Source organism: Legionella anisa, assembly GCF_001467525.1.
GTDB classification, from domain to species: Bacteria; Pseudomonadota; Gammaproteobacteria; order Legionellales; family Legionellaceae; genus Legionella; species Legionella anisa.
The window spans coordinates 314,330-545,015 of record NZ_LNXS01000029.1 but is presented as its reverse complement, the minus strand read 5'-3'; the positions used below and the strand labels follow the sequence as shown (position 1 = coordinate 545,015).

Below are 230,686 nucleotides of genomic sequence, written 5' to 3'. Positions count from 1 at the left end.
AATTCATCCGTAATATGAGCCATGATATTCGTACCCCTTTAAGCGGGATTATCGGTATGTCCAGCATTCTTGAACGAAAAGTTCAAAATAATCAAGAAAAAGAATACGCTCATATGATCAATATAAGCGGGGAACAACTCTTGGCACTGCTTAACGGAGTGCTCGATATTATCGCCGCTGGAAGCCAACAAGAAAACATAGTCAATGAAACAGCCTGCAATGTCCATGATTTGATTCGTAGTATTGCCGATCTGGAGCTTCCAACCATCACTTTGAAAAAATTGGATTTATTAATGAGTATTGATTGCACTACTCCTGAATGGATAACTACGGATACAGTAAAACTTCATCGAATTTTATTAAACCTTTTAGGTAATGCAGTTAAATTTACTGAAAAAGGGTTTATTGAAATTGGAGTTAGGCCCAAATCACACCATCATGGAAAAATGTTCCTGGAATTTTTTATCAAAGATACCGGCCCTGGAATTAAGCCTAAGGATAAAGACAAAATCTTCAAACGTTTTTACCGGGCAACCCCATCACATCAAGGAATTTATTCAGGTCATGGTGTGGGATTACATATTGTGAAGCGTTATACCCAGCTTTTAAAAGGCAAAATACGCGTCGACTCCACAGTACATGCAGGAACCACATTTACGCTAACCATTCCCGTCCAATGTGTAGAAAAACCTGTAGCGCACCAAGAGTCAACATCTCTTCCTTCTGAAACCCTGATTTTAGAAAAACCACATGACTCACCTCTTGTGCTGCTTATTGAAGATAATGCAATCGCCTTAAAGATGATAGAAAATCTTTTACAACAGCTTGGCATCCGATTTTTATCCGCACCAACAGGGACTAGAGCAATGGAATTGTTTCAATCACATACCTTCGATTGGATCTTAAGTGATATTGGCCTACCTGATACCACTGGGATACACTTAGCCAAACAATTTCGTCAGTATGAACAAAGCCAGAATCTCACACCGACCCCTATCATTTGTTTAACAGCTCATGCGGTAGCTGATGTTGAAAATGAATGTGTACAGGCAGGGATAAATCAAGTGATTACCAAACCTCTGCGCAGCAGTATGCTGCAGGCATTGCTGGCTCGATACAGTACTTCCAAAGTACAAATCCACGATGTACCTGCCGCAGAAGTTGAGCCTATTCTCCCGTTTAATGAATATCCATTATTTGATAGTACTCATGGAATCAATAATATGGGATCGGAAAAAACACTCAAAAAAATGCTGCATCTCTTTATCGAAGAAAATACTAAGGATTTAATAAAAACAGCTCAGGCTTGGGAAAAACAAGATCTGATTGAAATTCATAAGCTAACACATAAAATGAAAAGCAGCTCGCTTTATTGCGGCACTCTTCGTTTGCGCTATGCATGCGAAGCCTTAGAAAAACATTTTCAAAACAATCCAGAACTATATCCTACAGCCCTTTATCAACAGTTACTCCAAATACATCAGGAAACTGTAGTAGCACTCCAGCATTGGATTCAACAATAATTAAGCTCTTAGATATTCACAAAAAATTTAGAAGGTGACAGCAAAAACAAGGTTCGACTCCTCTTTAAATAAAATATCTCGCTAAAGGCAAATTAATGTTGCCTTAATATTAATCGATATATACTTAAATAAATCAAGTTGATTAAGAGATTTCATGCCAGGCTATTCTCTACTCGGTAGTGTTGTTTTTAGATACTTATTTAAAGAAACTACAGGTGCAATTGAGCATAATGTTTCTGATTTAGGTATAACTTTGGAAAACCGTGACAATGTAGTTATTGTGCGTGATTCAATACCTGTCGGATCACTGAATGCACTCTTTAAGTATCTTGCGACAAGAAAAGATTTAGCCCAAAAGCATATTCTGCTTGGAGTCGAAGGCCAGGGTGTTACTGAACAACATATTGTCACGATGCATCTTCCGCCAAACGGCGCAAATCCTATAGTCTATGACTCTAAGCACGGCGATTCCAAACGCTTTTTTTCACTTCCCCCGTCAAAAAATACATTCGGTAACAAAATACGCAGTGCATTACGCGCTCTAAATCCAAACACAGATCAAACGGTTGACTTAAGTCATTTAGGCTGCGAGCAAATCAAGTCGGCAACATATCATTCTTTTGGGACCCAGTCATTTTTTGATGGCATTACTTGTGGTTATCATACGGGAAATCTCATCAAAACGTTGGCCGACCTTCTTGAACAAGGCATGAATCAGTCCCCTGAACAACTTGTAGAGGCATCAAGAAACCCAATAACTACTTCGGCACAACTAGTAAAAGAAACATTTCCCGAGCGAGTAGATATGTCCATTTTGGCTTTTTTAAAAAAAGCCTGGCAAGATACCTTCTTGCCTCTGAAAAAAAATGAGGAAAAAAGTCAGTATCATTTTGGACATTACTTTATGGGTTGGCCTTCAAAACCAAACGGCTCTAAATTAGCTTATTTCCTAACCCTGAAATTTCTCACCACCCCATTAACCAATTTGTTGTCGCTAGTCACTGAGTTTCCGCTTAATTTGCTTAGCCAAACATTTTCTTTTTTAAAAAATAAAATACTCTCTTGGGCTCCAACGCATGGAGTCACTCAAGGCATACGCAGTTTTTCGCTATTATTAACAATGGGATTGCAACATTTATTTAAAGGTGCCTCCTATCTTATTCGTACAATTACCTCTCCCTTGGTCAGCTACAAGGCAGCCCAAAAAGCTCATCCTGTTTTAGGATATCTCAGTGCTTTAGCCTCTGTACTCTTTATTGGTGCAATAATAGCGACTCTTGCTGTATTTGCTCCACCCATCGTGGCAGCAATTATACCTTCCATGGGGCCTGGTGCACTTTCTTTGCTCGGCACCTTGGCTTATCCCTTTGTGCAGTTATTCTCTTTAGCAAGTGTGACAATTCCGGCGGCCACAGGGGCAGTGCTGACATTGGCTACAGGGGCATCATTTTTAGGAGCGCTCCACTTACTGGGCAGAAAAACCATTTATCCTGAGGAGAGTCAGTCACAAAAGGATGATAAAAACAGCTATGAAAGTAATGTGATCATTCTGGATGACGATGAAGAAGTGGAGGAGATATTGCATAAAAAGGAAGAATATGGAAAAGATCCCCATATCAAAGGATCAAGCGACATGTTAAACAACCATTTTGGTAAAATGCCCAAAAAAATTACCAGCGATGACTTCAATCCTGAAGTTAATCAAGATACCATGTCTAACGAATTTTAAAAAATATCTCTTATGAATATGTTTGATACTCTAATCTTCGAAGTAGACAATACCCTACGCACCTTATTTCCTCCTGCACAGCGGGCGAGCACTCGTTCTTCCCCTGCAGAATCACTTGCGGATACGGAGCTGTCTACAGAAGAAAAAAGACATGTGGCCGGGCTCATGCGTGTCAATCATGCAGGAGAAGTCTGTGCCCAAGCACTTTACCAAGGCCAGGCTTTAACAGCACAACTAACCCATATTAAAAAGCAAATGAGCGATGCTGCGGCAGAAGAAACCGATCATTTAGCCTGGTGTGAAGAGCGATTGGCTGAACTGGGTTCAAAGCCCAGCATATTAAATCCTTTATGGTATGGCGGGTCGCTTATATTAGGAGCAGTTGCTGGTTTCGCTGGGGACAAAGTCAGCTTGGGGTTTGTTGCAGAAACTGAACGACAAGTCGCTCACCATTTGCACCGTCATTTAAAAAAATTGCCGGCAAAAGATAAAAAATCACATGCAATTCTTATTAAAATGAAAGAAGATGAAGAGCAACATGCAACTACAGCGTTGAACGCTGGAGCGATAGAACTTCCTTACATTGTGAAACAATTAATGCATGTTGTATCTAAATTAATGACTAAAAGCAGTTATTATGTATAGTAGTCTAAGGAAACAGAGTAGAATCTGAAGTGAGGTTGAATTCCTGAGTTCACAACGCTCCAGATTACAGAAATTAGTATATTTTTGAATCCTGGTGGAAAGTCAGATTTTAGCTCAGGTTGAACGAAAAATACGCTGAGAAAGCGCAGCATACTTCAGTATGTGCGCATTTATCAGCGTATTTTTCGCTCAAGACGGGCAAAATATGGCGTTCCGCTCATAGAGCATGAACGCTTAAAAAAATTATGGCACAAGGAGCTATTCGGTATGGACTCAGCCATTTTATTCACACTTTTTGTTATCTTGGTTGCCTATATCTTTGACTTTATCAACGGCTTCCATGATGCAGCGAACTCTATAGCCACTATTGTTACTACCCAGGTTTTAACCCCAAAGCAGGCAGTAGTGTGGGCCGCTTTTTTCAATTTCATCTCATTTTTAGTATTCAATCTCACTGTTGCACACACTATTGGTAGCGGCCTGATTGATTCAGATATTGTCGATGCGCATTTTATTTTAGCCGCATTGATCGGCGCTATATTTTGGAATCTCGCAACCTGGTATTACGGGCTTCCATCCAGTTCATCACATGCATTGATTGGTGGGTTAGCAGGTGCTGCAATCGCCAAAGGCGGCTTTTCATCGCTTAAAATTTCAGGTTTTGCCAAAGTGATTGGAGGAATTTTTATTTCGCCAGCGCTTGGACTGCTCATTGCGTTGCTTATTATTTATTTTTTTTATAAATTTTTACATAATGGAAAAAAAACTAAGCTCAAACTCTTTAAAATCTTCCAATTGTGTTCGTCCGCATTACTTAGCTTAACTCATGGCAGTAATGATGGACAAAAAACAATGGGTATCGTTTCTATAATATTATTTTCAGCTGCATGGATTGAAGGTCCTTTTTATGTTCCATTTTGGGTGGTTATTTCATGCCAAGCAGCGATTAGTCTTGGAACCTTGGCAGGAGGATGGCGTATCGTCCATACTATGGGAACAAAAATAACAAAACTCGACCCAATGAAGGGCTCAGCTGCAGAAACTGGCGCCGCCGTTTCGCTTTTTATAGCAACTCAATGTGGTATTCCTATCTCAACCACCCATACTGTTACGGGAGCAATTGCTGGAGTTGGCTTAATTAATGGAATCGCAGGGCCGCATTGGCGGGTGATCAAAAAAATTTTCTTTTCCTGGCTTATTACAATTCCTGCAGCAGCAATAATTTCAGCTGCATTAGTATTAAGTCATATCTAAGCAAACAAACAGTAAAAACCTAACGAGCGCGCTCAAGCTAGACTATTTTTTTGCCAAAGCACTATTTCTATAGCTAAAGACAAAATAAATCACCATACCAATGGCCATCCAAATAATAAAACGAATGAGCGTAATCATAGGCAAGTGAACCATTAAATAAAAACAGCTTATCATCCCTAAAATAGGTACATAAGGCATTGCAGGAGTTCTGAAAGGTCGATGCATCTGTGGGTGTTTATAGTGTAAATAGATTACACCTGCACAAACAATAAAAAATGCAAATAAAGTGCCTACATTCACTAACTCAGCCAAAACATGTATTGGAGCAACAGCAGCAAGTGATGCCATTAAAATACCGCACAATAAAATAACCCGTATGGGTGTATGAGTGTACTGATTTGTTTTGGAAAAAACCTTCGGTAATAGACCATCACGTGTCATTGCTAGCATAACGCGAGTTAAACCATAAAATAATACCAGCATTACAGTAGTCAATCCGGCTACAGCGCCAACACTGATAAAGCTGGCTACTGTTTTATAACCTAGAACCAGTAACGCATGACTGATGGGAGAGGCAACATTAAGGGTGCTGTAATGTGCTATACCGGTCAATAACCCAGCAACGATAATATATATTACTGTACAGACAAATAATGAGCCTATTATTCCTATGGGTAAATCACGCTGTGGGTTGATCGCCTCTTCAGCCGCTGTGGATACAGCATCAAATCCAATGTAAGCAAAAAAGATTAATGAAGCTCCTTTAATTACACCTTCCCAGCCAAAAGGTAAAAATGGTGACCAATTATTCGGGTCAATTTCCCTGGTAGCAACAACAATAAAAAGAAAAACGACCAAAAGCTTGATCATAACCATAATGTTATTTACTCGAGAACTTGACTTAACGCCCCAAATTAATAATGCCATTAAAATGGCAATAATCACACAAGCCAACAGATTAAAAATACCGCCATCCTGTGGACCATGCACAAACATTGTGGGTATATTTATTTTTATAGCCTTGAGAAAATCATTGGCATAACTGCTCCAGCCAACAGATACTGCGGAAACAGAAATAGCATATTCCAACAATAAATCCCAACCAACAATCCATGCCATTAACTCTCCGAAACCAGCATAAGCATAACCATAAGCACTCCCGCATCCCCCAATAGATGCAGCTAATTCGGCATAAGATAACGCAGCAAAGATACAAGCCAGTCCAGCTAATACGTAGGAAAAAATTACTGCAGGCCCAGCATCTATTGCAGCAACGACACCTGTCAAAATAAAAACACCTGCACCGATAATGGCTCCAATACCTAAAAAGATCAGATCAAAAGCGGTAAGACATCTAACGAGATGAGATTCGCCCTCAAATGAAGTATTAATCTCTTTTTTACGAAACAAGTCCATGTTATGCTCTCAATTTTTGAAACTTCTTCGTTCTATTTACAAGCAAGAATGCTGCCAATCAACAATAGGAAGAATAGATCACAAGTTATATTTATAGTCTAGATCCCGCATAGGTTTAAAATAAATGATAAAAATAACCTTACGACTGATCATTATTGGTCTATTAATGCTGATTTCTTTGAATACTTACAGCAACCAATTTTCTGCAATTTCTTCTACATTATCCAACAACGAAAAAAACGTAAACTCTTCTGCAATCCCAGCAACAGAAAACGATGATATGAAAAAAGAGGAATCCACCACTTTTAATACCGAAGAACCAAAAGGATGTAAATATTGGCTCCCTTTTTTCAAACCTTTCTGTCGTCATCTGCATCAAACGTGGACTGAAGGTAATACCGAACTTTATCTCTCCGGTTATGCATGGCATAACCGTTTTACTTATTCTGCAGAACGACTCCGAGAAAAAAAATACAATGAACTCGCTTGGGGAGGTGGACTTGGTAAAGGTTTTTTTGATGAAAAAGGAAATTGGCACGGCCTTTATGCGTTTGCATTCCTCGACTCCCATCGCAACCTTGAACCAACTGCTGGATATGCCTATTTGAAAGTCGCAAATTTGACTAAAAATTTTAAGGCAGGGCTAGGATTTTCTGTATTGATTACATCACGCCCTGATATCCTGCACAACGTTCCTTTTCCAGGAGCTGTCCCTTGGGCAGGTGTATTCTATAAAAAGCTTTCCCTAAAAGCGGCGTACGTTCCTGGCTCATCAACGAATGGAAATGTGCTTTATCTCGTAGGAACATATGCTTTTGATAAATAGAACTCGTATTCTGTGTTGTTCTAAGAAAATTTGAAATAATTACTCCTTCTTGTCCCCGTTAAATGCGGCGTAAGATTAAGGCCCGCTACTCAATTGTGTGCTAACCCAGGCGATAATCAGTACAACTGCTTTTTTTAAGAGAATGTGCTATGTTTTAGAGAACCTTCTTCAGGATATTTTTAAAATGAAATCGTTTATTGAACAAGCACAGTTTTATGCTGAATATCATCAAAATATCAAGACACGTTATACCCATATGGCAGGAGTTCCTCTCATAATTTTATCGGTAATGATCTTATTAGGTTTTATAAAAATAATTATGCCAGGTGTTTTTGCAACAAATCTTGCCTTTTTTGCTACTTTAATTGCCTTAATTTATTACTTCCGCTTAAATTGGCAGCTCGCTTTGGTATTGACACCAATTATGCTCATCCTGTTATTGATCGCCAATTGGTTTAGCCAAGATGGGCCGACAACATTAGGCGTTTGGGCATTTGTCATCTTTTTTATCATAGGCTGGGGATTACAATTTTACGGTCATTATCTGGAAGGTAAAAAACCAGCGTTCATGGACAACTTGAGCCAAGCACTCATTGCTCCTTTATTTCTTGTTGCAGAGCTATTTTTTATGGCCGGTTTCATGCACTCATTAAAAGAGCAAATTTATGGGGTAGATAAAAATACTCTTTAGAGTCACTTGCTCCATATAGTGTAGCCTGGGTGCAGCGCATCCAAGTAATGCCGAAACAATCCCTGGTATTTCCTAATCATCAGAATAGATCGTTTTGCTTTCCAAATGAATTTTGCGAAAAAACTGATGAATCAGGGGCGAAAGTACAATCACCATTATTGCAATAAATGCCAAACCACTAAATAACGCATAACATCCGGCAAAAATCTTCCCGGAGGGCGTGACCAGATTGGATGCGGGTCCCATGCCTGAAAGAATCATGGAGGCATTCATAAATGAATCAACCCAGGACATTTTCTCTAAATGGTGATATCCCAACATACCTACATACCTATAAAAAGCGCCAACGCGGTTATTAAAAATCCAAAACACGCGTTACGCACCATATGCTGGTATACATTTGCAGGATGCAATATATTTTTTTTCTTTTTTCCTTGTTTTTTCATTCGTACATCCTGTTACAGTTCCTGTTTCAAGCACTGGCAAATTGTGGCATCATTATTTTAAAACAGCGATGAATTTTTTGATTTCGTTTAAAGTCCTGATCTATTGTTTGAGCGCTAATATCCTGCACTGAATATTTCTCTATAAGTTGGGGATCCAATTTAAATTGACGAAAATTAGTAGAAAAATATAACACTCCGTTTGGGTTGAGCAACCGCATAGCAGAGTTCACCAAAGAAGCATGATCACGTTGAATATCCAAAGTATCCGCCATGCGCTTTGAGTTGGAAAAGCTAGGTGGATCCAAAAAAATAACATCAAAACGATCGCGAGCAATTCGCATCCATTCACGGCAATCAAACTGCACAAATTGGTGCTTTGATAAATCAAGATGATTTAACTTAAAGTTTTCTTCGGCCCAATGCAAATAAGTATTGGAGAGATCGACATTGGTTGTTAATGCTCCGGCTAAAGCCGCATGAACGCTGGCACTGGCTGTATAACAAAAGCAATTGAGAAATCGTGTTCCTGGCTTTAATTTGGCAAAGCTTAGGCGCATTAATCGATGATCCAAAAATAAACCCGTATCCAAATAATCATATAAATTAACTTTAAATTTAGCCTGCCCCTCGGTAACAACCATGGTTTTTCGGCTTTGTCCCAATTTTTGATATTGCTCACTGCCTTTTTGTTGCTTGCGTTGCTTTACTACCAATTGATTCGCTTCCAACCCTAACGCTCTGGGAACAACTTGCATGACTTCCAAGCTGCGTTTCTCTGCCTTATGGGTAGGAATGTTTGCTGGAGCAGCATATTCTTGGAGCACAGCGCAATCATTATATATATCTATGGCATATGCATATTCAGGCAAATCTGCATCATATATTCGATAACACGAAATATGATTTTTCCTCGCCCATTTTTGTAAATGACGATAATTTTTTTCCAGTCGATTAAAGAGCATCTGCGCACCTTCAGATAGGGTATGGCTCATGATGCCTTTAAGCTCATTCGTTACATGAATATCCAAACAATACAGTTTGCATTCCAACGCACCGTTATATATGGTGTATTGTTTGCTGGCACGAAGTCCTAAGGCTTTGGCCAACACGGGATTGGAGGTCAAAATTGCGGCCTGCCAACCTTGATAATGTGCATGCAAAATCTTACCCAATTGCTGATAAAGCGGAACCAAATGCGTCACCTCACTTAGGCGTTCCCCATAAGGAGGATTACATATAACTAATCCTTTTGTTACCGGGGCCTTAATCTCATTTAGTGCTTGAGTTTTAAAATCAACCAGTGGCGCCACGCCAGCGCGTTCAGCATTTGTGCGTGCAGTAGCAATTATTTTGTTATCTGCGTCGGTACCTAATAAGGTCAAGGGCAGCGTTTTAACTTGCTGCAGTGCATCTACCCGTAATTTTTCCCATAATGAAGATTGATGTTGTGCCCAATATTGTAACGATTGATCCTGGCGCAATAAACCAGGAGCAATATGCGCTGCCATCATAGCGGCTTCAATAACTAGAGTACCCGCTCCACAAAAGGGATCATGCAAAGCATAGCCTTTAGCAGCTAATTCTGGCCATTTTGCACGCATAAGTAGTGCAGCAGCAACATTTTCCTTTAAAGGGGCCACACCCGCTTTATGACGATACCCCCTTTGGTGCAAACTGTATCCAGTGAGATCAAAGCTCACAGTTACCACATCATTTTTCAAATAGGCATGAATAAGAATTTGTGGTTTTTCTTTATCTACTGAAGGGCGCGAATGATTTAATCGACGAAAATGATCGACTATTCCATCTTTAACTACCTGTGCGCCAAACATCGTATTGCGAATGTGCTCAGAAAATCCATGAAATTCAATGGCAATCGTTTTATCGTGGGAAAATACAGTCTGCCAATGAAATTCTGTACACAGTTGATGCAGTGCCTGCTCATTACCCGCATAGCCGCTAAAAAGAATTAATTGCACACGATTGGCTATTCGTGACCAAAGACATAATTTATAAAGAGTCAGTAAATCGGCTTCTCCGTAAACTCCTTGCGGATTAACACGTGTAACCAATAAGCCTATGGCTTTTGATTCTTCTTCCAATAAATATTCAAGTCCGCGCGGACAGCTTATAAATAGAGAATATTTCATTCTATGGATGACCTCAAATAGCGAAAAAGGGCTTTAGCAGCGCCTGTGTTTTTTTCTTTCTGTTGATCATCAACCGCTTTTTTAATTAATTGCCTTAAATGCTGGACATCTTCAGGCTGATACGCCTCAATAAATGCAGTTAATGCTTCTTTACCTTCGTTAAGCAAGCGATCACGCCAATGCTCAACCTCATGAAACGACGCCGTTATCGCTTTATCTTCGTCAAGCAAACGCTCATAAGCTGCCAAAATTTCTTCATGATCAGCGGCACGCATTAACTTGCCAATTAATTGAGCTTGTCTTCTTTTAGCACCATGACTTTTAATGGACTTTGCATCGATAATTGCTTTATACAGATTTTCAGGAAGCGGAAGTAACTCAAGCTTAGACAAACTCAAGTCAATCAATTTTACGCCCATTTTTTGTAAAAAATCGGCATCTCGTTTTTTTTGTGATTTACTGACTGGTTCATCCATAGTAGGTACTTTAACCTTAAAATTAGCTCATCATACTATATACTTTACACGCTCACAAAATGAGCGTGTAAAGTATAGATTATTATTCAGTTGCTATGAAGGAGGCAGGTGTTGGCGTTTGAGCATAATGTTTTTTGGGTCTGGATCGTAAATACGAACGACCCACCGCAAAAAAATTATAGGTCAGGATGAATAATAAAAGTAAGTGCAACCAGGTAATGGTTAACTGCATAAAAATAGGAATCGTAATAAAAACACCGAAACAACCTGCAAGACTTAGAATCATGGTTTTCTTTAAAGGGATTTTATTATGTTTCAAGAATACAAAAGTAGTTAATGGTTGCTGCATGGCTCCTGCAGTAGTCATAATTGGGAACGCCACTACAGGCGAAACATTCATTAAAAACAGTACACCTTGTACCATAACAAATAAACCTATTCCCACCGAAGTTAAGGCACCGCAAACCACCATCGCTAAAAAGCCAACGATTAATTTCCATGAATGCAGTTCGGTTAATTCACCACCAACAGGTAACAGACGAAATTGATGTGAAATTAAAAGCAAAATAATTAAAGCAAAACAGCAAACCATAGCTAACCGAATTGCCTGCTTACTCATATGACTTACAACAAAGCCACCGAGTAAACCACCAACACAAGTACCCATAACCAAAGTCAGGAGCGTCGTTAAATCAACATCAACCAACCCCATAAAAAACAAAGATTCAATTGTTCCTGGGATCACTTGTGCTCCATTATTTACAGCAGGCATTTCGTCATCACGAAACGTACCCATCAATTTTGCCAAAGCCACATTCACAGCGAAACTTCCAACACCCAAGGTGTCTGCAATAAAAGCAATCACTCCACTTATACCTAATTTCAAGTATTGGATTAAAGATAGAGGCTCGGCGGGCTGACGAATGAGCTTGAAAACCATCACGGCTACACAAAGCAGGCTTAATACCAAAATGCTTAGAGTAATAAAAAAGATGACCATTCGGCTACCAACCTAAATAAAAGAGTAAACTCAAATTAAAAAACGTGGTAATTATATACTAATTCTGTTGACCGGCAAACAACATGTAGGCCAAAAAAAATGCTTTATGAATTACACGCGGACATAAATGGAACACATTCGGCCTCTTATCAAACTGTCGCAGAAGATGCGTTACGAGAAGACCGAACGGGATTGTAGGGAAACCCGAGACAAGTACTATGATATTTCCCGGGACGAGGAAAAGAAACTGATTTAATTTACCTTACAACTGGTAGTCTTCACCCCTACTTGACCAAAAACCGACTGGACCATTTTCTGATCAACGCTCATATCTTTTGCAGCATACAGCACACCACAGGCACCTTGAATAAAATTAGTGGTAGGAGTCCAGTATTTGCTGTTGGCAATAATCATCATCTGGTAAGCCTGTTTAATCCCTATATTTTTGGCCAATAAATAAAATGCTTTATTAAATACGCCACTTGCCGTATGTACAATAAAACTTTGTCTTTCCTGAGGGTTAGAAATATGTGATTTTGCGTAAGCAACCAATTCTGGATAACTAATTGCGCAATAGGCCCCATGACTTTGAGCTAGATTTTTGTCGAAACAATCAGCCGAGCTACCATCGGAAGAAGGAAAATCCATAAAGCGTAACGCTTTACCAAAAGAATCACGAACAATCGTTTCACCAATACCCCAGGTTACAGTATTTGGCTCCAAGTAAAGTTTATTATAGAGCTGAGGAAATTTTTCCAGGAGATAAGCACGTGATGCCTGGCCTGCCATATCGGATAAAGATTCATTAAGCGCGCCAGACTGATCATGGTATTCAAGGCCTGAATGCTGTTCAGTAAAACCATGCGTTACTTCATGACCCGCTACATCAAGAGATACCAAGGGATAAAAATCCTCCCCATCGCCAAAAGACATAAATTGTCCATCCCAAAAAGCATTATCATAATGCTGGCCAAAATGGACACGCATGACTAACTGCATTGGGGTTCCATTTGTATTTTGCAGTGCATTGACCCCATACCATTCTTTATACATATCTACTATGGTCTGACCAAAATAATAAGCATCATTGCTCGGTGAAAATGCACCATTGATGTTTTCCTCTATATTCTTGCTACAAGGATATTGAAAAGGAGTACTTAAAAGATCATTCCAATCCCAGGCAGCTCCCAGATTGACCAGCTTTACCTTCGCGATATCCATGATGCATTGGCTACCATTTTGAGCTACTTCTAAAAAAGGCAATCCATCTCTTCCATACCAGTATTCATGAACTTTTTCATTTCCACCCGGGCCGCTATCCATAAAATTTTTTATGTTATTCCACTGCTTGGTGATTTCACCGCTTTGTGCATCGACAATAAAAAATGGCCACGCTGGCTTATTATCATTTTGAGTGGTTTTAAATGAAACCTGATAAACCAGTTTCAGTTCATTATTTTGATCTGCCCTAATTTGCAATTCACTCAATTCCTCATAAGCAGGCATTTGTGAATTAAAACTGAACCAGGATTTTTTAGCCAAATCAACAGCCTCTTTTGACGTCAGTAAGGGCTTTGTATTCAGTTGGATGTCGTTAAGTAAATGTCCATTGACTTGTGCATCCTCTTTAGTAATCATAATTTGTGCACCAACGACAGGGATTCCCCGATACATTTGTTGGTATCTCATGATCGTTTTTGAGTGCTCTTGGGTCTGATTCACTTGCTGCAATGCATTCTTTTCCGCAGTTGGAGCGGCTGCTCGAGCGCTTATTTTTGGTTGTTTGAGTGAAAATTGGTTCAAACTGCTTAATGGGGCTTGATATAAATCCAACTCTGTTACAGCGAATGCATTACAAGTGACTAAGACAAGAGTAACGTTTAGAAGTTTTTTTAACATAAAAATCACTCAAAAATTTACACAGACACCATGATGGCATGAAAATAAACAATCTACAAGTAAATTGCTCAACCAGTAGCTCTTTTTTATAAAGGTTCCTCCATGATAATGCCCCATCTCTTGCAAAAAAGAGAGGGTCTGTAATATGGTTGAATAACTATGCGCCCAGTTTAAATATAAGGATGAATTTTATGCACCGTGTGCAGCAACTGCCATTATACTTTTTTCTTTTTTTTATTGTTCCCTTTCAATCACTCTGGGCACTCGAATCATCCAAAACCGTTGAAAAAGCCCACTTAACCATGAGCACCGGTAAAAATGGTGTCATCTGCTCCAAGTCGTTGCAAAATTGCGTGATTCAAGTAAGCCAAAACGTGTCTCAATGTCTCTCAACCCCAGGCGCTGTTACCATTACGAATAATTCCAGAGTTCCTGCAAACAATATTCAGACCTCTTCGACCAACGGTTTTTTTTCCCTTTATGTCCTGCAAAATAACGGCTGTCCAGCCTCTTTATTACCTGGGAGGAGTTGTACCATCTCCTTTTTTACCAATACTTCAATTGCTTTCTTCATTTCCAATGTCATGGTGAAAGGAACCAATACCAATGCAACATTCTTTGATATGCAGGCTTTAGAGTGTCCCACACTCCGTGCAACACCTACTACAGTAAATTTAATAACGGGCGGCTCTTCGCAATCAATTACCGTGACCAATATCGGCACGCTACCGGCTTCAAATGTGCAGGCTTCTATCGCATCATCACCTCCTCTTGGCGTGGGTGTCGTGAGTTTTTGTCCGGCACTTTTAATGCCTAATAACACGTGTCAAATCACCTATCAACCAGGAGTTACACCAGGGAATACTACGTCAACAGTCTTTGGAACAAACACAGCAAACTCCGTTCCAATAGCCATCAACGTAAGTATGTCACCTACAACAACGCTTTCTGTTCCTACTAATGCAATTATTCCTGCCGGTGATTCAGTAGGTACTAATATCCTTGTGACGAATCAAACCATCACTCCAGCGCTTAATGTCAGGGTTAATTTACCTGCTGAATGGATAGCAGCCGGGGTCACCAGTTCTACATGTGCTGTTATTCCAGGAAACGGATCGTGCATGATAAATATTGCCTTACCTTTTTTTACGGCTTTTGTTGCTCAAGGAGGAATATTAGTCACAGGGGATAATGTTGTCACCCCCCCCCTCAATCGCGTTGGCTTTTTCTATGGAGGGCTATTTAGTATATGCTGTTAGCGATTCTGCAGTTTTTTCTGTAGTGGATGACAGTGATCAAAGCGTCGGTTTCCCTTGGAGCATGATTTTTAATGATGTCCCTGGAATCACGGAAACTTCTACCAATCCACCCGATAATTGCGATGGAGCTACCAATGGTTCCTGTAACACAGGTGTATTATTTAGTTTTTATGAGGGAGGCCAGGCTTCCCCTGCCTCTGATTTATGCTTCCAAATTCCATCGGACAACACTGGGCCTGTAGCGCCAGGGACTTGGTATTTACCTGCAATTTGTGAATTAGGCATATTTACCTCAGGAGCAGGTGGCACGAGTGCGAATTGCCCTGCAAATACACCCAATATTGCAACTAACTTATATAGTTTAGGATTTCTTCCTGAGTTGTCATTAAATGGCCGGTATTGGAGCTCTACTGAATCCAGCGCCGACCCCACAAATAATGCATGGTTTCAGGAATTTTTTGCTAATGGAGTGAGTACTCAGGGAAACATTATCAAAAGCAATACTTATGGTGTTCGCTGTGCCCGAGTTTTTGGTCTGTCCTAACTAAAGGACTGTATTTATATGAAGGATAATAAATATGATGCACATTAAAAAATGGATGATACTTTTTCTTGGCTTCTGCTCTACTTTTTCTGCAGCGCATGCAGGAATTGTAGAACGTTACTTGCAAGAAAAACAAGAAGAAAAAATCCCTTTAATTGCTGAAAAAACAATTCAGCTCGCGTATTTTAAACAATTGCTCGATCATAATGATCCGGCTATGGGAACTTTTTCCCAACGTTACTATATTGATGAAACCTATGGTCCTAAAGAGGATTCACCGGTATTTTTCTATATTTGCGGCGAAGCCGCTTGCACCAAGCGCGCGCTAAATGGCGCAATCAGAAATTACGCACAAAAATTTCATGCCAAACTTGTTGCCCTGGAACATCGATATTATGGTGAAAGTTTACCTTTCAATTCATTGTCAACTAAAGACTTGCGCTTCTTAACTACAGAAGCCGCCTTAGATGATTTGGCTTATTTCCAACGCCATTTAAAAAATGAAAAAAACTGGACCGGGAAATGGGTTGCTTTTGGCGGTTCTTATCCAGGCTCTTTGTCGGCTTATTACCGCTTAAAATTTCCCTATTTGGTTGTCGGTGCCTTAGCGTCATCAGCACCTGTAATGGCTAAAGAAGATTTTGTTGAGTACGATGCGCATGTCACCCAAGTTGCTGGCTTACAATGCGCTACTCAAATGCGCGAGGTAGTCAATGAAGTGGAGGCCAGTTTAAGTAATCCGACGAAGTTGACACAAATGAAATCACTGTTTGATGCATCTGCAGTTACTGATCCAGTTGATTTTTTATACTTGATTGCAGATACCGGCGCTGCGGCAGTGCAATACGGAATGCGTGATGCTTTTTGCACTAATTTATCTGCAAGCCCAACACCACTCCAAGGTTATGCCGAATTTGCTAGAAAATTATATCAAGACATGCGGGTTAATGCGGTAGAGATGACAGCCCAAGGTGCTATGAGCGAAAATCCTGGTGATTATAAAGAGGGCTTGGGAATGCGCCAGTGGTACTATCAATCATGCAGAGAATACGGTTATTGGCAAAATGCCCATCCTAATTCTGCGCTTTCTACACGTTCTTCATTGATTAATCTGGATTATCACCACAGTGTTTGTCAGCGCTTGTTTGGTCTAACTCAACCGGCAAATATAACAGAACTCAACAATACTTTATACTTTCCTTTAATGGACATCCTGGCATCTAATATTTATTTCACTAATGGAGAAAACGATCCCTGGTCTACTCTTTCCTTGGCGGAAAAAAATGGGAACGCGATTAACCCCAAATTAACCTATCAATTGATTCAAGGGGCAGCGCATTGCGACGATTTACATAGCCCAACTTCGTTTGATTCCCCCGCTTTAATCGCTGCTCGCAAAACAATGGAGTCGTTATTGACGGAGTGGCTTAAATAAACTCGCTCAAATCTTCCCCACAAAATATGCATCAGCCCACACGCGGGAAAAAAAGTGCCTTATTCGCTTCAAATCACCGGCCAGTGCTCAGAATGTTCTGGGCGCTCATGAGCAAAACCAGAAATCTCTTCGCCGTTGCAATCAGACGATGCACCAATTCTGCTCTGAAGCAACGAATCCAATTTGAAAAAGCCGAAAAAATTGGCATGCCGCAGCAACCGAACTTCTTGGCATCTGAAATTCACTCATAACTCCCTTTGGCTTACCGAGTAATTAAGTTAACGGTACCACTATAAACTTACCCGCAAATGATTAATTTTTATTCTTATGGTAATTAATATATCCTTAATGTTTATTTTGTATACTATACACGCTGAGCGTTTGCATGGTTAATTTTTGATCATGCCTAAAAATTCAGATTGCAAAATTTATATTTAAGAGGTATTGAAATGAATAAAAAGATATGTGCTGGTTTAGCTGGGTTCTTTACACGTAAGGTTGCTAAAAACTTTGTTCGAATTACTGGATCCGCCTATGATTCACACAATGTCTCAGCGTTACAACGTCTTAAACAAAAACATAATGTTAAGTTGGTTGAAACAAACAAGCCCACAATATACAGAGGAATATCAGTAGAACATTGTCTTGGTAGCCTAGATTATCCTGGATTAGGGATAACGGCAATGCGTGCTAGCCTTGCTCGTCTTCTGAGATCTAAAAAATATACCTGTGTGGAAGATTTAAGCCCTTCCGACAAAAGTGAAATTATCAAGGCGCATGTCAACGGTTTCTCCCTGGTTAAAGGAAATACAAAAGTAGCTCATTCTTTTACCTATTGTCCTAGTGTGGCACTTGGTTTTGGACTTAGTGCAGCAAAAAAATCAATTTTCCCAAACACTTCACTAATCGGCATAGCAACAAAAGCCTTTGGTATACAAGCATGGGATGTCGAATATGACTTACCCAACATAGCTGGAGAAGAGTTTGGTACCTCTATATTCTCATATCAATGTGAAACTATAGTGCCTCATCTTAGTGTTCCTATTAACCATTGTATTATTGTAAATCAAAAATCATCCGATATGATTCACCTTGATGATTTAACTCAAGCAAAACGACTTGATATCACAGGGGAAGAGATGCTTGAATTAAGCATTATCCCAGCTGAGAAGATGAAAAAATATCAGCAACTGGAAATTGAAAAGGTCATTGCTTTTGATGATTTTATTACTTACGTTTGCAAAACCGATCCCCAAAAAATAGACCACTTAAAAGCAGCTGAATTATACGAGCAGTATAAAAACATTTCGAAAAAACAAGCTGAATTAGTGAATTTACCGCGTTATGAAAGAGATCTATGGGTGAGTGTGGCAAGTGAAGTAGCTCCCAAAAAGTATACGTGTATTTCTGCTCATGAAGATGGTTTTACTCTTGAAGTGCCAGCAAAAAGTGGTGGGGTAATTACAATAGAGATCTCGGATATTCAAGCAATGATCTGTCTTGCTCCATTATTTGAAAAGGATCCGGCACTAACATTAGATCAGGTAAAAAATGGAGAGCTTCCTTGTGCTTTGAATTACCTAACTGAATGTGTCCTTAGGAAAAATAAGGATTTAATTTGCCAATCTGGGTTAGAACAATGCATTGAAGAAGAAAATCAAAAAATTAAAGCTCTGGTTTAATAGCTCCAATTGCTTCTTAAAGCCTTGGGTTTCCTCAAGGCTTTAATTTTTTTCATTGAAACAAAAATATTATACTTGTGTTAAAATAACGACCAACCCCATCAGACAAGGATAGAGTTATGCGCGCTATACTAAAAACAGCTTCAACGTTAAGGACCAAACTTGGGGCAAACCTTAGAATGACAAAAGCGATTCCCCAAACCATTCAAAAGTTATTTCCTTTTTCACCGCTTCAACATCCTTTAGCTCCAGTCGTACAAAACTCATTAACCAACTCGCAACTCCGTGCCATGCATATTGAAGAAGACGAATTAAAATTAATTCAAAAACTTCATGACTCCAATAAGTTTTATATTCTTGAAGATCATAATAAGATCCTAAAACAATTTTTTTCAGCGAAGCAGAAAGAAGACTCCCCTCTTGGTAATTTGTATAAAGAAATGGACTATCCTGGATTTTTATCTCGATTAGTCACCAAAAAGTTTAAGGCTGTTTATGCTGATGGTCGACTCGTTATGCCGCGTGAACATACTGCTGAGTTCGCTAAAGCATACCAACAAAGAAAAGAAAAATATAAGTCATCTCGTAAATTATTAGAAGTAATTGGTACAGCGGAAGATGATTTACTCTATAAAGAGTATTTATCCCTGGAAGAAGGTGCTGTAAGTCCTTTAATTGTACCGCAGGCCTATTTTTTACCTCTTTCAGATGGAAGCCGAACCGAATTCTCACCCGTACTTTACGGGCTTAATTTACAAAGAGGAAGCCTGTTTGATGAATGGAAAAATGCCCACCCCTACCCTGTGTCAATAAGTTATCTTGCAGCACCAGAGTTCCGTAATTGCCTGAGCTTACAATATGATGTGTTAGCTTGCGTCCGTTTTGAGAATTCAGTCGGTGAGGCAGCCCATTTTGCTGCGCGCCAGACTCTAGCAGTAAAACAACCTGGATTTGCTTCTGTTCTTTCTTCTATTTATGGTGAGGACAATGCATTATCTGATTTAAATACCACCCAATCGAATACAATAACCTTTAATAGCCCTGTATTTGGTAAAGGTATTTTTTATGTTGACGCTTATAAAAATCGTTTAAAGCATAATCTCCATCAATTATTACTTCTTGCTGATCTCAGTTTAAGCGAAGAAGGGGCGCTTACGATTAAAGGTATGAGTTTGGGTGCATTTGCAATTCAAGAGATATTATATCCGATGGAACGCACTTTTTATGCAGCACTGGAAGAAATACTGGCTGAACTTGATTTGCCAAAAATTAAAAAAATTAATCTTATCAATTTTCCCTCTGCTCTGGATAAATTTAGTGATCCCAGGGATCGCGAATATGCTTTATTAATCGGCCATATAATTAAAACTAAGACGATCAATGTGCATGGAAGAACCATTGAGGTTAACACCAGTGTTGGTGCTCCCTTAGCAGCACAACCCGAAAAAAATTTAGCGACACATATTTGTGGGGATTCTTTATCCTTTCCAGGAAATGAAGCTCATGCGGGAATTCCTCCAAAAGTTAGTAGCGATGATTCCGTCATGCATTATGCAGGAGGTTGTTTTTCGATGACTAAAGATATCCAATCATCCTCTTTAGACATTCAGAACAAAATGCATGTGATAAGTGGTAATAGAGCAACCTTATTTAATCAGTATGAATCTAGAAATGAAAAGGAAACTCCAGAGTTACGGAGCCAATTTAGGAGCACTTGCTGAACTTGAGCTGTATTTACTATGTAAATTGGCTTCACAGTAAATCCTATAGATTACTATTTTGGTTAAACTGTCCTGAATTTCTATGCCGTACAGTGTAGCCTGGGTGCAGCGCAGCAGAACCCAGGCTACAATGCATCCAAGTAATGTGAAAAATTCCCCGTGACCTGTTATGAAAATTAGGCCGTTTGACTCAAGCCAGCAAAATAGGAACAGCTAGTAAAATCCGTTAAATAGGTTGTATTAGAAATTAGAATCTGCCGCTACGAAAATCATCTAACGCTTGTATTATTTCTTCCTGAGTATTCATTACAAATGGCCCATGGCGGGTGATCGGTTCATGAAGCCTGGCAGCTGCAATCATAATGCATTGACTTGCTGCTTCACCTTTCAAAAATAAAACATCTCCGCTTCCAAGTTTTGCCAAAGTATCGTGTTGCACTAATTGCTCACCTATGCGAACGGTTCCGGAAATCACAAGCAGAATCGCTTGGTAATCATTAGGTATATGCTGTTGCATGCTTGCACCAGGGGGCAAGATAATATCAAATAATAACGGTTGTGTGGCAATGCCTGAAATTGGCGAATGTGTTCCTTCATCTGTCTTACCCGCAATAACCTTTATTTGAGCACCAGTGTCATTTGTCTCCACCGGCAATTGAGTGCTGTGCATTTCTTGATAACGTGGCGCACGCATTTTCTCTACCGCAGGTAAATTCAACCACAACTGCAACCCGTGTAATCTGCCATTGGGCGATGGCATTTCTGAGTGAATAATTCCTTTGCCAGCAGTCATCCATTGCACATCCCCGGCACCAATAACTCCTTTATGCCCTTTATTGTCTTCATGAGTAATACTGCCATCAAGTAAATAAGTAATTGTCTCAAAACCACGGTGCGGATGCGGAGGAAAACCAGCCATATAATCTAAAGGCTCAGAACTATTGAAATAATCAAGTAAAAGAAGAGGCTCAAAATCATTGCTCCTCTCGATACCAATGTAGCGATGTAGTTTTACACCACCACCTTCACGGACCAGGATCCCTTTGATTAATCGCTCTACTTTAATTTCGCTCATGAATATACTCCATGTTAGAAACATTAACATCCATCATTGCTATATAGCATAGTCCAAAATTCGTCATTCGATATAGATGTTAAAATTAAGCCTAAATAAAACCAATCCTTATTGAGTATTAATACACAATCCCTTCCAAAACATCCAACAAAATATCATACACATTTATCTGATTCGACTTTTGTTGATCGTTTAAGATGAATAAGTTCCCTCAGCATAATGTCTCCAATTTGTACTCATTAACGTCTATGAAACAAACCGCTCATTTTGAACAAAAATCCACCTGTGCTATGCTTAAAAAATAAACATTGTAATTAAAAACAACCACACCTGCTTAAAAATTTCCTGGAGGTCCAAATTATGTGGAGTAAAGTCAAAACCTTAGGTGGTTTAAATATAAGTCCATTTGGTGCCGTACTTCTAAGTCAGACAAAGGTCTCATTACCTGTAAGAATTTTCGCCGGCGCTAAAACGCTTGATCTCACAGGGTGTGATCACATCCCTCTTAAAAAGGGAAAAGTAAGTTATACCGAAATGCTTGACAGTTTGCCCAAAGGAACAGATATGGTACATCGAGGTATGGCTGGTCATGATGAACCAATCAATATTGCAACTGAAGGCGTAGTCGGGGGTGGAAGTTATGCTAAAAGGCCTTTTAATTTAGATCTTCCTCTATTTATACACAAACCCAAGAGCAGTGTGTTGCTATCCACCTCCCCGGATCCCTTCACCGTTAAAGAATACATGATAGGGTTTCAACTCATCAAAGCAAAGGGAGGTATTATCTCAATGAACTTACCCTATGTATTTGTTCGCCCACAAACCTCACGACATATCGATGAGGAACAGTTTCAATACTATCAAAATTGTCTTGAAGCAGCACGAGATAAATCAGATTTTACCCGAGTTGAAGACATTTTTAATCTTGCTGATGGAAATAATGAAACAACAGCTATCTTTGGCTCAAAAAAAGGGGAAGATTGGCGTCCAAGAATCCGTGATCTTCATAGTATAGTACTTGTGAACGACGCTGCTGGACGTATTTTGAGCGGCTTTATGAAAGCGGACAGGGTAGAGGCAACAACCATTGGTAATCCAGATTTTCATAAAAAAGTAATGTCGATAGAGGTTTTTACTACAGCCACAGGTGAAGGAGCTTTCTTTCAAAAACACCTTGACCGGATGACTAAACGAGCACACAAATTAGGATTAATCGATGATGGCAATAGAATTTTAACGCTGGCTGATGTTTCTAAGCTAATGAACTCTCCTGAATACCAAGAGGCTCTGAGAAAATATAGGACACATGGACAAACTATGATATTAAGCTCCGCTCCTAAAGATACTCCTATTGCTTCTGACGATCTGATTAAGTATGCACTTTTTTTAATTAAATCAAATCCTGAAAATGAACTTGTAACATCTCCCAGTGAGCTGCATATGTAACCTTTAGCAACTAGAATCCTTTTCTTAGCCTTCAGCAAATTGGAGGCTGAGGAATTGTTTTGGTTACCCTGGTATTTAAAAATAATTAATCGGGATTATCCCTTTTTGATTTTATCAGTTTTTATAATGGCTAAGGATTTAATAACTCATTCAATAGATTGCTCTTCCTGATAAATACAGCAGCCCTGGTCACAATATCTCTGTTTGTCTTCGATGATATAGGAGCACGCTCCCTAATCCATTTTTTGAACAAATTTTTTTTTAATCTATGCTTATAAAATAAGCAAACAAATTGAAAATAATATTTTTTGCCTAAAATTTGAATAAAATCATTGGGAGACCCCATTATGAGAAGATTAGGTCGATTAAGTGGATTAGGTATGAGTACATCCCGTTATCATCTTTTACGCTGTCTTTACCCAGGTACAGGATTATTCAACCGAAGCCGAGACCTCCCGAGGATAACCCATTCCGAGCATCATAAACACCCGCCTGCTGAAAAGGTAAAGGTAAATTATAAAGAGATGCTTAGAAGTTTGCCATCGGGCACAAGCATGGTTTATCGCGGAATGGCGGGTTTGAATGAGGCAGAAAATATCGCCCGAGATGGAAGACTTGGTGCGGGGAAATACCAGAAAAGACCCAAGGGGTTAGATGTTGCTGAGTTTATATTCGACCCTACTAAAAGTTGCTTGTTGCTTTCAACCTCACCTGATCCACACACAGTTAAAGAATACACCATAGGTTTTCAGCTCATTCAAGCAAAAGGAACTATCGCATCGATGTGTTTACCTGCGGTATATATTCGTCCTCAAACAGCACGACATATTGATATTGAGCAATTCGAACATTTCCAAAAAGTTCTCGCGGCAGAAGTAGAAATGGGGAACCGTACACGGCTAGAGAATATTTTTGATCTTGCTGAGGGAAATAATGAAACAACAGCAATCTTGGGAGTAACAAAAGATGATGACTGGCGCCCGTTATTTGACACCGATGTTCATAGTATGATGATTGTGCAGGCCGCTGGGCGTATTTGGAGTGGCTTTGCAAAAGCGGATGAAGTAGAAACGACAACCATTGTAAATCCAAACTTTCGTAAAAGAATCATGTCGCTGGAAGTTTTCTCAACCCTTACTGGACAAGGGGCCCTGTATGACAAATACCTTGCAAGAATGAACGAGCGAGCCAGAGGATTTGGACTTATTGACAAAGACAGTAGAATCTTAACTCTGCACGATGCGTCTTATCTAATGAGTTCTGTTAAATACATGGCTATACTGGATTCATTTAAGGCAACTGGCGAAACGATTGCATTGAAAGGTGTTCCGAAAGGTATACCTACTGGCAAGGAACTCGTTGACTATGTACTCTCTGTAATTATGGATTATCCTGAAAAAGAGGAAGTTGAAGAAATTACCGATGAGCATACTAAGGATTTATCTTAATAACAAAACAAAATTTCTTTTCTTAGCTTCCCAATAAGTGGGAAGCTAAGAAAACGTTATTTATTCTGCTCATTAATTTTCACTAAGTTGTTCTTGGAATTATCTTTCTAGAAAGATAATTGAACCCGTTGCATAATCACCCGTTCATTGGGAGGAGAAAAAATTGCGATTAGGTTTTAACGACCCAAATATAAAAGGTTCTTGAGTCAAATTAAATCTTCTACTGTCCGTTCTTTAATAGCGAGCGAGCAGCCCGGTTCACGACGCTTAAAGTGTTTACGACACGTCGATGAATACATATTATTACCGCCAATAACGACTTGCTCGCCTTCGGTAATCACCTCACCCTGGGCATTTAATCGTAAGATCATCGTCGCTTTACGTCCGCAGTGGCAGATGGTTTTAAGCTCAACTAACTCATCCGCCCAAGCCAAAAGATATTGACTTCCCTCAAATAACTCACCACGAAAATCAGTACGTAATCCATATGCGAGCACAGGAATACCCAGTTGGTCAGTAATTTCCGTTAATTGATGAACTTGTACCCGCGTTAAAAATTGAGCTTCATCAACCAAAACACACGCGTATTTTTTTTCTTGCATTAGAACGTGCTTGTACAGATCGTCTTCAGGATTAAAAATCAACGCGTGTTCAGATAAGCCAATACGCGAATGAATAGCCCCGTGCTGAAAACGATTATCTATTGCCGGTGTAAACAACAAAGTCTCCATGCCGCGTTCACGATAGTTATAACTTGATTGCAAGAGGACCGTACTTTTCCCAGCATTCATTGCTGCAAAATAAAAATAGAGTTTTGCCATTGGAGCGTTTCTTTTTTTTGAAATACAGCCATCATACCTAAATCATTTGCCAATGGTCTACAATGTTGACCTAATTCATTAAATCCAAGCGATTTTAGGCGTGTTTTTTGATATAGTAAAAAAATATTTTTTTCCTGTTAGTGCTTACAAGAGAATAGATTTCTTCAGAAACTGTTTCTGCAGAAGCCTAATGAAGTAGTTTCCAAATATTGGATGAGATAATTATGACGAAAATAAAAACCTTATTTGTCCTATTGATTTTAATGACCACCGCATCCCTAAGTCAGGCGGATGTTCTGCTGAAGGACACTCAAGGCAATACCATTTCTTTTGCCTCTTTGAAAGGGAAATGGGTGCTTATTAATTACTGGGCAGGCTGGTGCAAATCCTGTATTGATGAAATTCCTGAATTGAATCGATTTTATCAAAAACACGAAAAAGATCCTGTTGTATTATTTGGAGTAAATTACGATGGACTACCGGTATATAAGCAAAAAAGGCTCATTCAAAAATTCAATATTCAGTATCCCTCGCTTGTTACAGATCCAGCGCTTGCCCTGGGATTAGGCGATATTATTGGCGTCCCTGTTACCTTCGTCATTAATCCCAAAGGAGAGCTGGTTAATACCCTTTATGGCGGCCAAGATCTTAAGACCTTGGATACGGAAATAGAAAAGACATAAATTATAGAAAACGAGGGGTTCAAAATGGATAATTGCTTAGATCCCCCATGTTACTATCCATGCGAACGGTTGGATTTGAGCACAGGCTGGGAGAAAATGTTTCTAAGCAAGCGCAGCATACATTAGTATGTGAGTATTGATTAGGAAGATTTTCTCGCAAGATGTGCCAAATACAGCCGTTCCTAGATAGGGGCTAAGCACTTCAGGAATTCTTGTGCGCAAACAAACGTTGTTTTTGTGCCTGAGTAATCCGAATCTTCAGTAGCCAGTCACCGTTTTCATTATATGACTCACTTAAAACAGAGCCAAGTTCATACAATTGTGCGCGTAATTTGGCTTGGGTTGCTTTAAGTACTACACGTTCAATAAGCACTGCTCCATGCAATTGAGTACTAATTGCTTCTTTAAGCAAATCCAACCCTAAATTTGCTGCAGCAGAAATCCAGACTTTACAGTTCTCTTCCTGATAATCAATTTTGTGCTTCCATCCCTCTTTTAAATCAATTTTATTGAATACCAGTATCACAGGGATATCATGCACCCCCAACTCATCTAAAACGTGTTGCACTGAAAAAACGTTGTCTCGCCAATGAGCGTCAGAAATATCAATTACATGCAGTAATAAATCAGCCTGCTGTGTCTCTTCCAACGTAGCGCGAAATGCCTCTACCAATTGATGAGGTAAATCGCGAATAAAACCTACCGTATCAGTTAAAATCACTGAGGAAGAACCAGGTAAGTTGAGTTGGCGCATGGTGGGATCCAAAGTAGCAAACAACTGATCTGCCACATAAATGCTTTCGCCAGTCAATGCATTGAATAAAGTGGATTTACCCGCATTGGTATAACCTACTAAAGACACTGTAAGCAAAGAGGCTTTTCGTCTGGCCTGTCGGTTTTGGTCACGGCTACTACGTACTTTTTCCAAACGTTTATTAATGTATTTGATGCGTTCTCGCAATAAACGACGGTCTGTTTCTAATTGCGTTTCACCAGGACCCCGTAATCCTATGCCCCCTTTTTGTCGCTCCAAATGAGTCCATCCACGTATCAGGCGAGTTGATAAGTGTTGTAATTGAGCTAACTCGACTTGCAATTTCCCTTCAAAAGTTCGTGCACGCTGAGCAAAAATATCGAGAATCAAGCCGCTTCTATCGACCACACGGCATTCAAATAAACGCTCCAGATTTCGTTCTTGAGATGGGGACAATTCATGGTTGACCAGAACCAACTCTGCATCAAGCGCTTTAACCAGCTGCGCAATTTCTTCCGCCTTACCTTTACCAATATAATATTTAGCATCAGGAGTTGCTCGAGTGCCTACAACACAATCCAATATTTCTGCTTTTGCTGAAAGAGCTAATTCTTCAAATTCCTGCAATGCTTTATCTGCATCAACTCCCGGTAGTGCTAGTTGCACTAATACCGCTCGCTCACCACCTTGAGGACGTTCAAACACGAACCAATTCTCCGAAAAAACTGAATCCGAGGCTGGGTAAAGGCAAACGCCTTCTCCTGAGAGATGTATAAATTTTCAGATAAGTGCTTTTCACCCAGAAATGAATTCTCTCTCATTGCCCGGAGTTCAGGTTGAGCCTAAGGCTCAACCCACAATGGGATACTCAAATTTTCCTAGTCTGCCACAGTTCCTTCGCTTCCACCAGTTTCGTCTTCAACAGGTATTTTTATTGCGCGAGAAGGAACAACTGTAGAAATTGCATGCTTATAAACCATTTGAGTAATAGAATTTTTCAGCATGACTACATATTGATCAAAAGAATCCACAATACCATGTAATTTGATTCCATTTACCAAAAAAATAGATACAGGCACCTTTTCTTTGCGTAATTCATTTAAAAAGGGGTCTTGTAATAAATGAGTTTTAGACATTGCCCACTCCTTGTTGTTATTGTATTTTTTAAAGGCAAAACATGCATCTGATCACTTATTCGACATTTTTTCATAAAACTTTAGATTAATTTCATGACAGTTCGGTTTTAATCCGTTAATATAGTCTCCAAATTTAACTCTAATGTCAGTAAAAAGGAATTTCGGTAGTACTTACGCCGGAAGAGAGCGAAGGAGATAACATTTATTTTTGCTGGAGTAACTCCTTTGTATAATTGTTTACACTTTCTCATCTTTATTTAAGGAGGATTAAATGGCATATACTCGTATAGAAATAATTGCGCTAGAAAATCCCTATGAGCAACTGAGCGATGGTGATGCATTGGCAAAGAATGCTGAGATGTTCAATACATTAAGCAATAAAGAACAAGTCGCCCTTGCTACTAAGATAATTCTTGGCTGTCCTGAAGCAAAATTCAAACAATATGCTCATCACATTAGAGCATTAGGGAATCTAACTAAAAGCGAGGATACATTCCACTCTACACTCTCTGAAGCATACCAAGTCAGACAGCGCATCAATTCATTGCTTGATTCTCGAAATAAAGCACCACACGCTTTATTTTTAGGGAAGGAATTTAATCCAGCACCGTTCCATCGGTTTAGCACTCTAGCCAAGCACGTATTGGAAAGCAATGAGCCAGCCATTGCAGAACGCTTGGCCTTGTGTGCATCCGAACAGGATCGCAGTCAAATAGCTCATAATGTAAGCACTATGTTCCCTAAGCACATTCTTGCAGAAAAAATTCAGATCGCATTTATACTGCGTCGGAATATAGAAAAATTGTTATTAGGAGACAATCCAGAGAAATTTTTTGCAAGTCGCGATTACAGCAAAGATACCTGCAGGATGTTCATCAATATGTTTCGTACCTTATTAAAAGGTCATGAAGAAACAATCGGAGAAAAATTATGTGCTATAGAATCTGACAGCGCACGAGCATCCATCAAGCGTCACTTAGAGTTGCTGCACACTGAAGTATTTGATGAAACAAATCCGTTCAAGCTCATTGCTGATTCACTGAGTGCAAAAGAAAGCTCTGAACAAAAGAAAACGGGGTCTCAATCCACAAATCCGCATGGTTATTTTAATAGCAGATCACCAACACCGCCGTTGAGTAGATCACTAACCAATGAGGCTGATGAAAAAGAGCTCGCCCAACGTAATAAAGAGGAAGAATATGATGAAAGCACACTCTGTGGTTCATTCACCAGCACTTCGTTTTAAATACATCTGCCCTTACAAAGTAAGGGCACTTTTTTTTGACCCTTAATTTCAAGAGAGGTAAGTTAATGACGCAAGAAAAACTGACTGTCGCATTAGTACAAGAAAAATGGCACGAAAACCCCAAAGAACATCAAGATAAGCTGGCCTCTGGAATTCATGCTGCAGCACAACAAGGAGCAGCTGTAGTTTGTTTGCAAGAGCTTACGCTAAGCCCTTATTTTTGTACTCGTTCAGATGTAAATTCGACTCCATTTATGGAGGATATTCATACTGGCCCTACTGCCCAATTTGTCAGTAAAATGGCAAAGGCTCATGAGATATGCATTACTGCCTCATTGTTTGAAAAAGCAGGCTATAATACTGCTGTGGCATACAGTAATAAGGGAGAGCTTATTGGCGTAACCCGTAAACAACATATCCCCAGCGGTGAAAAATACCATGAAAATTTCTATTTTAAACCTGGCGACTCCAATTACCCAGTCCATCAAATCGGAGCACACAAATGGGGATTACCTACTTGTTATGATCAATGGTTTCCTGAGCTGTCGCGAATTTACGGTTTAAAAGGAGCGGAAATTTTAGTTTATCCCACAGCCATAGGCGGGGAGCCCACTGCTCCTGAAGTGAATACGCAGCCGATGTGGCAAAAAGTTATGGTTGCGCAAGGAATCATGAGTAACACATTTATCATTGCAGCCAATAGAATAGGTTGTGAAGATGGATTGGAATTTTATGGAAGCAGCTTCATTAGTACACCTATGGGTGAGATTTTAGCGCAAGCGCCTCGCGACAAACCTGCGGTATTAGTAGCGGAACTAGACTTTAGCCAACGTGTATTATGGGGAAGATTATTTCCTTTTGCACAACAGCGAGAGCCTTCCACCTACCATGAACTTGTAAAACCACGTTAATCCCTTTGGAACTATCGACATTATGAACATCAGTGCACCATCTGAAGAAAACTTATATAACATCAACAACTGGGGTGAGGGCTACTTCAGTATTAATACGGAAGGGAATATCGAAATCAGCAAGGCACCAGGCAAACCTGGTGTTGAACTGCAAGCGATTGTTAACGCAGCAAGTAGGGCAGGACTCCATTTGCCTCTTCTAATTCGCTGTTCGGATATTTTACATGATCGCGTGCGCCGCATTAATGAGGCATTCGCTCAGGCCATAGAAGAAAACGAATATACAGGCCACTACAAACTGGTTTATCCCATTAAAGTAAACCAAGAACAAAGTGTAGTTAGAGAATTGTTGAAGTCCCCCAATCACTCTATAGGGTTGGAGGCTGGCTCAAAACCCGAACTTATGGCTGTAATTGGCATGCTTAGCAATCATCAAAACAGTACGATTGTTTGTAATGGCTATAAAGATAGCTATTATATACGCACTGCATTAATCGCCCAGCAAATGGGGCATAAGGTCTTTATTGTTATTGAGAAAATCTCTGAGCTGGATATTATTTTAAAAGAATCTGCTCGTTTGAAAATTAAGCCCTCTCTTGGCGTTCGTATCCGTTTAATCACTAAAAGCGCAGGAAAATGGGAACATACTGGCGGCGTCAAATCCAAATTTGGCCTTACAGCAAAACAGGTGCTTGAGTTAATCAATCAGTTAAAAGCGCATGATATGCTTGATTGCTTGCAACTCATGCATTGTCACTTGGGTTCACAAATTGCCAATATTCATGATATTCGTCATTGCATGCAAGAAGTATCTCGTTACTATGTCGAGCTACGCAAATTAAATGCCCCCATTGATACGATTGATGTAGGGGGTGGGCTCAGTGTGGATTACGAAGGAACTCATTCAAATCATGGCTGTTCCATGAACTACAGTTTGCATGAATACGCCACACATATTCTCCTTGCAATTCAATATCTTTGCCAGGAAACCAATGTTCCTGAACCCAACATTATTTCAGAATCGGGAAGAGCATTAACGGCCCATCATGCTGTTTTAATTTCAGATATTAGTGATATAGAAATAATTAATAAATCTCCCTCGCTTCCGGAAATTACCGATGAAGACTCGCATGTGATTCGTGATATTTATGATACGTATCATTCAATAACAGCAAGTTCACCCATTGAAATCTATAACTATGCGGAACATTCATTGAATGAAGCCCATTCTTTGTTTAAACATGGTGTTATTAGTCTGCAAGAGAAAGCTAAGGTAGAAGCATTCTATACTAATATAAGCATGGAGCTTAAAAAGCGGCTCAATGTGGAAAACCCTGCTGAAGAAACTTTGTTAGCAAAAATCAACGAAGATATGGCGGTTAAAGTGTTCTGTAATATCTCTTTCTTCCAGTCGATTCCTGATGCTTGGGCTATTGGGCAAATTTTTCCAATTGCACCTATTTCTCAGCTTACGAAAACACCGGCCATGCATAGTGTATTGCAAGATTTAACCTGTGATTCAGATGGCACTATTAAAGAATATCTTGGCAGTTCTTGCGTGAACTCCACATTAATGCTTCCCCCATATGACACTAATAATCCTTACTCATTGGGCTTTTTCTTGGTAGGTGCTTATCAGGAAATATTGGGTAATTTACATAATTTATTTGGGGATACCAATTCACTGGATGTTAAACTATTTGATGATGGACAGTTTGAGCTGAATGATTTGGTGAGTGGAGATACAGTAACCAACGTTCTGAATCTTGCTCATTTTGATACTAAAAAATTAGCGCAATCCTATGAGAAACAATTAATTCATGCAGAATTACCTAAGGAGACAACGCTTTTATATTTAAATGAGTTAAGAAGCATTTTTTCTCAATTAACCTATTTAGACGAAAACACTCGGAGAAGATAAGATGACACCAAAACAAAGTGGATTTTTTATGCCTGCGGAATGGCATCCACATGAGCGATGCTGGATGGCATGGCCGTGTCACCTTGAAACCTGGTCTAAAATAGGTCTGCAAAAAGCACGAACAGCTTATGCACGAGTTGCGCAAGCTATCGCCCAATATGAGCCAGTAACCATGTTAGTTAACCCAGGAGATGAAGAGTCTGCTCAAAGCTTGTGTAGCGGCATTACATTATTTCCTCTTCCCATTAATGACTCATGGACAAGGGATACAGGCCCCACCTTTTTATTAAATCAGAAACAGCAATTAGCCGGCGTCGATTGGATTCATAATGCATGGGGAGGTAACTATCAAGATTGTGCACTGGATAACCAAATTGCAGCAGCAATCATAAAACAAACCAAGGCTTTATCCTTTTCAGCACCTTTTGTTATGGAAGGAGGTTCATTCCATGTAGATGGCGAAGGAACCATTTTAACTACTCGTGAATGCTTGCTGAATAAGAATCGAAATCCTCAGCTCAATCAACAAGAGATAGAAAACCATCTATATAATTTTCTCGGCTGCCAGAAAATTATCTGGTTAAATAAAGGATTATTGGGTGATGAAACCGACGGTCATATCGATGAAATTGCCTGTTTTATAGCGCCAGGAAAAGTCTTATCTCTTATTACTCATGACAAAAATGATCCCAACTATTCTACGTTACATGAGAACCTAGAAATTCTTAAATCAACAACTGATGCAAAAGGGCGAAAGTTAGAGGTTTATACCGTAGAACAACCCCCGGCGACGTATCTTGATGGCGAACGATTAACCTTGTCTTATATCAACTTTTATTTAGCAAATAAAGGAATTGTCATGCCTGCTTTCGGTTATGAAAAACAAGATAAAGCAGCCTATGAACTATTCACACAATTATATCCTGATTATCAAATCACTCAAATTGATGCGCTGGATGTATTTGCTGGCGGCGGCGGGATTCATTGCATTACGCAACAACAACCGAAGACAACACGCTCTGTTCTTTGAGATATTTCTTACATTCTGTTGCTCTATCCGCGCAATGACAACTGCCATCAAAATACTATACTGTTACTCAAAGGGATGACATGGATTTGTCTGACAGGAAGTCAAATTAAGGGACCAGTACACGGAATGTACTTCGCTGCAAGGATGCAGCACACTAATCGCTTAATATATCTTATTTTAAGAAAAAGGCTTCTCTTCCCTCCTATTTGGTGGGAAGAGAGAACCCTGACTGATACTCTAAATAACCTCTATAATGTACAAGAAGTTATGTTTTCATTTTCTTCCTTCCCTGGAGGTTCTATAATGAGCGTTCCTTTAAAATCGCCAAAAACACCACTAAAACGCCCTTCAAACTTATGATGAAATAAAGTACCTGCTATAAGATGACTTTTAGCTATAAGCTCTTGTGCATTTGGTGAAGCGCGTCGTCTGGAATTGTGGATATCTGTAGTTTCCTCTAACTTTTTATTTAATTCAGCAAAGATCTCCTCTGCCGCGGCATCTAAAACCAGATCTTGACCTGTTAGACCCGCTTTATACTCGTTAGCGATATAAACGTCTGCTGTATACATATATGCTCCTAGTGACTCAAACAAAACATGTACTTATTTTTTCTTAGATTATTTATACTTAAGATTAATTTTTTTTGTATTAGGAATAAGGCTGTTTTTACTTGAGATAAAATGGTAAATTTTTTTTATTTAGACCCAATAATTAAAATCAGCGAACTTTATTTCATGGAAAACTTTCGACACATCCCAATAAACTCTTGCAAAAAAGATAGGGTCTGTAATATGGTTGCATAACTATGCGCCAGTTTAATTAAAAGGATGAATTTTATGCGCCTCTTGAAGCTACTACCATTATACTTTTTTGTTTTTTTTATTGTTCCCTTTCAATCACTCTGGGCACTCGAGTCAGCCAAACTCGAATCATCCAAAACTGTTGAAAAAGCCCACTTAACCATTAGCGCCAATAAAAATGGGGTTATTTGCGGTTCCAAATCTTTGCAAAATTGCGTGATTCAAGTGAGTCAACTTCAATGCCTGCCAAGCCCAGGTACGGTTATCATTACGAATAACTCCAGAGTTCCTGCAAACAATATTCAGGCCACTTCGACCAACGGCTTTTTTTCCCTTTATGTCCTGCAAAATAATAGCTGTCCAGCCTCTTTGTTACCCGGCAGAAGTTGTGCCATTTCCTTTTTTACCAATACCTCAATTGCTTTCTTCATTCCCAGTGTCATGGTAAAAGGAACAAATACTAACGCCACCTTTTTTGACATGCAAGCCATACAATGTGCTGCACAAACAACCCTCAGTGCTCCAGCTAACGCAGTGATTCCCACTAATGATTCCGTGGGCGTTGATATCACTGTGAATAATCTAACCAGTACTCCAGCGTTAAATGTCAGGCTCAATTTGCCTCCTTTCTGGACTAATGTCACCAGCAGCACGTGTGCTGTTATTCCAGCAAACGGCTCGTGTATCATACACATCGCTTCTACCGCCTTAACCCCTTTCGCGCCTCAAGGCGGGATACCCATTACAGGGGATAATGTGATCTCACCTCCAACAATGGCATTAGCTTTTTCTATCAATGGTTTCCTAATCTATTCGGTGGTGAGTCCCTTTGCTCATGTCATTGCAAATACTGATTTTAATTTTCCAGGCTCTTGGAGTGCAGACCATGTTAACATACCTGGAATTACTGAAACGTCTACAAGTCCTCCTGATACGTGTAATGGCGCCACTGATGGTTTCTGTAATACACAGCAAATAACCAGTTTTGACCCCATGTCTATTGCCGCTGGTAGCTGTTTTTTTGAAACGGTACCCATGGGCACTTGGTATCTGCCTTCTATTTGTGAGCTGGGAACTTCAGGCGGCGCAGGTTGCTCTGCTAGCACCTCAACGATTTTTAACTTATTTAGTTTAGGATTTAACACTGGATTATCTGGACAGTATTGGAGTTCTACGGAGTCCAGCGTTAATCCTACAAATAATGCATGGTTTCTTAATTTTGCTATGGGTGCGCAAGGACTCGCTGACAAATCTGTCTCGTTTAATATTCGCTGTGCACGCGCCATTTTACTCAGTTAAGAAAGTAAAAGGCCTGTTGGAAAGACGCCAATGAAAACAGGCCTAATTATTCATTAATTAGGGCCTGTTTACAATTCGCTAACTTGAGTCAAAATGCTGCGATTTTGAGCACCGAAACGGAGCATACATGAAGATGTGAGTATCGGAGCGCATAAAATCACAACATTTAGGCCAAAAGAGTAGAATTGTAAATAAACCCTACACATATTTAAAATATGTAAGTACTTGGTGGGCAAATAAAGCAGATTTGGAAGTTATTCAGATAAATGCTGCGTGATCATATTAGATCACGCGCAATTTTATACGTCTATATTTTCTGCCTCTAAAGCATTAGATTCAATAAACTCTCTTCTAGGCTCAACATTATCACCCATTAATGTTGTGAAAATAGCATCAGCAGCAACAGCATCTTCAATGTTGACTTGCAGCATACGACGAACTGCTGGGTCCATTGTTGTCTCCCAGAGTTGATCAGGATTCATTTCTCCAAGACCTTTATAACGCTGAATAGTCTGGCCTTTTTTCGCTTCGTCCATGAGCCAGTCTAAGGCTTGTTCAAAGTTTTCTACCACAAGCTCTTTGTCACCTCGTTTAATATAAGCCCCTTCTTCTACCAGACTTGCCAATTTGGATCCTAGGTTAACCAATTCTTTATAGTCTTTTGAATAGAAGAATTCTGCATTCATGGGGATGTAATTTTCCATTCCATGCTGTGTAACGATTATTTGCGGTATAAATTGATTCGTGTCCTCTATTGTACGCACCACAACTTGGTATTGTTCCGTCTTGCTACCCAGTTGTTGCAAGCTTAAATGCAACTGTTTACACCAATTTGCTATTTTTTGTTGCTGATTAAAATCATCATTTTGCAATATCGGTAAATAGGCAACACGCTTCAGTATATCCATCGGATATCTTCTTTTATAACGCTTAATAATTTTTTCAACGCGTCTGTACTGCTTTACTAACTCCTCTAATGCTAAAGCGGTAATTGGGGGAATATCCTTTCCTGGATAGAAGGCAGCTCCATCTAAAGCACTTTGGGTCAAATATTCGAACAATGCCTCATCATCTTTTACATATTGTTCTTGTTTCCCACGTTTAACTTTATACAAAGGTGGCTGAGCGATATAAATGTAACCACGCTCAAGTAATTCACGCGTTTGTCTGTAAAAGAAAGTAAGTAATAATGTTCTGATGTGTGATCCGTCAACATCAGCATCCGTCATGATGATAATACGATGATAACGAACTTTATCTGGATCATATTCATCTGGCCCTATACCACAACCTAATGCGGTAATTAGAGTAGCAACCTCCTGAGATGAAAGCATCTTATCAAAGCGTGCTTTTTCAACATTCAAAATCTTTCCTTTGAGCGGCAAGATCGCTTGGAATTTTCTATCCCGCCCTTGTTTTGCAGAGCCGCCCGCTGAATCTCCCTCAACCAGATAGAGTTCTGATAGCGCGGGGTCTTTTTCTTGACAATCAGCAAGTTTTCCGGGCAATCCGGCAATATCTAATGCTCCTTTACGACGCGTCATTTCTCGAGCCCGTCGCGCAGCTTCTCTTGCGCGTGCAGCGTCTATTATTTTGCCGACAATTGATTTTGCACTGGAGGGATTTTCCAGGAGAAAATCATTGAACTTTTCTGCAACACTGGATTCAACAACTGATTTTACTTCCGAAGAAACTAACTTATCCTTTGTTTGTGAGGAGAACTTAGGATCTGGTACTTTAACAGAAAGAACCGCGGTTAATCCTTCACGAGCGTCATCTCCCGTAGGGGATACTTTGGCCTTTTTCGCATAACCCTCATTTTCGATGTAATTATTTAGAGTTCGGGTTAATGCGGCCCTAAACCCAGCCATATGCGTTCCACCATCACGTTGAGGAATATTATTAGTAAAACAATAAAGTGTCTCTTGATAGGAATCATTCCACTGCATGGAAAGCTCAACAACAATGTTATCCTTTTCAGCTGTCATGGAAAAAACTGTGGGTATAATGACGTTTTTATTTTTATTGAGATGTTCCACAAACGCCGTTATTCCACCTTCATAGTGAAATGTGTCTTGTCTTTGGCTACGTTCGTCAAATAAATGGATGCAAACACCAGAATTTAAATAAGATAATTCTCTAAGCCGTTTTGCTAAAATATCGTAGTGAAATTCAATATTTGAGAATGTTTCAGCACTTGGCTTGAACCAAATTTGCGTACCCGTAGTTGGTGCATCACCTGTTTCTGCCATTGGTGCATCTGGAACTCCGTTACGATAATGTTGCTCATGAATTTTACCATGGCGACGCACTGTTAAATGTAATTCTTCAGATAAGGCATTCACCACAGAAACACCCACTCCATGCAAACCACCCGATACTTTATAAGAATTATCATCAAATTTACCACCAGCGTGAAGTACCGTCATAATTACTTCAGCAGCAGATCGCCCTTCTTCTTTATGAATATCGACGGGTATTCCTCGTCCATCATCTTTTACAGTAATTGACTCATCGGTATGAATGGTAACAAAAATCTCTTTGCAATGGCCCGCCAGTGCTTCATCTATAGAGTTATCAACAACTTCAAAAACCATGTGATGTAGGCCGGTGCCATCATCTGTATCACCAATATACATCCCTGGTCTTTTTCTTACTGCATCTAAACCCTTTAGGACTTTAATATTATTTGAATCATAACTGGCATCAACGCTCATTAGTGGTCCTCTTAACCCTATTGTGGTGTTCTAAATACTTTATCATAGCATATTTTGTCCTATGTTTATATCTCATCGGAACTTTAAACTTAGCTATAACTGGTTAAAGACAGTGTCAGAAAATATGGTAGACATGCTTCCAATAAATTCCGCATACATTGCCTTTTTGTTTCACGTGAAACATTCTCTTTGGTTTAAAATACCTTTATTAATCTGATAAATGGAATGTTCTTGACTTGATAAAGCAGTGATAAGCAGAGATGGGGGCGTAGTGGAAGTAATAACATATTGACCTTTTCTTTTTGCCAAATATTCCATAAGTTTAATCTGATGATCTTCATCAAGCTCCGCAGGCAAATCATCAATCAAATACAAACAGTCCTGTTGAAGCAAATTTGCCTGTGCCAATCGCAATGAGATCAAAATGATTTTTTGCTGTCCGCGTGACAAAACTTGTTTGGCCTTATTTTGATTTATTTCAATTATAATATCAGCTTGATGAGCACCAAATTGTGTGTATGATTTGTGAATATCACTTGAAAAAGACTCAGCTAATATCTGTTCTAAGTCTTTGCCAGAGTTTTTTTTATCCCAGCCCTTATAGTAAGTTATCTTACAATCAAGAGGACTTAACTCACTTAAAACATGGATAAATGCTTGTTCCCATTGGTTGAAATATTCTTCTCTAAGTAAATTAAGTTCGCTGGCAAGCTGACTTAATTGCTTATCCCAAGGAATAAAATGGATGTGTGGCGCGTGTTGTTTCAAAAGGGCATTACGCTGTTTGAGCACTCTTCTATATTCTTTCCATATAGAATGATAATTATGTTTCACGTGAAACAAACCCCAATCCAATAAACTACGGCGCTCCGAAGGACCAGCATCAATAATTTGGAAAATATCAGCATAAAAAATCTGACAAGGTAAGGCATAAGCCAGTTGACTGGTAGTAGAGCAAAATTGATTGTTCAACTTAATTTGAGTGGGTTCAGAATAAGATTTTTGAATACTGATCGTCTCTTGCTGTTGCGAGCGAGCAAACACCGTTAAAGAAGGTTGATCATACGTAATAATTGGCGAGATTTCACGAGATCGAAATGAATGACCACAACTTAAAAGATAGAGCCCTTCAAGAATAGAAGTTTTGCCACTTCCGTTTGGACCAAATACAAAATTGAATCTGGGACTTAAGTCGAGATGTACCGATGAAATATTTCGTACGTGATGAATTTTTAACTCAGAAAGGATCATATTTTCATGGGCATAATAATATATTGATAATGATCATCATCTAATGACTCAATTAAAATACTGCTATCTGTATTCGATAAGGACAAGCGAATTTTTCCTTCCCCAAAGTGAGAAAGGACGTCAAGCAAGTACGTAGCATTCAAACCAATTTTTAATTCATCACCTTGAGTTTCAGCAGTTAAGGATTCTACAGCTTCCTCTTGTTCGTTATTATTAGCAATTAAAGTGAGCATGCCGGGTTGTAAATGAAGCATAACAGCTCTAGATTTTTCATGCGCTAAAATAACAATCCGTGATAAAGAGCGCTTAAAAACAGAACAGTCAATAATAATCTGTTTGTCCTGATTTTTTGGAATCGCCTTGGAATAAGGAGGAAAACGCGCCTCAATTAATTTCGATAAAAAAATAAACTGACGAGATACTAATTTAAAATGCGATTTACCCGCAGCCAACAAAACATCTTCATCATCAATACTATTAAGAAGTCGTAACAGTTCCTGAATTCCCTTTTTAGGCAATAACAATTTTTTCTCACTAGTGTTAGAACACGGATGCCGACAAATTGCCATTCGATGTCCATCAGTTGCAACTGCTGAAATAAGATTTGGTTCAAAATCAAGAAACAAGCCATTAAGGAAAACACGCACATCGTGTTGTGCCATGGCAAAATGAGTCGACTGCAATAACTTTAATATAACCAAACGGGGAATAGTTAATTCAACTTCATTACACTCATCTTCACTTAAAGGATAACTCTCAGCAGGTAAAGTCGTTAACTTAAATGAGCTTCGCCCTTGTTTAATTGATAAAAGCCCATTATTAACGATCACATTTGGGTTGGTTTCATCATCCAGAGAGCGAATAATATCGATAAATTTCTTTGCAGGCACAGTAATACTGCCAGAGTGCTGTCCAGATTCACAAGCAACTTGCGCAGAAATTTCGATTTCTAAGTCAGTAGCAGTTATATTCAACAAATCATCCGCTAATTTAAGATAAAAATTTGACAAAATAGCTAAAGATTGTTTTTTATCTACAGCACCAGCCACTGTAAGCAGGGGAGCAAGTAAATCTTCTTTTTTAATAGCGAATTCAAACAAGATAGAACTCCATATGAACCTTAAGAATAAAATAACAAATAAATCGTTTCATCTAATTCATGTACAACTTGAATACCCTAACGGAATAATTTATTAATAGACAAAAGTAAAAAACTAACTGCTGAGATTACAAATATGACCTAACAAGACGACGTACTACTACACTACTTTGTAGAACTAAGAAGATAAAATACGCATCAAATTTTTATAATCTTCGGCAAAATCACTGTCGTCTTGGATCAATTCCCTAACCTTTCTACATGCATGAATGACCGTTGTGTGATCGCGACCCCCAAAATGATCACCAATTTCAGGCAAACTATGATTCGTTAACTCTTTGCTTAAGGCCATAGCCATTTGCCGAGGTCGAGCAATAGAGCGACTGCGGCGTTTAGATAAAATATCAGCCACCTTGACCTTATAATATTCAGCAACGGTTTTTTGAATATTTTCTATTGTGACTAACTTATCTTGTAAAGCCAAAAGATCACGTAACGCTTCATGAACAAACTCAATGGTAATTGGCTTACCTGTAAAATGAGCATTAGCAATAACTCTGCGTAACGCGCCCTCTAACTCTCTTACGTTAGAACGAATACGTTTCGCGATAAAAAATGCAACTTCATAAGGCAAATCAATATTCGATTGTTCTGCCTTACTAATTAAAATAGCAACTCGTGTTTCCAATTCAGGTGGCTCAACAGCAACGGTTAGCCCCCAACCAAATCGGGATTTCAAACGCTCCTCCATGCCTTCAATTTCTTTCGGATAACGGTCACTCGTTAAAATGATTTGCTGTTGTCCTTCCAATAAAGCATTGAAAGTATGGAAAAACTCTTCTTGAGACCTGTCCTTACCAGCAAAAAACTGTATATCATCAATAAGTAATGCATTTAAAGAGCGATAAAAACGTTTAAATTCATTAATTGAATTCGTTTGAAGAGCTTTGACCATATCTGCAACAAAACGTTCAGAATGAAGATAAAGAATTTTAGCATCAGGATTATTCTTTAAGATGGCATTTCCAATAGCATGCATCAAATGCGTTTTTCCTAAGCCTACACCACCATAAATAAATAGAGGATTGTATGCATCACCAGGTCGCTCAGCCACTTGCATTGATGCAGCACGAGCAAGTTGGTTGGAGTTCCCCTCAACAAAGCTTTCAAAAATAAATTTTTTATTTAAGTGGCTGCTCTTATAATCAACAGCCTTTTTTGGTACAGCTTTACTTACCGTAGAACTGACAGGAGGAGATGTATTTACCTCAGAAGAAAATGAACCTGAAGAACTCGACTCTGAGTCTGTACTGGAAGCTTTACTTCCAATTTCAATGGAAATTGATTTAATCTCATCACCACAAAACTGCTTAATCAACTCTTCGATTCGAGAAAAGAAATGCTTTTTAACCCAGTCAACAACAAATCGATTAGGCGCAAATAAAATGAAGCGCTGCTCATCTGTATGTGCCTGTAAAGGACGCAACCAAGTATTAAATTGTTGAGCAGAATATTCATCTTGCAATAGACCTAAACATTTTTGCCAAACAGATGCTGACACAACATAACTCCTCATCAAAGAAGGGTGGTAAAAAGAATATTAAAACTAATTAGCCACAGCATTTAAATATGCCACTGAAAGTACCTGGACAGCAAGATAATTAAGGATGAAATTACTTTAAATAAAGTGAAAAAGTAGAATTTCTTCGATTCACCAAGGTGCTGCTGCAGATAAATTATACTCAGGCTTTTAGATAAAGAAAAGTTATCCACAAAAAAAGTGTGGATATTTTTAAAAAAACACGCACATTATCCTGGAAGCTATTTAATAGTAATGTCATGGATCTATAGGAAACTCTTTTAAATAATAAGAGCATAAGCATGATGATCCATATTTAAAAGGATACTCCGTATTTGTATACCTGTAAATTTTAAAATAGGGACTTGAAGATTCCTTGTTTAATAGATGCGGCTTCTCAATTCTATATTATTCTCTAATAAAACATATCTCTTACATAAAAGCAGCTCAAATCCATCTAATTAAAGATAAAACTTTAAATAAATAAACCAAGTAATAATGGTAACAATTTTTAAAAAGATCAGAAATTCATCATTTAATCAGTTCCAGCTAAAACAATGATCATCAAAACGAAACAATAATCTAAAAAACTAAGAACAAAATAAATCGACTAAATTTAAATCACCTTGGATCAAGTTAACTATGAATAAATGGGATCAAATATAGGGAATAAGATGATAATAAAGAGATGAATAAATCAAAGCACAAAGATACATACAAATTGATCACAGGAAAAAAAATAGCTTACAAACAAAGTTATTTTTAATATAACTCAATGATTTTAAATATAATTTAATAGTTATCAACAAGTAAGCAAAGATACAATAACAATAAAAAATTTAAAAAAATAAAATAATGTAGTTATTAACAGGCAATAAATTTATGTGTAAAAAAAGAAAATAGACAAAAAATAATCAAAGCACAAAATTGACAGTAGAAAAAAAGTTATCTATTATTGCCAGCCTCATAATTTTATTAACAGGTTCATCATGAAACGCACCTTTCAACCCAGCAATTTAAAACGTAAACGTGATCATGGTTTTCGTGAACGTATGGCTACTCGTGCAGGTAGATTAGTAATTAAACGTCGTCGTGCTAAAGGCCGTAAGCGTTTGACTGCTTAAGTGTTTGCTTTTAAAAAAACACAGCGATTATTAACAAAAAATGATTATAATTATGTGTTTGAACAAGCGAAGAAAATTGTAACATCCGAGTTTATCATTCTCTTTAGAGAGAATAATTTAGGTTATGCACGACTTGGGCTGGCGTTGTCAAAGAAAGTGATAGCAAAAGCTCATGATCGAAATCGTATTAAACGGCTGTTAAGAGAAAGCTTTCGACAAAAAGAATTACCTGCAGTCGATGTGGTTTTTTTAGCAAGACAAGGCGTAGCAAAACAAACAAATGCAATTATAAACGCTAGAATGGGCAAAACATGGAAAAAAATAATCTCATGTTACGAAAAATAGTTTGTTTACCCATCAAACTATATCAGTATTTAATTAGCCCTTTGTTAAAGCCAAGTTGCCGATATTACCCAAGTTGTTCACAATATGCTGAAAGTGCTATCCAACAATGTGGCATAACCAAAGGTTTATGGATGGCTTTAAAAAGAGTATTGCGTTGCCACCCGTGGTCACGTGGCGGCTATGATCCTGTACTCCCCAACAACGAGAATCATTGATGGATATACGACGTATTGTTTTATATATGGCGCTTGCGCTAGTAAGTTTATCGCTTTGGAATGCTTGGCAAATAGACTATCCTCCAAAGTCAGTACCAACAGAAAATGCGACAATCCAAGAGAAAAGTGGACAACCTTTGTTACCTCAAGTAACCCCATCCAATACGTCAACATCAACTCCAATTAATCCAGTTGCTGAACCAACGAAACAAAACAATGCGTCCCTAATCCAGGTTAAAACAGATGTTTTACATGTGACTATTGATCCTCAACAAGGTGATGTTGTTGCAAGTCAACTTCTTAATTACCCTCAAAGCGTAGATGAAAAGAATAAGCCGTTTCTTCTTTTACAAAATCAGTCCAACGAACGCTATGTTGCTAACAGCAGCCTTTTTGTCGCCTCAGGACAAAACGTTCAAGCACTTGACTTTAATTTTACAACATCAAAACAACAATTCGAATTAAGTCCCGATCAAAAGCAAATAATCGTGACACTGAGTGGAAAAAGCGATGAAGGTCTTGATGTAAAAAAAGAATTTACCTTTACAAAAGGCAGCTATCTTATTGATGTAAATTACAAAATTGTAAATAGAGGAAGCAGTGATTGGACTGGATATTTGAATACCCAGTTACTGCGTAGCTCACCCAAAGAGGACAAATCGAGCGTATTTCATGTTGGTTCCTATACGGGGGCTTCTTATTCAGAACCAGGAAAACATCGCTATCAAAAAGTAAGCTTTAGCGACATGAATAAAGCAAATCTGGATGTAGACAGTAAGGGTGGCTGGATTGCCATGCAACAGCACTATTTTTTAAGTGCCTGGGTTCCAGAATCTAATGCAAACAACAAATTTTATACCCGCGCTGCAAATAATGATTACACCATTGGTGCTGTGAGCAAACCGATTACACTTAAGCCCGACGAGCAGACAACAGTGGGTTCCAGATTGTATATAGGTCCAGAAATCACCAGTGTATTAAAAAATATTGCTCCTTCGCTTGAACTTACCGTTGATTATGGAATTTTATGGTTTTTATCTACGTTATTATTCTCGTTGATGAAAGCAATTTATAATTTTGTTGGCAACTGGGGTTGGTCAATCGTTCTAGTTACTGTATTAATTAAATTAGCCTTTTATCGTTTATCTGCTGCAAGCTATAAATCAATGGCGGGGATGCGTAAATTACAACCCAAATTACAAGCTTTACGTGACCGTTATGGTGATGATAAAGCAAAAATCAGCCAAGCTACCATGGAGCTTTATAAACAGGAAAAGGTAAATCCTTTAGGTGGTTGCTTGCCTATATTAATCCAAATTCCTGTTTTTATTGCCTTGTATTGGGTTTTATTGGAAAGCGTTGAGTTAAGACAAGCTCCATTTATCTTATGGATTAACGACTTGGCTTCACCTGATCCGTATCATGTATTGCCATTAATCATGGGCGCTACAATGCTGATTCAACAAAAATTAAATCCAGCACCACCTGATCCAATGCAAGCAAAAATCATGATGTTTTTGCCCGTATTATTCACTGGCTTATTTTGGAATTTTCCAGCAGGTTTAGTATTGTATTGGATTGTGAATAATACCTTGTCCATATTGCAACAATGGTACATTACACGAAAATATTCTGATGAAAAACCAGCAAAGAAACTAGTTCCAGTTAAATAAATGCCTACAATAGAAACCATAGTAGCCATAGCTACCCCGCCTGGAAGAGGTGGGGTAGGAATCATACGATTATCAGGTCCACAAGCATACACAATAGCCCATTCGCTTAATGGCAATAAGCCGCTGTCACCGCGTATGGCTACTTTTTGTTCCTTTTATTCTTTCTCTGAGAATGCACAATCACAACAACTCGATGCTTTAATTGATCAAGGGATAATGATTTATTTCAAAGCCCCCCACTCTTTTACTGGTGAAGATGTTGTTGAAATTCAAGCACATGGATCTCCCGTTGTACTCGATATGCTCATTAAAGCATGCATTGATCTAGGGGCGCGAATGGCGCGTCCAGGGGAGTTTTCTGAGCGAGCCTTTCTAAATGACAAAATTGATTTAACACAGGCTGAGGCAATAGCTGATTTAATTCAAGCCAGTTCGCAAACTGCGGCGCGAATGGCCTTAAAATCATTGCAAGGCGAGTTTTCAAATAAAATCAATCAATTAAACGAAAAAATTATTTATTTACGTCTCTATGTGGAAGCAGCAATTGATTTTCCGGAAGAAGAAATCGATTTCCTGAATGACGGTAAAGTAGCTCATTTGCTACAAAATATTTTAATTGAGTTAGATGAGATCCGTTCGCAAGCTAATCAAGGCGTGATTTTACGTGAAGGCTTATCTGTAGTAATCGCTGGAAGACCTAATGCAGGCAAATCAACTTTGATTAACTGCCTCGCTGGACGTGATATCGCTATCGTTACGGAAATTGCTGGTACAACACGTGATGTGATGCGTGAACATATTTTACTTGATGATATTCCATTACACATCATTGATACTGCGGGTTTACGTGATTCTGATGATTTAGTTGAAAAGGAAGGAATTAAAAGAGCCTGGCAAGAGTTAAAGAAGGCAGATTGTGTTTTGCTCGTCGTTGATATGAACGATCTGGAACACCATCATTATTTAACAAAGGAAATTAGGACCGCATTACCACAAGAAGTTCCCATCATTACGATATTTAATAAAATAGATACCTTAGGTCGCAGCGCTCAAGTACACGATCATACAGTCTATCTTTCTGCAAAATCAGGTGAAGGAATTGACAGTCTAAAACATATAATAAAACAGGTTGTTGGCTATCAACCGAATGAAGGCCACTTTCTTGCCAGAAGACGTCATTTACACGCTTTAGATGAAGCAAAAAATTTACTTACTATTGGCCAACAACAATTAACCGTGCATCGCGCCGGTGAGTTATTGGCAGAGGATTTACGTCGCGCCCATCAACACTTATGCGAGATAACCGGTGAATTCAGTTCCGATGATCTGTTAGGTCGTATCTTTTCCAGCTTCTGTATTGGCAAATAAGTCATTACTTTTCTTTATGTAACAACTCAATTCATTTCTTTACCGTTTTGAAACATTATGTTAAAAAAACATACAAAAACATCTTGTCAAAATTAAAGGCAAATGATAATGTACATATAAATACACTTTGTAAATTTTTTGTAAAGTTAGGGGGTTGCTATGGCTTATTCGGAATTAGAAAAGACTTTTTCGGACTTTGAAAAGACTTTTGTTGAGGATAAGAACGAGTTTTTCATGCAACTTCACAATAAGGAGCTAACTACTCCTGAGGACATTGAAGGTCGAGCAAGTCAAGTTAGCTATTCCTTTCTATTAAAAAATCAAAAAGATCTTGAAACTGAATTCATTAATATATTTTCTGTATTACAAAAACAAAAAGATCAAGATGATGAAAAATATAAAGCATTTTGGGAGTACTGTTACTATTGCGCTACGCTTTTGGAAACTTTTCATAAGGCATATACACATAAAAATAGATTTTCAGAGGCATCCTTTATAAAAAAATATGGAAGAACAAGCAAAGAAGATGAATATACCCAATTAAAGGAAAATATTAAAAAGCATTTATCGAAGGGAATAAAGGAAAAAGAAAAACAAAAAGATGAAGAAGAGTTTGCTAACTGGTTAAAGGACTATTTTATTAAAAGTTTTCGTAATTTGTTGACTTCGCCAGCTCATCTTTCTCAAATTCGCGATTATGTGGCTTATGCTAACTTATGCCGCGTATATTGGGTATTTTGCCGCTTAACTCTGGTTTCAGGTTTTTCTCTAGCAAAGGAGACGCACTTTCTTGAAAAACTGGATAAAATTCTAGGTACGCATACCGATGCTGATAAAATAATTGAGCGACTTAAAGCACCTAATGGGGTACTTAATTATTTTAGCGTAGGTCTCTTTTTAATTCGTTTTGCCATCGATGCGGGTTACTTGGTTCAACATACTTTTTTCCCTACCGAGGAGGAGAAAAAGGATAAAACTACTCGTTTAGAACGTTTTAAATTTGAACTATATAAGCGCCACTGCAATTTTGCTAATGACTTGGTATGGGCAACAGTTAATTTTTTAACCAACTTTAACCATATCACCCACATCCCCGATCCTACTGCAGGAATAATTACTGCTGCATTTTTAGGGTTTGACGTCTGTTTGACTTTATATAAATGCTATTTGGCGAAACGGGAGTATCTGGTTAAGAAAGCACAATATGAGCAGGAAATAGAGGATTACCGCAATAAAGCATTGTTTACACATTTATCTCAAAAAGAGCGAGATCTGCATATAGAAATGCTTGAAAAGCAAATTCTAGAGCTGGAAATTAACTGGCGCACGAAAGAAGCAACATTTTATTTTAATGCTGCAGCAGCAGCTTTATTGATGCTTGGATTTAGCGCTTCATTATTATTTACTGGTCCTGGTATAGCGATTACGTGTTTCTTTGTATGTACTGTTGCAGTAGCAATGTATCTCTCTTCGGATGCTTATGCGAAGTATCAGGAAAAAAGTTTACGTTTGGAGTGTGCTCAAGGAAAAGAAGATTATGCTGCTGCACTTAAGGAGTATGACGCTGCATATAATGATTTTGTTTTTACGATGATAAAAAATACAGTCATGCCAACCCTTTTAATTGCTACTTATGCTGTATGCTGGCCAGCTGCAATCGCTTTAACTGTATTATATATAGGCTATGAAATTTATCATGCAAACGATCAGCATAGCAGTAAAAAAGAAGCAGAGAGGTTAGCTTTGCAAGGTCCTAATGAAGAAGATATATATGATGATAAAGAAGGTAGGTCTAATGAAAAAGATCGACTACTTCATGAAGAAGATGTAGGTAATTGTTGCCTTATTTAATTTATGTAGCCTGGGTGCAGCGCAGCGAAACCCGGGAGCGAAAGTTCGTTTATGACAGAAAACCCGGGTTTCGCTGCGCTGCACCCAGGCTACATTGATTTATTTTTTAGTGCCAATGCTTTTTCATACAATTCATTTTTACTTCCATTGCTTAGCTTGCAGGCAATGGCTACTGCCTGTTTAAGTGGTAGCTCATCCAATAATACTTTAAGCAGTTTTTCATGGGTATCAGGCTCAGGGGTAGTTGGGCGCGGAGGAATAAGCAGCACAAATTCTCCCTTTACATGCGCGGGTTCTGCTAAAAGCCAGTTTTTGACCTCAAGCAAAGTACCGGTAATAAAGCGTTCAAATGTTTTGGTTAATTCTTTTGCCAGAACAATCTCACACGTTTGGCCATAAATTTCACCAATATCATCAAGACATTCAAGAATACGATGTGTCGATTCATAAAAAATTAAAGTATGTGGCTCTGCACGTAAGGCTTCCAATTTAATTTTTCTTGCCTGCTGTTTTGACGGGAGAAATCCTAAAAAAAGAAAAGAGTCACAAGGAATGCCAGCGGCACAAAGCGCCGTAATTAATGCGCACGCTCCAGGAACAGGGATAACAGGAATATGGTGTTGACGTGCTAATTTTACTAATAAAAAACCAGGATCGCTAATTAAAGGTGTGCCTGCATCGCTGATTAGTGCTACTGATTTTCCAGTTAAAAGTTCTTCAATAATATGCTTGCTTTTATCATTTTCATTATGCGCATGGAGTGATTCAAGATTATTCTTTATTCCTAAAGAAGTTAATAGTTGCACCGAATGACGTGTATCCTCAGCTAAAATAAAATCAACCGACTTAAGCACCTCTAATGCTCTAAACGTAATGTCCTCACGGTTTCCTATTGGTGTTGCAACGATATAAAGTGTTCCTATGTCTGTTGCTAGAGAGTTAGTCATGGTTTATCCTCTTGCGTTATCGCTCATTCGAATTCTTAAAAACATGTTAATAAAAATTCGCGTATTTTTTTTACTGACATCTACTTTTTTTCTTTGCCAATGCACCACAGCGGTGAATCCTCCAGAAATGGCTGCGCCAATACCTACACCAAAAGTAGAGAAGAAAAAAATAGCGAGTCCTTATTCCAAACCTACTGGAAGTTACCTTGTGCAGGCTAAAAATCAAGAAGGCATCGAAAAACAACAGTCCTTACTTCTGGCTGCGGGTCGATTGATTTCAGAGGGTCAATGGCGACAAGGTGCTGCAATTTTAGCACAGACTTCTGAATTAACACCGGCACTTAAGGATGAAAAGAATCTTTTATTGGCACAAATTGATCTCATTCGCGACCGACCTCAAATCGCATTGAACCGATTAGACGATATTACTGAACGCAAAGAATTGTCTCCTTATCAAAAAATCCAGCTTCATGAACTTTTAGCACAGGCATATCGTGGTACAGGTAAGCAATTGGAATCGGTTAATGAACGTATCCAACTTGAGACTTTGCTGAGTGATGAGGAAAGTCAAGCCAATAACCGTCGTACACTATGGTTAACCTTGACGCGTATACCTCAAGCAGAATTAAATTCTTTTGTTGCTCAAGTTACGAATCAATCCGTGTTACAAGGATGGGTACAGCTCGCATTGATTTCACGTACGTATCGCGACAATCCAAAATCGCTGCTCGCTGCTCTAGATCATTGGCAATCTCAATACAGGAGTCATCCTGCAAATCATATTTTACCTACGCCATTGGACTCTATCGCGAATAAAATACGTGCCCAACCAAAACAAGTAGCACTTTTGTTACCCTTAAGCGGTGCATTGCAAGGACCAGGAACTGCAGTGCGGGATGGATTTATGGCTGCATACAAGAGCAATAAGAGCGAAACATCCATGCAAGTGAAAACCTACGATACCAATAAAGGTGATGTTGCCTCTTTGTATCAAAATGCAGTCAATGATGGTGCTGATTACATTGTGGGGCCTTTAACCAAATCGCAGGTAGCTGCAATTGCGGCACTACCCCATCCTGTGCCTACGCTGTTGCTCAATGATGCGGATACTGCTATCCAGGAAAACTCCTATTCATTCGGACTTTCACCAGCAAATGAAGCAACGCAAGTAGCAATCAGAGCAAAAAATAAAGGATACAGTCGAGCATTAATTATTGCACCAGGAAATGATTGGGGAAAAGAGGTAACCAAAGCATTTACCCAACAATGGCAAAAGAGTGGTGGACGTGTTGTTGACACTTTTTTATATGGCTCTAATGATGATTTGAATAAAAAAATGAAGGATTTTCTGCAAATCACCAACAGCCAACAACGCGAAAAGAAGTTAAGGGAATTACTAGGGCAAAAAATCCAGCCTGTTATTAGTCGTAGGCAAGATTTCGACATGATATTTTTGCTTGCCTATCCCTCAAAAGCTCGGCAAATTATGCCTTTATTAAATTACTACTATGCAGGAGATGTTCCCGTATATGCTACAGCCAGTGTTTATGGTGGCAGTGCCAATCCATTGAAAGATAAAGATCTTGATGGAATTATTTTTTGTGATATCCCTTGGGTTTTCTCGCATCAGGCGGGGACACGCAATTGGCCAGAACAATTTAATAGCTACAACCGATTGTATGCTTTAGGAATCGATAGTTATACTTTGGCTACCCAATTGAATCAATTGATGTTATTTCCAGCAGACCAATCGCAGAATGGAGAGGGTATTTTATATCTCAAGCCGTCTCAGCACGTTGCTCGAGTTCTGGAGTGGGGACAGTTTAAACAGGGTCTTGTCCATTCATTAGGTGAGACGGCGTAATTGATGACCTATGAAAAAGGACGTATTGCTGAAGAAAAAGCTTTAGCTTATTTAAAAAAGCATGGTCTTGAGTTAATTACGAAAAATTACGCCTGTCGCCTGGGTGAAATTGATTTAATTATGCGTGATAAAGAACAGCTGGTTTTTATAGAAGTTCGTTCACGGGTTTCCATGCAATTTGGTGGTGGTATTGCGAGTGTTACCTATGCAAAAAGACAAAAAATACTTAAAACCGCCGCATATTATCTACTGGATCACCAAAAGTATAATCAATTTGCTCTTCGTTTCGACGTTGTAAGTATTGATGGGAAATCAGCATCCATTAATTGGGTCAAGGATGCATTTGGCCTAGATTATTAATTAATGTAGCCTGGGTGAAGCAAAGCGAAACCCGGGTTTTTCTACCGTATGTTCCCCGGGTTTCGCTTTGCTTCACCCAGGCTACAAAAAAAGTATGAAATTGAGGTCTAATTATGATGGTACAAATGGAAGAACGAGTAAGGCATTTGATCGGTGTAAATATAGAAACCAAGATAGCACTTGCTGATTCTTTATCTGATTTGATCGCCAAAGCCGGACAACGTTTAGTAAATTGTTTGCTTGCGGATGGAAAGATATTATTATGTGGTAATGGGGGGTCAAGCGCCAATTGCATGCATTTTGCGAGCGCAATGCTGAACCAGTTTGAAGTAGAAAGACCTTCTCTTCCCGTAATTAATTTAAGTACTGATGCGAGCAGTTTAAGTTTTTCCGCAAATGATAATCATTACAGTCAAGTATTTGCGCGACAAATTCAGGCTTTAGGGCAAGAAAATGATGTACTGCTTTTGTTAACCACTTCAGGTAACTCAGACAGTATGTTGCATGCACTTCATGCAGCAAACGAACGCGGAATGGACACGGTTGCCTTAAGCGGACGTGATGGAGGCGTTCTTGCAAATCATTTAGGCCCCGAGGATATTGAACTTCGTGTTACCTCAGATAATTCCGCACGAATAAGAGAAATGCACCTGTTCATCTTACATTGCTTTTGTGATTTAATTGACCAATCATTGTTTGGTCAGGTTTTGGGGTAAAAAATGAGATTTAAATTAAAATCAATCGTTTTTCTTTTAGTAACTACCTTATTAACAGGATGTGTTGCTGCAGTAGTAACCGGTGCAGTTGCCGGAATGGTTTATGATCGACGCGGTATCATCACTATGGAGGCAGATGCTCGATTATTTCATTTAATTCATAAAGCAATCGTAACTAACCGTCAGTTTAGTGATTCAAGGGTACTTGTAACCAGCTTTAATCGAGTTGTCTTGCTTGTAGGTCAAACCCCAACAGCTTCCTTACGTAATTTGGCGGAAAAAATCGCGCGAACTACTCCGGGTGTACATAGAGTATATAATGAACTATCGGTAGGCTATCCCATACCACTTACGGAACGTTCCAAAGACAGTTGGATTACAGGCCAAGTTCGCAGTATGTTATTGGCTAAAAAAGGACTTGAGTCTGGATCGATTCGTATTGTGACGGAAAACAAAGTAGTTTATCTCATGGGTATCGTTAATGACCAGCAAGCAGCTCTTGCAGTTGATGCCGCGCGGCGCGTTAATGGTGTAAGTAAAGTGGTTAAAATTTTTCAGTATATTCACTAAATAATATGTTAAAACAAGGATGTTTGGCTGTATTACTTACTTCGGTTCTACTGTGTCTATCCGGCTGTTTAGGCAGCGTATGGACAGGCGCCACTATGGTTTACAATCGACATAATGTGTATAAAAAACTGGATGATTACAGTTTATACCTTAAAGTGAATAATGCGATAATGGTTGATAACACATTCAAAAATACTGAAAGTGTTATTGATATCGCGGTGTTTAACGGCGATGTTTTAGTAGCAGGACATGTTCCTAATGCTGAAATGCAAACGGAATTAAGCCAGCGTTTAGCTAAAGTAAGAGGTTATAGACGTCTTTTTAATCAAGTTCATGTAAGTACTTCGGAGTCAAATACAGTACAAGACAGTTGGATAACCACTAAAATTCGCAGTCAAATTTTTGCTGATGATTCTATTGATCCTAATGCATTCAAAATAGTTACTTCAGACCGAATTGTCTATCTGATGGGTGACGTCCGCCAAGAACAAGCTGAAAAAGTAATTAATATGGCAAGAAGAACAAATGATGTAGTGCGGGTAGTAAAAATTCTTAAGTATTTTACTTATCAGGATAGCTCTGTAGGATGATCCTAAAAAAAGCGTTTGATTAATCAAAACCATACATCCAATCGCTTTTTTTAGGATGCATGTTTTTTAGTGGAAACTTCCCTTATCAGGTCGTTTACGCATTTTCCTCAATTTAAATTGACGTAACAATCCCGTAGAACCGGCTAGCCCTTCTTCTTCATCTTTACTTAAGCCATTAATTTGATTACATGGGTGTGATCTACAGTGTTGTCGATATTCTAGATGATGTTTGTTATGTTTATGATGTAACCCATCGCTATAACGAGCGAGCATTTTTTGCTGCAGACTGGCTGCAGTATGTTGGATCTTATCAGGCATGTTTTTTCCTTTTGCGAGGTTAATAAACACTACTTATTACCCGAGTTGCGATAACAAGCTCCACATTTTAATTATAGACGGTAAAATCAAATATAATGGGGATTTTCAGCCTAAAACGACCGCTGTGTCACGATTCTTTAGTGTACAAATTTGTTATGATAATTAAAAATAAGGGATATGTTTGCATAGAATTGGAATTACAGCTTAATTGAGCGAGCATTGTCTCCATTTTTGATATGATACAATGCATCACAAATCGACTGCCCTATTAATAGGATGTTTTTGTATGTGGCATCGAAAGCAACATGAACTTCAGGGAGAAAATAAATGAATTATTTACATACGATGGTACGAGTTTCCAATTTGGATGAGTCACTTGATTTTTATTGTAAGAAATTGGGATTGATTGAAGTCAATCGCATGGAGAATCAAAAAGGTCGATTTACTCTGATATTCCTCACAGCACCTAATGACTTGGAGCGAGCAAAACAACTTAAAGCACCATTACTTGAACTTACTTATAACTGGGATCATGAGGAGTATAAAGAAGGACGTAATTTTGGCCATTTAGCGTACCGTGTTGATAATATATATGAGACATGCCAACGATTGAACGATTCAGGGGTTGTAATTAATAGGCCTCCACGCGATGGTCATATGGCATTTATACGTTCACCAGATAATATTTCCATAGAGTTGTTGCAAAAAGGAGAGCCCTTGCCAATACAGGAACCCTGGGCATCAGCGCCAAATGTAGGTCATTGGTAATAAAGATTCGCGCATAATAAAATATAGCGTTGATTATTCATGCGGGTTGCTTTATAATTCGCGCGGTGAAACTTAGGTGAATATGTGAACAAACAGCTAAGTAAGCGCGGAATTGTACGGTTATGGCTTGTGCAATCAGGCGTTACATTGGTCTTTACAGCGTTTTGTGCTTTAGTATTCGATACTAATGCAGCAAGTTCAGCATTGCTTGGTGGTATGGTTTGTATTGTTCCTAATGCGTATTTTGCAAACAAACTGTTTAAGTATCAAGGTGCTCGTTCAGCCAAAAAGATAGTGAATAGTTTCTATAAAGGCGAAGCGTTAAAGATAGTACTGTCCATATTCTTATTCACCACGGTGTTTTTACTATTTAAAATTACACCATTGGCGTTTTTTGGATCATACATTATGATACTGATGACACATTGGTTTGCCCCATTGATTATTGTAAACAAACAGAATAGGCCTGAAAGTGACTGAAATGGTATCTAGCACAAATTACATCAAGCATCATTTAACATATCTTACTTTTAATGTAAGTGATATGAAATTTGGTTCGGGCGGTTTCTGGACATTGAATCTTGACACCTTATTTTTCTCGATTGTTTTAGGAATTTTTGTTTGTGGCTTAATGTATTTTGGTTCGCGCAAAGTGACTACCGGAATTCCTGGCAAATTACAGAATTTTGCTGAAATTATGCTTCAGTTTGCAGATAATCAGGTAAAAGATTGTTTCCATGGCAAAAATAACTTAATTGGTCCATTGGCTTTAACCATATTTCTATGGGTTTTCCTGATGAACTTTATGGATATTTTTCCCGTAGATGTATTGCCTGCACTCGCCCAAGCTGGTGGAATTCATTACCTTAAAGTAGTGCCCACTAACGATTTGAACTTGACCTTTGGTTTATCAATTTCTGTATTTATTCTTATTATTTTTTACAGCATTAAAATAAAAGGCCCTAAAAAATTTATAAAAGAGCTTACTTTACAGCCTTTTAATCATCCTGGATTTATACCTTTTAACCTGTTGCTCGAAGTGGTTGGTCTTATTGCAAAACCAATTTCGCTAGCACTGCGTTTATTTGGGAACTTATATGCAGGCGAATTAATATTTATATTAATCGCTCTGTTAACCTTAAATGCTGCAACATCATCAACAGTGAGCACAGTGACTTTAGGCTCAGCACAATTTATTTTGGCGCTGGCATGGTCAATATTCCACATATTGGTGATAACATTGCAAGCATTTATTTTCATGGTGCTAACGATTGTTTATCTAAGTTTGGCACACGAAGATCATTAACCGATTTAATTTTCATCCATTGTAAAGGGGATAAATATGCAAGCCGCTAGTTTAATAGCACAAATTCAAAGTATGACCGTTCTTGCGGTTGCCTTGTTAATTGGTTTGGGTGCATTGGGCACAGCGATAGGATTCGGTTTGCTTGGTGGCAAATTCCTTGAGGGCTCAGCGCGTCAACCAGAAATGGTTCCAATGTTACAAGTAAAAATGTTCATCGTTGCAGGTTTGTTAGACGCCGTAACTATGATTGGCGTGGGTATCGCATTGTTCTTTACTTTCGCAAACCCGTTCCTTAGCAACCTGGGTTCTTGATAACACATGATCAGGGCGCATGGCGCCCTAATTGTTCCAGGAGATAAACGGTGGAAATTAATTTAACATTAGTCGTACAAATGCTCGTTTTTGCAGCTTTTGTTTTGTTTACCATGAAGTTAGTATGGCCTCCACTAGCAAAAGCTATGGAAGAAAGACAAGACAAAATTGCTGACGGTCTCGCTGCTGCTGAGCGTGGTCGTAAAGAATTAGAGTTAGCACAACATCGCGTGAAAGATGAGTTAAAGCAAGCAAAAGTTCAATCAGCTGATATCATCGAAAAGGCAAATAAGCGTGCTGCACAAATAATTGAAGAAGCAAAAGAAACAGCAAAGCATGAAGCGCAAATACAAATAAAACTGGCACAAGAGCAATTACTGCAACAAATCAATCATGCAAAAGATGAGTTGCGTAAACAAGTAGCAAACTTAGCAATAACCGGTGCAGAGAAGATTTTGAAGCGCGAAATAGATGCTAAGGCAAATACTGCATTATTAGATAACTTGATAGAAGAGATTTAAAATGTCTGATAATACCACCATAGCCAGACCCTATGCTAAGGCAATTTTTGAATATGCTTTAGGGAAAAAAGAATTAGCTGAGTGGTCAGCACATTTGAGAAATCTTGCACAAGCTGTGTTGACACCTGATGCTGAGAAATTTATTGCAAATCCAGCAACGACTATAGCGCAACATATCGAGTTGTTGGAAGCAACAATCGGTGCAAAATCAAAAGAAAACAAGCCATTAAACAATTTAATCACGTTATTGGCTACCAATAAAAGATTGATGCTGCTACCCGAGATTTATGCGCTTTATGAAGCACATCGTGCAGAGCAAGAAAAAACTCTGAGCGTTGATGTATGCAGTTATTCTGATTTATCAAGTGCACAACAACAGCGATTAGTCGAATCATTAAGTCAGCGCTTACAGCGCAAGGTCTCGTTAAAAATCAGTATTGATCCTTCCTTGCTTGGTGGAGCAATAATTCGAGCGGGTGATTTAGTTATAGATGGTTCAGTTCGAGGCAAGCTTAATAAGCTTAGCACGGAATTGGCCGCATAATTTAGAGGATAGTTTCCATGTCAGAACAAGTAGCGTTAAATCCTTCTGAAATCAGTGAATTAATCAGAAAGAAAATAGAACACTTTAGTGTAGTATCTGAAGCACGTAATGAAGGTACTATTGTCAGTTTGAAAGACGGTGTTGTGAGCTTACATGGCCTAGAAGATGTAATGGCTGGTGAAATGATCGAGTTCCCAGGCGGCGTTTATGGTCTGGCTCTTAACCTTGAAAGAGATTCAGTAGGCGCAGTTGTTCTTGGAGAGTATTCTTCTTTAGCAGAAGGCCAAAAAGGGAAATGTACTGGTCGTATTCTTGAAGTTCCAGTTGGAAACGGTTTATTAGGACGTGTTGTTGACGCTTTAGGTAATCCAATTGATGGAAAAGGACCTATTGAAGCAGCAGGTATGTCCCCAATTGAAAAAGTTGCTCCTGGTGTTATTGCCCGTAAATCAGTAGATCAACCTGTACAAACAGGATTGAAAGCGATTGACGCAATGATTCCAGTTGGACGTGGACAGCGTGAGCTCATCATTGGTGACCGTCAAACAGGAAAAACAGCAATTGCAATTGATGCGATTATTAACCAGAAAGGTACTGGCGTTAAGTGCGTTTATGTGGCAGTTGGCCAAAAAGCGTCATCTGTAGCAGCAATTGTACGTAAGCTTGAAGAACATGGTGCTTTAGAGCACACAATCGTTGTAGTAGCAGGTGCTTCTGACTCAGCTGCTTTGCAATTTATTGCCCCTTATGCCGGCTGTACCATGGGTGAATACTTCATGGAGCGAGGAGAAGATGCATTAATTGTTTATGATGACTTAACCAAGCAAGCCTGGGCATATCGACAAATTTCATTGTTGTTAAGAAGACCGCCTGGTCGTGAAGCGTATCCTGGTGATATTTTCTATTTACATTCTCGCTTGTTAGAAAGAGCAGCGCGTATTAATGCTGCAGAAGTAGAAAAACTGACTAACGGTGAAGTTAAAGGAAAAACAGGATCATTAACTGCATTGCCAATTATTGAAACTCAAGCTGGTGACGTATCTGCATTCGTTCCAACAAACGTTATATCGATTACCGACGGTCAGATTTTCCTTGACGTTGATTTATTCAACTCTGGTGTTCGTCCAGCAATTAACTCGGGTCTTTCTGTATCGCGGGTTGGTGGTGCGGCACAAACAAAAATCATGAAAAAATTGGGTGGTGGTACTCGTTTGGCACTTGCTCAATTCCGTGAACTGGAAGCGTTTTCGCAATTTGCTTCTGACCTTGATGATGCAACTCGTAAGCAGTTAGAGCGTGGTCAGCGTATCACTGAACTAATGAAGCAAAAACAATATTCTCCATTGTCTGTTGCAGAAATGGGTACCGCTTTGTTTGTGGTTGAAAAAGGTTATTTGGATGATGTGCCTGTAAATGAAGTTGCAGCGTTTGAAGCGTCATTACATGATTATATGCGTAGCTCGCATCCTGATCTGTTGCAATTGATCAATGAAGCAGGCGGTTATGATAATGACATTGAAGCAAAATTGAAAAAAGCTGTAGAAGACTTTAAGCGTACAGCAAGTTGGTAAGTCAATTTAAGGCGAAGTAAGATTATGGCTGGAGCAAAAGAAATCCGTTCGAAAATTTCGAGTATTAACAAAACTCGGAAAATTACTCGTGCGATGGAAATGGTGGCAGCAAGCAAAATGCGTAAGACTCAGGAAAGAATGCGCGCATCTAAGCCTTATGCCAATAAGATCTACAGTGTAGTAAAACATATTGCTCGTGCACACTCAGAGTACAGGCACCCGTTTATGAGTCATCGCGATATTAATCGTATCGGCCTTATCGTTGTTACTACCGATCGCGGCCTGTGTGGGGGCTTAAACGTCAACTTATTGCGAGAAACAGTACGTACCATTCGTAGCTGGAAGGAGCAAGGTAAAGAGGTTGACCTCGCGGTCATTGGACGTAAGGGACAAGCATTTTTTAAACGAGTTGGCAGTAATGTTCTTGGCTCGAAAGAACATCTGGGTGATACACCAAGCATTAAAGACATTATTGGTATCGTTAAAGTGATGCTTGATGCCTTTAACAATGGCACCATTGATGCGTTGCATGTGGTTTACAACGAATTTGTCAACACCATGACGCAAAAACCTGTAGTGAAACAATTATTACCATTGCCAAAATCAGAAGAAGACAGCACGACAATGGGGCATCACTGGGATTATATATATGAACCTGATGCTAAGGAATTGCTGGATAATCTTTTAGAACGTTTTATCGAATTGCAGATTTATCAAGCAGTAGTTGAAAATATTGCTTGTGAACAAGCGGCTAAGATGATTGCAATGAAAAATGCAACGGATAATGCCGGTGATTTGATTAAAGAATTTCAATTGGCTTATAACAAAGCCCGACAAGCTGCAATTACTCAAGAGTTAGCAGAAATTGTCGGTGGCGCAGCCGCTTTATAAGAGGGTATAAAATGAGCTTAGGAACTGTAGTAGAAATTATTGGCGCGGTTGTGGACGTAGAATTCCCCCGTGAGAATGTCCCTAAAATCAATGATGCATTGAAACTTGCTGAGGGTGATTTGGTATTTGAAGTACAGCAACAGCTAGGTGACGGCGTAGTCCGTACGATTGCTATGGGAACAACTGACGGGCTTAAGCGTGGTGTAAAGGCTGAAAATACAGGTCATCCTATCCAAGTACCTGTAGGAAAGAAAACCTTAGGTCGAATTATGGATGTTCTTGGCCGTCCTGTTGATGATGCGGGTCCAATTGGTGCTGAAGAGCACTGGGCTATTCATCGCAAGCCGCCAACATACGAAGATCAAGCTGGAAGTCAGGAATTACTTGAAACCGGTATTAAAGTTATTGACTTGCTTTGTCCTTTTGCCAAAGGGGGTAAAGTGGGCTTGTTCGGTGGTGCCGGAGTGGGTAAAACCGTTAACATGATGGAATTAATTCGAAACATCGCTATTGAGCACAGCGGATACTCGGTATTTGCTGGGGTGGGCGAGCGTACTCGCGAAGGAAACGATTTCTATCATGAAATGAAAGATTCCAATGTATTGGATAAAGTATCATTAGTTTATGGTCAGATGAACGAGCCACCAGGTAACCGTTTACGTGTTGCACTAACGGGCTTGACTATGGCTGAGAAATTCCGTGACGAAGGCCGTGATGTATTACTGTTTGTTGATAACATTTATCGCTATACCCTGGCAGGGGTTGAAGTATCTGCTCTGTTAGGTCGTATGCCTTCAGCGGTAGGCTACCAACCAACACTTGCTGAAGAAATGGGTATGTTGCAAGAACGTATTACGTCTACAAAGACCGGTTCTATCACTTCAATTCAAGCAGTATACGTACCTGCTGACGACTTAACTGACCCATCACCAGCAACTACCTTTGCTCACTTGGATGCTACAGTTGTATTGTCACGTCAAATTGCTGAGTTAGGTATTTATCCTGCGGTAGATCCATTGGATTCAACGTCTCGACAATTAGATCCACTCGTTGTGGGACAAGAGCATTACGATACTGCTCGCCGTGTACAGCAAACATTACAACGCTATAAAGAATTAAAAGATATTATTGCGATTCTTGGTATGGACGAATTATCTGAAGAAGATAAGCGTGTTGTTACCCGTGCGCGTAAAATCCAAAGATTCTTGTCACAACCATTCTTCGTTGCTGAAGTCTTTACTGGTTCTCCAGGAAAATACGTATCACTGAAAGATACAATTAAGGGCTTCCAAGGTATTCTCGCCGGTGAATACGATGATTTGCCTGAGCAAGCATTTTATATGGTTGGTAGCATTGAGGAAGCAGTTGCTAAAGCTAAGACCTTATGAGGTAAGCAAATATGACTAGAACAACGCACTTAGATATAGTTAGTGCCGAACATGAAATATTTTCCGGTTTGGTTGAAATAGTTGTTGCAACCGGAGAATTAGGCGAAGTAGGCATTACAGCCGGTCATGCCCCTTTGCTTACAGTTTTGAAACCAGGCGAAGTACGACTCACTTTACCTGGCGGCCACCAAGAAATTTACTACGTTCAAGGTGGAATGTTGGAAGTTCAATCGAACACCGTTACTGTTCTTGCTGATGTTGTTGAGCGCGCTGAGCATCTCGATGAAGCAGCTGCACTTGCTGCAAAAGCTCAAGCTGAAGCTGCAATGGCTGGCAAAGGCGGGGAAATGGATTATTCAGTCGCTACTGCGGAATTGGCACGTGCTGTTGCCCAAATCCGAGCGATTCAAAAAGTCAGAAAAATGGTTAAGTAAGAACTCACTTATATAGCTTCTTTCTATCTTTGAAAGAAGCTTTAATTCAAATCACTATTCAATAGTGCGCGTAAATCATAATTACAATAAGTTGTTTCAGATTAGAATTCCTATCAATTCAACAAGTGGCTAATTTACATGTCAAAATGCTAGTATGAAGTACGTATTTGGATTAAGAATAAATACATATACGTTTAAATGTGCCAGGGCTTTCATAGTAAAGGTTTCAATGGAATAAAAGATAAGGAAGGAGTCAATGAGCCTATTAAGTAGAAGACTTGTTTCATCATCTATGTTTGTAGTTGCAGCATGTTGCTCCATGGTATCAATATATGGTCTATATGTTGGAGATCAATTAACAACTTATGATTATATTTCCGGTGTATTCACTACCGTAAGTAATCTGTTGTGGTTAGGGGCTAGCTCATATGATATTTATTTAACATGTAATCAGAAATATGAGGCAGGGCATAATAAAGAAGGTTCAGACATCGAAAATGATGATCAATTGGATGATATTGAAAAGCAATTAAAATTGCAGGATGCATCATCACTATCAAAATACCAGCCCATTATCCAAAAAATCAAAATTAAAACCCCTTCATTAAATAAAAGGCATAGCAGTGATAATCTCTTAACAGATGATCCCGGCATCGTTGATCTACACATCAAATTCAAACATCAAGATAAAGTGCAAATAGTTCAAATACCAGGGGTTTTCTTTAAAAAAGAAAAAGTTGAAGCTGAAAATTTTAATGATGTATATGAAAATAGCTTGAAGAAGAAAATTAATTAATTAATCTGTTCCATTATCACAAAACATCAGTTTGCTAATATAAAAATCATTTATTTTCTTAATGTTACGTATTGACAGTAGTTTGTTTGAAGCGTTAAATTAGTCGCTGGAAATAATAAAAAAGGAGCGAAGTGATGAAAATTAATAATGGTTTTTTTGCTATTCAAGCCGATGTCGATGCTGCTCGGGATGCTGCTCGGGATGCTGCTCAGGATACCGCTAGAGCAGATCATAATGACGATGCTGCACGAATAAACGAAGCTGATCGTGATGCTGAAGAAGGACATGAACAGGCACGTAATGGCTTAGGCCTTTGATATATAAAATGATTTGATTAACTCTTAGATGAAAGAGTCTTTAATGACAGTCTCAGGATTAGCCTAACTGTCATTTTAATATTTTCTAAAATGCATATCAGGGTCTAAAAACAATTTTTGGATGATTTCTCTAGGTTGACATTAATTAAGTTTTACTTTGTTCATTTTGAATGGAAAATCTTATCGCTGTCGCATTTAAAAATAGATGAAACATTCCTAAAGTTTGAAAAATATACGATATCACATAGCTCATTTCTCGAATTAATAGAGCATATTTTTACGAGGGAGTATTTTTGGATTCAGACGATTTAATAAGGGTAGTTGAAGGTTTGCTTTCTGGGAAAAACTGATACCTTTTTGCTACTGTTCTTATAGGATTTAATTCAGTTTGATTCATAAGTGATAATTGTTGGGCTACCCAATCTTTGAATGCTTTCATTTTTTCTGAGTTATTTAAAAAAGAGTCTTTGGGGTCAATAAGTGTTTTCGCTATTTTGTTAATTACTTGCTTATCAATTGGATAGCGAGAGTTAATTTCTGATAACAATTCAGAGTGCTGGGAAATATAAGCTTGCGCAATGGCTTGTTCGGCAAGGTTAAGCCCGTTGGAAAGGCCTCCTTCTGGATTTAAATTAGGATTTTTAGATAAGTTCTCCAAAACAATCTCTAGATTGGCTTGCTCTTTTTTTTGAAACTCAATTCTTAATTTTTGTTGTGCTTCGAGTTGTGGCAATTGGCTGTTGATCCAATCACGCACTAGTTCTTGTCCTTGATTGTCGAAACTTTCTACTATTTTTTGTACATCCAGTATTACGTTATTGCTACTTAATTCAATGAATACTTTCTCCAGAATTTTAAAATTTTTTTCTTTGAAAGCTTGGGCTACAGCTTGCTCAGCAAAGGTTAGTGGCACCCCATTGGGCTTTTGGGAGACCATAGCAATTTTAACAGCAGTAGTTGCAGTGGCCGTTGCGGTGTCTGATGTGGATTCTTCAATAAGTACTGGAGGCGTATAAGTTTGATTCCAAATTTCTTTCCTTTGAGACAATGCAATAAGAACGACCATTTCGTTAATCTTTTGACCCCGTACACCTTTATTGAGCTCAAGTGCCATCCACTGTTGATAAATCCAATCACTAACTTCTTGAGCATTTTCAAAAGTAAGGGCTATTCTTTTAACGTGTTCAGGATTTAGTTTGGCCCCGACTGAATTAAAGAAAAAAGCTAAGGTATCAGCGGTAATGGAATCCTTATTAATAAAAGCCTGAGCGATAACATGCTCACCTAGGGTGAGATCATCACGAAGACCGCTGTTTTTATCTAAATTGATGCCTAATTCTAAAATCTTACGAACAGTAATTAAGTCTGCAGAAGGTCCTTTCGAAAACTCATTTCTAAGTAGGTGATGCAACTCCATCTTTTCAAGTCTTGCTCCCACCCAATTTACAAATTCGGGAGAATTTTCACCCATTTTTTGGGCAATTTCATCAACCTCAATGGATAATTTTTCTTTGCGAAATTCCGTAAAAACTATTTCTAGAAGTTTGGGATTATTTGTGCGATATGCCTCAAAAACCGCTTGCTCGGCAAGGGTAAGAGGGCCATATTTTGCATTCCAAATGGTTTTTCCCTTGGAAAAAGCAGTACAAATAATCGTTGTATCAATCGTTTTTCCTTGGAGTGCTTTGTTAAATTGATCTTTAATCAATTCTTGGTAAATCCAATCGCTGCATGTTGAGCCAGGCAGATAATCACTTATTTTTTGGATTGAATGTTCATCTAAATGAGGTTTTGCTAAGGTGAAGAAAAAATCTAAGAGAATAGGCGAAATAGAATTTTTACTAATAAATGCTTGAGCAATAAGATAAGCACCTAAAGTAAGATCTCCAAACCCACTGCTTTCATTTAAGTTGATATTTTGCAATAAAATGCGTTCAATTAACTTTAGGTCCGATTCAGGACCTTTGCTCAATTCAATTTTTATTAAAGCATAAGCATCCGTTCTACTAAGCTCTGGGACTATAGGCTCTTGTTGTATAGGCTCTGAGATTGCAGACTCACCTTCTTCCGCTCCCCCAAGTGCAGAAGACAATGGAGGATTATTTGGCGTCGAATCGAGAGAGTTGCCGCTTATTTCGAATAAACGATCGATAATTTCTTGGCTAAGGGACGATTCGGATTTCTCAAAGCTTAATGCCGCGCGCGCTATTTTTTTTTGCAGCTCCTCGTCTTTGATTTCATTGATGAGATCTAAAATAACATCACGATGGAAAAGATATATTTTTTTATTATTAATGATCTTATTACAAAGAGCCGTAACCAGATCGGGTTTATTTTCTTGATATGCGATACCAATAGGGGTTAACCCTAGATTATTTTTAATATCCAGTCTCGCTCCTCGTTCGAGAAACTGGAGGAAAAGGTATTCTTCATAGATGGTCTTTATTGCTAAATGAAGAGGGGTCTCACCTTCCTTATTTTGCTGATTAATCGATTGATGGTCAAAGTGTGGCAGAATACTTTCTATACGTCTTCTTTTATGGGTACAGTAGGGATTGTTTCTTTTATCAGGAATAAGAATTTGATGCAGCAGAGTATTATCCTCATCATCGATAATATTTTGTAGGTTTATTTTATTAGAAATACTTCTAAATAATTTGGAGTGAATGGGTTCAGCTTTTTTGGATTGGTAGATAAATACCCTGCTTTCAGTCCCAAAAGCAGTGTTCACCAGCTCTTCCTTTTTTTCATCAGAGCCTTCTACCTTCCTTCTTTTATGATCCACATGTACGACACTGGATGTCAGCTGCTCTTCACTTATAGCGATATAATTGGAGGTTACAATGTGACTTATATATACCGGCGGCGACGATAGGTTTTTTAATAACTGTTCGGCATTTTTTATTGCAACCCCATTTTGATGATCCAAGCATACATCGATGGCGTCAACAATGGGAGGCAAATTCACACCTTGAACGAGAATGGCGCTTTTGTACTGGTTTGGGTCATTGCATTTCACTTTAGTATCTTTTAATACCACATCGGGAGAGTACTCATCGCTGGAGTAATCATCACCGCGAAATTCATAACAGTTAGAAACGGTATTGTCTTTGGAATAGACTGGATCGATGCCAGAACAGCTTTCTTTACTAAAATGATGGATAATGGGCTCTGAATCGTCGGTGTTTGGAGACTGAACATGCAATACGGCATTCCGTAAGCTCCCGTCGGGCCATAACACAGGGATGCTACTTAAAATTAAGACGATATTGGGTGGAAGGTCTTTAAGAACTTCCGAAGTTCGATTGATAAGTTCTTTATATTCTTCGATGCTCAAAGGGGTATTTTTTGTATAAAAACTAAACTCATCGGTAATCAGTCGAGTTAAACGGGTAGGCTTGGAGTTTTTCTTTGCACACTCTGCAAGTGCTTTTATCTGCTCGATCATGCGATCAACTCGTTGATTATCAACAATTCCATCATTGAAAATAATCGGGCGACCACCATGCATTGAATTCAGAGAGCTATGGTATTCGCCATTTTTACCTTCCATATCGCCAATAACGACAATATTTTTTATAAAGAAGCCCATAGTAATAATGATTTATAATCGAGATATTATAATTATATATCAGATCTGTATTTGATCATTGTGAGTTTGTTGTGGTCACTTGTAGGAAGGACTCACTTAGAAAAAATAATTTCTAAGTTTATTTGCCATAAAAGGAATTAAAAGAAGGCGAGATGGATTGCAATGAGAAAATGGTACAGAAACAGAAAAGGTTATAATTTTTACGTTGTTTACAATGAATTAGCGTTTTTATTCGATAAATAATGCACAAAGTTATCCACAGGCAAAAAATGATTTAAAATGTATTGATTTTAAAAATTTATTAAATTTCATATGCTTATATTAAATATGGTGCTTATCATGAAGAAATATACAAAAGTTATTCACAATTTATAAGCTATTCCTCTAGGTGACATCATAAGGACTCTGCTAAAATTACTTTGCAATAGAGCATCTCGATGGTTAAATAGTAAATATTAATTTCATGAATAAAAAAACGATGAATGAAGTAACAGAACGAAAAGCATTAACTGAATTTACGGAAAAGGCTTACCTTGATTATTCAATGTACGTCATTTTAGATAGAGCCTTACCCCATATTGCCGATGGATTAAAGCCAGTGCAGCGGCGTATTATTTATGCAATGTCTGAGCTGGGTTTAAAAGCAACGGCCAAATATAAAAAATCAGCGCGTACAGTTGGGGATGTGCTGGGTAAATTCCATCCTCATGGCGACAGTGCGTGTTATGAGGCCATGGTATTAATGGCGCAGCCCTTTTCCTATCGTTATCCTTTTGTTGATGGTCAAGGAAACTGGGGCTCTCCAGATGATCCTAAATCCTTTGCCGCCATGCGTTATACGGAAGCTCGTTTATCACCTTATGCTGAAGTATTACTTTCAGAGTTATTACAAGGTACCGTGGATTGGGTTGACAATTTTGATGGGACATTACAAGAACCTGCATTACTGCCAGCACGCTTACCGAATATCTTATTAAATGGTGCAACAGGTATTGCTGTGGGGATGGCTTCAGATATTCTGCCGCATAACTTAACCGAAGTGGCAAATGCTTGTGTGCATTTACTGGATAACCCCCAAGCAGATTTAGCCGCTATTACTCAGTACATTAAGGGGCCTGATTTTCCGACTGAAGCGGAAATAATTACCCCGCCGGAAGCAATTGCCAGTATGTACGAAACAGGTAATGGTTCAATTAAAATGCGGGCGGTTTATAGCCAGGAAAAACAAAATATAGTAATTACTGCTCTGCCTTATCAGGTGTCTGGCGCCAAAGTAATAGAGCAAATCGCCTTACAGATGCAACAGAAAAAACTGCCAATGGTAGAGGATTTACGTGATGAATCCGATCATGAGCATCCCACACGATTGGTAATAATTCCTCGTTCAAACCGAGTTGATGCTGAAGGATTGATGTCTCATTTATTTGCAACCACAGATTTGGAACGAAGTTATCGTGTTAACTTCAATATGATAGGACTTGATGGCAGACCAAGGGTAAAAAATTTACTGGATATTTTAACAGAGTGGTTGTCCTACCGCCTAACAGTAGTAAGGCGACGCTTGGAGTATCGGTTGGCTAAAGTTCTGGATCGCATTCATGTACTGGAAGGGTTACTGATTGCTTATTTGAATATTGATGAAGTCATTGCGATCATTCGTGAACATGAGCAACCCAAGCAAGGATTAATGGCACGTTTCAATCTCAGCGATCGTCAAGCTGAAGCGATTTTAGAAATGAAGTTGCGTCATTTGGCAAAACTGGAAGAGATAAAGATACGTGGTGAGTTAGATGAGCTTTGCGCTGAGCGCGATAATTTACAAACCACTTTGGCCTCGGAGCAACGATTAAAAGCTTTGGTTAAAGACGAAATTATCAAAGACAGGGATGAGTTTGGTGACACGCGTCGCTCGCCAATTATTGTCCGACAAGAATCACAAGCATTAAAAGAAGAGGATATTTTACCCAATGAGCCAATTACTGTAGTACTCTCCAAAAAAGGTTGGGTAAGAGCAGCTAAAGGCTACGATGTAATCGGTAGTGAGTTGAGTTATAAAGCAGGCGATGAATTTAAAGCGCAAGCTATGGCGCGTTCGAACCAACAAATCCTCTTTTTTGATAGTGAAGGCAAAGTTTATTCTTTACCAGGCCATGTTTTACCATCGGCACGCGGCCAAGGAGAACCTTTAACAGGTAAGCTTAATCCTGCCGAAGGTGCATTATTCGAAGCCGTGGTCGGCGGCGAAGCAGAACAAATGGTGTTATTAGCCTGTGATGCCGGATATGGTTTTATCGCCAAGATAGGTGATCTGTACGTAAAAAATCGTAATGGTAAGGCGTGTATTAAGCTGCCTGAATCCAGCCACATGTTGCCGCCTCGCATAGTTCCCAAACAGGATGAGCTATTTGTTGCCTGTGTTACCAACGCGGGTCGCTTACTCATTTTTTCTGCCAAGGAATTACCCGAATTATCGCGCGGGAAAGGAAATAAATTAATCAGTATCCCTTCTGCTAAAGCAGCATCGCGTGAAGAATATGTAATTGATGTGCAAGCGCTCTCTGCAGATGATTCACTTACGGTCCATGCTGGCAAACGGCATTTTACTTTGAAAGGAGCTGATTTGGATCATTATAAAGGCGAACGTGGGCGTCGAGGCAATCGACTGCCACGTGGTTTGCAAAATGTGACCCAATTGCAAGTCATTACCTCAGAATAATCCCGTACCCACATGTGGACTCGCGATCGGATATAGTGATCTTTAAGAAATAAATGTTTGCTTAGCCATTACACGCGGCTAAGCAACAAAATCTTTTTCTTTCAAACAGGAGACGGCTCATTGTCTTTGCGTTCGATCGTTTCTTCGCGTGGACTGTTTTTGCTTTCTCCAGAAAAAAGAGAATTAGGATGAGATGAAATCGAAATAGAAGAGCTTTCGATTTCCTGTTGTCGAAGGCTTTTTTTCTGATCACTGAATATCTTTTTTTGGCAATAAAGCTCAGTTAAAGAAAAAGACAATTTCATAAATTGATGGACATCCGCTGTTGTTATGGGGGTACCATTTTTTAAATTACCGCCATCCACAGTGTCTAATTTAAGTCGAGTAAGCATTTCATTGTCTCTTAATAAATTATTGTATATATCGGATGGCATCTTATGATTCAACCACGCCTCTTCCTCTTGAGTCTTGTTGTCTTTCAAGAGAATTTCAATGATCCGTCTGACATCTGATGGACTAAATGAGCTTATAATTACTTGCTGATAAAACTTAAAACATCCAGCTAATATAAGATGTTGATCGGGAGTAAACCGCTCACTAAAAAAATTAAGCTCTAGTTTTTTGTCCTTAATCTGATCATTTAAGTGGTCAAGAATTCTATCCAAACTTGAAATGGTAGCATCTATGAATAATTTTAAATCGTGCTTAAGCGCTTGTAGAGGGATGTAATAATAGCAACTGTGGCTATGACTTTCGATTTTAATGCAATCAACCAGTATCTTTAAAGATTGGGGAAACTGGAGACGCCCAATCCCAAATCGAATAGAAAACTCTATATTTCGTTGATATGCTGCCCCTTCATCATTATCATACCTTATCGATGGACCCGAGTTGACCAAACATAGTTTTTTTTCATCAAAGACCCAGGGGCCTGGTTTAATTAGGTCCTTATTTTTAAAGTGCATTTGAGCTCTTAAAGAACATAGCTCTTGGTAGCCTATTTGCGTTATAAAATTCAACACAAGCAGGCCGGATTCTTGTATCCATTTTACGGTTTCGGCCATGTCTTGTTCATGATAGACGCTCATATCTTGCATCAGGAAAGACCAAGGATTTTCCTCATTTGTTTTATCATTGGATATACATATACGGTACTTTCCAGGCTCTTGATTGCTTTCAACTATTTTATAGTGTTTAAGGCCTAATAATTCACCATATTTTTTTAAGATTTCTTGAGGCTCTTCTGGAGAATCAAAAAGGCCTGATACCATTTGACCAGTACTTTGTCTATTCTCCCATCCATAACATCCCAAGTAACAATATTCATTAAGCTTTTGTGCTATTGGATTAAAGTGGGACGTTATATCTGCTAAGCCTGTTATGACGATTCTGTACTGACCAGGTTCACGACTTTCCCGTATTTCATAATTAGGATGATTGTCATACCCATATTGTTTCAAAATAGCTTGAAGCTTCTCTTTGGAATCATAGAGTGGCGAAACGATTTGAAATTTTTGACTGCTGGAAGAATTTCGCGATTCCCAATCTTGGATATCTAAGTATCTATGTTCTTTAACAAATTGGAAAATTTGCTGATTACATATTTTTATCTTATCGACGTTAACATTTTGGGATGATTCTATTAGACTTCTCATGGATATATGCCTCTAATTAATAGATGTTGGTTTTATACTAGGGTATTCCTAATAAAAGAGTCAAAATTATACAAATATATTATTAATGTTTTATTAAGTTCATAAAATAAACTATTAGATTTGTTTATTACCTAGTCTCCTGTTGCCGAAGGAGGAAAAAAAAGAGGGATACCAACATAATTTAATCCATAGTATATAGAGCAGATGAAATTCGCTTAAATCCCTCCAGTAAGGACATGGAGCGCGATGGGATAAAGTATATCCGGGTCTGCCTTTTTTTGCTCAAAAAATCACGGGTTACTATTGATTATTTTTAGAGATATAAAATCAATAAATGATTTATATGCTTGTTATTTGCAAATATAGACAATTGTTAACTCTTTGTGTATAAATAATTTTTTTATTTATACACTATTTTTATGAAATCAAAACAAGTAATGGGTACGCTTTTTCTCAAAGAGAAAAGGCAAAGGTTAGGGCAGCTAATTAATATTGCATATCAAAAAGCCCAAAATTCTACGCCGACAAATCTCTATGAGAGAATTCAAGTAAACGATGCCATCAAGCAAATGCCAGAATTACTTAAGTGTCTCGATAACAGGAGGAAACTTGAACAATTTCTTGCCACACGCTGGCAGAACATTAAAAGAAGAGCCTATCTAAGTTATACGTCGGCACCGGATTCTCCGATGACAAAAATTTGTTGTGACGTTGCGAATTATTTAGCGGATCCGTTACAACGTAGATCTTCCCATCGCGTTTTTCCTGCTTTAAAGTACTTGATGCCTTCCGTAAACCGTTCCTCAGATGGTACATATAGCTATATTGAAATGAACAGCTATGAGGACATCAGCAAATTAGCCCTAAAAGATATAGTAAAATTTTACATTGTGATTACGAATGATAATGATGAAGATTGGCTTACTCCTGTATCTTTACTAAAGCACATAGAGGTATCTACATCAGAAGAACTTGTAGCGAAGATTTTAGTTAATCCTTTCACAGGCAAATGTCTTTCACAAATGGATATAGAGCGGCTTACGCATCATTCAGAGACCACAGAAGTGCTTATGAAATCGTATTACCGTTTTCATTCTCTTTCTAAAAAATCTTCATCGCTTTATAGTGCCATCGAGTATTTAATAGAGGGTTTAAAAGAAGGGGGAGAGCATGCTCTGATTCACGGAGGAGTGAGTGACTCTGCTGGTGTCAAAGCGTACCTCGCTTTAGAGCTGTTTCGCAATTACTGGGAAAAACTATCTTCGGAGCAACAAAAAAAGGCCAGAGGAAACCGCGAATTGAATCGTGCACTAAACAAGGCTATTCTGAACCCGAATTGGAGTGATAGCTGCGTTGAAACACTTGCAGAATGTTTGATGAGAGCACTTGCAGACGATAAAGGAGAGCTCACTTCTATTTGCTTAGATAATACAAAAATGGACTCCTTGTTAGTAACGTGTAAGCAAGACTTTGATCTTTACAAGAAATCATTAGAGGATGCCTTTGATAAGCGAGTAAAATATGATGGCAGGGAGATTCTCCCTCTCAGCCCTTCTCAAGTAATGGAGATAGATAAAAATTCGATTCAAAATTCTCAGGATGTTTTAATCATATTCAAAGATCTGGATCGGGAAGGTTTTTCAATTTTCTGTACACAATTTGAGGAAACAATAGCTGAATCCATTAGGGACGTCGATGGCTTAGCGGAGGTTCTTATTGGGTTAAATGAACAGCTAATTATTATTTTAACCCAAATAATGGCTTATCGATTCACTAAGCTACTTAATCATGATGAATTTATAGCGCTCATAAATTTTCTTAATGAAGAAAGAGCGAATGCATTTCTCCAAGGTTTAGGTATAAGTCTATGGAACTTTATAATATTCAAAGACGAAGAATTTATGCGCTTTTCGCCAAGTAAAAGAATAATTGTGTGGAATAATATTCATAAAGAATTGCTCACTCTACCGACAAGCGTTACCAGCATAGAAGAAATAGCCAAGGTACTTTCTCCACAACAAATAGGCATCTATTTCAATAATGTGAAAAATAAACTATCAACGGCCCCTATAGACTGTTGCCTAATTTTACGAATTCTTCCAAAAGAGCATCAAAAGGCATATTTAGACGTAATATGGCCTAATCTCATTAAACTCGTAGCTAACATGACCCAGTTCACGATGTTATTAAGCGTGATTAAGGGGAAAAATAAAGCAGAGTATCTAAATAAAATGGAGTCTAGGCTGGTTGATATTACGCAAACTCACGAGGAATTAGAAAAAATTTTCTTGCTTCTTCCTAAAGATAAAAAAGAAAGATATCTAAAAGATATGAAGGAGAACAAGGAGCAGGTATTTAATGAGTATATGAGATTAATCTGCTGTAATTTTATTGGGAAGATTAAATTACCTCGAATAGCTCAATCAGGTTTATTAGAGGAAATTAAGCGTGTTCCTTCATTCACTATTGAGTTTTTTAAAGAAAAAATTAGTAATCAAGATAAAAGCTATTTTAATTGGTTTAAAGAAACAACGAATTATCTACTCTCCAACTCTATAAATTTAACGTTCTTTAATAGTAATAAACCAAATAGATTAGAGGATTGTTTTTATCAAGTATTAGATGATAATCCAGATGAATTTTTGGCCATTAGACTGTTTGTATTCAATATGGAGCCAACTAACTCTCAGGGATATACCCTTCAATATTGAATCGAAGGGAACTGCTTTTTGCAGTTGATTTTCCGTTATGTTGGGAGGCCCTTGAGAGCAACTAGAGCTGACTGAGTGATTTTAGCGTATCTTTTGCTCACATCACTTTTTCTAGTTTTTTATTGAGAAAGGCACTTAAGTAATCAGGTACACACATATCAGTATTTTCTGCTGATAGGGCTAACAACTTATTTTGAATGGTTCTTAGCATGTCTTCATCTGTGGTGTCTAAAAGTTGGATGAGCACTGTTTCTTTTAACTCACACTCCGTTGATTTGGGTTTAAAAAAAGTATGAGAGGTATCGGAACTTGCTTTCTCAAAAAACAATGCACGTAAAACTAAAGTATTTATTGGTTCTTTATTAAGCGCATCGATACACTGTGGGTTTTCAGCTTTGAATAACTCTTCTAGCAAAACTGCTTTCGCTTCGGGATTATTCAGTATTCTGCCTAGTACCCCTATTCGTTCTCGATCTTCCATTTGAAAAAAAAGACTAGGTTCTGAGGGAAAAAATTCAAAAACCTCGCCTTCAGATTTATAGACAGGAATAGTAAACAACATTTTTAATCCTTGTCGCAATATATGTTTATCAGATTCCTTCTCCATCATTTGAAGTAAAGGCATTAACGCATCTTTACATGGTTTTTCCTCATAACAAAAAACACTTAGATTTAAAATTAGGTCAAGTGCTTCTTTTTTTCCTTCCGATGTAAATGTACTTGTATTTATCCATAATAAGTAGCTTAGGGCGTCGCTTATGTAATTTGCTGATACAGTAATCTCTTCTTCTTTCTTATTTATAAGAACAAAAATAGCTTCCGTTGAAATCATTTTTTCTAAACTGCTCAATATAATTGAGGGAGATAATTGAAAATTAAGAGAGGGGTATTGTTCATTAATTTCACGAAAAAGAGGGATGATATCATATGCTTCTAAATCAAAAACTTCATGTATGTTGTTAATAAAGTATTCTATCATGGCGATTCTTTCATCGTCTGTATTTGCACTTTTGAGATAAAAATTGATATGGTTAAACAATGCCTTAGGGTTCAGGTACTTATCTTTCTGTCTCCCTTCATTTTGTGAATAAAAATCAAAATCGTTTATCAGATTTTGAATAAAATATTGATATCGTTCAAGTAAATCCATCCCCATTAAAGAATTAATGTAGTCAACAATATTAATCGCCAAGTTTTTCTTTTGCATGAGCTCGCCTCGTAGCGATTGGATTTCCTCTTGCATTTGCGACTTATTTATTGAATAAAACTCGGCCAGTTCTTTGGGCGAGATGGTTTGATTCGCATTTTTAGTGAACCATCCGTGAAGGGTGGGATAGCTTTGGGCAAAAAATGTGAGTGAGTCATAGAGTTTTTTCTTCCACGACATGGCTTGATAAAACGGAATTTTCGCTAGAGATAATGCTTCTGAAAGGCTTTGATCGCCGGTCACAAGATTCACGGATTCGGATGCTTCCATCAATGCGTGCACGGATTGTGGGTGTAGAGGAAAAGGATTGATAACTCGAATTACTTTATCCGAGTCGTTTTTTTGATTTTCATATTCTTCTTCATCAATTTCTTTTGCAACCAAGTGATCTTCATTCTTCTGATAAACAAAATAGCGAGTAGCACCAGCGTGAGAGTATGAAATAACCACTTTATTAAAATCCTTTATGTCATCCATAAAGTTTTTTTCAAGTAGTGCATCTATCTTATTTTCAACATGAACCTCATTACCTCCCGGCAAGAGAGGGATAACCACATCCACTTCTTTTTTTCCAGGGCTATTATGGGCCGCAAAAGCTATAAAGCGGGTAGGATTTGCCCCTGTTTTAGAACAGCCAATTTTATTAAAATAGCCAAAATACAGACCTTCATTTTGATTAAGATCATGAGGCAATTTTGCAAGATCAGTCTCATGAAGTCGTTGAAATAAATTCTCTTGGGAAGGAGTTTGTTGACTGATGAAAATTCCTAAACATTCTTCTCCAATACCAGTACTCACATACATTGTTCCAGCTACTGTATTGACAAAACCTTTACTATTATGTTGATGAAGAATATCGTAGTCATACTCCACCAGTGAAATCACCCCACTTTTTTTTGATCTTGCCATGATGTCTGTAATCAATGTTGCTGTGCTTAAATTAAGGAAATGAGGCGTCGGATAGAGAATGATAAGATCCGCATCACTAATATTTTGTTCTAATTGCTTTTTTCCTTCGGGAGTATTAAATTTTTTGATTAATTCATAGTCCATTTCATCAAATAAATTTTTAACGGCCTCTTCATCTTCAGTAGTACCGGTATCAATAATTACTTTAACCTCGATTTCTTGGTCTCGTTGTTTAAATTGTTCCAACAGAAGCTTTTGTAATTTAGCTGCGGAGCTTGGATCTCCTAAAGTTTTTTGCGGAGCGTGTGTCATTATGATTATTTTAGGCATATTAATTTCCAAATAAAGCAAAAATTTATCTCATAGAGTTAATTATATACTGCATACTGTGTCCTGCAATTTTGAGTGGAACTAAAGAGTTGAAGAACATATTATAAGCTTTGGGAGTTTCATATCAGAGGTAGTTATTACAATTTCAATAAGTTTGCGCACTACCTGATAAGCGTTACGATCCTTAAAACTACAGTATTATGATCTATCAAATAATTCATAGTAGTGATAAAGTGCTTTGAAGTAAGAAGCCAATGTCATTTCCAATAATGGAAAATAGTTTAGATAGGGAAGTTTTAGCACTCATGTTAAAAATTTTTACCTTCATTGCTTGCCTGTTTCTTTGCGCCTGTATGGTCGGTCCTAATTATAAAGAGCCGCTAAAACCAGTCGTTACACATTGGCCAAAAAAGGATGCAACAGTAAAAGAAGCACCATTTAAAACGACTAAATGGTGGGAGGTTTTTCATGATCCTGTTCTGACTTCATTAATTTACGAAGGTTATTATAATAATTTGACACTCCAGATTGCCGGAGTGCGGGTACTGCAAACGCGTGCTCTCCTGGCTCAATCGGTAGGCATGTTATACCCGCAACAACAAGCAATGACCGGTAACTTCACCTATGTTGAAATTGGTGGTAGTCAACTGCAGTCAATTCTACCCTCATCGTTCGAAACATTATCATTAGGTTTTGCTGCAAACTGGGAAATTGACTTTTGGGGAAAATATCGAAGAGCAATTCAAGCCAATGATGCGACGTTTTTATCTTCTCTTGCTGCTTATGATAATGCATTAGTCACTCTTACCGCTGACGTTGCCAGCACCTACATTCAAGTTCGAACCTTCGAGACACAAATCAAGGTAACCAAAGCCAACATTGTAGTGCAAAGAGAGGGCTTAAAACTAGCCAAGGCTCGATATAATGCGGGTGAAACAAACCTCATGGATGTAGAACAAGCACAGACGGAGCTTTCACAAACAGAAGCATCTCTTCCTCCGCTGGAAAATAGTTTGGAACAGCAAAAAAATGCACTGGCTCTTTTATTGGGTACACTGCCTAATGGGGTAGACGGAGCGCTTAAGAAAAGCAAAGGAATCCCTAAAGCGCCTTCAACTGTAGCAGTGGGAATTCCTGTAGAAAGTTTGGCACGACGGCCGGATATTCACCAAGCCCGTTTAGACGCAATGGCACAATCTGCCAAAATTGGTGCAACAAAAGCAAATCTTTTTCCCTCTCTTGCGTTAAATGGTACTTTTGTTTTTTCATCAAACAGTATTGGCCAAAACTCACTTTCGGATTTGTTTAATTGGTCGAATCGGTCAATAACCGCAGGCCCGACTTTGACCTGGCCAATACTGAATTACGGTCAAATTACGAATGCAGTACGGGCACAAGATGCTGTATTCCAGCAGGCCTTGTTAAACTACATTAATTTAGTTCTAAAAGCACAACAAGAAGTTCAAAATGGGATTACAGCCTATATCGAGGCAAAAAAGGCGGAACGCGCTTTAACTAAAGCAAATAACGCAGCCATTAAAACACTTAAATTAGCAATCGTCCGTTATATTAACGGAGAAGTAGATTTTACTCCTGTGCTCAATGCCGAGCAGCAACAATTGAGCGTACAGACTGCATTGGTTAACGCACAAGCCAATATTCCACTCGCATTAGTCTCTCTTTATCGAGCACTAGGTGGGGGCTGGGAAATACGTGGTGCTAATGATGTTGTGCCGCCCCTAATCAAAGCGGAAATGGCAGCACGTACAAACTGGGGGACTTTGCTCAAACAACAAAATCATGAGCCACCACAAACGAAGAAAGAACGATTTAAGCAGCTTTACTTACCAAAGTGGTAGAAAAAGGAAATTTTGGAAAAATTAAATAAAATGGTATGGGTATGAACTTTAATAGAGATTCAAAATCAGTCAAAATTGCAGGGATAGCGATTGCTATTTTACTTCTTATTTATCTGATTTCACATATTTTTGGCAAAAGTAGCGCACCAGCCATCCCGGCACCCAAGGTCGTTGTGCAAAAGCCAAAACTCAAAGAAATGGCTGAGTATGTTACTCAAACAGGTAACACAGTCGCTTATAATTCGGTTAACCTGGTTGCACGTGTTGAGGGTTTTCTGGATTCAATAGAGTTTGTAGATGGAACTTTTGTTAAAAAAGGAAAAGAGCTTTTTGTAATTCAACCAGAGCCTTATTTTGAAAAATTAAGAGCAGCCAAAGCGACCGTAACTGCAGAAAAGGCTGCTCTTATCTACAACAAATCCGAATATGCACGCCAACAGAAAATGTATAAACAACATGCCACCTCATTAAACGAAGTTGAAAAATGGTATGCCAAAACACTGGAGATTGCCGCTGGAGTGGATAAAGCAGAAGCAGAAGAAATCAATGCAGCAATTAACTACAGTTACACGCATATTTCAGCTCCATTTGATGGCCGAATCGGTCGGCATTTAGTTGATGTTGGAAACCTTGTGGGGCATGGTGAAGCCACAAATTTAGCGACCATAGAACAGGTCGATCCCATCTATGTTTACTTTAATCTAAATGAGCTCGATTTACTCAAATTACGGGCAGCAGCGCGTGCGCAAGGATTCAAACCCCAAGATATTAAGCAAGTTCCTATTGAAGTGAGCCTGCAAAATGATCCTACAGTTAAGTACAAAGCAACGCTTGATTTTGTTAATACGGGCCTTAATGCATCTACGGGTACTATGGAGCTTCGCGCCGTCTTACCAAATAAGGAGTACATTTTTGTACCAGGCCTCTTTGTGCAAGTACGAGTCGCTATCTCCAAACCTAAAAAGCAATTAACAGTACCTGAAACAGCGATCCTTTATGATCAAATCGGTCCTTATGTATTGACTGTAGATAATGACAATGTAGTGGTGACAAAACGGGTAACATTGGGTAGTGCAGAGAACGGGATACGTGCTGTGGTCACGGGACTTTCGGCTGAAGACAGAGTAATCATTGATGGTCTGCAAAATGCGACTCCTGGCAATAAGGTTGAGCCGCATGAACAGGTAACACAAGCGAAAGATAATGGGAAAAACAAACCAAAAGAAAATGAAAAAGCCAAACATTAATTTTAGATGTGCTAGGAGTGTGTATTGCTATTTAAGAGATAAACGCTTTTGCCTATATCCCGCGGACAAGTCATGGGAGCGAGATGTAGGCACTGTCATTAAGTTAAGGATTTTTGTCATTCCCGCGAAGGCGGGAATCTATTCTTAAAGTGGCACTGTGCCTCGCTAGAAATGGGTTCCCGCCTTCGCGGGAACGAAAGTTTTTTCCTTACTTAATGGCAGTGTACGTTGTTCAGGGATCGTTACACAATGTGAGAAGACAGCAGAATGATTTCTAAATTTTTTATTGAGCGGCCTATTTTGGCAAATGTTATTGCGCTCCTCATCGTGTTGCTGGGGATGGTAGCTATATTTGTATTACCTGTCTCGCAATATCCTGCTATTGTTCCACCAACCATTCAGGTGACCACTTCATATCCTGGTGCCGACGCCAAAACACTCATCAAAACAGTAGCTTTGCCTATTGAACAGCAAGTGAATGGGGTGGAAAACATGTTGTATATGCAGTCCACCAGTACGAATAATGGCACCTATACCTTGATTGTTACCTTTGCTATTGGAACGGATCTTAATTTTGCGCAGGTACTGGTACAAAACAGGGTACAAGCTGCAATGGCGCAGTTGCCCGAATCAGTGCAAAAACAAGGCGTGGTGGTACAGCAAAAATCTACGGCAATTCTCCAGTTTATTACGCTGACGTCCAAAAATAATGAATTTGATGGACTGTTTCTTGATAATTATGCGGCAATTAACATGCAAGATGAATTGTCGCGTTTACCTGGCGTAGGTAATGTGCTTATTTTTGGAACCGGTACTTACGCGATGCGTGTTTGGCTGGACCCTAAAAAAATGTTGGCTTATTCCCTTAATCCAAGGGATGTTCTGCAAGCCATTAGTAATCAAAACCAAGAGGTTTCCTCCGGACAAGTTAGCGCGCCGCCAACTGCAGGGAAGCAAGCCTATCAATTTACGGTAAATGTACCAGGGCAACTTGCTGACGTTGATCAATTTGAAAACATTATTGTGAAAACAATAGCTCAAAATCCTAATCAAAGTGCTAAAGAAACCAGTACGACACAAAGTGCGCAAATTGTCCGTATTCGTGATGTAGGTCGTGTTGAGTTGGGCTCTAGCAGTTACAACCAGCTTGCAAGACTGAATAATAAACAGGCAGCTGCTATTGGTATTTACCAACTTCCCAATGCCAATGCTCTGCAAGTTGCAGCCGAGGTACGAAAAGCGGTTGCGAAAATGGCAAAGAAATTTCCTCCAGGCATGGAATATTCAATTCCTTTTGACACAACCGTTTTCGTAAAAGCATCTGTGAATGAGGTATATCACACTTTGTATGAGGCGGGTATTCTGGTTTTGATTGTTATTCTCCTTTTCTTACAAAACTATCGTGCTACCTTGGTACCCACTACTACCGTGCCAGTGACCATCATTGGAGCATTCTTTGCGATGCTTTTATTGGGTTATTCCATTAACTTGTTAACTTTATTTGCACTTGTTTTAGCAATTGGTATTGTGGTTGATGACGCGATTGTGATTGTTGAGGGTGTAACCCAGCATATTGAACGAGGTACTCCAACCAAACAATCGTCAATTAATGCTATGGCTGAATTAATGGGCCCCATTATTGGTATTACGCTTGTGTTAATGGCGGTATTCGTTCCTGCAGGCTTTATGCCAGGCTTAACCGGCGCAATGTATGCTCAATTTGCGCTCGTTATTGCAGCAACTGCTTTTATTAGTGCCATCAATGCGATGACCTTGAAGCCTACTCAATGCGCCTTGTGGCTCAAGCCCGTTGATCCGCAAAAAAAGAAAAATGTCGTTTTTCGTTTATTTGATAAGTATTACTATCCTATAGAAAATTTCTATCTTCGATTCATCGATAGGCTTGTTCATAAAAATAAAACAGTGTGCATCATTGGTATTGTATTAGTCATTTTAGCGATTTTAGGCTTAACACGCATCCCTACTGGGTTTATCCCACTGGAAGACCAGGGATATGCAATGATGAACGTGCAATTACCAGATGGGGCGAGTTTAGGACGCACAGAAGCTGTTTTACACGATTTAAGCGCACAAGTATCTAAAATTGGTGGCGTAGATAATGTGATCAGTATTGCCGGGATCTCTCTTTTGGATACTAATGCGAGTCTTGCCAATGGTGGTGTTCTTTATGTGGTGTTTAAAGATTGGAGTGTGCGGGGTAAAAAAGAGGATTTGCTGGCGATGTATAAACAACTTAATGCGGTCGCAGAAAAAACCTTAGGCGCTAAAATATTGGTGATGATCCCCCCGCCAATTCAAGGTTTAGGTATGTCGGGTGGTTTTCAAATGCAATTGGAATTGCAAGATGGCTCATTTGATTATCAAAAATTACAAACTGCTACAGACCAGTTGATTCGTTATGCAAGCCAGCAGCCCGAATTGCAACGCATGATGACTTCGTTTCGAGCTTCGGTGCCAGAGCTTGCTGCCCCGATTAATCGAGTCAAAGCAGAAGCTTTAGGCGTTTCTGTGGGCGATGCCTCCGATACGTTACAGACCTATCTTGGCTCATCCTATGTGAATCTTTTTACAAAGTTCGGCCAGGTGTTTCAGGTTTATGTTCAAGCCGACGCAGCATCACGCATGACGATTGGTGATGTACGTAATTATTATGTAAGAAATAAATCGGGGGAAATGGTGCCATTGGGAACACTTACGGATATGTCCCCTACAGTAGGACCTTCCATTATTTCTCTTTACAATTTATACCCTTCCAGCAACATTTATGGTTCGGCCGCACCAGGTTACAGCTCAGGCCAAGCCATGGCAGTTATGGAGCGGCTCGCAAAACAAATTTTGCCTGCAGGTATTTCTTATGAATGGACCAGTACCGCCTATCAGGAAAAAATTGCAGGAAACATGAGTTATTATATTTTTATCCTGTCACTCGTTTTGGTCTATCTGATTTTGGCCGGTCAATATGAAAACTGGATTGCTCCTGCGGCGATTCTGTTAAGCGTACCCTTGGCTTTACTTGGAACCGTATTGGTTTTATCCGCTTTAGGTCTTTCCAATAACATGTATACCCAAATCGGGATTTTGCTGCTTATTGCTTTAGCGGCCAAGAATGCTATTTTGATTGTTGAGGTGGCGCGAGAACAACACGAACTGCATAACAAATCAGTCATGGAGGCTGCAGTAATTGGTGCTAAAACACGTTTTCGTCCTATTTTAATGACCTCGTTTGCTTTTATTCTTGGAGTTATGCCCTTAGTATTCGCCACGGGCGCGGGTGCCAATGCGCGACGCTCGATTGGGATTACCGTATGCAGTGGAATGTTGGCTTCAACGTGCCTTGCCGTGGTATTTGTCCCTGCATTTTTTGTGATGTTGCAAACTTGGAAAGAGAAAAGACAGGCAAAAAAACACGCCAAACAGCAAAAATTGGGAAAAGAAGTTGAACTTTAACCATCCAAAATAACAGTAGCCTGGGTGCAGCGCAGCGGAACCCGGGATTTTACTATTCCAGTTAACTACAGAACTACTTGATTTGCAGTAGCTTTTTTGAATTTATATCACATAAGGTTAATGTAATATTTGCGTGCTAAAATATAATCATAAGCTTAAGTAGGAGCCGATGCATGGCACTCTCAAAAACTTTTAAAGATCTTATCGCAGCAGGTGAGGGGCATTATCAAGAAAATTTTAGAAATTTAAGAGATGATGTCAAAATTGCAATTTATCAGAAATTACTCTTTAAAGCAGGCGAAACAGCTGAAGGAAGTGATGAACGAAAAGCCTTAGCGAGTTTAAATGATCCTGGTTTCCAGAATAGTCTATCTCAAGAAGTACGAGATGGAATAAAAATCGAACAGCAACGATATGCTACAGCCAAAGCCAATGCCATCTATCAAGATTACTTGCGTGAAATAACCCTTGAGCGTGTAAGAAGTAAGGTCACCTTGCTTGATAAGGAGGGACATATAGTTCTAACAGCACAAGAACAAGAAGAAGTGAAGAAGAAGTACGAGGGTTTAGAGTTTAATGAGCATGGACAGTTAACCTCAGGGAATTTACCCGCAGAGGAACAAAGCAAGATACTTAAGAAGCGTGATGATTTATTGTTTGATCCCCAAGCTCGTTTAATTTACGAGTTAACACTATCTGAAAAAGAACAAGAAAAGGTACTTAAGAAGATAGAAGCTGCTCTAAACATGCCGAATGTTGACGATAGACAAGGTATAGAGATTAAAGCGGGGCTTAAAAAGGTCCTTGGTGGTCGTACACCTACTGACACTACTTTATGTTCTATTGATTTAAGTGGTCAAGTAAATGGTGAAGGCACCGATGTGCATAAGAGGCTAAGGGATAAGTTTGTAAAAAAATATGGTGGACAGCCGCTTCTTTCTCATCAAAGAGCAAGCATGGTTGCCTCTTTTGAAGAAACTTATGCGCATATGAATTTAATGGCAAGAACATTTGAGAGGCGTTCCATAACCTATGGTGAAAAGAAGGAAACAATTAGTCATGATGCGTGGCAAAATATTCGCCATAATGCAGCGCTGAAGGTTCAGGATGAAGTGGCCAAAGCTTATAAGGAAGCCGTTAAAAAATCCAGTGATCCAAATGGTAAGGTTGATGTAAATAAACTTAATAAAAATTTGGCCAAAGAAAGAGTTAAATTAGCTGAATCTGCAAAAAAAGCACTTATAGAAGGAGTCGTTGCGCATTTAAAAGAACGCGTAGCGTTATCTTTAGAATTTGATGAAGAAGGAAAGTTAACGAAAGAAGAACAAAAGGACCTGCTTAAGAAGCATCAGGATTTAAAATTTGATGACGAAGGGAACTTAACTTCTGGAAGCCTAACGAAAGCAGAGCAAGAGGCTCTAATTAAGAAGCGTACTAGAGAAACTGTTTTAGGATACATGCAAAAACTAAGCGGCGAGTTGAATAAACATGTCTTTACTGCGGAGACGGCTACAGGATATGACTATTTTTACACGTCCAATTACTTACAACAAGGGATGTTAATAAGTGGAACTAAACATACAGCACATGACAAACCTTCGTTTATTCCAGGGTTACAAGCAGAAGATCAAGCGGCTTTTAGGCGAGTTACCTATACTTATCGAGATGAAAATGGTGTATTGCATCCAACTTCCGCTGTGAGTGCACGCATCCCCTCACCAGCGCTGGTTTTTCATCCCACGATGAATGCTCAGAAAATTAGAGAGGATCTAGTAAAAAAATTCGGTTTTCTCCACGAGCAAATGCGTGATATGCGAGGTGGAAAAGATGGCCCTGTCGTAGAGAATTTATTTACTTCGTTTCATTCAGAGGCATTTGAAACTATAGGAGATAATAATAACCGACAAAGAGCCAGTGCACTTTACATGATTCAGGCCATGCATGAGTTTAATGCACAAGGTCACGTACGTGTGCAAGAGCTTAAGAAAAAGGAAGAATATAATTTGGGAGATAGGGCTCTTTTGAAAAAACTTGAAGAGGAGCTTGAGGAGCATAAAGGGAAAAAACCCAAAGATGAAGAGGTTGTAGAATACACGCAGCGACTTGTAGAACTACAAGATACTGTGAAAGATATAAAACAATACCTAAACAAAAATTTCTTATACGTACAAAACATCGGTACCAATCGTCACACTCGGGATTTAGGTTATCGAGATGATAGAAGTTTCGTTACCGGTTCTGTGGAACTGGATGACATTACCTTAAGTGCCGAAATGGCCATGCTGCACACGCTTGAAGAAAATAGTGCTTATTTAAGTGAAGAAGTAAAGGAAAAAATCACCGCTATCAATGCTAGAGTACTTGAGCAGTATGGTACTTTTTTAGATGATAAACAAAGACCAAAGTATTTCGCTCAGTCAATAGCGGGTGATACTTTAATTAAGGAGATCAGAGCATTTAAAAAAGAATTAGAAAGCGGGCTATCGCAACAAGAGGATGTTGACGATTTACCTTCATTGGCTTCCAATGCACTTGCACGAATGATTGCCACCAACCAGCATTGGGACGTACGCTATGGTCAACTGAGTCAAGCGCTTAGTATGTACATCGAATGGGCATCAACTGGTGGCTGTAAAAGTGGTAATGAGCGTAATCAGGATGTCATGTTGCGCTTTGCCTTATTGAAAAGTATTCATGAGCGTGTAGAACATAACGATGGAAAGCTGGATAAGCTGCAAGAGCATGAAAAAGCGATTTATGCTCAAATGAAAGCGTATGCGAAAGGAGAAACAGCTGATCCCGATGCGTTACGCGCTGCGATTGCTGTATCAGTAAGTAAATGTAATATGCACGGCGGTGCCGCAGCCATTTCTCGCGAAGATCAAGGAGGGGCAGCAAAAGTAAGTAGTTTTTCATTTATACAAGATATAAAAAGCTCGTTCTTGCGCTGGTCTGCACGAATCGCTCTAGGATTAGTTGCTCTGGCAACATTTCCATTATTAGCGATTCCTCCAGTGAGAAAATTCTATGTAAATCAATTAATTGACACCAACAATGCGGCAGATAGAGAGATGAATCTTGATGCTACCGGTGCAAGTAAAACCCAGGCACATAAAGGCCAGGACAAACGTACTCGTGAGGTAGTTTTAGAGGTGTTAAAGGAAGATGAATTATTTAATAAGAAGAAAGGTGGAACAGAATTAACGAGTACGGAAAAGGATGGATTTAAGAAAGCCAAGGGGAAATCTCATGAAGGATATGAGTTTCAATTTGAGAAAGAAGTGGCCAAAGTCAAAGTTGTTGAGCCTGAATTTAATGATGGTCCAAAAACACTGGTAGATCGTTTGGGGGTTAAAGAGATTCCAAAGCAGCGAGAGGTATCACCGCGATTACAAATTGACTTAGTAAGTGAGCATAACGAGGGACTTGGTGTTATCCCTACGAAAAAAGGGGAGTCAGAACAGACTGAGCCATATACCCCTACGAGTTTCTAAGGACATTAAATGTCTTTGGCACTGTATTGTTCCATGGTTATATTTGCCCTGGTTGAAGGGCGCTGTATCCTAGGACATTGGAGAACTCATTCTTTTTAGTAAGAACCTCAACTACAAAGACTTCTGATTTTTTCTTTTATTTCTTCGGGTAATTGGGTGAGGGGCAAGGTGCTCAATGCTGCACTTTGGTATAAACGCTTGATCTCTGGATTTTCTATCGAATCTAAATGCAACGCAATGGTTTGCACATCGCCTCTTACTAATGGTCCTGTGAGTGACTCTGCAATACGTTCTGTTTGTTGTAAGTTATTTAAATTACCTTGCATTAAATTGACTATCATCCGTCGACTTTGTTGTGCATCGATACCTGCTTTAAGAAACAATTCTTCACTGCAAGATGCCAAGGTAATTAAGTAATTCGAAGCCATACATGCTGCAGCATGATATGCTGTTTTTGCCTCCGGCTTAATGGTAATGAGATGAGAACCTAACTGATTGAATACGCTTTTTAGCCACGCGCATACTTCAGCGTCACCTTCCAAAACACAATCAACTTGATAAAACGCAGTGGACTCCAGATAATTTGCTTTAAATGCTTTTAAAGGATGAAAACTAGCGACCAAGCAGCCTTGTTTTCTTAAAGGAGCCAATACAGCTGAACTCAAAACCCCACTGCAGTGAATAACAAAATTACCCGGCTTTAAGACATCAGTATGAGTGAGGATTTCTACGGCATTGTGAATGGCATCATCATTACAGCATATCCAGATTACTTCAGCTGCGGGTAAGTGCGCAATTTTGTCAATTACCTGACCGGAACCAATCTCCTGACTCGCCTTTTGTGCACTTTCCAAACTGCGATTACAAATGGAAAAGGATGAGATGAGATGAGCTTTAGATAAGGCAAATGCGATATTTTTACCTAATCGGCCTGCGCCTATGATAGTGCATTTCATATTTTTTCATTGCCTGGAAATTTATTATCAGTAAATTAGTAACCGTTCATTAATTAACTTAAGGGTAGCCTGGGTGAAGGCCTGTAAGGCCGAAACCCGGGTTCCACTTCGTTCACCCAGGCTACAATCTGATGCCTTAAAAGGTATTAAAAATGCAATTTTAGCAAAAAACCGTCACCATCTCGATGAATTCCTGGTTATAATACTCTCAATTTGTCATATTGAGAATGAATTATGCCTTATTTGCTGAAGGGAAACGCAGAACAAATTTTCCATGCTTTTGGACAGGGCTGGGTCGTTGCAGGACAAAAAGATGACACAAAAATAATTGGGGATCTCCCAACGGTTAATTTTTTGGGTACGATACAGCACGCAATAAGACATTTTACTATCTGGCGCAAACATGCTCTGGGGAAATATTATCTGCCTGGTAATATGACTGCAGGAAATCTATCCTATTTATTTGGGCCTGAGCCACTCAGAAAAGAAAAGGAAGACTCGGAGGTTTACAAAGCGAATTTAGGTCGCCAGGATTTTGCCTACATTAATGACGCGGGAGAAGACTGCGGCATTATGGTGATGTATCGAAAGGATGACCCGAAACAGTGGGTGCTCGGTTTAATAAAAAATGGTCATGCAGGTCCACAAACCCGAGAAATTATCTGTGTATCAAGCTTTGATTTAACACCGTATATTCGATCGCTTGATGCTGGGGTGACCGTTTCCCCTGTGTCATCTATAGAACCCTTATTACAGCAGATTGGTTCTGCTATTCCGGGCTTTTTATTACAAAATGCAGTTCATGAGAATAACGAGATTAACTTACGTTTTCATCGTATTACTCTATTGATGCGAAAACTCCAGGTAGCGCAAGAAACGGCAACCCTTCGCGAACCGATTCCTTTTGCTGAACTTAATTTATCCGCCTTATTTGCAGAGAATCCAGCCCTGGATTTGCTTTTTCAATACAAAATACTGGATGAGCTTCCTTTGTCCGTTTCTCTGCTCAAGGAGCTTTTATCTGAATCCAGTCCATTACGTAAAGAAATTCAGGGAATTCAGTCCATATTCACTGATGATGAACGCATTAATAAAAGTTTATTAAAAATGCTCATCGTATTTTACGAAAAAGGCATTCTTGAGCAAAACCGAAAGCTACTTACCAATCTTGAGTTGATTAGAAAGTTCAGTGGCTACATGAAGGATGAGACACAAATTAAGTTAATCCCGTTTTTAATTCAACAATCCTATCCAGATGATTTAATTCAAGTTATTTTATCTGAAGAAGCTTATTACCGAGCTATAGACAGTTTAGTTGAGTTAGAGCCGGCACTCACAGAAGATGTTCCTAAGTTTTTTAAAGAATCTAAACCCAAACGTGACGAATTAAAACTGATTCTTTCTATACCTGAAGAAGACTGCAGACGACTTTGTTTGATTTTTTGGGTCAAAGGATCTTTATCTGAAGATGGTTATCAACAAATTATTGCTGCAACAAAGAAATATCCTTTATTGGCTTCAAGCTTGGTGGCTTTAGACCAAACAAAAACCGTTACTATTGAAGAACTGGAAAAGCTTGCTTTAAATCCCCACCAACATTTACAAAAATCAATCGCCTATCATTTCGCTAAAGAATTTCAAGAGCTTCATGATGTAACATCAAGATTGCGTAAGCTAACCCTTGATGAGTTAAAAGCAGCAAGCACAGCATTACTTTTATTAAAAAAATCAGGTATTACTGCCCCTCTTCAAACATATCACTTGGTATTAGAGAAGGACAATAAAGGACAGGCTTTACGTTTGCTTTTACCACAGTTAGCGAATGTGGAAGATAAAACGCGAACGTTATTAATGGAAGTTCTTTATAGCGGGGTAGTGCACGGGATACAGACTCAAGGCAATAAAGTCCTGGCCATAAAAGATCCAGTACAATTGGCTTTGGCTAAAAGCTTGCGCGAGCGTTTTATTTGTGTCAGGCAAATGCAAGACTTAAAGCTCAGAAAAGAATTGATCGAATTGGCGGCACGGGATGAGAGTGAAGAGGCGGCACGGTTTCGACAAGTTATTTTGCGGGTTGAGGCTCAATGCAAAATAATTCATGAACGCTTAGCAGGGTCTAAATCATCCAGTGAAATGCATAAAAAGTGGAAAGGTGCAGAAGAAACATATAGAAAAACATTGTACAACCTTTCTTATGATGCGCTTATGAATCCTTATGCCGATGTGCGCCCTACATTAAAGAACGCTGAAAAAGAAGTGCTTAAAATTGTCGATCCTGAAATTGAGTCAGATTTATATAGATTTTTATACAATGCTTTAATGGTTATTGCTAATATAATTAGCTGTATTCCCTTTGCGGCGCCTAATGCATATAAATACTACAAGACTGGTAATTTCTGGTTTTTTAACCAGAGTCGCTCAGGAGAGGAAATACGCAAGCTGGATAAGGAAGTGCTTAAACTTATCGATCTAGAGAACGCAGATGAAAATGGAGTGTGTTTCCCCCTATCTTGGTGTCAAATGAGTTAATCAATGTAACCAAAAAAGGTTACAGCCTTAGCCCGGAACAAATCTCCCTCCGGGCTGGGCATTCTTACATATCAGGCATGCAATTTGCATGAGTTTTCATAAAAAAACAGTGTGACATGAGATGGGCGATTTTTTTTAGTAATCCATTAAGTATTTGAATCTTAACTGTTTAGTTTCCTTGTTATCTGTTTGAAAATTATTCTTGAACTTATTGAATATTTCTGCCTAATATGAACTATTCTAAAAGGACGAATGGGATTTAATGGATTAAAATATGGGAATTCCAAAAAAAGCACTCAGAAATAGTAAACTCAATTATATAGAAAGAATTTCAGATAGTTCTCATGAAACATGGAAAGTTTCCTTTGAAGAAGATGGTGTTGTCAAGAGGGCTTATTTTAAAAAATTAGAGCCTAAAAATCACTATCCTGAGTTATTAGCCAAAATTAGTGTAGCAACTTCATCATTCAAAAGGTTATTTCAAGGAAAAAGATCGGCTGAAGAGCGTTTGGTATTCGAGGAGTCGGCTCTCGAATTAATGCCAGAAGATAAGCAAGATATAAAAGATAACACACTTTATATTGAATTACAGCAAAAAGACGTCTTCGAATACACTGTTAAAACTCCTGAGGGCTTAATAAAGGATTCCATTGCGATCAAGGATATACCAAACTTTAATCCTGAACGACCTTTAACTATAGAACAACTTCAAAATGTAAAAAGTAGTATTCTGGAAATCACCTCCAAAAGAGGCCACACACAAGATAAATTAATCGGTACGCTATCCATTGGTATTGAGGGTTTTAAACCGCTCCATTATGCGAGTCAGGGCATTCCTGTTAACAGTACTTTAAAGGAACAAGTTGCCCCCAGCGTAAAAACTCTGGTCGAAAAAGACATCATGGAAACTTTGCTTGGCCGATGGTTCCTAGATGATGATGATTCGCATCCTCATAATCTCGGTATAGCTGAAGAGCTGACTGCGGATATTGATTTTGATATGTTCTTCTATTGGTTCACCATCCATATGAAAGAACCAAGAACAGTGATCGGAGTACCTAAGGAACATGTAACGCTCACGGTTCGTGATTATGAGGCTTTTCCCAATGTTCAGGAATCCATGCCTTATCATTGGCCTTCTTATGAAAATCCAGGACAAGTTACCATTCCGGCCATTGTACCTAATGTAGCCCGCAAACTATTACCTAAAGCTTATGCCGACCCAGTCGAGTTTGCGCGCTTGGCGCAGAACTCTGTTGCCCAGGAACAGAAACTGGCCGCCGCTTTAAAGGCCTTATTAACGTATCAACCGGAGCTACAACGTAAACGCTTAACAGAGCTCTTTGGCGATATGCCTTTAAATTACACCTCTTTAGATGAGACAGATCCCAGCTTACGGGCAAAATATGAATCGCTGTATCCTCGCTTTTGCAATAAAGAGACGGACAAAAAATCATTTGTTGATTTTATGATGGATTTATATCAAGAACACTATGATAACTTATATCGAGTAGTGGTCTTTTACATGGGCTGTACTGATAACGGCTATGGGTTACCATTGTCGCCTACTTATTTAGATCTTTATAGAAAACCTTCTTTTTATCGCAAGATACTGGAATGGATCAAAAAGGAAAATAAAACAACTTATGCTAAAGAAGAAGATCTAAAGTACAATCCTGATGAATTACAAAAACGATATCATCAGGTCTGGCGTGATGCATTTGCACCAGTAATGAAAGAGTTGATCTACAGTTCTTACAGACTAACAAACTCGTTACTTAAAGAAGCCACCAATCCTCCCTATGTGCAAATTTCTGAACTGGTAAGCAAAAAAGCCACCGATGACACGTTAACCAGTGCATGGGAGTTATTCGGAAACTTACCCGTTCTTTCCGCAGATGTTATTGAAGCAAAGATTAGTGTTGATAAAGACAGTAAGTTGCGTGATGCATTATTATCTTTGATTGCCTTTGTTAACGAGTTTCGTGAAGTCACAAAGGCCTATTATGAAAAAAAACGTCAGAATCTTACCGAAGAAGACAATCTTGAATTTTCAAATAAACTGAGTTTACTTCATCAAACGTATAATCTAAAAATTCGCCAGGCCTTGGCGAATACAACAACTTATGCTGCTGAATTTAATGGTATTGCATCAAGCCTTAAGCTCATTGCAGAACAGGTCAATTTCCAATTGCATTTGACCACTACAGACGAACTCATGGAAGAAGCATTACTTGCCGTGAAACGAGAAGTGTTGCCTTTTACGCATGAAGATGTGAAACAACAATATCATGATTCATTATTTGTTTGGGCAAAAAGTCTCAAGCCTGAAGAGTTGGAACAATATATAAATGAAATTATAGATAAAAAATATGCGCCAGTAGTAACTTCGCTTTCATTCCGCCAAAGGGCTGAACCGGTGAAGAATTATTTAAAATCAAGTACAAAGGAGCGTGGTGATAATCGTTTGGCTTATATTTTAAGTTCAGGAACCCAGCAAGATGGAGCATTGAATACTTTGCTTATACAGGGGCTTACTCCTAAAATGTTGCACAAGCATCCCATACCAAGTGTTGATCTTGCGATCAGAGATAAAAGTTTTGAAAAGGGCATCAATGATTTTACTCGAGATGTGGTGTTCTTTGCCAAGAAAGATAAACGATTTACTCATCCTTATAGTGATGGGGGCATCACCATGTTATATAAGACGATTTATGATTGGGTAGATACCCTCACTGAGAAATCATTTAAAAGCTTAATCTCTTCTTCATTAGCAAAATATGAATCGAAGACATGGGGAAGCCTCTTAGGAGCCTCCAGGAGATCAGAAGTAGAAGGTTATTTAAATGGAAATTGTAATGCGAAAGTACTGGCTATGATCTTTATGAATGGAGGTGAGTCCTCCACATTGAACGAGTGTTTGTTTGTCAAAATAGTAGAAGCAATTAAAAAAGAAACTACTAAGTTTCCGGGGATGTTGGAAGAGCCAAAATATCAATTAATTTCTCTGTTTAATTTGGAAGAACATAAAACACATTATCTTAATAATCTGAGATATCATCACGAAACAATTTCTGCTTCGCATCGACAGTTACAACTTACATCCGGCTATACTTGTTAAGAAGCGCGTTACGTTTTGCCACTATACTCCAAGTGATCACGACCATGTTTGTGACCGCTGGAAGTATAGGTTATGATTCCCTTTTTTAGAATGTTGTGAGCTTCACATGTCTTTTGATTTAATAAAAACATTGCCCCAATACCTGATTCCTCAGCATGGGCTTACCAGCCTTGCTGGTTGTTTGGCTGAAGTGAAAAATGTCAAAGTAAAAAATTACATCATTGAACGATTTATAAGAAAATATCAGGTTAATATGAGTGAGGCTTTGATCGAAGACCATACTGCATACTCTTGTTTTAATGATTTTTTTATTCGTCAACTAAAACCAGGATGTAGGCCATTGGCCGATGCGGATATTATTTCACCTGTAGATGGTTGTGTGAGTGAAATAGGAGCTATAGAGCAGGGTCAATTAATTCAAGCAAAAGGCCGTTATTATTCCGTGGCTGATTTTTTAGCGTGTGATAACGATGTGGCCACTCAATTTATCAATGGGCATTTTGCTACTTTGTATTTGTCACCTAAAGATTACCATCGTGTGCATATGCCTATGGATGCCAAAATTACTTCGATGACCTATATTCCAGGTGCTTTATTTTCAGTTCAACCTTCAACGGTTCGAATTGTACCCAGATTATTTGCGCGAAATGAGCGATTGGTTCTCTTTTTTTCTACCGAAGTAGGTCCTATGGTTATGGTAATGGTGGGAGCAACCATTGTTGGTGCAATAGGAACCAGTTGGCATGGGGATATCAAACGGAGCAAGACTCGGGTTGATTTTGAATACAATCAAGAGAAAGAACAGAAGATGGCCCAAGGCGATGAAATGGGATACTTTAAATTGGGATCCACCGTAGTTTTGCTGTTCGCAAGCGACACAAAAGTACATTGGAATCCCGCTTTAAAAGCAGGAAGCGCAATCCGTTTAGGTGAGGCACTCGGTGAAATGAAACAGCGCGAAATGTAGCCTGGGTGCAGCGCAGCGGAACCCGGGTTTCCGAATTAAATGAGAGCCTCCCGATCCCGGGTTTCGCGGCGCTGCACCCAGGCTACACGTTTATCTCAAACTTATGTTAATGCAAATAGAGTTCCCAATTTTTTATTCATGGCATTCTGATATACAACAGAGGCAACGCTTAAATCCTGTATCGACAGTCCTACTGATTTGAATACAGTGATCTGGTTTTTGTAGTCTGCATTTTTATGCATTAACCAATCACCTATCTCAATGATATTCTCCTGTTTTAACTGATTTTGCTGCACGGCACTGATAATTTCACCTGCTTCGGCCATAACAGCGCTTAATTGATCAACAATTACTACAGCATGTTTCAGTACATCATTGCTGATTTCTTTCATATTGACAGTGTGTGAGCCTATGGCATTAATATGAACATGTGGTCTTATATCATGTAAGTGGATTAATGGCTCAGCACTTCCGGTTGCAGTACAGATGATATCCGCGTCTTTAACCGCTAAAGAAATGCTGTCAAATACATTGATGGCATATTGGTCTGCGAACTGAGTTGCAAATTGTTCTGCATTCTTAATGTTTCTTGACCATACCGATACCTGCTTTATGTCGCGCACGCTTGCTACGGCTTGAAGCTGTGTTTCTGCCTGTACTCCTGAGCCAATGATTGCAACATGCGTTGCATTATCTGCTGCAAAATATTGAGTTGCTAATCCAGAAACTGCTCCGGTTCTTAATGCGGTCAGATAAGCTGCGTCCATGAGTGCCATGGGTTCGCCAGTACTGGCATCAAGCAACATGATGAAACCCGTGATAGAGGGTTTATTGAGTGCACTATTTTTAGGAAAAATGGAGGCTACTTTTAAACCTAAAGCCTTATCTTGAGCCAGATATGCTGGCATGGTTAAAGTAAGCGCATCTTCTTCATCAATAGTAATGCCTGTTCTTAAGGGTAATTTAACTTGTTTTTTTGCTAATTGAATAAATGCATTTTCCATTGCCTTAATTGCTTGACTCATGGTGATGCTTTGTTTGACTTCATCTAAGGACAATAAGTGAAGACTCATAATAATTTTAACCTCCAAATTCTTTAGTTAAAGCAGATAATAAAGTGGGGTATTTGAAGTTAAATTGATATTCTGACAATCGCTGAGGTGCAACGGTTTGTCCTGATAATAATAACTCCTCACCCATTTGACCAAATAAAAGTCGTATAATCCATGCCGGCATCCACAGAAAAGCAGGTTTTTTCAATACCTGGGCAAATGTTTTGGTAAATGTTTTTTGCGACACGCTCTCAGGTGCTACTAGATTCACTGGGCCTGTAATCTCTGGGTGCGCTATTAAATACATGATTGCTTCAACGAGATCGGTGCTGTCAATCCACGCCAGAGGTTGTTCTCCAGAACCCACTACAGCTCCCATTCCATATCGAGCGGGCAACTCCAGTTTTTTTAACATTCCCCCTCCCCGCTTTAGAATCACGCCAAAACGCATGAGAGTAACAGGCATCCCTGCATCAAACCCTTTTTTGGCAGCTTCTTCCCACTGAGTAACCAGTAGGCTTGCAAAACTGGTTTCAGGAGAGTCGAGGGGGGGAGTCGTTTCGGTAAATGTAATATGGTCTTGTGCCAGTTTCTTCTGCAAACCATAAATGCCAACAGCACTTGCGTTGTATAGGTGAGGTTTTTTGGTGTCAGCCTTTATACCCCAAAGAACTAATTGGTTGGTTGTTTTAATTCGACTTGTAAGGAGCGTTTCTTTTGTTTTAGGACTCCACCGATGATCGGCAATATTTTCACCAGCCAAATTAATAATCGCATCAAATTCATTTGGGTTTAATGTATTAAGTTTATCCCAAGTGGTTCCATGAACTGTACTTGAAAATGTACGTTTAATTTTTTCCTCATCGCGTCCTATGACATAAATTTCGTGTCCAGACTGAAGTAACTCAGGAACCAATATTTGACCAACTAATCCTGTTCCACCACCGATAATGATTTTCATGAGAAATCTCCCTATAGAATGGCTCTAATAATACCCTAAGCGAATTCATTTTAATCTACTACGTGCACAAAAATGACTTGCGCGATTTGTTTTAGAAAAACATTAAGTCTATCCTTATTATTAATACCTTTAAGGGAATAACCATTATGCCTAATAAAAGTTTAACTGGAATAATCGGCTTGAGCAGTATATTGTTTTCCACAATAGCACTGGCAGCCTCTAGCAAGGGTTCAACTAAAGATGAATGGTTGGCCTCTTTTAAAGAGCAAGCTCCACCGAAAATGTGTCGGCAATTAGTCGATGATCAGAAGACGAATAAGCTGCTTGCAAACGCTAATATAAGCTATGATAAATGTGTGGCATTAATTTCAGTCAGTTTTGATAAATGTAAAACAAAATTTTATTCAGAATTACCCGCAAATATAGACGATAAAAATGTATCGACATGGGGTAATGAACTGGGGAAATGCATTGGTATCGATTTTTTTTCGAATAACCTCACATCAACATCAGTAACACCAACTACGCCGACCACTACAACAAAGAAACCAGGTGATCCAGAATAAAGGAGTTTAATGTTTTAAAATTTATCAATGGTACCGAGAAGAGGACTCGAACCTCCACGGAGTTGCCCCCACTAGCACCTGAAGCTAGCGTGTCTACCAATTCCACCACCTCGGCATTGTGGCGCTAAGTTACTCATATTTTGCTGAACTGTCAATGGCTTTTTCAGATTTCAATTCTACTCTCTTGGCCAAAATGCTGGCGATTTGCGCTCCGATACTGACATACTTCGTGTATGATCCATTTCGGTGCTCTAAAATCGCAGCATTCTGGCTCAAGTTAGCTGGAATAAGAGGTTCCTGCTTTTAAAATACGTTCCCGCACTCCTTGCCAACTTCCTGTTTCTGGGGGAAGTTCGATTGCAATGATTTGAACATCGGCTGCATCGGCTTTGCGTAATTGATAATATAAGTCAAAGGCCAATTCTTCGGGATGATCTGCCAAAAGGTGGAAATGATCTTCAGGGATATTCATTGGCCGGTTGCGTGCAATAACATACACTTCATCTGGATTTTTTTGGCAAAAATCTGCAAGAGCTTCGTAACTGACAAAATAATATAAGATTTTTTGGGGTTGGTAATGGCTTTCCAGCTTCCCGGGAACACGTAGGGTACTCTCAAGGCGGAAGGAAGGAGTCGCAATCACTTTGGCTATAGTTTTTTCATCAATAAGACCATGACGTAAAATTTGATAGTTTTCTGCATGGGTCGCATCAATGATGGTCGATTCAATGCCCACGCTACAACGTCCTCCATCTAGTATGGTTAACTCTAGGTTAGGAAATGATTCGCTAACATGTTGCGCGGTAGTAGGGCTGACTTTTCCAAAGGGGTTGGCTGATGGAGCGACCAGCGGGATACCTAATTTTGTCAATAATTCCTGGGCTATAGGATGGGCAGGACATCTGATGGCGACAGTAGTCTGGCCACCCGTAATTAACGGGTCGATTTGATCGCGCTTGCAATGTAAGACAAGAGTTAGAGGGCCTGGCCAAAATTTTTTAATGAGTTGTTGCGCATAAACAGGAATGTCTTCAACCAGGGTACTGAGATCCCAGTTTTGTGGGACATGAACAATTAAGGGATGATTTAATGGTCTATCTTTCATCACAAAAACGGTTCTAATGGCCTTTTCATTATTAATAGGCGCGGCTAACCCATAGACAGTTTCTGTAGGTATGGCTACAGGTTTCCCTTCACGTAATTCATTGATCACCTGATCAATATTGGTGGTAATTAAAGGCATATACCAATCATAGATTTAAAAACCCCTTATTTTTACACAAATTGCAAGAGAAATCAGTATTTTTGCGTTTTCAATTTTACCCACATAGAATAACTATACTTAATATAAAGAGATCAGGAAATTTGTCGTGTTTCTTAATTTATTAGAAAAAACAGTGGATGGTTTTTTTGCCATCATTCCCAGGGATAAACCCTCGATGGAAGTCGTTAAGTCTGCTCGTTTGATTGCACATAGAGGCGCCCATAATCATGCACAGGGTATTATTGAAAATACACTTGCTGCATTTAATTTGGCAAAAAAATTGAACTGCTGGGGAATTGAATTTGACGTGCGCACAACAGCAGATAAAGTACTGGTGGTAAATCATGATGCTACTTTAAAGCGTCTCTGGAGCCATGATCGAACAATTGCTGACCTGAGTTTTAATGAACTAAGGACTCTGGCTCCTGATGTGCCCACGCTTAATGAGGTTGTTGCTGCCTATGGGAAGAGTATGCATTTGCTGATTGAGCTAAAAGCACCTTTTCAGGATGAGGATATTTTAGTAGAGGCTTTAAATGGGTTATCTGCTGGTGAAAACTACCATTTGTTAACTCTAGATTCTGCAATTTTTTATTCATTGTCGCAATTTCCTAAGGAAGCTCTTTTGCTGGTTGCATCACATTGTAATGTGCATCAATTTTGTAACGCCAGCTTAAATGAGAATTATGGTGGTGTACTAGGCCATTATTTTTTGATCAACAACAAAATAGTTAACCGATTCAAAGCAGCCGAAAAAATTGTCGGTGTGGGTATGGTAGATTCTAAATACAGCTTATACAGAGAATTAAATCGAGGAGTAAACTGGCTTTTTACCAACCGAGCAGATGAGTTGAATGCTTATTTGCGTCATTTTTAGCAAAGTAATAGAGTTCATATCCTTTTGTCTTTTAAAACGCCATCTTAAGTTCGGCTTGTAACTAATTGACCGGTTGCACAAGATATGTTCTGATAGCAATCAAATTTTAATTTCATTTTTATTAGCAAAACTAGGGGGGCTGTAAACAGACCCTAAAATGTAAGTAACGTTTTAAACGAAGATAATTTTGTTAAAAGGGATGTAGGATATGGGATGGGCGGATAGATTTTGGACGGCAACCAATTGGGTTTTAGATACAACGGTACATGCAGTGGCAGATACCATGAGCTATTGCGGTACACTGGCATGTACTCTTGGCGGAGCTGCCTATGCACTATCTAACGTGCTTCCTTTGCAGGAAGTCAATGCAGCATACTATGGGGGTGTGCATGCCGTTGGTAATTTTTCTCTAGGAATTAATATTACAAATTTGAATTATAATATTCCTGAATGGCTCCCATTCGCTTACAGTAACCAGGTAAATAATGATACTCCAGCATATAATCTGACGGATTACATCAGCTTAGGCATGGTTAGCTCGATGAGTACCATATGTATTGGTTCAGGCATTGTCTTAAAAACTTTAGGCGCCAATATTAATCACTGGCAAGAAAACAGGGAAGAACGACGTTTTTACACTCACCGTAAAGGAATTCAAATTAGCAATCCTCAGTTGAAAGAATACCTTTATGTGAGTGCTGAAGCGTTTAGCCGCTCGATATCTACAGTCATGCTCAGTAATGGAGTTACCGCAGCGATTCTCTATTTTTCAGGCAGAGTTTTCCCTGATTTCACGTACCCTCCTAATGGAGAGAAAGTACATGGAGAACATTATAATGGTGCAGTGATAACTCAACCTTTTAATGTAACAGTCGATTTAGGTGAGAGTAACTTTACCGTTCCTCTATATTTTGAAAATTTGAACGTTTTACTAAAAAAAGCAGTTGATACAACCGTAAACGCTACTTATGGTGGCGGTTTTTTCATTAAACCGAATGGAGCCACTCAAAATCCTTCTTTGGCTGTTACAGAGACAGTTTCTTCAACCGTGGGGATAAGCGCTTATCTGGCAAGTAATTTTTTTGCTACTAAATCCAGGGAAATGCATTCTGAAAGAATACACGATGCAGAAGCCAGTACGTACACCCTAATTGACCCTTGATGAATTAGCAGAGTAGAAACGAAAAGCCAATCTCATGATCCAAGAAGAGGGCTAACGCTCAATAATCGCCGCAACACCCATCCCTCCTGCAGTGCAGACACTTAGAAGAATGCGTCCTTGACCTTGATTAGCCAGTATTTTGGCTGCTGCACCAACTAAGCGCCCGCCTGTAGCCGCGAAGGGATGGCCAAGGGCAAGACTCCCTCCCTTAATGTTCATTTTTTGCGTATCAATACTTCCCAAAGGTTTCTTGAGGTTCAAAACTTTTTGGCAGTACTCAGCAGATTCCCAGGCTTTTAACGTGCAGAGTACCTGCCCGGCAAACGCTTCATGAATTTCATAATAATCAAAATCGTGTAATTGGAGTCGATTCCGTGCCAACAAACGTGCAACCGCAATGGTTGGCGCCATTAATAGGCCTGCGCCATGCACGAAATCTACTGCAGCCACTTCGCAGTCCGCAAAATAAGCGAGTGGTTCCAGGTGATGTTTTTTTGCCCATTCAGGGGTGCTTAATAAAACAACGGCGGCGCCATCAGTGAGTGGAGTCGAGTTTCCTGCAGTCAAACTGCTTTTATCTGATTTATCAAAAGAAGGTTTTAAAGCAGTTAGTTTTTCCAAAGATGTATCTTTGCGGGTGATGGTATCTCGTTTTAAGGACTCAAGAGGTGCAATCAAATCCTCATAAAATCCTTCATCATAGGCTTGTACGGCATTCTGATGTGAGCGAAGGGCCAATTCATCTTGATCCTTACGGGAAATTTCCCATTCTTTAACCATTAATTCACAATGTTCCCCCATGGATAAGTGTGTTCGCGGTTCACGTACCTCTGGGACTTCGGGCTTTAACATGCCTAACCGGAACTCCTTGAGCAGCTTCATTTTTTCCTTAAACCCTTTAGCATTTTGAAATTTGATTAAAAAATGGGTCAACCTTCTTTGGCCAATTAATGGAATATCTGAATTAGTATCTGTTCCTCCACCGATACCTACCGCGATTTGTCCACTGGCAATTTTTAGGGCGATAAGATTAACTGCTTCTAAACCCGTACCACAGGCACGTTGTATGGTTAATCCAGGAGTTTCAGGAGAAAGGGAGCTGCCTAAAACAGTTTCACGGGCCAGATTCCAATCAAAAGGATGATTCATGATTGCTCCTGCAATAAAATCACCTAATAACTCACCTTGGATCGTGTTTTTATTGATGAGATCAGCTAATGCCGCACCAAGCAAATCCTGATTGGACTTTCCTAAATAGTAGGTTTGTGATTTGACAAAAGGCGTACGGGAACTGCTAAGAATAGCTACTTTTTCTTTGAAGCTCATGTTAAGTCCTTTTTTTCATATAATTTCTAAGAGATTGACTAAAAAAACTGGGTTTCTTTAAAATTATAGTCTATCTTGTCATGAGTCATAACGGGATTTAGCCTAAGAAAAAAATTCCCCGGTACTTTCAAGTCAAGAATTAAAAACAAGGAGGCTTTTATGTATACCTTGTACTCATTGGGTACGCCTAATGGTATTAAACCGACAATTATGCTTCAAGAATTGTCTCAATCTTATACGATTAAATTAATTGATATTTCTAAAGGAGAACAGTTTAACCCGGAATTTTTAAAAATTTCACCGAATAATAAAATCCCGGTTTTATATGATTCACAAAAAGATTTTTATTTGTTTGAAAGTGTTGCCATATTGGAATACCTTGCAGAAAAGCATGGTAAATTTTTACCTGAATCATTGGTAGAGAAATACACGATTTTGCAATGGTGTTTTTTTCAAGCGGCACATATAGGTCCTATGTTTGGCCAATTAGGCCATTTTCACCGTGCAGCGGAAAAGGTTCCCTATGCACTGAAACGTTATGCAGATGAGAGCGATCGTTTGCTTGGTGTTATGGAAAAACAATTGACGCAATGTTCGTATATAGGCGGTGAGGATTATACTATTGCGGACATGGCAATTTGGCCTTGGATATACTGCTTTCAAATTTTTTATCAGCAAGCCATTGATGAGCAACGGTTTCCTCATTTATTGGAATGGTATCAACGAATCAGCGAACGTGCCGCAGTCAAAGCCGCTTTAAAGGCATATGGTTTGACTTTAGAAGGTAAAAAGGAATAAAGCACGGCCTATAGAACATCTTAAAAAATCCCCTCTCCAGATTAAGCAAACATATAGAGAGGGGAGGGAGATATGAATCATATTACAAGGTAGCTTCGTGTGATACTCTATCCTCTACGCTCCCATGAACGGGTACTTCTTGTTTTACTGCATAAAATCCATTTTTATGTAATAGCCCACCAACTGCAGTTACTTGGGGTGCTTGATCTGACGGGGTGCTCAGCATTTTAAGTGTGTCTATGTGTCCTTCTTGTACTATAAGGAGTTGTTTCAAGCGCTCTGTGGTGTTATCTAATTCTTTTTGCGTTAATACAAGCTTTCGTTCTGCCTCGCAAATACGATCGGCGATTAAAAGAAAACTCGCTTCTTTATTACTTATGAAGAGGTCTAGTTTTTCTTGAAACGCTCGGCGTTGTTCTTCATTGCCAATGGCAGCAGTTGATAATTGCGATATGGTACTGTGCAGCGTATCTATCATCGCTTTAGCTCGATTAAGATCTTCTCCAAGTTCTTTTCGTATCTTTTGGACTTCACCAACTTTTTCTGTTAGTTCCTTTTGACTGATGCCGTATGCTTCAGTAATACGATCTAATTTTTCTCGGTTTTGCTTTAAAAAGTCAACTTGCTGGGTCACGCCTTCTTTGAGTAAACCAGAGACGGCTTCTAATCCATCTTTGGTTTCACCTAACGCCGCGTTTACTTTGGATGTAGCCATAATTTCTCTGTCTATCGCATCAATTTGCTTGCTTATCTGCTCGATATGTTCTGCAAGCTGTGCATTTTCTTTGACAAATTTTTGAATTTCTACTGCTAATTGTTGGCGAATAATATCCAGGGCATTAATGGTCAATTCAAGAAGATCGGCCAAACCTAAAATACCTTTTTGCAAGCTTTCGACAGCGCTGGTACTGCATTTATGATGATCATCAAGAATGAGACCTCCGGCTGTATACGTAACGGCAGTAACACCACAAATGGCCAATAGAAAACCAATGTGTGCGATAATTCCAACAATTAACGTAGGAACCGTTAAGGCGACACCCCCAATAATTTTCTGCCAAAGAGGCAATTCACCCCAGTACTCTGCTGCACGCGAGAAAATACTTGGATTTTTTTCCATGCTTTTAACCGTTTCTTGCAGGCTTTTCCTGATTTCTGCGAATATTTCTTTGGTTATGGTAATTTTTTGGAGCTTGTCTTTTTCTGTATCGGAATTGATGTATTGTAACTTGCTTTGTATTTCTTCTATCGGTGTTTTTTGTAATTCTTCGAGTTCTGTTTCTTTGGGGGTATCAATCGTGATAAGCTGTTGAAGCTCTTCTTCATTGGTAGCCATGTGAATTCCTTTCTGTTGAACAATCTTCCTGTGACTACTATTTTTAACCAGAATAAGATAAAAAAACAAGGGAAAAATTTATCTTTTTGGGTAAATAACAACTTGACCCAGAAAATAAAAATTATTGAGTGAGTGCGAAAAAATTCGTTGGGTCGATTAGTTGGGCTTTTTTAGCCCAACTAAATCAATCTACTTACAAATAAGTAGGGCCAGTATAACCGGAGTCATGTTCCTCTTTAGAACTACAAGAAGAAGCGAGCTCGCTTACTTTAGCAAAACCGGTTGCAAGCGAACGAGTCGTCAAATAAGCAAAAGCTATTGGACCAGTTATAATGGTTAAGAGGGCAGCTGCAACGGTAACTACAGCGCACACAGCAGCAATAATACCTGCTTTCGCAGCAACCATGAGTGCATCATGTGCTTTTTCTTTTGACGCTTCGTGACCCTTGCGTAAACCATCTAAACTATAACCCGCGGCAAAAACTAAACTTCCAAGAGCAGTCAATGCAGCCCCAGCGGCAGTCAATGCTGCACCACATGTAACGAGACCAGAAGCTAAAGGCAAGCCTAATGGAGTTGCTGCGACAAGGCCAAATTCTTTTTTACTTGTATAGGGAGCGAAGAAGCCAGGCACAAAACTTTTTGCAGATTCAAAACTCTCACCCAGTTCTTTTTTTACACCCTGCCACATCATTGTTTTTTGTTCGGGAGTTCCAAAAACTAAATCCCAAAGTGAGCCTTCGGATTGCTCTTCTGTTTTACGTGATTGATGTCGTGTTGGTTCGTCATATCCATACTCGTCATATCCTTCATCTTCTCTTCTATCTCTGTTAAATTTTGATTCCATAGTGACACCCCTAGGGTTGTTTAAATTCGAGCCATGCTATTTAAAAAAAGGCTACAAGTCAAGTTGTGTTTATTTAATTTTTTGATTATTTTAGTGGCACTTAACAAACAAATGGTTTTTTATGACTTTTAGTATTGGCCAACGCTGGATAAGTAACACGGAAACACACCTCGGTTTAGGGATCATTATTGATTTGAATGGCAGGCAGGTGAGCTTGAGTTTCCCCGCTGCCGACGAGGAACGCATTTACTCTATAGACAGTGCTCCACTGAGCCGCATCGTTTATAAAGAAGGTGAAGAAATAACGACATCAAACCAACAAAAAATGTGTGTTGTCCATGTTGAAGAGCGCCAAGGGTTGTTTTTTTATACAGGAGTAGATGAAGCAGGTAATGAGTTGCAGATCAGTGAGCTTTCCCTGGATTGTTTTATCAAGCTAAATACCCCAGAACAGAGGCTCTTTAGTGGTTTGCTTGATAAGCTCAATACGTTTAAATTGCGCATAGATACCTTGCATCATGCCAGCAGATTACAGCAATCTGGAGTTAGAGGATTATTGGGTTCACGAACCAGTCATCTTAAGCATCAAGTGTACATAGCCAGTGAGGTAGCACAACGCCATGCTCCAAGAGTTTTGCTTGCAGATGAAGTAGGGCTTGGCAAGACCATAGAAGCAGGCATGATTATTCATTATCAGTTAGGTACCGGCCGTGCGCAGCGAATATTGATTGTGGTCCCGCAAACATTGATTCATCAATGGCTTGTTGAGATGATTCGACGTTTTAATTTGTATTTCTCAATCATCGATGCAGAACGCTATGAACTTTTGTACGAATTAGATGAAGAAGAAGGGTTGCAGCTCGGAACATCTCAAGAGAATCTTTTTGAAAACGAGCAATTGGTTTTATGCAGTTTGGATTTTCTAATGGAAAATGAAAAAGCATGCCAACAGGCGATGAGTAGTCAGTGGGATTTGCTTGTTGTCGATGAAGCACATCACTTACATTGGTCCGAAGAAGAAAAGAGTCCTGAGTATGAATGCATTGAAGAATTGGCGAAGCAAAGTAAAGGTTTATTGCTTTTGACTGCGACACCAGAGCAAGCAGGAATTGTCAGCCATTTTGCGCGCTTAAGATTGCTTGACCCCTCACGATTTTATAATTTTTCTGCATTTAAAAAAGAGGAAGAAGGGTACCAAAACATCAATAAACTCGTGCAAGAATTGATGGCTTATGAGGAACAAACATCGACTGATGCCTTGAGGGCGGAACATAAGGCTCAGTTGGAAGCTTATTTGGGCAAGATAACAGGTTTGAGCATGAAGCAGATCATTAAAGATCTATTGGATCGACACGGAACGGGACGCGTTCTATTTCGCAATACCCGTGCAGCGATTCAAGGCTTTCCTGAGCGACACGTGCATCCCTGTCCTTTGGAGTGTCCCGAGATTTATTCTTCTATGGAGGAACAAAAAGGTCAAAGGAAGCTTTATCCGGAACAACTCTTGAATAAAGAGATATGGCTTGAAAATGATCCTCGAGTGGCTTGGTTAGTCAATAAAATTAATGAACTGCACCCCAAAAAAGTTCTTATTATTTGTGCCAAGGCAAATACAGCGATTGCTTTAGATCAGCATTTAAAATTAAAGAGAGGAATTCGCAGCACCTCGTTTCATGAGGGGTTATCAATTATTGAACGTGATCGCTCTGCAGCTTATTTTGCGGAACAAGAAAATGGTGCCCAAGTGCTCGTTTGCTCTGAAATAGGGAGCGAAGGCCGAAACTTTCAATTTGCTCATCATTTGGTATTGTTTGATTTACCCTTAAATCCTGATTTGCTAGAGCAACGTATTGGTCGACTCGATCGCATAGGTCAGCGACATCCTATTGAAATTTATGTTCCTTATCTGTTGAATACCGTACAAGAGAAGTTGTTTCGGTGGTATCACGAGGGGATTAATTTATTTACCAGGAGTTGCTCTATTGGCTTTACACTTTATGAAGAATTTGAAAATGAATTACTGCCAATTCTTGATGCAGTCGATACAAAAAAGGGAGAGCTCGATAAACTAATTTTAGAAACAAAGGTACGTGCGGAACAGATTAATCAGGCACTTCATGAAGGTCGAGATCGGTTGTTGGAATTAAATTCCTGTAATGCACCTCAAGCGGAGGCATTAATTGCTGCCATAGAGGCAGAGGAAAATTTTTTGGAATTGGAAAATTATATGGCGCAAGTATTTCAAGAGTACGGTATTGACCATGAGTACCATTCTGAAGCTACGGAAATATTGCGCCCAACGGAGCACATGAAAATAAGTCATTTCCCAGGGTTAAAAGAAGACGGTGTTACTGTGACCTATTCCCGTCCTAAAGCACTGGTGCGTGAAGATGTTGAGTTCTTAAGCTGGGAACATCCTATGGTCAGCGAATGTATGGAAATGATCCTGGATTCCGAGTTGGGAAATGCGACTTTGGCTACAATTTCTATAAAAAGCATTAAGCCTGGAACATTATTTTTGGAATCATTCTTTACTGCACTTTGTGCCGCACCAAAAAATTTGCAATTAGATCGTTTCTTGCCGCTCACTCCGATTCGTGTGCTTATGGATGTTTCTGGAAAGAATCTTTCCAGCATTTTGGACTACAAACAATTGAATCAAATGTGTGAGCCTGTTAAACGTCATTTAGGTTATCCAATTATTCAGCAGATAGATGCTGATCTTGAGACCATGTTAACGCAGAGCAAAAAAGTAGCGGAAGGACAATTGCAAGAGATCATCAAACACGCTACAAACCAGATGAAAGAGAGCATTACTCATGAGGTGAATCGGCTTGAAGCTTTAAAAAGCATTAATCCATCGATACGAGAAGATGAGATTGCCTTTTATAAAAGACAGCTTATTGAAAGTGAAGAATTCATTCACAGTACTACTTTAAAGTTGCAAGCACTGCGAGTGGTTATTAATAAAGTCTAGGGTCTGTTTCCATTTCTACTCTCTTGGCCAAACTGTCCTGATTTTCTGCGCTGCTATGCTCACATACCTTATGTATGCGCGCTTCGGCACTCGAAAATCAGGCCATTTTGGCTCAAGCTGGTGTAAACAGACCCTAATGGCAACGAAGCAATTTGCCCCCAAAGGGAATTTTTTTGTAAGATGAAATGAGTCGAATGAATAGGTTTTATTCAGGGTATTTTTGTTTATAATCGTTCACAATAGACACGAATTTTTACTTTAGGGATGTATTCTCTTGCTTTATTGTGATGTATGGAAAATATAGTGTATTAATGATTTTGTTGTTTGCAGTATTTATTTTTTTACAGGATAAGTTGAGTAAGATGATCCGTTAAAAATTACTCACTTAATACATTCTTGAATTGTGTAGTTCAAAGGGAAGAGTCTATTCATGAATCAGCAGATAAAAAAAATTGTAACGGACCTTTTGCAATCAGCAGGAATTACTCCCAATGGAAATGAAGATTGGGACATTCAAATTAATAATGAAGAATTCTATCAGCGCGTTTTTAATGAGGGTTCCATAGCACTTGGTGAGTCCTACATGGATGGATGGTGGGACTGTAAAAGCCTCGACCAATTTTTTACCCGCATTCTCCAGGCCCAACTTGACCAAAAAGTTAAATCCAATAAGTGGATATGGCCGAAATTAATTTGGCTCAAACTGATTAACCGCCAATCGAAAAAGCGTGCTCTGGAAGTGGGTAGAAAACACTATGACCTGGGAAATGAATTATTTAAATCCATGCTCGATAGTCGCATGAATTACACGTGTGGCTATTGGAAAAATGCAAATGATCTGGACACTGCGCAATTAAATAAATTGGAGTTAAGCTGCCAGAAATTAAAACTTGAGCCAGGGATGCACATATTGGATATCGGTTGTGGTTTTGGTGCTTTTGCAAAATATGCTGCGGAACATTATGGAGTCAGTGTTGTTGGAATCACTATATCCAAAGAACAGTTTGACTATGCAAAACAAAATTGTGCTGGTTTACCTATAGAAATTCGCTTTCAGGATTATCGCGATATTCATGAACAATTTGATTGCGTCGTTTCTTTAGGGATGTTCGAGCATGTGGGATATCGAAACTATCGCACTTACATGCAAAAAGTTCGTGACTCCCTCAAAGGCAATGGTTTATTTCTGCTACATACTATTGGTGGAAATATAACTACAAAAGCAGCAGATCCCTGGATTAACAAATATATTTTTCCTAACGGTATGATTCCCTCCATGGAACAAATCAGCCAAGCCTCGGAAGGATTATTTATTATGGAAAACTGGGCTAACTTCGGGGCATATTATGATCATACTTTAATGGCGTGGAATGAGCATTTTGAACAAAATTGGGAATATTTAAAACAGCAATACGATCAGCGGTTTTATCGGATGTGGCGCTATTATTTATTAGCATGTGCAGGCACTTTTCGTTCACGTTCGAACCAGTTATGGCAAATTGTTTTTTCCAAAAATGGTATTCCAGGAGGATATCAGGAGCCTTTGTTTACAGGAATAAAAAAAAGAGGATCTGAAAGCAAAAATGCGATATCGAATTTCGAATTATCTTAATCTCGATCATCATAGTAATGTAGCCTGGGTGCAGGCGAAGCCGTAACCTGGGTTATGCTTCGCTTCACCCAGGCTACATGTATCGATTTGCAACAAATTGAGCTAGTGCTTCTTGGCAAAAACCATACGCAAATGAGCGCTGATTGTCTCGATTGCATTACGACATGCTGGGGTATCAGCAAGATCATTTAGCATAAGAAAATCATGAATTGTGCCGTGATGACGAAGTCCGGTGACCGGCACACCTGCTGCATTAAGCTTGTGTTCGTAGGCTTCGCCTTCATCGCGCAATACATCACACTCACCGTTGATCACCAGTGCAGGTGGTAATCCTTTGAGTTCATCAATCGTCGCTTGCAAAGGACAGGCAGTTATTTCTTTTCTTTTTGCTTTGTCAGGTAAATAATTGTCCCAAAACCATTGCATTGCTTTTTTGGTTAACCAGGGGCCGTCAGCGAACTCTTTATAAGAAGCATTTTCAAAATTGGCATCAGTCACAGGGTAAATAAGTACTTGATAATCAATTTTGGGACCGCCACGCTTTTTGGCAAGGAGGGTCATGACTGCTGCCATGTTTCCGCCAACGCTATCGCCAGCAACTGCTAAACGAGAAGAATCGAGGTTCAATTCTTTACCATGCTCTGCAATGTATTTCAATGCAGTATAATCTTCTTCAATTTGAGTTGGGTATTGCGCCTCTGGAGCCAAAGAGTAATTGACAAATATGATCGCTGCATGAGCACCTACAGCAAGCTCACGAACAAGACGACCATGAGTTTGCCAATCACCAAAAACCCAACCCGCGCCATGATAGAACATGACTACCGGTAGTTTTTCTTTTGCGCCTTTGGGACGAACAATGCGAAGGTCTAGTTTACCTTTAGCGTGTTGAATAGTACGATCTTCAATATCCACATCAGTTTTTTCTTTTCCTCTGGGTAATTCTTGTAATTTGTCAAAAATGGCCCTACCTTCTTTTACTGGAAGATCATAAATTGGTTTACCACCCGCTTTCTTGATTTTTTCAACGAAAGCCCAGGTTTTTGGTTCTATACGTTTACTTAGATCCATTTTACTAGTCCTCATGGTTGAAGTTTAAAAACACAATTTCATTCGTTCTTTATAGGAATATGAAACCAGCCGTCACTTTTATTAACAGGACAGAATAAGTATAGACAATTTGTAAATTTTTTGTTTTCTCGTAAAAAAGCCAAAAAAGTGACTTACTTAAGGCCTTATATTAGATAGAAAAAGTGAATTGGATCACAAATTGAAAGCAGACCGAAGCGATAAAGTACTTAACGGATGTAATGAATAAATAAGTAAAAGGAGCTTTATATCTTGAATAAATTCAAGAATGAGGCGTAGCCTGGTTGCTTGCAACTGTCTCTTGATCACATCTCTGCCTACGCCCCGCGGCTTGACCCTGAGAGTTCCTCACAAAATTTAACCAGGTAGAATGTCATTTGTTGCCCGTCATCCCTGCGTAGGCAGGGATCCATCCATCAAAAATAGTTCATCGCACAAATTAAGCCATGGAGGATTGTTTTACTCAATTTTTTCCTTTTTTAATTTGTTTTTCCCGCGTACATTGTAAATGGATCCCTGCCTACGCAGGGATGACAGCCTTTTAAATATCACCGTAAACTATAGAATAGGTTTCCTGGTTAAATTTTGTGAGGAACTCTCAGGGCTTGACCGCGGGGTCCAGTGTTTTAGCGAAAATCTCCTGGATCCTGCGGACAAGCCGCGGGACGTCGGAATAGATCTGGACTGGTTTTTCAGCGATGTGTAGACGATTCAGTTGCAAGCAACCAGGCTACTTACTTGCTGCGGAGCTACCTGAACTTTTGTTATCCATTTCCTACGGGAAAAGAGCTATTTTCGGTGTTTCTGTAATCAGGGAAAGAACAGTGCATGTGCGCAATCTTCCAGACTCCCTCCTCTCTTTCGATGGTTAACGTGCCACGCAAATGTTCAAATAAATGTTCTTCACCTTCGATGGTAATTCGTGCATGACATACTGCTGCAGCCCACCACGCATCATCAGGAGTCGGAACAAAGCGAATTATTTCTATTTTACCTTGCTCTGATTGGCTCCAATCCCTTCGTAGTTGCTCTTCCATTTCAGTTAAGCCGACGCGATATTCATCGAGTCCAGAGCCCCAAACATTTGTATTTTGAGTAAAAAGGTTGAGCAAAAACGGCAAGTTCCGTTGCTCATATCCCTCACAAAATTGTTTAAAAAGTTGTTCTGCGGGTTTTTTTTCTGGGACTTTCATGGACTTCTCCTGAGTAAATAAAATGTTCGATGAAGTATAGAAAGAAGAAAAAAAACTGTCTGTCCGTAATGAACACGGACAAATGAGTTAAAATTAAGGTTCTATAATGCCGAGCATAAATACATCATACGTTCCATTTCCATCCTTGAAGAAAATCCTGTGCGTTGTTTAATACGTAACATGTAGGTATCAATGGTCCGCGGAGAAAGTTCAAGTATCTGCGCAATTTGTTTGTGAGTTGCACCCTGTAGCAAGAGTCTGAGACATGTTATTTCTTGAGCAGTGAGGTATGTGTTTCCGTTTTTTCCAGTAACATAAATTCTGCCTTGAGTCAGACAAATCTCTTTATAATTCACATCACGATATGCTTCGGGCAAAGTGACAGGGTTTTTATTGAGCACCTGGATTAAATCTTTATTTTGCAGATCAAAATCAAAAATAAATTGCTCGATGGCTTTAAATTTATTGAGATAAAAGGAACCCGGATTTGGGTGCTCATAGGGTAGGGCTACAGCAATCATGTCGTAATAATTTTTACTACGACGGACTAAAGTGAGTCCATTATGCAAATTAAATTTTTCGCGGGCAATTTGCACCGGCATACTGGGTAATTCCTCATCCCAAAGAAACCAGTATGAATGGTTGTTTTCATGCTCATTTTCAAAGGAAGAAAAAACAACCGGTTCATTATCAATTTGTTGGAAATATTCAAAGAGGCCTGTATTGTTCGTCAGACAATTAATCGAACCATCTGCAAAACAGCGTAAATATTGAAAATAACTAAAACCGTATGCATCCAATAAATTTTTACTTACTTCCTGGATTTTATTTTTTAATAAAAATATGGGATGGTTTAAATCAATTTTTAATGACATGCCACTAAAGCAACCTGGATATGTTGGATGCTATTTTGTCAGTATTTTTATTATTGATCAAATTGAATTGTATTGTTTCATTGTGTTTGGTCTGATATGATTGTGCAAAAAGTTGCCTACTTTTAAAGCAGAATCAACTGAACATCAGAGGAGACTATTGATGAGTAAAGCAAAAATTAATTCAGAAGTGCCGCAGAAATTTATTCCAGTAGGCCTCAAACGTCAGATATCAGTTGCCTATACCTCGCCAGACGGTCGACTTACTTCCGATGACCCTAATTCTTATGTAGGAGATGAGCGTGTCGCTTACCAAGACGCGCTACTAAGCCAACATCCGAACTCAGGTTATGCCGATGGAATTTTAGAAGCACGACAAAAAAAGCCTGGTTTTTTTGCTCCTCAAAAGAAAGAAGTTAGTGCGGATAGTGAACCCTCCGCGCCTACGTGCTCATCATAATTTAGTAAAAATTGAACGACTAGGGTCTGTTTATATTTGGCTAGCTCAAGTCATTTTGGCCAAGATAGTAGAAATGTAAACAGACCCTAAATACCTCTCTGTTCTTGAGAGGTATTTTAAGTGATTGCTTCTCCATAGAAATGGTCATTGAAAAAGTAAACTTAACAAGGATGTAAATGGATACAGTCAAGCCTGTAACCCCACAAGAAGTGCTCCATGAATTAATCCAGCCTACTGGTTTTTTTCCAAATAATTTGCGTTATCCCTTATTGCTTTACAAGCAAACGTTGGTCATAACCAATCAATCTCCACCCGCTATTCAGGATTTGTTATTGCGAAATCATTGGGGTAAATCGTGGGTTGATTCGATTTACGACTATCATCACTATCACAGTACCACTCATGAAGTATTAGTTATGATTGAAGGAAAAGGTACAGTCCAATTTGGAGGAGATAAAGGCAAAATTTATGATGTTGAGGAGGGAGATGTAGTGATCATTCCTGCGGGAGTGGCGCATAAAAGCCTGAGTTTATCTAAGGGTTTTAAGTGCATTGGCGCTTATCCATGGGATGCTGATTTTGATATGAATTATGGGAAAGCAGAAGAGCATCCGCATGTTGATGAGCAAATTAAAAATTCCGGATTACCCCAAAGTGATCCCGTGTTTGGAGAACATGGATTATTATTTGATTATTGGAAATAGAACTCTAAAACAGTAGGTTAATCGTTCTTTGTTTTCCAATTTATTTTAAATTATTAGCATTTCATGGAGTTTGTTTATGTCTGTAGCTTCAATAAGAAAAGTTTATAATATCTACGCTTCATTCTACGATTTTGTGTTTGGTTCCATTTTTAATCCTGGGCGCTCTTTATGTACAGAAATAGTTAATAAGGCTGCTAAGCAACATGCTACCGTACTTGAAATTGGTATTGGTACGGGTTTGTCTTTGCCGCTTTATCGTGCTGATTTGCAGATTACCGGAATCGATATTTCTGAAAAAATGTTGGAAAAGGCAGAAGAGCAGGTAGTAAAAAATAAACTGGAAGAGCGGGTGCAGTTAAAGGTTATGGATGCCGCTCATTTAGAGTTTCCTGATAACAGTTTTGATTTTATTGTTGCCATGTATGTGGCCTCGGTGGTTCCTGATGTGCATGCTTTTCTTCAGGAGTTAACGCGCGTTGCCAAGCCTACAGCACAAATTATATTTGTGAACCATTTTGCTTCCGAACATCCAGTAATTCGCTTTTTTGAGAAAACATTTGCGCGTGTTAATGAACTCGTAGGTTTTAAATCCGATTTTTCTGTGCACTCAATTCTTGATTACAAAGCACTAAAGTTGTTGGATTCTCGAAAAACCAATCTATTTGGTTATTGGAAATTATTGCATTGTCGAATTCAAAAAGATGAAGCATCTCCATCATAAAAAGAAAAGATTAGTTTTTCTTCGCTTTTGTTTCTGCCTGGAGGAATGTGCGCAACACCTGCGCCATTCGTCCATGATGACGTTCGCTAGTATACCATCCCGGGCATTGAGTTAAGCGAAAAAAACTTAAGCAATATTTGATAGGGCTTAAGCGTTTTGCTAATGCAAAAGCATCCCGCAATCGTTCTTGAGATTCGAAAGCATGCCAGTAATGCAAATAAGTATCACGTAATATACTATAAATTTCATTTTGCTCTTTTATGTGATGAGTACGCATCATATTCATCAAAAAAGAAATTAGAGAAAAAAAAGGATGAGAAATGACACTTTCACCCCAATCAATAATTGTGAGATGTTGCGCCTGATACACTATATTATTCTCATGAAAATCACTGTGCTCAATTGTTTCAGGAATAGAGTATTGGGCAAGATGCTGACAAAGCGCAGTAACCCTGGGATGCAAAGAAATAAGTTGATGTATTTCATTTGCGGTTAAACCATCATGGTTTAAAAACTCAGACTCATGTAACAATTTTAAATAGAGATCCGGTAGATTCGCCAAACGCCAATCAGGAATTCCAAGTGCCAACAGAGAATCAATTTGACTTATAAGACCTGTTTGGATCTGGACATAAGATTTAAGTGCTTCTTTTGCCAAATCAATTTGATAATGAACTGCAAAAACTTCTCTAAGTGGTGTGCCTCTATCGCTCATTAGAAAACAGCGTAAACAGGGATTGTTACTGAGTACTTCAGGTACTAACGACGGGAAAAAACTCCGTAGGTAGAGTAATAAATTAGGCTCAATCGCAAATGCTTCGGGTATTTGTTTCAAATACAAATAGCCTTTGGCCGTGTCTATTTGATACACCTTGGCCCATGCTGTGTTCTGAATGAGTTTAAGTGGTCCTTGCAGGGAATAATCTTGTTGATTCAGATAATTTTGCGCCCAAAGAAGCACTGAGTTATTTTCTGCATTCATAGAGAATGGTTTCATCCTGTTTACCTGGAGACGCAGCTCTATCAAATGCTTTAATCAAGCGAATTTCTCTAAAGCCGGTTTCATAAAGCACATCGAATAAAAAAGATGGATCGTCATAAAGACGAATTTTATATTCCTCGATTTCGGTTTTTATGAGCTGATTTGCCTCAATTAACTCGTATTTACCAATGGAGTAACAAACGGTTTCTTCAAGCATGGCCAATTGACTCAGCAAAATCATTTGCCCATCGTCACGGTACCAACGTGAGCCACGCCAAATGCCTAACTCTTTAGGAACGGCATTTAGGGTTTCGGTTTCAAATACAAAAACACCATCGTCTTTTAAATGATGATAAATCATTTTTAATGCGTGTTTTACCGCTGCCAAGTCAACGATCAGGCCAAACGAACCACTAGGAATAAAGATTAATCCATATTGCTTTGCCTGGCTGAGCGCTTCAAGATACCCATGCCAGACGACAGGATTTAGCTGGTGTGCTTTTGCTTTGGCATGCAGCGCATCCAACATCGATTGACTGGCATCAAACCCCTCGATGGCAAATCCTTCTTTCAGCATAGGAAGAAGAAAACGCCCTGTACCACACATGGGCTCTAAAATAGGCCCATCTGTTTCTCTTGCATAACTTAAATAAAAATTCCAAGCATCTGATGGCGGAAGTGGTTTACTCAGATCATAGACTTGGGTACATAAACTTAAATACGTATCCACAGATTTTTTGGACATAGGCGCACAACCTTCATTAGAATGTAAACAGACTCTGATTTTATCCGCTGTTTTTCTCTTTTTTTATTGATATTATCTGTTATGAATGATCAATGCCAATATGTTTTTTGCCTATATACCGAGACACAACAAATGAACTCCCTTCCCATGCATATACGCTTAATGAATCAAGAGGACATCGACTTAATCGTGAGGCAGTTTTCAGCCTACAATTGGCCAAAACCTAGAGCCACTTTTACTAACTATCTGCAGGAACAAGAAAACCAGGAACGACTCATTTGGGTCGCTTTTTATGAAACGAATTTTGCAGGATATATTACCTTGAAATGGCAATCATCCTATCCATCATTTAGCGAGCAAAAAATTCCTGAAATTATGGATTTGAATGTCTTACCCCCTTATCGGAATAAAGGAATTGCTACGGCACTTCTTGACTGTGCAGAAGCCGAAGCATTTAAAAAAAATCCTGTACTTGGAATCGGTGTAGGGTTGTATGCAGATTATGGTCAGGCCCAGAGGCTTTATGTGCAACGAGGTTATATTCCCAATGGCTTGGGAATCACCTATGATTATAAAATTGCTGATCCGGGTTCTATGGTGTGTCTGGATGATGACTTAATTTTGTGGTTTACAAAGCGTTCTTCTTAGGAGGAGGTATTGTGTCGCAAAAAACATTAGTTTTTTTACCCGGGGTTTTATCGGATCATCGAGTATGGTCTTATCAAATAAATCATTTGCAAGACCTCGTAAAATGTCAGATTATCCCCCTCATCCACGGGAATTCCACTGAAGATTTACTTCAAAGTGTTTTAAACTCGGTTGAAGGCACATTTTTCCTGGCAGGCCATTCTATGGGGGGATGGTTAGCCTTGGAGCTTGCCAGGAAAGCTCCCGAGCGCATTTTGAAATTATGTTTAGTAAATACTTCCGCCCAGCAAGACTCCAAAGAAAAGCATCAAAGAAGAATGGAAATGATACGAAAAGTAGAGCAGGGAAATTTTCAAATTGTTGCTGAAACGCTTGCGGATCTCTATGTGTACGATAACCGTGTCAAAAACGAAGTGCTTTCTATGTTCTTAAATGTTGGCCAACAGATATTCCTCACCCAACAAAAAATTCTATTAGCTCGCCGTGAATGTCTTTCTTTTCTTTCCTCACTTGCAATGCCTACTTTAATTATTCATGCGCGCGAAGATAAAGTTTTTTCTCTGGCCGTTCATGAAGAGTTGGCAGACAATATCCCCGATTCCAAGTTAGCAATTATTGAGGATTCTGGCCATATGTCGCCCATGGAATCGCCACAAGCGGTAACCGCATTATTACGATTTTGGCTTGATTACTTTTGATAAGCTCCATTTCTACTATCTTGGCCAAACTGCCCTGATTTTCTGTGCTCCGATGCTCACATACTTCATGTATGCTGCGCTTCGGTGCTCGAAAATCAGGTCATTTTGACTCAAGCTAGCGAAATGTATTCAGACTCTAATCTTCATAGTCATTTAGGTCAAAGGCTTCTTGCAGGTTTTCCAGCTGTTCTTCAACGACGGTCAATTTTTCAAAGCTGGCAATGTGAAACAAAGCCTGTCCTGAATGCACAAGCGGCAACATATTTTCACCAATAATAATTCCGGAAAGTGGTGATTTTAATTTGTATTCTTCGGTACTGGTTGGATTAGCTATAACCGCAATCACTTGTCCCTTACTCACTCGATTTCCGGATTTTTTAATGTGTCTTAAGATTCCGCTTATAGGCGCTCTTATCCAATAACTGTTTCTAGAAATAGTGGGGGTGAATTTTTTTACTCCGTATCCGCTTAGTTTAATCATTCCCAATGCCCCCATGACACTCAAAATACCATTAATCCCTGTTCTGATTGAGAATTCATCAAAGCGCAAAGATTCGCCTCCTTCATAAACCAAAATAGGGATACCTTGTTCATTGGCATATTCTCGCATTGAGCCGTCTCTAAAGGTCGAATGCAGGATCACTGGCACGTTAAAAGCACGGGCTAAGTCTTCGATGCCTGGCATATCAAGGTTTACTCTGATCTGAGGTAAATTAAAACGATGGTTTGAGCCGGTGTGCAAATCAATAGCGTGGGTTGATTGGGATAAAATTTGATTGCTAATAATTTCTGCAAGAATGGATGCAAGTGATCCATTCGAACTGCCAGGAAATGATCGGTTTAAGTCCCTTCGATCCATTAAATATCGTTCTTGATATAAAAAACCGTATACATTAACAATGGGAATTGCAATGACATTTCCAATGATATTTTTTAGCCCCTTTTTTTTCAAAAAGCGCCTGATGATCTCAACACCATTGATTTCATCGCCATGAATGGCCGCGGTAATACATAAGGTAGGCCCTTCCTCCACGCCATTAATAACATGAATGGGCAAACTAATTGGCGTCCAGTCATATAATTTGGGCATAGGCAATAAAACAGTTTTACGTTCTCCGGGTTTGATTTTCACATCACCAATTACAACGGGTGCCTTGCTACTCATTCTTACTACTTCCTTAAATAAGGTTATATAACAAGTGTAGCTTGAATTGAGACAGATAGAATAAAATACTCTTCTATGACTTCAGGACGTGAACATTTTCCTGAGGATAATTACTTTAAAGTCATAACTTATTGTCCTGTTCTAGCAAACGAAGTTTCTGAGAACTTAGATCTCTATTGAACTATAATCGAATATATACCCCACAGGGTTATAAATATGGATATTACTGAAATAAAATCTTTTCTTGCAGTTATTGAATACCGCTCGTTCACACTTGCTGCTAAGAGGGCGCATATTACTCAGTCAGCAATGAACAAGCGAATGCAAAAAATCGAAAATGAACTCGGTATGCGTTTGTTTATTGTAGATGGTTCAAAGATAACCTTGACGGATGCCGCGAACCATTTTATTCCCTATGCAAGGCAAATGTTAGCGGCATATAATGATACGGTCATGTCATTTAAGAACGAGGCTCAGGCGTTTCAACATCACTTAGTGATTGGCGCTTCCGTATTTGTTTCTCATTATATCTTACCCAAATTTTTAAATTATCTGAAAACAGTAAATTCGCCTGTCCAACTCCATATCAAAACAATTGGGGAGAATGATATTGAGGAACGTTTAAACTATGGGACAGTAGACCTCGTCATTTGTCCTGAGCGCGAACTTTCTGCAAAATTATTTACTAAAATCCAATTATGGGAAGAAAAATACTATTTGGTAGTAGACGCCAATCATGAATTATTGCAAATCAATGAGCAACCAACGCTTGCTGATCTGGCACATTTTCCAGCGATTTTTACTGAACGCGGGACTGCAGTTCGTGAGAAGGTGGAAACGCTTTTTCAAGAGAATCAATTAAATTTAAATTTAGGTCTTGAGATTAACACAATGGATGCTATTAAGGCTCTAGTAGAATATGGTTTAGGTTGGAGTATTTTACCTAATAAATTAATTTCTAAACAGTTAAAAATCCTAAATAGTGATGCAATCAATGTACTCATTCCTTTCAATGCGTATTTTCTTAAAAAAAGAGCAGAAGATCGTGGAATTAATAACTTGTTACATTTCTTTGATAAATGGCAATACCCCAATCCAAAAGAAGAAAAGATTTTGTGGAAATAACTCCATTCTCTTTAATTGATAAAAGTATTCGGTAAAATGTCGGATTAAAAGTTGCCTATACCTGCTGAGTGAGAACCATGAGTCTTTTTTTAGAAACAAAAAACTTAATCATTAATGCGCCTGTATTGGCAGATTTTAATAATTTATATGCTTTACAATCCGATGCTGAGGTAATGAAATATATTGGTCAGGGAGTACGCACACACGCTGAGGTAATGACGGGTTTAGAGAAAGCAATGACGCACTATGAAAAATATAATTTTAGTCTTGGCTGCGTATTTGAAAAAGAAAGCGGGATATTTGTTGGTCGAGCAGGGTTAATTTATCTTGCTTATGATGACAGTCAGCCTGATATTGAAGTGGGCTATGCGTTGGCTAAAACATCCTGGAATAAAGGTTATGGTATGGAGCTTGCAAAAGCCCTTATTCATTGGGGATTTGAGCACTTACCAGTTAAAAAACTTGTTGGCGTTATTCATCCGGACAATGAGCGCTCTCGCAAGGTATTGGAAAAAGCACGAATGAATTACGTAGGTCGTACGAAGTACTGGAATAATGAAGTAGCAATGTACGAAATTCATAAGTCATGTATTGATTACAATAACATTAAACTTATTCCTGCGACTTTAGAAGATTATCCCGCCATTCAAAGTCTAGGTAGGTTTTATGTATATGACATGAGTGAATATCTCGGTAACCAAGAAGGCTGGGAAATCCCAGAGGATGGTTTGTATGAGTGCATCGATTTTAAAAAATATTGGGAGGATAAAAACTCATTCCCATTTGTAGTACGTTATGAAAACGAACTGGCCGGTTTTGTCATAGTGGATAAAAAGGGAAGTGAGCCTGGAATTGACTTTAATATGGCGCAATTTTTTGTTGTACGAAAATTCAAAAATAAAGGTATTGGCCGATATATTGCAGAGCAATGTTTTAAGAAATTTCCTGGTACCTGGGAGGTAATGGTTATACCTGGTAATGAAGGCGCTTATCGATTCTGGAGAGCAACGATGAAACATTATTGTGGGAATAACTTTATCGAATATACCCGTGACATCGCGCATTTAAACAACAGTAAGAAAAATATCTTTAGATTTAATTGCCAAATTTAATTTATGTTTTGCGCAGGGGATTATTTAAATGAAAAAACTAAAGCAAAACATAACCAATATATATGGGGCAAGGGGTGAACATTGGCTTGCTCATTTGCCAGCTACTATTACAACACTTACAGACTATTGGAACTTAAGGGAGGTAATTCCTGTTCCCAATATGACATTCAATTATGTTGCCAAAGCAATTTTAGAGGGTGATCAGCCTGTCGTTTTAAAAATTAGCTATGACAAAAAAAGTATTGAAAATGAAAAACAGGCTTTGATCAATCTTGACGCTCAAGGCTCAATTAAGCTTATTGATTATAACAGTAAATATAATGCGTTATTAGTACAACAAGCCATTCCTGGCTTTACACTTAAGTCCTTATATCCTGCTCAAATCGATTATGTGATGGACTGTTACGTGCAGACCATGCAAAAACTTCATAATAAGCATTTACTTAAAAAACAAAATTATCATCATATTGCGGATTGGCTAAAAGCACTTGATGCACCTGCATCGGAACAAATCCCTCTATCTATATTAAATAGAGCGATTGATTTGAGAAATAAATTGCTCTCGTCAATAAAGTCACCTGTTTTTCTACATGGTGATTTGCATCATGACAACATCCTAAAACATGGCAATGAATGGTTAGCTATTGATCCTAAAGGTGTAGTTGGTGAGGCAGAATTTGAAATTGCAGCTTTTGATTTCATGTACATTACTGAGCTTGCAACTACAGTTAATGTAAAAAAAATATTTGCGGAGCGAATTGACTTGCTGGCACATAAATCAAATCTTGATGCCCAACGAATCAAGGATTGGGTGTTTGTGCGATTGGTTTTGATGGCAGTCTGGTTAATTGAAGATAACGATGACCCAAGCTGGGCCATAAAACTTGCTGCGCTCTTGTTGAGCGATGAAACGGGTATATAAATATTCGTTTTCAATACAGAGATAAGGTTAACTTTTAACCGTGCGGTTGTATTAATATGCAGAAATGGAATCAAGATTTGACGCCATTTTTTTTCTACGAACAAAGTTGACTTTTTTTGACCACTCTGGTTTACTGATTTTGACTCAACTGATTCAATGTTAAGTCAAGAAGTAAAAAGAAGGATACAATTGCTTAGAATATTGCTATTAGAAAGTAAAACCTGACTTGTTGCATGTTCAAACTTATATCAAAAAAAACAAAAATCAAGCGTGTTATCTTGTATACAAGGAACATTTTAATCTGATACCGCTCGAAGCTGTTGTGCCTACGGAATGTACCCTACTGTATTCTATAAATTAGAGTGAGATCTTAATAACTAGTTCATTAAGTTTTTAAGAAGGATCGCGGTTGAAAATAGAGTATAAGTACCAATTAAGGATAGAAAGATGTTTTTAAAATTATTTAGGTCCTACTCCCCTTCATTAATTAAAGAAGTCCATGCCGCACATAAACCCAATCTCTTTTCAGGTTCCATTTCTGGAAGCAGGTGGCGGCATAAAAGCATGGCACAAACATTAGATTGGGTTACCGATACGCATAAAGCGATGGAATTACAAAAACAGGCACAATTAAATTTAAGTCAATGGAACAAGAAAAAGATATGTTTACCAAAGTCAGTTGAAGTACTTCATAAAGATTGGGGGGTTGCAACACTCGAAGCAACCCAAAAACATGGTGTGCCTTATTCCGTGCTTAATATGGCAAATTCAGTTTTCCCTGGGGGCGCCGCTTTGGAAGGAGGAAGTGCCCAAGAAGAAAATATGTGGCATCGAAGTACCTGTGCTCAGTCTTTACTGGACAAAACCGTTTATCTAGATAAAGACTCTAAGACATTTCGCTACAATGAAACGACAAGAAAGTTGTTAGAAGCCAAGTTAAAAATGACCGATGAGGAACGTGAGGCCGTAAGAAAACACCGAGGAGAAACAGACTCTATAGTTTATAAAGTATTATTTAACAAAGAACCCAGGGTATGTTTCCGTGGGCCAGAAGTAAAACTTATCACCAGTGGTTTCGATGACTTTACATCAAATAAATCGCTACCTGATAGCGGACTGAGTTATACTTTTCTTTCCCAATCCGATATTTTTCCATTCTATGAATTAAGATCAGCTGCTCCAGAGCTTTCTTCTGAGCCTCATACATTGGATCCCGAAACCCTGGAGCACTATAGGGCAGATGTGCGACAACGTATTGCGGCCCAACTCGATACCTTAATCCTTGAAGGAAAACGTAATGTCATTTTAGGTGCTTGGGGGTGTGGGGAATTTAAAAATGATCCAAAAATAGTGGCACCGATATATAGGGAAGAAATTGAAAAACGAGCCCATTTTTTCGACCATATTGTATTCCCCATATTGAACACGGGTTTACATGACAACCATGGTATTTTTGCTCAACACCTCGACGGTATGAAGCTTGGAAATACACCTGTTATTGATAGGACTCTTAACCTCATGTAAATGCATCATTCAGTGCACACTAAAAATTGATTTAACCGCTTGTTTCGGTAGGTTGGGAGTATCGTAAGACCCCCCTAATTTTTTTGTCCTATGTGTGTAAGTTGGGCCAAGGCCCAACCTACAGTTCTGCATAAATTTTTTCTTTATGCTTTAAACTTTGGATTGCATAATAGTTCAAATATTTTTTCGCATTTTTGATTTCAAGCTCTTCACCAAGAAAAATAGCCATAAAGAAAATAAAAAAGTAACCCGATCCTGAATAAAATAACAATGAATCAGATAAGTTTCCTATCATGTAGGGGAGTAGCATGGCGAAAGCTAGAATCTTCATTTCATCTAATTTTCTGCATGCTTGAATCAAACAGAAAAAAAAGTACATCAATGCTCCAAAACCTACTAAGCCAAATTCGCACGCTACCAGCCAGTATTGACTGTGGGGTTCCAAGAGGTTCCATGTCCAGAATTTTATGGGTCTGTCTTTGTTAAAATAATAAGTAAAACTGGCTGTACCATTTCCTAATAGTGGGTGTTGATTAAACAATTGATGGGCATAATCATGAAGCTGTAAACGAACACCTATATCCGTATCCCGTTTATTATTCTGGTATTCCTTAAGTTGCTGCCCAATACCGTTAACACGTGCTCTCATCACAGGGCTTGTCAAATAACTGGCAGAAAAAAATGTGCTAATGAGGATAATGCCTACTATTGCCTGTCGCCAAGAACATAACTGTATGACTAAAAGGAACATGAGTAATAAATAGATGATATAACCCGTCCGACTAGCGCTCACAAAAAAAACTTGATAAGTAAAAATAATGCCGAGCAGAGCATAGGCAAAACGTGCTGGTTTTGGATAACGGTAACTGTATAAAAAGGATATATAAGCTGCAAAAGCGACCATCAAACTCGTCATGATGTGATTACGAAAGATGCTATCTGCATTCGTAGTAATGAATTGTAAATAACCATGAAATTTGAGCATGGATACACTACAAATAATAATCATGGCGACTAAAAAAGCATGAATACTAAGCTGTCTGGTCGTTGCATTTTGGAATCCAACTACAAAAATAGGTAAGTAGAGCAATTTACTATATTTTTCAATAGCTAGTGTTTTTTGTTCAAAGCTTGCAGGACTCCATAAACAAGAAATAACCGCGATGCAAAATAAAAGTAATAAAGCTTTGCACCAGGGAGTAGAAAAAAGAGATTTTAAGTCGGATATAAATCCAGGTGTAAATAAAATAGTTCCTACAGATAGGACCAGGAAAACACTCTTTGCTGCAGAGCTTATCGGAAATAGAAGCAAGGTTCCAATGAGAAAAAATTGAACCCAGGAAGGTATAGGAGCAAAGAGTGACCATCTAAGTAGATATGACAATGAGTTATCTCCAGAAATATTTCTCCTCATTATGAAGATCAGCGAATTGATGTCAATAAGGGGATGTTTTCTTTCCAAATTTTAAATCAAATCATTTGGATCAATAAATCTTAACTTGCAAGGAAAATCATGTAGAATTGAAAGCGAAAGCGGGGTAAATAATCAGTTTTAGGTTTTTGTATTCTTCTATGAGCGCTACTTAAAATGTCTAAATTAAAAATCTGTTACATACTTTCTACTACAGAAGGTGGCACTTGGGCTTTTGAGCAGCTACGTGAGCTTCGCGATAAGTATCATTTTGAGGTTTCGGTTGTTTTAAGTGGTCAAACAGGCACTCTTGTAGAACGCTTCAATGCAGAATCAATTCCTGTGTACGATGCGGATTTTGGTTTTATGAATCCTAAAGATATTCTTTATTTGCCTGGCAAAATTATTAAGTTAGTTAGGTTTCTGCGTCAAATGAGATTTGATGTGATACAAACCCATCTTTTTCCTTCTATGGTAATAGGCCGTATTGCAGGTTGGCTTGCCGATGTACCTCTGCGTTTTTCGATGATTGCAGGACCATTTCATCTGGAAGCGGAAACACCAAAATGGGTTGATAAAATAACCGCGTGGATGGATACAGCAATTATTCCCTCTTGCGAATTTACAAGGCAACTGTATCTGAATATGGGTATTTCAGAGAAGCGGCTTCACGTAATTTATTACGGGCCAGATGAGAAACGATTTGATATAGCTAAAATTTTTCCTTCAAATTTACGGCAAGAGCACAATTGGGGAAAAGATATTCCTTTAATTGGAATGGTTGCTTATTTTTACCCCAAATTAGGCTCCAATCGCTGGACCCCTCCTTTTTTGCATGAAAAGGCAATTAAAGGGCATAAAGATCTGATCCACGCAGCTCAAATTGTATTAAAGAAATTCCCGCACGCTAAATTTCTTTTAATAGGTAAAGGCTGGGGAGAAATGGGCGAAGAAGAAATGCGCTCCATGAAGTCTTTAGTTGAGCAGCTTGGTTTGCAAGAAAGTGTGATTTTTACAGGGCATCGTACTGATATTCCTAGTATTTATCGTGAGCTGGATATATCCATTCAAGCTTCTTTAAATGAAAATTTAGGTGGAACGATTGAGGCTCTTTTAATGGAATGCCCCACGGTAGTGACTCGGGTTGGTGGATTAGTAGATACAGTAATCGATGGGAAAACAGGAATACAGGTAAATGTTGCTGACCCTAATGATCTTGCAAAGGGTATTTTGCATTTACTATACGATCCAAACAAAGCTAGATTATTAGGAATGGCAGGCCGTACTTTAATGCTTGAGCGATTTACATTAAGTACTACGGTAAGAAATCTCAATAATTTATATAACCATTATCTAGACGGTCACAACAAAGGATATATGCTGATTAAAAGTTGCATGCGCTTTATCTTGATAGGTATCATGGGTTTTTTTATTTCTTTGCGATTTTTTCTGCTCGATATGTGGTTACTTCCAAGATGGGACGTTGGATGGCGCCCTTGGAGGGCGATTATCATTGCTCTTAAAATGCGACTGTATCGTATTTATGCTTTGATTGGACGCTTGTCAGCAAGAGGTTGGATTCCACATCCCAAGATGTTGCTGTATCGGGCGTATGCTTTGATTGGACGTCTTTCGAAAAAAATAACGCCAGGCCCATGGAAAAAATAATCAATGAACATCGATTATTTTTATATGTTCAATGGCGAAATGTGTATTTAAAAAACAGCTATCTACAGTTAAGTGCAGAGAAATAATTTTGAAAGCGAATAATATTTATAAAGAACTGAAAGCTATTTTCGTAGAGTGGCCTATCTGGTTTATGTTAGGCACCCAGGATATCAAATTAAGATATCGATTTTCTTCCATTGGTCCTTTTTGGATCACTATTAACATGGCTATTACAGTGTATAGTATGAGTTTTTTATATAGCCATTTATTTAAAGTAAAACTTGAAGATTATTTACCCTATTTAACCTCGGGTATCATTTGTTGGTCTTTCCTTTCTAACTTATTTATAGAGGGGAGCAATGCTTTTATTGAAGCTTCGAATTACATTAAAAATCAAGAGATTTTTGTATCTCACTTTTTAATGAGATTATTTTTGCGAAATATCATTATATTTGCGCATAACTTATTAGTTTATCTCCCGATTATTTTTCTTTTTAATATAGGGATAAGTTTTAAAATCGTTATGATTATTCCAGGTCTTCTTCTCATAGGACTTAATGCAGTTTTTTGGGGGACTTTGTTGGCTGTAATTACCACGAAGTACAGGGATTTTGGTCAAATAGTAAATAATTTAATCCAGATTGCGTTTTTTTTAACGCCAATTATGTGGTTGCCAAATTTATTGCCAAGCGAATTTCAATGGTTAATTCATTATAATCCATTGAATCAATTTTTAAATTTAATCAGAGCTCCGTTAATGAATACTTGGATTGATTTACCTAATTTGTATATGGTGGTTTTAATTTCATTTCTAGGTTTTATTCTCTATGGGATCGTTTTACGAAGGTATAAAAATTATATTGTATTTTGGTTATGACGGGGGTTAAGTGTCATCGATAGAATTAAGAAATGTTCATTTGGATTATATTATCAATAATGGATCTAACTCCATAAAGAAAGCAGCGCTTCATTGCTTTACGCGTTTTAAAAGCTCATCGAAACAAGCACTAATGAAGCATGTAACTTATAAGGCTTTGAACGATATTAGCTTAAAATTAAATTTAGGCGATCGCGTAGGTTTATTAGGGCGGAATGGTGCGGGAAAAAGTACCTTACTCAGGGTTCTTGCCAACGTTTATAAGCCGACCCAAGGGTTTATCGAAACACGTGGTAACATTGCTAGTTTATTTGATGTAAATGCAGGGATGAATTTTGATTCCACAGGCTATGAAAATGTTATTAACTTAGCTATTATGCGAGGAATATCAAGGAAAAACTTCCAAAATATTATTCGAGATGTGGAAGAGTTTACCGAGCTCGGTGATTTTTTAAATAATCCAGTTCGTATTTATTCAGCGGGTATGCAAATGAAACTCGCTTTTGCTGTAGCCACATCGATTCCTTCTGAAATCATACTCATTGATGAGATTATTGGAGTAGGAGATGCTCATTTTATGGAAAAAGCAACCACACGTCTTATGAATATCATAGATAAAAGCCATATCTTGGTTTTATCCAGCCATTCCAGCGATATTATTCAACGTTTTTGTAATAAAATTATTGTGTTAGATCAAGGTAAAATACAGTTTTTTGGGGATGTTGCTCGTGGAATTGAATTTTATACTTTATATTAGGATTTGACATGATTTTGTTATGTTTTTTTATCCTGGATTGAGGTTTTTTTGTTGAAGCGTATTTTCGACATTGTATTAGCGAGTATCTTATTATTGATACTGCTTCCTTTAATTTGCTTGATTGCTTTGTTGATCCGAGTTTTTTTGGGCACTCCTATATTTTTTCGACAACAACGTCCTGGATTACATGGAAAGATTTTTCAACTCATTAAGTTCAGAACGCTCCAAAACCTAACCGATAATAAAGGAGAAATTTTGCCCGATGCATGTAGGATAACGCCCTTTGGCAAATTTTTAAGAGCGACAAGCTTGGATGAATTACCTGAACTATGGAATGTGATTAAAGGGGATATGAGCCTTGTAGGCCCTAGGCCGCTTTTAATTGAATATTTATCTCTATATAATGAGCGGCAAAAACGCCGCCATGAAGTTAAACCGGGTATTACTGGTTTAACTCAGATTAAAGGACGTAATGCTTTGGCTTGGGAAGAAAAATTTGAATTAGATATTTGGTACGTGACTCATCATTCACTATGGCTGGATATCAAGATTTTGTTACTTACCATTAAAAAAGTCTTAACGCAAGAGGGCATTACCAGCGCTGCTGCTGTAACAGCTGACAAATTTACAGGAAATAAAGAATGAAAACTCTTGCTGTCTTTGGCGCAGGTGGGCATGGGAAAGTGGTCGCCGACGCTGCTCTTTGTTCCGGATGGGACTCCATTATCTTTTATGATGATAATTGGCCTAAAAAAGCGGAGTTGGGCCCATGGAGCGTTCAAGGTGATGAGGATTTATTTCTGTCACAAGCCAAGCAATTTACTGGAGTGATAATTGCTATCGGCGATAACATGATACGAATGGAAAAAATCGCTCTTCTGCAAAAGTTAAACATTTCACTTGCCACTATTGTACATCCTTCTTCTGTCATAAGCCCGCATGCTGCCGTAGCAGAGGGGTCTGTTATTTTTGCTAATGCGGTATTAAATCCAGGATGTTCTATTGGTGTGGGTACCATTGTGAATACAGGTGCTATTTTAGAACATGATTGTCAGTTGGGTAATGCAGTTCATGTATCATCGGGTGCAATTTTGGCGGGGGGAGTAGAGGTAGGGGACTTAAGTTGGATAGGAGCAGGAGCTTCTGTGCGACACAATATAAAAATAGGTTCGAAAGTTACAGTTGGAGCCGGAGCTGCTGTGGTAAATAATATACCAGATAACTGTACAGTGATCGGCGTACCTGCTAGAAATTTATTATCGGAGCGGACATGTTAAACACGGATTTTTCTCCCTGGCCTTGTTATACTGAGTTAGAAGCTGAAGTAATACAACGGGTACTTTTATCCAATAAAGTAAATTATTGGACGGGCAATGAGTGTAGGGAGTTTGAAAAGGAATTTGCAACTTGGGCGAATGTAAAATATGCAGTTGCCTTGGCTAACGGAACAATCGCGCTCGATGCGGCATTGCAAGCCATTAATTTACAGGCAGGTGATGAAGTTGTGGTTACGTCGCGTGGTTTTATAGCATCAGCCTCCTCAATAGTTAAGAATGGTGGTATCCCGGTATTTGCAGATGTAGATGAAAACAGTCAAAATATTACTGCAGAAAGCATTCGTGCTGTATTAACTGAGCGTACGAAAGCAATTATTTGTGTACACCTTGCGGGCTGGCCGTGTGACATGGATCCAATTCTAGATTTAGCGAATGAATTAGGTCTATTCGTTATTGAAGACTGTGCACAAGCTCATGGGGCTAAATATAAAGGACGTCCCGTTGGCTCACTAGGTCATATTGGAGCTTGGTCCTTTTGCCAGGATAAAATTATAACAACTGGTGGTGAAGGAGGCATGGTTACTACGAATGACCACGAGCTGTGGTCAGCAATGTGGTCTTATGAAGATCATGGAAAATCGTACCAGGCCATATACCAATCGCAGAAGCAACCCGAATTTAATTGGGTGCACCATGGTTTCGGCACAAATGGAAGAATGACCGAGTTGCAAGCCGCTATTGGACGTTTACAGCTGCAAAAAATGCCAATCTGGCATCAGCAACGATTAGCCAATGCTAAGAGAATATGGCACGTTGCGTTAGGTTTAAAAGGACTCAGAGTACCTATTATACCCGATGACATTACTCATGCTGCTTATAAATGCTATGTGTTTGTTGACGAAAAACAATTGGCTCCCGGTTGGAAACGGTTACGAATTCTAGAAGAAATTAATGCACGAGGTGTGCCTTGTTTCTATGGTTCTTGCTCCGAGATATATTTAGAAAAAGCATTTGACAATACAAACTGGCGTCCTGCCAATAGATTACCAGTCGCAAAGAGATTAGGAGAAACGAGTTTGATGTTTTTAGTCCATCCTAATTTATTAATATCGGAAATTGAAAAAACTACCCAGGTTCTAAAAGAGGTGATGATAAAAGCTACCGACTCTCCCGAACGTTTAGGGGTAGGAAACGGAAGTGCAATAAGGGCCGCGTCAAGCTAATGGGAAAAACAGAAAATGCATTAATTAAAGACTCGATTCTTTAATTGATGACTTCCTCCCCAATAGGGCCATCCCCAATTGCGCGAAAAATCTTCGATAGGACCAATTTACCGCATTCTCTATTTTGAGTTTTTTCATTGGCCGTTCAACGTATAGATGGATTATCCATGCAGAGAGTAGAGCCAAGCTGACGGTCACTACCAGTGATATGAGAGAGTTACATCCTAAATCCAGAAGGATGCGAAGTAAAATATAACCGCAAACCCCATGAATTACGTATAAAGGATAACTAATATTTGCTAAAAAAGTGAAAAATTTATTTGCTTTAAAGAGGCGGGGGACGTGATAGGCTAATATAAAGACGAATAAAGCAAATACATAATTTTTTATTTCCCCAAAAATTGCATTAAATGGTCCAAACCACCAGTCAAAACAAAACAATGTAAACAGCGCGATGATTCCTAAGTAAGCATTTTTTACATTTATTTTTTTATTGTATAAATAGTTAAGTAATACACCGATAAACATGAAAATAATAAATTGTGTGGAGCGGAAATATGCCATGGCCAATTGATAAAAAGGGAAATGGATGGCCGCCCAAAAATTGGGTTTATAATCAACCCAAAGGGTAAACAGAAATAAGAGTATGGGTATAAAGAAAATCTTAATTGAATAAGTACGAAACCATCTAATAAAAAGAGCACATAACACATAAAATTTTATTTCTATTTCCAGTGTCCATATGATTCCATCAATATTTTTACTATCTGCCAATTCGCGGATTCCTGGCAAATAATGAATAAGTATTTCCTGCGTACTATAAGGCCAAGAAGTAGAAAAATAATGAGTTCCCCACCATAACATTCCCAGTGTCAATGAAAACCCAATAGCATATGTCGGAACAATTCGTATAAAACGATTGACTAAAAATTGGATGCTTGTGTATTTTTGTAAAGAAAAAGGGATAACAAAACCACTGATGATGAAAAACAGGGGCACTCTCCATCCCCCTAAGTTTAATACATTTAACTTTTGCAACCAATCAATATAAAAAGGTAAAGGATAAATTTCATAAGAAAGAACCGGTGCGTTAATTAAGTTGGCAACCACATCACGTTTCATCCAAAAAACATTAAAATAATGGCCGATAACAACTAATAAAGCGCCTATTCCTCGCAGAGTAGTTACAAATTCTTTTGTATCTTCTTTATGCAATTTTTAATTACACTTATAAAAAGAACCTATCTTAGCGTAAAAGTAATTAAACCTGAACATAAAAAAAGGATATCGCCATGTCATTTTAGGTGTTTGGGGCTAGGCGAGAGAAAGTGTTTCGTTTTTGCCAATTTTGTTCGTCGGTTGATAAAATTATACGTTTTTCAAACTTAATCAATCACAATAATGTTATCATTCTACAATTGTTTTCAAAGGAAAACGCAATGCTTACTTTTTTCAGAAATCTATCTGTGTGGGAAGAAAATAGGGGAATGCCCTGTTCTTTGTTATTTCTTCATGGGCACTGCACTAATAAAAACTTTTTTAATAAACAGATGAATGCAGATATTTTAAAATCTTATCACCGAATTGCTATTGATTTGCCTGGCTATGGTGAAAGCGCACCTCCTATCGACCCTTTAAAAACATACAGTTTCCCTGGGTTTGCTGAAGCGATTACGGAGGCAGTGCACCAATTACCTATTAAAAAATTGATTATAGTTGGCTGGTCGCTTGGCGGGCATGTGGCTTTGGAGATGATATCCAAACTGCCCCAATTAATTGGCTTGCTTATTACAGGAACTCCCCCTTTTGAAGTATCACTCCAAGGGATACAAAAGGGATTTAAAGTGCTTGATCCTGAAATTATGGCTTGTTTTGGTAAAAAAGAGATAAGTATAGAAGAAGCTAAGTTATTAGCAAAAGTCTCTGGTTACGATGGTAGTGAGGAAAAAAAATTTTTAGTCGATGCGATACTCGCTACTGACGAAGGAGCAAGGTTTCTCTATCCTCAATCAATTATTAATGGGATAGGGCAAAATCAGTGCGACATTATTGCTGAGTGGGAAAAACCTATCGCTGTTGTCGCTGGTGAAAATGATATTGCTATTAATTACGATTATGTTCAAAGTGAATTACACTTTAAAAATCTTTGGCAAAATAAAGTACATATTATTAGTAATGCAGGTCATGCAGTAATGCTCGATCAACCGGATGCCTTTAATCTACTGATAAAAGAGTTTACTGAGGATACAATTAAAGATTTTCTCCCTAACACAATCGTTTCGTTGCAATATTGATTATAAAAATTTGCAGCCGAAAATTTCGACTTCAATTTTCCCCCGCTTTTTGAGTTAGTTTATGAATGAAAAAAACTTGACCTTGCCGTTGCGTCAACCTTTATCGTGTATTTTGTCAGTTAGAGGAGTCCGATAATGACATATACGATCAATCAACTAGCGAAGCTTTCAGGTGTCAGTACACGCACACTGCGATTTTATGACGAAATTGGTTTGTTAGCGCCTGCTTTTTATGGCGAAAATCAGTATCGTTATTATAAAGAAGAGCAGCTGCTCATGCTTCAGCAAATTTTATTTTTTCGTGAGCTTGGATTTCCTCTAAATGACATTCAAAGGATTTTAGGCAGTGATGATTTCGATAAAATTGAATCATTGAAAGCCCATAAATCCATGTTGCAATCAGGTCTTGAACGAACAGCAATACTTATCAAGACCATTGATAAAACCATTTCACATTTAAGAGGAAAAATAATCATGCGCGATGCGGAAATGTATGATGGATTTGATCCAATCAAACAACAAGAGCACGAAAAATATATGCTCGATACAGGTATCATGTCACAAAAACAAATTGATGATAGCTGGCAGCGTGTTTCTCATTGGAAGAAACTCGACTGGGAACAATTTAAAGAGGCGGGTGAAAAACTTCATGTGGCAATTGTGGCGGCACTCCAACAAGGCCAGACGGTAGAGTCCGATAATGTCCAAAAACTTATTCAGCAGCATTATGATTGGGTTAATCAGTTTTGGACACCTACCAAAGAGACTTATTTGGGGCTTGGACAAATGTACCTCGACCATCCTGATTTTCGCGCATTTTATAACCAATTACATCCAGATTTGTTAGAGTATTTGGTTGCAGCTATGAACGTGTTTGCGGAACGAAAATTATCTTAAACCTTAGGGTTTTTACATTTCGCTAGCTTGAGCCAAAATGGCCTGATTTTCGAGTACCGAAGCGCAGCATACATAAGGTATGTGAGCATAGCAGCCCAGAAAATCAGGACAGTTTGGCCAAGAGAGTAGAAATGGAAACAGCCCCTACTCTCTATAGGCATTGCTTACTAATTTATTAATTTATCTATTTTAAAGAACTGAAGTTATGTTGATATTGTTTTTCCACTTCTTCTCTGACTGCTGCAACTGATCCTGCAACACTGAGTTTACTCCAAGGTTCAACTGGCAAAATTTGATTTATCTTTCTCTTAAATGAATCTAATTTTGAAGTATGTTCACTGGTAAATTTATTTCCACTTAATCTATGTTTGGTAATATAGTTAAACTCGCCCATAATTTGTCGCGCAAAGGTGAAATCTTTGCGTTCTTCTTGGCCGGATCGTGCTATTTTTTCGCGCAGTGCATATAGAGTTTTAGGATGTTTCAATTGTTCAGACGTAAATATTGTTTCTCCTAGTGTCTGTTCTATAGCTTGTTTTTCCTGTGGAGAGGCTTTTAGAACTCTAGATTCCAACATAGAAATAACGTCCTTAAGCAAGGTATCTACATTTTTTACCACTTCAGGGACAGGCGGAATTTTTAAAATTTCTTTGTCATAAATGGATAACATTTCATCAAACTCTTCAGGGCTTAGCCTTTTACTAGGAGACTGCTTTGTCATTTTTTGTAGAATATCTGCCAATATCTTTACCTGTTTTGAGGACAATTTTGGACAGCATTTAGCCAGATCTTTCTCCATGTTTCCATTGGCCACCAGTCTTACTATTTTTTTTCCGTTTAAATCCAAAGGTTCTTCATGTACTAGCCCTAGTCCTTCTGCAGCTGTAATTCCTGTGGAATAAATATCTCCTTTTTGCGTAATACTGGCTCCGGAAAATAACTCAGCGGGTGAATAGCGTGGCGTACCTTGAGGTTCAGGGTTTTCTTCATCTTGAAAAGTTGCAAATCCATAATCAACAATTTTTACAGTTAAATCATCGTTTACTATAAAATTAGCGGGTTTGAAGTCGGCATGAATGATACCCAATTTATGAATACGACGCATCTCACCAAACATACCCCGCATAATGATAAGAAATTCTTCAGGGGTATAGTTGCCGTCTTGAATGAATTGTTTTAAATCCTTACCTTGACAAAATTCACTTACCATATAAGCATCAAAACGGTTTTTCTCAATATTTGGGAAGAACAATAGCGCTTGGGTAAAAGATGCATGAGCGCCCACTGTCGCTTCTTTTTCTAAAGCTTCTATATCTTGAATAAATTGATCACTATCTTTAAATTCAAGTTTTATTTTTTTAATAGCTCTAATAGATCCGGTTCGAGAATTGATTGCTTTAGAAACTTTTCCGAAGGCACCGCGCCCTAAGGTTTGCATCAACTCATAAGAATCCTGTGCACCTTCCGAATTTTCTATACTTATTTCAGTGTGGGAATCAAGAACGGACTTATCACGTGCAATTTTTTGTCCTTTTACTAGTAAAGGAGAACTTTTAAGGGATGGTGGCATAACATATCCTAGGTTAAAATATGATCATAATAACTAAAGTTTGTATAATATCAATTAAACCTTAATGTTTTATTAAGAATATGCATCGCATATTGGTATGAAATTTGAATTGAGCACAATAATTAGAATTATAACCAGGCTTGGGTAACATTGAGCGAGAGGCTAATTGAGATGAGTCTAATAGTATGGCTAAGGAAAAATGGGGTCGCGTCTTGCCTTTTGCCTTAGTAATCGAACCACTATGATAGCCAATTGATTTACAAGAGATAATAGCATTAAGGCAAAAGGCAAGACGCGACCCCATAATCTCGTATAACGGTTGATTTGCCCCCTACTTCGAGCTATACAGCATGGCTGGGTTTCAACTTTGAGTGAGCCGCTCGACCAACACTAAACCAAAGACAGGGCAAATGATTTTATGGAGTTGAGCATATATAAATGCATTAATCATTCATTATAGTGACCATGTACTACAATTTTAAAAGAATCACATGGAAATAGTTATTAACATGAGTGAAGACGATCAAATATATACCTCTATTGAATGTAAATCAGCAGATGAATTTCTAGAATATTTGAGAAAAAGTAATGCACGTTGGGATTTAAATAATGAGCTTGATTATCCATGGATATTTCGTGGACTTGGAAATCATACATTCGCCTTACAACCAATAGCCTTCAGAGGTAATTTCAAGATAAATTTCTATGCATCAAAATATAGTAAAATTCAAAATTCTTTTAATGAGTTTCGGGGTAAATTAAGTCAAAAATTTATTGAATTAATCAATCCTACAAACGGAAATGAATTTAATTTTGCACCTGATAGGAAGAAGCGAGCTAGATTGTTGATGCTTATCAAACAAGTCCTTCTAGAAAGATTTCTTCTAGAAAGATTTGCTGAGGAATCAATCAGGGTTAGACTTCCTATAACTAATTATTATCCTTTTGGTACACCTTCTATCTTAGAGCAAGATTTAAATGCCTCTTTTCCACTAGATAGAATTACAGAGCAAATAATTAATTACGGTGCTTATCTAATAAAACATCCCTATGATTTTGATTGGCTATTTTCGGAGGCTGGTTATTTTGATATTTCTTTTCTGACAGTAAATAAGATTGATTGGAATTTAATATGTACTGCTCAACATATAGGAATACCAACAAGATTGTTAGATTGGACGTATAAACCATGGATAGCTGCTTTCTTTTGTTGTTGGCAGTTTCAAAAAATTAAAAAGAAACCAGAAAAAATATGTGTATGGGCATTTAATCCGACTATGGTGAAAAATCCATTTAATGATAATTTATACGAAGGGTCCACAATTGAATTGTTTAACCGTTTTTTGCCTTCAGAACATGATTTTTTACATATACAACAAGCTAACTTAATATCCATGAAATTTGATAACTTCTATTTTCTTAGATATGGAAAATGGCCTGATCTAATTTCATATTTTACTGATCTGGTTTCTCATGATGAAAAATTAATTTCTACTATGAAGAATAATTTGGTTAAAATTACACTTGTGAAATCTGAGGTTAATCAATTAGAAAAATTACTAGAAAAAGAAGATATTACAATTGCTTCAATAATGCCAACCTTTAATCATCTGGCTGAAATGATATTGGCTAAGAACTAGGACTTTAACTTCAATGGGGTGTATTTCTAAAATCGGTACCAAAACTGGTACCAAGCTTCAGTAAGGGAAAACTTGAAATTCGCCAAAACCCAGACAGGATTTGGCTCCCCGGACAAGACTCGAACTTGTGACCTAATGATTAACAGTCATCCGCTCTACCGACTGAGCTACCGGGGAATAGGGTCGGAATCTTAAAACGATTCTGATTGAGGGTCAAGTAGATTTAAGAATAATTTTTTAAAATTTGACTTTGATATAGGGGATTTTTGTTTTGTTATAGTATTTTAGGAATGTGATATAGGTACACCCTCATCCGCCTTAGCGGGCACCTTCTCCCGTTTGGGAGAAGGGATTCAAGGTTTTAACTGCAAAAACGTTGTAGGCGGTTCAGGGCATCTTGTAATGTTTCCATGCTGGTTGCAAAGGATAAACGGATGCAGCCTTCATTGCCAAATGCGGAGCCAGGTACTAAGGCAACCCCTTCTTCAACTAATAGTTTTTCAGAAAATTCAAGGTCATTGACATAGTTACGCTTTTCTATGATTGCTTGGACGCTTGGGAAAATATAAAAAGTACCGTCAGCTGGAATAACTTCTACACCAGCGATTTCTTGCAATCTGGAGGCTACAAAGTCGTGTCTTTTGCGAAAGGCTTTTACCATTTCTAAAACACTCTCATTGCCGCCTGTTAGTGCGGCTACGGCTGCTCTTTGTGCGATGGAGCAAGGATTTGAGGTCGATTGAGACTGGATGGTTTTCATCGCATTCATTAGTGGAGCGGGGCCTGCTGCATAACCAATGCGCCAACCGGTCATGGCATATGCTTTGGAGACACCGTTTAATACAATTGTTCGTTCATATAATTCGGGACATGCGTTAAGAATGTTAGCAAAAGGTTGGCTCCAAAGAATATGTTCGTACATATCATCCGTAGCAATAATAATTTGCGGATGTTTTTTTAAGACCTCAGCTAGAGCTTTTAATTCGTCAAAGGTGTAAGCTACCCCTGATGGATTGGATGGACTATTTAAAAAGATCAATCGAGTTTTGGGGGTGATGGCTTCTTCGAGTTGTTGGGCATTGATTTTATAACGTTGTGCTGGGGTTGTAGAAATAATAACCGGTGTTGCGTCAGCCAATAAGACCATATCGGGGTAAGAAACCCAGTATGGCGCAGGAATAATCACTTCATCACCTGGATTAAGTAGGGCTTGGCAAAGATTGTAACAACTTTGTTTGCCACCCACTGAAACTAAAATTTGATTGGGCTGATAATCAAGACCATTATCTTTCTTGAATTTATTTTTAACGGCTTCTTTAAGCTCAGGGATGCCATCAACAGCTGTATATTTAGTGTGGCCTTGATTAATGGCAGCGATAGCCGCTTCTTTAATGTAATTGGGTGTGTCAAAATCGGGTTCACCAGTACCCAGATTAATGACATCATGCCCTTGAGCACGCATTTGGGTAGCCTTTGCTGCTACAGCCAAAGTAGGTGAAGGCTTAACTTTTTGCACGCGTTTTGCTAATGCGATATCCATTTGTTGCTCCTGTGAGATATACTAATAAAGATATGAAAGATTTATTTAAAATATATGCCGATTATAAGCCCGCTGGCGACCAGCCGACCGCCATAGCCTCATTAATTGACGGCTTGAAATCAGGTTTATCCAAACAAACCCTTTTAGGGGTTACGGGTTCGGGCAAGACCTTTACTATAGCACATGTTATTCAAGCCATGCGCCGTCCTGCTTTGATTATGGCTCCCAACAAAACGCTCGCTGCCCAACTTTATGGCGAATTTAAAGCATATTTCCCCGACAATGCAGTGGAATATTTCGTTTCCTACTATGATTATTATCAGCCAGAAGCTTATGTGCCTGCTTCGGATACCTTTATTGAAAAAGATTCATCCATCAATGAGCACATAGAACAGATGCGTTTGTCTGCAACCAAAGCCTTAATTGAACGTAAAGATGCGATTATTGTCGCAACAGTTTCTGCAATTTATGGTTTGGGTGATCCTGATTCCTATTTACGTATGGTATTACATCTTTCCCGTGGAGAACAATCCGATCAACGTAAAATTTTAAGACGACTTGCTGAAATGCAGTACACTCGAAGTAACTTATCCCTGGAGCGTGGCCAGTTTCGAGTGCACGGGGATATTATTGATATTTTTCCTGCCGACTCGGAACGAGATGCAATACGCATTGAATTATTTGATGACGAGGTGGAAAACATTGCTCAGTTTGACCCACTTACTGGAGAAATTCTGCGCCGTGTACCGCGGATCACTATTTTTCCTAAAACTCATTACGTGACACCACGTGATCGTATTTTGCAAACGGTGGATTGGGTCAAAGAAGAATTACAAGAGCGCCTGGCTGAGTTTAAGGAGCAGAATAAATTAGTCGAAGCACAGCGTTTAGAGCAACGCACTGTTTTTGATATGGAAATGATGCTGGAGTTAGGTTATTGCTCTGGCATTGAAAACTATTCCCGTTATTTATCGGCGCGTGAGGCGGGTGAACCGCCTCCAACTTTATTTGACTATTTGCCAGATGAAGCATTGCTGATTATTGATGAGTCCCATGTCACTGTTCCACAAATTGGCGGGATGTATCGAGGAGACCGATCCCGCAAGGAAACATTGGTTCAGTACGGTTTTAGACTGCCTTCGGCCCTGGATAACCGACCATTACGGTTTGAAGAGTTTGAAGGGCGCTCGCCACAAACGATTTACATTTCAGCAACCCCAGGTCCTTATGAACAAGAGAATTCTGATAACGTTGCCGAGCAGGTAGTGCGTCCTACAGGTCTTGTCGATCCACAAGTAGAAATTCGTCCTGTACGCACTCAGGTTGATGATTTAATGTCAGAAATTCGTTACGTGATCCAACAAAGCGGACGGGTTTTAGTGACCACTTTAACGAAACGAATGGCAGAAGATTTAACCGACTATTTGAACGAACATGGCATTAAAGTACGCTATTTGCATTCAGATATCGATACGGTTGAGCGGGTTGAAATTATTCGTGACCTGCGTCTGGGGGTATTTGATGTTTTGGTGGGGATCAATTTGTTACGCGAAGGTTTGGATATGCCAGAAGTCGCATTAGTTGCTATTCTTGATGCAGATAAAGAGGGTTTTTTACGTTCCGATCGTTCTTTGATCCAAACCATAGGGCGTGCGGCACGTAACATGAATGGACGTGCCATTCTTTATGCCGATAAGATGACTGGTTCCATGCAAAGAGCTTTGGATGAGACTGACCGAAGACGTGAGAAGCAAAAAGCGTTTAACGAAGCACATGGAATCACACCTAAAGGGATTAATAAGTCCATAAGCGATATCATGGAAGGGGCTTATCACGGAAAGCGTAATGCGGCAGTTGCCGAACCAAGCCCAGAATACATGCATTGGTCAACGCAAGAACTAGTGAAACACATTAACACCTTGGAAAAACAAATGTATTTGCATGCAAAAAATATGGAGTTTGAAGCGGCGGCCAAGGTTCGCGATGAGTATCTTTTATTAAAAGAGCAATTAATAAACAGATAAACCAATAGGCAAGTTTGGATTATTTAAACTCAGTTAGATGGGTGTTTTCTAGTGATCCAATAAAAATCTTTACACGATAACAGCATAAATCACATTTATGGTGATTTATGCTTAGTCATTCACTTATTGTTCCTTCATAGAGGATGTTGGTATTATTTCAACATCTTCAAACGCCTCTATAAAATCCTTAAATCGCTTTTTATCGAATTGATTGTATAACATTAATTGTACATTATATTTTACCTGACCATTTATTAACCTGGGCAGTAAATACCCAATTAATCCTGGTACGCCATTCGCACTATCCATATAATGTTGTGCTTTCTCCAGGCTCTCAAAGGAGCTTTTTAATCTGCAAACAGTACCTGGATTCGCTTTCTCATTAAGTAGCTGTGTTAAAATCAACTTATTCATAGAGGCAATATCCTTGACTGATTAATTGAACATTATTAATTTCATTTTCACATAAACTTCTTATCTCAGATGCATCAGGAGTTTGAAATCTGAGATTGCCTACATGTGGATCTTTTTTGTGCATAAGTTGTGTAATAAATGAAGTAACGAGTAATTGCTCTATAGGATCAGGCAAACGCTCACTGATATCAAAGTGACCATCTGGGGAGATTAAATCAAAAGTAGGGAGCATTACATGAGGTAAAATACCAAGAGCTTCTTCTTTACTGAACGTTTTGGTGACTCTCGCCCCAGATTGTTGAGGCAATTCTAAAATAAAATCACCTTGTTTTACGTTTAATGTACACTCGTTATCGGTATGGGTAAGGAATTTCCCTTTAGAATAGCAAATTGCACTCATGTACCAACGAAGCGCTGTATTGAGGCATATATCAGAAGGGGGAACTACTTGTGCCATTAAAAGATTGCCTTGCTCTTGCTGCATTTTTATGCTGGAAGCGATATATTTTCTAAACTGTTCTTCCACTTTTAGCATTTTTTGAAAGGCATCATGTGCTCGTTCATGAAGGACACGCAATTCATGTTTACCCACATTGTTCATTTGCCCCTCAAGTAGTTCTCTATAGCATTCGCTAAACTCGATAGATGCTTGCAGCGCTTTTCGGTCATATTTATGGATCACTCTTACCGCGTTTGGATCACCATTGGCTAACAAAAATTGATTTATATCTAAATTAAACGGTGACATGATATTAAAGCCAGCTTCTGGGTTGAGACACCCATCTTTTTTGTAAAACATTGTTGTGCATTTTTGTCGTGCAAAAGGGAGCATAGGACCAGCAATCTCTTGCTGATACAATAGGCCATTCACTTGATCATAATCCAATTCCGATGCAGGCCCGTACACAGATGCTATTAAAGCCGTTCCTTCTCTAGCCCAATGTTCTAAAACTACAGCCCCATTTTCAGGACCTTTAGACAAACCGAAGGCTAGTGCAACTGGGATGGATTTAGTGAATGATCTATATTCAGTGTTGCCCGTTAAATGCACAAGAGCCTCACGTTTCCTCTCTTTCGCATATTCAGCCATATCAAAAGTATCTTGGTAGGGTTTCACATTATTCGTGAGTGACGTAGGAACAGTAAATAAACCTCCGTCTGTTTCTTGTCTATTCAAAAAAAGGTTGAGGAGAGGATATCCACGAAATGCAGTCTGTCCAGGTTCAGATGTAATAGGTACTGATTCTGATTCAGAAGTGGAAGAGTATGAAATACTTCTTCGATGAAACCCGTGCTCCATATTACACCATCGTAAAAGGGCCGCTGTTTCATTACACCAACGTTCAGTAAAACCGTCAATTCTTGTATTAGGATTAAAAAATTGACTACGCGGATAGATACGTCGACCCATTTGTCTCACGGGTAAAAAAAGGCGAGATAACATACTTCTACTCCTATAATTGCTTAAATATTAAGATTTATATTTCTTAAATCCGTTCATTTATTATCCAGCATCAGGCTTATAGAGAGTTGAATTCATCTACGCATTTTTGCACCTTATAGGGTTAAAGATGAGCATTTAACGATCGAATAAAGGGGCTATTAATTTTGCATTAATACAGGGATTGATTTGCAATGCTTAGTCAGGCAGGTTGAGTCATTTTGAGAGGTACAAATGGATCCCTGCCTAGCAGGGATAACAGAGAGCAAATAATTTCAGATATTCCTCTCAGGTAAATAGTTAGTAGGTTGGGTCATTTTGACCCAACAATTCAATACGCTCACCGAGGCCTCGATGAATTGGACGTGTGAATGAGATTGCAATGGGTGATTGTTAGTTGTGTTTGTTGGGTCAACGACCCAACCTACTCGCTAACTTTTCCCCAAGATTCTTAACTTGTGACTAAGAGACGCCTACGCAGAGGAGGACAGAATACAAATAATTTCAGATATTCCCCCCAGTTAAATAGAGAAAGGATTTATAGAGGAGTTTGAGGATGGGCTTAGCTCACTTTCTAGCTTATCCACTAATTTTGTGCAATGTACACCATCAGTAACAATAATTTTACCCACTAATTGTTCATTCGGTACATTGGTTTGTTCCCGCATGGAATTCATTCCTGCTAAAGAATAATACATGGATGCTTCATCGCTGCTATGAGGTGGCAGCCCCACTGCGCCCTCATTTCCAGGACGGCTAATGCTATCGCCACATACGTGTGTCGCCAGATAAGCTTCTTCTGCATCACTTAAGCAAGGGGTCAATTTCTGCACCACCGTAATTCGAGGATGCACTATCTGTGCAGGGTAACTCATATCCTTACCATAATTCATATAGTAATCTAAATCGTCTGGATGCAAATCAAAGCGTTTCATTAAGGAAGGAAAATTAATTAATTCAATTTTATTAATTTTTTGAAGCGGCAAAGTGCTTAACAATTCATTTAAAACTTCCAGATATAAAGATTCTAATAAACTCTCTAATGAACTAATGCCAAAGGCACCCAAACCAAGACCTTTTAGGCGGATCACACCTGGTTCCAGCATAAAGAGATCACTCGCCATAAGTGTTTGTTTCAGAGTATGTCTCAGTCTGGTTTTATAAGCATTGACATAGAAATAAGCTTCTTTAAAACCAAACTCTCCTTGAGGCAATTTAAATTTGATTAACTGGCATGCCTCCTTTGACTTAGGTCCTTGCGGGTATTCATCCCCATAGAGATCTTGGACAACCGACGCAAAACTTTTGTGATTTAATGCTTTTGTTCGCCTATCATAATGTGGGTGCCCTGGTTTTTCATCAGCGTATTCCAAGCACATTAATGCATCATAGTGCAAACTTTGTCCGTTTCTTAGTTCTGGACCTACCGCATAATTAATAAGTACTGGCCCCAAATGCGCTTTTTCTAATTCTTGAAGCGCATTTCCCGAACGGTAATTAGGAATTACTCCATTGTTCCTATATCGAACTCCATTTTCAATTGGCAAAAAATAACCATTGGCAGAAACTAAGTGGGATAATGCGCTTTCCTCCATGGTTAAATAATGTTCGTATAACTTACTTTTATCCTCTGGAGTACCAACAGCTAATAGTTTATCGCGGTCAGAAAGATGCTGCAGCGGCTCCATTAACTCTTGATGCCCATTTCTATAATAAAGCAGCCGACCGTCTTGATATGCAGCCTCATATCGTGCTTTGATTAATCGACATATCATCTCTTCAAAAGTGATTTTACGATACAGATTTCCAAGAAAAGTGTGCTCTTGTTGTTTTGCTTTATAAAATTTCTCGAGTATGGCCAAGTGCTCATCTAAGATGAGCTGATAACAACTCTCATCCAATAAATTTACAAAATTAACCTGATCTTGGGTTAAATATTTTCGAAACTCAAATAAACTACTTTTTATCGGTCGTTTGTTGAGCCATGCGCTAAACATCGAGCTTAGTGATTGCTCTTGAGTTAGAGCGTCTAATAATCTCTTTCTTATTTGTAACGTTTCATTGTGCAGATCTTTGCCTTTGAAGTCAGGGACGTGAGAAGAAGGAGAACTATGAGAAAACATGGAATGGCGGCGTATATGCGATGTGCGGGCAAGTCGAGAGCTGTTTATCATTCTTGAAAACATAATATTCCTTTTTTAATTCAATTTAACATGACTTATTTACCATTTATTATCCGATCTCAAGCTTATAGAAAGCTGAATTAATCTACGTATTTTTTGCTTTATGGGGTTGACGCGTTAATGGAATCAGATCCTAGTAAAAAGGCTAATTTTCTAATGACAATGCATTATGGAACGATTTTGGGAGCCAAGACTAATTGATACGTGCTAAGTTCTATTGTTGGGATAATTTAATGAGAAGAGCCCGACAGGCATGGATTATGAACCCTGGAGTTCAAGTGGGTAGCGGATGAGTCGGTTCAGGCTTCCCACTCAAGGTGGGCCTGCACAACGCCGGCTTCAGGATGCTTCCCATGCTGTTAGCATTGGTTCTAAAATCTCTTGCTATCGGGTTAAGCTGATTATACCACGGCCATCTTGATTAAAGTCAAGAATGACGCAGGTTTTAGTGGAGAGGACTGTTCACTCTCTGTATTTTCTTCATTCTAATGTGTAAGGTGCAGTTTTTAAACTCGTACGCGATTAACCTTTTGATGAAAGTGGGAAACACCAGTGAAAATTGAGAGTGCGTTTGATTCCCAAGAATTTATCGTTTACCATGTCGTGGCAATGTCAAACCAAAATTCGTTCTTCTGTATTTTATTAGAACAACCAACATAAGAGGTTATGATGGTAGCAACTGCATCAAATATGCTTCCCTTGGGGAGCAAGGCACCTGATTTTACTTTAGTGGATACTCGCAACGATCAATGGGTTTCCCTTGCTCAGATTAAATCACCCATTGCTACGGTGATTATGTTTTTATGCAATCATTGTCCCTATGTGAAACATATTCAAACAAAAATAGTAGACTTGGCTGAAACGTATCAGAAAAAAGGAATTCAATTTGTGGCGATCAGTTCTAATGATGCAGAAAAATATCCTGCGGATGGTCCAGAAAAAATGCGAATTGAAGCAGAACTATTTCACTATCCATTTCCTTATTTATACGACGAGTCCCAAGAGGTAGCTCTAGCATATCAAGCTGCATGCACGCCCGATTTTTATATTTTTGATAAGGATTTGCTTTGCGTTTATCGTGGCTGTTTGGATGAATCAACACCTGGGAACGAAAAACCAGTGACTGGCTCCCATCTACAAAACGCCCTGGATAATCTTCTTGCTGGAAAACCAGTAAGCTCTGAACAAAAACCAAGCATGGGATGCAATATTAAGTGGAAGGATCACATGTATGGATAACACTCGGTTTCCCATGACGCCGATTTCAGGATGCTTCTCGTGCTGTTAGTATTAAAAAATACTGAAGGGAATCATTTCGATTCATTTTTTGATTGCCTTTAGGAAGCAAGGCATCTGATTTTACTTTAATTGATATGCGAAAACACTCAAGGGTTTCTTTTGTTAAATCGCCCATTGCAAAGGTGATTATGTTTCATTCATAAGAAAATAGCTGTGTTACAGCTATTTTCTACAATTGAATCAGATTCATAAGAATCATTCTTATAGTATTTTGCATTGGGCTTCTTGTCTGTTTTCTTCTGATTCTTCTTTTGTAAGCTCTTTTAGATTAAACCAATGGTTTAAAACATCAATGCCATTCGCAACGTAAGGAATTGTAGAGGGAAGTGGTGTGATGGCTTTAAATAAAGCATCAAATCCTCTATAAGTATTTAATGCGATCACAACATCCTTAACCATGTCAGGTGCCTGCTTACACATTAAAATGACCGCTGTAAGCGCATGAATGGAAATATCAATGGCATACTCAGAAGGATTAGCATCCGGGTTATTCCACAAATCATACAATACTGCAAGGCTTGTAAGACCATTGTAAATGATGCAAGCATTTCTCAGATTAATATATTGTCTGAAATTATCAAAAAACCTAGGCATTATTCTTTTCCTCTATATTATGTAATTTAACATCCCTACTAAAATCTTTTAATACCAAAATTTTAGTACCCCAAGTCTATCATTATTACTAAAACAACAAGCGAGATAAAAATCACTAGTACCTATGCTTCGCTGAACTGAATCGAAGCTTTTTTATGAAAATTAAAATTTTTCAGGATCAGCTATTTCCCAATGTGCTTTATAGCTCTTAGGAATGTCAGAACTTAATAATTGACCCGGTGTAAGATACTCATAAATTTCATTAAAGGATTTAACCTCTTGCACGCTTACTCGTCTCATGATGTGGTTAGGTTTCAAATCGCTGGGGTTTTCTAACCCAAGTGACCCCACCATTTCCAAAAAGCTTTTTATGGTGTTTTTATGAAAATTGGCTACTTGATGTTTTTTCTGATCGACAACCAGGCCATATTGTAATCGTTTATTTTGTGTCGCCACACCTGTGGGACAAGTATTCGCATTGCATTGTTTGGTCTGCAGACAACCAGCAGCCATCATCATCGCTCTTGCTGAATTGCACATATCGGCACCTAAGGCGATATTGGTCAGTAAATCAAATCCATTTGCAACTTTACCACTGCAAATAATACGTATTTTATCACGTACGTTAATCCCTACTAATGCATTATGTACAAAGACTAATCCTGCTTCCAAAGGAGTTCCGATAAAATTAACGCATTCTTCTGGTGCAGCACCTGTTCCTCCTTCTGCACCATCAACGGTGATGAAATCGGGTAAAATGTTGGTTTTCAACATCGCCTTACAAATGGCAAGAAATTCATCTCTACGCCCCAAACATAATTTAAACCCTATGGGTTTGCCATGGGATAAGTCACGTAATTTTTTTACGAAATGCAGTAACCCTATAGGAGTAGTAAAAGCAGAATGAGCCATCGGGGAAATGACATCATGACCCATAGATACTTTTCTTACGTTCGCTATTTCTTCGGTTAATTTGGCGGCAGGTAATATGCCTCCATGGGAAGGCTTGGCTCCTTGAGATAGCTTAATTTCTATCATTTTTACTTCGTTACGATTGGCTTCAGCGGCAAATTCTTTCTCGTCGAAATTTCCTTGTGCATCGCGGCAACCAAAATAGGCCGTTCCGAATTGAAATACCAGATCGCCGCCTTGCAAATGATAGGAACTTAATCCCCCTTCACCGGTAGCTTGGTAAAAACCGCCAATGAGCGCTCCCTTATTCATGGCCATAATTGCTTTGCCAGACAGTGCACCGAAGCTCATGCTGGAAATATTAAAGCGTGAGGCACTGTATGGTTGTAGACAATCCGGCCCTCCTACCATGATTCTTGATTCAACTTCTGAATGATGTTTCGGAGCTAAGGAGTGGAGAGCCCAAGTGTAACCAACACTTAAAATGTCGCGTTCCGTACCAAATGGAACTGTATCACGTGTATTTTTTGCACGCTCATAAATAAGCGAACGTGTTTCACGGTTAAATGGGAGTTCGCTTTCATCAGTGGCAATAAAATATTGTTGAATTTCTGGGCGAAGAAACTCTAAAAAATAGCGTACATGGCCTAAAACTGGGAAGTTACGTAAAATGGTATGTTCTTTTTGCATCAGATCGTAGATCCAAATCACAATAAGAGGAATAAGAAAAGCGATAAACCATTTGATGCTATGAAACATAGCAAATAGGGCAAGCATAATGAGTAAAGCTATCCCAAACCCTATATACCATTGGCGCCTCATTTTAAGTCCTTTTAGTCAAAGTTGGTTTCCTCTTAACTCAGAGAGAATATCTTCCCACTTGCAGCAAGCGGGAGAAGCATTTTTTGCAATTTACAGTAAATTTAATCTAATTCTGGAATACGGTCTACCATTTCACCACCTACCATTTTATTGATTTTATTTTCTAGTGAGTTAATAAATTGTGTCACTTGATGTTGCTGGTGTGCTTGTTTGTTTTTGCATAATATTAATTCATGACTGATATCAAGTGCAGCAAGTAACAAGGTTTGGAAATTGTCCAGCTGCTTTGATTTCTTTTTATTAATCATTATTTGGTTATTTAATTTCTGCACTGCAAGCAGCAAATTAGGTTCTTCGCCTTCTGGGCACTTAATTTCATAAGTTTTATTGAGTAGTTTGACAGTACACGATTTCATCTGCGTCATAATAATAAGACCTTTGCAATTCCATAGAGAGCGTGTGTGAATAGTAACAATTTTGCTCGCAAGCAGCAATTAGTAGGGTGAACGCTGGCGTTAAATCGGTTATCATGGGGTATTTTTTATAAATGAGTTGAATATGTCTGAAGAAAGAGAACATTTGCATTTGCCCGATCATGATGAATTTTCTGCAACGATTGCTGTCTTGATGTTGCACATATCTACCAGTTTATTGCATGGGATGATGTGTGGCTACCTCTGTGCCGGTGCTGACAGTCAAGGCGAGGCATATTTACGTGCTTTATTGAATAATAAAAAAGACGAAGCCAGCCGTAATGCTGTTTTAGCTATGTTTTCTGTTTTTTCTATAAGCCAGCAACAAATTAATACCATGGATTTTGAATTTGAAATGATGCTGCCTGATGATGAGGAGTCCTTGCTGGTACGAGCGCAAGCTTTTAGTGAATGGTGTGAAGGTTTTACTCAAGCCTTGACTTTAGCTGGCATTAGCGCCAACCAATTTCATGACGAAGAAGCACAAGATGCATTTCAGCATCTTATTGAGTTTGCTGAACTTGATTGTGATACATTGGATGTAGACGAAGAAGATGAGCGTGCATTAATGGAAGTCAGTGAATACGCACGAATGGCCGTCCTTCGTTTACACAGTGATTTAGTAATGAATGAGAAAGAACGTGGCGGTCATACTGGAATAACTCATTAAAAAGGATGTTACTATGATTTCCCAACACGAATATCAAGCAAGAAGAAGCAAATTGGCGCAGAAACTGCCTAAGGACAGCATCGCCATTATTCCTGCTGCTCGCGAAGTATTACGTAATGGTGATGCACATTATCGTTTTCGACAAGATAGCCATTTTTATTATTTAACTGGATATAATGAGCCTGATGCATTATTGGTTCTTATAACAGGAACGAATACACAGAGTATTTTATTTAATCGTTCACGTAATCCTGCAGAAGAGCAATGGACTGGAAAACGTCTAGGACAGGATGGGGCATTGTCTGAACTGGGTATGCAAGCCGCTTTTCCAATAGACAGTATTGCCGAAGAATTACCCAAATTATTAAATGGAAAATCAGCGATTTATTACGCTCTTGCCCGAAGTTCAGAAATAGAAAAAACCATCATGCAATCATTGGCCGCACTTAAGGATCAAGTACGACGAGGAGTTAAAGTTCCTGACCAGTTGTGTGATTTGGAGCCTATATTAGGTGAAATGCGTTTATTTAAAAGTGATGCCGAACTGGAATTAATGCGCCAAGCAGCAAGTATTTCCGTTAAAGCACATGAGCATGCAATGCGTCGTTGCAAACATTTGGAACATGAGTATCAACTGGAAGCAGAGCTTGTTTATGAATTCAGTCGTCATGGTTGCCGCAGTGTGGCCTATGATCCTATTGTAGGCGGTGGCGAAAATGCGTGTGTACTCCATTACACAGAGAATAGTAAACCCTTACATCGAGGTAGTTTGGTGCTCATTGATGCAGGGGGGGAGTATGAAAATTATGCTGCTGATATTACGAGAACATTTCCAATCAATGGTAAATTCAGTCCAGAACAAAAAAATATCTATGAATTGGTACTCAAAGCACAAAAAGCAGGAATCGCGGCAATTAAGCCCGGTCTGCCCTGGAATGCAGTGCAGCAAATTATGGTACGTATTTTAACCGAAGGACTAAATGAGTTGGGCATTTTGCAGGGAGATGTGGACGAACTCATTGCTAAAGAGGCTTATAAACCGTTCTACATGCATAATTCCGGACATTGGTTGGGACTTGATGTACATGATTGTGGTCTTTATAAAATTAATGGCGAATGGCGGTCTTTAGAAGCCGGAATGGTTTTAACGGTTGAACCGGGGTTATACATTAGTTCGAATACTGCAGGAGTAGATAAACGCTGGTGGGGTATCGGTGTGCGTATTGAGGATGATGTAGTTGTAACAAAAACAGGCCATGAAGTATTAACAGCAGCATTGCCTGTGGATGTACATGAGATTGAGGCATTAATGCGTGATTAATAAAGAAATTGATATATTGGTTATCGGTGGTGGTTTAACAGGTGCAACCTTAATGCTTGCTTTACAAGAATCGGGCTATAGCACTTTGTTGGTAGAAGCCAACCCGTTTAGTGATAAAATAAAATCTGATTTTGATGCACGATCCTTGGCACTCTCACCTGCAAGTCGGCGTATTTTAAATATGCTTGGAGTTTGGGATCTCCTTAAAGATCATGTAACGGCAATAAACACAATCCATGTTTCCGATCAGCATCATTTTGGGATATCGCGTCTGCAAGGTGAATTGAATGCCCCTTTGGGCTACGTTGCAGAAATGCAACATATAAATCAGGCTTTGCATCAATTATTACCTCATGACCGGCTTATTGCTCCAGCAAGCTTACACTCTTTGGACTATGAGAACCATTCAGCAACAATTCTTACGGATTCTGGAGAAATAAATGTTGCTGCACGCCTCATTGTTGCTGCAGATGGTGCACAATCTGCGGTGCGTCGTTTTTGTTCATTATCGGCAAAGACTAAGCTTTATGGCCAACACGCGATTGTAGCTAATGTGGGTTTGCTTAAGCCGCATGAGTACCGTGCTTATGAGCGTTTTACTGCGCGTGGACCTTTGGCACTTTTACCCATGCAAGAAAATAGAATGTCTTTGGTTTGGGCTGTTTCTCACAAAGAGGCAGAGCATTTGTTGTCTTTATCTGAGACTGAATTCTTAAAGGAATTACAACAGACTTTTGGTTATCGTTTAGGTCGTTTTGCTAAAGTCGGTAAACGTTTTTCTTATCCTTTACAACAAGTTTTAATGCCAATGCAAATCAAATGGCCAGTAGTTTTTGTAGGCAATGCCGCTCATACGTTGCATCCAGTAGCTGGGCAAGGTTTTAATCTGGGACTTAGGGATGTGGCTACTTTAGCTCAATGCATTGCTGAACAAGGGCTTAATGCAGAGATGTTGCATCATTATGTGCGGCTAAGATCGCATGATCAAAAAATTATTACCCGTTTAACAGATGGTTTAATTCAAGTATTTACCAGTCGTTTCCCGGGATTAGGTGTGGCTCGTGGGTTGGGATTGATTGCTCTTGATAATATTCCTGCTTTAAAAAACCTTTTAGCACGATATGCACGAGGGTTTGGGGGAGTGATTCCTGATTTGGTTTGTGAAATTGCTTTGCCAAAGCTACAAGAACAGTTATGAAGGAAAAGAAATGAGTCTGCAATTTAATGTATTAATCATTGGTGGTGGCATTGTAGGTTTAACCGCTGCTTTGGCCATGGCGCAGCGCGGTTACTCTGTAGCTGTTATTGATGCGGGCTCATTAAAAGTCGATAGCAAACGATCCGATACTCGAGTTTATGCAATTAATCATGCATCACGGACTCTGTTGCAGCAATTAAATACCTGGCAGCATTTGGATATGTCTCGAGTTTCCCCATACAGATGTATGTATGTTTGGGATGCTGAAAGTAAAGCACATATTGATTTTGACTCTCGTTATGTCGGTGCACAGAACTTGGGAAGTATTATTGAGGAATCTGTATTGAAACATGCTTTATTGCACCAAGTATCTACCCAATCCTCCATTCATTTATTTCCTGAAAGTCAGGTTGAGGAAGTATTTAGTGAAGAAACCGGAGTTAAAGTGTGCAGCAAACAGCACGCTTGGGAAGGGCAACTGTTAATGATTGCTGATGGAGCCAATTCACCAACACGACAAAAATTCAAAGTACCCTTAAGCAGCTGGTCTTATGAGCAGCATGCATTGGTTGCCACAGTCTCTGTTGAGAAGCCACACCAACAAACGGCATATCAAGTATTTCGCGCGGATGGCCCTTTGGCATTTTTACCGCTGGCTGATGTACATCAATGCTCTATAGTTTGGTCCACTGATCCCTCACATGCAAAAAAATTAATGAGTTTTTCAGATGAGGAATTTAATGCGTCTTTAACACAGGCTTTTGCTAAAAAGCTAGGCCGGGTAGAAGTCATCAGTAGGCGTCATCAGTTTCCTTTACACATGAGGCATGTGAAACAATATGTAGGTGATCGTTGGTTACTTCTTGGCGATGCAGCACATACGATCCATCCTTTGGCAGGCTTGGGTTTAAATGTTGGCTTGGCGGATGTGAGTTCCTGGATTCGCTATTTGGATGCAGCTCAAGATACTCTTTTATCCAAGAAAGCATTGGGTGCATATCAGCGCGAGCGCAAACATGAGGTATGGCAAATAATCATGTTGATGGAAGGGTTCAAACGTTTATTCAGTAATTCCTTTATGCCACTTGTTGCTCTGCGTGGTTTAGGTTTAAGTCTATGTAATGGATTAACCTCTATAAAGCGGTTATTTATTCAACATGCGCAGGGTATACAGCAGTAACTTTCTTTTAACGAATATCAAATTCTATTTTCATCAAATCTTCTTGAGTTGATTCACATTAAAAAATTAGATGTTTTTTAATTCTTTTATTTAATCACACTGCTTAATATTTATTTAATATTTCTTTTATATAATCGCCTTCAATGTAAATTTTAGCTTAGAAATTTGAGGGGATTATGTTAGCAAAATTGTATTCTTGTAAGTTTTTTGAAAAAGGCGCAAGTATTGGTAGAAATCTTTTGGAAATGAGCGACCCTATAGTCGGAAAGGAAATAGTAAAACTTCAAAAAACCTCATTACTTATACGTGTAGATGGACGAGCTCCTGATATTTTTCATCAACAAGGTGGAATTCTTCCCCGTGTTCCAAAAAATCAATTGCTCAACATTCGCCATTCTACGGTATGTGAGTATCAACGATTTAATAAAGATCCTTTTGGATGGGGTGCTTGTACCTCTTTAAAAGATCTGATGGTATTTATGGATAAAAATAAATCACATGCATCGGACTCATGGATACATAAGTTTTATGGTAAATCAACGTCACTCATGATGTTAAAATATAAAACAGGAATTGAAAGTGAAGGGCATGATAATGAAAATGAAGAACTCATTGTGGAACATATACCATTCAGTCAGTTTATTGCCTCTACGTGTCCTAAATATAGAGAAAAATTCATGAGTGGTGGTTTAGTACCTAATATCATGCATGATTATAATCCTGATCTGCCAAAATCAATGCGTATGAGCGATTTACTTACTGAAAAAGATGTTCTGACCTGGTTGTTGATCAACAATGCAGAGCAAACATTTGTTGATGTTTGCAGAACAGTATACGCGGATACGCCTAAAGACATATTAGAGCGGTTTTTTCAGCCGGATCAACAAATTTTGAGCGCGATTAGCAGAGTCTTAGAAAATACAAGCTCGTTAGAGTTGTAGGCCCTTGGATTTTAAGTCTACGAGCTCAGCGTCAAACGTGCTGCTGATTTTGACCGGAATATGATGGTCAGAGTCAAGCAGCAATGGGTTTGCCACCGGTATTTGATCGATACGCAATGATGAGTTTAGCCCTATCATTGCTTCTACACTACTAAATCCCCACTCATTTCCTATATAGGCAAACGCATCTGAAGGATTAATTGCACAAACATAATAGTTTTCAATTTCTTCTTGCGTAAATTCCAGGACGTCCCGATATTGTTGATATACTTCAATCTGTTCCATTGGTTGATCCATTATGGAAGCAAATTGTTTTTGAAACTGCTCACTAAATGTGGGGAATTCAATTTTTGCAATCCAAGGATATGAGTTTTCCCGCAGCAATTGTTGGAATGCCCGAAGATAATAGGGATAAAGAAGATGCTGTATGTCATATTGGCCATTCACTTTTGCAAAAAAACCCATTCCCACTGCAGTGGCCTTTAATAAAGCAGGTTTTCCTGCCTCTTTAGCTGCCTTATTAACGCCAGTAAGCAACATCGAAATATCTTCCAGCTGATGTCGGAAATACGCAGCAGATACAAAAAGTACCGCATTTTTTTTAGTAAAAGATGAATAAAATTTATCAGGAGCTGAACGTGCAAGAAATGGAAATCCAGTGCGGATACGAGTAAGGAATTCATTTGAATCATAGGGTCCAAGGGATGCTTGCGCCTCTTTAAAATCAGTGGGCAGATTTTTAAATAAATGGGCGAACATTGGATTATCAATTTTAGTGTTTATCGGATCCAGCATGAACAGCGAATAATGCAGATAAGGATTTTCAAAAGTGGCTCCTGCAAGCGAAAAGATCCCTACATTATAAGGGTTTTTCTTCATCTGCCTCGGATTCATTGTAGGGTACCCCCCCGAAGCAAATACCGAGCTATTGGAAAAAACAATTTTTTTAGCTGCAGACAACCGTTCAGTAGGAGATAAAAGTTCGGGATGGGTTAATGGAATGCGTGCAAAAAAATCAGGTACTAGCGGAAATGAGATTCCATTTTGAAACACACCGTCCCTATCTCCGGAAACATTGATAGCAGGTATTTTGGTTAATGCTCTACATAGAGAAAAAGGCGCATTGGTATCATTATGAGCAAAATAATCTTGATTATAAAATATTTTTACGGATTTTTGCGTTGTGTCGCGAAGGGGTTGAGGAAAGCGCTTGTCTAATCCACTCGCTTTAAATTGTGTATTAAGCCATTCCTTTGGGGGTATGGGCTTGGAGGGGGCGGTTGGACGAAAGAACGTTTTTAAAAACATATAAATTCTCAACATGCTTATTTCCACCAAGGTTATATCATATTCAAGCTAATTTGAAAATAAAGTGACCATTATTTTAAAGATTAATCATGAATTGTTTTGCGAAAATAATAATGACATAATGGTCAATTATTACATTATTTAAAGATAGTCTCTATGTACAGTCGTATTTTTGCTCAAACCGGCTCGGGTTCTGTTGGAAAATTCTTTGGTTTATACGGCAAAAGTATGTCTACGCTTCGTCTTGGACGTATGGCCCCTGAGACAACCATTGATATCATTGAACAAGAATTACATGCAGAGCTGAAAGAAAAGGGATTAGTAAAATTAGGTAAGACTTTAGAAGAAGAGCAAAAAATTTTATTGGATCTCCAAGCAAAGCAAAAAGATAATTTAAACCGAATTAAAGAAGCATGTGTTAACCCAACACAAAAGCGACTCGCCCAAGGATATAGTATTAATGGATTGTTCTGGAGTCTGAAACAAAAAGAAATGAACCAAATTGCAACAAAAGAGGCGATGCAAACTAGGGAAGAGACGATTGATTGGCTAAAAGCACGCCAAGATTTGTACGCTGCACTCAAACATGGTTCTGACAAAAATTGTTCATTAAGTTGAGAAGTGTCTTCCTTTGATAGTGCAAAGATCAAAGCTCGCACACTATTCCTCAGTGAGAATGTTTAATTAAGCATATGCTGTAAGCTTAAATCATCTAATAATTACTCCAATTTGGGCAAAACCACAAAAATTCTCTTTTGACCGACTATTTTTTTTATTAGAATTCGCCGCAAATACAAATATGAAGAATCAATATGACAAGAACCGTTAAATTTTTAAACAGTGCAGATCGAGAGCAAGCCGCAGAGGAAATGCTTACAGAACAATTGGTTTTTTTCCCCGAGGAGGCCGAGTCCCAACAAAGACTATGCAATTATTTGGAGACTAACTGCAATCAACCAGGCTTTAATTACCTAGGCTCAGATTATGATAAGGATGTAATTATAGCTGCGGCTCCTAATCTTGGCCCCAAGCAACTGGCAGTATATGCGGGTAAATCGTTTAAGAAAGGAGACATTGTTGGGGAAATAAAAGGTATTGAGTTATTTGGTATTGGAACTAGTACTGAGATAGATTGGTTGGTCAAAGAGTATCAAGGAAACTCCACCTTTGTTTGGAAATTGAATTTAGATGATCACGATGAATATGCTGTAGTAATTGATTTGTTGAACGCAGGCACCAATACACGCTGGGTGAACCATGCGATGCAGCCTAACTTAGAAGTAAAAGTCACTTGCCATCAACGTAAAGACGAGGAAGGAAATACTCTATTTGATTACCATGCCTATTATGTAGCAACTCGAAGAATTGCTGTTGGTGATGAGTTGACTATTTCTTATGGGGATGAGTATTTTACAAAAAAGCGTCCCCAAATCATACGTCAACCACAAACTTTGATTGAAGTTCTGCATGATCTGGCTAAAACTCAAGATCAAGAGCTTACAACAAGTACAATGGGTACACGTGAAGAAATAAAAAATTTTTTCAGTTCATTAACTCTAAGAGCCGACATGCGAAAAAAAGAAGCTAAAAGGCACATGTATTTAGATAAAAATTTAGATCCTAAAATTTATGATTTGTATAAATCAGAAGATGTGGTGCGCTTACAAAAAAATCAAAAAATGATACTGCAAAGTAATTCACCTTATCATTTAGTTATTGCGCCTACAGAGCGAAGAAAAGGAGAATATCGTTGCTCTTTATTTAGTGGACAGAAAATTCCAGCACGAAAACCACTATGCCAGCTCGTTGGTCAGCAAAGAGATGATGTTCCCCGAAGGGTCAGTGAGATGCACATATGGGCGATGCAGCAGGGTATTGATACGAATTATTTAGTGCAATCAAGTAAAGGTGGATATCTTTATACCAAGGAAAAGGCTTCAGAAGCCTATTGCATAGAAGGCGCGAAGCAGAGAAATGAAGCGAATGTACGATTTGATTTTAAAACGAATTCATATATAACGACACGTGAAATTCAACCAGGTGAAGAAATTCTTGCCTTTTATGAAAATTATGATTATAGCGCCTCACCTACTACATTGTCGCAAGTGGTCGCTGATTTTAATGAATCCCAATATTATTACCAAGCCACTTGGAATGAAGCCGGAATTAATATGGAGTATGTGATACCCAAAACTCCTGGTTATAATTTAGATGAATTTGTGGAGTCATTTTTTTCTCCACATTTCGATAAAGAGCAAGAAGATGAGTGGAGTTTAACACTTGGTTCTGAGTTTGATGAACATGAAAAAATCCTAACACCCGGGTCTAATTTTGAGGTCTTTGAACAAGAAGACCCACAAAGTTTGGAAAAAGAAGAGTATTCAGAGGAAGGGGAAAACATTCATGGAAAAAGGAAGTCGACTTGGAGTCCAATGTTCCAATTTGCTGGAGATTCTACGAACAAAAAACAAAAAAGTTCAGCAATCAGAGAGAATGAAAAGGAGGAAAATCTTGGTACAGTGACTCCACGCGGCCTCAATTTTAGTAATTCACCCTGATTAATGGGTCAGGATGACCCTAAATTAACTTTGAGTGGAAGTGTTTTAGTCTATTTTAAACGGGCAAAATGTTCACGGCTAAAGGTTACTTTCTCAGCAACTGTCTCATTAGGGTGCTCCTGATGGCGCGCTTCGATCGCTCGATAGCGTTTTAATCCTCCTTCCCTATTCGCAATTTGAATATTTAAGCCGGGACGCGCATTCAATTCGAGCATTAAAGGCCCTTGATCTTTATCAAGGACGATATCTACGCCAAGATAGCCCAGACCCGTTAGTTCATAGCAACTGGAGGCGATCTCGAGTATTTTATTCCAATAGGGTACTTCTATATTTACAATGGGATTCAGGGTGTCCGGATGATAATCGATGATGTCATTATGGAATACTCCGCCAAGAGTTTTTCCAGTGGCGAGGTCTACTCCAACACCAATTGCTCCTTGATGTAAATTTGCTTTGCCACCGGACAAACGAGTTGGAAGTCTCACCATGGCCATTGCGGGATAACCCAATAAACTAATAATTCGAATATCAGGAATACCTTCGTAGCTTACTTCGGCAAATACGGGGTCTACTACTACGCGTTTCTCTATAATTGCATAATCTGAGGAGCCGCCAAGACTATATGCTCCTGAAAGCAAGCACGACAAATGGTAACTAAGTTCCTGGGCGGTGGTAAGTTTTCCATTAATTTGTCGATAACGACCATAGACCTTATCTTTAAAAACTAAAATACCATCCCCACCAGAACCACGTGCAGGTTTAACCACGAAGTCATTATAAGGCTCTAAGCGTTCCTCTATGGTTTTAATTTGTTGCTCCGTTTCAATGATATCGTATAAAGGTGGAACTGCGATACCAGACTTCAGAGCCAGCTTTTTTGTTTTTAACTTATCATCAACCAGAGGAAACAATTTTCGCGGATTGTAGCGCAATACAAAATCTGTATTGCGCTGGTTAATACTTAATATTCCGTGATTTTTTAAACGACGAAACAGGCTTATCATTCTACATGTCCCGCAAGTGACTTAAAGCGTTTCAACTCGAACAATCGATATCCTCGATATTGGCCGAACCACAATATTAAAGCCAATAAAACTAAAACCAATTCAGGGAATGCGAAGATTAGGTATTGTAAGGGTTCATAGCTCATTGCCCAATAAGAAATAACTGCAGCGACTAGGCTGCCTATACCGGATTTTATGGCTTCTGAAGCACCTCGCTCATCCCAAGTAATGCACATGCGTTCTATAGTCATAGTTAAAATGACCATGGGGAATAAGGCAACCGATAGTCCTGCATCCAAGCCAAGATTGAGACTGAATACACTAATAAAGATCATGAGCAAAATGACGACGGTAAGAATTGCCGCGAGTCGTGGAACTAAAAGTAACCTTAATTGATCCAGATAAAAACGTGCCAATAGACCAAAGGATACAATAATGACAAAGAGGCAAATTCCCCAGATTACATGGGTTTCTCTAAAGGCTAAAGCGATTAAAACGGGCATAAACGTACCAAAGGTTTTAATCCCGATAAAGTTCCGCAGAATTAAGATAATAAAAGCACCTATAGGTACAGTTAATAAAATCTTATACGTTTCCTGCACATTGACTGGCAATTGCAATAATGAGAAACGTAACAGTTGTGAATCGGATTGCAAGCCTCGTGATTTGGCAATACTTAAAGCGTTTATGGGGGTGGGAGACACGGTTAAACTAAATTGGACTTTTTTACCGCCATCGACATTAAATACAGGCTCATTACCATATTGCCAAATAAGAAAATCTTTAGGTAGACCTGCCCCACCGGTTCTAGGATTAATATAAATCCAGCTTTTACCATTGAATACGGCCAAAAATGAACTTAACTCGGCTTTGCTTTTTTGGGACAAATAAATTCCCTTTACTGGAACGGCAGAGATTTTAGACTGATTCAAAATCAAAATTGCTGCATTGATAAGGCGTTCATCACTAAAATCATTACTTGTCAGTAACTTGGCATTTCCATCTTTTTTATTCAGTTCTTTAATAGTGCTCTGAGCAAAGGTTTTAATATCTGCAGAGGATTGTCGTACCTGGCTGGTAATGGTTTCAACAGCCGACTTTTGGCTTTCTTCAAGCGGTTGGGTTTTGGCTGCGGTGGGAGGTCCTAATGGTGATTCATTTCCTTCGGCTTGACGGAAAATGGCTCTGTAATACAATGATTGTGCGCCATGTGCGCGCCTAATTGACCAAACTGTTTCCCGGTTATCTCCATTTAAGTTCGTTGTTACCCCATAATTCCTTGATACGAAATATTCATCAAGAATAGCGAAATGTGGTGGTAAATAAGGAATGTTAAAACTTGCTTTAATTGGTGTGTTGGGATCCGCAACAAAACGCAAGTTGGATTCAACCATCCAACTGTTTATCGTTTCGGTGTCAGTTAAAGGCACATCGAGTACAAAGTGTCGATACAAAAAAATTCCTGTTCCAAGGATCAATAAAGTAAAAATAAGTCCATAAACATGACGCGTATTATTTTTCATTGTTTTTTAAGACTCTGGTTTCTTAAAGTAAATGTGAGTGCCGGGTTTACTGCACCATTAAAAGCAATGATTGCATCTCTTCCTAAAAGCAAAGGATAGAGGAAACGTTTGCGATTGGTTAAATTCACTTTAATTGTTCTGACTTTATCTCCAAGCTGTAAATTAAGCAGGACAACAGGGCGTTTGATTGGTGCGTGTGCCATTATCTCTGATCCATGTTCTCCATCACGAACTTTAATTTTTACTCGACCTTTATATTCTGCTTCAAATACGTATTCTCCACTTTTAGTGGGAACAATAAAACGCAAATAAGGTACGCCATTTTTAGTAATTTCAGTTATGTTGGTCGCATTTAATGATGCGGATTTAGCTCCGGTATCTAATTTTGCTGATAAGATCAAGTCCTTTTCGGGAAACGAAACTTTCTCAACATAACCATAAATTTGTGTTTCATTTGATGCCATAACCGATCCAGTCATTAGTGCTGCCAAAATAAAGAGAGCAAGTATTGATCTCATTGAGTCCTCTTTCCTGAGTTGTTTTAATATTTAGTGCAATATCGTAGCAGGTTTGCCTCATAAGTCACAACCCGTAAGTGGGTTTAATGAAATATTTTTTGTACGAACTGAGTGTGCTCTCCTTAATCGGGCTACGCTAAATTTGTATCTTTTTGATTCATGATGAAACGATTATTGACATCGAAATCAATGATCCATATAATCCGCCCCAATCTAACCGATAGTCATTTCTGTGGGTAAGAATGTCTCTTAGTGGCAAAGAAGATTTATCTTTAAAATCAGAAGAACTTGTTTTTCTCTTGGCAATCGCCGGTCGTATCGACGCGCAAAGTAGACTCCTCGCTCAAAAACTCGATAAAAATCGTTACATTTATCATGCTTATGCCATTGTAGATTCGCTAAGCTCCTCTTACAGCATGTTTAAATACTTTATGGAAGTATTTATGCGCAAAACGGATGCTGACTATATACACAAAATACTCACTTCTCCTGAAGGAATCGCTGCAATTGCCGCAGAAGCAATTTTTTTAGTGTCTTTTTCTTTCCTGGCAAGTGTTTTTGAGAAAGAAGAAAAGGATTCCATAAAAAAATTCACAGCCGCTGCTTGGCCCTATTTTCGCGATGTAATGAAAGGCATGAAAAACGCGTATAAAGGGTGGCGAAGTACAGTACAAATTTTAAGCCTGATTAGCGGGATGGACCTTAAATATATGGTTGTTCCTGTTGGATTGGTATTAGGTGTATTTGCTGCTGCAAATCGATTTTGGATACGTAGTATGCAAGAGCAGCGTAAAAAGCAAATGGATAAAAATAAAGAACTTTTAGTTGAAATCGAGCAGTTGAGTTCTTTAACATCCCTAGACCGAGAGTACTATTTATCACAAATCGAACGTCAGACTGATGAAGATCGGGTTTATGCTTATTTAGCATTAGGGACAGGTGGTTTGCTGGATGGTTTATATTTTTATGTTGGAGTGGTAAGTCTTGCTGTTCTTTCACCACATCTTCTTATTGCCATGTCAATCATTGGTGCGATTTATACACTCACCTGCGTTATTTCGCGAATTTATGAAGAATATGATTTTCAATTACGCCTCAAAGCGACTCAAACTCGATGTAAATTAGCACTCACAACCAAAGAGTTGGAATTGACTTATGCCAAATTACTCAAGTTGGAAGACATAAAAGATAAAAAAACGGGAGATTTGCTTGAAATCCAAAGATTGAAATTAGAGGTGCGTCAGTTAATTGAGAACTTTGAACAAGAGCGCCAGTTATTAAAAGATCAAACAACGCACGATTATTTAACCGCGGCTTTGTTAGGAATAAAGTATGGTTTATATGCATATGGTGTATTGACCCAAATCTTATTTACGGTTACTGCAATATGTTCTATTGCCGCAATCAGTTTCCCTCCCGCTTTATTGGCTGTATTTATCGTTTCTGGTCTGGTGTTTATGATGGGGATGATGGCCTATACTTTGTATGCCCATTATCAGCATATGCAAAAACGCGAAGCAGAGATCGAAAAAGAGCATCCTTACGACAAAATCCTGAAGATGAAGGAAAATATAGAAAAGCAAAAGGATGCAAAGATTTTAACCGCAGAGAGTTTTGATAAGTCATTAAAAGATGGGCTTAAACTGGATCCCTCGCCTCCCACTGTTATTCAAGAGTGGTTGGAAGTCATCCGTTCTCTTTTCTCTGGTTTATCTAAGGGAAATAATTTCTCCAATTTTGTAATGACCCCTTGTCAGGATGTTGATTCCGATGGAGATTATCATGATACGCCGGTAATGGGTGCATTGGCGATAGCGAGTGGCGTCTTATTTTCATTAATTCTAGGACTTCGAGCTTTGGCACGCGGATTGGGACGCCCACCTAAAGGACAGGTAATCGATACTAAAAAAGAAGGAGCGGCTCCCGGCGACGAGATGGATAAAATAAAAACCCAGTCTCAATGGGAATCACGTGAGCGTAAAAGTAAAGCCTCTGATTCCCTGTCGCGACACGATTCATTTTGGAACTTCTTTTCTTCTAGACATTCAAAGCCTAAAAAATCTGCACAAGACTCAACACTGACTCATTCATTGAGCGATAACTCTCTAAATCATTATCAATCTACTCCCGGCAGTACAATTGGGGGTTTAGATTAGGATCATTATACATTTTAAATTGATGATAAACTCTAAAAGTACGTTTTTGTGCCTTTACTTCTTCAAGTAGTTCCTTGAAACACCGAGCCAATTGTTCTAATTGCTGATTAATGATTGTTAATTTATGAGCACAATTTTTCCGGTGTTCCTCCACAACGTCTTCACGCTGGGTTTGCAGTTCCATGTGATAAGATTTCAAGGATAAAATAGAAAGCCTGTCAATGATCATTCCTGGTGATTCAGAGTGAACAGGACAAGTATGATAATCTGCGGGTTGCAGTTGGTTGAAAAGCCATTCGTCCATTGCTTCCATGCGGTTATTACGCAATTGATTGCAGCGGTCAATTTCTCGTTTCGCTTGGTATACAAACTCATATCCTTGATCATCACGACGAGCCCTATCTTCTGCGTGCCAGAGTTGATAGTTAAACGCATGATTTTCTTCAACCAAGCGATAGAATTTTTCGTGCTGATGTACGATACCCAAAGATTTCCATTGGGTGATGGAATTTTTATGGAGTGTAGTGATTTTTTCGATATTAATGCTATCGGGCATATTTTATCCTGTATCATTTGAAAATGAATACCAGTTTAACCCATACTGCATAGGGCTACAAATTAGGAGCCAAAGTACTTATTATAAATGGTTGTATAAGTTCCATCATTTTCCATTTGTAACAAGATTTTATTTATACGGTTAATGAGATCGGCATTTTTGGGAAGTGTTACGATTCCATATCCATTTCCCAGAACAATAGGCTGTCCTACAGTTTGAAAGTTCATTACTTTATTGATTGTAAGGTACTTATACATATCGATGTTCATTAGGATTACATCGACATCGTCGTTAAGTAATGCCATGATCATTAAAGAAATTTTGGGGTATTCTTTTATATTATCTTCGCTTGTATAGCGCAAAAGAACATCTTCAAGGTGGGTTGCTTTTACGACTCCTATTCTTTTGTTTTTAATGTCAGCAATTGTTTTTATATTTGAAGAATTGGTCAGGAATTGACCGTCGCTTGTCATAAAGGGTAAACTGTAAATGTAGTTTTGTGATGCGGTTGTAGGTATTGGGCCTGGTGGAAAAGTAAGATCAATGTTTCCCGAGTTCAGTTCATCCATTTGATTTTTCATGGTGATCGGTTTGTATTCGCATGTTGCATGGAGACGGTTACATATTTCATTCATCAGCTCGACACAAAAACCAAAATAATGATTGTTACCATCTACAGCAGAAAAAGGAGGTGCAGATTTCGCGACTCCTACTACAATGCTGTCGCTGTAAGCGAGAGAATTTCCCAGTAAAAGAACAATAAGAAACAGGATATGTCGAAGCAGCTTCATGCAGTTTTACCATCCTTTTCGAGCATATTTAAAATCTAGGTTGTGAGTAATTATTTGTCAAATTTAGTGACTTCTCAATAACTACGTACTTACATCCTGCGGCATATGCCTCAGAGTCAACATAAATTTTTTATCCTACGTACCGCACTTTATGCACGGTATCCATAGGAAGTACGATAAATCTGAAAGCAGTTTAAGATCTTCTGGATACCGCGCATAAAGCGCGGCACTTAGGCAGAGTGGTTATCGTTTTTGTTTATCTCAAGGATTGTCTGTGCGAGCAGATTCAGGCCAGAGATCGATTCCTAAATTCTTCGGATAAGTTGTTGAACACAAGCGGTTATTTTTGTCCTTTCTTTGCCAAGCATCTGTCTAACGCATTGGCAAAAGCGGTTTTTTCCTTGATGCTTAATGCCGCAGGGCCGCCTGAATGTTGTCCAGTTGCCCGTAACTGTTCATTCATATCTCTTAAATTTAAACGTTGTTTGATGTTGTTCTCAGTATACTCCTCTCCACGAGGATTAATTACCAATCCTTTTTGGGCAATAACTTCTGCTGCCAAGGGGATATCGGCGGTAATGACCAAATCAAAGGGTTTTAAATGGGTAATAATATAATGATCTGCACTGTCAAAGCCTTTAACGACTTGTACAAAGCGGATAAAAGGTGAATTTGGATAAGTAAGAAAGGAATTTGCCACTAAGGTCAGTGACGTTTTCGTACGCACTGCAGCACGAAATAAGACCTCCTTAATTATTTTGGGGCACGCATCGGCATCTACCCAGATATGCATATTCATTGAATTGGTCAGTGTAAATTAGAGTGATTTTAGCAAGTAAGGCTGACAAGCAACATAGGCTAATTATATAATTTTAACCTTGCTGATGTTTCGTGATGTTTCTTATTTGGGAGAAAGTAATGAGAGTTTTCGCTTTTTTTTGTTTTTTACTGTTATCTTTTTATGTTGCAGCTGCAGAATCGACTCTGCCTGTTGGATGTCAGGCTGTTGCTGTTCAGGGTGAATCAGTGACATTACGCGCTAAAAAAAGCAGTTTGGTATTTATTCATAATATCGCTTCTGCAGATGTATGGATTACGCATCCGGTTACTAATCCCAGTGCCAGTGCGGGTTGGACAACACGATTACAAGGTGGAAATTGGTCTGCATTGGCTCTGCATAAAGGCCCGTTTGTTTTAAATTGTATTGAGTCCAAGCCTGGCCACGAACAACAGGCACCTTGTGAAGGCCTCATTGCTGTCTGTAAATGGAAAGGGGTGAAAATTCCTGCTCAAGGTAAAAGCAGTACGTTCTGGGCAGCAGAAGATATGTCTTTATCTGCATTGACTGCCGCGGTAGGCGCACGAGGGTTTGTGATTCCTGTACCTAAGAAATCATAAGTAAGCAGTTGACAGTAATTCCGGTTATCAATTGAGGAGGATGTAGGATGTATATGAAGTTATTTGATCAAAAACAAGACAAAAAAGAGGATAAGGAAAAACGAATCCAGTTTGTGCATAACGTTTATTCTGTATTATCTCGTGACCCATCAATGAGTGAAGAGATGAAACGGCAGGTATTGATTGGTTCGTTGCTGCAAACAAATCTCTCTGCAAAAGAGATTCAAGAAGATATATTAAAGAGATACACACCCGGTAATAACGGCTAAAGGTTTGTGAAAGCCCTCTAGGAAGAGGGATTTTGCTGACGCTTTTCTTAGGGAGAGTTGCTGGTGGTTGACCACTTATCTTGCTACTTTCATTGATAAGTGGTAGAACTGAGCAAATGATGTATACCTTACATATGATGACAACACAATACAAACAGGAAAAGCGGTGAGCAAAAAACCAAAAGATCCCTATTATGAACGGGAAAGTGAAAAATATACCGATCCTGTCCCAAGTCGCGAATTCGTTATAGAAATTCTTAACGAATACGGCAAGCCCATGTCGCGTAACCAATTATTCGATAAACTCCATATAAGTGATGAACGCAAGCAAGAATCTATGGGGTTTAGGCTGAAGGCCATGCTGCGTGACGGACAGATCATGCAAGATCGGCGCGGCCGATTTTGTCTTATGCAAAGAATTAATCTATCACGCGGTACTGTTCAAGCACATCCTGATGGTTTTGGTTTTTTTATTCCTGATGATGGTTCAGAAGATATGTTTTTGTCCGCTAAAGAAATGCGGGCAGTGATGCATGGAGACCTTGTTCTTGCCTATCAGATAGGTGTGGATCGGCGAGGAAGACCCGAGGCAAAAATCCATGAAGTTATTGAGCATGCCAATGCCACTGTTGTAGGACGATTTTTTACTGATCATGGGGTTAGTTTTGTATTGCCTGATAGCAAACATTTAACCCAAGATATCTCTATTCCCCAAGAAATGATCAATGGAGCTAAGAACGGTCAAATTGTTTTGGTCGAATTAATTACTTTTCCCAGTAAACGAACACAAGCTATTGGTAAGGTGATTCATGTTTTAGGCGAACATATGGCTCCAGGCATGGAAATTCAAGTTGCACTTTATGCACATGGAATTCCCTTCGAATGGCCAGAGGATGTGAGTATTGAAGTTGCAAAGATTCCACAGCATGTTACTGAAGACCAAATCAAGGGACGCACGGATCTCCGTAGTCTCCCTTTTGTTACGATTGATGGGGAAGATGCTAAAGATTTTGATGACGCAGTTTATTGTTATAAGAAGCCAAATGGCGGTTTTCAATTGTATGTTGCAATTGCGGATGTCAGTAATTATGTGAAGCAGGATTCTGCACTGGATAAGGAGGCTGCGCGCCGTGGTAATTCGGTTTATTTCCCGGGAAAAGTAATCCCCATGTTACCTGAGGCTTTATCCAATGGCTTATGTTCTTTAAATCCTCATGTGGATCGCCTGTGTATGGTAGCTGAAATGGCTATCAGTAATGATGGTAAGATATCGCGCTCTCGGTTTTATCGTGCTGTCATTCATTCACATGCTCGATTGACCTATACTCAGGTTGGCTCTTGGCTTGAGCAAGGTACTACAGACGAAAAACATGCTTCTTTATGGCCTACGTTGGAAGCTCTTTATAGTTTGTATCAGATTTTATTGGTTACCCGTAAGCTTCGCGGCGCTATGGATTTCGAGACCACAGAAACGCGCATCGAATTTGATGAAAATAAAAAAATTCAATGCATTGTTCCGGTAATCCGTAATGATGCGCATAAATTGATCGAAGAGTGTATGTTGGCTGCGAATGTCGCTACAGCACGATTTTTGGAAAAGGCTGAGATTCCTACACTTTATCGTGTGCATGCTGTTCCCGAAGAGGATAAAATTACTGCATTAAGACAGTTTTTAGGTGAATTAGGATTGCAATTAAGTGGTGGCAAAAAACCTGGACCAAAAGATTTTCAGCGTACTATGAATGCTATCGAAGATCGACCTGATAGACATCTTATTGAAACAGTGATGCTCCGTTCACTGAAACAAGCGCATTATATTGAAGCGAATGAAGGACATTTTGGCCTTGCCTATTCTGCCTATACTCATTTTACTTCGCCTATCAGACGTTACCCCGATTTGTTAATTCATCGTGCACTAGGTCATTTATTAGATAATCAACCCGTTTATGAATTTAGTTATACCCACGAAGATATGAATCGATTGGGGAAACATTCATCTATGACTGAGCGTCGTGCTGATGAGGCGACACGCGAAGTAATCGCTTGGTTAAAATGTGAATACATGCAAGATAAATTAGGGCAGGTCTTCAAAGGGCGAATTTCTGCGGTGACCAGTTTTGGAATTTTTGTTGAACTGGATGACATTTATGTTGAAGGTTTGGTCCATGTTACTTCTTTAAAAAATGATTACTATACTTTTGACTCTGTAAAACATCGTCTGACTGGGGCGCGGGGTGGTCATGTGTATCATTTGGGAGACAAAATGACGGTTTTGGTAGCCCGGGTTGATTTAGATGAGCGTAAAATTGATTTTGAGCCAGTAGAGGAAGCAGTCAGTCATGAGTGAGCAGTATGTCTATGGGGTACATGCGGTTTCTGCTTTGTTAACTAACCCGCATCGAGTAACTAAAAAACTCTATATCAGTGAAGACCGGGTGGACAAACGGCTGCAAGATATTATTGATAAAGCGCTGCAAGCACACATCAATATTGAAAAATTAAGTATGCAAAAAATGAACCAGCGCTTTGCGGATTTTGCGCATCAAGGCGTGGTAGCAAGTGCATCTTCATTACCCGATTACAATCAATCTCATTTACTTGCATTATTGGAGTCCAGTAAACAACCTGCTTTGATTCTCATCCTGGATGGAGTCACTGACCCACATAATTTAGGAGCATGCTTGCGTACTGCAGATGCAACCGGTGTTGATTTTGTGGTGATCCCTAAAGACAAAAGTGCCAGCATTACTCCTGTAGTAAGCAAGGTTGCATGTGGCGCAGCGGAGTCGGTGCCTTTGGCGAGAGTAACTAATTTAGTACGTAGCATGGAACTTTTAAAAGAGCACGGTGTCTGGATCTATGGTGCGGCTGGCGAGGCAACCAGCTCCTTATATCAAACAAATTGTGCTGGAAATGTCGCAATTGTGATGGGAGCAGAAGGTGAAGGATTGCGTCGATTGACACGCGAACACTGTGACGGTTTATTTTCTTTACCTATGTTAGGCAGTGTAGCCAGTTTAAATGTTTCTGTTGCCACCGGCGTTTCTTTATATGAAATTGTAAGGCAAAGAAAGGGGAGTACTTCTTAATGAGTGAATTAAAAATAAAAGCGGCAAAAGCTGCATTGCAATACATCGAAGACGATATGGTGGTTGGTGTAGGTACTGGATCTACAGTAAATTTTTTTATTAAAGAACTGGCTACTATAAAGCATAGAATTGATGCGTGCGTATCGAGTTCCAAAGCGACAGAAGCTTTATTACGGCAAGAAGGTATTCCTGTTATTGATTTAAACTCAGTACAAGATTTACCGATTTATATTGATGGTGCTGATGAAGTGACTGAGCATGGCGAAATGATTAAGGGAGGCGGTGGTGCTCATACCCGCGAAAAAATTGTAGCCCAGGTAGCAGAAAAATTTATTTGTATTGTGGATGATTCAAAGTTTGTAAATCATTTGGGAAATTTTCCAGTTGCTGTTGAGGTGATTCCACTGGCACGAAGTATGGTTGCTCGGAAGTTAGTTCAATTAGGTGGTGACCCTGAATATAGAGAAGGTTTCATAACTGATAATGGTAATATTATTCTTGATGTGTTCAATTTAACAATCAATGAACCTATGGATATGGAAGATCGCATTAATCGAATTACCGGAGTTGTGGAAAACGGGATATTTGCGCATCGTGCAGCAGATATTATTTTGCTCGCTTCTCAGGATGGTGTGAAGCGCGTGAAATAGATTAATAGAATGTAGATAAATCGCGGCTAATCGGCGTATAGACGACTACGGTATTCCCGGGTTACGCTTCGCTGCACCCAGGCTACTTTATAAAGGTTTTAGGCTAATGAATGAACATAAAGTTTATGTAAACCGAATTCTGAATATGAAAAAAATCAAGTTGATTGGTCTGGACATGGATCATACCTTGATTCGTTATAATTCTGAGAATTTTGAGTCTTTGGTTTACCAACTCGTTAAAGAACAGTTGGTAGAGGTAAAACATTATCCTGAACAAATTAAAAAATTGAATTTTAATTATCACGATGCGATTCGTGGTTTGGTCATTGATAGTAAAAACGGCAATATTTTAAAGTTAAGTCGTTATGGTGCAATTCGCCAAAGCTATCATGGCACAAAACCGATTGATTTTGCGGAACAGCAAAAAATTTATCGAAGTATTTATGTTGATTTGGGTGATTCTAACTACATGGCTATAGATACAGCTTTTTCGATTGCTTTCTGTGTTCTCTATGGTCAATTAGTTGATTTAAAGGATTCATTGTATCCTGAGGAAATACCCAGTTATCAAACCATCGCACAAGACGTTCAATTTTGCGTGGATAAAGTTCATTCTGACGGCAGTTTAAAAACAATTATTAGTAAAAATTTGCCTACCTATGTTATTAAGGAGCGTGCACTGGTTGAGGGCTTGAAGCATTTCATTCACCATGGCAAAAAAATATTTATTCTCACAAATTCCGATTATTCCTATACAAAACTATTATTGGAATATGCAATCAACCCTTTTTTGAATAGAGGTGAAAGCTGGATCAATTTATTTGAATTTGTCATTACACTCGCCAATAAACCACGCTTTTTTTACGATAATCTGCGTTTTTTATCAATACATCCTGCTATTGGAACAATGACGAATACAATGGGACCAATAGTTCCAGGCGTGTACCAAGGTGGTAATGCCAAAAAATTTACCGAAGATTTGCATGTCCGCGGCGATGAGATTCTTTATATTGGCGATCACATCTATGGCGATATCTTAAGGTTAAAAAAAGATTGCAATTGGCGAACCGCTTTGGTTGTTGAAGAGCTCGGCGAAGAAATAGCTGCACAAGCACGGGCAATGCCTATAGAGAAAAAAATCAGTGAAGCAATGGAAATAAAAAAGGATTTAGAAAAGCAATACGTCAATTTATACACAAAAATGATTGATGAAGGTTCAAAACAATACAGCCTTGAAATACAAGAATTGCAGGCGCAAATCAGTAGGATTGATGCACAACTTACTAAATTGTTAAAAGAACAACAAACCTATTTTAATCCAAAATGGGAACGTATTTTTCGCGCTGGAGCGGAGGAAAGTTATTTTGCCTATCAAGTCGATCGCTTTGCTTGTATTTATATGGAAAAACTTTCTGATTTATTGGAATACTCTCCTGCCACTTATTTCCGTGCGAACAGGCGACTATTAGCACATGATGTTGAGGTATAAGTTTTTTTCTCAAAAAAACGCACAAAGTGCGTTCGGTAAAAATTGGCCCGACTCAGCAAAATTTCGGGGAGGGTTATGACAGTACCTATCGATGTTTCACTTGTACGTAGATTGATTGATTCACAATTTCCACAATGGTCTGATTTACCCATTAAACCTGTAGCGTCCAGCGGTTGGGATAACAGAACGTTTCATTTAGGCATTGAAATGACCGTTCGGCTTCCAAGTGCACCATTTTATGCCTTGCAGGTAGAGAAAGAACAGTTCTGGTTACCGTATCTTGCGCCTCATTTGTCTTTACCGATTCCTACACCTCTAGCCAAAGGAGAGCCTGCAGCGGACTATCCTTGGCATTGGTCAATTTATCGATGGATTGAGGGACAAACCGCATCAATTGAGCGAATTAAGGATATGGAGTTATTCGCCACTGATTTAGCCCAATTTTTGTTGGAATTACAAAAAATTGATGCCGAGGGGGGGCCTGCGGCGGGTGAGCACAGTTTCTATCGTGGAGGGCCACTGTCAACTTATAATGCTGAGGTACACGAAGCAATTAAAATTTTGGGTAAACATACTGATATCGAGACTCTTTCTTTAATGTGGTCTGAGGCGCTAAGTGATCCTTGGCAAGGTGATCCCGTTTGGATTCATGGAGATATTGCTGTAGGCAATTTATTAGTCAAAGAAGGACGTCTCTGTGCCGTGATTGATTTTGGTCAATTAGCGATTGGGGATCCTGCATGTGACTTGGTAATTGCTTGGACTTTTTTTAAAGAGAAAAGTCGCAATACATTTCGTAAAGTACTTCAACTTGATACAGCAACATGGGCACGTGCTCGCGGATGGGCGTTATGGAAGGCTCTGATTGTTTGTGCCAAATTACCAGGCACTAATCCATTGGATATTGAAAAGTCCTGGAAAGTAATCAAAGAGATAATTTCGGATTATAATATAACAAATAAATAAGTAGATATTATGGAGTTAATTATATAAGGAAAGCCCATGTTAACCGTGAAACAATTGAAAAGAGTTATTCTTGCTTTTTGTTTAGTAGGAGTCACTGTATTTGTCAGCTCGTGTAATGTCGATCAACCCCCGATTTCTACTAATAATGAAAAGGGGTATGGTGGAGATGGTGGCGGCCGTTAGAACCTAGTGAGGAACGGGCAACTATGCCCGTTCGGGCAGGATTCAATAATGACTTCAATGTGATTATTTTAATTACTGGATTACATTTCTTAATGTTTGCAGGCTAATATTAGCGCCACTTAATACAACTACTGCGTTTTTGCCTTGATAATATGGAGCGCATTTTAAAAATGCAGCCAAAGCTACGCCAGCAGCACCTTCGACTAAGAGGTGCTGGGTTTTCAATACCGTAAGTAGCGCAGAGCGAATTTCGTTTTCAGAGACTAAAACAAAATCATCAACGTACTCGCGACATAGATCAAAGGTTATTGAATCAGGCTCCATTCCTCCTGCTGTAGCATCGGATAAAGTGGCTAAGGTTTCCATGGAAATAATTTTTCCTGCTTTAATCGACTCTGACATGACCGGAGAATTTTCGGGTAAACATCCAATAATTTTTGTTTTAGGAGAAACTGCTTTAATATACCCTGCAATTCCGCTAATTAATCCTCCCCCGCCTACAGGGATAAAAATAACATCTATAGAATCCAGTTGGCGCATGAGCTCAATACCAATGGTACCCTGGCCCGCAATTACTTGCGTATTATTATAGGGCGACACGTAAACCATATCGTGCTGCTGTGCATAGTTTATTGCCTGTAATTCGGTTTCGACGCAATCCTTTCCATAAAGCCTAAGTGGAACATTATAAAAACTAATATTTTCCTTTTTTACAGGAGACACATGTTCAGGTACAAAAATAACTCCTGGAAGATTTAATTGATGCAGTCCATATGCAATCGCTGCCCCATGATTTCCAGTTGATGCTGCTACAATGCCATTTTTCTGGTCTTTTTTTAGAGAGAGTAACGCATTAAGTGCTCCTCGTACTTTAAATGAACCTGTGTATTGTAAGTTTTCACATTTTAAATACAGGCTTACATGGGTAAGTTTGCTTAGCGGTATAGAGAAATCCAAAGGTGTTTCACGAATATGGCTACGAATTCGATTTTCAGCTTTAAGTACCTCAGTTTTTACATCAAACATTCATTTTTCTCCCAAGGACTGATGTAGATAATTATAAATAGTGGCTCGCGACACATAAATAGAAAATAAATTTTTTCAAAAAATAATTTCTTAATTCTTCCTTAAGGTTTGATCTTTATACTTAATGATGAACTAACAGGGAGCCTGGACGCGATGCGTGTATTAATTATTGAAGACAACGCTTTTAATGCATTTTGCTTGTCTCGACTATTAGAGTCAGTTATTTCTTCAGTAGCAATAGATGTTGTAAGTAATAGTCAGGATGCCCTGTCTTTTATAGACACTCATGTGCCGGATTTGGTTGTCATTGATGGTGAGTTGAATTTGATTGACGAATTTTCTACTCATGGACCACAACTTGCAGCAGTCATACTGCAAAAATATCCTCATCTCCCTCTTATTACCTGGTCAGATTCTGAATTTATGCGTGGCGCATTTGCTAAAGTTTTGATTCAGTATAATCGTTTAGTGAATGAGTACAATACTTGGAATAAAACCGTGAGTCCAGAATGTATTCAAAAAACCTGGGCGTATTATTTTGATGAATCGGTGGCTGAAAAACACGCTTTTTCACATATAACACGTTCTAAAAGACAAGCCAGCTATCACCTTTGATTGTATAGCACCACCCACTAACTTCGATACATCGTTGCAAGCTCGTTCGGCTCAGTCATGTACTTGAGTACACTCCTTCACCTCACTTTTCTTGCGCCTTGTCTAGAACTTAGTGGGTGACGCTATATCATCTGGCTTGGTAATCTATTATTTCAGAGCTGATATCAACGTAAAATCAGCATGCATCTGAAACACGCGCTATAATTAAGTTATCCCATTTCTGTGACGTATCAATAATCTATTTTTAAGGAAACTATGATGATGGACTATGACCGGACACAGAGTCTCTCCGATCACAAAAGAGTACGTAAAAATAAAAAAATTGATGAAAAAACAGAGAGTCTTGGTTCCTTTGAGCAACCATTAAAAGAGGCTAAAAAAAACCAGAGAAAAACTCGAACAAAAAAGAGTTTATTCGACCAAGAGGTACAGACTATTAAAACAGAAGAAACATTTTATACAAAAAGTATGCTGCAAAACATTCTGGACAGCTCTGTCGAATATTCTATCGTAGGAATGGACTTACAGGGAAAAATAATCTTATGGAATGAAGGTGCTTCCCGTAATTATGGATATACTGCCCCTGAGATGGTGAATAAAAAAAATATTTTTGTACTCCATACACGTGAAGACAATAAATCTGGAGCTGCTCAGGAGTTTATGAACAGAGCATTAGAAAAGGGAAATGCGGAAGAAGTGTTCGAACGTGTTCGTAAAGATCGCTCGCATTTTATTGCTGCAGTCACCCTGACAGTACGTCGGGATGATAGGGGTAATCCTGTTGGCTACGTTATGATTTCTAAAGATATTACAGAAGCGAAGCGAATCGAAAACCAACTGCTTAAGACGAATGAGGAGTTAGAGCAATTTGCTTACATCGCATCACATGATTTAAAAGCTCCTTTACGGGCTATTGAACGATTAGCTACCTGGCTGGAAGAGGATAATGCCGATAAATTGGATGATAAATCAAAAGAGCATTTGGCCTTATTACGTCAACGTACTTTACGCTTAGCGAATTTAATTGATGGAATATTACAATATTCACGAGCGGGTCGTTTGGATTTGAATGTCGAGCGTGTGAATACCAAAGAAATTCTGAAAGATATCATTGAAAATCTTAATTCGGAGGGGCGATTTGAAGTGCATTATCCTAAACGCCTCCCGATTTTTAAAACTCCCAAAATTCCATTGATGCAAGTATTCTCTAATATACTTGGTAATAGTTTTAAACATCATCATCGAAAAAAGGGGACGATCACAATCGAAGTGGATACATTGGGTGCATTTTACTTGTTTACTATTAAAGATGATGGCCCAGGGATTGCACCTGAATTTTTTAATAAGATTTTCGTAGTTTTTCAGACGCTCAAAGCAAGGGATGAGTTGGAGTCTACGGGTATCGGCTTGAGTATTGTTAAAAAAATTGTCGAATCTCAGGGCGGAAAAGTGATGGTTCAGTCTCAGGTAGGACATGGTACTACGATGTCTTTTACTTGGCCTAAGCAAATCAAAAAAAGAACGCGTTCAATTAATTGAACATCAATAAGAAATTGTGAGCGCATTAACTCGTATTTTTGCTAGGAAACTCAAGTAGATTCCAATAGTGATGCAATGATGAAATCATTTCCATAAATTCTGAAACTTGAAATGGCTTTACAATATAACCAGCAGCATTCAAATTATATGCATCTATTTTATCTTTTTCACTATTTGAAGTAGTAAGAATAAAAACCAGTAGTGATTTTAATTTTTTATTTGTGCGGATATTTTTCATGAATTCTATGCCATTCATTTTAGGCATATTAATATCCAGAATAATTATTTTGGGCGTTGGCTTTAATTTTTTTTCTCCATTGATACCCAATAATTTATTTAATGCATCTACCCCATTTGTTGCTATATGCAGTGGATTATTGATTTTATTTTTTTTAAACGTTCTTTGTATGTCTTTGATATCAATTTCATCGTCATCCACAAGCATAAAATTAACGGAATTATCTAATTCATACATTTTTTATTCCTTCAACCAATTTAATATAGATTATAGGCAATAAATTTAAAATTTTCACAAAATGACTTTTATTGATACTATAATTAACATATGAATTCAATGTAATGAATGCAAGTCTTTTTAGATAAACTACTTCCTGATTGCCGTGAGTTTTTAAGTTCCATTTAAAAGCAGATGAACGCGGTAGGAGAATGACTATGGGATCCCACGAAAACATCGTTGATATATTGTATATTGAAGATGATATTGTTGATGTTGAGGGCGTGAAGCGAATATTTAAAAAAGTTAAAGAGTCATGTGCTATTGAGGTTGCTTCAAATGGTGAAGAAGCCTTAAATAAACTGTATGGACGGGAAGGGCAAGATAAAATTCTTCCAAAAGTAATTCTCCTTGATATTAATGTTCCCAAAGTAAATGGGATTGATTTGCTGAAAATTATTCGTAAAGATCCATCATTGGCATTTACTGAGGTATTCATTTTGACCAATGCTTATACAAAAGAGGATAAGCTGGCAATCAAAGATCTCAATGTGAGAGGACAAATCGTTAAACCCCTTGAATATGGTGATGCATTGAATATTTATTGGGCAACGCATCATGCATAAAATGAGAGATTACATGTTTTATTTGCTCTTTTCAAAGCATGGTAGCCTGGGTGCAGCGCAGCGAAACCCGGGTTCCGCTGCGCTGCACCTAGGCTACCATACGGAGCATAGGGCGGTTCGGTAGGAGTATTACCATCTGTGTCTGTGTGTTTAATGGGCTGCATCCCAATTGGCGCCAGTACCAATAGAGACTACAAGAGGGACGGAGATTTGTACCGTGTGTTCCATTAATTCACGAATTATCTTTTTGCTTGATTCAACTTCTTTATCATATACTTCAAAAACCAATTCATCATGAACTTGCATGATCATTTTTGCCGGTGGATTTTTTTGTTCATTTTGCCATTTGGCAATGGCTATCATGGCTTTTTTAATAATGTCTGCTGCAGTGCCTTGCATAGGCGCGTTAATCGCTGTTCGTTCCGCTGCTTTTTGCCGTACCATATTGCGCGCATTAATTTCAGGTAAATACAAACGTCTACCAAATAAGGTTTCTACATAACCGAGTTGATGCGCTTGTTGACGGGTTCGGTTCATGTATTCCAAAACTTTAGGGTAACGCCTGAAATAAGTATCGATGTAATATTGCGCATCATGACGTTCCACACCAATTTGTTTTGCCAGGCCAAAAGAAGACATTCCATAAATCAGGCCAAAATTGACTGCTTTAGCTCTGCGGCGTTGTTCGCTGCTTACTTCATCCAAAGGGGTTTGAAAAATTTCGCTGGCTGTCGCTGCATGAATATCCCAGCCCAGAGCAAAGGCTTTTAACAGATTTTCGTCTTGGGACAAATGAGCCATAATCCGTAATTCAATTTGGGAGTAATCTGCTGCAAGAATAAGAAAGTTCTCAGGAGCTATGAATGCGGTACGAATTAAACGGCCTTCTTCACTCCGTATGGGAATGTTTTGCAAATTGGGTTCACTTGAGGAAAGTCTACCGGTTGCCGTGACTGCCTGGTTATAAGATGTATGGACTCTGAGCGTTTTTGGATTAATTTTTTTAGGCAGAGCGTCAATATACGTAGAAACGAGTTTAGTGAGACTGCGGTATTCAAGGATCACTGCGGCAAGGCGGTAATCATAAGCCAACTCTTGCAATACAGATTCTGCTGTAGAGGGTTGTCCCGTTGGCGTTTTTGCGATTATTGGTAGTTTGTGCGAATCAAAGAGAATTTCTTGTAATTGTTTGGGTGAGTTCAGGTTAAAGGGCCTGCCAGCCAATTGTAATGCTTCTTGCTCCAATGCATTAATTCGTTCTTTCAAGCGATTTCCATGTTTCTCCAAAGTCACGGAATCGATAAGTACCCCGCGTCGTTCTATGTCTGCAAGAATGGTAACTAATGGCATTTCTATATCGGTGAACACATTGTGTACGGATTCTGGAATTAAAGGAAAAAGCTTATTGTGAAGTTGCAAGGTAATCTCTGCATCTTCCGCAGCATAAACGGCCGCTTTCTCCACTGGAATCTGATCAAAGCGCAGTTGTTTTGCTCCTTTCCCAGCAACTTCTTCATAACTAATCGCTTTGTGTCCCAGATATTTTAAGGCTAATGAATCCATGTCATGACGTCCTGCACCACTGTTAAGTACATAAGACTCTAACATGGTGTCATAACTTATCCCTTTTAGGTTAATGTCATAATTTTTCAATACTGCATAATCGTATTTGAGGTTTTGACCGATTTTTTTTATGTTAGGATTTTCTAAAATGGGTTTTAAAGCAGTTAAAACTTCTTCACGAATTAATTGCGCAGTGCCATCTGTATGCGTAAAGGGAATGTACACTGCTTTTCCTTCTTCAATTGCCAAGGAAATCCCAACAAGTTCTGCGAGCATAATATCGATGCTGGTTGTTTCTGTATCGATGCAGAATACTTGGCATTGCTCCAGTTGATTGAGCAAATGATTTAATTGCTGGTTGGTTGTAATCAATTCAAAAGGAATGCTGGAAATAACGGATTTACTTGTGGAGGAATTTCCTTCTTCTCCCAAAAGCTCTTTGAGCCAGTTTTTGAATTCAAATTCACGGGTTAATTCAATGAGTCGTTCTTTATTCATGGGATTAGGTTTTAATTCGCCCCAGCTTAAGGGTAAATCAACATCGGTTTTGATTGTTACCAATTTTTGGGATAATGGCAGTTGCGGGATACTCGCACGCAAATACTCGCCAATTTTGCCGCCAATCGTATCTGCATGGCGAATCAAATTATCCAGAGTTTGATATTCTGTAAGCCATTTGACTGCTGTTTTGGGTCCACATTTAGTTACCCCAGGAATATTATCGACGCTATCGCCAATAAGTGTAAGATAATCAATCATTTGTGAGGGTTTTATCCCAAATTTTTCTTTAACACCTTCAATATCCAAGAGGGTATTACTCATGGTATTGATTAACGTAATATGTTCATTGACGAGTTGCGCCATGTCTTTATCGCCTGTAGAGATCACTACAGGGATTCCCTGTTCAGTAGCCTGCCTTGCCAAGGTACCGATTACATCGTCTGCTTCGACCCCCTCAATAATCAGTATAGGAAGTCCCATAGATTTCAGCAGCTGGATTAAGGGCGCAAATTGAGTACTTAGTTCTTGGGGCATGGGAGGCCTATGCGCCTTATACTCTGGATACCATTCATCCCTGAATGTTTTTCCCTTGGCATCAAAGACTACAGCCAGTTCCTCCGGCTGATAATCTTTAATGAGTTTTTTAATCATATTCGCCACCCCATAGATGGCTCCTGTAGGTTGTCCTTTTGAATTAGTCAGAGGCGGTAATGCATGAAATGCACGAAAAAAATAGGATGAGCCATCAATGAGAATCAAGGGGGGTGTCATAGTTATTTTGCCTCTTCATTGGCAAGTTGCTTCTTCAGTAATTCGACTTGTTCGGAAAGAGCCTTAATATTTTTGCGTATTAAAGGAATTCGATTGACGGCGAGCTCATGCTGAATCGCAAGATCTTTAGGACGCGCTGGATTTCCTAAATAAATGTTCCCTTCTTTCAGATGTTTGTTCGGCGGTACTCCTGTGCGAGCACCTAATACCACGCCATCATCAATGCGAACATGATCACTGACTCCAACATTGGCAGCAAAAATAACATGGTTGCCTGATGTGGTGCTTCCTGCGATACCGGTAAAACCACATAGAATATTATGTTTCCCTAATTTTACAGAATGTGCTACTTGGACGAGATTATCAATTTTAGTCCCTTCGCCCACAACAGTTGCACCCATCGTGGCGCGATCTATAGCGGTATTGGCGCCTATTTCTACATCATCCCCTACAATGACTCGCCCAATATGAGGAACTTTGAGATGTTTGCCATCAACAAAAGTATAGCCAAAGCCATCGGAGCCTATAACCGTAGAGGCATGGATTATGACTCGGGAACCAATGTGACACTTATCGTACACAGTAACATGGGAATGGATGGTCGTATTATCCCCCAGAGTCACTTCACGACCAATATGAATATGACTTTTTAGAATACAGTTGTCGCCAATGCTACTGCCTGCTTCAATCACCACATAAGGTCCTATAAATACGTCCTTCCCCAATGTCACTCCTTCGCCAATGACTGCGCTAGGATGAATATCAGGAATGGTTTTTTGCGGGGGATTGAAAAAATGCATCAGGGTAATAAAGGCCTTGAATGGATGTTTTACTTGTATGAATGGTTTTTTTGCAACAGAAGTTTGTTCATTGACTAATATGGCAGCTGCTTGCGATGCTTCTGCTAATTTTACATTTTCATTACTGTCAGCAAACACTAGGCTTCCCGGCATAATCTCATCAATGGGTGATAAGAAAGAAATTTTTATTGAGTCATCCCCTATGACTACCCCTTGTACCTTATTTGCTATATCACCTAGTGAATAACTCATTTATTGGCCTTTTTTTATAAAATAGCTGATTATATACCCAAGAAACCTCCAATGCTATGCTTTAAATGGCTTCATTTTTTTGTCTGGAGGGCTTTATAAAAGATGAGCAAAAGTATCTCTGGCGGGTATGAGGGTATTCTATGAAACGGTGCATCCCTTTTCAGATTGATAAACGTCAACTTGATCCGTTGTTAATGTTTCTTCTGTCGCTAATGTTTCTTCTTTAAGACGTGATGCTTCCATTTTTAGTGTAATTGCTTGCAGGAATAACTCTTCCATATTTTCACCTGCTTTTGCACTTGCGGTCATGTAAAATAAATTATTATCCTTAATAAAGCGATTCAGTGCTTCAATATCTAATTCATTATCAGGTTCTGCATCACTTCTTAGTCCAACTAAAATAATTTTCCCTAAGCTGTCCCTATCTAAATAATGATTAATTTTTTCCAGCCATTTCATGGCACCTGTAAACGTTACTTTTCTGGTTAAATCAAAACCTATAATTGCAATGTCTGTCTGTTTAAAATAAAACCCGCATAAAGTTCCATAACGTGCTCCTCCGGGGATATCCCATATGTGAAGATTTATTTTACTTTCATTGGTTTCAATCAATTTATGATAAAAATCCACACCTGTTGTCGCTTTAATATTAACGGGGTATTTTCCCGAAGTAAGCGTTTTTAATAGGGAGGTTTTGCCGCAAACGTCTCCGACAAAAATCACCTTGAACGATGGAATCATAGTTCCTTTTTGTATGCCTATTTCTTTCAGCTCAATGTTTTTGCCAAAAAGCCCCAGCTTCGTTTTCATTGTGCATTCCCTAAATATAATTAATAACAAAAAAGGACTTCTTTGCTTGGTAAGTATATTTTTCAATCATCATGAATGAGTCATGCGTCAAGACGAAAATTAAAGTATATAGATGATAAATGCAACGGCAAATGAAGTATAGAAAAGTAAGTCCAAATACGGTATAAAATTAGCCTAAGTGTTTTGGATTTCATGATTAAAAATCAAAGGGATAGGTATGTTGAAAAAAATAATCGTAGCCTTAGGATTTTGCGGACTGTTTACAGTAAAAGTATATGCTGTCGATGACCCGTTTGCTCCTGTTTTACCCCTCGTTTGGTCATCAATTATTACTGTAAGCGGAGGACCTGCGTGGTCTCATCCAGGGAGTGATCAATATCTCTATCCTTTTCCGCCGCCTCAGTTCAACCTTTATCTTGCTGGTTCGAAATCTGATTGGTTAGGTACCGGTGAATTATTTTTCGGGTTACAGCATTTTATTGGTGCAAGCAGTTTTATCGCCCAGTTTGGACTTGGGGTTGCAGCAGCGAGTGATGTCAATTTTTCAGGCACAATTAATGTGAATGGTATTCCTGATGTATATACCTACCATTATAGCGTGAGCCATGTGCGCGCAGAGATGAAAGGAAAACTTATTGCCTGTGGTTTTCAAACCCTCCAGCCTTATTTAAGTGGTAGTTTTGGTGTTGGCTGGAATCATGCTCATAACTGGGTTCCTTCGACAATTGATCCTGTCCTTTTTCCAGCATTTTGGTTTGAGACGGTTAGTACGGTTGCTTTCTCGTATACTCTTGGACTTGGGGTGCAAAAAATGCTAACCCCGAATTGGCAGGTAGGTGCAGGAGCTGAATTTGCAGATTTAGGTAAACATCATTTGGGGGACGATAACCTTACATTGAGCCAAGGTCCTGGGGGACCTCATATATATACTGTTGGGGCATTGTTCAGTTTGAGCTATATGTTTTAAAACAGTCTGGGTGCCGGTTTACCTACGCAGGAATGACTCTACGCAGCTTGCAGCCGGGAATAGTACTTAATTTGAGTCGGGTAATTTATCGAATCATTAGATCCTGGCCGCAAGCAGCCAGGCTACCAATTATTTTTTATCTTATGTATCTGCGTAAGATCAAGGCAACGTTCGCGCCTCCAAAAGCGAAATGATTGGACAATACAATATCAATGGTCTTTTTACGGGCTTCGTTCGCTACATAATCCAAATCACAGGCGGGATCTTGAGTTTCTAAGTTTATTGTAGGTAATAACAAATCATGTTGCAGACTGAGTGATGTGGAAATGACTTCCATTACACCAGATGCACCTATTGCATGCCCAATCATTGATTTTTGTGCCGTAATTGGGAGCTCATAGGCTCTTTCACCAAATAGTGATTTAATTGTTTGTGTTTCGACCATATCATTTAATTGCGTTCCAGTTCCATGCGCTTTGAGATATTGAATATCTCGAGGTGATAATTTTGCATCATCCAATGCTCCTTGAATCGCGCGTTGCTGTCCTTCTGAAGAGGGTGCGGTAATATGAAATGCGTCACAGCTGGAGCCAAAACCAATAATTTCTGCGAAAATAGTAGCTCCTCGTGCTTTCGCTTGATTTAGTTCTTCAAGAATTAAAACTCCAGCCCCTTCTGCCATGACCATCCCCTCACGATTTAGGTCAAATGGGCGGCAGGCTTTTGTTGGATTTGCATTATTAGTGGACATTACCTTTAATTTACACCACGCAGACATCATTGATTCCCAAAGCGGTGCTTCAGTACCTCCGCAGATCGCCGTGGAAATTCTACCGTTAGCGATTTGTTGGTAAGCTGCCCCTATCGCATCAGCTGATGAAACACATGCATTAGAAATAGTGGAATTAGGCCCGCTTAGGCCGAATGCTATGGCGATAAAATTTGCAATGGAATTGGACATTCCTTTGATCACCGTCAGTGCCTGCATTTTTTTCCAATTTTCAGCGAAGAAGAATTTATAACTTGCCTCTGATTCTGGGTATCCTCCCATTCCAGTACCTATGAAAGTCCCGGCTTTGCTGAGTTCATGGGGAGTGATTTGGGATTGTTCTATTGCATGATGTGTGCAGTAGAGTGCGAATTGAGCAACTCGTGGATAGCGTTTATTCTTATTAAACTCGGGAAGATGTTCCAGAGAAAAATCGGTAATTTCACCTGCTATTTGTGTGGGGTATGAAGAAGGATCATAGCTTTGAATGCGTTTTATTCCGCATTGTCCCTGTTTTGCAGCCTCCCAGAATTTGCCTAAGCCTGTTCCTATGGAAGAGGTTATTTCCATGCCGGTTATGACAACCCTTTTTTTCATCATGATCCTTTTTATTTTTAGTATGAAACTTTCTATGTAAGTTGAAAAACAATTTTGCAGTAAATATAGCGCCACCCACTAAGTTCGATACATCGTTGCAAGCTCGTTCGGCTCAGTCATGTACTTGAGTACACTCCTTCACCTCACTTTACTTGCGCCTTGTCTAGAACTTAGTGGATGACGCTATAGTTGTTCCAGCTTTTAGGACAATACTAAAGGTGGGGTTTAAATTCTGTCAAGTTCTATATGAAGAGGTTCTATTTTACAGAAAAAGAGTTACCTAAAGGGGCCGATATAAACCAGTTTTTAAATGTGAACGTCCCAATTTTTATTCACGGAATAATTCGTTAGCCAACAGCCCTTCCAGATAAGTCCAGGGTGAATTAACGTCTTTTTTTTGCGATAACTCGTTTTTGCAATTCGTAGAAATCAATTTCCCAGTAATCACACGAGTTTTGAGTTAGAAAACCAAGCCGGGTATATAGGTTAAGTGCCTTTTGATTATGTGTTTCTACATCTAGATTGAGGTGGGGTTTGCCTTCACTTAATGCATGGTTAATACAGTATGAAATTAATGCTGTTCCCAGACCTTTCCCCTGTCGCTTTGGCAAAACGGCGATATCAGAAAGTGTTGCACCATTTTTTTCCCAGCGTATATGTGCTTTTCCCACAAGGTGGTTGTCCTCAAATGCCAGTATTATTTGATATGTTCTATCACTGAGTATGTGCTCAAAGCGTGGAACTAATTCTGTTTCCGTTTTGAAGAAACATGCCTCATCCAGAATGCAAAGCATTGGAATATCTTTTTCTGTTGCTGTACGGTACGTCAGATTTTTTTGGTAATCCAGTAAGGGAGTTAAATCATGTCGCTCCATATAATATTCACTATGCATATAGGAAAAACCAAGCTCAGGTAGCCATTGACTATTCAAAAGGTAAGGACTAGAAAAAATCAATTTAAAATAGCCTTGCTCTTGTATCAGGGGTAAAATATTGCGCAGCATTTTTTTGGCAATACCTTTACGGCGATAATCTGGATGAACAATCAGTGAAATTTCAACTGCATCCTCATAAAAGAAAAAAACACTTAAAAATCCCACTAATTGTTGTTTATCGTGATACCTTAAGACTGTAGGTAAACTTCTTTTTTGGACGAGCAAGTGAGCATACGAATTAGGTACGCTGCCATCTTTCTTTTTACAGACAGCTTTTAATTCTTCTAGTTCTTTGAGTTGGTCTTCATTGAGTTGAGTAGTTTTACTAAGCATAATTGGTATTAATAAATATTATTCGTTTTTTTAAAGAATAGCTTGTTTTATGTTAATTTGCTCTTATTAAAATAAATTTATTAAAAATGCAAGTTTAAAACAGCGACTACAATTTCCAAAATGATTAATACGATGATAATAATTTCTAAATTATGACCGTGCCGATTGTCTAAGTACCCATTAAACATATCAAAGATTTCATTAAGAGTGTCCAATCGATGATTAATCGCATTGACGCGTCTTTGGATATGTAAGTAACGTTCCAACATAGTAAAGTGCTCTTCTAAGGTTGGATGTTGCCAAAAATATTTTGGATGATAAAGGAAATTACTAATTAAGTTCATTTCACTTTTTGCTCCAAGGATTTCTCCAATAATCTGCTGAATTTGAGTACGGCTAATTTCCATCTCACCTGTATGCGATAGTTTTTGGATCATTGGATTGTATTTATCAATCAGCCCATCAATAATGGTTTCAAAATATTGTAACTTGACTGATTGAGAAAACCCATAAGACAAACTGAGTTTGAGTTCGTCACTGTCGTCTTCTATAGTCAAGCAGTCTACATCGAAAAAATCATGGGGTTCTATAGTTGTTTTATCACCACGTTGATAATGAAATTCATCATGCACTAAAATGGTAACGGGTTTATCAATCAAGAGTTTGATGGTATTCAGGTAATCATTAATTTGATACCGTTTAATTCCCCAGGAAACCACAGTGCCATTTTTAAAAATGAAAATGGTATGATCTTTGTTGTGGTTCGCGCTTAACTTAAGAACATCACGAGTTTTCAGTGAAGTAAAGTCAGTTGAAGCGTTTTTAAAATAATTGTCTACGCGTGGTAAATCAATTGATTTGGCAATACAAAAACTTAAGCATTCCATGATGGTAGTAATCCGCGAAATAAAAGCTTTCTACGATGAAAATAGATACATGTTCTGCTGTATCTGATAATCGATAATTAGAGTCAGATACAGCATTTTACAATATATAATAATTATCTCAACTTTAACTATTATACACTATCTGCTGTTTCACGGGCTGGATAAGTTTTTTTTCGGTCTGTTGCCCCAGCTAACCATTGTGGACAAACTTCTAAAATTTCGGCAATTTTATTAAGTTGTTCCTTTACTGGAAGTATGTGGCCAAAAATTAAAGAATTTGCTAAATGACGTGAAACACCAAATACTTTAGATACTGCTTTGATTTTCTCAGTTAACTCTTCCGGAAAGCCCAGTGAAGCTAACTCGCGATTGAAGCGCTGCGAAAATACTTTACTGTTCATTTTCTCACTCCATGAAAAAATAATATTCAGCATCATGCTGCCCCATCTAGATACCTGTCATTCCTTGATTCAGGTAAGAGAGTTATAACCCATTTTTTTTTAATAGCAAAGTTTTTTTATCCTAAAATCAATTAGTTATTTATCTAGTTACCATTATGGTAACTAGTTGACCACTGGAACGGCTTAAGCAGTTAAGCAAAGAATAAGTTTTGCTGTGTATAATTAGATCATAAAGACCATTATGAGATCATATTAATCATGAGATTATCTAGCATTTTTGGTTTTAGCTTTCAAGGAGTTAAAGAAAGTGCTCATGAAGTCCATAAAAAAACGATTGCTTATGATCAAACAGGTCATGCGCATCATGTTATTTTCAAAAAGAATAAACATCCAGGTGTTAAGGGTCAAGAGGCGTCTAAACTGGAGGCTTGCTTTACCGCAGTTGCTAATGCGTACGCTGCACCACATCGTGCGTTAAGACAAGACATAGTAACGGATTCTCAAGGTAAAATCGTCGGTGTATGTACTGAGAATGCAGGCCATGCTTTATTGCGTCTTCAGAAGAAAGATAAAAACATCGTTTTTATGCAGCCACCACAAGGTTTATTACCCAAGGGGGAAGTGAGTGAAGAACAATTTGCGCAATGGATAAAGGGACATACGGTAATTGAAGAAAAAATTGCTGTTAAAAATAAATGGGAAGCAATCGTTCTTAAAAGAGTACAACAAGAAAAACAACAAGAGCTAGGAGAAGCTTATAAGAAACGATTGAAAGAATATTGGGATGAACGGAAAAAGCTGGGAGAATATAAAAACATAGATCCCAAAGATCTTGATGTGGCAGTCATGTTTTGTAATGATCAATTAGATCAAGGAATTACCAAATTTGATGCTCAAAAAATTCCCAAAAGATTAAAATCCATCTTAGAGCCGATGTCTGAGCATCTTCGGGTTATTTTTGAAGCAGAAAAGCTAAGAAGAAAATGTCAGGAACCTAAAACAAAAGCAGAAAATATCAAACAAGAAGTACAGATGGCAACCTATGGCGTAGGTGAAGGGATTAATTTTCTGGAAAAATTACCGCAAAATTTCTTCGCAAGGCTTTTGGAGCAAAAAAGACTTGGTACAGTAGATATTGATATGGACTCATTGGCAGATGTGTTTACCTCAGCCTATGGACTCGAAGAAGATGATTTACACAAGGGAAATATTGGTTATTACGTTACGTGTGACAATGGTCGTCCCTGCTTTCATTTTTTTAAAATAGATCATGATTTGATGTTCAGTGATAAAATTATGGCTGCACGTGATGCTCGTTTTGCTAATCTTCGCTATTCCAGTGATAAATTTCGTATTACTACTCGCGACTTGCTTGGGTTTCCCGATCTGCAAGACTCAGGAAATCATTATTGGCCGACAAAAAGAGCTATTATTTCTACAGGTTCAAAAGCATATCAAAGTGAAGAAGATCGGGCCGCCTATAAATCCTTAAAAGATGATCCTGAATTTCAGAAAGCAAAGTGGATGCGTTTTTTAAAGCAAGCAGTGATGCCGCAAAGTTTTATTTCCAAATGTTTGCATCAACCTCTAGATGAAGTGGGTACTGATCCTGAAACTGAAAGTACTTTGACCATTGTGCAACGAGCAAGCTCCTCCAAAATCGCTGAATTACGTGTAGCGCTTTTAGCAATACCGGAATTTAGAGAATATTTGCACCATAATTTTGACGAAGCAAGCAAAACAATTCTTGCTGAATTACAGCAACATTGCATCGCAATAAACTGCTCTCCCAATGAAATAAATCGATATAAGTTGGAAGCAAGCAAGATGTTGAAATCAATTCAGAGAGTATGCGAAAAAGATACCCCGGCATTGCATGCTGCAATTCAAACACAAAGTTATCGTTGTTATGAAACAGCAAAATATTTTAAGGATATTCTGAATAAAAAAGACGCTGAAGGACATACGGCATTGGATTTTGCAGTCGCTAATTTTGAAAAATATACTGAGAAACTAAAAAGTCCAGGAGTTGCAAAGTCAGCATTGGGTCCTTATTACATACAAATGAAAGTTTATTATGCAGATGTGATTTGTGATTTGCATCATCACAAGGCAAAGCATGGATTATCTGCAAATGAATATGCATTGGTTATTGCTCAAGCACAAAAAACCAATTCCGCATCAATCCTGATTCCGAAGGTACGTTCATTGGAAGACTATAAACACTATCTCTCTATCATGCGGAAAGAACCTTCACGAACTTTAAAACAAGATAAAGTGTATGCAGTAGAATTGCTGGAAAAAGCAGATTTAAGTGCAGAAGAACTTTTGCGATTAAGAGATGAGTTAAAAGGAAAAGAACCCGCCGGACATTTAAAGTTTATTAAAGAGCTTCGATCGGAAATCTGGATAATAAAAAAACTCAGAGGTGTTTACGGAGAAACGAGTACTGTAGATGCTATGAAAAAGTGTATCGATCAAAAATTAGAGCAATTACAGAATAAACCTCAGGATGAACCTCCGGCATTAAGTGTTTGTTCCGTAACGGCTTAATGGAATAGCTCACTTTTTAGCATAAGGATTGTAAGTTTTTTTAATTGTTGAATCATTGCCTGTATTTTTTTATTCTTTCCTATCATGATGAGTATTCATTTATTAGAAGATTTTCGATCAAAATGAGAATTAATTTATAAATTTTTACACTATTCGTATGAAATAGGGTATAATACCGGCTGAAATTAATTAGAGTTATCACTTTATTTGGATAACTTCTTACTTTTATTGTTCTTTGCAGTGGTTCAGGGATAATAACCATTACAGGGAATATTTATTTCATATTAGGAGTTAAAACATAATGATGAAAATAGCCTCATTACTATTGGGTATAGTTTTAACTGGTTATGCTTTTGCAGACGATCCTAAAGAAATAGCAGCTCACAAAGTGTCCCTTGCTGGCTTGCAACCTGGTGAAGGCCGTTTCATTCGTAGTGATGTATTTGAGAATAATAAATTTCAATCCGGTTCTTATTTTTGTGCTGGGGCTGATAGCATTCTGTACGATATGCAATATGTGTTTTCAAAAAGCCGTGAACCATTTCATGCAGAACATTTAATTAAGTTTTCAATATGTCAAGATGAAACTATGGCTCAATGCCAAGAGTTTGCTACAGATAAATATTTTACTTTTAGAAACCTTGATGGTTATTTGCAAAATGATAGTACCCAATCAACTGTGGACGTTTCCCCCTTAAAAGTTGTTTATCAATCCTGTGAGCCTAATGAAGATATGGATGAATTGGTTAAAAAGTCAATTCATGAAAATGATCGTCGTTTTTCAACTGTAGGATAAAGATTTTTCTTTTTGATTGTAACCTGGGAATTTCAAGATCATGAACCCAGGTTACATTTCACCCAGGCCATCATGATGTTTGTTTTTTGCGCCAATTGACTCACTTGATTTGTTATATTTTTGTAAAATTCATTCGAAATTTAGCCTGAATTTGCTCATGGGTGGTTAAATAACTGCTCACTTTGAGCGCTGTATATGTATTCTGGAGATACCTGAATGAAAAAAATGAAAGTATTAGGATGTTGGTTATTATTAATGCTCGCATTGGATGCACACGCCTACCAAACCCGAGAAAGTAAAATTTACAATGACAAGGGTCAGATTGTCCATATAGATGGTCTGTCATGGTCTGGATTTCAGGACACGAATGTTTTTCAAGGCTTACAAAGCAATCCTTTTTATGCAATTCCATCTTTGAGTTCCAATCCAAGAGCCTATGGAATGATGGATTTGATTAGTCATCCATGGGATTTTCCCAGTTCAGGGGCGGATAAAAATTCATCGGTAAGTTTTAAAACGTTACGATTACCTATCCAACCCGAGGTTCTTTATGATGATCAACATGAGGTCGATTTAAATAAGTGGCTTTCTGACAAATCTTCCCCAAGCGCAGGTAATGGTATCTTTTGTAAGACATGGCAGAGTAATGGTACTGCTTGCGAAAAAGCGGTTAGCCCAAAGCAAGCGTTTTGGATCGTGTTGCAGGAACTAAAAAAGAAGAATGTCAAAGTAATGATTGATATCCATCATCGTCATGGGTATGGTGATGCGATGCGAGATGGCACTGTTTATGATATGCAACGATATGGAAATGATATTTCTCTTTTAGCTACAGAAATTAAAAATCGCAACTTAGATAATGTATTGGGAATTGATATTTTTAATGAGCCTTATCGTTTAAATTGGTTTAAAACACATGACTCCCAAGTACCTTGGACAAAAGTCATAGCAACTGCTGCTAATGCAGTGCAGAAAAACAATCCTAATTTACTGTTATTCGTAGAAGGTCCTGATTCAGGAAATGATGATGCAAATAATCCGGTAATTTGTGTCCCTAAATCTCAAGTAGTGAATGATAACGGATACAGCCATTCTCCTGATCCCTCTTTATGTGGCAATTTAGAGCGTATGTTTTTTAAAGGAAATTGGGGAGAAGACTTCAAGCCTTTACTGGATGAAAAACAGGCTAAAAATGGAACCGCTGTATTTGATAAAAATAAATTTAGGAATCAGTTAATCACCCAAGGAATAAATCAGTCTGCGTTACAATGGTTGTTGGGAGATGAACAGGCTCAAAACAGTCATTTGGTTTTTTCGCCGCATGTATACCCTGCTGAGGTTGCTGGTTGGGAAACTGCGCCGGGGATGCCAAGTCAATTACGCTTCGACTGGTCATGGGGATTTTTATATAAAGCAGGCTATCCTGTTGTGCTTGGTGAGGCATCATGGAAAACCGCAAAAGGAAAGGCATTTTTTACCAATTCGCTCATGCCTTATCTACAGGCGAATATGGAAACAAACAACCTTTTCTTCTGGGCAATTGGCTATCTAGGAGATACGGTAAGTGCGATTGATCCTAATTCTGGTGAGCTCAATTTAGATGTGCAACAAACGTTAAAGAATTATTTTAATAACGTTTAGTTAATAGGAATGTAGCCTGGGTGAAGCGCAGCGGAACCCGGGGATTTGAGGAGAATTCATCCCGGGTTCCGCTGCGCTTCACCCAGGCTACATCGTACAAGTTCGCATTTATTCACTCCCCACACAATGATGACAGGTAAATACATTTTGAGGATCATATTTGTGTTTTATTTGCAGGAGCTTAGGATAATTGCTTCCCCATAAAGCCCCTTGCCAATTTTTAATAAAGTAATCTGCTTCATTCGGATAAGTACCTGAATCAGGACTTAAAGCATGCAGTAGCTCCACTGCTTTACGGGCTTTCTTTATTACCTCTTTGGCTTTGATTAAATCGGGTTGATGACTCGCAATATGGGCATAAGTATCTTGTTGGCCTCCAGAAATAATGAGTAAAGCTGCTGCATCGAGTACTTCGGGGTTCATGGCAGTATTTTTTTGACGGGCAATAACGTCTGATGGTGCACCCGACAACCCTTTATTAAAATGAAGTACAACTTCAGTAAAACGTGATGCCGCAAAAAGTGTTCTGGCAAAATTCATTGAATTGTCTTTGGCAAATAATTTGTAGGGAAGATACATAGAGAGATAGTAGTTGATATATACGGATACTTCAGATTGATTCGATGCCCACCAAAACTCGCCTGCAGATGCGTTTTTTTCTTGGTTAACCACAATTGCATCAGGTGCATTTGCAATCAAATAGTCAAAATCCCAGTAGTGTTTTGCAGGACGTGTAGCGCTGTTGAAGCGAAATTGGTATTGTTCCGGTCTTTTGGTTAACCAGTTAAGAAATGGCTGCCAAAGTTTGTCCACTTCCGTTTTATTTAATCCAACAAAAACCAGGGAAAAATTCATTTTATTATTTGGCGTTAAAGTAACTTGCTCCCCCCAATGTTCGTTATGGAGATTGAGGCGATAAAAATGGATAAAGTAATCAATGAGTTTTGCATATGCTGCATCGGATTTTGCAGTAATGGTTCCTTTGACTTTGCCAAATAATGCGGGGAGGTCATGAGTTTGCAAAGTGATTTTACTGACAATGCCGTAAGTACCTCCGCCGCCTCCTTTTAATGCCCAGAAAAGATCTTGATTTTGACAGGCATTAACGGTGCGTATTGTTCCATCCGCAGTAATCATTTCTACTTCCAAAACCCCAGCAGCTCCTGTGCCGAATTTTTTGGAAAAGCTACCAAATCCTCCACCCTGAATAAATCCACCAGCAGCGCCGACAGTGACACAACCTCCCCCTTGAACATAGCGGCCATGATGTGTAGTGACTTCTTTATATGCCTCTAGCCATCGCGTACCTGCTGCAAGGGTGACTGCTGTTACCGGTGTATGCGTTTTAGAACATCCCCTGGGGATAAAATGATCGTGAATGGTCACCTGACGCATGTTATGTGTCCAGATCAAGAGTGAATTGGGTGCATTGGATCTGCCAAGGTAATCATGACCAGTTCCTTTTACTACAAGTTTAATGCGATGTTTGCGTGCAAAATTAACTGCAGCCGCTATTTCTTGCGCATTTTCAACAGCAATCACATAAGAACTTACCGCAGATTGCCAGGCATCCACCCAGCCATTCGATTGTGTCGCTCCAGCGTGCGATTCAATAAAATAAGGATTTTTTAGCTTATTGAGCACCTGTTGGCATGCAGTGCTTTTAATGTTTTGAATGCAAGGAGCTAAGGGAGAATGTCCTCGCATCAAGTGACCGTTTACTTGCCTATTTAACCCATCCCATTGCGCTTTGGTTGGCCAACAGGGTTGATCGGGTAAACAATAGATAGATTGCTGATTGGACTGATTTGCCAAAACTCCATTACAAATAAAGCTCATCAATAGAGGAACTATCATTATCCATAATTGCATCAATCATTTCCAAATTGTTATTTATAAGCGTTACATATGTAACGCAGGTCTAACATTCCATGCACGGCAATGCCATACCTCAGAGGGGTCTTCATTTTCAAAAATACACAATGCTCCTGTAGCAATTTTGATTCCATACCGCGCACTGAATGTTGCAAAATCACCAGTCAAATAAGGCGAGAAACGAGCAATCCCATTACTTGTGACTACGAGACATGTTTTTCCAGTATACTCTTTACGCAGACGAATGGAAAAATCCATCCAATTATTAATAAGTGCAGCAGGATCTACCTTCCAACCGTTAGGTACTATGGCATGTGTTTCCCAGGCATTAATTGCTTCGTTCCCAATGCGCGCGACTACATGCTCTTCAGGTTGATTTTCATCAGGCCCATAATCAATTTCGTTGAAGATAGCCAGTGTTTCAATAGGTAAATTGATTCCCATGGCACTTTGTGCTTCTTCTGCGGTTTGTTGGGCGCGTTTGAGTTGTGACGTGAAGAGGACGTCAGGAATAAGATCATTCTTTTTAAGATAGATGCCCAGCATGCGTCCTTGATTTAAACCAGTATCGACTAGGGGCAGATCAGTGGTTCCTACTCTTCTGACCACGTCGCCAGGCGCAAAAGTATTCCCATGACGTGCAACAAGTAATCGTGTTGTCATCGTTACATACTCTCTAATAATTCACCGTATTGGGCAATCAATGCTTCAGCACGAATTACATCTTCCGGGCTATCAATGCCTGACATACTGGCACGGCCTTTATAGTCAACGGGAATACAACGAAGGGTATAACCGTTTTCCAGGATGCGTAATTGTTCCAATCCCTCCATTTTTTCAAATGTGCTTTCTGGCAGGGTAATGTATTTTTCGAGCATGTCCAGTGAATAACCATATAAACCAATATGACGAAATACAGGGCTTTTATCACTGTTTTGGCGTAACTCATTTTCTTTGCGAATGGCAGGAATAATATTTTTACTGAACCAAAAAGCATTACCTGTTTTTTCATTGAATACAGCAGTAGTACCACTAAAGGGGGTAGTCAGTTTATTTTGGCGTAAAACATCCAGTTGTTTCCAGGTTAACTGGGTTACAGGGGTTACTGCATCACACGGAGAGGCAGCAAAAGCATCAATGAGTGCGCGTAAAAAATCGGGTGGTGTTAAGGGAGCATCACCTTGCATGTTAATAATGAAATCCGGCTTATTTTTCATAGAGCGTATTGCTTCAGCGACACGATCCGTTCCGCTGGGTGCTTCTGGTGAGGTAATTATTGATGCAACACCTATTTCATTGCAATGTTGGACAATTCGTGCGTCATCGGTTGCAACGAGTACAGAAACATTCTTTAGTCCCTCAGCAGCAGCACGTGATAAACGAACTACACGCTGCAACATGGTTTGACCATGAATCATTGCCAGAGGCTTTCCTGGTAAGCGAGTTGAAGCGTAGCGGGCAGGAATTACAATGACGCTGTGCATGGCAAAAATTTGTTCCAAGATAAAAAAGCCAATAATAGCCTAAATATTAGACGGTTACTATAGTAAGCTCAATGCGACGCCTGGCCTCGATTCGTACGTCGAATTGAGGTTATGGTAGAATAATTTCGCAATAATTGGGTTAAAAATAATGAATCTGGTGTATTCAATAGGATTAGCCCCGGATTATGGGACTGGATTTTAAAATAAGGACATTCGTTATGAAGAAATTAAATCTATTTACGATGGGATTGATGCTGATTCATGCAACAGGTGCTATTGCAGATGAACATTCTTTAGCAAAGCTAACTGATTTGGCAGGAGCTTCCGGTTTTGAGAAGTCTGTTCGTGATGCGGTGAAACAACAATGGCAGCCATCCATGAACAGAATTACTGTAGATGGGATGGGTAATTTGATTGGTCAATATAAAACAAATCAAAAAGGTCCTAATGTTTTACTCATGGCGCACATGGACGAAGTAGGGTATATGATCGAATCAATAACTCCTGATGGTTTTTTAAAGATTATCCCATTAGGTGGTATTCCTTCTTCAGTAATCTTTGCGCAACGTTGGATGGTTTCTACACCTAAAGGAGCTATTTTAGCTTATTCTGGCATGGACTCGACCCACCTTATTGATGAGGTCAAAAAAAATCAATTGCCTAAGGGGAATGCGGTATTTCTTGATATAGGTGCGGAAACAAAGGAGCAGGCTGAAACCAAGTTTAATGTGCGTCCAGGATTGCAAGTTACCCCCGCAAGTCAATTCAGTGCATTAAGTGAAAACCGTTTTTTAGCGAAGGCTCTTGACGATCGCTTGGGATTGGCGCTGATTAGTGATGTGCTTGACTCCATAAAAAATCAGGAGCGACCCAATCAACTCTATGCCGCGGCTACAGTACAGGAAGAGGTGGGTTTGCGCGGAGCAAGTACCGTTTATAAGAGTACGCATCCAGACATTACGATTAATGTTGAGGTCGGTATTGCCGATGATTACCCTGCTTTAATTGCAAAACGCAAAGGTCGAATTGCTTTAGGTAAAGGTCCTACTTTATTTGTATTCGATCGCTCAATGATTCCCCATCAAGAATTGCTTAATTGGGTTTTAGATTTAGCCAAAAAAAATAACATTCAGGTACAGTTGGAATCCGAAATAGGTTATGGCCAAGACGGTTCAAAAGTACAAAGCTCAGGTTCAGGGGTTCCTAGTATTAATATTGGTGTGCCTATTCGTTATGCGCATCAACAAGCCGGGATGTTTGATAAACGCGATTATGATCAAGCAGTTAAATTAGTGAGTCTTATCGTGACTCATCTCAATCAGCAAGTAGTTGAGCAAATTAAAGCAGGTTAAGGTTTTTTAAAGTAGCCTGGGTGCAGCGCAGCGTAACCCGGGTTCTGCTGCGCTGCACCCAGGCTACATGTTCTTTTTAATTCATCTTTTCCTTGCATTGCTGCAAAAAATATTTTGCAGGTAAATCATTGGGATTACTTATTATGATTTGTTCAAAAAGACTTGCGGCTTCATCAAATTGCTTTGCCTCATAATGATCCAATGCTGACGCAAAAATAGAGGCTGAATCTTTTTTAAATTGCACTTCGACTGGAAGGTTATGATTAAAAACTTCATAAATTTTTATGGGTAAACTTTTACCTTTTACTGTTGTCAAACCTAAAAAGCGCAGATCGTATGCATCTTTTTGTTTTAATTGTTCATAGGTTTCTTCACCAATGATGACTTCGATATTAAAACTTCGAGTTAATGTTTCAAGCCGAGAAGCGATATTGACCGCATCACTAATAACACTGCAATCCATACGCTTTTCAAAACCCACAGTACCAACAATCAAATTGCCCGTGTTTATACCAATTCCTACGCTGATGGGCGGGAGGTTATCGTGTACTCGCGTGGCATTGAAACCCTTCAGAGCTTCTAACATATCTAATGCAGCAACAACGGCATCATCCGGATCATTAAACAAAGCCATAATTGCATCACCAATATATTTATCAATAAGACCTGAATTTTTAAGAATGGCAGGATCTAAAAAACTCATAAGTGTATTAACAAGATTGAAGATTTCAACAGGTGATAAGCGTTCAGCCATAGTAGTAAATGATTTTATATCTAAAAAAAGAACGGTCATGACCTTTTCAACACAATCACCGAGTTTAATATCAGTAATATTCTTACGATTAAGCACCTTTAGAAAATCTTGAGGTACAAAACGCGCTACTGCAATTGCATTTTGCTGGATTTCGACCAGCTTATTGATAAGTTCTTCATTTAGAGCTCTGACTTTTTGTTCCGCAATCTGTAAATCGTGAAAGTAAGAGTTGGTGCGCACCATATAACGGACGCGGTATCCTAATAGAGTTGGATTAATGGGTTTGGTGGTAAAATCGGTAGCTCCGACTTGAAAAGCCTTATTAACGGATTCATAGTCCTCTAATCCAGTCACCATCATGATCGGAAGATAAAGTAAATCAGGTAATTTTCGAATCTTGGCACATACTTCAAAACCATTGAGACCAGGCATCTCTACATCCAACAAAATCGCGTCAGGTTTAGTGGTTTTAAGTAGTGTTAAAGCGGCTTCACCATTCTCTGCCTGAATGACATGAAAACCAACTTTGGTTAATGCATCGCAGGTGATTAAACGCATCGTGGCGCTATCGTCTACTATCAAGATCACTGGATTTTCTTTTTCCATAAAAGAGTTACTCATTTTCACTGATACAAATTTTTGTTAAATAACGTGCAATTTGCTCCAATTCAATAACTTGATCTACTGCATTCAATGATTGAGCAACAGCACCCATTCCAAAAACTATGGAACTTTCCTGGTCTTGAATCAAGGTATGTCCATGAGCTTCTTTTAATTCCAATAAGCCCTCCGCACCATCATCACTCATTCCAGTTAGTAGAATACCAATGGCTTTTTTTCCACAAACCTTAGCAACGGATTGAAGTAGTCGAGTAATCGAAGGGCAAAAACCGGAAACTGGAGTACCATTAACTAATTTACAGATTAATTGTTCATGTACACGTTCAACGATCATATGTTGGTGTTCAGGTGCTATATATACCGTTCCCCTTTTTAATGGTTCATGATTCACTGCATTTTTCACTGTAAGACTTATATTTTCTTCAAGCCATTGTGCAAATCCTCGAATAAAGCCAGGGCTCATATGTTGGACAACGAGTATCGGTACAGGAAAATCAGGAGTTAATTGCGAGAGGATAGTCTGTAATGCCATAGGGCCTCCAACTGAAGCTCCCACCGCAATAATCTCATAATCTGTCGTTGAGACTCCTTTCGTTTTATGCTTTTTGTTCTCATCAAAAATTAAATGCTTTTTCAAAGGTTTTTTAATGACTCGAATATCAGAAAGGCTGCGTAGGGTATCCACGATGTGTTGCCTGCTTTCCTCAAAAGAGGGAGAAAATACATTCACAGGTTTTGCCAATGCAGTTAATGCCCCTGCCTCAAGAATATGGAATGTAGCATGGAGTGATTCATCATTCACCAGAGAACTGATCACGACAATTGGCGTCGGATTTTGCGCCATAATAATGCGTGTGGCTTCAAGCCCATCCATGATGGGCATTTGAATATCCATGGTAATAAGACTGGGTTTTAGCTTTTCAGTTAACTCAATGGCTTCCTTGCCATTTTTTGCGACACCAATGACTTCCATATCTTTTTCAGATTTTATGATGTGTTGAATTATTGCAGCTTCCGTTGGTGAATCATCAACGATTAAAATTTTTATCATAGGCAGTAGTTCACTATAGCAGCATTCTTTTAATAATCTCTGATGAGTTTAATACGAAATTAATTTGATTGTTGCCTGTCAAGGTCGCTCCGATGACACAAGGTATATTTGATAGTGGTTCTTGTAACGGTTTGAGTACAATTTCCCTTTCACCAATAATTTCATCGACAAGCAAGGCCATACGATCTCCATTCTTTTTGATGATTACAGCAGAGACATATTCTGTTGTATCTTGTTTCTTTTCATCAAGATGGAGAATCTTAGATAAAGAGCATAACAAAACCGGTTGTTCTTTGACAAGAACAGTAGGGCTTCCTTCCACGGCGATAACCTCATGCTTTTTTAATAACATGACACTTTCTACAGAGTTGGTAAGAAGAACAAATATTTGGTGATTGCATGAAACAATCAATCCACGCTCAGTAGCTAATGTAAGCGGAACTCTCAGAAAAAAGACAGTTCCTTTCCCTGGGGTACTGTCAACACTGACTTGGCCCTTTAAACGGAGTAAATTGGATCGCACCACATCCAAGCCTACACCTCGACCAGAAATATCAGTTGCAATTTCCCGAGTAGAAAAACCAGGACGAAAAATGAGGTCGTACAAGTCTTCTTTTTTCATCGTTTCAAGCTCGGCTTGAGTGATGATATTTTTTTGCAGTGCCGCGCGAATTAAATCATTTGTTTTAATTCCCATACCATCATCAATTATTTTAAAGACAATCTGATGGTCTTCTTGATTTACGTTAATCGAAATATTTCCTTGTGGTGGTTTACCAGCAGCTTTACGAGTTTCGGTATCTTCTATGCCGTGATCGATGGCATTGCGTAGAAGATGAACTATAGGATCTTTTAAGCCATCCAGGATCATTTTATCCATTTTTACATCATTGCTGTTTATTTCGAGATTGACTTGTTTCTTTAGCTCATAAGCCAAATCACGCACAATGCGCGGTAAATAACGTAATTGAGTCGTTACCGGTATAAGACGTAAGGTACGAATTTCATCTTGTAACGCATTTAACAAAATGGATAATTCGCTCACAGAAGTATGCAATTCCCTTTGCATTAGGTGAGTTGAATTGTTGATTTCAGATAATTCAAAAAGACTTGTGGAAAATAAAGTGGCTGTTCCAATTTCATTTTGAGAAAAAGCATTGGAATTGGCCCTATCTTTTTTCCATGATTGGACCAGATGATCAATTTTGTAATTTAGCTTGGTTAATTTGGAATAGTATACTTCAATCGCAATTTTAATGGCTTGGATTTCTTCAGTATAAACTGAAACACGATCTAAATTTTGCAAAGAGACCCGTATTGATTCAAATTCATTTGTTTTGGCCTGTATTTCTTTAGTTTTAGGCGCTTTTTCAAGTTTTGGTGATAATTCAACCGTTGGCTCTAGTGCAGATGGTGTTTCTTGAGCAGGCGATTCTGTATAGTGTTCTAGTTGTTGCAAGTGATTTTCCAAATCAAAAGAGGGCGGTTTTTGTTCCGTGTAGAATTGCATTGCTTCATTCATGTAATCGATCGATTGGAGGCACAGATTAATGAGCTCTGGGGAAATTTGAATGCTTTTTTTCTGGATCGCTGCAAATAAAGTTTCTATATGATGTGCAATCTCACCAATATCATTAACGCCTATACCGCGTGCCGATCCTTTAATGTTATGAGCCACACGAAAAATTTCTTCCAGTAAGTTCCGGAACTCTTGTTCTGATTTAGTTCCCTTTTCAAGCTGCAGTAAACCATCTGTGATGGTGATTAAGTTTTCCTGGAGTTCTGCTTTGAATGTTTCGAGAAGTTTTTTTATAAATTCATTATCCCCAGCATTAGCCGTGGGTTTTGTCACAGGGGCAATAGGCTCAGATAAAACTGGTTTTTCCTCTATAGCTTGAATTTCTTCTTTTTTTTCTTCATGATTTAGCGCCTGCTGGAGTTGATCTAACAAGGTATGAAGCTCGACCGAAAGCGGCTTTTTTTCTATAAAATCATGAAAAATTTCACGCATTCCGTCTATGGCACGAAATGTTAAATGAATTCGTTCAGGTGATACGCTCTGGGAAGGCTCGAACAATTTTTCAACGTGCTCGGCGATTTTTCCCAGCTCATCAATACCTACAGACAGTGCTGATACTTTAATATTACGTCCTGCTCGAGAAATCTCTTCCTTCATCTGGCTTAAATCACTTACTGATTCACTACGCTCAATCTTTTTTAAATGATCGGTGATGAGCATCAATAATGATTCAAGTTCCGTACTAAATGTTTCAAGAATCTGCTTAAATAAATGTTCGTCTGGAGTCATATGGCGCTCCTAAACTTTATAAAAATTCACATCATCCTTTAGATGTTTGGCAATATCATCCAAATTATGAATAAATGCCATCATCTCTTTTATGCTGCTGGAAAAAGTTGAGGTAGTACGATTAATTTCATTCATGCTCTCAACGATTTGCTCAATCCCGACAGCTTCTTGACGAATGGCTACTTCAATATGTTGGCTCGAAATGGATGCCTCATTAATCATTTTACTTAGAGCTTGAATGACATTGCCTGCTTTCTCAATAAGCTTAATCCCTAAATCAAGAGTTTTGGCTCCCTCCTCTGTAACCGTGACCGCTTTCTCGGTAGTTCGCCGGATATCCTCGAGAATTTTTTGTACCTGTACGGTTGACTGTTCTGATTGCTCAGCGAGATTTCTTACTTCAGTTGCCACTGCGGCAAAACCTTTTCCAGCTTCTCCTGCTTTTGATGCTTCAATCGATGCATTTAATGCCAACATCTTTGATTGTTGGGCAAGCGTATTGACTACAGAGGTGATGTCGCCAATTTGTTGGGTGTGATTACTTAAATCAAGAATGGTTTGTGCAATAAGCTTCATCTTTTCTTCTGAAGCTTTAATCCCTTGAATACTTTGTTCTACTGACTCTGTGCCCAGTTTTCCTTGCTCATATGTGTTTTTAGCAACTTCCCGCAGTGCTTGTGCTTTAGCCATAGTTTGTTTTGAGCTCTTATCTATTTCTTCCAAAGATGCACTGATTTCATTTATAGCGGAGGCTTGGGATGTAATCCCTTCTGCTTGTTCATTTGCTGAAGTCAGTACGGTTCCAACCATAGTGACTATGTCATTGCTGACTTTACTAATTTTTTTGGTGATTGATGCCAGTCCATCAGTCATTGAATTTAAATCTTTACCCAGATCTTGTAGGATGTCTTCTTTGTCTATTTCGAGACGCTCTCTCAGATCCCCCGCAGCAACTTTACTGCTATGTGCCCTAAATTTTTTCGATGAATTGACTAATTTCTCAAATAATTCGCGCGACTCCACTTCTTTTTGGCGAAGAATTTCTTCATGCCCTTTAATTGCCTCTTGCATGGCTTTCAACGATAAAAGTAGTTTGCCAAGTTTATCTGCAGTTCGAATTTGAATATCTACATTACGTTCACCTGCAGCAATGCGCTCAGCAATATTAATCGCATTATCAACCGGACGAGCGATAGACTGCTGTGTCGCGTAAGGAACGATAAGGGTCAAAAGGATAGCAAAAATTAATAATCCATACGCGTATTTCTTTAGGGAGTTTAAGCTTTTATGTATTTTGTCCGTATTTCTTTCAATCTCGTGTGCCAAAATCATGTACAAACCACCTGTTCTCTTCCCTGTTCCTGGTGAATAAGAGCCTAATATAAGGTCAATCATTGAGTTTTCGATTTCCCTGGTTTTGTTTCTACTGGTTTCTACATTATTTGCATTATTGGGATCTCTAGGAGCATTAAGTATGGCTGCTTGGACATCATAAAGAGGGATATATAATTCTTGCAATTTATCCCATTTTTCCTGTAATTTCTTGTTACCAATGGAATACATTACCTGATCCCAGTTGTTCCTGACATCATTGATATCTCTCCATAGGCGTGTCAAATGCTCTTTAGTATGTGGGTCCCCAGTCATCGCCCAATGCTCTAGAAGGTCTTGAGTTTGATAGATTTGGCTATCAAGAATTTCAGGTAAGTTTTCACTGCGAATTTTTTCACTGAGATTGACTATATCATCTACCTTGGGCAACAAAAAAATAATTAAAAATATAACAGGTAGACTAAGGCTCATAAATCCGATAAGCAAGCGGGCACGTATTGTGATAACAAGACCTCGTCTATTCTCATTAGTTTCCATGACCCTCTCCTATCTTGTATAAACGCGTTTTAATTTCTTGGCTTAAGCTTGATATAAAAGCTTCCATATTAATGATTGCCGTGACGGCATGATGTAATCCCAGAATATATTCTGAATTAGTCACATTCGCAGAGGATAAAGGAGCAGCTAATTGATTTGGTAGATAAGTCTCACTGCCTTCGACGCGATGAACAAGTAAGCCAAGAGTGATATTGTTTGCATGAACAACAATTATAAATTGATTATCCTGATTGGGATTGTGGCTCGACTGATTTAGATGGAAAAATTTAAGGAGATCCACCACGGTAATCAACGCTCCACGCCAGTTAATCACTCCGGCAATAAAATTAGGTGCGAAAGGAGGTTGCGCCATGGAGGTATTATGCAGAACTTCCTGAACGTATTGATAAGATACCCCATAAATTTCATTTTTGCTTATACTGAAGCGGACAAAAGCAATGCCATGATTTTTACGGATGCCTGGTTCCTGCTGGGCAAGTTGTTTCGCTCTTGCGTGCAGTATCTTTAGTCCTTCCTCACTTTTTGGCATTAATTCTGAAGCATGCTTTTGTTCTTTTATCATCATTCAAAATCCTTTTTTGTTCCATCATCTTTATCCAGTGAAAAATAGATTGCACCATCATGATGAAAGGCAAGATTTGTCCCGGTCGTAACAATAGGATCGGATGCGCCCAATAAAAGATAAGCATGTTCAGTCATGCATGCGCTTATCTTTTTCATAATTTTAGCAACAAGCTCATTATCAAAATAAATGAGCACATTGCGACATAGGATTAAATCGACCTCAAATATACCATTAATTATGGATGGATAGCTGTTATCACACAAATTAAGGTATTTAAATTGTACTAATTCACGGATTTCAGGCGAAAGTAAATACGTACGATTATTTCTCAGGAAATAGCGTTGCATGTATTTCTCTGGGATAGAACGCATGGACCATTGTCCATAAGTGCCTGTTAGTGCTTTTTTCAGTGCTGCAGTATTGATATCTGTGCCTAATAAATAGAGGTCCCATCTATCCATATTCGGTATAAGTTCAGCTAACATCATGGTAATGGTATATATCTCTTCACCTGAAGAACAACCGGCACTCCAAATTTTTAAAGTGAAATCGTGCTTTTTTTGTTTTATTAATTGAGGCAACAGCTTATTTTCAAGTAAATGTATTTGATTTTTATCACGAAAAAAATAACTTTCTCCCACAGTAATGGCTGCAACTAAATCAGCTAATAAAGAAGAGTTACTGGAGCATTTTTTTAATTGGTCCAAATATTCTTGCGGCTGATAGTTGAATTTGTTGCATGCTGTGCTAATTGTTTTTGCTAACTCTTGTGCTTGATTTACGTGGGTCACAAGTCCAAAACGCTTGTGGATTAATTCGATAAATGCAGCTTCGAGTTTTTTTATGTCATTCAACATATTATTGCTCATATTGTTACTCATGATGAGTACTCAGTGGGTTGATTTCTTGAGTTAACATTAAAGCAAAAACCCAATTGATATTGAGCAGTAATGAAACACTGGTTTCTAGAGTCACAGCACCCAAAAAAGGTGAATTAGTACGTGTAAATTCTTCATGTATTTCAATTTGCTTTTCATCAATGCTGCTCAATCCAAGCACTTTATCAACTATGAGTCCAATTTGATGTGCTTCAGTGCCCGAATCCTCATGTGCTTGTGGGGACATTCCAGTTTCCCTCTCCTCAACGGGTTTGGAATGAGGTTTATCGGAGCACAGTAAAATGGGTATATTTAAAGGATACTCTTCATTGCGTGTTAAGCCGGTACAAATAGCTAAATCTAATACAGGAATACATTTATTTTTAAGATTCATTAATCCTACAAAATACACTGGGCATGACGGAACGATTTCAAGCATAGGCAAAGGTAGAATTTTCTCAATATAGTGCAGGTCCATACAAACTTGTATGTCATGTAAAAGAAAATGGAGAACTGTTAGGTTCTTGGGGAGCACTTTATATTCTTCCTTAATAAAATATCTCTTTATAATTTAGTGTCCATCATAGTCTAAATAAACCGTAAGTGATGATGGTATAAATCAATCTGGTAATACATTAGACCTCTTTCCAAACTCGCTGAGGGGAGTGAAGTGCGAGGAGACGCGGAGCAAAGAACTGGAGTGTACACGCCAGTACATGAGGATTCGAGCACCGCATCGACGAAGCAATTCACCTCCTCAGTAGAGTTTGGAAAGAGGTCTATTATAGTTATAGACCGAATGGGGTAGATGTACAAGACAAGCTCTATGTGTTTTAGACTTAATCTGAAAAAAAGACCTAACTGGGGGACTGAAGATCCCCAAGGTTATGAGTTTAATAGAGATTTTGAACAACAACTCATCTAGGGTTTGTTTACAATTCTACTTTCTTGGCCAAAATGCTGCGATTTTCTGCGCTCCGCTCGTGTATGCTCCGTTTCGGTGCTCTAAAATCGCAGCATTTTGCCCCGGATCAAGTCCGGGGGAATTGCAAACAGGTCCTAATCTTTATGCGCAAAATAATTTAAATCCAATTCGCGAGCCGCCTTAACATCATCGAGACGCTTGACCGGTAGCGTATGAGGCGCATTTTTAACCAAATCTGGATTTGTGGCTGCCTCTTCTCTAATGGTTTTCATGATGTGTACAAAATTCTCTAACTCTTCTTTACTCTCAGTTTCTGTTGGCTCAATCAACAGACATTCAGGAATGAGTAGTGGAAAATAAGTGGTGGGAGCATGCACGCCATAATCCAGTAACCTTTTGGCAAAATCCATTGCTGAAACCCCATACATTTTCTTTTCTGGGCTTAACGTGAGAATAAATTCATGAGAGGCACGTCGGTTTGGATAAGCTGCAGTAAATCCCGCTTTTGTAAGTTCTTTGAGCAGATAATTTGCATTAAGCGTTGCATATTCTGAAACACGGAGTAACCCTTCTTTACCAAGCACTCGTATGTAAAAATAGGCACGCAGTAAAATACCGGCATTTCCCATAAAACAAGAAAGACGACCAATACTTTGCGGATAATCTTGGCTGGTTGCCCATTGATATCCTGAATCGGTTTTTTTCACTACAGGGAGTGGGATAAAGGGGAGTAAACGCTTGCCTACAGCTACAGGACCTGCACCAGGCCCGCCGCCACCATGAGGGGTTGCGAATGTTTTATGCAGGTTTAAATGCATGACGTCAAAGCCCATGTCACCTGGTCTTACCTTCCCCAAAATCGCATTGAGATTGGCTCCATCGTAATACAATAAACCACCGGCTTGATGAACAAGAGCGGCAATTTCTTTAATTTGACGCATAAATAAGCCCAAAGTAGAGGGATTGGTCAGCATGATACCGGCTGTTCTTGGACCGAGTTTGCTTTTTAACTCTTCCAGATCAATGTCACCATCTGCCGCAGTAGCTATTTCAACAATTTTAAAGCCGCACATAACAGCAGAAGCTGGGTTTGTGCCGTGGGCTGCATCAGGAATCAGCATTTCATCACGTGCTGTATCGCCTCGAGATTGATGATAGGCTTTAATCATGGCAACACCGGCAAATTCTCCTTGTGAACCTGCCATTGGCGTTAAAGAAACACCAGGCATACCGGTAATTTCAGCAATATATTCCTGCAAATGATGCAATGGTTCTAAAAAGCCTTGGCTGTTTTCTTCTGTTGCCAAGGGGTGGCGGTTGATAAAATTCGCTATGGATGCTGCTTTGTGAACCCCACGCGGATTATATTTCATGGTACATGAGCCCAGTGGATAAAAATTGCTGTCAATCGAGAAATTTTTATGGGATAAGCCAGTGAAATGCCGTATTACTTGTAATTCAGAGCATGCGGGCATTTTTGGGGGCATTTTTCGCTGTAATTCAGCAGGAATGGCGTATTTACTGGTTGAAATTTTAGGAGCTTGCGCTCTTGCCTGCCTGTTTTCTTTAGATAATTCAAAAATCAACATAATTAGCCTTCCGTTTTTTGAATAAATTCTTTAAGTTCAGTTCGATAATTGACTGGAGTAAATTCAATAAATTCATACTCGGCAATTTCCGCCAAATAATAAGGATCTTTCTTGAATATGGATTCCAGATATTCTCGGTCATTTGTAGCTGCAATGATGATTCCACCGGTGCGGGGTTTCATAGGCCCAGAGACCACCAATAGGCCTTGTTTATAGTAGTAATCTAGAAATTCTCTATGTGTCTGCAAATACTTATCTACTTCACTTAGAGGAACCAAATAGGTTAACTTGATTACAAACATGAGCCACCTCGCTGAGACATAATTGATTTCAATGTTTTTGCAAATAGCATAATTTCCTCTTCAGTGCGCATTTCAGTAGCGCAGACTAAAAGGGTATTTGCCAATTGTGGGTAATGAGTTCCTGGGGCATATCCTCCGGTAATACCTGAATCGGCTAATTGTCTTAATACGTACTCAACAGGTTGATCGAGCTTGAGCAATGCCTCATGAAAATAAGGTGTATCAAAAACCTGCGCTACTCCTTCAATTTGTGTTAAAACCTCCACTAATTCATGAGTATTATGATGGCATTGGCTTGCAACCTGGCGTAACCCTTCCGCACCCAAGAGGCTCATATGAATAGTAGCTGCGGTAACCAATAAACCTTGATTGGTGCAAATATTTGAGGTTGCTTTCGCACGGCGTATATGCTGTTCCCGTGCTTGCAGGGTTAAGGTAAATCCCCTTTTTCCATCCTTATCCAAAGTACATCCGATGATACGTCCGGGCATTTGGCGCACATGCGCCATGCGAGTGCTTAAAAAGCCAAAGTATGGGCCGCCTGATGCCATAGGAGAGCCTAAAGGTTGGCCTTCGCCACATGTAATATCTACACCATGCTTTCCCCATAATCCTGGCGGTTTTAATAAGGCCAGTGACACAGGATTAACACAAGCGACACTAATTGTTTTGTTCTGATGTGCCCAATCACTGAGTTCATCCACTTTTTCCAAACAACCAAAAAAGTTAGGCTGAGCAATAACCAGTGCAGTGATGTCTTCTCCTGTATAGGGCTCTAACGCTGAAAGAGAGGTAATACCTTGTTTTTCATCAAAAGGTAAGGTAATCACTTCAATATGCTGGTTGCGCAGGATGGTTTCGATGGTTTCACGATAAAGGGGATGAGTTGTTCCGGTGATTAATACTCGACTTGTTTTGCTGTGCTTATTGACCCGTACTGCCATTAAAATGGCTTCGGCTAATGCAGTAGCTCCATCATACATCGACGCATTCGATACTTCCATTCCGGTTAATTCACAAATCATGGTTTGGTATTCGTAGAGCAACTGCAAAGTCCCTTGACTGGCTTCTGCCTGATAAGGAGTATATGCGGTTAAGAATTCACCACGAGAAGCGATATCCCACACTGCTGCAGGTATATGATGCTCGTAGCATCCTGCACCCATAAAGCAGATTCCATTACGATTTTTATTTGCTAACTTTTGGGCCTCTTTCAACATATCCATTTCATTGATACCCGCAGGCATATTTTGAAATCCTGCATATTGCAAAGACAATGGAATTTCATCAAATAAAGCCTGGGTATCTTGAGCGCCAATAGCATCAAGCATGGCTTTGCTGTCTTTGGGAGTGTGTGGGATATAAGGCATGATTAATGCTCCTCGGCTATCTCATTTTGATATTGTTCAGCGGTTAATAAACTATTGATTTCATCAGGATGACTGGGTTTCAATTTGACAAGCCAGCCAGCAGCATAAGGGTCAGAATTAACAAGGGCTGGATTTTCGACAACCACTTCATTAATGGCGGTAACAACACCGCTAACGGGTGCATAAAAGTCAGAAGCAGCTTTTACGGATTCTACAACGCCAAGTTCTTCACCAGCACTTACTTCATCCCCAATTTCTGGTAGTTCGACAAAAACCATGTCGCCCAATAATTGTTGCGCATGATCGGTAATGCCTATGGTTACTATGCTTTGCTCTTCTTTTAGCCATTCGTGGGTATTAGTGAATTTTAATTCATTCATTGTTTTATCCTTATTTCGATGTTTTTAAATTGCTTTTCCTGCTTTAACAAAACGTGGCTTACCTACTTTTGCCGGGACTAATTTACCGCGAATGTCTACCATCACTTCATCATCCGCTTCAACTGGAACTCTTGCCAGGGCTATGGATGTTTCCAGTGTGGGTGAGTAGCTGCCACTGGTAACAATCCCATCAGGATGACCTGCAATGATGACTCTTTGTCCGTGACGCATAATCCCTTTATCTAATAAGGTAAGCCCTACCATTTTTCGCTTTATTCCGATTTGTTTTTGCGAGAATAAGGCGCCCATTCCAATAAAGTCTCGATCTGTAGGTTCCCATTTAATGGTCCAAGAAAGTCCCGATTCTAATGGGCTGGTGGTAGTATCCATATCTTGGCCATAGAGAAGCATACCGGCTTCCAGTCGAAGCGTATCTCGGGAACCCAATCCACAAGGATGTACTCCGGCTTGCATTAAATCATTCCATAATTGGACCGCGGATTCTTGGGGCATAATAATTTCGAATCCATCTTCTCCAGTATATCCCGTACGGGCGAAAAACCATTGTTCAACATCCACGCATTCAAAATGTGTCAGCGTTGAAACGGCATCAATTTGGGCGGGATTAAGAGTTTGTAGGGTTTTTTCTATTGCCTTAGGTCCTTGGATGGCAATCATTGCCAATTCTCTTCGTTCTTGCAAGCCAACAGCAAATCCTTCACTTTTTTTGCGAATCCAGGCTAAATCATTATGTCGGGTCGCTGAATTCAGGACAACTCTGTAATTATCTGAAGCACGTTGGTAGACGATGAGATCGTCAATAATTCCTCCATGTTCATTACACATGCAACTATAAAGCGCTTTTCCATTGTGTTCGAGTTGGTCAACGTCATTCGTTAAAAGCTTGCGCAAAAATTGACGGCCGCCGGCACCAAGAATATCAACAATAGTCATATGCGAGACATCAAACATGCCTGCATCTTTACGAACAAAGTGATGTTCATTAATCTGAGAGCCATAATGTAACGGCATTTCCCAGCCATGAAAATCGACCATTTTAGCACCACATGCTTGATGGGTAGCATGAAGGGGAGTTTTAGCAATCATTGTACGTCCTTTTTCAATCACCTTGATGTGGGTGATTATACCTATTGCGATATATACTGTATATTGCATACTGCATATTTCTTAGGACTACTTTAATGACTGAGCTAAATATTTGGCGTGGGATGCTGGATTTAGGATGGTTGCTCTTTCTTTTAATCATCTTCGCCCATTTTTGGCGTAATAGGCAAGTTTTGGTGCAAGCTCAGTCCTGGTTACAAGTTAAAGGTCGTATTACTGCGTGTGAATGGACCCAAGTAGGCCATAGTGTTTGGCCTAAAATTGAATACACCTACCAAGTTTATGATAAAGATTTAACAGGAGAATATTTATTTTTAGATACAGCTCATAATAATCCGAACAGTAAATATTCTCGTAGTGTTGCTTATAAAGCGGCTATTGCCTTTCAAGAAAATGCGGAAATTGATGTTTATTACAATCCTAACCATCCGGAGCAATCCGCTTTAGATGTAACCATACCAACCAAATTAAATATTATTTTGATTTTGATTGGTATGTTAATCGTCGTGCATCTAGGACTTATTGCTTGGCATTATTGGGGGTAGAAGTACTCGGCGTACTTGCTGGTACGGGTTCATTTTCTTCAACATCACATTTACAAGGTTGCTTGGTTACTGTGGATTGTAAACGGCTAATGCTATATCCTCGTACCCCTTGGCCTGATGGCGCGACCATGAAATTAATGGTTACGTTCAAGTGTTGTCGTTGTTGATATTGTGGGTTCTGATAAGCGACGATTAGTCCCATGGTTGCTTTCCAATGTGTGGGATCAATATTGGTGATTGTGGGCGGTGCAGTTGCAACGGCGCTTACAGTGTAAAGATTCTTTTGTACATCCTCTGGCAATTTGGAAGCATTTAACGCATTGCTGTAAGCTATCCAGCCATCAGCAGTAAAATATTTAGCGATTTTTTTCTGATCTTCGAGATAACTTTTATAACTAAAGGTATATGTAGAAACGATTGCTTCATTGACCCAGACGGATAGCAAAGCTTGATCCGGTTGTGCGTAACTTAATTGAAAAAAAATCAATAATAAAACAAAGACTAATTTTTTATTCATGAGAATACCCTGCTCATTAGGAATGATTACTAAATTCATAATTACTTTGCTATAGTGTAGCTCATTCACTATAAATAAAAAAATCCCCGGCTGCTGCCGGGGCGAATCTCATGTTTAGATGATAAATCCAAACACTGCCCCGCTTAAGAGGGGGTAAAGCGGAGCTAAGCATTCGGGGGAAATGCTCACTATATTAGACACCAAAATTATCAAAAAGTTCAATTTTTGTTCAAATTATTCTGGCTTAGGTAGTATCCTGATAAAAATAATGGAGTTATTTAAGTAGAAAGTGTTTTATTCAGCTGCTTTAATCTATCGATTATGCTGGCTTTATGGTATTTTATTATCCTGAAACAAGCGGTGGTTCGTATTAAGGGAAACTAACGCCAGTGCGGGTAATCCAAGAGTTTATCTAACGTCATTATTAAGTTTCACTGTAGTTCAATTGTAAATACTGCGTTTATTAAGTTGCAGAATGTATTTGGGTGTCGATTAAGTTATTGAGGAGGCATTGTGCGCGAAAGTCGGTTCTACTTTGCTAATCCTGATAGATTTGGCCGATATATAAATCGTTGGGATTTGCTGCTCCTTATTCTCATTTTTTCCATATTGTTTTTTTTGGGCTGGGCCGGTTCACAGATGGCCACTCCGTATCGCTTAGGGCAACAGATACCTATTTCTTTAGATCCTGCCAATCTTCCTTTTTATGCACTACGTACTGTGCTTCGGATGTTTATTGCATTGTTTTTTTCACTCCTTTTTACGTTCACGGTAGGGCTTTGGGCAGCTAAAAATCGTCGCGCAGAACAAATCATCATACCGGCTATCGATATTTTGCAATCCATTCCGGTTTTAAGTTTCTTATCCATTACAGTGACAGCGTTTATCCGTTTATTTCCTAACAGTTTGTTAGGACCGGAATGTGCATCCATTTTCGCTATTTTTTGCGCTCAGGTATGGAATATGACTTTTGGTTTTTATCAATCTTTAAAAACATTGCCGCATGATTTGCAAGAAGTTTCTTCTATGTTCCGACTGTCGGTATGGCAACGGTTCTGGAAACTGGAAGTTCCTTTTTCCATGTCGAGTTTGCTATGGAATATGATGGTTTCTATGTCTGCTAGTTGGTTCTTTGTGGTTTTGTCTGAAGCAATTTCTGTAGCGCATCAAGATATTCGATTACCCGGGGTAGGCTCTTATATCGCCTTGGCAATCCAGCAACGTGATCTACATGCTGTGGGTTATGCCATTCTGGCTATGGTTATTGTTATTTTTTTATATGACCAAATATTTTTCCGACCTTTAATTGCCTGGTCAGAAAAGTTTAAAACAGAGCCCTCGCATGATGAAACTGAATATCAATCTTGGCTAGTGGATTGGATTCGTGGCAGTCGGCTTATGAAGCAGTTTGCTGAAGTGCTCAGTATTTTTACTGATCATTTTGTCAATGCGCGCTGGCTTAGGATAAATGAAGCCAAAGCAATTAAGGAAATTGATTTTAAAAAACAAAAGCGCCTGGATCGTGTTTGGAGCCTCTTGGTTTTAATCAGCGTTTGCTCTGGAGCAGGGTTTTTATTGCGCTTTATCCTCGCAGAATTGAAAGTCAGTGATATTTTGCATGTGTTTTTACTTGGTGCAGCAACAGGTACACGAGTTCTTTGCTTGATTTTCATCAGCTCTGTAATTTGGATTCCAGTAGGGGTGTGGATTGGCTTAAGACCAAGAATTGCCCAAAAAATACAGCCCGTGATTCAATTTGTTGCAGCGTTTCCTGCGAATTTATTCTATCCTTTATTTGTAATTGCTATTGTAGCATTTCATTTGAATGTAGAAATATGGGTAACGCCACTCATGATTCTTGGAACTCAATGGTATATTTTATTTAATGTGATTGCGGGAGCATCGACTATTCCGCGCGAGCTATATCTTGCTGCAGACAATTTTGGCTTAAAAGGATGGATTTGGTGGAAAAGATTGGCTTTGCCCGGGATTTTTCCTTTTTATATTACGGGTGCCATAACGGCGGCAGGGGGGGCATGGAATGCCAGCATTGTTGCAGAGTTTGTAAGTTGGGGTAATACCACACTTAGAGCTACAGGCTTAGGTGAATACATCCAAGCCAGTACAGCCACGGGAGACTTTCCTCGAATTGCTTTGGGTACGGCGATGATGTGCTTGTATGTACTTGCTTTTAACCATTTGATTTGGCGTCCGCTCTATCGGTTGGCGGAAGAACGTTTTAACTTTAATTAAAAGATACTTATGTCTGAAACCATTATTGCTATAGAAGGCTTGAGTAAGTCATTTAAAAAAGCAGCGGAACAAAATTTGCTTGTGCTGGAAGATGTGAACTTCAAGCTGCAAGAAGGTGAAATCGTTGCATTATTAGGGAAGTCCGGCTCAGGAAAGTCCACTTTATTGCGTATTATCGCGGGTCTTATCGCGCCTACAAGAGGGACAGTGACTTATCGAGGGAAACCCGTTACCAGTCCTGTTGATGGTATTGCGATGGTTTTTCAGTCTTTTGCATTGATGCCCTGGCTTACCGTATTAGAAAATGTGGAACTTGGCCTAGAGGCGCAAGGCGTAGGTCGTGAAGAGCGCAGGCATCGAGCAATTGAAGCAATTGATATTATTGGTCTTGATGGTTTTGAGTCCGCATTTCCTAAAGAACTTTCTGGCGGGATGCGTCAACGGGTTGGCTTTGCGCGCGCACTCGTAATTAATCCTGATGTTTTATTAATGGATGAGCCATTTTCTGCACTTGATGTTTTGACCGCGGAAAACCTGAAATCTGACTTGTTGGAATTGTGGGAAGAAAAGAAAACCAATACTAATGGTATTTTATTAGTAACGCATAATATTGAAGAAGCAGCAACATTAGCGGATAGAATTGTAATTTTTGGTAATGATCCTGGATACATCCGCGCCGAATTACCGGTTACTTTACCGCAGCCACGCGATCCTGAGTCGCATGAGTTCCGTGCCTTGGTGGACAAAATTTATACTTTAATGACTACTGGCCCCAAAGAAAAGGCAAAACGTGCGCAGAGAGAACGACAAATCGGTTTGGGATATCGTTTGCCTGATGTAGAGCCTTCAGAATTGACTGGCTTGATTGAAACAATGACTTCTTTTGAAGAACGAATTGATTTGCCAGAACTTGCTGATGAGCTGATGATGAATATTGATGATCTATTCCCCATACTCGAAACGTTGGAAATATTAGGTTTTGCTAAAGTTTCTGCAGGAGATATTCAATTAAGTGACTTAGGCAAACAATTTGCTGAGGCTGATCTCCAAGAGCGTAAACAATTATTTGCGCAGAGGTTGTTGGAAAAAGTACCTCTTGCCCGCTACATTCGCCGTATTTTAGATGAAAAAGTAGGACATAGGGTTTCTGAAGAACGGTTTTTGAGTAAGCTTGAAGATTATTTAAGTGAAAAGGAAGCAGAACGTGTATTGCGCACAATGATTGATTGGGGACGTTATGCTGAGATTTTTGCTTATGATTTTAATACTGGAATTTTAAGTTTGGAAAATCCAGGTAAAGGAGTGTAACACGATACCGTTAAATTCCTGAGTTTGTATTAGCAAAACTCGGATTTCATTGCTTATCCATGCTAAAAAAATTTAACTATTAGTTCAAAAAAGCACTTAAATCGCAATTATTTATTTGTTATTATTTGTTCAGATTGATCTAAGGAGGGATATTTAGCATGGAACAAAAGCAAGAATTTAATGAACACTTCAAAATAATCCTTCTAGGTGATAACTATGTCGGGAAATCATGTTTGCTGCATACTTATTGTGGCGGAAATGTCTATAGTTCTGACGAGTACACGGACACAATGGGGGTTGACCAACAAATTAGGCGGCTTAAAGCGTTTAATAAAATAATCCAGTTGCGTATCTGGGATGCTTCGGGAGCTCCAAAGCTACATAAAATAATCTCATCCTATTTTAGGCATGTTGATGGCGCCTTGATTTGTTTTGACCTGAGCAATAGAACCTCTTTGCTGCATACGAAAGAGCATATTGAACGTTTAAAAGAAATCAAAAAAGTTCCTATGATACTTGTTGGTTGTAAAGCAGATTTGGGACGCAGGGAAATATCCTCTGAAGAAGCCAAGAAATGGGCTAGTGAGTTGGGACTTACTTACATAGAGGTTTCTTCTTTAAAAAAAGAAAATATCGAGCAACCATTCACACAAATTACAGACCAAATATATATTACCAATCAACTCAATAAGCTAAAGCCTAAATTAGAAGAATTATTGAATAGTTATTTAAAATTAGCTAACCCCAAAAACCGCTCAGGTTTTTTTGCACAACAGAACTTGGATATCGCTAAAGAAGGTGCACTAAGGGAAGAGTATAAAACACTTTTTGATAAATCGCTTCACTTGAGAAATATGGATGAGTTGGTTGAGGCGTATCGAAAAACAACAGAGCTTCTTGAACGCGCAGATAACCTTTATAAACAAGAAAATCCTTTTTTGAGTAACTTTGTATCCAGCCCACTCTTAACTGCATTGAAGCAAACATTAGATGTTTTAGACGGACTATTGACCCATTTATCTGCTGCGAAAGAACTGAAATACCAAAAACTAGGAACAGTTACCAACTCGATTTAAATCTTAGGGGCTGTTTCCATTTCTACTATCTTGGCCAAACGGTCCTGATTTTCTGCGCTTCGATGCCGACATACCTTCGCTTCGGTACTCGAAAAAATCAGGCCATTTTTGCTCGAGCTAGCGAAATGTAAACAGAGCCTATTGGATTATAAGGGGGACTACAATTAAAGGAAAAATTAATTAATTTGCTAAATCAATGGCTTGGTTTGACGCAATAGTAACTCCTTGACATAATTGTTTGTTAAATAGACCTCTTTTATTATTTATGAAAATCAATGAAGCCTTAAGATGGTTTAAATGGGGGGTAGTTATTGTCTTAATTGCTGTTGCCTGGTTTTTTCAGCATGAACTCCCCACTCTAATCCATTGGTTACGTACCTTGGGCTATCCAGCTTTTATTGGGTTTTGCTTACTTTATTGTTTTGCCTCTCTATTATTTTTACCAAACCTACCCATTATTCTTGCAGCGGGGGCTTTATTTGGATTTTATTGGGGATTGGCGCTGAATTTATTGAGCGCACTACTTAGCGCGGTAATTGCATTTATGATTAGCCGTCATGTAGGGCTTTCTTGGTTATCAGTCAAAAAGAGAAAACAATTAGATAGTTGGCTAGGCCGCCTAAACTCTTATGGATGGAAGTCACTTGCTTTGTGTCGTTTAGTTCCTTTTCTACCCTGTGCTATTGTAAATTATGGATATGGTTTTACCCAGATTAAAGCTTCGGTGTTTATAGTAACAAGCTTTATTTTTTTAATTCCACTGAAAGTTGTGGAAACATATTGCGGTTCTTTGGGTGCGAATTTTTAAATACATATAAAATATTGTAGCCTAGATGCAGTGCAGCGAAACCCGGGTTCCGCTGTGCTGCATCTAGGCTACAATGCATCCAAATAATGTGAAAAATCCTTTCGAGATGATTAAGATTTTCGAGAGAGGTAATTCAATATTTCTAACAAGCGCTCTGAGTTGCCTGCCATTTGTAAATCAGTCTTATATTTATTATTCACTACGAAGGCAGGAACTGCATTAATTTGATAAGCTCCCATCAGGCTCATTCCATTTTGCACACGCATATCAATTGCTGGGGAGTTTTCAAAAGCACTTTTCGCAATTTCTTTATCGACGCCTTGAGTAACAAAGAAATTGATCATCGCTTGTTTTGAATCCAGGGGCTTTCTATCTTCCTGTATGGCTTTAAAGAGTAATGGATTCATTTTATCAGAAAGCGCAAGAGTCTTTGCGGTGTAGTATGCTTTAGCATAGAGTTCCCAGGATGGTTTGAATACTACAGGAACGCGTTCGAATTGAATGTTATTGCCCATTTTGCTAACCCATACATCCAAAGGGGCTTCTATTTTGTAACACCAAGGACAACCATAACTAAAAAATTCTTCAACGATAGGGGTTTTATTTTTACTATTTGTTGCCTGGGGATTGGTAACGATTTGATAATCTTTACCTTCAACAAATGATGCGGCTAAGGCCATTGCTGGAAAAAGAAAAAATACAGCGATCAATTTTTTTAACATAATTTAGTTCCCTAATGTAAGCCTTCAATATAATGTGCAACTGCTTCCATATCATCTTGACTCATTCTGCTGCTAATATCTTGCATGATATGGTTTAAATCATTTTTTCTCTTACCGTCTTTAAATGCATTTAATTGCAACACGGTATAAGCTGCATGTTGGCCAGAAAGCACTGGGAAGCCAGCTTGGGCATTGCCCGTACCTTTAGGACCATGGCAAGCAATGCATGCCGTAATTCTTTTTGCAAAATCTCCCCCGCGGTAGATTTGCTCACCCCGTTTAAGAAATTTTTCGGGAGTGCTGCCTTGGGCAAGGGGCATTTTAGCATAATATACTGCCAAGTCATCCATATCTTGCTCGGTTAATGTGGCAACAAGAGCTTTCATCGTAGGTGCATCACGTAAGTCACTGTTTTTCATGTCCTGCAGTTGTTTTATAAAATATCTGGGATGTTGTCCTGCAATATTAGGCCATTCGGGATTTGCACTGTTGCCTTCTTGACCATGGCATGCAGTGCAAACTAATGCTTTTTTCATTTCGGAGGGATTTTCTTGGGCAAAAAGGACTAATGGGATAAATAGAATAAAAGTGAGTACAAATTTTTTCATCGATTTCTCATAATAAATTTACGAAGTAATGGTACACTGCCTTGGTTGAAATACCAAAATTTTATGATTCTTATGTTAGAAAATCCTTATTCTAAAGCAGTATTCTTAAAAAGCGCAGCACGCGTCTCTCATTTACCGGAGGATTCAGGTTATGAGGTTGCTTTTGCTGGCCGTTCAAATGCAGGGAAGTCAAGTGCCTTGAATTGCTTAACGAACATCAAAAACCTGGCTCGAACCAGTAAAACACCTGGACGTACGCAATTAATTAATTTATTTGAAATCGATGAAGCGCGTCGTCTTGTTGATTTACCGGGTTATGGTTACGCCAAAGTTGCTTTGCAAGTAAAAATGGAGTGGCAAAAAAATTTGGCCCATTATCTTGAGGTCAGGCAAAGCTTAAAAGGTCTGATCTTGTTAATGGATATTCGCCATCCTTTAAAAGACTTAGATCTGATGATGGTAGATTGGGCTTTGGAGCGTGAGCTTCCAGTACATATTTTACTGACTAAATCAGATAAATTAAGCCGTAGCGAGGTAAAGAACACCTTACTTAAAGTTCGTAGATATTATGAGCTGGCAGCACATTTGATTACGGTGCAATCTTTTTCTTCTTTGAAAAAAGAAGGGGTCGGTGAATTGATCGCTTTGCTAAATCAATGGTTTGATTTAACGTAGCTTGGGTGCAGCGCAGAACCCAGGACTAAGAAGTTCATTCATGTTCAGATATCCTGGGTTCTGCTGCGCTGCACCCAGGGTACAATAAGCTATCAGCTTGATGGCAGATTGGGCTCATAAAGCGATTTGCTCATAACCTTCGCGGCTTTTTCCCCAAAATCAATACAACTTCAGATGAATTAAAACAGCCAAAATGTACTATTTTGAATCAACAGGATTATTATCCTACAATTTGATTATATATTTGTATTGGAGATGTAATCATGTTTTTGAAATCAGGTAGGTATGGCACTACGCAGCAAACGAAACAAAGCCATAATAAAGCTCAATCAAGAACTCTTTGGACGCGGCATGACGAAAATAGAAATTATTATCAGCATAAAAAACAAGAAAAATATGTGATAAATACCCATTCTTTTAGTACAAGTACTGTGCGAGGAGACAAAGTCGTCGCCAACGAATTTAATGTATTTGGTTTCTTAATGAATGCGTTTCATAAAGGATTTTTATTTAGGGGCATGAGTGTTAAAGAAGAACACGATAAAATAAATCAAGCTGTACATGGCCTGGCCGGAAGTAAGCCTTTGATTGTTTACAAAGAAGGTTCTAAAGAGATCGATGCGGAAGCAACTCGCCACGTGGCGAAGCAGCACCGCAAAGGGGATGTAAGCGGGATATCTACTTCAATGAAATTAGGTGTTGGTATTTCATTTGCTAACTATCTCCCTAAAAAAACGCACGCAGTATATGTACTTGATCGAAACAATATCCCATCTAACCAACAGGTAACTCAGGATTATGAAGATGATATAGCTGTCACTGATTCTACCGGCGAGTCACAAAATTATGGTCATGAGCGCGAATTGACTGTGAGTGGTGTGCATCTATCAGCTATTCCAATGCGTATTACCCGCCAAGGATTGAAATTTAACGTGGAATGTAATCCTTTCTATGTAGATCGAATGGTATTACCTAAAGAATTAAACAAAGAATATGACGAACTATTAAGCACTTTTTATGATGTTATTTATGATGTCAGAAGAAATCATGTTGACTTTACTGTAGAAACCTCTCCTGATCAAAAGAAATTAGACCAATTTAAAGCACAAGAAAAAGCGTTTTATAAAAAATACATTGCGACAGTAGACTTGGACCCTCATCAAAAACAAGCAATTAAAACTCTGCTAGGAGGGGGATCGCCTACTCTTGCTATCGAAGAAGTTGCCAGCGAAGATGACAGTATGAAACCAACAAAAATGTAGCGTTCGTAATCCTAAGAAAGGAAAAACCGCTTTCCAAATTTGCAGGAAGCGGTAAGCCCCCGACTTTTTTGCAGAAAAAAATCCTCTTGTTGCTATTTATCCCTTAATTTTCGCATTTTCCGATACTTTCTCTGCTTGCGTCATACGATATTGTTTTATTGCATCCTGATACTCAGGATATTTATTACCTAATCGTTACCCGCTAAAATATCCGCATTAATTGCCCCTGCCTTAACTACAGCAAGAGTACCTACTGGGATCCCTGCAGGCATTTGAGGGTTCTATCAGTGGCTGCAATCATGTTAATTGCTTCAACTAAAGCTGGCCCTTCCAATTCTTGTACTCTGGTTTTCAAAATTTCTGCAGTATCATCGGGTAAAACAGGGCATTTTTTCTGCAAAATAATAGGGCCCGCATCCACTTGCGCAGTAACAAAATGTACGGTGCATCCTGTTTCGACCTCAGTGCCATCGATAACGGCTTGGTGGACGTCGAGATTCATTAACCCTGCATAAGCAGGCAGCAAAGATGGGTGAATATTGATTATTTTATTTTCCCAGTTGTCGACAAATTCGGCCGATAGGATGCGCATATAACCAATTAATACAACAAGCTGTATTTGATGGAGCCTGAGTATTTTGGATAGCTCATGATCAAAATCGACGCGGCTTAAGCCTTGCGGATTAACGAACATGGATTTAATGCCAAAACGCGCTGCCTTTTCCAAAATAAGCGCGTCTGCTTTATTGCTTAAGACCAGCTCGATGGATGCGGATAAGTGCTGTTGCTTCATTGCAGCAACAAGGGTATTAAGATTAGTGCCTCGAGTTGAACCAAGGACAGCAATGCGAATCATGAGGTGCGTATCCTTTGCATATGATCAATGCGTTGCTGAATTAATTTTTTTGTGCCTATATCCTGACGATGAAATAAGGGACCTTCAATTAATGAAATTTCATCCTCGGCGTTCATTTCTGCAGCAAAAATTGAATCGGCAATGCCAACATAGGCAGCGGTGCGCGAACCTTCAGCAATAATTTGCTGGTCGACCTGATTCACCGAAGAAAGATACAGATGGTCTTGGCAAACTACCTTTGAGAAATCAACAGCAAAGTTTTTCTTTGGCGCATCTGGATAGCCTTCAGGAACCGTATATTTGCACACAGTAGCCTTTTTCGAGAATGTGACCTTATCTTCTGTAAGGTTGTTGTTGACCATAGCTTCGCATATGGCAACAAAATCGGACTCCAAAATGGATAACACGTTTAATGCTTCTGGATCACCAAAGCGTGCATTGAATTCGATGACATAAATTCCATTTTTGGTGGCAATAAAACTGCCATATAAAATACCAATATAAGGTTCACCACATTCAGCAGACAAAGCCTGAAAGACTGCATTGTTAATCCCTAAAGCTTCTTGTACATCATGTGCAGTTAAAAAAGGCAAACGATGGTCGGTGTCTGAATAACTTCCCATACCACCTGTATTGGGGCCTTTATCACCGTTATAAGCGCGTTTATGATCTTGCACTAAAGGCATAGGAATAAGTTTTTTGCCATCAGCGAAACACATGAAGGAAAATTCCTGTCCAATGAGTTTTTCTTCAATAAGAATCGTCTGTTTTTTATCGAGAATTTCCTGGCAAAAACTTAAGGCTTCAGCAATTGAATGCAGATGTTCTCCTGCAACTTTTACCCCTTTGCCCCCCATCAATCCATTTGCTTTAATCACGTAATTGCCTTCGCCGAGCTCACTAAGAAAGTTTTCAATGTGATTTAGTGTTGCGAATTTTTGATACCGCGGTAAACCCGCGATGTGATATTTTTGCATGAGATCACGTGCAAATTCTTTAGAGGTTTCTATTTGTGCCAATTCTTTTTTCGGGCCAATCGTAGGGATTCCTGCTTGCCATAATGCATCAGCCATTCCTTTTTCAAGCGGTGCTTCAGGGCCAATAATTGCTAGCTCGATCCCCCATAGTTTTGCCATGGACACTAAAGCAGCGCAATCGGTAATATCACCTGCACAATATTGAGCCGTCAATTTATGGATTCCTGGATTGATTGCCGTGCCATAACAAAACAATGAAGTATTTTGTGGTGAACGGTTTAATGCTTTGATGAGTGCATGCTCACGAGCGCCAGAACCGATAACAAGAATGTTCATTCAATGATGTCCTCTTTTTTTGCGGGGGTGCTCAGTCTGCTTGTTTCTCGTTGCAGCTCGAGCTGTTTCATTTTTTCTGCAGTTAATTTTTTACAAAAATAATCGCCGTCCATACACGCCATGCAGGGTTTTTTGATTTGATGTTCCCCACGGCGGGTTACTGCTTCAATCAAATCTTCATGGGACTGATAGAGTAAAACATCAACACCAAGATAAGCGGCAATTTCATCTTCACTTTGATTGGCGGCAATGAGTTCTTTACGAGAGGGGATATCAATCCCACTAAAACAAGGATTTTTAAGTGCTGGAGATGTGGAAGCAAAATAAATGTTTTTGGCGCCAGACTCGCGTACCATTTTGACTATTTCTCGGGAAGTTGTTCCCCGGACAATACTGTCGTCGACAATCATCACGGATTTATTTTTAATTTCAGTTCGTTGTGGCGTCAGTTTGTAGCGGATATTCCGGCTTCTTGCCTTTTGATTGGGCATGATAAACGTGCGGCCTATAAAAGGATTCTTATACAAACCCTCAGAATACCTAATACCTAATTCATGGGCAAAAGACAGCGCTGCTGTATTTGCAGTGAAAGGAGCAGGAATTACCACATCCGGGATGAGGTCAGGGTATTGTTTCTTCCACTGAAGCGCCAGATTTTGGCCCATACGTAGTCGAGCACGGTACACGCTTACGTTATTGAGTGTTGCATCGGGGCGTGCAAAATAAACATACTCAAATACGCAGGGTCTAAATTCTTCAGTTTTCAGAACCCGACGGTGTAATTTCCCGTTAAGATCCACATAGGCTACTTCACCGGGTAAAATGTCGCCTTTAGGTTCAAAGCCTAGGGCATAAAAAGGGGTGGTCTCTGATGCGAAAATAGTGTCTATGGTTCCATCTGAATTTTCACGTGTTCCCCAAACTAAAGGACGAATGCCATGAGGATCTCGGAACGCAACAAGTCCCTTGCCAATAATCACGGACACAATGGAGTAAGCCCCTTCAATTCGTTCAAAGATATGCGCGACTGCTTGGGTCAGCAATTCGAAAAAACTGTCATTATTTTCTTCATTACTGGATGCATTGCTGGCAAGATTATCCGCAAGCATGAGTAGTAGGGCCTCAGAATCAAGCGTAGAATTAAGATGTCGATATTGCTTTAAACGAATCTCATCAGCCAGTTCTTGATAATTGGATAGATTGCCATTATGAGCAAGTGCAATCCCTCGTGGGCTGCCAATCCATAATGGTTGCACATCGGTTGCAGTATAGCCGCCGGCAGTAGGATAACGTACATGACCAATTCCTATATTTCCCTGCAATGAGGAAACATTCTCAGGAGTAAAAATTTCGCGTACCAAACCTAATCCATGTTTCGTGTAGAAACGCTGATCACAGGTCAGGATGCCGGCAGCATCTTGGCCTCGATGCTGCAAGTGAATCAGGCTCTCATACAATTCGGAGGCTACTGGTTCATGACTGTAAATACCTACTATCCCACACATTTGGTTATGCTACCCCAAGAAATTTGCAATATGACGCATGATCCGTTGTTCAACAGGTTCTTTATGTTCTACAAAATTAAACTTTTTACCTGTGATTCGTTCATACAACTGAATATAGCGTGATGAGAGCTCTTCAATTAATTCTTGTGGTGCTTGTGGAAGTTGCTCATCGTGATACGGATCTGAGTTTTTTGCAAACCATAACCGTAAAAATTCCTTATCAATATTTTCTGGCTCCAGTCCCGCTGCAATGCGTTCTTGATAGCTATCAGCCAACCAATAGCGACTGGAATCAGGAGTGTGAATTTCGTCAACTACGATAATGTTTCCTTGCGCATCGCGGCCAAATTCATATTTGGTATCTACTAAAATCAAACCATGATTTTTAGCAATTTCAGCACCACGTTCGTAGAGTTTAAGGGCCAAAGCACTGGCTTCTAGCCAATCTTCTTCAGTCATCCAACCTTCAGAAACAATTTCGGGTGGAGCAATCGGGCGATCGTGAATTTTTTCTTTGGTTGTCGGGGTTAAAACAGCTTGTTCCAGTTTTTGATTTTTACTTAATCCTTCAGGAAAAGTAATGCCACAATAGTTACGTACCCCATTTTGATATTGAGTCCATAACGAAGTACTGGTTGTGCCGCTGATATAGCCTCTGACTACAAACTCAATCGGAAAAACAGTACATTTTTTGGCAATAACGACATTCGGATCGGGAACAGCAATAATGTGGTTAGGGATAAGGTTTTTTGTTTGTTCAAACCACCAGGCACTGGTTAAATTAAGAACTGCTCCTTTATAAGGAATCAGTGCGAGATGTCGATCAAAGGCCGTGAGTCTATCCGTAGTAATGAGCATGATGACATCACCAAGATCATACGAATCTCTTACTTTTCCTTGATATTTTTTACCTACAGGCAAATTCGTTTGATCGAGGCAAAAAGCTAAAGCGTCTCGAATTTCATTGTCATAACGAGTGGTCGTAGCGGTAGCATTCATGAGCATAAGGGTTCCCGATAATGTGAGTTAACAAAATATGGTCTATTAACGCAGAGACATTGGTTTCATCGCTGGTAAACTGCCATAAGACACCATGTCTTATTTTATTTATTTTTTGTACTGCATAGTGGGCATTAAGCGTTTGTAATGTTTGTTGCCCTTTTAAATCTTCTTTTGCGCGAACAAGATAAGCTAAAGCATTGTGTGAGCCAAGTTCGTTTGCGAATACTTCTCGTTCTTTCCGCTCGGAATACAAAAGTCCAGTATTTTTGAGTTGGGTAAACTGTTCTGCAGAATCACATTCAACTTCCCAATGCTCAAATCGATTCACCGTTACTGGAAAACCTAATCGTCTTAACGTTTTTTGTACGGTCAACGCTTGGTTATCGGTGATGATCAGTTTGACAAGGCAGATATGGCTGCTTGGGATTTTGTTGAAACCTTGGGGTTTTTGATTCGTAACGTGCTTGCTATCCCGGGTTATGGCTTCGCTTTCACCCAGGCTACATTGACGTTCCTTTATGTAATCACGCATGGATGCAAAAATAGGATCACCATTAATCGTGCGCTCAGGATGAGGCATCATTGCCATGACGTTCCCAGCCAGGTTGGTAATTGCAGCAATATTACCTGCAGAGCCATTTGGATTAATGGGGAAATTATCAATGACATTTCCTTCGGCATCACAATATTGAAATAAATTTAAACCGTGTTTTTCGATTTCTTTTAACAAAGAGTCCGGCATCAGAAATCGTCCTTGCGCGTGCGCAATAGGAAGATGAACTAAATCTGTAGTTTTAAGATGGCGGGTAAACGCATTATGTTGATGATTTTCTGCCAAGCGCATGTGTACCCATGCATTATAAAAACCGGTTCCCACTATTTTTCCATGGGCAATACGCTTATTTTCTGTGAGCGACATACTGATATCATTCTGATTAAACCCAGGCACTAAACCGGACTCGACGAGTATTTGCGCGCCATTACAGATCCCTATTACGGGTTTGCCTTTTTCGCTTTGTGCTTTGATTTCTTGAATTACAGGATCAAGTGCGGCAATAATTCCTGCGCGGGAGCGATCTTCGTAGGAAAACCCCCCAATAAGAATATAACCATCCAGGTTACGTAATTTCTCTAAGGATTCATTCCATAAGAACTCAACAGGCTCCATGCCCACCCGTTTTACAGCGAGCGCTGTTTCGCGTTCGCAATTGGATCCTGGAAATTGAATTAAGCCAATGCGTATCATAACAGCTTCACCTTTTGCTCTCCTCTGACGACATGTCCAATTTCATAAAGAGGGAAAGTAGGAAAATCACGGAGTACTTCGCGAACAGCAGCGAGTGTTTCTGGTGCTATAAAGAGTACTAACCCTGCACCCATGTTAAAGGTACGATACATGTGTTCATCATCCAGATGCCCCAACTTGCGTAATAAGTTAAATATAGGCAGTTCGGGAATTTGTTTTTTATGGATTTCTACACCACAATGTTTGGGCAAAATACGCGGAATATTTTCCAGTAAGCCGCCACCTGTTATGTGTGCCATTCCTTTAATAGGAATGTTTTTTTCCAACATACTTAAAACAGGTCTAGTGTAGTTCAGGTGAGGTGTTAAAAGCTCCTCACCAATGCTGTGGGAAAAATCTTGAAATTGCGACTCAACCTTATAGCCGGCAACATCAAAAAGCAATTTTCTTGCGAGTGAATAACCATTGGTATGTAAGCCACTTGAAGGAAAGGTAACTACAAGATCGCCTTCACAAATCGCTTTTCCTTCAATCGCTTTATTTTTTTCAACGACACCGGTAATGACGCCGACCAAATCAAGCTCGCCCGGTAGATAGGTACCTGGCATTTCAGCCGTTTCACCACCAACCAAGGAGATTTGGTTTTCTTTACAGGCTTTGACCATACCCTTAATGATCTGTTCGATAATCTCCGGTTTTAATTTATCGTTTGCAATATAATCAAGCAGGGTAAGCGGTTTTGCTCCCAAAACAATAATGTCATTGGTGGTGGCACTTACTAAATCAATACCAATGGTATCAAATTTTTGCATCATTTTGGCAACCATCATTTTGGTACCAACTCCATCAATGCTTTGCACCAGAACTGGATGCTCATAATCGTGCAGCAGGTTTTTGAGATCATACATGGCACCGAAACTGCCAATTCCAGTAAGTACTCGCGGTGAAAAAGTGCTCTCTACCGCTTTTTTAATGCTACGAACTGCTTCATTACCTGCTTCAATGTCTACACCTGCAGCTTTATAATCAATAATTGACATTATATGAGCCTCTCAACTAAACCATTTTTCCAGGCAGTTTTGGCTGCACTGATTGATAGATTGATAACCGAATTGATCATCAAGGTTGGGGTTGCTGTTGTTTCACCTATGGATTGAAACGGTACAGAATATTGATGAAATATTTGTTCCAGCGCACTTAATTTTTCCGGGGAGACTTCGAGGATAAATCCGCCACTTTCCGAAAACAGTTTTTTATCATTGGGTAAATCGCCAGGAATAAAAACATTCACTCCAATTTCATTTTTAAAACTCATTTCCGCTAGAGCAACTGCAATACCGCCTTCGGAAATATCATGTGCTGACAATACGAGACCTGCTTGCATGGCTGCATGTACCGCGGAGATTTCATCAGCTAATGTTGTCAGTTCTGGTTTGGGTAATTGACTGCCCAGCTGATTGTGTAACTGGTAATACACACTACCGCCACATTCATCCTTGCGCGCTCCAATCATTAAAAGCACTGAATGAGTCTGTTTGAAATCATAGGTAATTGTTTTGGAATAATCGTTCACCGCACCAATACAACTGATGATAGGACTCGGTGGAATTGCACCTTGGGCTGATTCATTATAAAGAGATACGTTACCGGAGATAATAGGTAGGCTTACGTTACGATCGGTATACATTTTTACTGCATCACATGCATCGACTATGCCGCGTACTGAATCAACAAACTCGCCCATTTGTTCGGTATTTTCAGGATTACCAAAACACAGGCAGTCTGTTAGAGCAAGCGGCCATGCGCCCACTGCAATGATGTTTCGCACTGATTCAACAACTGCATTAACCGCACCCCAATACGCGTCAATTTTGTTATAACGCGGATTATGATCGACCGATAAGGCAACCGCGGTTCGCCGAATTTCTTCTGGATATTTATCTTCATTAAATGGAGTAATGACTCCAGCATCGGCCCATCCTGGTTCGATGACTGAACGACCTTGAACCTGTTTGTCATAACTTTCATAAATAGGGGCACGTGAAGCAATGTTTTCATGAGCAAGTAAACTGAGTAATTCTCCATTGAAATCGCTTACTGGAACATATTCGGGTTCACTATAAGTGCTTTGTTTTACGCTGAAGGGACGATCATAAAGAATCCCTTGAGTAATGTCTTCTGCCCGTGCAGAAACAATTTGTTTTCCTTGTGACGTTACAACATATAAGCCATCATTTCTTATTTGGCCCACCACAGTTGCTTGCGCTCCATCACAGATTTCTGGAAGAGCAAAACGTTCGTTGTAATGTTTTAGGAAGGTATCAACCAGTTCTTTGGGAACAACCCACATAAAGCGTTCCTGAGTTTCAGAACATAAGACGACAGCAGGTAATAAATTGTTCATGCTGGTTGGCACGAGATCAAGATTGATTTCTGCCCCATATCCGCTGGCTTCTGCCAATTCAACACTGGCACAAGCAATTCCTCCTGCCCCCAGGTCTTTGAAGCCAACACGATCAATTAGATTTTTTTCGCGCAGGAATTCAAACATGGCATAATTGGCTTTAAGGATATGGCGTTGTAAAAAAGCATTAGGTTCTTGTACAGCCCCTTTATTTTGTTCTTGCTGTTCTTCACTTAGTGTTGCTGAAGCAAAAGCTGCACCACCAAAACCGCTGTTGTCTGTAGGCTTGCCAACTAATATAAATTGATAGCCTTCTGCATTGGCTGGCGCATAGGAATGAATAATGTGATCTTCTCTGACGACACCTAAAGTGACTACAGTGACCAGACAGTTTTCATTATAGGCTTCATCATAATAAGTATCACCACCTAAATTGGGGATGCCAAGGGGGTTTGCGTAACCTGCGATTCCTTGAACTACTCCTTGATGTATCCATTTTGTTTTGGGACGGTTAATGTCGCCAAAGCGCAAACTGTCGGCAACGGCGATGACTTCCGCGCCCATACAACAGACATCACGAACATTCCCGCCTACTCCTGTTGCTGCACCTTCGAAGGGCACGAGTTGTGAGGGGTGGTTGTGTGATTCATGACTCACCACGATGCCATAGCGTTTGTTTTGCTTATCCGTGGCGACAGCAACAATTCCCGCATCCTCTTTAGGGCCGAGAATGACGTGGGGTGCTTTAGTGTTAAATTGGTTAAGGTGTTTGCGGCTACTTTTATACGAACAATGTTCAGAACCCTGGATGGACCATAAAATACATTCTGCATAAGTGGGGGGTCTTTTTAATAAGGAATTCTGAATGGTAAGGGCTTCATCGGGAGTTAGGCGCACGCTAAAACGTTGGAGTAATTTGGTTATTTCCTCCAAGGACAGCTGAGAAAAATCAAAACAATCCGGGGCTTCTTGCATTTTAGGGGATCTGACCTATAGCTAAAACGTCACCAATTTTAATTGTTTTTAGCTTATAAAGCAATACATTTTTTGCATTTACTTGACAATTTGATCAAAAATTCACAAATTTTAAGCGAGCAACTTTTGAAGCCCGGGTGCAGTGCAGTCCAGGTTCAAGAGAACAAGATTTTCAGATTCAGAGCCGAAAAAAGTAATTATTTATGATTGCTTCGATTCCTCCCACAATTTCTCAACAATGTGCGGATCTGCCAAAGTGGATATATCTCCTAACTCATTCAGATTCTGGATTTCCTTGCCTGCGATTTTGCGCAAAATACGCCGCATGATTTTACCCGAGCGTGTTTTAGGTAAATCATGAACAATATGGATGACATCGGGTTTTGCGATCGGTCCAATTTCTTTATTGACTTGTTGGATTAACTGGTCTTTCAACGTGTCATCAGTACTGAAGCCCTGTTTTAAAACGACATAGGCGTAAATGCCTTGGCCTTTAAGATCATGGGGGATACCCACCACAGCTGCTTCTGAAACAGCAGGGTGGCTCACTAGAGCACTTTCGATTTCTGCAGTGCCTAAGCGATGTCCTGATACATTAATCACATCATCTACTCGTCCCGTAATCCAATAGTCACCGTCTTCATCTCGTTTTGCACCATCTCCTGTTATGTAATAGCCATGGTGTAAATAGGTCATGCAATAACGTTGATGATCGCCAGCAATTGTTCTTGCCATAGAAGGCCAGGGGTATTTGATTGCTAAAAACCCCTCGCCAGCCCCGGCGATTTCCTCACCCTGTTCATTGAGTAATACAGGAATGACGCCTGGAATGGGTTGCCGTGCTGAGCCCGGTTTTTTAATCGGATCATTGGCCCTGGGACTAATCATGATTGATCCGGTTTCAGTTTGCCACCAGGTATCCACTATTGGACATCTGTTTTGCCCTACTTTTTGGTAATACCATTGCCATGCTTCAGGATTAATAGGTTCTCCCACCGATCCCAGTAATCGCAAGGAACGTCGAGAACTGGAAGCTAACCATTCATCTCCTGCACGCATTAAGGCGCGTATTCCTGTGGGGGCAGTATAAAACACATTGACCTGATGCTTATCTATGATTTGCCAATCTCTGGAGGAATCAGGCCAGGTGGGAATTCCTTGAAAAATTAAGGTGGTAATTCCATTACAAAGAGGACCATAAACCACATAACTATGCCCTGTAACCCATCCTATATCCGCAGTACACCAAAATACTTCATCTTTTTGACAATTAAAGATTAATTCGTGTGTGTATGCTGTCTGCACTAGATATCCGCCGGTTGTATGGACTACTCCTTTAGGTTGGCCAGTGCTTCCAGAGGTGTACAATATAAATAGAGGATCTTCTGCATTCATGGGTTCGGGATCGCAGTGTGAACTTACTTTGTCTTTAAGTTCATGCCACCAAGAATCTTTATTTTTATCAAAGGCAACGGAATCATCACTCGTTTTAATGAGCAGTTTTTGTAAGGGTAAATCACGGCACGCTTCATCAAACTGTTTTTTTAAATCAATTATTTTGCCGCCTCGACTGAAATGATTTGCAGTGATGAGACAGGTACATTCGGAGGCGAGTATCCGTTGTCTTAATGCGTGGGCGGAAAAACCGGCAAAGATGACCGTATGTACTGCACCAATACGTGTACACGCAAGCATGGCAATCGCTGCTTCTGGGATCATGGGTAAATAGATGGCTACTTTATCCCCTTTTTTGACCTTTAAATGTTTGAGCACATTACTCATGCGACATACTTCAGCATGCAACTCAGCAAAGGTCAGAGTTTTCTGTTGGGTTGGATCATCTCCTTCCCAAATAATTGCTGGTTGATTCGCTTTTTGAGGTAGATGCCTGTCTAAACAGTTCATGCTGACATTCAATTTTCCACCTTTAAACCAGGTGACATCGCCGTGTTTTAATCCCCCGGTGAGCACTGTATCCCAAGGTTGAAGCCAATCTATGGTTTGTTGCGCCACTTCAGACCAAAATTCGGTGATTGAATCTTCAGTTGGCGTTAATTGGGGATTGAGCAAATGAGCATGCATATTATACCTCTTCGCCTTGGGAAATCAGTTTAATGATTGCTGAAAAATCAGAATCACCCAGACCTTGGTCAATAAAGTGCTGGTAAATAGCCGTTGCTTTAGCCCCTAAAGGGGTGTTCACATTGACTGAGCGAGCAGAATCTTGACTGAGCAGTAAATCCTTAAGCATCATTGCTGCAGCAAATCCAGGTTTGTAATCATTGTTGGCAGGAACATTTTCTAAAACGCCTGCGACGGGTGCATATTTGGTCATCGCCCAGCATTGTCCTGACGCATTGCTTACCACTTCAAAGAGTTTTTGCGGGGACAATTGCAGTTGTTCTGCGAGAATAAAGGCTTCCGAAATGGCAATCATGGAGATTCCTAGAACCATGTTGTTACATATTTTTGCTGCCTGTCCACTTCCTGCACCGCCAGTATGAATTATTTTTTGCCCCATAGCTGCCAGGATAGGCTTCGCAGCATGAAATGCGTTATCTTCACCACCAACCATGAACGTTAGTGTGGCAGCTCCTGCACCGGCTACTCCGCCAGATACTGGTGCATCAACCACTTGCAGTTGGTATTGCTTGGCCAGGTGATGCAGCTCACGCGAACTGTTGACATCTATGGTGGAGCAATCAATATATAAAGTGCCTTTCTTTGCTGTTTGGAACAATCCATTAGTGCCATGACAAACGTTTAACACTTGTTGCCCATTTTGCAGCATCGTAATCAATACATCTTTTTCTTTGGCGACTTCATGTGCGTTTTGCGCAGTCAGGCCACCTGATTGAGAAAAATGCTGTAAAGCAGATTGCTGTAGGTCATATCCAGTAACCTGATGCCCCGCTTTAACAAGATTGATGGCCATGGGTAAGCCCATATGCCCTAGTCCCACAAATCCTATTTTTGCCATTGAATTCTCTCCGTGTAAGGTACCATGTAGCCTGGGTGA

At 39.1% G+C, this 230,686-nt stretch carries 196 protein-coding genes, 2 tRNA genes and 1 other RNA gene (1 of these 199 only partly in view); 108 read left to right on the top strand and 91 right to left on the bottom strand.

The window, feature by feature from the left end; genetic code table 11:
• The 4 genes from Lani_RS11525 to Lani_RS11510 all read left to right on the top strand — a co-directional run.
• Nucleotides 1-1,523, top strand: partial view of an ATP-binding protein gene (locus tag Lani_RS11525; RefSeq protein WP_019232717.1) — the 3' portion only. The gene continues 535 nt to the left of window position 1, outside the view; only the last 1,523 of its 2,058 coding nucleotides appear in the window; the start codon falls outside the window, past its left edge; its stop codon occupies nt 1,521-1,523.
• A gap of 154 nt (nt 1,524-1,677) precedes the next feature.
• Nucleotides 1,678-3,252 carry a hypothetical protein gene (locus Lani_RS11520; RefSeq protein ID WP_019232716.1) on the top strand — a complete coding sequence of 525 codons (1,575 nt, stop codon included), beginning with the start codon at nt 1,678-1,680 and terminating at the stop codon, nt 3,250-3,252.
• Nucleotides 3,253-3,264: 12 nt separating this feature from the next.
• Nucleotides 3,265-3,897: a 2-polyprenyl-3-methyl-6-methoxy-1,4-benzoquinone monooxygenase gene (gene coq7 / locus Lani_RS11515; protein WP_040522114.1), complete on the top strand. Its 633-nt coding sequence runs from the start codon at nt 3,265-3,267 to the stop codon at nt 3,895-3,897.
• A 267-nt stretch (nt 3,898-4,164) separates the two neighbouring features.
• Nucleotides 4,165-5,151, top strand: coding sequence for an inorganic phosphate transporter (locus Lani_RS11510; protein ID WP_019232714.1), 987 nt, complete (start codon nt 4,165-4,167; stop codon nt 5,149-5,151).
• A 42-nt stretch (nt 5,152-5,193) separates the two neighbouring features.
• On the opposite strand, the gene Lani_RS11505 is transcribed toward Lani_RS11510, so the two are convergent.
• Entirely contained in the window at nt 5,194-6,567 is a 1,374-nt protein-coding gene (locus tag Lani_RS11505) for an amino acid permease (RefSeq protein WP_019232713.1), read from the bottom strand.
• Between the two features lie 124 nt (nt 6,568-6,691).
• On the opposite strand from Lani_RS11505, the gene pagP reads away from it, so the two are divergent.
• Both pagP and Lani_RS11495 read left to right on the top strand, forming a co-directional pair.
• Nucleotides 6,692-7,393: a lipid IV(A) palmitoyltransferase PagP gene (pagP, locus tag Lani_RS11500; protein ID WP_019232712.1), complete on the top strand. Its 702-nt coding sequence runs from the start codon at nt 6,692-6,694 to the stop codon at nt 7,391-7,393.
• A gap of 184 nt (nt 7,394-7,577) precedes the next feature.
• A complete protein-coding gene (locus tag Lani_RS11495; RefSeq protein ID WP_019232711.1) occupies nt 7,578-8,084 on the top strand; it encodes an Mpo1 family 2-hydroxy fatty acid dioxygenase in 507 nt (168 codons plus the stop codon).
• Between the two features lie 72 nt (nt 8,085-8,156).
• Here Lani_RS11495 and Lani_RS11490 read toward each other — a convergent pair whose 3' ends face one another.
• From Lani_RS11490 to Lani_RS11470, 6 genes are all read right to left on the bottom strand, one after another.
• Complete coding sequence (locus tag Lani_RS11490; protein ID WP_019232710.1) at nt 8,157-8,405, bottom strand: hypothetical protein; 249 nt, start codon at nt 8,403-8,405, stop codon at nt 8,157-8,159.
• Between the two features lie 2 nt (nt 8,406-8,407).
• Nucleotides 8,408-8,530, bottom strand: a complete 123-nt coding sequence (locus Lani_RS21035) for a hypothetical protein (protein ID WP_019232709.1) — start codon at nt 8,528-8,530, stop codon at nt 8,408-8,410.
• Between the two features lie 26 nt (nt 8,531-8,556).
• Entirely contained in the window at nt 8,557-10,680 is a 2,124-nt protein-coding gene (gene rlmKL, locus Lani_RS11485; RefSeq protein ID WP_058388549.1) for a bifunctional 23S rRNA (guanine(2069)-N(7))-methyltransferase RlmK/23S rRNA (guanine(2445)-N(2))-methyltransferase RlmL, read from the bottom strand.
• Nucleotides 10,677-11,156, bottom strand: coding sequence for a ribosome biogenesis factor YjgA (gene yjgA, locus Lani_RS11480; RefSeq protein ID WP_019232707.1), 480 nt, complete (start codon nt 11,154-11,156; stop codon nt 10,677-10,679). Before yjgA ends, rlmKL begins: the two co-directional genes overlap by 4 nt.
• 82 nt (nt 11,157-11,238) lie before the next feature.
• The gene (locus Lani_RS11475) at nt 11,239-12,156 is read right to left on the bottom strand and encodes a TSUP family transporter (RefSeq protein ID WP_019232706.1); all 918 of its coding nucleotides are present in this window, start codon (nt 12,154-12,156) and stop codon (nt 11,239-11,241) included.
• 252 nt (nt 12,157-12,408) lie between these two features.
• Nucleotides 12,409-14,055, bottom strand: a complete 1,647-nt coding sequence (locus Lani_RS11470; protein ID WP_019232705.1) for a M4 family metallopeptidase — start codon at nt 14,053-14,055, stop codon at nt 12,409-12,411.
• A 191-nt stretch (nt 14,056-14,246) separates the two neighbouring features.
• Between Lani_RS11470 and Lani_RS20605 the strand changes: the two genes are divergently transcribed.
• Genes Lani_RS20605 through Lani_RS11455 form a run of 3 tightly spaced genes read left to right on the top strand, consistent with a single transcriptional unit; the run spans nt 14,247 to nt 17,293 of the window.
• Nucleotides 14,247-15,314, top strand: coding sequence for a COG1361 family protein (locus Lani_RS20605; RefSeq protein ID WP_019232704.1), 1,068 nt, complete (start codon nt 14,247-14,249; stop codon nt 15,312-15,314).
• A complete protein-coding gene (locus Lani_RS11460; RefSeq protein WP_019232703.1) occupies nt 15,286-15,858 on the top strand; it encodes a hypothetical protein in 573 nt (190 codons plus the stop codon). Before Lani_RS20605 ends, Lani_RS11460 begins: the two co-directional genes overlap by 29 nt.
• Nucleotides 15,859-15,892: 34 nt before the next feature.
• On the top strand, nt 15,893-17,293 hold the full coding sequence (locus tag Lani_RS11455; RefSeq protein ID WP_019232702.1) for a S28 family serine protease: 1,401 nt from the start codon (nt 15,893-15,895) through the stop codon (nt 17,291-17,293).
• 68 nt (nt 17,294-17,361) lie between these two features.
• On the opposite strand, the gene Lani_RS20205 is transcribed toward Lani_RS11455, so the two are convergent.
• Entirely contained in the window at nt 17,362-17,538 is a 177-nt protein-coding gene (locus Lani_RS20205; RefSeq protein WP_019232701.1) for a hypothetical protein, read from the bottom strand.
• Nucleotides 17,539-17,742: 204 nt separating this feature from the next.
• Between Lani_RS20205 and Lani_RS11450 the strand changes: the two genes are divergently transcribed.
• Together Lani_RS11450 and Lani_RS11445 are read left to right on the top strand one after the other, a co-directional pair.
• Nucleotides 17,743-18,975 (top strand): hypothetical protein, encoded by a 1,233-nt coding sequence (locus Lani_RS11450; protein ID WP_019232700.1) that lies wholly within the window; start codon nt 17,743-17,745, stop codon nt 18,973-18,975.
• Nucleotides 18,976-19,094: 119 nt separating this feature from the next.
• Entirely contained in the window at nt 19,095-20,696 is a 1,602-nt protein-coding gene (locus Lani_RS11445) for a hypothetical protein (RefSeq protein WP_019232699.1), read from the top strand.
• A 247-nt stretch (nt 20,697-20,943) separates the two neighbouring features.
• Here the strand turns inward: Lani_RS11445 and Lani_RS11440 are convergent, their stop codons facing one another.
• Complete coding sequence (locus Lani_RS11440; RefSeq protein ID WP_019232698.1) at nt 20,944-21,771, bottom strand: pirin family protein; 828 nt, start codon at nt 21,769-21,771, stop codon at nt 20,944-20,946.
• A 360-nt stretch (nt 21,772-22,131) separates the two neighbouring features.
• Here Lani_RS11440 and Lani_RS11435 point away from each other — a divergent pair, with 360 nt between their 5' ends.
• Together Lani_RS11435 and Lani_RS11430 are read left to right on the top strand one after the other, a co-directional pair.
• On the top strand, nt 22,132-23,217 hold the full coding sequence (locus tag Lani_RS11435; protein WP_019232697.1) for a hypothetical protein: 1,086 nt from the start codon (nt 22,132-22,134) through the stop codon (nt 23,215-23,217).
• 347 nt (nt 23,218-23,564) lie between these two features.
• Entirely contained in the window at nt 23,565-24,665 is a 1,101-nt protein-coding gene (locus tag Lani_RS11430; protein WP_019232696.1) for a hypothetical protein, read from the top strand.
• A 206-nt stretch (nt 24,666-24,871) separates the two neighbouring features.
• Here Lani_RS11430 and Lani_RS11425 read toward each other — a convergent pair whose 3' ends face one another.
• Complete coding sequence (locus tag Lani_RS11425) at nt 24,872-25,486, bottom strand: thymidine kinase (protein ID WP_019232695.1); 615 nt, start codon at nt 25,484-25,486, stop codon at nt 24,872-24,874.
• Between the two features lie 221 nt (nt 25,487-25,707).
• Between Lani_RS11425 and Lani_RS11420 the strand changes: the two genes are divergently transcribed.
• Nucleotides 25,708-26,169: a TlpA disulfide reductase family protein gene (locus Lani_RS11420; RefSeq protein WP_040522155.1), complete on the top strand. Its 462-nt coding sequence runs from the start codon at nt 25,708-25,710 to the stop codon at nt 26,167-26,169.
• Between the two features lie 202 nt (nt 26,170-26,371).
• On the opposite strand, the gene hflX is transcribed toward Lani_RS11420, so the two are convergent.
• The gene (gene hflX / locus Lani_RS11415) at nt 26,372-27,628 is read right to left on the bottom strand and encodes a ribosome rescue GTPase HflX (RefSeq protein ID WP_019232693.1); all 1,257 of its coding nucleotides are present in this window, start codon (nt 27,626-27,628) and stop codon (nt 26,372-26,374) included.
• Between the two features lie 173 nt (nt 27,629-27,801).
• Nucleotides 27,802-28,059, bottom strand: a complete 258-nt coding sequence (hfq, locus tag Lani_RS11410) for an RNA chaperone Hfq (protein ID WP_019232692.1) — start codon at nt 28,057-28,059, stop codon at nt 27,802-27,804.
• 271 nt (nt 28,060-28,330) lie between these two features.
• Between hfq and Lani_RS11405 the strand changes: the two genes are divergently transcribed.
• The 4 genes from Lani_RS11405 to Lani_RS11390 all read left to right on the top strand — a co-directional run bounded on the left by Lani_RS11405 (nt 28,331) and on the right by Lani_RS11390 (nt 33,167).
• On the top strand, nt 28,331-29,305 hold the full coding sequence (locus tag Lani_RS11405; RefSeq protein ID WP_019232691.1) for a lpg0008 family Dot/Icm T4SS effector: 975 nt from the start codon (nt 28,331-28,333) through the stop codon (nt 29,303-29,305).
• A gap of 65 nt (nt 29,306-29,370) precedes the next feature.
• Entirely contained in the window at nt 29,371-30,216 is an 846-nt protein-coding gene (locus tag Lani_RS11400; protein ID WP_019232690.1) for a nitrilase-related carbon-nitrogen hydrolase, read from the top strand.
• A 22-nt stretch (nt 30,217-30,238) separates the two neighbouring features.
• A complete protein-coding gene (gene speA / locus Lani_RS11395) occupies nt 30,239-32,137 on the top strand; it encodes a biosynthetic arginine decarboxylase (RefSeq protein ID WP_019232689.1) in 1,899 nt (632 codons plus the stop codon).
• 1 nt (nt 32,138) lies between these two features.
• Nucleotides 32,139-33,167, top strand: coding sequence for an agmatine deiminase family protein (locus Lani_RS11390; protein WP_019232688.1), 1,029 nt, complete (start codon nt 32,139-32,141; stop codon nt 33,165-33,167).
• Nucleotides 33,168-33,415: 248 nt separating this feature from the next.
• Here Lani_RS11390 and Lani_RS11385 read toward each other — a convergent pair whose 3' ends face one another.
• Complete coding sequence (locus Lani_RS11385) at nt 33,416-33,739, bottom strand: hypothetical protein (protein ID WP_019232687.1); 324 nt, start codon at nt 33,737-33,739, stop codon at nt 33,416-33,418.
• A gap of 267 nt (nt 33,740-34,006) precedes the next feature.
• On the opposite strand from Lani_RS11385, the gene Lani_RS11380 reads away from it, so the two are divergent.
• Nucleotides 34,007-35,269, top strand: coding sequence for an Lcl C-terminal domain-containing protein (locus Lani_RS11380; protein WP_019232686.1), 1,263 nt, complete (start codon nt 34,007-34,009; stop codon nt 35,267-35,269).
• 299 nt (nt 35,270-35,568) lie between these two features.
• Here Lani_RS11380 and gyrB read toward each other — a convergent pair whose 3' ends face one another.
• The 4 genes from gyrB to dnaA form a co-directional block, all read right to left on the bottom strand.
• On the bottom strand, nt 35,569-37,986 hold the full coding sequence (gene gyrB, locus Lani_RS11375; RefSeq protein WP_019232685.1) for a DNA topoisomerase (ATP-hydrolyzing) subunit B: 2,418 nt from the start codon (nt 37,984-37,986) through the stop codon (nt 35,569-35,571).
• Nucleotides 37,987-38,157: 171 nt separating this feature from the next.
• Entirely contained in the window at nt 38,158-39,237 is a 1,080-nt protein-coding gene (gene recF, locus Lani_RS11370; RefSeq protein ID WP_019232684.1) for a DNA replication/repair protein RecF, read from the bottom strand.
• Nucleotides 39,234-40,337 (bottom strand): DNA polymerase III subunit beta, encoded by a 1,104-nt coding sequence (dnaN, locus tag Lani_RS11365; protein WP_019232683.1) that lies wholly within the window; start codon nt 40,335-40,337, stop codon nt 39,234-39,236. The genes recF and dnaN overlap by 4 nt, the downstream gene beginning before the upstream one ends.
• A 177-nt stretch (nt 40,338-40,514) precedes the next feature.
• The gene (gene dnaA / locus Lani_RS11360; protein WP_019232682.1) at nt 40,515-41,897 is read right to left on the bottom strand and encodes a chromosomal replication initiator protein DnaA; all 1,383 of its coding nucleotides are present in this window, start codon (nt 41,895-41,897) and stop codon (nt 40,515-40,517) included.
• A gap of 1,007 nt (nt 41,898-42,904) precedes the next feature.
• Here dnaA and rpmH point away from each other — a divergent pair.
• The 6 genes from rpmH to Lani_RS11330 all read left to right on the top strand — a co-directional run bounded on the left by rpmH (nt 42,905) and on the right by Lani_RS11330 (nt 48,491).
• On the top strand, nt 42,905-43,039 hold the full coding sequence (rpmH, locus tag Lani_RS11355) for a 50S ribosomal protein L34 (RefSeq protein ID WP_019232681.1): 135 nt from the start codon (nt 42,905-42,907) through the stop codon (nt 43,037-43,039).
• Nucleotides 43,040-43,384, top strand: a complete 345-nt coding sequence (gene rnpA / locus Lani_RS11350; RefSeq protein ID WP_019232680.1) for a ribonuclease P protein component — start codon at nt 43,040-43,042, stop codon at nt 43,382-43,384.
• A complete protein-coding gene (gene yidD / locus Lani_RS11345; RefSeq protein WP_019232679.1) occupies nt 43,351-43,599 on the top strand; it encodes a membrane protein insertion efficiency factor YidD in 249 nt (82 codons plus the stop codon). Before rnpA ends, yidD begins: the two co-directional genes overlap by 34 nt.
• On the top strand, nt 43,599-45,272 hold the full coding sequence (gene yidC / locus Lani_RS11340; protein WP_019232678.1) for a membrane protein insertase YidC: 1,674 nt from the start codon (nt 43,599-43,601) through the stop codon (nt 45,270-45,272). Before yidD ends, yidC begins: the two co-directional genes overlap by 1 nt.
• Entirely contained in the window at nt 45,273-46,640 is a 1,368-nt protein-coding gene (gene mnmE, locus Lani_RS11335) for a tRNA uridine-5-carboxymethylaminomethyl(34) synthesis GTPase MnmE (protein ID WP_019232677.1), read from the top strand.
• A 159-nt stretch (nt 46,641-46,799) separates the two neighbouring features.
• Nucleotides 46,800-48,491 carry a hypothetical protein gene (locus tag Lani_RS11330; RefSeq protein WP_019232676.1) on the top strand — a complete coding sequence of 564 codons (1,692 nt, stop codon included), beginning with the start codon at nt 46,800-46,802 and terminating at the stop codon, nt 48,489-48,491.
• A gap of 89 nt (nt 48,492-48,580) precedes the next feature.
• Here the strand turns inward: Lani_RS11330 and rsmI are convergent, their stop codons facing one another.
• Nucleotides 48,581-49,438 (bottom strand): 16S rRNA (cytidine(1402)-2'-O)-methyltransferase, encoded by an 858-nt coding sequence (gene rsmI, locus Lani_RS11325; protein ID WP_019232675.1) that lies wholly within the window; start codon nt 49,436-49,438, stop codon nt 48,581-48,583.
• Between rsmI and Lani_RS11320 the strand changes: the two genes are divergently transcribed.
• The 5 genes from Lani_RS11320 (at nt 49,437) to Lani_RS11300 (ending at nt 53,538) form a co-directional block, all read left to right on the top strand.
• Entirely contained in the window at nt 49,437-51,302 is a 1,866-nt protein-coding gene (locus Lani_RS11320; RefSeq protein WP_019232674.1) for a penicillin-binding protein activator, read from the top strand. The two genes, rsmI and Lani_RS11320, sit on opposite strands and share 2 nt — an antisense overlap.
• Before the next feature lie 3 nt (nt 51,303-51,305).
• Nucleotides 51,306-51,662 (top strand): YraN family protein, encoded by a 357-nt coding sequence (locus tag Lani_RS11315; RefSeq protein WP_019232673.1) that lies wholly within the window; start codon nt 51,306-51,308, stop codon nt 51,660-51,662.
• Nucleotides 51,663-51,778: 116 nt separating this feature from the next.
• Nucleotides 51,779-52,378: a D-sedoheptulose-7-phosphate isomerase gene (locus tag Lani_RS11310; RefSeq protein ID WP_040522150.1), complete on the top strand. Its 600-nt coding sequence runs from the start codon at nt 51,779-51,781 to the stop codon at nt 52,376-52,378.
• Between the two features lie 3 nt (nt 52,379-52,381).
• On the top strand, nt 52,382-52,948 hold the full coding sequence (locus Lani_RS11305) for a BON domain-containing protein (protein WP_019232671.1): 567 nt from the start codon (nt 52,382-52,384) through the stop codon (nt 52,946-52,948).
• A gap of 5 nt (nt 52,949-52,953) precedes the next feature.
• Nucleotides 52,954-53,538, top strand: coding sequence for a BON domain-containing protein (locus Lani_RS11300; protein ID WP_040522110.1), 585 nt, complete (start codon nt 52,954-52,956; stop codon nt 53,536-53,538).
• Nucleotides 53,539-53,604: 66 nt separating this feature from the next.
• On the opposite strand, the gene Lani_RS11295 is transcribed toward Lani_RS11300, so the two are convergent.
• Nucleotides 53,605-53,856 (bottom strand): hypothetical protein, encoded by a 252-nt coding sequence (locus Lani_RS11295; RefSeq protein ID WP_019232669.1) that lies wholly within the window; start codon nt 53,854-53,856, stop codon nt 53,605-53,607.
• Between the two features lie 327 nt (nt 53,857-54,183).
• Between Lani_RS11295 and Lani_RS11290 the strand changes: the two genes are divergently transcribed.
• From Lani_RS11290 to Lani_RS11235, 12 genes are all read left to right on the top strand, one after another.
• Complete coding sequence (locus Lani_RS11290) at nt 54,184-54,624, top strand: VOC family protein (RefSeq protein ID WP_019232668.1); 441 nt, start codon at nt 54,184-54,186, stop codon at nt 54,622-54,624.
• 84 nt (nt 54,625-54,708) lie between these two features.
• Nucleotides 54,709-55,104, top strand: a complete 396-nt coding sequence (locus Lani_RS11285) for a F0F1 ATP synthase subunit I (protein WP_019232667.1) — start codon at nt 54,709-54,711, stop codon at nt 55,102-55,104.
• A 1-nt stretch (nt 55,105) separates the two neighbouring features.
• On the top strand, nt 55,106-55,930 hold the full coding sequence (atpB, locus tag Lani_RS11280) for a F0F1 ATP synthase subunit A (RefSeq protein ID WP_019232666.1): 825 nt from the start codon (nt 55,106-55,108) through the stop codon (nt 55,928-55,930).
• 36 nt (nt 55,931-55,966) lie between these two features.
• Entirely contained in the window at nt 55,967-56,242 is a 276-nt protein-coding gene (gene atpE / locus Lani_RS11275; protein ID WP_019232665.1) for a F0F1 ATP synthase subunit C, read from the top strand.
• A gap of 50 nt (nt 56,243-56,292) precedes the next feature.
• Entirely contained in the window at nt 56,293-56,763 is a 471-nt protein-coding gene (locus Lani_RS11270) for a F0F1 ATP synthase subunit B (RefSeq protein WP_019232664.1), read from the top strand.
• 1 nt (nt 56,764) lies between these two features.
• The gene (locus Lani_RS11265; protein WP_019232663.1) at nt 56,765-57,307 is read left to right on the top strand and encodes a F0F1 ATP synthase subunit delta; all 543 of its coding nucleotides are present in this window, start codon (nt 56,765-56,767) and stop codon (nt 57,305-57,307) included.
• A gap of 17 nt (nt 57,308-57,324) precedes the next feature.
• On the top strand, nt 57,325-58,878 hold the full coding sequence (atpA, locus tag Lani_RS11260; protein ID WP_019232662.1) for a F0F1 ATP synthase subunit alpha: 1,554 nt from the start codon (nt 57,325-57,327) through the stop codon (nt 58,876-58,878).
• A 24-nt stretch (nt 58,879-58,902) separates the two neighbouring features.
• On the top strand, nt 58,903-59,769 hold the full coding sequence (atpG, locus tag Lani_RS11255; RefSeq protein ID WP_019232661.1) for a F0F1 ATP synthase subunit gamma: 867 nt from the start codon (nt 58,903-58,905) through the stop codon (nt 59,767-59,769).
• Nucleotides 59,770-59,780: 11 nt separating this feature from the next.
• Nucleotides 59,781-61,157 (top strand): F0F1 ATP synthase subunit beta, encoded by a 1,377-nt coding sequence (gene atpD / locus Lani_RS11250; protein ID WP_019232660.1) that lies wholly within the window; start codon nt 59,781-59,783, stop codon nt 61,155-61,157.
• Nucleotides 61,158-61,168: 11 nt separating this feature from the next.
• The gene (locus tag Lani_RS11245) at nt 61,169-61,591 is read left to right on the top strand and encodes a F0F1 ATP synthase subunit epsilon (protein ID WP_019232659.1); all 423 of its coding nucleotides are present in this window, start codon (nt 61,169-61,171) and stop codon (nt 61,589-61,591) included.
• A gap of 256 nt (nt 61,592-61,847) precedes the next feature.
• Nucleotides 61,848-62,387: a hypothetical protein gene (locus Lani_RS11240; protein WP_127908258.1), complete on the top strand. Its 540-nt coding sequence runs from the start codon at nt 61,848-61,850 to the stop codon at nt 62,385-62,387.
• A gap of 134 nt (nt 62,388-62,521) precedes the next feature.
• Nucleotides 62,522-62,704 carry a hypothetical protein gene (locus Lani_RS11235; protein WP_019232657.1) on the top strand — a complete coding sequence of 61 codons (183 nt, stop codon included), beginning with the start codon at nt 62,522-62,524 and terminating at the stop codon, nt 62,702-62,704.
• 277 nt (nt 62,705-62,981) lie between these two features.
• Here Lani_RS11235 and Lani_RS11230 read toward each other — a convergent pair whose 3' ends face one another.
• Nucleotides 62,982-66,296, bottom strand: a complete 3,315-nt coding sequence (locus Lani_RS11230; protein WP_019232656.1) for an ankyrin repeat domain-containing protein — start codon at nt 66,294-66,296, stop codon at nt 62,982-62,984.
• Between the two features lie 463 nt (nt 66,297-66,759).
• Between Lani_RS11230 and parC the strand changes: the two genes are divergently transcribed.
• On the top strand, nt 66,760-69,012 hold the full coding sequence (parC, locus tag Lani_RS11225; RefSeq protein WP_019232655.1) for a DNA topoisomerase IV subunit A: 2,253 nt from the start codon (nt 66,760-66,762) through the stop codon (nt 69,010-69,012).
• 101 nt (nt 69,013-69,113) lie between these two features.
• On the opposite strand, the gene Lani_RS11220 is transcribed toward parC, so the two are convergent.
• A complete protein-coding gene (locus Lani_RS11220) occupies nt 69,114-70,667 on the bottom strand; it encodes a hypothetical protein (RefSeq protein WP_019232654.1) in 1,554 nt (517 codons plus the stop codon).
• Between the two features lie 419 nt (nt 70,668-71,086).
• Here Lani_RS11220 and Lani_RS11215 point away from each other — a divergent pair, with 419 nt between their 5' ends.
• Entirely contained in the window at nt 71,087-73,378 is a 2,292-nt protein-coding gene (locus tag Lani_RS11215) for a hypothetical protein (protein WP_040522108.1), read from the top strand.
• Nucleotides 73,379-73,475: 97 nt separating this feature from the next.
• Here the strand turns inward: Lani_RS11215 and Lani_RS11210 are convergent, their stop codons facing one another.
• Nucleotides 73,476-75,824 (bottom strand): hypothetical protein, encoded by a 2,349-nt coding sequence (locus Lani_RS11210; protein WP_019232652.1) that lies wholly within the window; start codon nt 75,822-75,824, stop codon nt 73,476-73,478.
• A 305-nt stretch (nt 75,825-76,129) separates the two neighbouring features.
• Here Lani_RS11210 and Lani_RS11205 point away from each other — a divergent pair, with 305 nt between their 5' ends.
• The 4 genes from Lani_RS11205 (at nt 76,130) to Lani_RS11190 (ending at nt 85,892) form a co-directional block, all read left to right on the top strand.
• Nucleotides 76,130-77,683, top strand: coding sequence for an efflux transporter outer membrane subunit (locus Lani_RS11205; RefSeq protein ID WP_040522147.1), 1,554 nt, complete (start codon nt 76,130-76,132; stop codon nt 77,681-77,683).
• 41 nt (nt 77,684-77,724) lie between these two features.
• A complete protein-coding gene (locus tag Lani_RS11200) occupies nt 77,725-78,930 on the top strand; it encodes an efflux RND transporter periplasmic adaptor subunit (protein ID WP_051045691.1) in 1,206 nt (401 codons plus the stop codon).
• 267 nt (nt 78,931-79,197) lie between these two features.
• Nucleotides 79,198-82,398 (top strand): efflux RND transporter permease subunit, encoded by a 3,201-nt coding sequence (locus Lani_RS11195; RefSeq protein ID WP_019232649.1) that lies wholly within the window; start codon nt 79,198-79,200, stop codon nt 82,396-82,398.
• Nucleotides 82,399-82,571: 173 nt separating this feature from the next.
• Nucleotides 82,572-85,892 (top strand): hypothetical protein, encoded by a 3,321-nt coding sequence (locus Lani_RS11190; protein WP_019232648.1) that lies wholly within the window; start codon nt 82,572-82,574, stop codon nt 85,890-85,892.
• 107 nt (nt 85,893-85,999) lie between these two features.
• Here the strand turns inward: Lani_RS11190 and Lani_RS11185 are convergent, their stop codons facing one another.
• Nucleotides 86,000-86,848, bottom strand: a complete 849-nt coding sequence (locus Lani_RS11185) for a Rossmann-like and DUF2520 domain-containing protein (RefSeq protein WP_019232647.1) — start codon at nt 86,846-86,848, stop codon at nt 86,000-86,002.
• A 234-nt stretch (nt 86,849-87,082) separates the two neighbouring features.
• On the opposite strand from Lani_RS11185, the gene Lani_RS11180 reads away from it, so the two are divergent.
• The 3 genes from Lani_RS11180 to asd all read left to right on the top strand — a co-directional run bounded on the left by Lani_RS11180 (nt 87,083) and on the right by asd (nt 93,465).
• Nucleotides 87,083-89,377 carry a hypothetical protein gene (locus Lani_RS11180; RefSeq protein WP_019232646.1) on the top strand — a complete coding sequence of 765 codons (2,295 nt, stop codon included), beginning with the start codon at nt 87,083-87,085 and terminating at the stop codon, nt 89,375-89,377.
• Between the two features lie 274 nt (nt 89,378-89,651).
• Entirely contained in the window at nt 89,652-92,498 is a 2,847-nt protein-coding gene (locus Lani_RS11175; RefSeq protein WP_019232645.1) for a hypothetical protein, read from the top strand.
• A gap of 106 nt (nt 92,499-92,604) precedes the next feature.
• On the top strand, nt 92,605-93,465 hold the full coding sequence (gene asd, locus Lani_RS11170; protein WP_019232644.1) for an archaetidylserine decarboxylase: 861 nt from the start codon (nt 92,605-92,607) through the stop codon (nt 93,463-93,465).
• Between the two features lie 101 nt (nt 93,466-93,566).
• Here the strand turns inward: asd and Lani_RS11165 are convergent, their stop codons facing one another.
• Together Lani_RS11165 and Lani_RS11160 are read right to left on the bottom strand one after the other, a co-directional pair.
• Nucleotides 93,567-94,538 (bottom strand): ornithine cyclodeaminase family protein, encoded by a 972-nt coding sequence (locus Lani_RS11165; protein ID WP_019232643.1) that lies wholly within the window; start codon nt 94,536-94,538, stop codon nt 93,567-93,569.
• 7 nt (nt 94,539-94,545) lie between these two features.
• Nucleotides 94,546-95,478 carry a TIGR01777 family oxidoreductase gene (locus tag Lani_RS11160; protein WP_019232642.1) on the bottom strand — a complete coding sequence of 311 codons (933 nt, stop codon included), beginning with the start codon at nt 95,476-95,478 and terminating at the stop codon, nt 94,546-94,548.
• 146 nt (nt 95,479-95,624) lie between these two features.
• Between Lani_RS11160 and Lani_RS11155 the strand changes: the two genes are divergently transcribed.
• Entirely contained in the window at nt 95,625-96,044 is a 420-nt protein-coding gene (locus Lani_RS11155; RefSeq protein ID WP_019232641.1) for a hypothetical protein, read from the top strand.
• 28 nt (nt 96,045-96,072) lie between these two features.
• Here Lani_RS11155 and Lani_RS11150 read toward each other — a convergent pair.
• Nucleotides 96,073-96,159, bottom strand: a tRNA-Leu gene (locus Lani_RS11150).
• A gap of 162 nt (nt 96,160-96,321) precedes the next feature.
• Nucleotides 96,322-97,287, bottom strand: a complete 966-nt coding sequence (locus Lani_RS11145) for an L-threonylcarbamoyladenylate synthase (RefSeq protein ID WP_019232640.1) — start codon at nt 97,285-97,287, stop codon at nt 96,322-96,324.
• Nucleotides 97,288-97,414: 127 nt separating this feature from the next.
• On the opposite strand from Lani_RS11145, the gene Lani_RS11140 reads away from it, so the two are divergent.
• Nucleotides 97,415-98,185, top strand: coding sequence for a glycerophosphodiester phosphodiesterase (locus Lani_RS11140; RefSeq protein WP_019232639.1), 771 nt, complete (start codon nt 97,415-97,417; stop codon nt 98,183-98,185).
• 208 nt (nt 98,186-98,393) lie between these two features.
• On the top strand, nt 98,394-99,347 hold the full coding sequence (locus tag Lani_RS11135; protein ID WP_019232638.1) for a hypothetical protein: 954 nt from the start codon (nt 98,394-98,396) through the stop codon (nt 99,345-99,347).
• Nucleotides 99,348-99,398: 51 nt separating this feature from the next.
• Here the strand turns inward: Lani_RS11135 and Lani_RS11130 are convergent, their stop codons facing one another.
• Entirely contained in the window at nt 99,399-100,673 is a 1,275-nt protein-coding gene (locus tag Lani_RS11130) for an acetyl-CoA C-acetyltransferase (RefSeq protein ID WP_019232637.1), read from the bottom strand.
• A gap of 159 nt (nt 100,674-100,832) precedes the next feature.
• On the opposite strand from Lani_RS11130, the gene Lani_RS11125 reads away from it, so the two are divergent.
• A complete protein-coding gene (locus tag Lani_RS11125) occupies nt 100,833-101,471 on the top strand; it encodes a glutathione S-transferase family protein (RefSeq protein WP_019232636.1) in 639 nt (212 codons plus the stop codon).
• Between the two features lie 82 nt (nt 101,472-101,553).
• Here the strand turns inward: Lani_RS11125 and Lani_RS11120 are convergent, their stop codons facing one another.
• Nucleotides 101,554-102,807 (bottom strand): LegC2/C7 family Dot/Icm T4SS effector, encoded by a 1,254-nt coding sequence (locus Lani_RS11120; protein ID WP_019232635.1) that lies wholly within the window; start codon nt 102,805-102,807, stop codon nt 101,554-101,556.
• 193 nt (nt 102,808-103,000) lie between these two features.
• Nucleotides 103,001-103,654: a hypothetical protein gene (locus tag Lani_RS11115; RefSeq protein ID WP_019232634.1), complete on the bottom strand. Its 654-nt coding sequence runs from the start codon at nt 103,652-103,654 to the stop codon at nt 103,001-103,003.
• A 121-nt stretch (nt 103,655-103,775) separates the two neighbouring features.
• On the opposite strand from Lani_RS11115, the gene rapA reads away from it, so the two are divergent.
• Nucleotides 103,776-106,631 carry an RNA polymerase-associated protein RapA gene (gene rapA / locus Lani_RS11110; protein WP_019232633.1) on the top strand — a complete coding sequence of 952 codons (2,856 nt, stop codon included), beginning with the start codon at nt 103,776-103,778 and terminating at the stop codon, nt 106,629-106,631.
• Between the two features lie 430 nt (nt 106,632-107,061).
• On the top strand, nt 107,062-108,243 hold the full coding sequence (cfa, locus tag Lani_RS11105; RefSeq protein ID WP_019232632.1) for a cyclopropane fatty acyl phospholipid synthase: 1,182 nt from the start codon (nt 107,062-107,064) through the stop codon (nt 108,241-108,243).
• 102 nt (nt 108,244-108,345) lie between these two features.
• Here the strand turns inward: cfa and Lani_RS11100 are convergent, their stop codons facing one another.
• The 3 genes from Lani_RS11100 to Lani_RS11090 form a co-directional block, all read right to left on the bottom strand.
• Entirely contained in the window at nt 108,346-109,314 is a 969-nt protein-coding gene (locus Lani_RS11100) for an alpha/beta hydrolase (RefSeq protein ID WP_019232631.1), read from the bottom strand.
• 782 nt (nt 109,315-110,096) lie between these two features.
• Nucleotides 110,097-110,525, bottom strand: coding sequence for a nuclear transport factor 2 family protein (locus Lani_RS19535; protein ID WP_019232630.1), 429 nt, complete (start codon nt 110,523-110,525; stop codon nt 110,097-110,099).
• 101 nt (nt 110,526-110,626) lie between these two features.
• Nucleotides 110,627-111,400, bottom strand: coding sequence for a helix-turn-helix domain-containing protein (locus Lani_RS11090; protein ID WP_019232629.1), 774 nt, complete (start codon nt 111,398-111,400; stop codon nt 110,627-110,629).
• A gap of 160 nt (nt 111,401-111,560) precedes the next feature.
• On the opposite strand from Lani_RS11090, the gene Lani_RS11085 reads away from it, so the two are divergent.
• The 3 genes from Lani_RS11085 to pmtA all read left to right on the top strand — a co-directional run bounded on the left by Lani_RS11085 (nt 111,561) and on the right by pmtA (nt 113,282).
• Nucleotides 111,561-111,857 (top strand): hypothetical protein, encoded by a 297-nt coding sequence (locus Lani_RS11085; protein WP_019232628.1) that lies wholly within the window; start codon nt 111,561-111,563, stop codon nt 111,855-111,857.
• Nucleotides 111,858-112,033: 176 nt separating this feature from the next.
• Nucleotides 112,034-112,561: a cupin domain-containing protein gene (locus Lani_RS11080; RefSeq protein ID WP_019232627.1), complete on the top strand. Its 528-nt coding sequence runs from the start codon at nt 112,034-112,036 to the stop codon at nt 112,559-112,561.
• 76 nt (nt 112,562-112,637) lie between these two features.
• On the top strand, nt 112,638-113,282 hold the full coding sequence (pmtA, locus tag Lani_RS11075) for a phospholipid N-methyltransferase PmtA (protein ID WP_019232626.1): 645 nt from the start codon (nt 112,638-112,640) through the stop codon (nt 113,280-113,282).
• A 10-nt stretch (nt 113,283-113,292) separates the two neighbouring features.
• Here pmtA and Lani_RS11070 read toward each other — a convergent pair whose 3' ends face one another.
• The gene (locus Lani_RS11070; protein ID WP_081595144.1) at nt 113,293-114,279 is read right to left on the bottom strand and encodes a phosphotransferase; all 987 of its coding nucleotides are present in this window, start codon (nt 114,277-114,279) and stop codon (nt 113,293-113,295) included.
• Nucleotides 114,248-115,009: a class I SAM-dependent methyltransferase gene (locus Lani_RS11065; RefSeq protein ID WP_019232624.1), complete on the bottom strand. Its 762-nt coding sequence runs from the start codon at nt 115,007-115,009 to the stop codon at nt 114,248-114,250. Before Lani_RS11065 ends, Lani_RS11070 begins: the two co-directional genes overlap by 32 nt.
• 81 nt (nt 115,010-115,090) lie before the next feature.
• On the opposite strand from Lani_RS11065, the gene Lani_RS11060 reads away from it, so the two are divergent.
• Complete coding sequence (locus Lani_RS11060) at nt 115,091-115,657, top strand: GNAT family N-acetyltransferase (protein ID WP_223499547.1); 567 nt, start codon at nt 115,091-115,093, stop codon at nt 115,655-115,657.
• A gap of 11 nt (nt 115,658-115,668) precedes the next feature.
• The gene (locus tag Lani_RS11055) at nt 115,669-116,355 is read left to right on the top strand and encodes an alpha/beta fold hydrolase (protein ID WP_019232622.1); all 687 of its coding nucleotides are present in this window, start codon (nt 115,669-115,671) and stop codon (nt 116,353-116,355) included.
• Between the two features lie 136 nt (nt 116,356-116,491).
• Here Lani_RS11055 and Lani_RS11050 read toward each other — a convergent pair whose 3' ends face one another.
• On the bottom strand, nt 116,492-117,520 hold the full coding sequence (locus Lani_RS11050; RefSeq protein ID WP_019232621.1) for a succinylglutamate desuccinylase/aspartoacylase family protein: 1,029 nt from the start codon (nt 117,518-117,520) through the stop codon (nt 116,492-116,494).
• Between the two features lie 216 nt (nt 117,521-117,736).
• Here Lani_RS11050 and Lani_RS11045 point away from each other — a divergent pair, with 216 nt between their 5' ends.
• The 4 genes from Lani_RS11045 (at nt 117,737) to Lani_RS11030 (ending at nt 122,203) form a co-directional block, all read left to right on the top strand.
• Nucleotides 117,737-118,645, top strand: a complete 909-nt coding sequence (locus tag Lani_RS11045) for a LysR family transcriptional regulator (protein ID WP_019232620.1) — start codon at nt 117,737-117,739, stop codon at nt 118,643-118,645.
• Between the two features lie 77 nt (nt 118,646-118,722).
• Complete coding sequence (locus Lani_RS11040; RefSeq protein ID WP_019232619.1) at nt 118,723-119,757, top strand: GNAT family N-acetyltransferase; 1,035 nt, start codon at nt 118,723-118,725, stop codon at nt 119,755-119,757.
• Nucleotides 119,758-119,785: 28 nt separating this feature from the next.
• On the top strand, nt 119,786-120,679 hold the full coding sequence (locus Lani_RS11035; protein WP_019232618.1) for an aminoglycoside phosphotransferase family protein: 894 nt from the start codon (nt 119,786-119,788) through the stop codon (nt 120,677-120,679).
• Between the two features lie 447 nt (nt 120,680-121,126).
• Nucleotides 121,127-122,203, top strand: coding sequence for a poly(ADP-ribose) glycohydrolase domain-containing protein (locus Lani_RS11030; RefSeq protein ID WP_019232617.1), 1,077 nt, complete (start codon nt 121,127-121,129; stop codon nt 122,201-122,203).
• A 118-nt stretch (nt 122,204-122,321) separates the two neighbouring features.
• Here Lani_RS11030 and Lani_RS11025 read toward each other — a convergent pair whose 3' ends face one another.
• Nucleotides 122,322-123,587, bottom strand: coding sequence for an O-antigen ligase family protein (locus Lani_RS11025; protein ID WP_019232616.1), 1,266 nt, complete (start codon nt 123,585-123,587; stop codon nt 122,322-122,324).
• A 204-nt stretch (nt 123,588-123,791) separates the two neighbouring features.
• Between Lani_RS11025 and Lani_RS11020 the strand changes: the two genes are divergently transcribed.
• The 6 genes from Lani_RS11020 (at nt 123,792) to Lani_RS10995 (ending at nt 129,416) form a co-directional block, all read left to right on the top strand.
• Nucleotides 123,792-125,282, top strand: a complete 1,491-nt coding sequence (locus Lani_RS11020; protein WP_019232615.1) for a glycosyltransferase family 4 protein — start codon at nt 123,792-123,794, stop codon at nt 125,280-125,282.
• An 88-nt stretch (nt 125,283-125,370) separates the two neighbouring features.
• On the top strand, nt 125,371-126,159 hold the full coding sequence (locus Lani_RS11015; protein ID WP_160163601.1) for an ABC transporter permease: 789 nt from the start codon (nt 125,371-125,373) through the stop codon (nt 126,157-126,159).
• Nucleotides 126,160-126,169: 10 nt separating this feature from the next.
• Nucleotides 126,170-126,916 carry an ABC transporter ATP-binding protein gene (locus Lani_RS11010; RefSeq protein ID WP_019232613.1) on the top strand — a complete coding sequence of 249 codons (747 nt, stop codon included), beginning with the start codon at nt 126,170-126,172 and terminating at the stop codon, nt 126,914-126,916.
• Nucleotides 126,917-126,967: 51 nt separating this feature from the next.
• Entirely contained in the window at nt 126,968-127,561 is a 594-nt protein-coding gene (locus Lani_RS11005) for a sugar transferase (protein ID WP_272943440.1), read from the top strand.
• Nucleotides 127,558-128,193, top strand: coding sequence for an acetyltransferase (locus Lani_RS11000; RefSeq protein WP_019232611.1), 636 nt, complete (start codon nt 127,558-127,560; stop codon nt 128,191-128,193). The genes Lani_RS11005 and Lani_RS11000 overlap by 4 nt, the downstream gene beginning before the upstream one ends.
• On the top strand, nt 128,187-129,416 hold the full coding sequence (locus tag Lani_RS10995) for a DegT/DnrJ/EryC1/StrS family aminotransferase (RefSeq protein WP_019232610.1): 1,230 nt from the start codon (nt 128,187-128,189) through the stop codon (nt 129,414-129,416). The genes Lani_RS11000 and Lani_RS10995 overlap by 7 nt, the downstream gene beginning before the upstream one ends.
• Before the next feature lie 24 nt (nt 129,417-129,440).
• Here the strand turns inward: Lani_RS10995 and Lani_RS10990 are convergent, their stop codons facing one another.
• Nucleotides 129,441-130,631: an acyltransferase family protein gene (locus tag Lani_RS10990; protein ID WP_019232609.1), complete on the bottom strand. Its 1,191-nt coding sequence runs from the start codon at nt 130,629-130,631 to the stop codon at nt 129,441-129,443.
• Nucleotides 130,632-130,855: 224 nt separating this feature from the next.
• Here Lani_RS10990 and Lani_RS10985 point away from each other — a divergent pair, with 224 nt between their 5' ends.
• Both Lani_RS10985 and Lani_RS10980 read left to right on the top strand, forming a co-directional pair.
• Nucleotides 130,856-131,710: an alpha/beta fold hydrolase gene (locus Lani_RS10985; RefSeq protein WP_019232608.1), complete on the top strand. Its 855-nt coding sequence runs from the start codon at nt 130,856-130,858 to the stop codon at nt 131,708-131,710.
• A 135-nt stretch (nt 131,711-131,845) separates the two neighbouring features.
• A complete protein-coding gene (locus Lani_RS10980; protein WP_019232607.1) occupies nt 131,846-132,607 on the top strand; it encodes a MerR family transcriptional regulator in 762 nt (253 codons plus the stop codon).
• Between the two features lie 184 nt (nt 132,608-132,791).
• On the opposite strand, the gene Lani_RS10975 is transcribed toward Lani_RS10980, so the two are convergent.
• Nucleotides 132,792-134,177: a serine/threonine-protein kinase gene (locus Lani_RS10975; protein ID WP_019232606.1), complete on the bottom strand. Its 1,386-nt coding sequence runs from the start codon at nt 134,175-134,177 to the stop codon at nt 132,792-132,794.
• Nucleotides 134,178-134,686: 509 nt separating this feature from the next.
• On the opposite strand from Lani_RS10975, the gene Lani_RS10970 reads away from it, so the two are divergent.
• The gene (locus Lani_RS10970; RefSeq protein ID WP_202803963.1) at nt 134,687-135,817 is read left to right on the top strand and encodes an FRG domain-containing protein; all 1,131 of its coding nucleotides are present in this window, start codon (nt 134,687-134,689) and stop codon (nt 135,815-135,817) included.
• Between the two features lie 101 nt (nt 135,818-135,918).
• Here Lani_RS10970 and Lani_RS10965 read toward each other — a convergent pair.
• Together Lani_RS10965 and Lani_RS10960 are read right to left on the bottom strand one after the other, a co-directional pair.
• Nucleotides 135,919-135,994 (bottom strand) — tRNA-Asn (locus Lani_RS10965).
• 184 nt (nt 135,995-136,178) lie between these two features.
• Nucleotides 136,179-137,357: a pyridoxal phosphate-dependent aminotransferase gene (locus Lani_RS10960; protein ID WP_019232604.1), complete on the bottom strand. Its 1,179-nt coding sequence runs from the start codon at nt 137,355-137,357 to the stop codon at nt 136,179-136,181.
• Nucleotides 137,358-137,389: 32 nt separating this feature from the next.
• On the opposite strand from Lani_RS10960, the gene uvrB reads away from it, so the two are divergent.
• Nucleotides 137,390-139,381: an excinuclease ABC subunit UvrB gene (gene uvrB, locus Lani_RS10955; RefSeq protein WP_040522084.1), complete on the top strand. Its 1,992-nt coding sequence runs from the start codon at nt 137,390-137,392 to the stop codon at nt 139,379-139,381.
• A gap of 123 nt (nt 139,382-139,504) precedes the next feature.
• Here the strand turns inward: uvrB and Lani_RS10950 are convergent, their stop codons facing one another.
• The 4 genes from Lani_RS10950 to ssrS form a co-directional block, all read right to left on the bottom strand.
• Nucleotides 139,505-139,795: a hypothetical protein gene (locus Lani_RS10950; RefSeq protein WP_019232602.1), complete on the bottom strand. Its 291-nt coding sequence runs from the start codon at nt 139,793-139,795 to the stop codon at nt 139,505-139,507.
• Entirely contained in the window at nt 139,788-141,239 is a 1,452-nt protein-coding gene (locus Lani_RS10945) for a hypothetical protein (RefSeq protein WP_019232601.1), read from the bottom strand. The genes Lani_RS10950 and Lani_RS10945 overlap by 8 nt, the downstream gene beginning before the upstream one ends.
• Before the next feature lie 518 nt (nt 141,240-141,757).
• Nucleotides 141,758-143,422: a hypothetical protein gene (locus Lani_RS10940; protein ID WP_019232600.1), complete on the bottom strand. Its 1,665-nt coding sequence runs from the start codon at nt 143,420-143,422 to the stop codon at nt 141,758-141,760.
• A gap of 234 nt (nt 143,423-143,656) precedes the next feature.
• A non-coding RNA gene (ssrS, locus tag Lani_RS19530) (6S RNA) lies at nt 143,657-143,816 on the bottom strand.
• Nucleotides 143,817-144,088: 272 nt separating this feature from the next.
• On the opposite strand from ssrS, the gene Lani_RS10935 reads away from it, so the two are divergent.
• A complete protein-coding gene (locus tag Lani_RS10935; RefSeq protein WP_019232599.1) occupies nt 144,089-144,658 on the top strand; it encodes a thioredoxin family protein in 570 nt (189 codons plus the stop codon).
• 261 nt (nt 144,659-144,919) lie between these two features.
• On the opposite strand, the gene Lani_RS10930 is transcribed toward Lani_RS10935, so the two are convergent.
• From Lani_RS10930 to Lani_RS10920, 3 genes are all read right to left on the bottom strand, one after another.
• Nucleotides 144,920-145,312, bottom strand: a complete 393-nt coding sequence (locus tag Lani_RS10930) for a hypothetical protein (protein ID WP_019232597.1) — start codon at nt 145,310-145,312, stop codon at nt 144,920-144,922.
• Between the two features lie 162 nt (nt 145,313-145,474).
• A complete protein-coding gene (locus Lani_RS10925; protein WP_019232596.1) occupies nt 145,475-147,046 on the bottom strand; it encodes an FMN-binding glutamate synthase family protein in 1,572 nt (523 codons plus the stop codon).
• A gap of 101 nt (nt 147,047-147,147) precedes the next feature.
• Nucleotides 147,148-147,471: a cell division protein ZapA gene (locus tag Lani_RS10920; protein ID WP_040522058.1), complete on the bottom strand. Its 324-nt coding sequence runs from the start codon at nt 147,469-147,471 to the stop codon at nt 147,148-147,150.
• 133 nt (nt 147,472-147,604) lie between these two features.
• Here Lani_RS10920 and Lani_RS10915 point away from each other — a divergent pair, with 133 nt between their 5' ends.
• The 5 genes from Lani_RS10915 (at nt 147,605) to Lani_RS10895 (ending at nt 152,829) form a co-directional block, all read left to right on the top strand.
• A complete protein-coding gene (locus Lani_RS10915) occupies nt 147,605-148,189 on the top strand; it encodes a UPF0149 family protein (RefSeq protein ID WP_019232594.1) in 585 nt (194 codons plus the stop codon).
• A 13-nt stretch (nt 148,190-148,202) separates the two neighbouring features.
• The gene (gene pepP, locus Lani_RS10910) at nt 148,203-149,510 is read left to right on the top strand and encodes a Xaa-Pro aminopeptidase (protein WP_019232593.1); all 1,308 of its coding nucleotides are present in this window, start codon (nt 148,203-148,205) and stop codon (nt 149,508-149,510) included.
• The gene (gene ubiH, locus Lani_RS10905) at nt 149,503-150,708 is read left to right on the top strand and encodes a 2-octaprenyl-6-methoxyphenyl hydroxylase (RefSeq protein ID WP_019232592.1); all 1,206 of its coding nucleotides are present in this window, start codon (nt 149,503-149,505) and stop codon (nt 150,706-150,708) included. Before pepP ends, ubiH begins: the two co-directional genes overlap by 8 nt.
• Nucleotides 150,709-150,718: 10 nt before the next feature.
• Entirely contained in the window at nt 150,719-151,888 is a 1,170-nt protein-coding gene (locus Lani_RS10900; protein WP_019232591.1) for a UbiH/UbiF/VisC/COQ6 family ubiquinone biosynthesis hydroxylase, read from the top strand.
• A gap of 176 nt (nt 151,889-152,064) precedes the next feature.
• Nucleotides 152,065-152,829: a hypothetical protein gene (locus tag Lani_RS10895; protein ID WP_019232590.1), complete on the top strand. Its 765-nt coding sequence runs from the start codon at nt 152,065-152,067 to the stop codon at nt 152,827-152,829.
• Here Lani_RS10895 and Lani_RS10890 read toward each other — a convergent pair.
• A complete protein-coding gene (locus tag Lani_RS10890) occupies nt 152,818-154,152 on the bottom strand; it encodes a hypothetical protein (protein ID WP_019232589.1) in 1,335 nt (444 codons plus the stop codon). The two genes, Lani_RS10895 and Lani_RS10890, sit on opposite strands and share 12 nt — an antisense overlap.
• Nucleotides 154,153-154,293: 141 nt before the next feature.
• Here Lani_RS10890 and Lani_RS10885 point away from each other — a divergent pair, with 141 nt between their 5' ends.
• Together Lani_RS10885 and Lani_RS10880 are read left to right on the top strand one after the other, a co-directional pair.
• The gene (locus tag Lani_RS10885) at nt 154,294-154,755 is read left to right on the top strand and encodes a hypothetical protein (protein ID WP_019232588.1); all 462 of its coding nucleotides are present in this window, start codon (nt 154,294-154,296) and stop codon (nt 154,753-154,755) included.
• A gap of 194 nt (nt 154,756-154,949) precedes the next feature.
• Nucleotides 154,950-156,695, top strand: a complete 1,746-nt coding sequence (locus Lani_RS10880) for an SET domain-containing protein-lysine N-methyltransferase (protein ID WP_019232587.1) — start codon at nt 154,950-154,952, stop codon at nt 156,693-156,695.
• Between the two features lie 50 nt (nt 156,696-156,745).
• Here Lani_RS10880 and Lani_RS10875 read toward each other — a convergent pair whose 3' ends face one another.
• From Lani_RS10875 to Lani_RS10865, 3 genes are read right to left on the bottom strand one after another with little or no spacing between them, the layout of a single operon-like run.
• Nucleotides 156,746-157,699: an alpha-L-glutamate ligase-like protein gene (locus tag Lani_RS10875; protein ID WP_019232586.1), complete on the bottom strand. Its 954-nt coding sequence runs from the start codon at nt 157,697-157,699 to the stop codon at nt 156,746-156,748.
• Nucleotides 157,696-159,222 carry an inactive transglutaminase family protein gene (locus Lani_RS10870; protein ID WP_019232585.1) on the bottom strand — a complete coding sequence of 509 codons (1,527 nt, stop codon included), beginning with the start codon at nt 159,220-159,222 and terminating at the stop codon, nt 157,696-157,698. Before Lani_RS10870 ends, Lani_RS10875 begins: the two co-directional genes overlap by 4 nt.
• Nucleotides 159,219-159,740: an ATP-dependent zinc protease family protein gene (locus Lani_RS10865; RefSeq protein ID WP_019232584.1), complete on the bottom strand. Its 522-nt coding sequence runs from the start codon at nt 159,738-159,740 to the stop codon at nt 159,219-159,221. Before Lani_RS10865 ends, Lani_RS10870 begins: the two co-directional genes overlap by 4 nt.
• Nucleotides 159,741-159,982: 242 nt before the next feature.
• On the opposite strand from Lani_RS10865, the gene Lani_RS10860 reads away from it, so the two are divergent.
• Nucleotides 159,983-161,896, top strand: a complete 1,914-nt coding sequence (locus Lani_RS10860; RefSeq protein ID WP_019232583.1) for a hypothetical protein — start codon at nt 159,983-159,985, stop codon at nt 161,894-161,896.
• On the opposite strand, the gene Lani_RS10855 is transcribed toward Lani_RS10860, so the two are convergent.
• The 3 genes from Lani_RS10855 to Lani_RS10845 form a co-directional block, all read right to left on the bottom strand.
• The gene (locus Lani_RS10855) at nt 161,862-162,452 is read right to left on the bottom strand and encodes a DUF4254 domain-containing protein (protein WP_019232582.1); all 591 of its coding nucleotides are present in this window, start codon (nt 162,450-162,452) and stop codon (nt 161,862-161,864) included. The two genes, Lani_RS10860 and Lani_RS10855, sit on opposite strands and share 35 nt — an antisense overlap.
• Before the next feature lie 62 nt (nt 162,453-162,514).
• Nucleotides 162,515-163,243: a transporter substrate-binding domain-containing protein gene (locus Lani_RS10850; protein WP_019232581.1), complete on the bottom strand. Its 729-nt coding sequence runs from the start codon at nt 163,241-163,243 to the stop codon at nt 162,515-162,517.
• Nucleotides 163,244-163,583: 340 nt separating this feature from the next.
• Nucleotides 163,584-164,036: a YaiI/YqxD family protein gene (locus Lani_RS10845; protein WP_019232580.1), complete on the bottom strand. Its 453-nt coding sequence runs from the start codon at nt 164,034-164,036 to the stop codon at nt 163,584-163,586.
• A 125-nt stretch (nt 164,037-164,161) separates the two neighbouring features.
• On the opposite strand from Lani_RS10845, the gene Lani_RS10840 reads away from it, so the two are divergent.
• The 8 genes from Lani_RS10840 (at nt 164,162) to Lani_RS20470 (ending at nt 171,287) form a co-directional block, all read left to right on the top strand.
• On the top strand, nt 164,162-164,641 hold the full coding sequence (locus Lani_RS10840; RefSeq protein WP_019232579.1) for a hypothetical protein: 480 nt from the start codon (nt 164,162-164,164) through the stop codon (nt 164,639-164,641).
• Nucleotides 164,642-164,688: 47 nt separating this feature from the next.
• A complete protein-coding gene (locus tag Lani_RS10835; protein WP_019232578.1) occupies nt 164,689-164,910 on the top strand; it encodes a hypothetical protein in 222 nt (73 codons plus the stop codon).
• 166 nt (nt 164,911-165,076) lie between these two features.
• Entirely contained in the window at nt 165,077-167,257 is a 2,181-nt protein-coding gene (gene rnr, locus Lani_RS10830) for a ribonuclease R (protein ID WP_019232577.1), read from the top strand.
• On the top strand, nt 167,250-167,999 hold the full coding sequence (gene rlmB, locus Lani_RS10825) for a 23S rRNA (guanosine(2251)-2'-O)-methyltransferase RlmB (RefSeq protein WP_019232576.1): 750 nt from the start codon (nt 167,250-167,252) through the stop codon (nt 167,997-167,999). Before rnr ends, rlmB begins: the two co-directional genes overlap by 8 nt.
• Entirely contained in the window at nt 167,999-168,649 is a 651-nt protein-coding gene (rpiA, locus tag Lani_RS10820; RefSeq protein WP_019232575.1) for a ribose-5-phosphate isomerase RpiA, read from the top strand. Before rlmB ends, rpiA begins: the two co-directional genes overlap by 1 nt.
• 106 nt (nt 168,650-168,755) lie before the next feature.
• Complete coding sequence (locus Lani_RS10815; protein WP_019232574.1) at nt 168,756-170,138, top strand: HAD-IG family 5'-nucleotidase; 1,383 nt, start codon at nt 168,756-168,758, stop codon at nt 170,136-170,138.
• 75 nt (nt 170,139-170,213) lie between these two features.
• Nucleotides 170,214-171,104, top strand: a complete 891-nt coding sequence (locus tag Lani_RS10810; RefSeq protein ID WP_019232573.1) for an aminoglycoside phosphotransferase family protein — start codon at nt 170,214-170,216, stop codon at nt 171,102-171,104.
• Nucleotides 171,105-171,140: 36 nt separating this feature from the next.
• The gene (locus Lani_RS20470; RefSeq protein ID WP_019232572.1) at nt 171,141-171,287 is read left to right on the top strand and encodes a hypothetical protein; all 147 of its coding nucleotides are present in this window, start codon (nt 171,141-171,143) and stop codon (nt 171,285-171,287) included.
• A gap of 72 nt (nt 171,288-171,359) precedes the next feature.
• Here Lani_RS20470 and Lani_RS10805 read toward each other — a convergent pair whose 3' ends face one another.
• On the bottom strand, nt 171,360-172,313 hold the full coding sequence (locus Lani_RS10805) for a threonine/serine dehydratase (RefSeq protein ID WP_019232571.1): 954 nt from the start codon (nt 172,311-172,313) through the stop codon (nt 171,360-171,362).
• A gap of 153 nt (nt 172,314-172,466) precedes the next feature.
• Between Lani_RS10805 and Lani_RS10800 the strand changes: the two genes are divergently transcribed.
• Both Lani_RS10800 and Lani_RS10795 read left to right on the top strand, forming a co-directional pair.
• Entirely contained in the window at nt 172,467-172,928 is a 462-nt protein-coding gene (locus Lani_RS10800) for a response regulator (RefSeq protein ID WP_019232570.1), read from the top strand.
• A 258-nt stretch (nt 172,929-173,186) separates the two neighbouring features.
• Nucleotides 173,187-174,467, top strand: coding sequence for a sensor histidine kinase (locus tag Lani_RS10795; RefSeq protein ID WP_019232569.1), 1,281 nt, complete (start codon nt 173,187-173,189; stop codon nt 174,465-174,467).
• Nucleotides 174,468-174,492: 25 nt separating this feature from the next.
• Here the strand turns inward: Lani_RS10795 and Lani_RS10790 are convergent, their stop codons facing one another.
• Nucleotides 174,493-174,942, bottom strand: coding sequence for a response regulator (locus Lani_RS10790; RefSeq protein ID WP_058388548.1), 450 nt, complete (start codon nt 174,940-174,942; stop codon nt 174,493-174,495).
• A 197-nt stretch (nt 174,943-175,139) separates the two neighbouring features.
• Between Lani_RS10790 and Lani_RS10785 the strand changes: the two genes are divergently transcribed.
• Nucleotides 175,140-175,547, top strand: a complete 408-nt coding sequence (locus tag Lani_RS10785) for a response regulator (RefSeq protein WP_019232566.1) — start codon at nt 175,140-175,142, stop codon at nt 175,545-175,547.
• Nucleotides 175,548-175,697: 150 nt separating this feature from the next.
• Here the strand turns inward: Lani_RS10785 and polA are convergent, their stop codons facing one another.
• From polA to Lani_RS10770, 3 genes are all read right to left on the bottom strand, one after another.
• Nucleotides 175,698-178,382, bottom strand: a complete 2,685-nt coding sequence (gene polA / locus Lani_RS10780) for a DNA polymerase I (RefSeq protein ID WP_019232564.1) — start codon at nt 178,380-178,382, stop codon at nt 175,698-175,700.
• Nucleotides 178,383-178,384: 2 nt separating this feature from the next.
• Nucleotides 178,385-179,434 carry a UDP-3-O-(3-hydroxymyristoyl)glucosamine N-acyltransferase gene (lpxD, locus tag Lani_RS10775; protein WP_019232563.1) on the bottom strand — a complete coding sequence of 350 codons (1,050 nt, stop codon included), beginning with the start codon at nt 179,432-179,434 and terminating at the stop codon, nt 178,385-178,387.
• 138 nt (nt 179,435-179,572) lie between these two features.
• Nucleotides 179,573-180,244: a Rab family GTPase gene (locus tag Lani_RS10770; RefSeq protein WP_019232562.1), complete on the bottom strand. Its 672-nt coding sequence runs from the start codon at nt 180,242-180,244 to the stop codon at nt 179,573-179,575.
• A 217-nt stretch (nt 180,245-180,461) separates the two neighbouring features.
• Here Lani_RS10770 and Lani_RS10765 point away from each other — a divergent pair, with 217 nt between their 5' ends.
• On the top strand, nt 180,462-181,211 hold the full coding sequence (locus Lani_RS10765; protein WP_019232561.1) for an outer membrane protein: 750 nt from the start codon (nt 180,462-180,464) through the stop codon (nt 181,209-181,211).
• A gap of 136 nt (nt 181,212-181,347) precedes the next feature.
• On the opposite strand, the gene Lani_RS10760 is transcribed toward Lani_RS10765, so the two are convergent.
• The 4 genes from Lani_RS10760 to Lani_RS20395 form a co-directional block, all read right to left on the bottom strand.
• The gene (locus Lani_RS10760) at nt 181,348-182,577 is read right to left on the bottom strand and encodes a beta-ketoacyl-[acyl-carrier-protein] synthase family protein (protein ID WP_019232560.1); all 1,230 of its coding nucleotides are present in this window, start codon (nt 182,575-182,577) and stop codon (nt 181,348-181,350) included.
• Nucleotides 182,578-182,960: 383 nt separating this feature from the next.
• Nucleotides 182,961-183,845 carry a GNAT family N-acetyltransferase gene (locus Lani_RS10755; protein ID WP_058388547.1) on the bottom strand — a complete coding sequence of 295 codons (885 nt, stop codon included), beginning with the start codon at nt 183,843-183,845 and terminating at the stop codon, nt 182,961-182,963.
• An 80-nt stretch (nt 183,846-183,925) separates the two neighbouring features.
• Nucleotides 183,926-184,732 carry an RMD1 family protein gene (locus Lani_RS10750; protein WP_019232559.1) on the bottom strand — a complete coding sequence of 269 codons (807 nt, stop codon included), beginning with the start codon at nt 184,730-184,732 and terminating at the stop codon, nt 183,926-183,928.
• Between the two features lie 131 nt (nt 184,733-184,863).
• Entirely contained in the window at nt 184,864-185,133 is a 270-nt protein-coding gene (locus Lani_RS20395) for a hypothetical protein (protein WP_040522070.1), read from the bottom strand.
• A 258-nt stretch (nt 185,134-185,391) separates the two neighbouring features.
• Here Lani_RS20395 and Lani_RS10740 point away from each other — a divergent pair, with 258 nt between their 5' ends.
• The 3 genes from Lani_RS10740 to Lani_RS10730 all read left to right on the top strand — a co-directional run bounded on the left by Lani_RS10740 (nt 185,392) and on the right by Lani_RS10730 (nt 190,123).
• Nucleotides 185,392-187,686: a hypothetical protein gene (locus Lani_RS10740; RefSeq protein WP_019232557.1), complete on the top strand. Its 2,295-nt coding sequence runs from the start codon at nt 185,392-185,394 to the stop codon at nt 187,684-187,686.
• A 301-nt stretch (nt 187,687-187,987) separates the two neighbouring features.
• Nucleotides 187,988-188,482, top strand: a complete 495-nt coding sequence (locus tag Lani_RS10735; RefSeq protein WP_019232555.1) for a hypothetical protein — start codon at nt 187,988-187,990, stop codon at nt 188,480-188,482.
• A 216-nt stretch (nt 188,483-188,698) separates the two neighbouring features.
• Nucleotides 188,699-190,123 carry a cellulase family glycosylhydrolase gene (locus Lani_RS10730; RefSeq protein ID WP_019232554.1) on the top strand — a complete coding sequence of 475 codons (1,425 nt, stop codon included), beginning with the start codon at nt 188,699-188,701 and terminating at the stop codon, nt 190,121-190,123.
• Nucleotides 190,124-190,231: 108 nt separating this feature from the next.
• Here Lani_RS10730 and Lani_RS10725 read toward each other — a convergent pair whose 3' ends face one another.
• The 3 genes from Lani_RS10725 to kdsB are packed head-to-tail and all read right to left on the bottom strand — an operon-like array spanning nt 190,232 to nt 193,482.
• Entirely contained in the window at nt 190,232-191,995 is a 1,764-nt protein-coding gene (locus tag Lani_RS10725) for an FAD-dependent oxidoreductase (protein WP_019232553.1), read from the bottom strand.
• Between the two features lie 30 nt (nt 191,996-192,025).
• Nucleotides 192,026-192,661, bottom strand: a complete 636-nt coding sequence (locus tag Lani_RS10720; RefSeq protein WP_058388546.1) for a histidine phosphatase family protein — start codon at nt 192,659-192,661, stop codon at nt 192,026-192,028.
• Nucleotides 192,662-192,663: 2 nt separating this feature from the next.
• Entirely contained in the window at nt 192,664-193,482 is an 819-nt protein-coding gene (gene kdsB / locus Lani_RS10715; RefSeq protein ID WP_058388559.1) for a 3-deoxy-manno-octulosonate cytidylyltransferase, read from the bottom strand.
• 251 nt (nt 193,483-193,733) lie between these two features.
• On the opposite strand from kdsB, the gene Lani_RS10710 reads away from it, so the two are divergent.
• Entirely contained in the window at nt 193,734-194,834 is a 1,101-nt protein-coding gene (locus Lani_RS10710; protein WP_223499566.1) for a M42 family metallopeptidase, read from the top strand.
• A 76-nt stretch (nt 194,835-194,910) separates the two neighbouring features.
• Here the strand turns inward: Lani_RS10710 and Lani_RS10705 are convergent, their stop codons facing one another.
• From Lani_RS10705 to gcvT, 12 genes are all read right to left on the bottom strand, one after another.
• Nucleotides 194,911-196,194 (bottom strand): response regulator, encoded by a 1,284-nt coding sequence (locus Lani_RS10705; RefSeq protein ID WP_058388544.1) that lies wholly within the window; start codon nt 196,192-196,194, stop codon nt 194,911-194,913.
• Between the two features lie 7 nt (nt 196,195-196,201).
• Entirely contained in the window at nt 196,202-197,260 is a 1,059-nt protein-coding gene (cheB, locus tag Lani_RS10700) for a chemotaxis-specific protein-glutamate methyltransferase CheB (protein WP_058388543.1), read from the bottom strand.
• Between the two features lie 13 nt (nt 197,261-197,273).
• On the bottom strand, nt 197,274-199,568 hold the full coding sequence (locus tag Lani_RS10695) for a chemotaxis protein CheA (RefSeq protein WP_058388542.1): 2,295 nt from the start codon (nt 199,566-199,568) through the stop codon (nt 197,274-197,276).
• Nucleotides 199,569-199,577: 9 nt separating this feature from the next.
• Nucleotides 199,578-201,437 (bottom strand): methyl-accepting chemotaxis protein, encoded by a 1,860-nt coding sequence (locus Lani_RS10690; RefSeq protein ID WP_058388541.1) that lies wholly within the window; start codon nt 201,435-201,437, stop codon nt 199,578-199,580.
• Nucleotides 201,427-202,023, bottom strand: a complete 597-nt coding sequence (locus Lani_RS10685) for a chemotaxis protein CheW (RefSeq protein ID WP_058388540.1) — start codon at nt 202,021-202,023, stop codon at nt 201,427-201,429. Before Lani_RS10685 ends, Lani_RS10690 begins: the two co-directional genes overlap by 11 nt.
• Nucleotides 202,020-202,892: a CheR family methyltransferase gene (locus tag Lani_RS10680; RefSeq protein WP_223499540.1), complete on the bottom strand. Its 873-nt coding sequence runs from the start codon at nt 202,890-202,892 to the stop codon at nt 202,020-202,022. The genes Lani_RS10685 and Lani_RS10680 overlap by 4 nt, the downstream gene beginning before the upstream one ends.
• Before the next feature lie 4 nt (nt 202,893-202,896).
• A complete protein-coding gene (locus Lani_RS10675) occupies nt 202,897-203,436 on the bottom strand; it encodes a chemotaxis protein CheW (RefSeq protein ID WP_167344752.1) in 540 nt (179 codons plus the stop codon).
• 524 nt (nt 203,437-203,960) lie between these two features.
• A complete protein-coding gene (gcvPB, locus tag Lani_RS10670) occupies nt 203,961-205,415 on the bottom strand; it encodes an aminomethyl-transferring glycine dehydrogenase subunit GcvPB (protein ID WP_058388537.1) in 1,455 nt (484 codons plus the stop codon).
• Nucleotides 205,416-205,417: 2 nt separating this feature from the next.
• Complete coding sequence (locus tag Lani_RS10665; RefSeq protein ID WP_019232541.1) at nt 205,418-205,717, bottom strand: YciI family protein; 300 nt, start codon at nt 205,715-205,717, stop codon at nt 205,418-205,420.
• Nucleotides 205,708-207,087, bottom strand: a complete 1,380-nt coding sequence (gcvPA, locus tag Lani_RS10660; RefSeq protein ID WP_058388536.1) for an aminomethyl-transferring glycine dehydrogenase subunit GcvPA — start codon at nt 207,085-207,087, stop codon at nt 205,708-205,710. The genes Lani_RS10665 and gcvPA overlap by 10 nt, the downstream gene beginning before the upstream one ends.
• Nucleotides 207,088-207,089: 2 nt before the next feature.
• Nucleotides 207,090-207,467 carry a glycine cleavage system protein GcvH gene (gene gcvH / locus Lani_RS10655; RefSeq protein WP_019232539.1) on the bottom strand — a complete coding sequence of 126 codons (378 nt, stop codon included), beginning with the start codon at nt 207,465-207,467 and terminating at the stop codon, nt 207,090-207,092.
• 24 nt (nt 207,468-207,491) lie between these two features.
• The gene (gene gcvT, locus Lani_RS10650; RefSeq protein WP_058388558.1) at nt 207,492-208,574 is read right to left on the bottom strand and encodes a glycine cleavage system aminomethyltransferase GcvT; all 1,083 of its coding nucleotides are present in this window, start codon (nt 208,572-208,574) and stop codon (nt 207,492-207,494) included.
• 95 nt (nt 208,575-208,669) lie between these two features.
• Here gcvT and Lani_RS10645 point away from each other — a divergent pair, with 95 nt between their 5' ends.
• On the top strand, nt 208,670-209,137 hold the full coding sequence (locus Lani_RS10645) for a DUF3592 domain-containing protein (RefSeq protein WP_058388535.1): 468 nt from the start codon (nt 208,670-208,672) through the stop codon (nt 209,135-209,137).
• Here the strand turns inward: Lani_RS10645 and Lani_RS10640 are convergent.
• Nucleotides 209,112-209,654, bottom strand: coding sequence for a DotI/IcmL family type IV secretion protein (locus tag Lani_RS10640; protein ID WP_058388557.1), 543 nt, complete (start codon nt 209,652-209,654; stop codon nt 209,112-209,114). The genes Lani_RS10645 and Lani_RS10640 overlap by 26 nt on opposite strands.
• A gap of 513 nt (nt 209,655-210,167) precedes the next feature.
• Here Lani_RS10640 and Lani_RS10635 point away from each other — a divergent pair.
• The 4 genes from Lani_RS10635 to Lani_RS10620 all read left to right on the top strand — a co-directional run bounded on the left by Lani_RS10635 (nt 210,168) and on the right by Lani_RS10620 (nt 215,099).
• Nucleotides 210,168-211,907 carry an ABC transporter permease gene (locus tag Lani_RS10635; protein ID WP_103030564.1) on the top strand — a complete coding sequence of 580 codons (1,740 nt, stop codon included), beginning with the start codon at nt 210,168-210,170 and terminating at the stop codon, nt 211,905-211,907.
• A 9-nt stretch (nt 211,908-211,916) separates the two neighbouring features.
• Nucleotides 211,917-213,215 (top strand): ABC transporter ATP-binding protein, encoded by a 1,299-nt coding sequence (locus Lani_RS10630; RefSeq protein WP_058388533.1) that lies wholly within the window; start codon nt 211,917-211,919, stop codon nt 213,213-213,215.
• Between the two features lie 158 nt (nt 213,216-213,373).
• The gene (locus tag Lani_RS10625) at nt 213,374-214,291 is read left to right on the top strand and encodes a Rab family GTPase (protein ID WP_058388532.1); all 918 of its coding nucleotides are present in this window, start codon (nt 213,374-213,376) and stop codon (nt 214,289-214,291) included.
• Between the two features lie 265 nt (nt 214,292-214,556).
• Nucleotides 214,557-215,099 (top strand): TVP38/TMEM64 family protein, encoded by a 543-nt coding sequence (locus tag Lani_RS10620; protein WP_019232532.1) that lies wholly within the window; start codon nt 214,557-214,559, stop codon nt 215,097-215,099.
• Between the two features lie 110 nt (nt 215,100-215,209).
• Here the strand turns inward: Lani_RS10620 and Lani_RS10615 are convergent, their stop codons facing one another.
• The gene (locus Lani_RS10615; RefSeq protein ID WP_019232531.1) at nt 215,210-215,821 is read right to left on the bottom strand and encodes a thiol:disulfide interchange protein DsbA/DsbL; all 612 of its coding nucleotides are present in this window, start codon (nt 215,819-215,821) and stop codon (nt 215,210-215,212) included.
• A gap of 11 nt (nt 215,822-215,832) precedes the next feature.
• Nucleotides 215,833-216,429, bottom strand: coding sequence for a c-type cytochrome (locus Lani_RS10610; protein ID WP_019232530.1), 597 nt, complete (start codon nt 216,427-216,429; stop codon nt 215,833-215,835).
• 72 nt (nt 216,430-216,501) lie between these two features.
• On the opposite strand from Lani_RS10610, the gene yihA reads away from it, so the two are divergent.
• Both yihA and Lani_RS10600 read left to right on the top strand, forming a co-directional pair.
• On the top strand, nt 216,502-217,104 hold the full coding sequence (gene yihA / locus Lani_RS10605) for a ribosome biogenesis GTP-binding protein YihA/YsxC (protein WP_019232529.1): 603 nt from the start codon (nt 216,502-216,504) through the stop codon (nt 217,102-217,104).
• A 263-nt stretch (nt 217,105-217,367) separates the two neighbouring features.
• On the top strand, nt 217,368-218,366 hold the full coding sequence (locus Lani_RS10600; protein WP_019232528.1) for a hypothetical protein: 999 nt from the start codon (nt 217,368-217,370) through the stop codon (nt 218,364-218,366).
• 250 nt (nt 218,367-218,616) lie between these two features.
• On the opposite strand, the gene purN is transcribed toward Lani_RS10600, so the two are convergent.
• From purN to mmsB, 9 genes are all read right to left on the bottom strand, one after another.
• Nucleotides 218,617-219,222 (bottom strand): phosphoribosylglycinamide formyltransferase, encoded by a 606-nt coding sequence (gene purN / locus Lani_RS10595; protein ID WP_019232527.1) that lies wholly within the window; start codon nt 219,220-219,222, stop codon nt 218,617-218,619.
• On the bottom strand, nt 219,219-220,535 hold the full coding sequence (purD, locus tag Lani_RS10590; RefSeq protein WP_019232526.1) for a phosphoribosylamine--glycine ligase: 1,317 nt from the start codon (nt 220,533-220,535) through the stop codon (nt 219,219-219,221). Before purD ends, purN begins: the two co-directional genes overlap by 4 nt.
• Nucleotides 220,532-222,040, bottom strand: coding sequence for an amidophosphoribosyltransferase (gene purF, locus Lani_RS10585; protein ID WP_019232525.1), 1,509 nt, complete (start codon nt 222,038-222,040; stop codon nt 220,532-220,534). Before purF ends, purD begins: the two co-directional genes overlap by 4 nt.
• 9 nt (nt 222,041-222,049) lie before the next feature.
• Nucleotides 222,050-223,045 (bottom strand): phosphoribosylaminoimidazolesuccinocarboxamide synthase, encoded by a 996-nt coding sequence (locus Lani_RS10580; RefSeq protein ID WP_019232524.1) that lies wholly within the window; start codon nt 223,043-223,045, stop codon nt 222,050-222,052.
• Nucleotides 223,008-224,288, bottom strand: a complete 1,281-nt coding sequence (gene purQ / locus Lani_RS10575; protein ID WP_019232523.1) for a phosphoribosylformylglycinamidine synthase I — start codon at nt 224,286-224,288, stop codon at nt 223,008-223,010. Before purQ ends, Lani_RS10580 begins: the two co-directional genes overlap by 38 nt.
• Complete coding sequence (gene purM, locus Lani_RS10570) at nt 224,285-225,328, bottom strand: phosphoribosylformylglycinamidine cyclo-ligase (protein ID WP_019232522.1); 1,044 nt, start codon at nt 225,326-225,328, stop codon at nt 224,285-224,287. Before purM ends, purQ begins: the two co-directional genes overlap by 4 nt.
• Nucleotides 225,328-227,667, bottom strand: a complete 2,340-nt coding sequence (gene purL / locus Lani_RS10565; protein ID WP_019232521.1) for a phosphoribosylformylglycinamidine synthase subunit PurL — start codon at nt 227,665-227,667, stop codon at nt 225,328-225,330. Before purL ends, purM begins: the two co-directional genes overlap by 1 nt.
• 201 nt (nt 227,668-227,868) lie before the next feature.
• Nucleotides 227,869-229,749, bottom strand: coding sequence for an acetate--CoA ligase (gene acs, locus Lani_RS10560; RefSeq protein ID WP_019232519.1), 1,881 nt, complete (start codon nt 229,747-229,749; stop codon nt 227,869-227,871).
• A gap of 1 nt (nt 229,750) precedes the next feature.
• Nucleotides 229,751-230,647: a 3-hydroxyisobutyrate dehydrogenase gene (gene mmsB, locus Lani_RS10555; RefSeq protein ID WP_019232518.1), complete on the bottom strand. Its 897-nt coding sequence runs from the start codon at nt 230,645-230,647 to the stop codon at nt 229,751-229,753.
• Between the last annotated feature and the right edge of the window lie 39 nt (nt 230,648-230,686).

Excerpts from the sequence above, each read along its gene's own strand:
- Lani_RS11520 (WP_019232716.1), top strand. The coding sequence starts at position 1,678 with ATGCCAGGCTATTCTCTACTCGGTAGTGTTGTTTTTAGATACTTATTT.
- coq7 (WP_040522114.1), top strand. The coding sequence starts at position 3,265 with ATGAATATGTTTGATACTCTAATCTTCGAAGTAGACAATACCCTACGC.
- Lani_RS11510 (WP_019232714.1), top strand. The coding sequence starts at position 4,165 with ATGGACTCAGCCATTTTATTCACACTTTTTGTTATCTTGGTTGCCTAT.
- Lani_RS11505 (WP_019232713.1), bottom strand. The coding sequence starts at position 6,567 with ATGGACTTGTTTCGTAAAAAAGAGATTAATACTTCATTTGAGGGCGAA.
- pagP (WP_019232712.1), top strand. The coding sequence starts at position 6,692 with ATGATAAAAATAACCTTACGACTGATCATTATTGGTCTATTAATGCTG.
- Lani_RS11495 (WP_019232711.1), top strand. The coding sequence starts at position 7,578 with ATGAAATCGTTTATTGAACAAGCACAGTTTTATGCTGAATATCATCAA.
- Lani_RS11490 (WP_019232710.1), bottom strand. The coding sequence starts at position 8,405 with ATGTTGGGATATCACCATTTAGAGAAAATGTCCTGGGTTGATTCATTT.
- Lani_RS21035 (WP_019232709.1), bottom strand. The coding sequence starts at position 8,530 with ATGAAAAAACAAGGAAAAAAGAAAAAAAATATATTGCATCCTGCAAAT.
- rlmKL (WP_058388549.1), bottom strand. The coding sequence starts at position 10,680 with ATGAAATATTCTCTATTTATAAGCTGTCCGCGCGGACTTGAATATTTA.
- yjgA (WP_019232707.1), bottom strand. The coding sequence starts at position 11,156 with ATGGATGAACCAGTCAGTAAATCACAAAAAAAACGAGATGCCGATTTT.
- Lani_RS11475 (WP_019232706.1), bottom strand. The coding sequence starts at position 12,156 with ATGGTCATCTTTTTTATTACTCTAAGCATTTTGGTATTAAGCCTGCTT.
- Lani_RS11470 (WP_019232705.1), bottom strand. The coding sequence starts at position 14,055 with ATGTTAAAAAAACTTCTAAACGTTACTCTTGTCTTAGTCACTTGTAAT.
- Lani_RS20605 (WP_019232704.1), top strand. The coding sequence starts at position 14,247 with ATGCACCGTGTGCAGCAACTGCCATTATACTTTTTTCTTTTTTTTATT.
- Lani_RS11460 (WP_019232703.1), top strand. The coding sequence starts at position 15,286 with ATGGAGGGCTATTTAGTATATGCTGTTAGCGATTCTGCAGTTTTTTCT.
- Lani_RS11455 (WP_019232702.1), top strand. The coding sequence starts at position 15,893 with ATGATGCACATTAAAAAATGGATGATACTTTTTCTTGGCTTCTGCTCT.
- Lani_RS11450 (WP_019232700.1), top strand. The coding sequence starts at position 17,743 with ATGAATAAAAAGATATGTGCTGGTTTAGCTGGGTTCTTTACACGTAAG.
- Lani_RS11445 (WP_019232699.1), top strand. The coding sequence starts at position 19,095 with ATGCGCGCTATACTAAAAACAGCTTCAACGTTAAGGACCAAACTTGGG.
- Lani_RS11440 (WP_019232698.1), bottom strand. The coding sequence starts at position 21,771 with ATGAGCGAAATTAAAGTAGAGCGATTAATCAAAGGGATCCTGGTCCGT.
- Lani_RS11435 (WP_019232697.1), top strand. The coding sequence starts at position 22,132 with ATGTGGAGTAAAGTCAAAACCTTAGGTGGTTTAAATATAAGTCCATTT.
- Lani_RS11430 (WP_019232696.1), top strand. The coding sequence starts at position 23,565 with ATGAGAAGATTAGGTCGATTAAGTGGATTAGGTATGAGTACATCCCGT.
- Lani_RS11425 (WP_019232695.1), bottom strand. The coding sequence starts at position 25,486 with ATGGCAAAACTCTATTTTTATTTTGCAGCAATGAATGCTGGGAAAAGT.
- hfq (WP_019232692.1), bottom strand. The coding sequence starts at position 28,059 with ATGTCTAAAACTCATTTATTACAAGACCCCTTTTTAAATGAATTACGC.
- Lani_RS11405 (WP_019232691.1), top strand. The coding sequence starts at position 28,331 with ATGGCATATACTCGTATAGAAATAATTGCGCTAGAAAATCCCTATGAG.
- Lani_RS11400 (WP_019232690.1), top strand. The coding sequence starts at position 29,371 with ATGACGCAAGAAAAACTGACTGTCGCATTAGTACAAGAAAAATGGCAC.
- speA (WP_019232689.1), top strand. The coding sequence starts at position 30,239 with ATGAACATCAGTGCACCATCTGAAGAAAACTTATATAACATCAACAAC.
- Lani_RS11390 (WP_019232688.1), top strand. The coding sequence starts at position 32,139 with ATGACACCAAAACAAAGTGGATTTTTTATGCCTGCGGAATGGCATCCA.
- Lani_RS11385 (WP_019232687.1), bottom strand. The coding sequence starts at position 33,739 with ATGTATACAGCAGACGTTTATATCGCTAACGAGTATAAAGCGGGTCTA.
- Lani_RS11380 (WP_019232686.1), top strand. The coding sequence starts at position 34,007 with ATGCGCCTCTTGAAGCTACTACCATTATACTTTTTTGTTTTTTTTATT.
- gyrB (WP_019232685.1), bottom strand. The coding sequence starts at position 37,986 with ATGAGCGTTGATGCCAGTTATGATTCAAATAATATTAAAGTCCTAAAG.
- recF (WP_019232684.1), bottom strand. The coding sequence starts at position 39,237 with ATGATCCTTTCTGAGTTAAAAATTCATCACGTACGAAATATTTCATCG.
- rpmH (WP_019232681.1), top strand. The coding sequence starts at position 42,905 with ATGAAACGCACCTTTCAACCCAGCAATTTAAAACGTAAACGTGATCAT.
- yidD (WP_019232679.1), top strand. The coding sequence starts at position 43,351 with ATGGAAAAAAATAATCTCATGTTACGAAAAATAGTTTGTTTACCCATC.
- yidC (WP_019232678.1), top strand. The coding sequence starts at position 43,599 with ATGGATATACGACGTATTGTTTTATATATGGCGCTTGCGCTAGTAAGT.
- mnmE (WP_019232677.1), top strand. The coding sequence starts at position 45,273 with ATGCCTACAATAGAAACCATAGTAGCCATAGCTACCCCGCCTGGAAGA.
- Lani_RS11330 (WP_019232676.1), top strand. The coding sequence starts at position 46,800 with ATGGCTTATTCGGAATTAGAAAAGACTTTTTCGGACTTTGAAAAGACT.
- Lani_RS11320 (WP_019232674.1), top strand. The coding sequence starts at position 49,437 with ATGGTTTATCCTCTTGCGTTATCGCTCATTCGAATTCTTAAAAACATG.
- rsmI (WP_019232675.1), bottom strand. The coding sequence starts at position 49,438 with ATGACTAACTCTCTAGCAACAGACATAGGAACACTTTATATCGTTGCA.
- Lani_RS11315 (WP_019232673.1), top strand. The coding sequence starts at position 51,306 with ATGACCTATGAAAAAGGACGTATTGCTGAAGAAAAAGCTTTAGCTTAT.
- Lani_RS11310 (WP_040522150.1), top strand. The coding sequence starts at position 51,779 with ATGGTACAAATGGAAGAACGAGTAAGGCATTTGATCGGTGTAAATATA.
- Lani_RS11305 (WP_019232671.1), top strand. The coding sequence starts at position 52,382 with ATGAGATTTAAATTAAAATCAATCGTTTTTCTTTTAGTAACTACCTTA.
- Lani_RS11300 (WP_040522110.1), top strand. The coding sequence starts at position 52,954 with ATGTTAAAACAAGGATGTTTGGCTGTATTACTTACTTCGGTTCTACTG.
- Lani_RS11295 (WP_019232669.1), bottom strand. The coding sequence starts at position 53,856 with ATGCCTGATAAGATCCAACATACTGCAGCCAGTCTGCAGCAAAAAATG.
- Lani_RS11290 (WP_019232668.1), top strand. The coding sequence starts at position 54,184 with ATGAATTATTTACATACGATGGTACGAGTTTCCAATTTGGATGAGTCA.
- atpB (WP_019232666.1), top strand. The coding sequence starts at position 55,106 with ATGGTATCTAGCACAAATTACATCAAGCATCATTTAACATATCTTACT.
- atpE (WP_019232665.1), top strand. The coding sequence starts at position 55,967 with ATGCAAGCCGCTAGTTTAATAGCACAAATTCAAAGTATGACCGTTCTT.
- Lani_RS11265 (WP_019232663.1), top strand. The coding sequence starts at position 56,765 with ATGTCTGATAATACCACCATAGCCAGACCCTATGCTAAGGCAATTTTT.
- atpA (WP_019232662.1), top strand. The coding sequence starts at position 57,325 with ATGTCAGAACAAGTAGCGTTAAATCCTTCTGAAATCAGTGAATTAATC.
- atpG (WP_019232661.1), top strand. The coding sequence starts at position 58,903 with ATGGCTGGAGCAAAAGAAATCCGTTCGAAAATTTCGAGTATTAACAAA.
- atpD (WP_019232660.1), top strand. The coding sequence starts at position 59,781 with ATGAGCTTAGGAACTGTAGTAGAAATTATTGGCGCGGTTGTGGACGTA.
- Lani_RS11245 (WP_019232659.1), top strand. The coding sequence starts at position 61,169 with ATGACTAGAACAACGCACTTAGATATAGTTAGTGCCGAACATGAAATA.
- Lani_RS11240 (WP_127908258.1), top strand. The coding sequence starts at position 61,848 with ATGAGCCTATTAAGTAGAAGACTTGTTTCATCATCTATGTTTGTAGTT.
- Lani_RS11235 (WP_019232657.1), top strand. The coding sequence starts at position 62,522 with ATGAAAATTAATAATGGTTTTTTTGCTATTCAAGCCGATGTCGATGCT.
- Lani_RS11230 (WP_019232656.1), bottom strand. The coding sequence starts at position 66,296 with ATGGGCTTCTTTATAAAAAATATTGTCGTTATTGGCGATATGGAAGGT.
- parC (WP_019232655.1), top strand. The coding sequence starts at position 66,760 with ATGAATAAAAAAACGATGAATGAAGTAACAGAACGAAAAGCATTAACT.
- Lani_RS11220 (WP_019232654.1), bottom strand. The coding sequence starts at position 70,667 with ATGAGAAGTCTAATAGAATCATCCCAAAATGTTAACGTCGATAAGATA.
- Lani_RS11215 (WP_040522108.1), top strand. The coding sequence starts at position 71,087 with ATGAAATCAAAACAAGTAATGGGTACGCTTTTTCTCAAAGAGAAAAGG.
- Lani_RS11210 (WP_019232652.1), bottom strand. The coding sequence starts at position 75,824 with ATGCCTAAAATAATCATAATGACACACGCTCCGCAAAAAACTTTAGGA.
- Lani_RS11205 (WP_040522147.1), top strand. The coding sequence starts at position 76,130 with ATGTTAAAAATTTTTACCTTCATTGCTTGCCTGTTTCTTTGCGCCTGT.
- Lani_RS11200 (WP_051045691.1), top strand. The coding sequence starts at position 77,725 with ATGAACTTTAATAGAGATTCAAAATCAGTCAAAATTGCAGGGATAGCG.
- Lani_RS11195 (WP_019232649.1), top strand. The coding sequence starts at position 79,198 with ATGATTTCTAAATTTTTTATTGAGCGGCCTATTTTGGCAAATGTTATT.
- Lani_RS11190 (WP_019232648.1), top strand. The coding sequence starts at position 82,572 with ATGGCACTCTCAAAAACTTTTAAAGATCTTATCGCAGCAGGTGAGGGG.
- Lani_RS11185 (WP_019232647.1), bottom strand. The coding sequence starts at position 86,848 with ATGAAATGCACTATCATAGGCGCAGGCCGATTAGGTAAAAATATCGCA.
- Lani_RS11180 (WP_019232646.1), top strand. The coding sequence starts at position 87,083 with ATGCCTTATTTGCTGAAGGGAAACGCAGAACAAATTTTCCATGCTTTT.
- Lani_RS11175 (WP_019232645.1), top strand. The coding sequence starts at position 89,652 with ATGGGAATTCCAAAAAAAGCACTCAGAAATAGTAAACTCAATTATATA.
- asd (WP_019232644.1), top strand. The coding sequence starts at position 92,605 with ATGTCTTTTGATTTAATAAAAACATTGCCCCAATACCTGATTCCTCAG.
- Lani_RS11165 (WP_019232643.1), bottom strand. The coding sequence starts at position 94,538 with ATGAGTCTTCACTTATTGTCCTTAGATGAAGTCAAACAAAGCATCACC.
- Lani_RS11160 (WP_019232642.1), bottom strand. The coding sequence starts at position 95,478 with ATGAAAATCATTATCGGTGGTGGAACAGGATTAGTTGGTCAAATATTG.
- Lani_RS11155 (WP_019232641.1), top strand. The coding sequence starts at position 95,625 with ATGCCTAATAAAAGTTTAACTGGAATAATCGGCTTGAGCAGTATATTG.
- Lani_RS11145 (WP_019232640.1), bottom strand. The coding sequence starts at position 97,287 with ATGCCTTTAATTACCACCAATATTGATCAGGTGATCAATGAATTACGT.
- Lani_RS11135 (WP_019232638.1), top strand. The coding sequence starts at position 98,394 with ATGGGATGGGCGGATAGATTTTGGACGGCAACCAATTGGGTTTTAGAT.
- Lani_RS11130 (WP_019232637.1), bottom strand. The coding sequence starts at position 100,673 with ATGAGCTTCAAAGAAAAAGTAGCTATTCTTAGCAGTTCCCGTACGCCT.
- Lani_RS11125 (WP_019232636.1), top strand. The coding sequence starts at position 100,833 with ATGTATACCTTGTACTCATTGGGTACGCCTAATGGTATTAAACCGACA.
- Lani_RS11120 (WP_019232635.1), bottom strand. The coding sequence starts at position 102,807 with ATGGCTACCAATGAAGAAGAGCTTCAACAGCTTATCACGATTGATACC.
- Lani_RS11115 (WP_019232634.1), bottom strand. The coding sequence starts at position 103,654 with ATGGAATCAAAATTTAACAGAGATAGAAGAGAAGATGAAGGATATGAC.
- rapA (WP_019232633.1), top strand. The coding sequence starts at position 103,776 with ATGACTTTTAGTATTGGCCAACGCTGGATAAGTAACACGGAAACACAC.
- cfa (WP_019232632.1), top strand. The coding sequence starts at position 107,062 with ATGAATCAGCAGATAAAAAAAATTGTAACGGACCTTTTGCAATCAGCA.
- Lani_RS11100 (WP_019232631.1), bottom strand. The coding sequence starts at position 109,314 with ATGGATCTAAGTAAACGTATAGAACCAAAAACCTGGGCTTTCGTTGAA.
- Lani_RS19535 (WP_019232630.1), bottom strand. The coding sequence starts at position 110,525 with ATGAAAGTCCCAGAAAAAAAACCCGCAGAACAACTTTTTAAACAATTT.
- Lani_RS11090 (WP_019232629.1), bottom strand. The coding sequence starts at position 111,400 with ATGTCATTAAAAATTGATTTAAACCATCCCATATTTTTATTAAAAAAT.
- Lani_RS11085 (WP_019232628.1), top strand. The coding sequence starts at position 111,561 with ATGAGTAAAGCAAAAATTAATTCAGAAGTGCCGCAGAAATTTATTCCA.
- Lani_RS11080 (WP_019232627.1), top strand. The coding sequence starts at position 112,034 with ATGGATACAGTCAAGCCTGTAACCCCACAAGAAGTGCTCCATGAATTA.
- pmtA (WP_019232626.1), top strand. The coding sequence starts at position 112,638 with ATGTCTGTAGCTTCAATAAGAAAAGTTTATAATATCTACGCTTCATTC.
- Lani_RS11070 (WP_081595144.1), bottom strand. The coding sequence starts at position 114,279 with ATGAAACCATTCTCTATGAATGCAGAAAATAACTCAGTGCTTCTTTGG.
- Lani_RS11065 (WP_019232624.1), bottom strand. The coding sequence starts at position 115,009 with ATGTCCAAAAAATCTGTGGATACGTATTTAAGTTTATGTACCCAAGTC.
- Lani_RS11060 (WP_223499547.1), top strand. The coding sequence starts at position 115,091 with ATGAATGATCAATGCCAATATGTTTTTTGCCTATATACCGAGACACAA.
- Lani_RS11050 (WP_019232621.1), bottom strand. The coding sequence starts at position 117,520 with ATGAGTAGCAAGGCACCCGTTGTAATTGGTGATGTGAAAATCAAACCC.
- Lani_RS11045 (WP_019232620.1), top strand. The coding sequence starts at position 117,737 with ATGGATATTACTGAAATAAAATCTTTTCTTGCAGTTATTGAATACCGC.
- Lani_RS11040 (WP_019232619.1), top strand. The coding sequence starts at position 118,723 with ATGAGTCTTTTTTTAGAAACAAAAAACTTAATCATTAATGCGCCTGTA.
- Lani_RS11035 (WP_019232618.1), top strand. The coding sequence starts at position 119,786 with ATGAAAAAACTAAAGCAAAACATAACCAATATATATGGGGCAAGGGGT.
- Lani_RS11030 (WP_019232617.1), top strand. The coding sequence starts at position 121,127 with ATGTTTTTAAAATTATTTAGGTCCTACTCCCCTTCATTAATTAAAGAA.
- Lani_RS11020 (WP_019232615.1), top strand. The coding sequence starts at position 123,792 with ATGTCTAAATTAAAAATCTGTTACATACTTTCTACTACAGAAGGTGGC.
- Lani_RS11000 (WP_019232611.1), top strand. The coding sequence starts at position 127,558 with ATGAAAACTCTTGCTGTCTTTGGCGCAGGTGGGCATGGGAAAGTGGTC.
- Lani_RS10995 (WP_019232610.1), top strand. The coding sequence starts at position 128,187 with ATGTTAAACACGGATTTTTCTCCCTGGCCTTGTTATACTGAGTTAGAA.
- Lani_RS10985 (WP_019232608.1), top strand. The coding sequence starts at position 130,856 with ATGCTTACTTTTTTCAGAAATCTATCTGTGTGGGAAGAAAATAGGGGA.
- Lani_RS10980 (WP_019232607.1), top strand. The coding sequence starts at position 131,846 with ATGACATATACGATCAATCAACTAGCGAAGCTTTCAGGTGTCAGTACA.
- Lani_RS10975 (WP_019232606.1), bottom strand. The coding sequence starts at position 134,177 with ATGCCACCATCCCTTAAAAGTTCTCCTTTACTAGTAAAAGGACAAAAA.
- Lani_RS10970 (WP_202803963.1), top strand. The coding sequence starts at position 134,687 with ATGAGTGAAGACGATCAAATATATACCTCTATTGAATGTAAATCAGCA.
- Lani_RS10960 (WP_019232604.1), bottom strand. The coding sequence starts at position 137,357 with ATGGATATCGCATTAGCAAAACGCGTGCAAAAAGTTAAGCCTTCACCT.
- uvrB (WP_040522084.1), top strand. The coding sequence starts at position 137,390 with ATGAAAGATTTATTTAAAATATATGCCGATTATAAGCCCGCTGGCGAC.
- Lani_RS10950 (WP_019232602.1), bottom strand. The coding sequence starts at position 139,795 with ATGAATAAGTTGATTTTAACACAGCTACTTAATGAGAAAGCGAATCCA.
- Lani_RS10945 (WP_019232601.1), bottom strand. The coding sequence starts at position 141,239 with ATGTTATCTCGCCTTTTTTTACCCGTGAGACAAATGGGTCGACGTATC.
- Lani_RS10940 (WP_019232600.1), bottom strand. The coding sequence starts at position 143,422 with ATGTTTTCAAGAATGATAAACAGCTCTCGACTTGCCCGCACATCGCAT.
- Lani_RS10935 (WP_019232599.1), top strand. The coding sequence starts at position 144,089 with ATGGTAGCAACTGCATCAAATATGCTTCCCTTGGGGAGCAAGGCACCT.
- Lani_RS10930 (WP_019232597.1), bottom strand. The coding sequence starts at position 145,312 with ATGCCTAGGTTTTTTGATAATTTCAGACAATATATTAATCTGAGAAAT.
- Lani_RS10925 (WP_019232596.1), bottom strand. The coding sequence starts at position 147,046 with ATGAGGCGCCAATGGTATATAGGGTTTGGGATAGCTTTACTCATTATG.
- Lani_RS10920 (WP_040522058.1), bottom strand. The coding sequence starts at position 147,471 with ATGACGCAGATGAAATCGTGTACTGTCAAACTACTCAATAAAACTTAT.
- Lani_RS10915 (WP_019232594.1), top strand. The coding sequence starts at position 147,605 with ATGTCTGAAGAAAGAGAACATTTGCATTTGCCCGATCATGATGAATTT.
- pepP (WP_019232593.1), top strand. The coding sequence starts at position 148,203 with ATGATTTCCCAACACGAATATCAAGCAAGAAGAAGCAAATTGGCGCAG.
- Lani_RS10900 (WP_019232591.1), top strand. The coding sequence starts at position 150,719 with ATGAGTCTGCAATTTAATGTATTAATCATTGGTGGTGGCATTGTAGGT.
- Lani_RS10895 (WP_019232590.1), top strand. The coding sequence starts at position 152,065 with ATGTTAGCAAAATTGTATTCTTGTAAGTTTTTTGAAAAAGGCGCAAGT.
- Lani_RS10890 (WP_019232589.1), bottom strand. The coding sequence starts at position 154,152 with ATGTTGAGAATTTATATGTTTTTAAAAACGTTCTTTCGTCCAACCGCC.
- Lani_RS10885 (WP_019232588.1), top strand. The coding sequence starts at position 154,294 with ATGTACAGTCGTATTTTTGCTCAAACCGGCTCGGGTTCTGTTGGAAAA.
- Lani_RS10880 (WP_019232587.1), top strand. The coding sequence starts at position 154,950 with ATGACAAGAACCGTTAAATTTTTAAACAGTGCAGATCGAGAGCAAGCC.
- Lani_RS10875 (WP_019232586.1), bottom strand. The coding sequence starts at position 157,699 with ATGATAAGCCTGTTTCGTCGTTTAAAAAATCACGGAATATTAAGTATT.
- Lani_RS10870 (WP_019232585.1), bottom strand. The coding sequence starts at position 159,222 with ATGAAAAATAATACGCGTCATGTTTATGGACTTATTTTTACTTTATTG.
- Lani_RS10865 (WP_019232584.1), bottom strand. The coding sequence starts at position 159,740 with ATGAGATCAATACTTGCTCTCTTTATTTTGGCAGCACTAATGACTGGA.
- Lani_RS10860 (WP_019232583.1), top strand. The coding sequence starts at position 159,983 with ATGTCTCTTAGTGGCAAAGAAGATTTATCTTTAAAATCAGAAGAACTT.
- Lani_RS10855 (WP_019232582.1), bottom strand. The coding sequence starts at position 162,452 with ATGCCCGATAGCATTAATATCGAAAAAATCACTACACTCCATAAAAAT.
- Lani_RS10850 (WP_019232581.1), bottom strand. The coding sequence starts at position 163,243 with ATGAAGCTGCTTCGACATATCCTGTTTCTTATTGTTCTTTTACTGGGA.
- Lani_RS10845 (WP_019232580.1), bottom strand. The coding sequence starts at position 164,036 with ATGCATATCTGGGTAGATGCCGATGCGTGCCCCAAAATAATTAAGGAG.
- Lani_RS10840 (WP_019232579.1), top strand. The coding sequence starts at position 164,162 with ATGAGAGTTTTCGCTTTTTTTTGTTTTTTACTGTTATCTTTTTATGTT.
- Lani_RS10835 (WP_019232578.1), top strand. The coding sequence starts at position 164,689 with ATGTATATGAAGTTATTTGATCAAAAACAAGACAAAAAAGAGGATAAG.
- rlmB (WP_019232576.1), top strand. The coding sequence starts at position 167,250 with ATGAGTGAGCAGTATGTCTATGGGGTACATGCGGTTTCTGCTTTGTTA.
- rpiA (WP_019232575.1), top strand. The coding sequence starts at position 167,999 with ATGAGTGAATTAAAAATAAAAGCGGCAAAAGCTGCATTGCAATACATC.
- Lani_RS10815 (WP_019232574.1), top strand. The coding sequence starts at position 168,756 with ATGAATGAACATAAAGTTTATGTAAACCGAATTCTGAATATGAAAAAA.
- Lani_RS10810 (WP_019232573.1), top strand. The coding sequence starts at position 170,214 with ATGACAGTACCTATCGATGTTTCACTTGTACGTAGATTGATTGATTCA.
- Lani_RS20470 (WP_019232572.1), top strand. The coding sequence starts at position 171,141 with ATGTTAACCGTGAAACAATTGAAAAGAGTTATTCTTGCTTTTTGTTTA.
- Lani_RS10805 (WP_019232571.1), bottom strand. The coding sequence starts at position 172,313 with ATGTTTGATGTAAAAACTGAGGTACTTAAAGCTGAAAATCGAATTCGT.
- Lani_RS10800 (WP_019232570.1), top strand. The coding sequence starts at position 172,467 with ATGCGTGTATTAATTATTGAAGACAACGCTTTTAATGCATTTTGCTTG.
- Lani_RS10795 (WP_019232569.1), top strand. The coding sequence starts at position 173,187 with ATGATGGACTATGACCGGACACAGAGTCTCTCCGATCACAAAAGAGTA.
- Lani_RS10790 (WP_058388548.1), bottom strand. The coding sequence starts at position 174,942 with ATGTATGAATTAGATAATTCCGTTAATTTTATGCTTGTGGATGACGAT.
- Lani_RS10785 (WP_019232566.1), top strand. The coding sequence starts at position 175,140 with ATGGGATCCCACGAAAACATCGTTGATATATTGTATATTGAAGATGAT.
- polA (WP_019232564.1), bottom strand. The coding sequence starts at position 178,382 with ATGACACCCCCCTTGATTCTCATTGATGGCTCATCCTATTTTTTTCGT.
- lpxD (WP_019232563.1), bottom strand. The coding sequence starts at position 179,434 with ATGAGTTATTCACTAGGTGATATAGCAAATAAGGTACAAGGGGTAGTC.
- Lani_RS10770 (WP_019232562.1), bottom strand. The coding sequence starts at position 180,244 with ATGAAAACGAAGCTGGGGCTTTTTGGCAAAAACATTGAGCTGAAAGAA.
- Lani_RS10765 (WP_019232561.1), top strand. The coding sequence starts at position 180,462 with ATGTTGAAAAAAATAATCGTAGCCTTAGGATTTTGCGGACTGTTTACA.
- Lani_RS10760 (WP_019232560.1), bottom strand. The coding sequence starts at position 182,577 with ATGAAAAAAAGGGTTGTCATAACCGGCATGGAAATAACCTCTTCCATA.
- Lani_RS10755 (WP_058388547.1), bottom strand. The coding sequence starts at position 183,845 with ATGCTTAGTAAAACTACTCAACTCAATGAAGACCAACTCAAAGAACTA.
- Lani_RS10750 (WP_019232559.1), bottom strand. The coding sequence starts at position 184,732 with ATGGAATGCTTAAGTTTTTGTATTGCCAAATCAATTGATTTACCACGC.
- Lani_RS20395 (WP_040522070.1), bottom strand. The coding sequence starts at position 185,133 with ATGAACAGTAAAGTATTTTCGCAGCGCTTCAATCGCGAGTTAGCTTCA.
- Lani_RS10740 (WP_019232557.1), top strand. The coding sequence starts at position 185,392 with ATGAGATTATCTAGCATTTTTGGTTTTAGCTTTCAAGGAGTTAAAGAA.
- Lani_RS10735 (WP_019232555.1), top strand. The coding sequence starts at position 187,988 with ATGATGAAAATAGCCTCATTACTATTGGGTATAGTTTTAACTGGTTAT.
- Lani_RS10730 (WP_019232554.1), top strand. The coding sequence starts at position 188,699 with ATGAAAAAAATGAAAGTATTAGGATGTTGGTTATTATTAATGCTCGCA.
- Lani_RS10725 (WP_019232553.1), bottom strand. The coding sequence starts at position 191,995 with ATGCAATTATGGATAATGATAGTTCCTCTATTGATGAGCTTTATTTGT.
- Lani_RS10720 (WP_058388546.1), bottom strand. The coding sequence starts at position 192,661 with ATGACAACACGATTACTTGTTGCACGTCATGGGAATACTTTTGCGCCT.
- kdsB (WP_058388559.1), bottom strand. The coding sequence starts at position 193,482 with ATGCACAGCGTCATTGTAATTCCTGCCCGCTACGCTTCAACTCGCTTA.
- Lani_RS10710 (WP_223499566.1), top strand. The coding sequence starts at position 193,734 with ATGCTGATTCATGCAACAGGTGCTATTGCAGATGAACATTCTTTAGCA.
- Lani_RS10705 (WP_058388544.1), bottom strand. The coding sequence starts at position 196,194 with ATGGAAAAAGAAAATCCAGTGATCTTGATAGTAGACGATAGCGCCACG.
- cheB (WP_058388543.1), bottom strand. The coding sequence starts at position 197,260 with ATGATAAAAATTTTAATCGTTGATGATTCACCAACGGAAGCTGCAATA.
- Lani_RS10695 (WP_058388542.1), bottom strand. The coding sequence starts at position 199,568 with ATGACTCCAGACGAACATTTATTTAAGCAGATTCTTGAAACATTTAGT.
- Lani_RS10690 (WP_058388541.1), bottom strand. The coding sequence starts at position 201,437 with ATGGAAACTAATGAGAATAGACGAGGTCTTGTTATCACAATACGTGCC.
- Lani_RS10685 (WP_058388540.1), bottom strand. The coding sequence starts at position 202,023 with ATGATGATAAAAGAACAAAAGCATGCTTCAGAATTAATGCCAAAAAGT.
- Lani_RS10680 (WP_223499540.1), bottom strand. The coding sequence starts at position 202,892 with ATGAGCAATAATATGTTGAATGACATAAAAAAACTCGAAGCTGCATTT.
- gcvPB (WP_058388537.1), bottom strand. The coding sequence starts at position 205,415 with ATGTTGATTTTTGAATTATCTAAAGAAAACAGGCAGGCAAGAGCGCAA.
- Lani_RS10665 (WP_019232541.1), bottom strand. The coding sequence starts at position 205,717 with ATGTTTGTAATCAAGTTAACCTATTTGGTTCCTCTAAGTGAAGTAGAT.
- gcvPA (WP_058388536.1), bottom strand. The coding sequence starts at position 207,087 with ATGCCTTATATCCCACACACTCCCAAAGACAGCAAAGCCATGCTTGAT.
- gcvH (WP_019232539.1), bottom strand. The coding sequence starts at position 207,467 with ATGAATGAATTAAAATTCACTAATACCCACGAATGGCTAAAAGAAGAG.
- gcvT (WP_058388558.1), bottom strand. The coding sequence starts at position 208,574 with ATGATTGCTAAAACTCCCCTTCATGCTACCCATCAAGCATGTGGTGCT.
- Lani_RS10645 (WP_058388535.1), top strand. The coding sequence starts at position 208,670 with ATGACTGAGCTAAATATTTGGCGTGGGATGCTGGATTTAGGATGGTTG.
- Lani_RS10640 (WP_058388557.1), bottom strand. The coding sequence starts at position 209,654 with ATGAATAAAAAATTAGTCTTTGTTTTATTATTGATTTTTTTTCAATTA.
- Lani_RS10630 (WP_058388533.1), top strand. The coding sequence starts at position 211,917 with ATGTCTGAAACCATTATTGCTATAGAAGGCTTGAGTAAGTCATTTAAA.
- Lani_RS10625 (WP_058388532.1), top strand. The coding sequence starts at position 213,374 with ATGGAACAAAAGCAAGAATTTAATGAACACTTCAAAATAATCCTTCTA.
- Lani_RS10620 (WP_019232532.1), top strand. The coding sequence starts at position 214,557 with ATGAAAATCAATGAAGCCTTAAGATGGTTTAAATGGGGGGTAGTTATT.
- Lani_RS10615 (WP_019232531.1), bottom strand. The coding sequence starts at position 215,821 with ATGTTAAAAAAATTGATCGCTGTATTTTTTCTTTTTCCAGCAATGGCC.
- Lani_RS10610 (WP_019232530.1), bottom strand. The coding sequence starts at position 216,429 with ATGAAAAAATTTGTACTCACTTTTATTCTATTTATCCCATTAGTCCTT.
- yihA (WP_019232529.1), top strand. The coding sequence starts at position 216,502 with ATGTTAGAAAATCCTTATTCTAAAGCAGTATTCTTAAAAAGCGCAGCA.
- Lani_RS10600 (WP_019232528.1), top strand. The coding sequence starts at position 217,368 with ATGTTTTTGAAATCAGGTAGGTATGGCACTACGCAGCAAACGAAACAA.
- purN (WP_019232527.1), bottom strand. The coding sequence starts at position 219,222 with ATGATTCGCATTGCTGTCCTTGGTTCAACTCGAGGCACTAATCTTAAT.
- purD (WP_019232526.1), bottom strand. The coding sequence starts at position 220,535 with ATGAACATTCTTGTTATCGGTTCTGGCGCTCGTGAGCATGCACTCATC.
- purF (WP_019232525.1), bottom strand. The coding sequence starts at position 222,040 with ATGTGTGGGATAGTAGGTATTTACAGTCATGAACCAGTAGCCTCCGAA.
- Lani_RS10580 (WP_019232524.1), bottom strand. The coding sequence starts at position 223,045 with ATGCTCATGAATGCTACCGCTACGACCACTCGTTATGACAATGAAATT.
- purQ (WP_019232523.1), bottom strand. The coding sequence starts at position 224,288 with ATGATACGCATTGGCTTAATTCAATTTCCAGGATCCAATTGCGAACGC.
- purM (WP_019232522.1), bottom strand. The coding sequence starts at position 225,328 with ATGTCAATTATTGATTATAAAGCTGCAGGTGTAGACATTGAAGCAGGT.
- purL (WP_019232521.1), bottom strand. The coding sequence starts at position 227,667 with ATGCAAGAAGCCCCGGATTGTTTTGATTTTTCTCAGCTGTCCTTGGAG.
- acs (WP_019232519.1), bottom strand. The coding sequence starts at position 229,749 with ATGCATGCTCATTTGCTCAATCCCCAATTAACGCCAACTGAAGATTCA.
- mmsB (WP_019232518.1), bottom strand. The coding sequence starts at position 230,647 with ATGGCAAAAATAGGATTTGTGGGACTAGGGCATATGGGCTTACCCATG.